The 230686-nt window shown below is 35.6% G+C and carries 192 protein-coding genes (2 of these 192 cut by a window edge); 105 read left to right on the top strand and 87 right to left on the bottom strand.

From position 1 onward, the window contains the following. The 3 genes from LPC23_RS02835 to purD form a co-directional block, all read left to right on the top strand. Window positions 1–1579 carry the 3' portion of a DUF6909 family protein gene (locus LPC23_RS02835; protein WP_229330953.1) on the top strand. 101 nt of this gene lie to the left of the window's left edge, so the window shows 1579 of its 1680 coding nt (coding positions 102–1680); its start codon lies off the left edge, out of view; the stop codon is at window positions 1577–1579. 13 nt (window positions 1580–1592) lie between these two features. Then, window positions 1593–2576: a UDP-glucuronic acid decarboxylase family protein gene (locus LPC23_RS02830; RefSeq protein WP_229330951.1), complete on the top strand. Its 984-nt coding sequence runs from the start codon at window positions 1593–1595 to the stop codon at window positions 2574–2576. A gap of 118 nt (window positions 2577–2694) precedes the next feature. Beyond that, entirely contained in the window at window positions 2695–3969 is a 1275-nt protein-coding gene (purD, locus tag LPC23_RS02825) for a phosphoribosylamine--glycine ligase (protein WP_229330949.1), read from the top strand. A gap of 17 nt (window positions 3970–3986) precedes the next feature. Here purD and LPC23_RS02820 read toward each other — a convergent pair whose 3' ends face one another. Next, window positions 3987–4217 (bottom strand): DUF6341 family protein, encoded by a 231-nt coding sequence (locus LPC23_RS02820; RefSeq protein WP_229330947.1) that lies wholly within the window; start codon window positions 4215–4217, stop codon window positions 3987–3989. Window positions 4218–4354: 137 nt separating this feature from the next. Between LPC23_RS02820 and LPC23_RS02815 the strand changes: the two genes are divergently transcribed. Further along, window positions 4355–5284 carry a DUF6427 family protein gene (locus LPC23_RS02815; protein ID WP_229330945.1) on the top strand — a complete coding sequence of 310 codons (930 nt, stop codon included), beginning with the start codon at window positions 4355–4357 and terminating at the stop codon, window positions 5282–5284. Here the strand turns inward: LPC23_RS02815 and upp are convergent. Further along, window positions 5279–5932, bottom strand: coding sequence for a uracil phosphoribosyltransferase (gene upp, locus LPC23_RS02810; protein ID WP_229330943.1), 654 nt, complete (start codon window positions 5930–5932; stop codon window positions 5279–5281). The two genes, LPC23_RS02815 and upp, sit on opposite strands and share 6 nt — an antisense overlap. Window positions 5933–6025: 93 nt before the next feature. On the opposite strand from upp, the gene LPC23_RS02805 reads away from it, so the two are divergent. Then, the gene (locus tag LPC23_RS02805; protein WP_229330940.1) at window positions 6026–6631 is read left to right on the top strand and encodes a DUF4254 domain-containing protein; all 606 of its coding nucleotides are present in this window, start codon (window positions 6026–6028) and stop codon (window positions 6629–6631) included. A 256-nt stretch (window positions 6632–6887) separates the two neighbouring features. Further along, a complete protein-coding gene (locus tag LPC23_RS02800) occupies window positions 6888–7901 on the top strand; it encodes a glycosyltransferase family 9 protein (RefSeq protein WP_229330938.1) in 1014 nt (337 codons plus the stop codon). Window positions 7902–8119: 218 nt separating this feature from the next. Here the strand turns inward: LPC23_RS02800 and LPC23_RS02795 are convergent, their stop codons facing one another. Beyond that, window positions 8120–9172, bottom strand: a complete 1053-nt coding sequence (locus LPC23_RS02795) for a ferredoxin--NADP reductase (RefSeq protein WP_229330936.1) — start codon at window positions 9170–9172, stop codon at window positions 8120–8122. 276 nt (window positions 9173–9448) lie between these two features. Between LPC23_RS02795 and LPC23_RS02790 the strand changes: the two genes are divergently transcribed. The 19 genes from LPC23_RS02790 (at window position 9449) to LPC23_RS02705 (ending at window position 28292) form a co-directional block, all read left to right on the top strand. Next, entirely contained in the window at window positions 9449–10915 is a 1467-nt protein-coding gene (locus tag LPC23_RS02790; protein WP_229330935.1) for a DUF5687 family protein, read from the top strand. Window positions 10916–10987: 72 nt separating this feature from the next. Then, on the top strand, window positions 10988–11683 hold the full coding sequence (locus LPC23_RS02785) for an ABC transporter ATP-binding protein (RefSeq protein ID WP_229326285.1): 696 nt from the start codon (window positions 10988–10990) through the stop codon (window positions 11681–11683). A gap of 87 nt (window positions 11684–11770) precedes the next feature. Next, entirely contained in the window at window positions 11771–14368 is a 2598-nt protein-coding gene (gene porW / locus LPC23_RS02780; RefSeq protein ID WP_229330933.1) for a type IX secretion system periplasmic lipoprotein PorW/SprE, read from the top strand. A 3-nt stretch (window positions 14369–14371) separates the two neighbouring features. Then, entirely contained in the window at window positions 14372–14752 is a 381-nt protein-coding gene (locus LPC23_RS02775; RefSeq protein WP_229330931.1) for a bactofilin family protein, read from the top strand. Then, the gene (locus LPC23_RS02770) at window positions 14742–14963 is read left to right on the top strand and encodes an AtpZ/AtpI family protein (protein ID WP_229330929.1); all 222 of its coding nucleotides are present in this window, start codon (window positions 14742–14744) and stop codon (window positions 14961–14963) included. The genes LPC23_RS02775 and LPC23_RS02770 overlap by 11 nt, the downstream gene beginning before the upstream one ends. 527 nt (window positions 14964–15490) lie before the next feature. Next, window positions 15491–16594: a F0F1 ATP synthase subunit A gene (atpB, locus tag LPC23_RS02765; protein ID WP_229330927.1), complete on the top strand. Its 1104-nt coding sequence runs from the start codon at window positions 15491–15493 to the stop codon at window positions 16592–16594. Window positions 16595–16689: 95 nt separating this feature from the next. Continuing rightward, entirely contained in the window at window positions 16690–16881 is a 192-nt protein-coding gene (gene atpE / locus LPC23_RS02760; protein WP_008255642.1) for an ATP synthase F0 subunit C, read from the top strand. A 117-nt stretch (window positions 16882–16998) separates the two neighbouring features. Further along, entirely contained in the window at window positions 16999–17499 is a 501-nt protein-coding gene (locus LPC23_RS02755; protein WP_229326275.1) for a F0F1 ATP synthase subunit B, read from the top strand. 2 nt (window positions 17500–17501) lie between these two features. Next, window positions 17502–18035, top strand: a complete 534-nt coding sequence (atpH, locus tag LPC23_RS02750) for an ATP synthase F1 subunit delta (RefSeq protein WP_229326273.1) — start codon at window positions 17502–17504, stop codon at window positions 18033–18035. A gap of 36 nt (window positions 18036–18071) precedes the next feature. Beyond that, on the top strand, window positions 18072–19649 hold the full coding sequence (atpA, locus tag LPC23_RS02745) for a F0F1 ATP synthase subunit alpha (protein ID WP_229330925.1): 1578 nt from the start codon (window positions 18072–18074) through the stop codon (window positions 19647–19649). Window positions 19650–19724: 75 nt separating this feature from the next. After that, window positions 19725–20585 carry an ATP synthase F1 subunit gamma gene (gene atpG, locus LPC23_RS02740; protein WP_229330923.1) on the top strand — a complete coding sequence of 287 codons (861 nt, stop codon included), beginning with the start codon at window positions 19725–19727 and terminating at the stop codon, window positions 20583–20585. 80 nt (window positions 20586–20665) lie between these two features. Beyond that, the gene (locus LPC23_RS02735) at window positions 20666–21106 is read left to right on the top strand and encodes a GNAT family N-acetyltransferase (protein WP_229326267.1); all 441 of its coding nucleotides are present in this window, start codon (window positions 20666–20668) and stop codon (window positions 21104–21106) included. 89 nt (window positions 21107–21195) lie between these two features. Then, a complete protein-coding gene (locus tag LPC23_RS02730) occupies window positions 21196–22659 on the top strand; it encodes a lipopolysaccharide biosynthesis protein (protein ID WP_229330922.1) in 1464 nt (487 codons plus the stop codon). 1 nt (window position 22660) lies between these two features. After that, entirely contained in the window at window positions 22661–23095 is a 435-nt protein-coding gene (gene dut, locus LPC23_RS02725; RefSeq protein WP_229330920.1) for a dUTP diphosphatase, read from the top strand. A 37-nt stretch (window positions 23096–23132) separates the two neighbouring features. Further along, complete coding sequence (locus tag LPC23_RS10290) at window positions 23133–23681, top strand: STM3941 family protein (RefSeq protein WP_420842314.1); 549 nt, start codon at window positions 23133–23135, stop codon at window positions 23679–23681. Between the two features lie 223 nt (window positions 23682–23904). Further along, window positions 23905–24915: a sugar phosphate nucleotidyltransferase gene (locus LPC23_RS02720; RefSeq protein WP_229330918.1), complete on the top strand. Its 1011-nt coding sequence runs from the start codon at window positions 23905–23907 to the stop codon at window positions 24913–24915. Between the two features lie 6 nt (window positions 24916–24921). Continuing rightward, complete coding sequence (locus LPC23_RS02715) at window positions 24922–26121, top strand: tetratricopeptide repeat protein (protein ID WP_229330916.1); 1200 nt, start codon at window positions 24922–24924, stop codon at window positions 26119–26121. After that, complete coding sequence (gene lolB1 / locus LPC23_RS02710) at window positions 26118–26897, top strand: lipoprotein insertase outer membrane protein LolB1 (protein WP_229330915.1); 780 nt, start codon at window positions 26118–26120, stop codon at window positions 26895–26897. The genes LPC23_RS02715 and lolB1 overlap by 4 nt, the downstream gene beginning before the upstream one ends. A 21-nt stretch (window positions 26898–26918) precedes the next feature. Further along, a complete protein-coding gene (locus LPC23_RS02705) occupies window positions 26919–28292 on the top strand; it encodes a murein hydrolase activator EnvC family protein (protein WP_229330914.1) in 1374 nt (457 codons plus the stop codon). 65 nt (window positions 28293–28357) lie between these two features. Here the strand turns inward: LPC23_RS02705 and LPC23_RS02700 are convergent, their stop codons facing one another. Next, entirely contained in the window at window positions 28358–28567 is a 210-nt protein-coding gene (locus LPC23_RS02700) for a helix-turn-helix domain-containing protein (RefSeq protein WP_229330912.1), read from the bottom strand. Between the two features lie 3 nt (window positions 28568–28570). Continuing rightward, window positions 28571–29107, bottom strand: a complete 537-nt coding sequence (locus tag LPC23_RS02695; RefSeq protein WP_229330911.1) for a DUF2975 domain-containing protein — start codon at window positions 29105–29107, stop codon at window positions 28571–28573. Window positions 29108–29307: 200 nt separating this feature from the next. Between LPC23_RS02695 and LPC23_RS02690 the strand changes: the two genes are divergently transcribed. Then, on the top strand, window positions 29308–30057 hold the full coding sequence (locus tag LPC23_RS02690; RefSeq protein WP_229331572.1) for a lysophospholipid acyltransferase family protein: 750 nt from the start codon (window positions 29308–29310) through the stop codon (window positions 30055–30057). Between the two features lie 52 nt (window positions 30058–30109). Here the strand turns inward: LPC23_RS02690 and recA are convergent, their stop codons facing one another. Continuing rightward, window positions 30110–31117, bottom strand: a complete 1008-nt coding sequence (gene recA / locus LPC23_RS02685; protein WP_229326250.1) for a recombinase RecA — start codon at window positions 31115–31117, stop codon at window positions 30110–30112. A gap of 182 nt (window positions 31118–31299) precedes the next feature. Continuing rightward, window positions 31300–32502 carry a helix-turn-helix domain-containing protein gene (locus LPC23_RS02680; protein ID WP_229330909.1) on the bottom strand — a complete coding sequence of 401 codons (1203 nt, stop codon included), beginning with the start codon at window positions 32500–32502 and terminating at the stop codon, window positions 31300–31302. A 183-nt stretch (window positions 32503–32685) separates the two neighbouring features. Here LPC23_RS02680 and LPC23_RS02675 point away from each other — a divergent pair, with 183 nt between their 5' ends. The 16 genes from LPC23_RS02675 to LPC23_RS02600 all read left to right on the top strand — a co-directional run bounded on the left by LPC23_RS02675 (window position 32686) and on the right by LPC23_RS02600 (window position 57386). Beyond that, the gene (locus tag LPC23_RS02675) at window positions 32686–33162 is read left to right on the top strand and encodes a T9SS type A sorting domain-containing protein (protein ID WP_229330907.1); all 477 of its coding nucleotides are present in this window, start codon (window positions 32686–32688) and stop codon (window positions 33160–33162) included. A gap of 84 nt (window positions 33163–33246) precedes the next feature. Further along, a complete protein-coding gene (locus LPC23_RS02670) occupies window positions 33247–33798 on the top strand; it encodes a hypothetical protein (protein ID WP_229330906.1) in 552 nt (183 codons plus the stop codon). Between the two features lie 6 nt (window positions 33799–33804). Further along, the gene (locus LPC23_RS02665) at window positions 33805–39939 is read left to right on the top strand and encodes a hypothetical protein (protein ID WP_229330904.1); all 6135 of its coding nucleotides are present in this window, start codon (window positions 33805–33807) and stop codon (window positions 39937–39939) included. Between the two features lie 11 nt (window positions 39940–39950). Continuing rightward, window positions 39951–41162 carry a hypothetical protein gene (locus LPC23_RS02660; RefSeq protein ID WP_229330902.1) on the top strand — a complete coding sequence of 404 codons (1212 nt, stop codon included), beginning with the start codon at window positions 39951–39953 and terminating at the stop codon, window positions 41160–41162. 10 nt (window positions 41163–41172) lie between these two features. Beyond that, entirely contained in the window at window positions 41173–41814 is a 642-nt protein-coding gene (locus LPC23_RS02655) for a hypothetical protein (RefSeq protein WP_229330900.1), read from the top strand. Window positions 41815–41820: 6 nt separating this feature from the next. Then, a complete protein-coding gene (locus LPC23_RS02650) occupies window positions 41821–43221 on the top strand; it encodes a PA14 domain-containing protein (protein WP_229330898.1) in 1401 nt (466 codons plus the stop codon). 1 nt (window position 43222) lies between these two features. Further along, window positions 43223–44587, top strand: coding sequence for a tail fiber domain-containing protein (locus LPC23_RS02645; RefSeq protein ID WP_229330895.1), 1365 nt, complete (start codon window positions 43223–43225; stop codon window positions 44585–44587). Next, window positions 44584–45501, top strand: coding sequence for a fibrinogen-like YCDxxxxGGGW domain-containing protein (locus LPC23_RS02640; protein WP_229330893.1), 918 nt, complete (start codon window positions 44584–44586; stop codon window positions 45499–45501). Before LPC23_RS02645 ends, LPC23_RS02640 begins: the two co-directional genes overlap by 4 nt. An 8-nt stretch (window positions 45502–45509) precedes the next feature. Next, entirely contained in the window at window positions 45510–46163 is a 654-nt protein-coding gene (locus LPC23_RS02635) for a hypothetical protein (protein ID WP_229330891.1), read from the top strand. A gap of 1 nt (window position 46164) precedes the next feature. Continuing rightward, a complete protein-coding gene (locus tag LPC23_RS02630; RefSeq protein WP_229330889.1) occupies window positions 46165–48675 on the top strand; it encodes a LamG-like jellyroll fold domain-containing protein in 2511 nt (836 codons plus the stop codon). 66 nt (window positions 48676–48741) lie between these two features. After that, entirely contained in the window at window positions 48742–49332 is a 591-nt protein-coding gene (locus LPC23_RS02625) for a hypothetical protein (RefSeq protein WP_229330887.1), read from the top strand. 8 nt (window positions 49333–49340) lie between these two features. Beyond that, complete coding sequence (locus LPC23_RS10280; protein ID WP_229330885.1) at window positions 49341–51542, top strand: fibrinogen-like YCDxxxxGGGW domain-containing protein; 2202 nt, start codon at window positions 49341–49343, stop codon at window positions 51540–51542. Window positions 51543–51568: 26 nt separating this feature from the next. Further along, window positions 51569–52468: a hypothetical protein gene (locus tag LPC23_RS02615; protein ID WP_229330883.1), complete on the top strand. Its 900-nt coding sequence runs from the start codon at window positions 51569–51571 to the stop codon at window positions 52466–52468. 10 nt (window positions 52469–52478) lie between these two features. After that, entirely contained in the window at window positions 52479–54119 is a 1641-nt protein-coding gene (locus tag LPC23_RS02610) for a tail fiber domain-containing protein (protein ID WP_229330881.1), read from the top strand. Beyond that, window positions 54116–55873: a tail fiber domain-containing protein gene (locus tag LPC23_RS02605; RefSeq protein WP_229330879.1), complete on the top strand. Its 1758-nt coding sequence runs from the start codon at window positions 54116–54118 to the stop codon at window positions 55871–55873. The genes LPC23_RS02610 and LPC23_RS02605 overlap by 4 nt, the downstream gene beginning before the upstream one ends. A gap of 1 nt (window position 55874) precedes the next feature. Continuing rightward, entirely contained in the window at window positions 55875–57386 is a 1512-nt protein-coding gene (locus LPC23_RS02600; protein ID WP_229330877.1) for an emp24/gp25L/p24 family protein, read from the top strand. A gap of 294 nt (window positions 57387–57680) precedes the next feature. Here the strand turns inward: LPC23_RS02600 and LPC23_RS02595 are convergent, their stop codons facing one another. Next, complete coding sequence (locus LPC23_RS02595) at window positions 57681–58658, bottom strand: AraC family transcriptional regulator (protein WP_229331570.1); 978 nt, start codon at window positions 58656–58658, stop codon at window positions 57681–57683. 338 nt (window positions 58659–58996) lie between these two features. Then, entirely contained in the window at window positions 58997–59995 is a 999-nt protein-coding gene (locus LPC23_RS02590; RefSeq protein ID WP_229330875.1) for a helix-turn-helix domain-containing protein, read from the bottom strand. 424 nt (window positions 59996–60419) lie between these two features. Between LPC23_RS02590 and LPC23_RS02585 the strand changes: the two genes are divergently transcribed. The 4 genes from LPC23_RS02585 to LPC23_RS02570 all read left to right on the top strand — a co-directional run bounded on the left by LPC23_RS02585 (window position 60420) and on the right by LPC23_RS02570 (window position 72343). Next, window positions 60420–66230, top strand: a complete 5811-nt coding sequence (locus LPC23_RS02585) for a T9SS type B sorting domain-containing protein (protein WP_229330873.1) — start codon at window positions 60420–60422, stop codon at window positions 66228–66230. Between the two features lie 29 nt (window positions 66231–66259). Then, a complete protein-coding gene (locus LPC23_RS02580; RefSeq protein WP_229330871.1) occupies window positions 66260–67150 on the top strand; it encodes a PorP/SprF family type IX secretion system membrane protein in 891 nt (296 codons plus the stop codon). A 357-nt stretch (window positions 67151–67507) separates the two neighbouring features. Continuing rightward, window positions 67508–71440, top strand: a complete 3933-nt coding sequence (locus LPC23_RS02575) for a T9SS type B sorting domain-containing protein (RefSeq protein ID WP_229330869.1) — start codon at window positions 67508–67510, stop codon at window positions 71438–71440. Between the two features lie 21 nt (window positions 71441–71461). Next, a complete protein-coding gene (locus tag LPC23_RS02570; RefSeq protein ID WP_229330867.1) occupies window positions 71462–72343 on the top strand; it encodes a PorP/SprF family type IX secretion system membrane protein in 882 nt (293 codons plus the stop codon). Between the two features lie 53 nt (window positions 72344–72396). Here the strand turns inward: LPC23_RS02570 and LPC23_RS02565 are convergent, their stop codons facing one another. The 3 genes from LPC23_RS02565 to LPC23_RS02555 are packed head-to-tail and all read right to left on the bottom strand — an operon-like array spanning window position 72397 to window position 74457. Then, window positions 72397–72909: an acyl-CoA thioesterase gene (locus LPC23_RS02565; RefSeq protein ID WP_229326224.1), complete on the bottom strand. Its 513-nt coding sequence runs from the start codon at window positions 72907–72909 to the stop codon at window positions 72397–72399. A 10-nt stretch (window positions 72910–72919) separates the two neighbouring features. Continuing rightward, on the bottom strand, window positions 72920–73303 hold the full coding sequence (locus tag LPC23_RS02560; RefSeq protein ID WP_229330865.1) for a DoxX family protein: 384 nt from the start codon (window positions 73301–73303) through the stop codon (window positions 72920–72922). Window positions 73304–73308: 5 nt separating this feature from the next. Continuing rightward, window positions 73309–74457, bottom strand: coding sequence for a DNA polymerase III subunit (locus LPC23_RS02555; protein ID WP_229330863.1), 1149 nt, complete (start codon window positions 74455–74457; stop codon window positions 73309–73311). 295 nt (window positions 74458–74752) lie between these two features. Between LPC23_RS02555 and LPC23_RS02550 the strand changes: the two genes are divergently transcribed. The 10 genes from LPC23_RS02550 (at window position 74753) to LPC23_RS02505 (ending at window position 95038) form a co-directional block, all read left to right on the top strand. After that, window positions 74753–75196: a hypothetical protein gene (locus tag LPC23_RS02550; RefSeq protein WP_229330861.1), complete on the top strand. Its 444-nt coding sequence runs from the start codon at window positions 74753–74755 to the stop codon at window positions 75194–75196. A gap of 71 nt (window positions 75197–75267) precedes the next feature. Next, window positions 75268–76557: a hypothetical protein gene (locus LPC23_RS02545; protein WP_229330859.1), complete on the top strand. Its 1290-nt coding sequence runs from the start codon at window positions 75268–75270 to the stop codon at window positions 76555–76557. A 91-nt stretch (window positions 76558–76648) separates the two neighbouring features. Further along, window positions 76649–78091: a T9SS type B sorting domain-containing protein gene (locus LPC23_RS02540; RefSeq protein ID WP_229330857.1), complete on the top strand. Its 1443-nt coding sequence runs from the start codon at window positions 76649–76651 to the stop codon at window positions 78089–78091. A gap of 1 nt (window position 78092) precedes the next feature. Beyond that, complete coding sequence (locus LPC23_RS02535) at window positions 78093–80159, top strand: PorP/SprF family type IX secretion system membrane protein (RefSeq protein ID WP_229330855.1); 2067 nt, start codon at window positions 78093–78095, stop codon at window positions 80157–80159. 73 nt (window positions 80160–80232) lie between these two features. Then, window positions 80233–88950 (top strand): T9SS type B sorting domain-containing protein, encoded by an 8718-nt coding sequence (locus LPC23_RS02530; RefSeq protein WP_229330853.1) that lies wholly within the window; start codon window positions 80233–80235, stop codon window positions 88948–88950. Window positions 88951–88967: 17 nt separating this feature from the next. After that, entirely contained in the window at window positions 88968–89942 is a 975-nt protein-coding gene (locus LPC23_RS02525; RefSeq protein WP_229330850.1) for a PorP/SprF family type IX secretion system membrane protein, read from the top strand. 160 nt (window positions 89943–90102) lie between these two features. After that, complete coding sequence (locus LPC23_RS02520; RefSeq protein ID WP_229330848.1) at window positions 90103–91290, top strand: phosphoglycerate kinase; 1188 nt, start codon at window positions 90103–90105, stop codon at window positions 91288–91290. Window positions 91291–91565: 275 nt separating this feature from the next. Further along, entirely contained in the window at window positions 91566–93530 is a 1965-nt protein-coding gene (locus LPC23_RS02515) for a LysM peptidoglycan-binding domain-containing protein (protein ID WP_229330846.1), read from the top strand. Between the two features lie 13 nt (window positions 93531–93543). Further along, window positions 93544–94584 (top strand): DUF4837 family protein, encoded by a 1041-nt coding sequence (locus LPC23_RS02510; protein ID WP_229330845.1) that lies wholly within the window; start codon window positions 93544–93546, stop codon window positions 94582–94584. Between the two features lie 4 nt (window positions 94585–94588). Then, window positions 94589–95038 (top strand): GNAT family N-acetyltransferase, encoded by a 450-nt coding sequence (locus LPC23_RS02505; protein WP_229326199.1) that lies wholly within the window; start codon window positions 94589–94591, stop codon window positions 95036–95038. On the opposite strand, the gene LPC23_RS02500 is transcribed toward LPC23_RS02505, so the two are convergent. The 3 genes from LPC23_RS02500 to rnpA all read right to left on the bottom strand — a co-directional run bounded on the left by LPC23_RS02500 (window position 95035) and on the right by rnpA (window position 97959). Further along, window positions 95035–95856 (bottom strand): OmpA family protein, encoded by an 822-nt coding sequence (locus tag LPC23_RS02500; RefSeq protein WP_229330843.1) that lies wholly within the window; start codon window positions 95854–95856, stop codon window positions 95035–95037. The two genes, LPC23_RS02505 and LPC23_RS02500, sit on opposite strands and share 4 nt — an antisense overlap. Beyond that, the gene (locus tag LPC23_RS02495) at window positions 95856–97493 is read right to left on the bottom strand and encodes a S41 family peptidase (protein ID WP_229330841.1); all 1638 of its coding nucleotides are present in this window, start codon (window positions 97491–97493) and stop codon (window positions 95856–95858) included. The genes LPC23_RS02500 and LPC23_RS02495 overlap by 1 nt, the downstream gene beginning before the upstream one ends. 70 nt (window positions 97494–97563) lie before the next feature. Beyond that, entirely contained in the window at window positions 97564–97959 is a 396-nt protein-coding gene (rnpA, locus tag LPC23_RS02490; RefSeq protein WP_229330840.1) for a ribonuclease P protein component, read from the bottom strand. A 125-nt stretch (window positions 97960–98084) separates the two neighbouring features. Between rnpA and LPC23_RS02485 the strand changes: the two genes are divergently transcribed. From LPC23_RS02485 to LPC23_RS02475, 3 genes are all read left to right on the top strand, one after another. Next, on the top strand, window positions 98085–98819 hold the full coding sequence (locus LPC23_RS02485; RefSeq protein WP_229330838.1) for a lysophospholipid acyltransferase family protein: 735 nt from the start codon (window positions 98085–98087) through the stop codon (window positions 98817–98819). Between the two features lie 11 nt (window positions 98820–98830). Then, a complete protein-coding gene (locus LPC23_RS02480; RefSeq protein ID WP_229330836.1) occupies window positions 98831–99817 on the top strand; it encodes an acyl-ACP desaturase in 987 nt (328 codons plus the stop codon). 75 nt (window positions 99818–99892) lie between these two features. Then, window positions 99893–100546 (top strand): HD domain-containing protein, encoded by a 654-nt coding sequence (locus LPC23_RS02475; protein ID WP_229330834.1) that lies wholly within the window; start codon window positions 99893–99895, stop codon window positions 100544–100546. Between the two features lie 3 nt (window positions 100547–100549). On the opposite strand, the gene LPC23_RS02470 is transcribed toward LPC23_RS02475, so the two are convergent. The 6 genes from LPC23_RS02470 to LPC23_RS02445 all read right to left on the bottom strand — a co-directional run bounded on the left by LPC23_RS02470 (window position 100550) and on the right by LPC23_RS02445 (window position 105820). After that, window positions 100550–100954 (bottom strand): hypothetical protein, encoded by a 405-nt coding sequence (locus LPC23_RS02470; RefSeq protein WP_229330832.1) that lies wholly within the window; start codon window positions 100952–100954, stop codon window positions 100550–100552. Between the two features lie 22 nt (window positions 100955–100976). Further along, window positions 100977–101759 (bottom strand): enoyl-CoA hydratase/isomerase family protein, encoded by a 783-nt coding sequence (locus LPC23_RS02465; protein ID WP_229330830.1) that lies wholly within the window; start codon window positions 101757–101759, stop codon window positions 100977–100979. Window positions 101760–101770: 11 nt separating this feature from the next. Beyond that, the gene (locus LPC23_RS02460; RefSeq protein WP_229330827.1) at window positions 101771–103243 is read right to left on the bottom strand and encodes an ATP-binding protein; all 1473 of its coding nucleotides are present in this window, start codon (window positions 103241–103243) and stop codon (window positions 101771–101773) included. A 62-nt stretch (window positions 103244–103305) separates the two neighbouring features. Beyond that, window positions 103306–103845 (bottom strand): CopD family protein, encoded by a 540-nt coding sequence (locus LPC23_RS02455; protein ID WP_229330826.1) that lies wholly within the window; start codon window positions 103843–103845, stop codon window positions 103306–103308. A gap of 78 nt (window positions 103846–103923) precedes the next feature. Beyond that, a complete protein-coding gene (gene hemH, locus LPC23_RS02450) occupies window positions 103924–104943 on the bottom strand; it encodes a ferrochelatase (RefSeq protein ID WP_229330824.1) in 1020 nt (339 codons plus the stop codon). A 4-nt stretch (window positions 104944–104947) separates the two neighbouring features. Further along, window positions 104948–105820, bottom strand: a complete 873-nt coding sequence (locus tag LPC23_RS02445; protein ID WP_229326174.1) for an AraC family transcriptional regulator — start codon at window positions 105818–105820, stop codon at window positions 104948–104950. Between the two features lie 230 nt (window positions 105821–106050). Here LPC23_RS02445 and hemA point away from each other — a divergent pair, with 230 nt between their 5' ends. The 10 genes from hemA to LPC23_RS02395 all read left to right on the top strand — a co-directional run bounded on the left by hemA (window position 106051) and on the right by LPC23_RS02395 (window position 117045). Beyond that, a complete protein-coding gene (hemA, locus tag LPC23_RS02440) occupies window positions 106051–107307 on the top strand; it encodes a glutamyl-tRNA reductase (RefSeq protein ID WP_229330821.1) in 1257 nt (418 codons plus the stop codon). Then, window positions 107307–108230 carry a hydroxymethylbilane synthase gene (hemC, locus tag LPC23_RS02435; protein ID WP_229330819.1) on the top strand — a complete coding sequence of 308 codons (924 nt, stop codon included), beginning with the start codon at window positions 107307–107309 and terminating at the stop codon, window positions 108228–108230. The genes hemA and hemC overlap by 1 nt, the downstream gene beginning before the upstream one ends. Next, the gene (locus tag LPC23_RS02430; RefSeq protein WP_229330817.1) at window positions 108230–108913 is read left to right on the top strand and encodes a uroporphyrinogen-III synthase; all 684 of its coding nucleotides are present in this window, start codon (window positions 108230–108232) and stop codon (window positions 108911–108913) included. The genes hemC and LPC23_RS02430 overlap by 1 nt, the downstream gene beginning before the upstream one ends. 33 nt (window positions 108914–108946) lie before the next feature. Then, entirely contained in the window at window positions 108947–109972 is a 1026-nt protein-coding gene (gene hemE / locus LPC23_RS02425) for a uroporphyrinogen decarboxylase (protein WP_229330815.1), read from the top strand. A gap of 32 nt (window positions 109973–110004) precedes the next feature. Then, the gene (gene hemF / locus LPC23_RS02420) at window positions 110005–110928 is read left to right on the top strand and encodes an oxygen-dependent coproporphyrinogen oxidase (protein WP_229330813.1); all 924 of its coding nucleotides are present in this window, start codon (window positions 110005–110007) and stop codon (window positions 110926–110928) included. Between the two features lie 33 nt (window positions 110929–110961). Then, complete coding sequence (hemB, locus tag LPC23_RS02415) at window positions 110962–111993, top strand: porphobilinogen synthase (RefSeq protein ID WP_229330811.1); 1032 nt, start codon at window positions 110962–110964, stop codon at window positions 111991–111993. A gap of 69 nt (window positions 111994–112062) precedes the next feature. Next, window positions 112063–112536: a methylated-DNA--[protein]-cysteine S-methyltransferase gene (locus LPC23_RS02410; protein WP_229330809.1), complete on the top strand. Its 474-nt coding sequence runs from the start codon at window positions 112063–112065 to the stop codon at window positions 112534–112536. Window positions 112537–112691: 155 nt separating this feature from the next. Continuing rightward, complete coding sequence (locus LPC23_RS02405; RefSeq protein WP_229326155.1) at window positions 112692–113405, top strand: 3'-5' exonuclease; 714 nt, start codon at window positions 112692–112694, stop codon at window positions 113403–113405. Window positions 113406–113521: 116 nt separating this feature from the next. Then, complete coding sequence (locus tag LPC23_RS02400) at window positions 113522–114961, top strand: nucleoside recognition domain-containing protein (protein WP_229330807.1); 1440 nt, start codon at window positions 113522–113524, stop codon at window positions 114959–114961. 482 nt (window positions 114962–115443) lie between these two features. Beyond that, a complete protein-coding gene (locus LPC23_RS02395; protein ID WP_229330805.1) occupies window positions 115444–117045 on the top strand; it encodes a fumarate hydratase in 1602 nt (533 codons plus the stop codon). Window positions 117046–117353: 308 nt separating this feature from the next. Here the strand turns inward: LPC23_RS02395 and LPC23_RS02390 are convergent, their stop codons facing one another. The 16 genes from LPC23_RS02390 to LPC23_RS02315 form a co-directional block, all read right to left on the bottom strand. After that, entirely contained in the window at window positions 117354–117692 is a 339-nt protein-coding gene (locus tag LPC23_RS02390) for a HepT-like ribonuclease domain-containing protein (RefSeq protein ID WP_229330803.1), read from the bottom strand. Beyond that, the gene (locus tag LPC23_RS02385; RefSeq protein ID WP_229330801.1) at window positions 117685–117984 is read right to left on the bottom strand and encodes a nucleotidyltransferase family protein; all 300 of its coding nucleotides are present in this window, start codon (window positions 117982–117984) and stop codon (window positions 117685–117687) included. Before LPC23_RS02385 ends, LPC23_RS02390 begins: the two co-directional genes overlap by 8 nt. 147 nt (window positions 117985–118131) lie before the next feature. Then, on the bottom strand, window positions 118132–118800 hold the full coding sequence (locus LPC23_RS02380) for a DUF4468 domain-containing protein (RefSeq protein WP_229330799.1): 669 nt from the start codon (window positions 118798–118800) through the stop codon (window positions 118132–118134). 333 nt (window positions 118801–119133) lie between these two features. Next, window positions 119134–119766 (bottom strand): hypothetical protein, encoded by a 633-nt coding sequence (locus tag LPC23_RS02375; RefSeq protein ID WP_229330797.1) that lies wholly within the window; start codon window positions 119764–119766, stop codon window positions 119134–119136. Between the two features lie 9 nt (window positions 119767–119775). Further along, window positions 119776–120321 carry a DUF4468 domain-containing protein gene (locus tag LPC23_RS02370; protein ID WP_229330795.1) on the bottom strand — a complete coding sequence of 182 codons (546 nt, stop codon included), beginning with the start codon at window positions 120319–120321 and terminating at the stop codon, window positions 119776–119778. Between the two features lie 244 nt (window positions 120322–120565). After that, window positions 120566–121246, bottom strand: coding sequence for an Abi family protein (locus LPC23_RS02365; protein WP_229330793.1), 681 nt, complete (start codon window positions 121244–121246; stop codon window positions 120566–120568). A 697-nt stretch (window positions 121247–121943) separates the two neighbouring features. Then, window positions 121944–122600, bottom strand: coding sequence for a CoA transferase subunit B (locus tag LPC23_RS02360; protein ID WP_229330791.1), 657 nt, complete (start codon window positions 122598–122600; stop codon window positions 121944–121946). 50 nt (window positions 122601–122650) lie between these two features. Then, window positions 122651–122995, bottom strand: a complete 345-nt coding sequence (locus tag LPC23_RS02355; RefSeq protein WP_229330789.1) for a four helix bundle protein — start codon at window positions 122993–122995, stop codon at window positions 122651–122653. A 29-nt stretch (window positions 122996–123024) separates the two neighbouring features. Beyond that, the gene (locus LPC23_RS02350) at window positions 123025–123726 is read right to left on the bottom strand and encodes a CoA transferase subunit A (RefSeq protein WP_229330786.1); all 702 of its coding nucleotides are present in this window, start codon (window positions 123724–123726) and stop codon (window positions 123025–123027) included. A 42-nt stretch (window positions 123727–123768) separates the two neighbouring features. Further along, the gene (locus tag LPC23_RS02345; protein WP_229331568.1) at window positions 123769–126078 is read right to left on the bottom strand and encodes a penicillin-binding protein 1A; all 2310 of its coding nucleotides are present in this window, start codon (window positions 126076–126078) and stop codon (window positions 123769–123771) included. A 20-nt stretch (window positions 126079–126098) separates the two neighbouring features. After that, window positions 126099–126578, bottom strand: coding sequence for a gliding motility lipoprotein GldH (locus LPC23_RS02340; RefSeq protein WP_229330784.1), 480 nt, complete (start codon window positions 126576–126578; stop codon window positions 126099–126101). Beyond that, the gene (locus LPC23_RS02335; protein WP_229330782.1) at window positions 126562–127854 is read right to left on the bottom strand and encodes a PSP1 domain-containing protein; all 1293 of its coding nucleotides are present in this window, start codon (window positions 127852–127854) and stop codon (window positions 126562–126564) included. The genes LPC23_RS02340 and LPC23_RS02335 overlap by 17 nt, the downstream gene beginning before the upstream one ends. Window positions 127855–128014: 160 nt before the next feature. Next, window positions 128015–129376 (bottom strand): oxygen-dependent tRNA uridine(34) hydroxylase TrhO, encoded by a 1362-nt coding sequence (gene trhO, locus LPC23_RS02330; RefSeq protein ID WP_229330780.1) that lies wholly within the window; start codon window positions 129374–129376, stop codon window positions 128015–128017. 210 nt (window positions 129377–129586) lie between these two features. Continuing rightward, window positions 129587–129997, bottom strand: coding sequence for a BrxA/BrxB family bacilliredoxin (locus LPC23_RS02325; RefSeq protein WP_229326138.1), 411 nt, complete (start codon window positions 129995–129997; stop codon window positions 129587–129589). Window positions 129998–130121: 124 nt separating this feature from the next. Beyond that, complete coding sequence (locus LPC23_RS02320; RefSeq protein ID WP_229330778.1) at window positions 130122–131267, bottom strand: lycopene cyclase family protein; 1146 nt, start codon at window positions 131265–131267, stop codon at window positions 130122–130124. 41 nt (window positions 131268–131308) lie between these two features. Next, the gene (locus tag LPC23_RS02315; RefSeq protein WP_338032155.1) at window positions 131309–133273 is read right to left on the bottom strand and encodes a TonB-dependent receptor plug domain-containing protein; all 1965 of its coding nucleotides are present in this window, start codon (window positions 133271–133273) and stop codon (window positions 131309–131311) included. A gap of 170 nt (window positions 133274–133443) precedes the next feature. On the opposite strand from LPC23_RS02315, the gene LPC23_RS02310 reads away from it, so the two are divergent. Further along, on the top strand, window positions 133444–134091 hold the full coding sequence (locus tag LPC23_RS02310) for a metal-dependent transcriptional regulator (RefSeq protein ID WP_229330776.1): 648 nt from the start codon (window positions 133444–133446) through the stop codon (window positions 134089–134091). A 2-nt stretch (window positions 134092–134093) separates the two neighbouring features. Further along, window positions 134094–134912, top strand: coding sequence for a ZIP family metal transporter (locus LPC23_RS02305; protein WP_229330774.1), 819 nt, complete (start codon window positions 134094–134096; stop codon window positions 134910–134912). Between the two features lie 160 nt (window positions 134913–135072). Here the strand turns inward: LPC23_RS02305 and LPC23_RS02295 are convergent, their stop codons facing one another. The 4 genes from LPC23_RS02295 to LPC23_RS02280 form a co-directional block, all read right to left on the bottom strand. Next, on the bottom strand, window positions 135073–137304 hold the full coding sequence (locus LPC23_RS02295; protein WP_229330770.1) for a TonB-dependent receptor family protein: 2232 nt from the start codon (window positions 137302–137304) through the stop codon (window positions 135073–135075). Window positions 137305–137377: 73 nt separating this feature from the next. Continuing rightward, complete coding sequence (gene feoB / locus LPC23_RS02290; RefSeq protein WP_229330768.1) at window positions 137378–139480, bottom strand: ferrous iron transport protein B; 2103 nt, start codon at window positions 139478–139480, stop codon at window positions 137378–137380. After that, a complete protein-coding gene (locus LPC23_RS02285) occupies window positions 139480–139716 on the bottom strand; it encodes a FeoA family protein (protein ID WP_229330766.1) in 237 nt (78 codons plus the stop codon). Before LPC23_RS02285 ends, feoB begins: the two co-directional genes overlap by 1 nt. A gap of 99 nt (window positions 139717–139815) precedes the next feature. Continuing rightward, a complete protein-coding gene (locus LPC23_RS02280; protein WP_229330764.1) occupies window positions 139816–140481 on the bottom strand; it encodes an SCO family protein in 666 nt (221 codons plus the stop codon). Window positions 140482–140612: 131 nt separating this feature from the next. Here LPC23_RS02280 and LPC23_RS02275 point away from each other — a divergent pair, with 131 nt between their 5' ends. Beyond that, window positions 140613–142676, top strand: coding sequence for a M13 family metallopeptidase (locus tag LPC23_RS02275; protein ID WP_229330762.1), 2064 nt, complete (start codon window positions 140613–140615; stop codon window positions 142674–142676). A gap of 53 nt (window positions 142677–142729) precedes the next feature. Here the strand turns inward: LPC23_RS02275 and LPC23_RS02270 are convergent, their stop codons facing one another. The 5 genes from LPC23_RS02270 to LPC23_RS02250 are packed head-to-tail and all read right to left on the bottom strand — an operon-like array spanning window position 142730 to window position 147718. After that, entirely contained in the window at window positions 142730–143191 is a 462-nt protein-coding gene (locus LPC23_RS02270; protein ID WP_229330760.1) for an AraC family transcriptional regulator, read from the bottom strand. Between the two features lie 11 nt (window positions 143192–143202). Further along, window positions 143203–144069, bottom strand: a complete 867-nt coding sequence (locus LPC23_RS02265; RefSeq protein ID WP_229331564.1) for a DMT family transporter — start codon at window positions 144067–144069, stop codon at window positions 143203–143205. A gap of 52 nt (window positions 144070–144121) precedes the next feature. Continuing rightward, on the bottom strand, window positions 144122–144925 hold the full coding sequence (locus LPC23_RS02260) for an SDR family oxidoreductase (protein WP_229330758.1): 804 nt from the start codon (window positions 144923–144925) through the stop codon (window positions 144122–144124). A 7-nt stretch (window positions 144926–144932) separates the two neighbouring features. Next, complete coding sequence (locus LPC23_RS02255) at window positions 144933–147341, bottom strand: M28 family peptidase (RefSeq protein ID WP_338032154.1); 2409 nt, start codon at window positions 147339–147341, stop codon at window positions 144933–144935. 26 nt (window positions 147342–147367) lie between these two features. Beyond that, window positions 147368–147718 carry a hypothetical protein gene (locus LPC23_RS02250; protein ID WP_229326112.1) on the bottom strand — a complete coding sequence of 117 codons (351 nt, stop codon included), beginning with the start codon at window positions 147716–147718 and terminating at the stop codon, window positions 147368–147370. 225 nt (window positions 147719–147943) lie between these two features. Here LPC23_RS02250 and LPC23_RS02245 point away from each other — a divergent pair, with 225 nt between their 5' ends. Then, entirely contained in the window at window positions 147944–148267 is a 324-nt protein-coding gene (locus LPC23_RS02245) for a single-stranded DNA-binding protein (RefSeq protein ID WP_229326110.1), read from the top strand. 52 nt (window positions 148268–148319) lie between these two features. Here LPC23_RS02245 and LPC23_RS02240 read toward each other — a convergent pair whose 3' ends face one another. The 3 genes from LPC23_RS02240 to metG form a co-directional block, all read right to left on the bottom strand. Next, window positions 148320–148943 (bottom strand): chloramphenicol acetyltransferase, encoded by a 624-nt coding sequence (locus LPC23_RS02240; protein ID WP_229330757.1) that lies wholly within the window; start codon window positions 148941–148943, stop codon window positions 148320–148322. A 47-nt stretch (window positions 148944–148990) separates the two neighbouring features. Beyond that, a complete protein-coding gene (locus LPC23_RS02235; RefSeq protein ID WP_229330755.1) occupies window positions 148991–149674 on the bottom strand; it encodes an HAD family hydrolase in 684 nt (227 codons plus the stop codon). Between the two features lie 74 nt (window positions 149675–149748). Further along, a complete protein-coding gene (metG, locus tag LPC23_RS02230) occupies window positions 149749–151821 on the bottom strand; it encodes a methionine--tRNA ligase (RefSeq protein ID WP_229330753.1) in 2073 nt (690 codons plus the stop codon). Window positions 151822–152035: 214 nt separating this feature from the next. Between metG and serS the strand changes: the two genes are divergently transcribed. From serS to proC, 6 genes are all read left to right on the top strand, one after another. Continuing rightward, a complete protein-coding gene (serS, locus tag LPC23_RS02225) occupies window positions 152036–153307 on the top strand; it encodes a serine--tRNA ligase (protein ID WP_229330751.1) in 1272 nt (423 codons plus the stop codon). 95 nt (window positions 153308–153402) lie between these two features. Beyond that, window positions 153403–155181, top strand: a complete 1779-nt coding sequence (locus tag LPC23_RS02220) for a tetratricopeptide repeat protein (protein WP_229330749.1) — start codon at window positions 153403–153405, stop codon at window positions 155179–155181. 104 nt (window positions 155182–155285) lie between these two features. Next, a complete protein-coding gene (locus LPC23_RS02215; protein ID WP_229326098.1) occupies window positions 155286–155600 on the top strand; it encodes a DUF4286 family protein in 315 nt (104 codons plus the stop codon). Window positions 155601–155639: 39 nt separating this feature from the next. Beyond that, window positions 155640–156419 (top strand): 16S rRNA (adenine(1518)-N(6)/adenine(1519)-N(6))-dimethyltransferase RsmA, encoded by a 780-nt coding sequence (gene rsmA, locus LPC23_RS02210; protein WP_229330747.1) that lies wholly within the window; start codon window positions 155640–155642, stop codon window positions 156417–156419. After that, window positions 156409–157761 carry a magnesium transporter gene (mgtE, locus tag LPC23_RS02205; RefSeq protein ID WP_229326094.1) on the top strand — a complete coding sequence of 451 codons (1353 nt, stop codon included), beginning with the start codon at window positions 156409–156411 and terminating at the stop codon, window positions 157759–157761. The genes rsmA and mgtE overlap by 11 nt, the downstream gene beginning before the upstream one ends. Window positions 157762–157811: 50 nt before the next feature. After that, on the top strand, window positions 157812–158588 hold the full coding sequence (gene proC, locus LPC23_RS02200; protein WP_229330745.1) for a pyrroline-5-carboxylate reductase: 777 nt from the start codon (window positions 157812–157814) through the stop codon (window positions 158586–158588). Between the two features lie 275 nt (window positions 158589–158863). On the opposite strand, the gene LPC23_RS02195 is transcribed toward proC, so the two are convergent. The 8 genes from LPC23_RS02195 to nhaA form a co-directional block, all read right to left on the bottom strand. Next, on the bottom strand, window positions 158864–159874 hold the full coding sequence (locus LPC23_RS02195) for a hypothetical protein (protein WP_229330744.1): 1011 nt from the start codon (window positions 159872–159874) through the stop codon (window positions 158864–158866). A 419-nt stretch (window positions 159875–160293) separates the two neighbouring features. Continuing rightward, window positions 160294–160719, bottom strand: coding sequence for a hypothetical protein (locus LPC23_RS02190; protein ID WP_229330742.1), 426 nt, complete (start codon window positions 160717–160719; stop codon window positions 160294–160296). Between the two features lie 37 nt (window positions 160720–160756). Further along, entirely contained in the window at window positions 160757–161143 is a 387-nt protein-coding gene (locus LPC23_RS02185; RefSeq protein WP_229330741.1) for a hypothetical protein, read from the bottom strand. Window positions 161144–161375: 232 nt separating this feature from the next. Further along, complete coding sequence (locus tag LPC23_RS02180) at window positions 161376–161732, bottom strand: helix-turn-helix domain-containing protein (RefSeq protein WP_229330739.1); 357 nt, start codon at window positions 161730–161732, stop codon at window positions 161376–161378. Window positions 161733–161741: 9 nt separating this feature from the next. Then, window positions 161742–162035 (bottom strand): type II toxin-antitoxin system HigB family toxin, encoded by a 294-nt coding sequence (locus LPC23_RS02175; protein WP_229330737.1) that lies wholly within the window; start codon window positions 162033–162035, stop codon window positions 161742–161744. Window positions 162036–162199: 164 nt separating this feature from the next. Next, the gene (locus LPC23_RS02170) at window positions 162200–162511 is read right to left on the bottom strand and encodes a helix-turn-helix domain-containing protein (protein ID WP_420842317.1); all 312 of its coding nucleotides are present in this window, start codon (window positions 162509–162511) and stop codon (window positions 162200–162202) included. Window positions 162512–162536: 25 nt separating this feature from the next. Next, entirely contained in the window at window positions 162537–162869 is a 333-nt protein-coding gene (locus tag LPC23_RS02165) for a type II toxin-antitoxin system RelE/ParE family toxin (protein WP_229330732.1), read from the bottom strand. A gap of 246 nt (window positions 162870–163115) precedes the next feature. Continuing rightward, on the bottom strand, window positions 163116–164255 hold the full coding sequence (nhaA, locus tag LPC23_RS02160) for a Na+/H+ antiporter NhaA (RefSeq protein ID WP_229330730.1): 1140 nt from the start codon (window positions 164253–164255) through the stop codon (window positions 163116–163118). 85 nt (window positions 164256–164340) lie between these two features. On the opposite strand from nhaA, the gene LPC23_RS02155 reads away from it, so the two are divergent. The 3 genes from LPC23_RS02155 (at window position 164341) to LPC23_RS02145 (ending at window position 165939) form a co-directional block, all read left to right on the top strand. Then, on the top strand, window positions 164341–165285 hold the full coding sequence (locus tag LPC23_RS02155) for a 2-hydroxyacid dehydrogenase (protein WP_229330728.1): 945 nt from the start codon (window positions 164341–164343) through the stop codon (window positions 165283–165285). A 14-nt stretch (window positions 165286–165299) separates the two neighbouring features. Next, on the top strand, window positions 165300–165581 hold the full coding sequence (locus LPC23_RS02150) for a TM2 domain-containing protein (protein ID WP_229330727.1): 282 nt from the start codon (window positions 165300–165302) through the stop codon (window positions 165579–165581). Between the two features lie 79 nt (window positions 165582–165660). After that, window positions 165661–165939 carry a TM2 domain-containing protein gene (locus LPC23_RS02145; RefSeq protein WP_229330725.1) on the top strand — a complete coding sequence of 93 codons (279 nt, stop codon included), beginning with the start codon at window positions 165661–165663 and terminating at the stop codon, window positions 165937–165939. Between the two features lie 42 nt (window positions 165940–165981). Here the strand turns inward: LPC23_RS02145 and LPC23_RS02140 are convergent, their stop codons facing one another. Beyond that, entirely contained in the window at window positions 165982–167787 is a 1806-nt protein-coding gene (locus LPC23_RS02140) for a GNAT family N-acyltransferase (protein WP_229330723.1), read from the bottom strand. Window positions 167788–167927: 140 nt separating this feature from the next. On the opposite strand from LPC23_RS02140, the gene LPC23_RS02135 reads away from it, so the two are divergent. Together LPC23_RS02135 and LPC23_RS02130 are read left to right on the top strand one after the other, a co-directional pair. Beyond that, window positions 167928–168692, top strand: a complete 765-nt coding sequence (locus LPC23_RS02135; protein ID WP_229330721.1) for an exodeoxyribonuclease III — start codon at window positions 167928–167930, stop codon at window positions 168690–168692. Window positions 168693–168859: 167 nt separating this feature from the next. After that, window positions 168860–169801, top strand: coding sequence for an OmpA/MotB family protein (locus tag LPC23_RS02130; RefSeq protein ID WP_229330718.1), 942 nt, complete (start codon window positions 168860–168862; stop codon window positions 169799–169801). A 129-nt stretch (window positions 169802–169930) separates the two neighbouring features. Here the strand turns inward: LPC23_RS02130 and LPC23_RS02125 are convergent, their stop codons facing one another. Next, window positions 169931–170221 (bottom strand): helix-turn-helix transcriptional regulator, encoded by a 291-nt coding sequence (locus LPC23_RS02125; protein WP_229330716.1) that lies wholly within the window; start codon window positions 170219–170221, stop codon window positions 169931–169933. Continuing rightward, window positions 170218–170565, bottom strand: coding sequence for a type II toxin-antitoxin system RelE/ParE family toxin (locus tag LPC23_RS02120; RefSeq protein ID WP_229330714.1), 348 nt, complete (start codon window positions 170563–170565; stop codon window positions 170218–170220). Before LPC23_RS02120 ends, LPC23_RS02125 begins: the two co-directional genes overlap by 4 nt. A gap of 326 nt (window positions 170566–170891) precedes the next feature. Between LPC23_RS02120 and LPC23_RS02115 the strand changes: the two genes are divergently transcribed. Further along, the gene (locus tag LPC23_RS02115; protein ID WP_229330712.1) at window positions 170892–171929 is read left to right on the top strand and encodes an aldo/keto reductase; all 1038 of its coding nucleotides are present in this window, start codon (window positions 170892–170894) and stop codon (window positions 171927–171929) included. A gap of 181 nt (window positions 171930–172110) precedes the next feature. Here LPC23_RS02115 and LPC23_RS02110 read toward each other — a convergent pair whose 3' ends face one another. Together LPC23_RS02110 and LPC23_RS02105 are read right to left on the bottom strand one after the other, a co-directional pair. Next, the gene (locus LPC23_RS02110) at window positions 172111–174102 is read right to left on the bottom strand and encodes a transglycosylase domain-containing protein (protein ID WP_229330711.1); all 1992 of its coding nucleotides are present in this window, start codon (window positions 174100–174102) and stop codon (window positions 172111–172113) included. A gap of 61 nt (window positions 174103–174163) precedes the next feature. Beyond that, entirely contained in the window at window positions 174164–174727 is a 564-nt protein-coding gene (locus LPC23_RS02105) for a 5-formyltetrahydrofolate cyclo-ligase (RefSeq protein WP_229330709.1), read from the bottom strand. Between the two features lie 262 nt (window positions 174728–174989). Here LPC23_RS02105 and uvrC point away from each other — a divergent pair, with 262 nt between their 5' ends. From uvrC to LPC23_RS02060, 9 genes are all read left to right on the top strand, one after another. Then, window positions 174990–176783, top strand: a complete 1794-nt coding sequence (gene uvrC, locus LPC23_RS02100) for an excinuclease ABC subunit UvrC (RefSeq protein ID WP_229330707.1) — start codon at window positions 174990–174992, stop codon at window positions 176781–176783. Between the two features lie 5 nt (window positions 176784–176788). Next, a complete protein-coding gene (locus tag LPC23_RS02095; RefSeq protein WP_229330705.1) occupies window positions 176789–179119 on the top strand; it encodes a patatin-like phospholipase family protein in 2331 nt (776 codons plus the stop codon). Window positions 179120–179509: 390 nt separating this feature from the next. Further along, window positions 179510–180280: a DUF3108 domain-containing protein gene (locus LPC23_RS02090; RefSeq protein WP_229330703.1), complete on the top strand. Its 771-nt coding sequence runs from the start codon at window positions 179510–179512 to the stop codon at window positions 180278–180280. After that, entirely contained in the window at window positions 180277–181221 is a 945-nt protein-coding gene (locus LPC23_RS02085) for a tryptophan 2,3-dioxygenase family protein (RefSeq protein WP_229330700.1), read from the top strand. The genes LPC23_RS02090 and LPC23_RS02085 overlap by 4 nt, the downstream gene beginning before the upstream one ends. A gap of 3 nt (window positions 181222–181224) precedes the next feature. Further along, the gene (locus LPC23_RS02080; protein ID WP_229330698.1) at window positions 181225–182454 is read left to right on the top strand and encodes a M23 family metallopeptidase; all 1230 of its coding nucleotides are present in this window, start codon (window positions 181225–181227) and stop codon (window positions 182452–182454) included. A 102-nt stretch (window positions 182455–182556) separates the two neighbouring features. Then, window positions 182557–184200, top strand: a complete 1644-nt coding sequence (gene pgi / locus LPC23_RS02075) for a glucose-6-phosphate isomerase (protein ID WP_229330696.1) — start codon at window positions 182557–182559, stop codon at window positions 184198–184200. A 239-nt stretch (window positions 184201–184439) separates the two neighbouring features. Then, window positions 184440–187745, top strand: a complete 3306-nt coding sequence (locus LPC23_RS02070; RefSeq protein WP_229330694.1) for a TonB-dependent receptor — start codon at window positions 184440–184442, stop codon at window positions 187743–187745. A gap of 99 nt (window positions 187746–187844) precedes the next feature. Further along, window positions 187845–188267, top strand: coding sequence for a hypothetical protein (locus LPC23_RS02065; protein WP_229330692.1), 423 nt, complete (start codon window positions 187845–187847; stop codon window positions 188265–188267). 58 nt (window positions 188268–188325) lie between these two features. Beyond that, window positions 188326–188805 (top strand): septal ring lytic transglycosylase RlpA family protein, encoded by a 480-nt coding sequence (locus tag LPC23_RS02060; RefSeq protein WP_229330690.1) that lies wholly within the window; start codon window positions 188326–188328, stop codon window positions 188803–188805. 1 nt (window position 188806) lies between these two features. Here the strand turns inward: LPC23_RS02060 and LPC23_RS02055 are convergent, their stop codons facing one another. Next, a complete protein-coding gene (locus LPC23_RS02055) occupies window positions 188807–189274 on the bottom strand; it encodes a CYTH domain-containing protein (RefSeq protein ID WP_229330688.1) in 468 nt (155 codons plus the stop codon). A gap of 68 nt (window positions 189275–189342) precedes the next feature. Here LPC23_RS02055 and dinB point away from each other — a divergent pair, with 68 nt between their 5' ends. Continuing rightward, window positions 189343–190425, top strand: a complete 1083-nt coding sequence (dinB, locus tag LPC23_RS02050) for a DNA polymerase IV (RefSeq protein ID WP_229330686.1) — start codon at window positions 189343–189345, stop codon at window positions 190423–190425. Between the two features lie 238 nt (window positions 190426–190663). Here dinB and LPC23_RS02045 read toward each other — a convergent pair whose 3' ends face one another. The 6 genes from LPC23_RS02045 to LPC23_RS02020 all read right to left on the bottom strand — a co-directional run bounded on the left by LPC23_RS02045 (window position 190664) and on the right by LPC23_RS02020 (window position 196003). After that, a complete protein-coding gene (locus LPC23_RS02045) occupies window positions 190664–191425 on the bottom strand; it encodes a Bax inhibitor-1/YccA family protein (protein ID WP_229330684.1) in 762 nt (253 codons plus the stop codon). A gap of 125 nt (window positions 191426–191550) precedes the next feature. Then, complete coding sequence (gene pyk, locus LPC23_RS02040; protein ID WP_229327115.1) at window positions 191551–192981, bottom strand: pyruvate kinase; 1431 nt, start codon at window positions 192979–192981, stop codon at window positions 191551–191553. 8 nt (window positions 192982–192989) lie between these two features. After that, window positions 192990–193475, bottom strand: coding sequence for an IPExxxVDY family protein (locus tag LPC23_RS02035; RefSeq protein ID WP_229330682.1), 486 nt, complete (start codon window positions 193473–193475; stop codon window positions 192990–192992). A gap of 113 nt (window positions 193476–193588) precedes the next feature. Beyond that, window positions 193589–194329: a ribonuclease III gene (rnc, locus tag LPC23_RS02030; RefSeq protein ID WP_229330680.1), complete on the bottom strand. Its 741-nt coding sequence runs from the start codon at window positions 194327–194329 to the stop codon at window positions 193589–193591. Window positions 194330–194338: 9 nt separating this feature from the next. Further along, window positions 194339–195592 carry a beta-ketoacyl-ACP synthase II gene (fabF, locus tag LPC23_RS02025; protein WP_229326036.1) on the bottom strand — a complete coding sequence of 418 codons (1254 nt, stop codon included), beginning with the start codon at window positions 195590–195592 and terminating at the stop codon, window positions 194339–194341. Between the two features lie 174 nt (window positions 195593–195766). Continuing rightward, window positions 195767–196003, bottom strand: coding sequence for an acyl carrier protein (locus LPC23_RS02020; protein WP_007137004.1), 237 nt, complete (start codon window positions 196001–196003; stop codon window positions 195767–195769). Between the two features lie 176 nt (window positions 196004–196179). Here LPC23_RS02020 and purN point away from each other — a divergent pair, with 176 nt between their 5' ends. The 4 genes from purN to LPC23_RS02000 all read left to right on the top strand — a co-directional run bounded on the left by purN (window position 196180) and on the right by LPC23_RS02000 (window position 200273). Next, window positions 196180–196746: a phosphoribosylglycinamide formyltransferase gene (purN, locus tag LPC23_RS02015; RefSeq protein ID WP_229330678.1), complete on the top strand. Its 567-nt coding sequence runs from the start codon at window positions 196180–196182 to the stop codon at window positions 196744–196746. Window positions 196747–196795: 49 nt separating this feature from the next. Then, window positions 196796–197275, top strand: coding sequence for a ribonuclease HI (rnhA, locus tag LPC23_RS02010; protein WP_229330676.1), 480 nt, complete (start codon window positions 196796–196798; stop codon window positions 197273–197275). Between the two features lie 106 nt (window positions 197276–197381). After that, on the top strand, window positions 197382–198305 hold the full coding sequence (locus LPC23_RS02005; RefSeq protein WP_229326030.1) for a PfkB family carbohydrate kinase: 924 nt from the start codon (window positions 197382–197384) through the stop codon (window positions 198303–198305). A 69-nt stretch (window positions 198306–198374) separates the two neighbouring features. Beyond that, complete coding sequence (locus tag LPC23_RS02000) at window positions 198375–200273, top strand: amidophosphoribosyltransferase (RefSeq protein ID WP_229330674.1); 1899 nt, start codon at window positions 198375–198377, stop codon at window positions 200271–200273. A gap of 232 nt (window positions 200274–200505) precedes the next feature. Here LPC23_RS02000 and LPC23_RS01995 read toward each other — a convergent pair whose 3' ends face one another. From LPC23_RS01995 to LPC23_RS01985, 3 genes are all read right to left on the bottom strand, one after another. After that, entirely contained in the window at window positions 200506–201114 is a 609-nt protein-coding gene (locus tag LPC23_RS01995; RefSeq protein ID WP_229330672.1) for a superoxide dismutase, read from the bottom strand. Between the two features lie 121 nt (window positions 201115–201235). Continuing rightward, window positions 201236–201625, bottom strand: a complete 390-nt coding sequence (locus tag LPC23_RS01990) for a hypothetical protein (RefSeq protein ID WP_229330670.1) — start codon at window positions 201623–201625, stop codon at window positions 201236–201238. A 51-nt stretch (window positions 201626–201676) separates the two neighbouring features. Continuing rightward, window positions 201677–202360, bottom strand: a complete 684-nt coding sequence (locus LPC23_RS01985) for a ComF family protein (protein ID WP_229330668.1) — start codon at window positions 202358–202360, stop codon at window positions 201677–201679. Between the two features lie 98 nt (window positions 202361–202458). On the opposite strand from LPC23_RS01985, the gene LPC23_RS01980 reads away from it, so the two are divergent. Beyond that, window positions 202459–204006, top strand: coding sequence for a glycine--tRNA ligase (locus tag LPC23_RS01980; protein ID WP_229330666.1), 1548 nt, complete (start codon window positions 202459–202461; stop codon window positions 204004–204006). 124 nt (window positions 204007–204130) lie between these two features. Here LPC23_RS01980 and thiL read toward each other — a convergent pair whose 3' ends face one another. The 11 genes from thiL to LPC23_RS01925 all read right to left on the bottom strand — a co-directional run bounded on the left by thiL (window position 204131) and on the right by LPC23_RS01925 (window position 218261). Continuing rightward, a complete protein-coding gene (gene thiL, locus LPC23_RS01975) occupies window positions 204131–205177 on the bottom strand; it encodes a thiamine-phosphate kinase (RefSeq protein ID WP_229330664.1) in 1047 nt (348 codons plus the stop codon). A gap of 199 nt (window positions 205178–205376) precedes the next feature. Further along, window positions 205377–206129: a DUF2490 domain-containing protein gene (locus LPC23_RS01970; protein WP_229330662.1), complete on the bottom strand. Its 753-nt coding sequence runs from the start codon at window positions 206127–206129 to the stop codon at window positions 205377–205379. 2 nt (window positions 206130–206131) lie between these two features. Further along, window positions 206132–207739 (bottom strand): SulP family inorganic anion transporter, encoded by a 1608-nt coding sequence (locus tag LPC23_RS01965; RefSeq protein ID WP_229330660.1) that lies wholly within the window; start codon window positions 207737–207739, stop codon window positions 206132–206134. 14 nt (window positions 207740–207753) lie between these two features. Next, entirely contained in the window at window positions 207754–209625 is a 1872-nt protein-coding gene (locus LPC23_RS01960; protein ID WP_229330659.1) for a proton-conducting transporter transmembrane domain-containing protein, read from the bottom strand. Window position 209626: 1 nt separating this feature from the next. After that, window positions 209627–212119, bottom strand: coding sequence for a YbcC family protein (locus tag LPC23_RS01955; RefSeq protein ID WP_229330657.1), 2493 nt, complete (start codon window positions 212117–212119; stop codon window positions 209627–209629). 498 nt (window positions 212120–212617) lie between these two features. After that, window positions 212618–214414, bottom strand: a complete 1797-nt coding sequence (lepA, locus tag LPC23_RS01950) for a translation elongation factor 4 (RefSeq protein ID WP_229330654.1) — start codon at window positions 214412–214414, stop codon at window positions 212618–212620. Window positions 214415–214548: 134 nt separating this feature from the next. Further along, window positions 214549–215628, bottom strand: a complete 1080-nt coding sequence (locus tag LPC23_RS01945) for a serine hydrolase domain-containing protein (protein ID WP_229330652.1) — start codon at window positions 215626–215628, stop codon at window positions 214549–214551. 37 nt (window positions 215629–215665) lie between these two features. After that, window positions 215666–216025 carry a hypothetical protein gene (locus tag LPC23_RS01940; protein WP_229330650.1) on the bottom strand — a complete coding sequence of 120 codons (360 nt, stop codon included), beginning with the start codon at window positions 216023–216025 and terminating at the stop codon, window positions 215666–215668. 1 nt (window position 216026) lies between these two features. Beyond that, entirely contained in the window at window positions 216027–216509 is a 483-nt protein-coding gene (locus LPC23_RS01935) for a DoxX family protein (protein WP_229330648.1), read from the bottom strand. 71 nt (window positions 216510–216580) lie between these two features. After that, on the bottom strand, window positions 216581–216937 hold the full coding sequence (locus LPC23_RS01930; RefSeq protein WP_229326004.1) for a hypothetical protein: 357 nt from the start codon (window positions 216935–216937) through the stop codon (window positions 216581–216583). Window positions 216938–217043: 106 nt separating this feature from the next. Beyond that, a complete protein-coding gene (locus LPC23_RS01925; RefSeq protein WP_229330646.1) occupies window positions 217044–218261 on the bottom strand; it encodes a helix-turn-helix domain-containing protein in 1218 nt (405 codons plus the stop codon). A gap of 105 nt (window positions 218262–218366) precedes the next feature. Here LPC23_RS01925 and dusB point away from each other — a divergent pair, with 105 nt between their 5' ends. Beyond that, window positions 218367–219359, top strand: coding sequence for a tRNA dihydrouridine synthase DusB (gene dusB / locus LPC23_RS01920; RefSeq protein ID WP_229331560.1), 993 nt, complete (start codon window positions 218367–218369; stop codon window positions 219357–219359). A gap of 4 nt (window positions 219360–219363) precedes the next feature. Here the strand turns inward: dusB and LPC23_RS01915 are convergent, their stop codons facing one another. Both LPC23_RS01915 and rbfA read right to left on the bottom strand, forming a co-directional pair. Continuing rightward, window positions 219364–220563, bottom strand: coding sequence for an FtsX-like permease family protein (locus LPC23_RS01915; RefSeq protein ID WP_229330644.1), 1200 nt, complete (start codon window positions 220561–220563; stop codon window positions 219364–219366). 1 nt (window position 220564) lies between these two features. Continuing rightward, window positions 220565–220957, bottom strand: a complete 393-nt coding sequence (rbfA, locus tag LPC23_RS01910) for a 30S ribosome-binding factor RbfA (RefSeq protein WP_229330642.1) — start codon at window positions 220955–220957, stop codon at window positions 220565–220567. 209 nt (window positions 220958–221166) lie between these two features. Here rbfA and LPC23_RS01905 point away from each other — a divergent pair, with 209 nt between their 5' ends. From LPC23_RS01905 to LPC23_RS01890, 4 genes are all read left to right on the top strand, one after another. Further along, entirely contained in the window at window positions 221167–224319 is a 3153-nt protein-coding gene (locus tag LPC23_RS01905) for a UvrD-helicase domain-containing protein (RefSeq protein ID WP_229331558.1), read from the top strand. A gap of 163 nt (window positions 224320–224482) precedes the next feature. Further along, the gene (locus LPC23_RS01900) at window positions 224483–225139 is read left to right on the top strand and encodes a hypothetical protein (RefSeq protein WP_229330640.1); all 657 of its coding nucleotides are present in this window, start codon (window positions 224483–224485) and stop codon (window positions 225137–225139) included. A 189-nt stretch (window positions 225140–225328) separates the two neighbouring features. After that, window positions 225329–226765, top strand: coding sequence for an OmpA family protein (locus tag LPC23_RS01895; RefSeq protein ID WP_229330638.1), 1437 nt, complete (start codon window positions 225329–225331; stop codon window positions 226763–226765). Window positions 226766–226827: 62 nt separating this feature from the next. Next, the gene (locus LPC23_RS01890) at window positions 226828–229593 is read left to right on the top strand and encodes a PD-(D/E)XK nuclease family protein (RefSeq protein ID WP_229330625.1); all 2766 of its coding nucleotides are present in this window, start codon (window positions 226828–226830) and stop codon (window positions 229591–229593) included. On the opposite strand, the gene LPC23_RS01885 is transcribed toward LPC23_RS01890, so the two are convergent. Together LPC23_RS01885 and LPC23_RS01880 are read right to left on the bottom strand one after the other, a co-directional pair. Continuing rightward, on the bottom strand, window positions 229590–230381 hold the full coding sequence (locus LPC23_RS01885; RefSeq protein WP_229330623.1) for an alpha/beta fold hydrolase: 792 nt from the start codon (window positions 230379–230381) through the stop codon (window positions 229590–229592). The two genes, LPC23_RS01890 and LPC23_RS01885, sit on opposite strands and share 4 nt — an antisense overlap. A gap of 136 nt (window positions 230382–230517) precedes the next feature. Then, window positions 230518–230686, bottom strand: partial view of an aminopeptidase P family protein gene (locus LPC23_RS01880; protein ID WP_229330621.1) — the final stretch only. Its footprint extends 1124 nt past the window's final position; the window shows 169 of its 1293 coding nt (coding positions 1125–1293); its start codon lies beyond the right edge, outside the window — the gene reads right to left on this strand; its stop codon occupies window positions 230518–230520.

Here is a 230686-nt window from a genome sequence, read left to right as displayed (position 1 = left end):
TTATAAGCCGATGGGAGTTTCGGGAGACACTTTACGCGAAGCTTTACTAGCTTTACGTCCTGAAATTTACGGAAATATTGCCGACGAAAAAGTAGAATTAAACGGACTTTTGTACGTTATTGAACGACTTCCTATTGGGATTGAAGAATGCCGATTTATCAATTTAACTTCAGAAGAAGGCTATTCAAAATCGCACTTTAAAGCGATTGTTCCTCCAAAAAGACGTCGTAATTGCTACCGTATTGATGAAGACCAAATGAACGTGGTTATTACCCGAGGGCGTTCAGACATTTACGATATTTTGACGCACTTGACCTTTATCTTCATCGAATCGCACAAAATTAAAAACAGAGTGTTGTTGGACGAAGCAGGCGAAGTGTCACACGATTGGAAAAAATTAGAAATTGCGGTTCAGCAACCCAAAAAACTAACCCAAATAGAAAAAGAGAAAGCAATTTCTCACACCGCTAATATTTTAGGCAGAACCTTCGAAGAAGTTTTAGACATTTACGATGCATTTGGTTCGGCTACCTCGCCAGATCGTTTCTTACACGTAATTTATTGGTTAGGAAAATTAGCCATTGAAGAAATTGTAGAAAACAACAAACGAACCATCACTTTCAGCCCAGTCTTGAGAGAGCGTTTGGGACACCATATTCACGGCGAAATTTGGGCAACTAATATCAAAGAAGTTTTAAAAGAAAATAATTTATTAGGCAGACCTATTCATGTCATTAGTGCTAATATGCACTCGGTAATGAATTCCATTTTTGCCGTTCCGGCTTTGAAAACGAAGTTCAAAAACCAATCGGATTTTGTTATTTATGAAGAATTGAGTAAGTCTGGAGCCAATGATGTTCGTGATTTGGTTGAAGCGGTGGCCTTGAAGCAAGGAATGATTTCGTTGCCAGACACTTCAGGAACAAACATCGATGTTCAGATTTTTGACACTGCTAAAATAGATTGGAGTAAAACCTCTTTTCCTAAAGCTAATTTAGGCGACGAAAAACCAGTGCTAATTGTAATGGATTATGCTTTTGGAGAGCAAGCCTATGAAACGATTGACGAGTTGTTTAAACCTTACAAAAAAGAAACGTTCTTAAACGCTCAGTCGATTTCCATTATGGGAAAAGCGGGAATTTTAGAAGGAGGCAAGGGCGATATTATGATTCCTAATGCGCATATCAACGAAGGAACAGCGGACAATTACTTCTTTGAAAATGAATTAACTGCGGAGATGTTTGAAGGCAACGATATTGCAGTATTTGCAGGTCCAATGGTAACTGTTTTAGGAACTTCATTGCAAAACAGGGATTTGTTAAAATTCTTTCACGAATCGACTTGGAGAGCAATCGGACTAGAAATGGAGGGCGCGTATTATCAAAAAGCCATTCAATCGGCTTCGAGAATTAGAAAAAGTGTGCCTAAAGACATCAAAGTGCGCTATGCGTATTATGCTTCTGATAACCCATTAGAAACCGGAAGTACATTGGCTTCAGGAGGTTTAGGAACTACAGGAGTAAAACCAACGTATTTGATTACGATCAAAATTTTGGAACAAATTTTTAATGTAAAATAATCAAATGCCAATTATGAAACGAATATTGATAACAGGAGCGGCGGGATTTTTAGGGTCGCATCTTTGTGACCGATTTATAAAAGAAGGCTATCTTGTTATAGGGATGGACAATTTGATTACGGGCGATTTGAAAAACATTGAGCATTTATTCAAGTTGGAAAACTTCGAATTTTACCACCATGATATCACTAAATTTGTTCACGTTCCAGGAAAGTTAGATTACATTTTACATTTTGCTTCGCCAGCAAGCCCGATAGATTATTTAAAAATTCCGATTCAAACCCTAAAAGTTGGTTCGTTAGGAACACATAATTTATTAGGATTGGCACGTGTGAAAAAAGCGCGAATTTTAATTGCTTCGACTTCAGAAGTCTATGGCGATCCTTTGGTGCATCCACAAACTGAAGAATACTATGGCAACGTAAATACAATAGGCCCAAGAGGCGTGTATGACGAAGCCAAACGTTTCCAAGAATCGATTACCATGGCGTATCACACCTTTCACGGTGTAGAGACTCGCATAGTTCGAATTTTTAATACCTACGGCCCAAGAATGCGTCTCAACGATGGAAGAGTTATTCCTGCCTTTATTGGTCAAGCCATTCGCGGAGAGGATTTAACCATTTTTGGCGACGGAATGCAAACCCGTTCTTTCTGTTATGTAGACGATCAGGTGGAAGGAATTTTTAGGTTACTCCATTCGGATTATGTGTATCCAGTGAATATTGGGAATCCAGATGAAATTACCATCAAAGATTTTGCTGAAGAAATCATCAAATTAACAGGAACGAATCAAAAAGTAGTTTATCATCCGTTGCCTATTAACGACCCTTTACAACGTCAACCCGACATTAGCAAAGCCAAAGAATTATTGGGTTGGGAGGCCAAAGTAGGGCGAGCCGAAGGAATGAAAATTACCTATGAGTATTTTAAATCCCTTTCGCCAGAAGAACTCTCAAAAGAGGAACACAAAGATTTTTCGAATTATATTAAATAACTTTTTATTGGCTTTTGAATAAAAATAATTTTTAAAAATTAATTATTATTTCCGTTCAAAAGCCATTATTTTTGCACCATCCTCCGAAAGGCGGACAAGTAACTAATACAACTACAACATGACTATTTTACTATTGGGTTCAGGCGGAAGAGAGCATGCGTTTGCATGGAAAATGATTCAGAGTCCGCTTTGCGACACCCTTTTTGTTGCACCAGGAAACGCGGGAACCGCAGCAATAGCGAACAATATCAATATCAACCCAACTGATTTTCCAGCTATTAAAGACTTTGTCTTAAAAGAAAAAGTGGAAATGGTTGTCGTTGGTCCAGAAGATCCATTGGTAAAAGGGATTTACGATTTCTTCTTAAATGATGCCGACATAAAACATATTCCTGTAATTGGTCCATCGACTGTTGGCGCGCAATTAGAAGGAAGTAAAGAATTTGCTAAAGAATTTTTATTCAGACACAACATTCCAACAGCAGCTTATGATAGTTTTACGGCAGAAACCGTAGAACAAGGATGCCAATTTTTAGAAACACTTCAACCGCCCTATGTATTGAAAGCAGACGGATTGGCGGCTGGAAAAGGCGTGTTGATTATTCAAGATTTGGCAGAAGCCAAAGAAGAATTACGCAATATGTTGGTACACCAAAAATTTGGAACTGCTAGCGCTAAAGTGGTGATCGAAGAATTTTTGGACGGAATTGAATTGAGTTGTTTCGTTTTAACTGACGGAAAGAGTTATAAAATTTTACCAACAGCCAAAGATTACAAACGCATTGGCGAAGGCGATACCGGATTGAATACAGGCGGTATGGGAGCCGTTTCTCCAGTTCCTTACGTTGACGCTGTTTTGATGGAAAAAATCGAAACACGCATCGTAAAACCAACAATTGACGGACTTCAAAAAGACGGAATTCCCTACAAAGGATTTGTTTTTATAGGTTTGATTAATGTAAAAGGCGAACCGATCGTGATTGAGTACAACGTGCGAATGGGTGATCCAGAAACGGAGGTTGTAATTCCGAGATTAAAAACCGATTTAGTGGAATTGTTTTTGGCGGTAGCCAATGAAAAACTAGACCAAATTGCGTTGGAAGTGGACGAAAGAAGTGCTACAACGATAATGGTGGTTTCGGGCGGTTATCCGGAAGAATTTGAAAAAGGAAAAGTAATTACAGGTATAGAAAACATCACAGATTCGATTGTTTTTCACGCAGGGACGAAATTAGAAAACAATCAAGTGTTATCTAACGGAGGGCGTGTGTTGACCGTTACTTCGTATGGCGATAACTTTGAAGAAGCCATAAAAAAATCTTACCAAAATATCGCTAAGCTTCAATTTGATAAGATGTATTTTAGAAAAGATATTGGAAACGACTTAAAGTAGTTTCCAATATTTCTTAATTATTTCAAGAATGAATGTGCAGTAGTATCTTGATTTTCAGTACCTGCTTCGTCAAAAATTTGTAATTGTTTGATCCAATATACGATTGCAGCAGAACAAATAATCATGAAGATCCAGTTGATTGCATTAGCAGCAGTCCATGAAGAAAGCTCTAAAGATCTTAAAAAATCAAGAGGAGCAAATAATACATCTACAAATAAGAATTGAATTCCTTCGAAAAATGATTTCATAATAATATAAAATTATAGTGTTATTTAGTGTTTGAGTAAGTACTTAAAAAAAGAAAGCTATTTATTAAAAAGAATCTTTTTTGAACTTGTTTTAAACAAGTAGTATATTTACAGACACAAAAGTATAAAATATCCTTATGATTGCAAGTGTTTTTAAAAAATCTACACCATTAAATTACGCTTTAATCGTATTTTTAGTGTTGTTTTTCTTTTTTATCTACCAAATTCAGGATACTTCTTGGATGCCTTCGGGTGTTTTACTACTAAAAAAAGGATTTACTTTTCTGTTAGTGTTGGCGTCTGTTTTCTTGACCAGCTTTATTGGAAAACGCAACGGATTGACCAAAGACAGTGGTTATACCGCTATTTTCTTTTTGTTATTTGTATTATTTTTTCCTTCCATTTTTAACAATTTGGATCTTTTATTTGCTAATTTTTTTGTTTTGTTAGCCTTGCGTCGATTGATTTCGCTGCAGTCGATGAAAGCGTCTAAAGAAAAAATATTTGACGCATCAATATGGATTATTTTGGCCTCATTATTTCATTTTTGGTCGATTTTGTTTTTGATTTTAGTCTTTATTTCAATCATTTTATTGGTTTCGAGAGATTATACCAATTGGGTTTTGCCTTTTATCGCCTTGTTGGCTGTTGGAATATTGTTTGCCTTTTTCACTTCTATTTTTGACATTAATCTACTTCAATATCTTGAAAAAGCAAGTCAAACTAATTTTGCGATTGATTATTTTACGAACACTAGCGAAAATATAGCTTTTTCTATCTACGTGTCAGTAGCTTTGTTTTTTGTTTTTTCGATGTTAATTACTTTATCAAATCGCCCCTCGATGGTACAAACTTCCTATAAAAAGGTGGTTGCCTCCTTTTTTATTGGAGCTATTGTTTTTGTTGTTTCAGCAGACAAAGCCAGTGATTTTTTAGCATTGACAATTGCGCCTTTAGCCATTTTAGCAACTGCGCATCTAGAGTATTCTCAAACGAGATTTAAGCAAGAAATAGCGTTTGGACTAGTGCTTTTGTGCAGCATGTTTTCATTTATGAGCCAATTATAATTTGGGGCCATAAGCCAAATCTCCCGCATCGCCCAATCCCGGAACAATATAACTGTGTTCGTTGAGGTGGTCGTCTGTGGCGGCTATCCAAAGATGACAGGTATCGGGTAATTCGGCTTTCAAATGTGCAATTCCTTCAGGAGCGGCAATCACCACTGCAATATGAATTTCGGCAGGAGCTCCTCTTTCTATCAATTGTTTAAAAACAGCCACAATAGATTGTCCTGTGGCCAACATAGGGTCTACAACAATAACTGTTTTGTTGTTAATATCAGCAACCGCTTGGTACTGCACTACAATTTCAAAAAAATCGTCGTTATTGGGGTGGTGGCGGTAAGCCGAAATAAATCCGTTTTCGGCAGTATCAAAATAGTTTAAAAAACCATTGTGCAATGTTAAACCTGCGCGCAGAATAGAGCAAATCACTAATGGATTTTTAATATATTGCGTCGCCTTTGTTCCCAAAGGTGTTGGAATATCCACCGCTTTATACTCTAATTTTTTACTCATTTCATATGCCATGATTTCGCCAATGCGCTCCATGTTTTTTCTAAAACGGAGGCTGTCGTTGTGAATATTCACATCGCGAATTTGACCTAAGAAATGATTCAGAACACTATTGTTTTCAGACAGATGATGAATTTGCATAAATTGAGTTTAGAATGGTTTTATAAAACTTTAATCGTTTTTTCAATCCTATAAATGTATAAAAAAGTATCTTTGTGATTCAATTTTAAAGACATGTTTTCAAAATTAGCCTATTCAGTATTTGAACAAAGTATCCAAGATTATCATCAATTTGATAATGTAGATCAACCCATTAATAATCCTTTTCCAAAGGAACAATTTGAACATTTATTGTATCTAAAAAACTGGATCGATACGGTGCAATGGCATTTTGAAGATATTATTCGTGACCCCAATATTGACCCTGTTGCGGCTTTGACTTTGAAAAGAAGAATTGATGCTTCCAATCAAGAACGTACCGATATGGTGGAATATATTGATAGTTATTTTCTTCAAAAATACAGTCATGTTAAAGTAAAAGTAGATGCAAAAATCAATTCTGAAAGTCCAGCTTGGGCATTTGATAGATTGTCTATTTTGGCTTTGAAAATTTACCATATGCAAGAGGAGGTAAGTCGTCCAGACGCTTCACAAGAACACAAAGACAAGTGTCAAGAAAAATTAAATGTTTTGTTAGAACAAAGAACGGATTTATCTACTGCTATTGACGATTTGTTGACCGACATTGAAAACGGAAACAAATTCATGAAAGTGTACAAACAAATGAAAATGTACAACGACGATGATTTGAATCCGGTGTTGTACCAAAATAAAAAGTAATACCATGTTCAAAAACACTTTTTTTACCAAAGAACCCTGGTTTTTAAAAGTAATTTATGTTCTTGCTTTTTTAGGTATTCTCTATAATATTTACTTATTGATTTTCACGAAAAATGATATTGATGCTTTAATTCAAATGCTGAGTTCGGGATCTCTTTCGATATTACTTGTTCGAAGATTTTTTAAAGATTAGAAAAAAAATTAAATCTCGTTTTTGAGTTTTAGGATGAAACAAAAAATTCAACATATAGCCGTCATGAGACTTTCCGCAATGGGAGATGTCGCTATGACGGTTCCTGTTTTACGGGCGTTGGTAAACCAATATCCAAGGTTGAAAATTACCGTAATTTCACGACCGTTTTTCCAACCGTTTTTCAAGGATATTCCGAATCTACATTTCTTTGCTTTTGACGAAAAAGAACGTCACAAAGGGATTTTGGGTTTGTGGCGCCTGTTCCAAGATTTAAAAGAATTTAAAATCGATGCTTTTGCTGATTTACACAATGTATTGCGTTCCAAAGTAGTGCGCAGTTTATTTGCTTTAAGCGGCAAAAAAATCGCTTTTGTAGACAAAGGTCGTGCTGAGAAAAAGGCTTTAACACGCGCTGAAAATAAAATTTTTCAACCTTTGACTACGATGTTTGAAAGACACCAATTGGTGTTTGAAAGCTTGGATTTTCCAATCGATTTGTCTCAGCCGAAATTTCCTCCAAAAGCCAAAATTTCCCAACCTGAAATAGCAGCAATTGTTGCCCAATCAAAAAACACAATAGGCATTGCGCCTTTTGCCCAATACGATTCTAAAGTCTATCCGCTGGATTTAATGCAGGAAGTAATAGATGCTTTGGCAGCCAATGAAAACCAAACTATTTTTCTCTTTGGTGGAGGCCAAAATGAAAAAGAACAACTTCAAAACTTAGCAGGCGATAAAAAGAATGTCATCAATATGGCAGGAAAAATTCCATTTCAAGACGAATTGAATGTAATAAGCAACTTAGACGTGATGTTGTCTATGGATTCTGGCAACGGACACATAGCAGCTATGTTAGGTGTGCCAGTAGTGACGCTTTGGGGCGCGACCCATCCGTATGCAGGATTTTTACCGTTCAATCAAACGCTAGACAACGCTTTGGTGTCCGACAGAAATCAATTTCCACAACTACCTACTTCGGTTTACGGGAATAAAAAAGTAGCGGGTTACGAAAACGCCATGCGTACGATTTTACCAGAACAGGTTGTTGCTCGAATTGAGGAAATCCTTAAGTGGTAAACACGAATTAGTCATAGCCAGAAAGCACGACGAATAATCTCACCACTGATTCGCAGATTTCTTTTCACAAAATGAATTAAGTAATTTATACAACAAGGTTTTGAAAACGTTGCAGGTGAAAAAACAAAAAATGAGAAGCAATCACTTCTCATTTTTTATATAAATCAATTATAAACCTAGCGCCTTTGTGTCTTAGCGGCAAAGGTTAGCGGCAAAAACTAAACATCATCAAAATCCACACGAATCGTAGCCGAGGTAGGATGCGCTTGACAAGTCAAGATCAATCCGTCTGCCACGTCTTTTTCGGTAAGGATAGAGTTCTTAGTCATTTCGGCCGTTCCTTCAGTAACGCGTGCCAAGCAACTACTACAAATTCCGCCTTGACAAGAATAAGGAGCATCAATACCTTGTTTTAAAGCAGCATCCAGAATGGTTTGTTTGGCTGACATTTCGAAAGTCATTTCTTCATCGTCCACCATCACCGTAATTTGCGCGTGTCCGTCTAACGATTGTTCGACAGTATGTTCTTTGGTAGAAGTTGAAAACAATTCAAATTTGATATTGGATTCTTTGACGTTTTTTTCTTTTAAAGCATCAGAAACGGCGTTTATCATTTCTTCAGGGCCACACAAATAGAATTTGTCAAAATCCAAACTGGCGTGTTTTTCTCTCAAGATATAATTCACAGTTGTTTTGTCAATTCGTCCAGACAAAGCTCCATCTGCTTTGGATTGGCTATACACATACTGAACAAATAAGCGACCTACATATTGCGATTGTAAATCGTGTAATTCTTGGTGGAAAATTGTTTCTTCTGGTGATTTGTTTCCGTATACCAATACAAAGCTGCTTTTTGGCTCGCTTTTTAAAACCGATTTCAAGATAGAAATTGCTGGTGTTATTCCGCTACCCGCCACAAAAGCGGCATAATTACGTTGGCGATCCGCTTGTGGTTCAAAGGTGAACTTTCCTTCTGGTTGTCCCACTTCGAGTACGTCACCGGCTTTGAGTTTGGTATTGGCAAACTGTGAAAAAAGTCCGTTAGAAACTGCTTTTACCGCAATGCGTAACTCCCCACTATCCGGAGCAGAACAAATCGAATAGGCGCGACGAATTTCTTGGTTATCCAAAGTCAATCGCAAATTAATGTATTGACCAGCAATGTAAGTATAGTTGGATTGTAATTCTTCAGGAACAGAAAAAAGGATGGAAACAGCGTCTTTGGTTTCGCGTTTCACTTCTTTAATAATTAATTTTAAAAAGGAAGACATAGTTGTAATTTTTGACAAATATACTAAACTGGGGAGTTTTTAGAAAATGATAAAGATCAGGTTTGTAGGATTTACCACAAACCTGCCTGCCGCAGGCCGGGGCGCAAAAGCACAAAGAATAGTTTTTTTGCTCTAGTCATTGTCTTGAAAAGTTACCCAACGAAAGTCCTCGCCACGGATTAAAGGATTTAAATGGATTAAAAAACTTCAAATATAGAAATTGGAATTGGTAACTTTTTATTATTTTTAACTACTTATTCACCAAATCTATACTTAATGAAGTTTATTCTACATTTTCTCTCGCTGGAATGGAAATCGTTTTCCCGTTCGGCTTCTTTTGGAACTAATCTCGCCATCAAAATTTTAATGGCCATTGTAGCGTTATTGTATTCTTTCGCTTTGCTTTCGATGGGTATTGGGTTGTATTATGGTCTAAAAGAAAATCATTTAGATCCTTTAGTTCAAATCAATACCTTCTTGATTTACTATTTTCTCTTCGATTTAACGCTGCGTTTTTTATGGCAAAAAATCCCCGTAATGAACATTCGCCCCATGTTAATTTTGACTATTAAAAAAAGTACGATTGTTCATTTTTCTCTTGGAAAAACGGCTTTGTCTTATTTTAATTGGATGCACGCTTTTTTCTTTCTTCCTTTCTCCGTTGTGTTGTTCATAGAAAACCATCCAATAGAGAGTGTTATTTCTTGGCATTTAGCAATGTTTTCGATAGTGTACATTAACAATTTCATCAATGTATTATTTAGCAACAAAGACAATTTGTTTGGAATTTTACTAGCAATTGTAGTTGTTTTAGGCGGATTACAACATTACGGCTATTTCAACATTACAGATTATTCGGCACCCTTTTTTGAAGGACTATTTCACAGTCCGGGATTATTTTTAGTTCCACTTTTAGTGCTTATAGGATTATATAAAATCACTTATGATTTCTTTAAAAAGCAATTGTATCTCGATGCAGGTCTAGCCACTAAATCAGCGATTGCAAAAACAGAAAATTTTACTTGGCTGAATCAGTTTGGAACCTTAGGCACATTTTTGAAAAACGACATCAAATTAATTAAAAGAAACAAGCGCTCCAAAACCACGGTAGGAATGAGCATTTTGTTTTTGTTTTACGGTTTTATTTTTTTTAATAACCCTTCTCAGCCACAATTCATGCAAATTTTTGCAGGCATTTTTGTCACAGGTGGCTTTTTGTTCACTTTTGGTCAGTTTGTGCCAAGTTGGGACAGTCAATACTACCCATTAATGATGACCCAAAACATTTCATATAAGAACTATTTGACTTCAAAATGGTGGTTAATTGTGATTGCAACAGTAATTTCTACCGTAATATCTTCCTTTTATATCTACCTCGGTTGGGAGATCTATTTGATTATTTTGGCGGGTGCTATTTATAATATTGGCATCAATTCACATTTAGTTTTGTACGCTGGCGCTTACACCAAAACCCCAATTGATCTAACTTCGAGTAAAGGGGCTTTTGGGGACAAAAAAGCGTTTAATTTACATACGACATTAATTTCTTTACCAAAGATTGTCTTACCCGTTTTACTGTATGCATTAGGTAAATACATGGAAGGACCCAATACAGGTTTAGCTCTTGTGGCAGGTGCTGGGCTAATCGGTTTTGCATTACGCGACCGGGTTTTTTCTCAAATTGAAAAAGTCTACAAAGTAGAGAAATACAAAACCATTCAAGCCTACAAACAAAACAATTAACATTCAGTTTCCGGTTAGCAGCAATAAACATTTTCTAACCCATAAACTTTAACCTCATAAACTTAATTCACTATGATCCAAGTCAATCAACTTTCAAAAAAATACAACGGGACTACCGTTTTACAAATCGATAATTTAAGCATTCCAAAAGGACAAAGTTTTGGATTAGTAGGCAATAATGGCGCCGGGAAAACTACTTTTTTTAGCTTGCTCTTGGATTTAATCCAACCTACAACTGGCGAAATCATCAATAACGAAATTCCGGTACATACTAGCGAAAATTGGAAATCCTTTACCGCCTCTTTCTTAGACGAAAGCTTCTTAATTGGCTACTTAACTCCCGAAGAATATTTCTATTTCATTGGTGATTTACGCGGTCAAAACAAAGCCGATGTAGACGCGTTATTAGCAAAACACGAAGAGTTTTTCAATGGTGAAATCTTGAACAATAAAAAGTATTTGCGCGATTTATCCAAAGGAAATCAAAAGAAAGTCGGCATTATTGCTACTCTAATTGGGAATCCGGAAGTGGTAGTTTTAGATGAGCCGTTTGCTAATTTAGATCCTACTACAGTCAATCGTTTGAAAAAAATCATCAAAGAACTAAGTGAAAATCCGCAAGTGACGATTTTGGTTTCGAGTCACGACTTGCAACATACGGTGGAGGTGTGCGATAGAATTGTGGCATTAAATAAAGGCGAAGTAGTAAAAGACATTGTAACATCAGCAGAAACGCTACAAGAGCTCGAGGCCTTTTTTGCGGTTTAAGTTTCCATATTTCAAAAAGAAACGTAATTTTACCTTTCTGTATACTAAATCAGTACTATAGAAGTTAAAGTTATAAACCGTTTCCAATTGAAAATTAATAAATCATATCCCTTTTTCATTTTTTTTACCATTCTTTTTTTAGTGGCTTGTTCTACTAAAAAAGACACCTTCATTTCCAGGAATTATCATGCATTAACGACTAAGTATAATGTATTGTATAATGGTGGAATCGGCTATGATAAAGGATTGGTTGGAATTAACGAGAAAAGCAAAAACAATTTCTGGAAACGATTACCCGTGGAAAAAATGGAGTTGTCTGACGGCTCAACTTTTGACACTACTAAGAATGCTAATTTTGATTTGGCTGAAAAAAAAGCCACAAAAGGGATTCAAAAACATTCTATGAATATTGGCGGAAAAGAAAGAAATAGCCAAACAGACGAAGCCTATCTTATGTTAGGAAAGGTGAGGTATTATGAGCAGCGCTTTATCCCCGCTTTGGACGCATTTAATTACATTCTTTATAAATATCCCGGTAGCGATAAAATTTATGAAGCTAAAATTTGGCGCGAAAAAACCAATATGCGTCTAGGAAATGACGCTTTAGTAATTAAAAATCTTTCGAAATTGTTGAAGGATTTTAAATTAAAAAATCAATATGTCGCTGATGCTAATGCCGTTTTGGCAGAAGCCTTCTTGAATTTAGAAGAAAAAGACAGTGCGGTTTCCAAATTGAAAATAGCACAAGGGCTAACTAAAATTAACACCCAAAAAGCGCGATACCGATTTATTTTAGGACAGCTGTATGAAGAGTTAGGTAAAAGAGACAGTGCACTTATTAGTTACCAATCTGTAATTGATATGCATCGAAAAGCCGATAGAGATTATGTGATTCAAGCCTACGCTAAAAAAGCGCAGCTGTTTGATTTTCAAAAGGGCAATAAAGAACAAATAGAAAAAATGTTTGCTAAACTTTTGGAAAACCGAGAAAACCGTCCTTTTCTAGACCTGATTTACCACCAAATCGGATTGTATTACGAAAAAAGTAATACTGCAGAATTGGCATTAAAAAACTACAATCTCTCTTTGAAAAAAGCAAAAGACAACAGCTATTTAGCCGCTTCTAATTATAGAAATGTAGGCAATATGTATTTCAAAAGTGCTGATTTTCTTTTGGCGGCAAAATACTATGATAGTACATTGGTGAAATTAGAAAAGAATACTAGAGAGTTTCTCCAAATTGAAAAAACCAGAAAAAATTTAGACGACGTAATTAAGTATGACGCACTTGCTCAACAAAACGATAGTATTTTAAAAGTCGTAGCTTTTTCTGATTTGGAACGCATAACGTTTTTTGGCAATCACATCGAAAAACTTAAAAAAGCGGAAGAGAAGAAACAATTAATGGCGAAGAGGCAACAAGAAGCTATGGCTAGCATAGAAAATGCAGGTTCTGCTCCAATGGGCAATCAAAAAGGGCTTTTGAAATCGCCGTCTTCGAGTCCTTTGATTACTTCAAAATCGCAAGCAACTTCAACAAACACCTTCTATTTTTACAACCCCACCACAGTTTCCTACGGTCAGTTAGAATTTAAAAAGAATTGGGGCAGCAGAAGCGCTAAAGGCTATTGGAGAATGAGTGCCAATACTAAAGAGATTTTAATTTCGCCATCCAGCGAAAGCGAATTAATTGAGGGATCTACCACAGCAAAAGCGTCTCAACCAACCGACAAATTTGAAATAAAGTATTATTTAGCTCAATTGCCTACTGAAAAAAGAGAATTGGACAGCATTAATCAAGAACGAAATTTTGCCTACTTACAGTTGGGACTTATTTATAAAGAAAAGTTCAAAGAATATGCTTTGGCCACAGCCAAACTAGAAAGCGTTTTAAAACAAAATCCGGAGGAAAAACTAGTTTTACCAACAATGTACAACCTCTATAAAATCTATCTCATTACAGACTTAGGTAAAGCATCACAGATGAAAAGTCAAATTGTTGCTCAGTTTCCTTCTTCGCGGTATGCGCAAATTATCAACAATTCTGACACGGATGGTTTAAAGTTAGACACTCCTGAAAAAACGTACAGTCAGTTGTATCAAGAATTTAAAGAAGGGCAGTTTGTGTCGGTTTTAGAAAAAATAAATACGGCAATTATTCAGTTTTCAGGAGATGAAATTGCACCTAAATTGGAATTGTTACGAGCCAATACAGAAGCTAAATTATTTGGAATTGAAGCGTATAAAAAAACACTAGAAGCAATTGCAGCTCAATATCCCAACACTGACGAAGGAAGACAAGCCAAAGAGATCGTTAACGATCAGATTCCCGTATTAGAAAAAATGGAGTTTACCACGAATGCTAAAAGTTGGAAAATACTATTTAAAGCGGGTTTAAGAACAGATCCAATTACTATTGAAATTGAAGATAAAATTAAAAAATTCATCGCCGAAGAAAAAATAGAAAAACGATCGTATTCCTATGATGTTTATACTGACAAAGAAAACTTTGTAGTAATTCACAACATAAAATCCGAGGCTTATGCTGCTGACATCATTAACTATATGAAGACGAACAAGCAGTTTACAATCCATCAAGACGCAATTATTATTTCGAGCGATAATTATAAAGTGGTTCAAATCAAGAAAAACCTAGAAAGCTATTTAGCCTCAAAAAAGCAGTAAATTATGTTTGACAAAAAAACCAAATCCTACACCGACCTTTTAGGGAAAACCAACCGAATTGTAGAAGGAACAAGAATTAAAGGCAATATTTATTCGGTTGCCGACTTTAGACTAGACGGAGAATTAACCGGAAATTTCCAAACAGAAGGTAAAATTGTTATTGGTCATGCCGGAATAGTTGTGGGAGATATTGTATGTAAAAGCGCCGATATTGAGGGTCGATTTAGCGGGAAAATCCAAGTAGAAGAACTACTCAATGTTAAAGCAACAGCGGCCATTTATGGCGAAGTTACCGTTGGTAAATTAGCGGTTGAACCTGGCGCTGATTTTTCGGCTACTTGTACCATGACAACAAAAACAACTACTCATCCAAATGGAGAATAAGTTACCGACTAAAAAAAACAAGTGGTTAGTTTTGATTACTATTCCTGCTCAAATGGGAATCACTATTTTTCTATTTTCTTTTTTAGGAGAATGGCTGGACAACAATTACCCTAATGATTGGGTATATTATCATAAAGTTCTTTTGATTATAGGCGTTTTTCTGGCCATGTACAACACCATTAGATTAGTAAATCAAGTTAACAAACAATAAGACCAGACCCTAATGAAGCTTGTAAATAAAACACTATTCTTGGTTTTAATCCCGTTAACAGTTTTGTTTTATCTTGTTCATATACAAGTACTACATTCTATAGGTGTTAAGCCTTCCACGTTCTATTACTCGCTTGAATTAGAGTATTGTTGTTTTGCTTTCGCAACCGCAGTAATTGTTTTTGTTTTACAAAAAATTAAGCAAAAAAACTTCGACACCGTTGGGCTTATTTTTCTATGGATAACTTCAATTAAAATGATTGCCTGTTTTTTTGCAGTTCGTCCAATTTTACAACTGGAAAGTCCGACCGCTTCAATAGAAAAAATTAATTTTTTTGTGATTTTTATTCTTTTTTTAGCAATAGAAACCGCAATAACTATTAATTTATTGAATGAAAAGAAGGAATTTTAAAAAACGATTTTAAATATCCCTAAAAATAAATTTTTATATTCTTTTGAATATTAATAAAAAATGTACCTTTGCACCTAAATTTTAGAAACCTAAATAAACTAAGATATTTAACTGTTATGGTGATTTCAAACAAACCACTTCAATTCCTATTTATAGCTTTAGTCGCAATGCTTCCTTTGGCAGGTTTTGCTAACTCAACTGAAGAAAAAGAGGCAACTCCAACAGCAAGCAAAGATGTTAAATCTGAAATAAAAGAGTTTATTAATCATCACTTATTAGATTCACATTCTTTTTATTTTAATGCAGATAAAGAAACAGGAGAACACAATGGTTTTTCTTTACCAATTATTCTTTGGGATAACGGTTTGCAAGTTTTTTCTTCTGGCGAATTTCATCATGGCCCAGTAGCTGATGTTGCAGAGCATAACGGGAACTTCTATAAATTACACCACGAAAAAATATACAAAACAGATGCTTCAGGAAAACTAACTGAAGAACACGGTCACCCAACGAATGTTAAACCATTGGATTTATCTATTACTAAAAGTGTAGTTGGAATTTTATTCGTGTCTATTTTAATGTTTGTATTATTTAGAGGGTTAGCAAAATCATACGCTAAAAATGGCGGAATTGCATCTGGAGCGGGTCGTTTCTTTGAGCCTTTAGTTTTATACGTAAGAGACGAAATTGCGATTCCAAACATTGGAGAAAAAGCATATAAAAAATACATGAGCTACTTGCTTACAATCTTTTTCTTTGTGTTTTTCTTGAATATTTTAGGATTAACACCACTAGGATTTAACGTAACTGGAAATATCGCAATCACTGCTTCTTTAGCATTAATGACGTATTTGATTACTACTTTTTCTGCTAACAAAAATTATTGGGGACACATTTTCTGGATGCCAGGAGTGCCTACACCAATGAAATTTATTTTGGCTCCAATTGAATTGTTGGGGACAGTTATTAAACCATTTTCATTAATGATTCGTTTGTATGCTAATATTTTGGCAGGACACGTTGTATTAATGAGTATTATTGGTTTGATGTTTATTTTTAAAAGCTGGATTGGAAGCACCTTGTCATTTGGATTGGCATTTGCACTATCTATCCTTGAAATATTAGTAGCGTTTTTACAAGCGTATATTTTCACGATGTTATCTGCTTTGTATTTTGGTGCAGGAAATGAAGAGCACCACCACGAAGAGGCGCATCACTAATAAGTTTAATTGTTGATTGTTTAATAGTTTAACCTCATAAACAATTAATATAGTTAAACCATAAATAAGAATGTTTAATTTTTAATATATATATTATGCAAATTCCAACTATTGTAGGAGCAGGATTAATTGTTATCGGAGCAGGTTTAGGTATTGGTAAAATTGGTGGTTCAGCAATGGACGCTATTGCTCGTCAACCAGAAGCTTCAGGAAAAATCCAAACAGCTATGCTTATTGCAGCTGCACTTATTGAAGGTATTGGTTTCGCTGCGTTATTCGCTGCTTAATTAAAACACAAAACAGTAGTTACAACGGTTGGTTGTAACTATTGTTTTTAAAAATTAAAACAAATTCAATTGCTACAAGCAATTTAAAAAAAGTTTACAATTTTATAATTACATATAATGGAGAAGTTAATTAATGATTTTTCGTTTGGTTTATTTATTTGGCAAGTAGTAATATTTGTTGGATTAATATTCTTATTAAAAAAATTCGCTTGGAAGCCTATTTTAGATGCGGTTAACGAAAGAGAACAAGGTATTAAAAATGCTTTGGAATCAGCTGAAAACGCACGTAACGAAATGCAAAACTTACAAGCAGACAACCAACGTATTCTTCAAGAAGCAAGAGCTGAACGCGACGCTATGTTAAAAGACGCTCGTGAAATGAAAGAGAAAATGGTAGCTGACGCTAAAAGTGAAGCACAAGAGCAAGGTCAAAAAATGATTGACCAAGCTAAAGCAGCTATCGAAAGCGAAAAGAATGCAGCTATGGCTGATTTGAAAGCACAAGTTGCTACCTTGTCATTAAGTATTGCAGAAAAAGTATTGAAAGACGAATTGTCTAACAAAGAATCTCAAACTAAATTAGTGGAGAAAATGTTAGGTGACGTAAAACTGAACTAATTATGGCAGGTACAAGAGCAGCAATTCGTTATGCAAAAGCAATCTTAGACATCTCTAATTCAAAAGGGGTGGCAGATGTTGTGAATAACGATATGAAATTGATTGCTTCTACAATCAACGCAAACGAAGAGTTAAACACTTTCATTCAAAGCCCGACTACTTCAGTTGAGGTAAAAGAAAAAGCGTTGTTGGAAGTTTTTTCAGGAGTAAATGCAGTAACACAAGGATTGTTTCATTTGTTGTTTGAAAACAAACGATTTGAAATCCTAGAAGCAATTGCTTTGGAATACAATAAATTGTCTGATGAGATGAACGGAATTGAAGTAGCCAAAGTAACTACAGCTATTGCAATGGACGCAGCTTTAGAAGCTAAAGTTTTAGCCAAAATCGCTACGCTATCAGATAAGAAAATCACAATTGAAAATACGATAGATGCTTCCATCATTGGAGGGTTTATTTTAAGAATAGGCGACAAGCAATACAATGCTTCTGTTGCTAATAGATTACAAGTATTAAAAAGAGAGTTTAGTAATTAGTTATTACACATAAAAGTGTTTAAATTATAAAGTAAGATGGCGGAAATCAAACCTGCTGAAATTTCAGCAATATTAAGAAAGCAAGTAGAAGGTTTTGAATCTGGTGCTACACTAGAAGAAGTAGGAACAGTACTTAATGTTGGAGATGGTATTGCTCGTGTGTACGGGCTATCTAATGTTCAATACGGAGAGTTAGTTGAATTCGAAAATGGTCTTGAGGCTATTGTATTGAACTTAGAAGAAGACAATGTTGGGGTTGTACTTTTGGGTGCTTCAACAGGAATCAAAGAAGGTTCAATCGTTAAAAGAACACAACGTATTGCATCTCTTAAAGTAGGAGAGCAAATGTTAGGACGTGTTGTAAACACATTAGGTCAACCAATTGATGGTAAAGGACCAATCGGTGGGGAATTATACGAAATGCCTTTGGAAAGAAAAGCGCCAGGAGTTGTATTCCGTCAACCAGTAACTGAACCATTACAAACAGGAGTAAAAGCAGTTGATGCGATGATTCCAGTTGGTCGTGGACAACGTGAGTTGGTTATTGGTGACCGTCAAACAGGAAAATCAACGGTTTGTTTGGACACTATCTTAAATCAAAAAGAATTTTACGATGCAGGAAAACCTGTATTTTGTATCTATGTTGCTATTGGACAAAAAGCTTCTACAGTTGCAGGTATTGCAAAAATGTTAGAAGAAAAAGGAGCTATGGCGTATACGATTATCGTAGCAGCTAACGCTTCTGATCCAGCTCCAATGCAAGTATATGCTCCAATGGCAGGTGCTGCAATTGGGGAGTATTTCAGAGACTCTGGACGTCCAGCTTTGATTGTTTATGATGATTTATCTAAACAAGCGGTGGCGTATCGTGAGGTGTCTCTTTTATTAAGAAGACCACCAGGACGTGAAGCATATCCTGGAGACGTTTTCTACTTACACTCTCGTTTATTAGAGCGTGCTTGTAAGGTGATTGCTGATGATGATATTGCAAAAAATATGAACGACTTACCAGATTCTTTAAAAGGAATTGTAAAAGGAGGAGGTTCATTAACTGCTTTACCAATTATCGAAACACAAGCGGGTGACGTTTCTGCCTATATCCCAACTAACGTAATTTCGATTACAGATGGTCAAATTTTCTTAGATGGAGATTTGTTTAACTCTGGGGTTCGTCCTGCAATTAACGTAGGTATCTCAGTATCTCGTGTTGGAGGTAATGCACAAATCAAATCAATGAAAAAAGTATCTGGTACTTTAAAATTAGACCAAGCGCAATTCCGTGAATTGGAAGCGTTTGCTAAATTTGGTTCTGACTTAGATGCGGTTACTTTAAACGTAATTGAAAAAGGAAAAAGAAACGTTGAAATCTTGAAACAAGGTTTGAACGAACCTTATACTGTTGAAGATCAAGTAGCTATTATCTACGCTGGTTCTAAAAACTTATTGAGAAATGTTCCTGTAAACAAAGTAAAAGAATTTGAGAAAGATTTCTTAGAATTCTTGAACAACAAACACAGAGACACTCTTGATGCTTTGAAAGCGGGTAAATTAGATGACAACATTACTGATGTTATCGAAAAAGTAGCAAAAGAAGTTTCAGCGAAGTATAATTAATCAATATAACAATATGTCAATGTGTGAATGACAGTCATTTGCACATTGATAAATTGATAAATTTTCATATTTAGAATGGCAAACTTAAAGGAAATCCGTAATAGAATTACTTCCATTTCATCTACGATGCAAATCACATCGGCAATGAAAATGGTTTCTGCTGCAAAGCTTAAGAAAGCACAAGATGCGATTACAGCGATGCGCCCTTATGCCGAAAAATTAACGGAATTATTACAAAATCTTTCTGCTACCTTAGATGGTGATGTAGGAGGTGATTTTACAGCACAACGCGAAATCAAAAAAGTATTAGTTGTAGCTATTACTTCTAATAGAGGTTTGTGTGGTGCTTTCAATACAAACGTAATTAAAGAAGTTAAAAATCGTTCTGATTATTACGCAGGAAAACAAGTAGATGTTTTTGCAATTGGTAAAAAAGGAAATGATATTTTGAGCAAAACATTAACGGTTATTGATAATCAAAGCGCCATTTTTGACGATTTGACTTTTGATAATGTAGCTCAAATTGCAGAGGTATTAACCCAAAAATTTGTGGCTGGAGAATACGACCGTATCGAATTGGTGTACAACCAATTTAAAAATGCGGCGACTCAAATTATTCAAACAGAACAGTTTTTGCCTTTGGCTCCAATTCAATCAGACCTACCTGTTTCAACAGGAGATTATATTTTTGAACCTTCTAAAGAAGAAATTGTATTGACTTTGATTCCGAAATCATTGAAAACACAATTGTACAAAGGAATTAGAGATTCGTTTGCTTCTGAACACGGAGCGCGTATGACGGCTATGCATAAAGCAACTGACAACGCAACGGAATTAAGAGATCAATTGAAATTAACCTACAACAAAGCGCGTCAAGCAGCAATTACTAACGAAATTTTAGAGATTGTAGGTGGTGCTGAAGCGTTGAACGGATAATATTAGTTTGAAATATATCATGAGAGCCTCGCATTGCGGGGCTCTTTTTTTTGAGTATTTTTATAAAAAAAATTTACAACTTGGAAATTAGAGAACTTACAACTTTAGAAGAGATGTTAGCTCAATTTGAGCTCATGAAGCATTTGTACAGCAATAACTTTACTATAGAAAAATACGAAGCCTATTTGACCGAAATGCTTCCTCATAACTATATTCAAATCGCTGTATTTGAAGGCGAAGAATGTATTGGACTTTCGGGTCTATGGTCCGGAATTAAACTGTGGTCAGGCCGCTATTTTGAGATTGATAATTTTATAGTCCATCCAGATCATCGTTCTAAAGGTGCAGGAAAATTTATGACCGATTATATCAATGCAAAAGCTGAAGAAGCCGGTTGTACCATGATTGTATTGGATGCCTTTACAGGGAATTTTACAGCACACCGTTTTTATTATAACCAAGGGTATTATCCAAGAGGATTTCACTTTATTAAGACCTTGAACGAAGCCGGATTGTCTTAAAAAAGCTGTTAACAAAACCAATTTCAAAACCCAAATTAAACCAAAGAATTCGTTATTTTTGTTTTTATCAAAACCTAAACCAGACCAACTTGGGATTATATAAAAGTCTTTTCAAACAAACCGCAATCTATGGATTAGCAACGGTTTTGCCTCGAATGCTGAGTTTTTTACTCGTGCGTTTGTACACAGGCATCTTGCCTACAGGTGAGTATGGAGAAGTTTCTATAGTGCTTTCGTGGATGGTTTTTTTCAACGTGGTATTGTCCTACGGAATGGAAACGGCTTTTTTCCGATTCTATAATTCGGAGACCGATAAAGAAAATGTGATTGCTACTTCGACCATTTCTATTTTTTGGTCCTCCATTATTTTTATTTTTGGGGCTTTAATTTTCAGAGGCACTTTAGCTTCATTGGCTAATGTTGATGTGCAGTATATTACTTATGCTATTTGGATTTTGGTGTTAGATGCCTTAGTGATTGTGCCTTTTTCGAAGTTGCGCGCCAACCAAAAACCGATGTTGTATGCGGTTATAAAAATTGGAAATGTAGCCGTTAATTTGGCATTGAACCTTTTCTTCTTATTGCTTTTACCAAAAATTGCCGCTTCAAGTCCTAATTCATTTATTGGGAATTTGTATGTTGCCAATTATGAGATAGGTTATATTTTCGTTTCTAATTTAGCAGCAAGCTTATTAACTTTAGTTGTGTTATCACCCAATTATCTTTTCTTAACGCGAAAATTTGATGTGGCACTTTGGAAAAAGATGATGCGTTACGGATTGCCTATTTTGGTTGCTGGAATTGCCTTTGCAGTCAATGAACATTTCGATAAAATTCTGTTGGGATATTGGTTGCCAGAAAGCGTTGCTAAGTCGGAAGTTGGAGCCTATTCAGCTTGTTATAAACTAGGATTGTTTATGGTGTTGTTTGCCACAGCATTCCGATTGGGAATTGAACCCTTCTTTTTCAGTCATTCTAAAAATGAAAACGCGCCACAAACCTACGCCATGATTACCAAATATTTTGTGATTTTTGGTTCTTTGATTTTGTTGGGTGTAATCGTTTTTGCCGATGTATTGAAGTTTTTGCTTTTGGATGACAAATCCTATTGGGAAGCCATGAAAGTGGTGCCGTTGATTATTTTGGCTAATTTCTTTTTAGGGATTTACAACAATCTTTCGGTTTGGTATAAACTAACTGACAGAACTAAAATGGGCGCCTATATTTCGATTGTAGGTGCTGTTTTAACCTTGGCGTTGAATTATCTTTTAATTCCAAAATTTAGCTATTACGGCTCAGCTATTGCAACCATTGTGGCTTATGGAAGCATGATGTTAATTTCTTATGTGTTAGGAAATCGGTATTATCCTATTCCGTATGATATGGAAAAGATTGGCGGCTATTTGGGCTTGTCGATTGTATTCTCTGCTATTTCTTTTTACGGATTCCGAGAAAACTATTTAGTGGGAATTCCGTTATTATTGGTATTTGTGTATTTTGTATACCACAACGAAAAAGCAATCATACTCTCTATTATTAAACGAAAAAAATAAAATGACTATAAAAATCATCAATAAGTCGCAACATCCGTTGCCTAATTACGAAACGATTGCTTCGGCTGGAATGGATTTAAGAGCCGATTTAGAAGCTCCCATCACCTTAGCTCCTTTGGGGCGAGTTATTGTAAAAACAGGCTTGTTTATTGAGTTGCCGATTGGTTACGAAGCGCAGGTTCGCCCAAGAAGCGGTTTGGCTATCAAAAAAGGAATTACCGTTTTGAATTCTCCAGGAACAGTCGATGCTGATTATAGAGGAGAAATAGGGGTGATTTTAGTCAATTTATCTAATGAAGATTTTGTAATTGAGAATGGCGAACGCATCGCTCAATTGATTATTGCCAAACACGAACGCGCCGAATGGATTGAAGTTCAGGAATTATCTGAAACATCCAGAGGAGAAGGTGGATTTGGAAGCACGGGGGTGAAATAGGATTTGATTAACAGAATATTGACAACATTTTAATAACGTGATAGAAAATAACATACCGAATTTAAAATCAACGGACTTATCCTTTTATTCAAATAAAATAAGGGCTTTTTTTCTATTGTTGATATCTTCACTTATGGTGTTTTGTGGAATTAATGAAAATCTCTTTGATTTCGAATTAAAGCCGTTTAAAAGCACAATGTTATTATTGGGGTTTGTTATATTCGTGTTTGGAATAATAATTTCAATTTTATATTTAATAAGAACAAAACCCCTTCTCACCGTTACTAAAAATGAAATTATTATTTACAATATTTTATCAACTAAAAAAACAAATGTAAATTTTGAAGAAATCAAATCATTTTTTGTAATAACTACTAGTTATAAAGGAATTACTAACAATAGACAGATTTGTATCCAAATGAAAAAACCAATAAAGGAATATAATAATTCTTTATTTTATAAATTTCTATTGAAATTTGATATTAAAATCGCGAATTCACAATATGTAATACAAACCAATTTTTTAAATATTAATCATAAAAAACTATTAGCGATTTTAAATGATCATCTAAAAAATGATAGATAGCTATTTATTTTTGATACAATTTAGGTCTATATTCAGTCGAATTCTGCAAATAATAAAACTTAAATAAACAATCAAAAATTTTCTAAAAATCAGCTTTCTTCGACTGAAATTAATTAAAAAACTTTTGTGAACTTTGCGAAAAACCTTTGCGAACTTTGTGGTTAAAAATTAAAATAAATTAACAGGAGGATGAGATTACTTCGTTCCTCGTAATGACAATAACATGAAAATAATAGTACCAATGGCAGGACGTGGTTCTCGTCTTCGCCCACACACATTGACCATTCCTAAACCGTTAATTCCTGTAGCAGGAAAACCTATCGTTCACCGTTTGGTGGAAGATATTGCGGGGGTTTTGAACCAAGAGATTGAAGAAATTGCTTTTATTATCCACGAAAGTTTTGGCAAACAAGTTGAAGCCGATTTGATTGCAATTGCTGAAAAACTGGGATCTAAAGGAACGATTTATTACCAAAATGAAGCTTTAGGAACAGGACACGCCATTATGTGTGCCAAAGATTCTTTGAGCGGCCCAGCAGTTATTGCCTATGCCGACACCTTAATTCGTGCCGACTTTGATTTGGATCAAAATGCCGATAGCGTGATTTGGGTAAAACAAGTCGACCAACCAGAAGCCTTTGGTGTAATCAACTTGAATGACGCCAATGAAATCGTCGAATTGGTTGAAAAACCAAAAGAATTTGTTTCCGATTTAGCCGTAATTGGAATTTACTATTTCAAAGATGTGGCGGTGTTGAAAAACGAATTGCAATTGGTGTTAGACAATAATATCATTCACGGAGGCGAGTACCAAATCAACGACGGAATCAAACAAATGATGGCTAAAGGCATGAAATTTGTTCCAGGAGAAGTGGCTGAGTGGATGGATTGCGGTAACAAAGATGTAACGGTAGAAACTAATTCTAGAATGCTAGGATTTTTGTACAATGACGGAGAACATTTGGTAGATTATGGAGTAAAATCGGAGAATTCTACGATTATTCCGCCTTGTTATATTGGGGAAGATGTGGTGTTGATTAACACAACTGTTGGTCCTAATGTGTCTTTAGGGAAAGGATGTCACGTTGTTAATAGCACGATTAAAAACAGTTTGGTACAAACGTATTCGCATATTAAAAATGCCAATTTAGACAATGCAATGATTGGAAATCACGCAAGTTTTGACGGGAATTTTACCAGCATCAGCATCGGAGATTATTCGGTTTTAGAATAAAATAACATGAATACAAAGACGATAGTACTTTTCTGTATCACTCTGTTTCTTCCGCTTTCAGGATTGACGCAAACAGAACCTGAAGAAATTGCTATGGTCTCGGATGAATTTCAGGATTCATTTTACGAATCCTTGTTGCAAAAAGGAATTGAGAATTACGACAAAGCGATTGCGGCTTTAGAGAAATGTTTGTTGAGCCAACCCAATAACGCAACAGTTCATTTTGAATTAGGCAAAAACTATTTGGCTTTAAAGCAATACGAAAACGCTTATCAAGCGTTTCAAAAAGCAACACAAATTGAGCCGAAAAACAAATGGTTTTGGACAGGAATCTATGACTTAAGTTTTCAAACCAAGAATTACGAACGTGCGATGACTGCGGTACAACAATTAATTTTGTTTGACGAGCGTAATAAAGACGATTTGATTCCGTTGTATATGGCAACCAATCAATCAGAAAAAGCATTGACTTTGATAGGGGAGATGAATGCTAAATACGGCAAGTCACAAGAGCGCACGCAGTTTAAAAATCAAATTCTTTTGGCTACCAAAAACCAATCTTCCGACTGGAAAGAGTTGTCTGAATTTAAGAATTATTTGGATGCCAATGACGGAAACCAAGCGGTTCAAACGATGAATAGTATTTTGGCAAACGCGCAGATTCCTAATGCGGTCAAGCACCGAGTGTTCAATGAATTCTTGATTTTTGCATACAATAATCCGCAATATGAAGGCGCTTTGGAAAATGCAATTTCGGTTTTCGATTCGGATAAAGAAGTCAATGTAGCGCAAGCTATTGGGAAGTTCTATCAGAATAAAAACAATACAGAGAAAGCGATTCGTTTTTATGAATTGGCACTTCAAAAAGAAGTTGGAATAGTGGAAACTAATTTGCTTTTGCTTCAAGCCTATACAACGGCTAAGAAGTTTCAAAAACTAGCAAAAAAAGCAGAAGAAGGAATGGAATTGTATCCTTCCCAGGCGTATTTTTATTTTTATTTTGGCTTAGCCAACAATCAAATGCGCCAATTTAATAAAGCGAAGGAAGCTTTAGAAACCGGTTTGGATTTTGTAATTGACGATTTGGATTTGGAAATCAATTTTAATTTGCAATTGGCGGAAGCCTATAATGGTTTGGGCGACTTTAAGAAAAAAGACAGCTTTTTTGCGAAAGCAAATCAATTAATACAGAAGAAAAAGAAATGAGAAAGGTCATACTATTGTTGTTTTTAACCGTGTTGGCGTCTTGTAAAACCAAACAAGCTGCGGTGACAACCGTGCCTGAAGTTACTTCAACTAAAGAAGTTTCGGCAGAGGATATTATAACCAATCATTATAACAACAAAACCAACTTTGAGACCGTTTATATCAAATCGAATGTGCGTTTTTCAGATGAAAAGCAAACACAAAACGTAACGGCAGAAATTAAAATTAAGAAAGACGAGCAAATTTTAGTTAGCGTTCGCTTTTTAGGAATCACAATGGCGAAAGCCTTAATTACTCCCTCATCTGTAAGTTATTACGAAAAAATGAACGGCACTTATTTTGAAGGTGATTTTAGCGGTCTAACACAATGGTTGGGAACGGATCTGGATTTTTCTAAAATTCAGAATATGTTGTTAGGCCAAGCATTTGATAATTTACAACAAGGAAAATACGCTTTAGCCAAAGTGGATCAAGGGTATGAATTGACTGATTTGCAATCAGGAAACACTTTGAAATCTTTCATTTTGGATCAAGAGAATTTCAGAATACAAGGACAGGCTATTGCTCAGCCAGAACAAGATCGAATGATTAATGTGAGCTATGCCAACCATACTAGTTTTAATGAAGGAACGCTTCCTTTATCCGTTTTTATTCATGCTATTCAAGCCAAAGAAAAAACAGAAATTAGTTTAAATTACACTACAGTTACTTTTAACGAAGCACTTTCTTACCCGTATAGTATTCCAAATGGCTATAAAAGAATTTTAATTAAGTAAATTTGCAAAAAACCTTCTATCATGTCAAAATTTCTCCTCAGTTTATTTTTTGTTTGCGCTACTTCATTAGTTTGGAGCCAAGACTCGCAACAAGAGAAGTTAGAACAACGAAAAGCCCAAATTCAGCAAGAAATTAAAGAGAATGAAAGACTCTTGCAATCCGTTAAGAAAAAAGAAAAATCAGCGGTGAGTGTCATGGCTATTCAAGAGAAAAAAATAGCGCTGAAAGAGAACTTGATCAAAACCACAGAAAAACAAGCGAAATTGTTGAGCAACGATATGTACATCAATCAGGTGGAAATCAACAAGCTTAAAAAAGAACTTAAAGTGCTTAAAGAAGATTATGCTAAAATGATTGTTAAGTCGTATAAAAGCCGTTCAGAAGAGAGTAGAGCGATGTTTTTATTGTCGTCTAAAAATTTTCAACAAGCTTACAAACGATTGCAATACATGAAACAATATACTAGTTTCAGAAAAATCCAGGGCGAGGAAATTAATGTGAAGTCAAAAGAACTATTGGTCTACAATAAAAAACTAGAAGTTCAGAAAACGGCTAAACAAAAATTGATTGAGGAGAAAGAAAAAGAGCGTTTGTCTTTAGAGCAAGAAAAGAAAGAACAAGAAAAAATAGTTAATTCAATTAAGAAAGACAAGAATAAGATTGCAAACGACATCAAGAAAAAACAACAAGAAGCGCGCAATATTGATAAGCAAATAGATCGTTTAATACGTCAAGCTATTGCTGAAGCTAATAGAAAGGCTGCTGCTGAGCGTGCAAAACAAAAAGCTGCCGCTACTGCTGCAGCAAAAGAAAAGAAAGCCGCTGCTGCTGCCGCTGCAAAAGAATTAGCGAAAGCTAACAAAACCGGTAAAACCATTAAAACGGTGGCTAAAGCTGTAGAGGAAGAAGAACCGGAAGAAGAAGCTAAGAAACCAATTTCGTCTACAAAAATTGACTTAACACCCGAAGCAAAAATTGTAGCTGATAACTTTAGAGCTAACAAAGGAAGATTGCCATATCCTGTAGAACGCGGCAAAATCACTTTAGGGTTTGGAAATCAAGCACATCCAGTATACAAATCGCTTATGGTACATAATAGCGGTGTGGAAATCACCACCGATGAAGGTGCTACTGCAAGAGCCGTTTTTGATGGGGTGGTGTTTAGTGTATTTAATGTGTCTCCGGTAAATAGAGCAGTAATGATTCAACACGGTGATTATTTTACAGTCTACCAAAACCTTAGTTCGGTGAGTGTTGACAAAGGCGATAAAGTAAGTCGTAAACAATCGATTGGGCGTGTTCGTTCCAATGGTGAAACTGGCAAAACAGTGATTAAATTCTTAATACTTCAAAATACGACCTACATTAATCCTTCGGGTTGGTTGTCGAATTAATAAATAAAAAAAGCACTACGAGAGTAGTGCTTTTTTGATATAAATAACCTTTATAAGGCACGTTATTACTTGTCAGCGGTATATTCCAAAATATCACCTGGTTGGCAGTCTAAAGCGTCGCAAATAGCGGATAAGGTGCTGAAGCGAATCGCTTTTGCTTTTCCAGTTTTTAAGATGGAAAGATTGGCTAAAGTCAGTTCTACTTTTTCTGATAATTCGTTTAATGACATTTTGCGTTTTGCCATCATTACATCTAAGTTTACGATAATTGCCATCCTTTAAATTGTTAGGTCGTTTTCTTGTTGTAATTCAATCCCTCTTTTGAATATTTGTGATATGACATACACAATGGCCGCCATCATTAAAAATGCCGCGGTATCGTTCCAATACGCACTTGTATCACTTAGTTCGTATCCCTTTTGAATCAGTCTTTTAGCGTATTGTTTCGTAATTATACTCAGCATTGCTATTGAAAAAGCTTCGTAACTAATTTTTTCTATGATTTTGGCAATTTCGACGCTAAATGGAGCAACGATGTTTAATTGAGTAAATAGTTTTAACACCAAATAAAACAAGTAGGATTTCATAAATGCTAAAATAACGATACAACTCATTATTCCCACAAAGTGAGGAAATTCTTTTTCATATAATACAGAAAGATCTAATCCGTTGTAAACATTTTGAGTTGCAAGAGGTTGGAATAAGGTAAAAACAAAATTAAAGAGTAGCGCACCCGCTTCAATACAAAGTCCGATAAAAATGATCCAAGAAGCAATATGTAAGCCTTTTAAAACAGTAGTATTGTTTTTTTTCATAATTAGTAAATTTTAAATTATACCAACAAAGATATAAATTTATTGATAATCAATAAATATTTATTGTAAAAATCATCATTTTAAAAAAATGTGGCTTTGGAATAAAAACAACTCTCTGTATAATGACGGAAATTAAACGGAATTACAATGAATTCAATTATATTTTCAAAATGCAGTTCCATTTCATACATTTGGCAACTATGAGAGGAGTTAAAATGCTATTTTGGTTGCTGTGGCGCATATGGTTTTACATCATGATCGCCTTGCCTATATTGGTGATGTTGCCATTATTGTTATTGTCAGTAGTATCAGAACGCGGCTATAACTATTTTTTTGCTTTAGCAAGAATTTGGGGCAAGTTCATATTGTTTAGCATGGGTTTTTATTATAAAGTGGAAACCGTTCAAAGCTTAGAACCCAACAAAAGCTATATGATTGTGGCCAATCATACTTCGATGACCGATATTATGTTGATGTTGGCCGTAGTAGATCGTCCTTTTGTTTTTGTGGGTAAGAAAGAATTGGCTTCGATTCCCTTGTTTGGATTTTTTTATAAAAGAACTTGTATTTTAGTGGATAGAAATAATGCCGAAAGCAGAAGAGCGGTATATGAAAGTGCACAAAAAAGATTGAATAGAGGATTGAGTGTTTGTATTTTTCCAGAAGGAGGAGTTCCTTATGACGAGTCGATTGTACTGGACAAATTTAAAGACGGTGCTTTTCGTTTAGCCATTGAACATCAAATTCCTATTGTACCTATTTCTTTTGGCGATAACAAAAAACGATTGTCCTATACTTTTTTTAGCGGAAGTCCCGGATTAATGAGGGTAAAAATCCACCTACACATAGAGACAAAAGGTAAATCCTTAGACGACAGAAAAGCGATTAAAGATGAAGTTTACCAAATTATTTACAACCAATTAGTAACTTTTGATAATACAACAGCATAAAAAAAACCGCAAGTAATTCAAGTACTTGCGGTTTTTTTGTGTGGAAGAAAATTTACTCAGCCGCTAATTCTTTGATTTGCGATTTGATTTTTTCTTCTAGTTCATCTGCTAATTCTGGGTTATCTTTGATTAAGGCTTTAACTGCATCACGTCCTTGACCTAATTTAGTATCACCATAACTGAACCACGAACCTGATTTTTTGATGATTTCAAATTCAACAGCCAAATCTAAGATTTCACCTGTTTTAGAAACCCCTTCGCCATACATAATGTCAAATTCAGCAGTTCTAAATGGCGGTGCCACTTTATTTTTTACCACTTTCACTTTGGTTCTATTTCCAATTACGTTTTCACCATCTTTAATTTGAGACGAACGACGAATATCCAAACGAACTGAAGCATAGAACTTTAATGCGTTTCCACCCGTTGTAGTTTCTGGATTACCAAACATTACTCCGATTTTCTCTCTCAACTGGTTGATAAAGAATACAGTACAGTGTGTTTTACTAATTGTACCAGTTAATTTACGTAGTGCTTGTGACATCAAACGCGCGTGAAGACCCATTTTAGAATCTCCCATTTCGCCTTCAATTTCGCTTTTTGGAGTCAAGGCTGCAACCGAGTCAATAACGACAATGTCAATAGCTCCAGAACGAATCAAGTTCTCCGCAATTTCTAGCGCTTGCTCACCATTATCAGGTTGTGAAATAATTAAGTTTTCAATATCAACTCCTAATTTCTCTGCATAGTTTCTATCAAATGCGTGTTCTGCATCAATAAAAGCAGCAATTCCACCAGCTTTTTGCGCTTCGGCAATAGCGTGCAATGTCAAAGTTGTTTTACCAGAGGATTCTGGTCCGTAGATTTCGATGATTCTTCCTTTTGGATAACCACCAACACCTAATGCTAAATCGACACCAAGTGATCCAGAAGAAATGACTTCTACTTCTTCAACGGCTTTATCGCCCATTTTCATTACAGTTCCTTTTCCATAGGTTTTGTCTAGCTTATCCAGCGTAAGTTGTAACGCTTTTAACTTGGCTTCTTTCTCTGAACTCATTTTTTATGTATCTATTTGGTTATCAATTAAGGGAATAGAAGGGATTGGTTTCCCTAATTTGTTTTCGTAAAAATAGTTTTTTTTTCTGAAGTTACAAGAGATGCAATTTGCATTTTTTAGTACTTCTTTAAAAATAAGTAGGCTAGAAATGTAAAAGAGGAATAGAAATGAAAAAAAGGTGGTTATTGAGCAAAATGTACTCCTTTTTTCTTTTGATTTTCTATATATTCGGAAGGAGTAACGCCAGTCAAATCTTTAAAGGTTGTATAAAAATTGGAGCGTGTTTTAAAGCCTGATTTTTCGCCAATAGCTTCTATAGTTAACACTTCTTTAGAATTACTTTCCAACAAATCAATTGCGTATTGTACGCGTAGTTCCGATTTTAACTTTGGGAATCGGGTGTTTAGTATTTCATGAATACAGTAACTCACATGGTTTTGAGGAATTTTCAAGGCAAAACTAATATCACTTATCGAGAAGCTCGGGTCTACAAATGGTTTCTCTGTTTTAATATATTCTAGAATTTGTTGCGCTATTTCTGCAAAAGGTTCGTTTGGACCGGTATCCTTTTCCCATTTGTAATTAATATGATTTTCATTGTTTTCAAACGGCTTTCTGTTTTTCAAACGTCTTGGAATTCCATATAAAATGGTAGGGAATAAGAGTAGAAAAAATGAAATTGAACAAAAAGCCAACCCCATAACAAGGTATAGAGGATAGGATTTTTCTAAACCTATGCTCGGTTTTGAACTTAAAGAGGATACAGTGATGTAAAGAAAGCCTAATGTAAGTAATATAACCGTAGTGAGTAAAATCACAATCCATCTGTAACTGAAAGCCAATTGTTTTTTTGGAATGTCTTTGTCTTCTGTTTTTACTTTGTAATTGGTCCAAACCAAATAACAACTTACTACGGCGTAAATTAATAAGTGAATCGGTCTAGTGAGAAAGCTCGTGCTTGCGCTATACCAATAGTTCACATTAATTTGAGTCAGCACGTCTATATTAAGAATAATGGAGTTCGCAATTTTAATTTTTTCTTCAAACGGTAGAATTACATATGGAATTAATCCAATGCCGTGAATAAGCGCAGGTATAAAATGAAGCAAGTCTTTTTTAGTTAATGAAGAAGTGTCTTTAATTACACCTCGTACATAAAAATACAAAAGCGGACCAAGAAGCAACATTAATGCGGTAAAGTGGTTGTAAAAAATCGCAATCCAAAATGCCGATTGACTGTAAAGAATTAAATAATGGGTAATGCCATAGATCGCTGTAATTTGTAAAAAAAAAGATAAATACACGGCAGTTTTATTTCCGCTCCAATTGTTTTTTAAAACAACGAAAGATAAAAATAGCGTAAACAACGAAACGGTTAAAAGCATGACATTGGGGAATGAAAAACAAATATAATCAAATAAAAACAAATAAACTTGTCCTGTTTTTTTGTTTTTAGGACATATTTCTGTTAAAATGAATAGATTTTGTTTGTCAAAGCCAATAAATTTGCGGGTTATTCAGCAAAAAAACCTATTTTATTGATAAAGTATTTCTAAAAAATGAGTGTCATGCGATTTTTATTTTTATTTTTTTTCACAGGAATAGCCTTTGGCCAACAGTTACATCGTCAAATGTTGTCCGCTCAAGGTAAGGTTGCCACTACATCCAAGGGTATTGTGGTGAGTCAAACATTTGCTCAACAATCCACCATTGGAACCTCGGTAAACGGAAAGATGATCGTTAGCCAAGGTTTTCAGCAGAGTAAATCCTCTTCGGCGGCTCCCATAAAGCCAATAGAAAATAAAACCACGGTTTTTCCAAATCCAATTACCGATCAAGTAAATTTTAAAATGGATCATCCCGTTCCGGGCAAAATCTCTTTTTCATTATTTGATATTCACGGACGTCTTTTGGAACACCAAGAAAAAGAAGCACCAAATCAAGTGCTTACTATCAACAACCTGATGCTTGCCGCAGGCGAATATTTTGTCAAATTAGAAGGAACCAATTATTCCTTCGGAACCGCAATTCTTAAATCTAAATAACTTAAAAAAATGAAAAAAATTGTACCCCACATCCTTTTTTTCCTCATCAGTTTTTCAATCTACTCTCAAGGCGTTTTTTTCAACATGGGAAAAAACTTTAGTACTTTCTCGTACAAAAACCGTGCTGCCTTTACAGAGAAATTGGACATTAACGGTGTAGGTGACGCCTATGAATTTGGGTATACTGACGTTTTGAAATACAAAAATTTCAAAGATTTAAAATACACCGGAAGTGTAACCATCAATGATTTCAATGCTATCGCTGAAACCCCTCTCAACAGATTAGAGTGGAAAACCACCTATTTGGGAGTTCAAAGTACGGTTGATTATCAATTTTATGATTCTTTTTTCTTTTTTCTGAGCGCTAGAGCAGGTTTAAACCTTTCTACAATCCTTAGAGGAAAACAAACGGTCAACAATGCAGGTTTTGATTTGACTCGAAACGGAGAGTTTTCGGGCTTGGTTTTACAACCTGTGATTGGAGTTTACGCCAAATATTATTTATCTAAAAACGGGTATTTGAGTGCCGGATTGAATTTGAGCAAAAGTCTCAAACTAGGCAACAATACCGATAATGTATCTATTAACAACACTCAAATTGTATTTGGGGGCTATTTTGATTTAATTAAAAGATAATACCACATGAAAAAATTAGTTTACTTCGTTTTATTATTAGTTTCTACAGTAGTCTTTTCACAAAGTAACGCCATAACGTATCAGGCGGTAATTTACATGCCTGGTGGTCAAAATGCTCCGGGTGTTAATGTGACCAATGTACCGATGTCAAATAAAAATATTTGTTTGCAATTTAGTTTTGTAGATGCTAGCAATCGTTTGGAATACCAAGAAGAGGTGAAAGTCAAAACCGACGAGTTTGGTATGGTTAACATTACAGTAGGGCAAGGCACTCAAACTGGAGGATATGCTAGTAATTTTAGTGCTATAACTTGGACAGCAACAGCTCAAAAAAACCTACAAGTTAGCTTAGACGCAACAGGTTTGTGTAGCCGCTTTGAGGAATTATCGAATGAACCAATTGCTTCTGTTCCATTTGCAAATGCTGCGATAGTGGCAGGAAATGTGACGGGAGTGGTGGCCTTAGTGAATGGAGGAACGGGAGCAACTACAGCCGCAGGTGCAAGAGTTAATCTTGGAATTGGTAATGTAGATAACACATCTGACTTGAACAAACCAATATCCACTGCTACAAAAAATTACATTGATAGTCAGTTAACATCAAGTACTATTGTAGATGCAGATGCTACCACTAAGGGGAAATTGCAATTAGCAGGTGATTTAGCTGGAACTGCTGCAGCACCTAGTGTACCTGGATTGGCTTTGAAAGAAAATATATCTAATAAAAGTACGGACATTGTTGCTGATGCAGCTTCCACCACTAAATATCCATCTGTAAAAGTGATAAAAGATTATGTGGATGCCTTAAATGCCGCTGCGGGAGTAGCTGATGGATCAATCACCTCGGCTAAAATTGCTGATGCGACTATCGTTAACGCTGACGTGGCAGCAAATGCTCAAATTGATTTTACTAAATTGAATATTCAAAAATCCAATATTTTAGGTTTAGGAATTGTTAAAGGAGATCTGGGATTAGGGAATGTTGATAACACCTCTGACGCAGCTAAACCAGTTTCAACCGCTACACAAACAGCTTTGAATTTGAAAGCAAATGCAGTTGATCTTGCTGCAGAAGTTACAAGAGCCACGGCTGCCGAAACCACATTGACAACTAACTTAGGCGCTGAAGTAACTAGAGCTACCGCAGCAGAGGCTACTTTAACGACCAATGTTACATCAAATGCCACCGCTATTGCAGCAGAAGTTACAAGAGCCACGGCCGCTGAAACTACATTGACAACTAACTTAGCAGCTGAAGTAACTAGAGCTACCGCAGCCGAGGCTACTTTAACGACTAATGTTACAGCAAACGCCACTGCTATTGCAGCAGAAACAACAAGAGCTACGGCCGCTGAAGCTACATTGACAACTAACTTAGCAGCTGAAGTAACCAGAGCTACTGCCGCCGAAGCATTGAAAGCTCCTTTAGCCTCTCCAACATTTACTGGAACGGTTTCAGGAATTACACAAACTATGGTTGGTTTATCTAATGTTGATAATACATCAGATGCTAACAAACCAGTTTCCACAGCAACACAAACGGCTTTGGACTTGAAAGAAAATTTGGCTAATAAAAGTACTGATATAACAGTTGATGCTTTATCAACTGATAAATATCCATCTGTAAAACTAATTAAAGATTACGTTGATGCAAGCGTTAGCTCTGGAGCACCAGATGCTACTACTGTTTTAAAAGGTAAAATTAAATTAGCTGGAGATTTAACAGGTACTGCGGATTTACCAACGATAGCCACAGATGCAGTAACTTCTGCTAAAATAAAAGATGGAGAAATCGCTACAGCTGATATCGCTACAGCCGCTATAACTTATGCTAAAATTCAAAATGTTGCAGCAGATAAAGTTTTAGGACGTGTTTCTGCCAACGCTGGAGTTGTTGAAGAAATTGCAACCACAGGTACAGGAGATGTAGTAAGAGCTACTTCTCCTACTTTAGTAACACCAAATTTAGGAACTCCTTCGGCTGCCGTATTAACAAGCGCTACGGGACTACCTCTAACTACGGGTGTAACAGGAATTTTACCAGGAGCTAACGGAGGAACAGGAGTAAATAATGGAACCAAAACCATTACTTTGGGAGGAAATTTCACCACCTCAGGAGCTTTTGCCACTACATTAACCGCTACCGCAGCTACTACAGTTACTTTACCAACTACAGGTACTTTAGCAACACTAGATGGAACAGAAACATTAACCAATAAGACTTTAACAAGTCCATCAATGACAGCGCCAGTATTAGGGGCTGCTTCAGCCACTTCTATAAATAAGCTAACAATTACCGAGCCTGCAAATAATGCTACTTTAACTATTGCGGACGGTAAAACCTTAACAGCTAATAATTCAATTGTATTAGCCGGTACTGATGGGAAAACGATGACCTTTCCATCGACTGATGCTACAATTGCAAGAACAGATGCCGACCAAACCTTTACGGGAACACAAACCTTTAGTTCAACTATTGCAGGTTCGATTACAGGAAACGCCGCTACAGTAACTACCAATGCTAATTTAACTGGGCCAATTACGAGTGTTGGAAATGCCACTACAATTACGGATGCCGCAGTAACCGATGCAAAATTAGATAAAGCTAATATTCCTTTAAGTGGTTTTGGAGCTGCAACCGCTGACGTTGCACTTGGGGGAAAAAAACTAACAGGAGTGGCTAATCCAACAGCGGCGCAAGATGCAGCAACCAAAAGTTATGTAGACGCTTTAAATGCTGCTGCTGGAGTGGCTGATGGTTCGATTACCTCTGCTAAAATTGCTAATGCAACAATTGTAAATGATGATGTATCTACAACTGCTGCCATTGCGTATTCCAAATTAAATTTGGCGAACTCAATTGTAGCAGCAGATATCAGTGCAAGCGCAGTAGAAACAGCCAAGATAAATAATGCTGCAGTTACCGAAGCAAAACTAGCTGCCGATGCAGTAACTTCTGCTAAAATAAAAGATGGAGAAATCGCTACAGCTGATATCGCTACAGCCGCTATAACTTATGCTAAAATTCAAAATGTTGCAGCAGATAAAGTTTTAGGACGTGTTTCTGCCAACGCTGGAGTTGTTGAAGAAATTGCAACCACAGGTACAGGAGATGTAGTAAGAGCTACTTCTCCTACTTTAGTAACACCAAATTTAGGAACTCCTTCGGCTGCCGTATTAACAAGCGCTACGGGACTACCTCTAACTACGGGTGTAACAGGAATTTTACCAGGAGCTAACGGAGGAACAGGAGTAAATAATGGAACCAAAACCATTACTTTGGGAGGGAATTTAACCACCTCAGGAGCTTTTGCCACTACATTAACCGCTACCGCAGCTACTTCAGTTACTTTACCAACTACAGGTACTTTAGCAACATTAGATGGAACAGAAACCTTGACAAACAAGACCTTAACAAGTCCAACGATGACTGCACCAACTTTAGGAGTGGCTACTGCAACAAGCATCAATGGATTGACACCTACCGCTCTAGCTACAGGATTTACTATTGCAGGGGGAACTGCCTCAAAAACATTAACCGTTAGTGGTGATGCTACGGTAAGTGGTACCACAAGCGGCACCAATACAGGCGACCAAACCATTACGTTAACAGGTGATGTAACAGGAAGCGGAACAGGAAGTTTTGCGGCAACTATTGGTACCGGAAAAGTAACCACAGCTACAATTGCTGCCGATGCAGTAACTTCAGCCAAGATTGCAGATGGAACTATTATAGTTGGTGATTTAGCTGATGATGCTATAGAAACTGCAAAGATTAAAAATGCTAATGTAACTACAACCAAACTAGCTGATGCCGCAGTAACATCTGCAAAAATTGCCGATGGAACCATTGTAGCTGCAGATTTAGCTGATTCTGCAGTAACTAATGCAAAACTAGCTACTGGAATAGACGCTACCAAGTTGGCTGATGGCTCAGTTACTAATACAGAATTACAATATATAGGTACCTTAACTTCTGATGTTCAAGCACAGATTAACGCATTAAGCACCTCAGGTTCTACAAGTACTATAGCAATTAACGCTATCAATACGTTAGCTGATGGTAAAATATATGTAGGTAATGCTTCCAATGAGGCAACCGAGGTAACCCCATCAGGAGATGTAACCATTACTAACGCAGGTGTTACAGCTATTGGAACGGGCAAAGTGTTAACTGCGATGTTAGCTACAGATGCCGTAACTACTGCAAAAATTACAAATGCTAATGTAACAGAAGCGAAATTATCCGCTGATGCAGTGACTTCAGCTAAAATAAAAGATGGCGAAATTGTAAATGCAGATGTATCTTCAACAGCGGCAATTGCATATTCAAAATTAAATTTGGCCAACTCAATAGTAGCGGCAGATATTACTGCTAACGCAGTAACCACAGCAAAAATTACAGATGCTAATGTAACAGAAGCGAAACTAGCTGCTGATGCAGTGACTTCTGCTAAAATACTAGATAGCACTATTGCTACAATTGATATCGCTGATGCGGCAATCACCTATGCTAAAATTCAAAATGTAGCGGCAGGCAAAGTTTTAGGGAATTTTACTGGAACTGCTGGAGCTGCTCAAGAAATTGCAACTATAGGAACGGGAGATGTTGTAAGAGCTACTTCGCCAACATTAGTTACACCAGTTATTGGTGCTGCCACTGGAACAAGTTTAAGTGTTTCAGGACAATTGACTTCAACAGTAGCAACAGGAACAGCACCATTAGTAGTGACTTCAACTACACCGGTAGCGAATTTGAATATTGGAGGAAATGCAGCTACAGTAACTAATGGTATTTATACAACAAGTAAAATAAGCGCTTTGGCTGAAACAACTTCAGCTGAATTAGCAGGAAAAATTTCAGATGAAACAGGCTCAGGAACTTTGGTTTTTGCTACTAGTCCAACTTTAGTTACTCCAGCTTTAGGAACTCCATCTGCTGCAGTTTTAACCAATGCAACAGGTTTACCAATTTCTTCAGGAGTAAGTGGATTGGGAACGGGAGTAGCTACTGCATTAGCAACTCCATCAAGTGCGAATTTAATTGCCGCAGTAACAGATGAAACAGGAACTGGGGCTTTAGTTTTTGCCACTAGTCCAACTTTGGTTACGCCTAATCTAGGAACTCCATCTGCTGCTGTATTAACTAGTGCAACGGGATTACCTTTAACATCAGGCGTAACAGGTATTTTACCAATTGCCAATGGTGGTACTGGATCATCTTCACAAAACTTTGTCGATTTAACAACGGCACAAACTGTTGCTGGAGCTAAGACATTTAGCGGGAATACAGCCGTAAGCGGATCTAGTACATTCACAGTAGGTACAGGAGCTACAGCCTTAGGCGGCACATTAGCTGTTACAGGAGCTACTACATTAAATGGTAATACCTCTGTAAGTGGATCGAATACTTTGACAGTAGGAACAGGAGCCACAACTCTAGGAGGTACATTAGGCGTTACCGGAGCGACTACTTTGTCAAGCACTTTAGGCGTAACAGGAAACGCCACTTTGAGTGGTACTTTAGGAGTTACTGGAGCGACTTCTTTATCAAGTACTTTAGCTGTAACAGGCAACACCACCCTTGGAGGTACTCTAGGTGTAACTGGCAATACTACTATTGGAGGAACAACTACATTAAACGGAAATACCTCTGTAAGTGGAACGAATACATTAACAGTTGGAACTGGAGCTACAGCCTTAGGTGGTGCATTAACTGTTGCTGGTGCAACAACGTTAAACGGAACTTTGACCATACCAACAGGAGCTTCTGCAGGAGAAGTCTTAATTTCAGATGCTAATGGAGTAGCAAGTTGGTCATATTCTCCTGGTGCAGTAGTTGTAAGAAATACCAATGCAGCCTATACAATTGGTTTGGGTGACTCTTATATCTTTTACACAGGAACAGGTAATGTTGCCTTTACTATACCTGCTGCTGCATCAACCAATTCAGGAAAAGAGATTACCATTAAAAATAAAACATCATCTACTATTACTGTTAATGCTGCTTCCGGGACTATGTATGTTGATAGTGCTAACACAGCAGTATCTTCTTTTTCAATTGGAATAGAAGCTTCAAATAACTGGGTGAAATTGGTTTCAGATGGATCACAGTGGAACGTGTTAAGAGCCTTATTCTAATAAAGAATAACATGAAAAGAGGGATAGTAATAATAGTGTTTAGTTTGGTATTCCTTAGTGGTAAGGCCCAAACAGGTATTGGAACCACTACTCCTGATGCCTCTGCAAAATTAGACGTGAGTGCTACTAATAAAGGTTTTCTGCCTCCGCGTGTAACATTGACAAGTAGTTCAGATGCTACTACCATTCCAACTCCAGCTACAGGGTTGTTAGTATACAATACTGGTTATAATGCAGGACTCGCTGCAGGCTATTATTATTGGAATGGGGCGGTATGGACCACTATTGCTACTGCAGGTGGAAGCGGTAGTGTTGCCGCCGAATTTGGAGCACAATTCCTAACTTCCAATGTGCTTGTAACCTCACCTACTCCAGTTGATTTAATTACTTTTACTTTACCTTCTGCGGGGACTTGGGAGGTCATAAGTTTTATGAGAGCGCAAGGAACCCCTGGATTTGCAGCTGAATTTGCTGTTTTTGACTCCTCAAATGTAGTTGTTCCAAATTCAGAAATTATTTGTGCGTTCGGCGAATCAGCCTCTACAGGTACTGGGGTAATTCGAATCACCACCACTGGAGCAGCGGTATTTAAACTAAAAGGGTTTGCTTCAACACAATCGTTCACCGCTTTTACGGATCATAATGGTAGAACAGGAGTAACTTGGAAAAAACTCAGTGGAAATAGCGCTATGACAGTTATTAATTTTGGCGATATCAAAACCGGAATACAAATTGGGGACCATAATGGCTGGGTGCTATTGAACGGCAGGGCTAAATCTAGTTTATCTATTACACAACGTGCACAAGCCGATTTGTTAGGCATTGGAACTAACCTACCCAATGCAGCCAATGCCTTTTTAGTGCAGAACGGAACCGCTTTAGGATCTGTAACGGGAAGTAATACAAAAACAATAGTACGATCAAATTTACCAGATGTCACTCTTGGAGGGACAACTTCATCTGAAGGCAATCATACCCATACAACAAGGGTAAATTCTCAAGGTACAACTACTGTATCTAGTAACACGGTAAATGCTATGGCTGAAGCACAAAATAATTGGACTGCGGGCGCTGCGGTTAGTAATGCTAATGTTTTAAATGATTCAGGGAATCACTTCCATTTAATTTATACAAACTCAATTAATGGAGGGGTAACCCAAACCGCCCTAGATATTACACCAAGAAGCTTGTCGGTCAATACCTTTATTTATTTAGGCTTTTAATATTTCAATTATGAAAACATACTTACTTCTCATTATTGGATTATATGGTTTTACAGCAAAAGGACAAACAGGTATTGGTACTACTTCACCTAGTCCATCAGCAAAGTTGGAAGTAGCCTCTACCAACCAAGGTTTTTTACCTCCGCGAATCGCTTTAACGGCTACTAATGCCACTAGTCCAGTAACTTCGCCTGCAACGGGGTTGCTTGTTTATAATACAGCTACAACAAACAATGCTTCTAATAATGTAGCTCCAGGCTATTATTTTTGGAATGGTTCGGCATGGGTAGCTATTTTAGGCAACATAACGGCCAGTAGTATTTCGGGTAATGGTACGACCACTACTTTGACCAACTTTGGCGCTGAGGTCAATACCCAATCGGGTACGACATATACCTTAACGGCATTGGATAATGGAAAAATCATCAGTTGTACAAGTAATAGTGCAGTTACAATTACAGTACCAGCATTAAGCGTAGGTTTTAACTGTTTGATCGTGCAACGGGGATCGGGTCAAGTAACCGTATCTGCTTCAGGGTCAACTATAAACAATAGATATAATTTCAACAAAACTGCGGGACAACATGCAATAATGAGTTTGGTAAGCGTGGCGTCAGGACAATTTATTTCATCGGGTGATATGTCAAATTAAGGAGGTATGAAAAAATTAATTGCTCTTATTTTTTGTATAGGATATACGGCAGGTCAAGCGCAACTGATGGCAATTTATCAGCCCGTACACAAGCAACCCAATGTACAATTTGATTATTGGGTGTATAGTACCAACGCTGGAAACGGAAATGCTTCTCAATATCCTATAGTTCCAACCAATTTGACTGAAATGAACGCCATGTTTAATACCTCCAACACCAATAGTACTTTGGTACAAACCGGAACCACCAATTCCGCCAGAATATTGGATTGGACAAGCACATCAGAATTGAGTGCTATCGGTATTAACTTACCCAACGGTGGTACCTATTTTGGTCTCAGAATTCAAGGCACATTTATTCCATTGGAATCTGGGACTTATACTTTTACTATTTCTTCAGACGACGCCAGTGATTTGTTCTTTGACGGAACCTCGGTTATCGCAACCTATTCCGGTCAGGCAGTTCAACCTTTAGGAACGCGAACAGGTTCTATAAATTTAACCGCTGGAAGAGCCTACTCTTTTATTGCTCGTATGCAGCAAGGTGGAGGTGGTTTTGGTTTTCGCATGTATTGGCGATCACCTACACAAAACGCAACTATAGCCTCAGGCTATACAACAAATTGGGCTCAAAACGTTCAGGAAATAATCACTACTCCTTATATGGATGGAAGTTCTGCTGCAAAAGCAGCGCCTAATGCAAAATACATTCAAACGGCTTTTAATAATTTTACCGACGGAACTTATTGGATTAATTTACCATTTGTAGGACCCACACAGGTATTTTGTATTTTAAACTCGGCAGTTGATGGCGGTGGCTGGATGATGGCAATGAAAGCAACTAGAGGAACCACCTTCCAGTATTCAAGTTCCCATTGGACTTCAGTAACCACTTTAAATACTGGCAACACGAATCGAAACGACGGAGATGCCAAATTTCACACCATGAATTATTTTGCCGCGAAGGATATTTTGGCCTTATGGCCTGACATTACAACAGTTGGAGGTAGTTTGTCGTTAAGCGGATACGGATGTTGGTCTTGGTTGCAAAATAATTTTAACAATGGAGTTAGAATCACACCAATCAATTTTTTTAGTTCTGTCAATAATTTATTTCTTGGCGATGCCAATAATTTTGCTGGTAAAGGAAGCGTATTTTCTTCGCAAGTAGATGTGCGATTTTATGGATTTAATTATACTGCAAATAGTACAGGAGCAAACAGATGGGGTTTTGGATGGAATGAAAACGGAGGAGGCTTATACCCCAACGGCAATCAGGCATCAAATGATGTGTATGGCGGAATAGGAATGGTTGCTGGGAGTTATTCTGCAGGAGATTTTGTAGCTTGCTGTGATAACGTTAGAGGAATAAATCGTTCAGCACGAGTAGAAATTTATATTCGATAAGATGAAAAAGAGATATTTAATACTATTTTTTTTAAGCACTTTGGTTTTTGCCCAAACGGGTATTGGTACTACTTCACCTAGTCCATCAGCAAAGTTAGAAGTAGCTTCTACTAATCAAGGTTTTTTGCCTCCGCGAATTGCCCTAACCGCTACTAATGCAGCAAGTCCAGTGACTTCACCTGCAACTGGTTTGCTTGTTTTCAATACTGAAACAGCAGGAATAGCGCCTAACAATGTGACTCCAGGTTATTATTACTGGAATGGAAGTTTGTGGGTGCGTTTAAATGGCCCATCTGATACTGCTGCCAATGTAACAGGAATTGTCCCTGTTGTTAATGGTGGTACTGGGACTACAACTTCAACTGGGAGTGGAAGTGTTGTCCTTTCTACATCACCATCAATTTCTCTTCCAACATTTACTAGTGGTAGTTTACAATTTCCCCAATCGCTACTTATCTCTCCTACTTCTCATGTAACAAGCAAAAGGGCTGCTATTTGGCTCGATGGATGGTCTATTTTACAAGACGTTGAAGGAAACGGAACAAAGAATTTTTCAATTGGCGAGACGGTTGTTGGTACACCAACACAATATCCACCTAGGCTAGTGATAGCTCAAGGTAATGGCAATATAGGTCTTGGAACAAGTAGTCCAACAGCACGACTCAATCTTGTAGGTGGAGGGATAAAAATTCATAATGGGTTTTCTCGATCTACTGCTAGACCATCGCTCACTACATTATCAATTGGCAATTATGAGATAAGAGGCGTTGGTTCTATAGGAGGGAATACACAAATTGACGGAGCAGATGATGGCTTTTTACGGTTATCAGCTGGAGGAGGCAGTAGTGTATCAGCACAATCATCTATAGACATTTCAGGAGGATCTGATAATCCAGACATGAATAATTCACTTGTTTTCCGAACTTCTGGCACAGAACGCTTTAGAGTAAATTCTTCAGGAAACATAGGTATTGGAACAACCACCCCATCGGTTAGTTTGCAAGTAGCGGGCGATATTATTGCCAATTCTATTGCGGGTTCTTCTGATGCGCGTTTCAAATCCAATATTTTACCTATTGAAAATTCTTTACAAAAAGTACAACAATTACGTGGCGTTACATTTGATTGGAAAACCAAAGAATTTCAAGAACGAGCTTTTAGCGACAATCGCGCATTGGGTTTCATTGCACAAGAAGTAGAAAAAGTACTTCCTGAAGTAGTGCAAACTGAAAAAACAGCCGAAGGCTATAAATCAGTACAATACGATAAAGTAGTGGCACTACTTGTTGAGGCGATTAAAGAACAGCAAAAACAAATACAGGTATTGCAAAAGGAAATAAAAAAAATAAAAAAGCGTAAGAAATGAAACAAATAGTCCAGTACTTAGTAGCGGTCTTTTTGATTCTTAATCCTTTTTTGCAAGCCAACTCTCAAACCACCACCGCTACTTCAGGAAATTTTAATCTAGGATCTACATGGTCTTCCCCTAACCAATTGGCTAATGGAATTACTATACAACCGGGTCATACCATTACAGTTCCAACTGGGAGTGTTTTTTATAGCGGCAAGATCAATTTTTCAGGAACAGGAAGGTTACAACTAGTCGGGACAGGGAAATGGATGCCAGGACCCGCTATAGCAAGTTTAAAAAGCTGCAAAGAGATTCTGAATTTTTATCCAATGTCTCCTTCTGGACAATATACAATTGACCCTGATGGAACAGGGACATTACCCAGTACAAATTGTTATTGCGATATGACCACTGATGGAGGAGGGTGGACATTAGTCTTGAATTATTTACATAGAGGAGGAACCGACCCGGCTTTAAAAACATTTACAACCTCATTGCCGGTTTTAGGATCTACATCATTAGGAGTAGATGAATCAGCTTCAACGACTAGCTGGGGACATACAGCGCCAAGCTATTTAAATGCCTTCATATTTTCAGAATTGCGATTTTATGGAGCGACCAATGCACATACGCGAGTGATTCATTTTAAAACTACTCATGCAAATACCATTAATTATTTCAGAACTGGATCAGGCAGTATGACAAATATCAATACTAGTTTTGCAACTTTACCATCTCATTCAGCTTTTTTGCCGAATAGTGCCGCCAATTTTTTTAGTAATGAAGGTAATTTGGCCATGACTAATTTTCCTTTTTGGCTATCGGGGACATACCATTGGGGTATTAAGGGACATAATTACCGATGGGAAGTAGATGATTTTAACAATAGTGCTTCTTGGAATACACATCATCAAATATGGATTAGATAAACACAAATATGAAAAAAATTATTGTTTTCTTACTCTTTACTCAGGCGCTGCTTGCCCAAACAGGTATTGGTACCACTTCGCCTAATGCGTCAGCACGATTAGAAGTAGCATCAACAGATAAAGGCTTTTTGTTACCTCGAATGACAGCTGCACAACGTGGATTGATTCCTTCACCGGCTAACGGTTTGATGGTGTATCAAACTGATGGTGTAGTTGGTTTCTATGTCAATACTGGAACATCTGTAACACCAGTTTGGAGCCGAGTGAATATGGATTGGACTAGAACGGGCAATGATATTAGTTATACTATAGGCAATGTTTCGACTACAGGAAATCTAATTGGGGGTAATGTCAGTACGTCTACCATATCAGGATTCGCTGCTAATGTAGCTACAATCACAGCAAATTATTCCATTACTGCAGCCGATAACGGAAAGATAATTCAGTCTACTAGTGCTACAGCAATAACAGTGACAATTCCAACTGGGTTGCCTATAGGGTTCAATTGTACTATTGTGCAAATGGGTTCGGGTCAAATCACATTTTCGGGGACATATTTGAATAGAGCCGGATTTACAAAAACAGCCAGTCAATATTCGGTGGCAAGTATAGTTCATTTGGGAAGTAATTCAATTTTAGTTTCGGGAGAAATGAGTAATTAATATGAAAAAACTGATTTATCTTATTTTATTGGTACAATTTGTAACCGTTAGTGCTCAAATAGGACTTCCGGTGCAAAATTCGCTATTACCAAAAAATAGCTTGGTAGTCGATTATGATTTTTCAAAACCTATAAGTTACACCCGAGGAAGTACATCGGTAAATAATATGATAGGAAATGGCTCAGGCGCAGCAACATTAGTTCAGAGTCCCAATTTCATGAATTCGTTGGGTTTTCTTTCATTTAATGGGACCAATCAATACCTAGTTAGCCCTAATTTTAGATCGTACTTTAAATCCCTAAATTCTTCAATTCAAAAAAGTTTTACCATGAGTTTATGGGTATACCCTACTAAATCAAATGGTATAATTGTTAGCGAATTAGATTCTCAGACACCAAGTGGGGGTTGGCATGCATCGAATATAGAAATTGTAAACAATACGATTTATTACAGGATTTGGAACGGAACCGCTATTACTTCTCTAAGCTCAGTTTCACTCAATCAATGGTATCATCTTGCTATGGTCTATGATGGTGTAAGATTGAAAGCCTATTTAAATGGGGTATTGCAAGGAACACAAACTAATGATAGAGAAATTCCTACATCCGGTCAATACTATACTTTAGCCGCTTCAGAGACTACACATATGGGATCAGGTGGAGTGAACGGAGGGTTTAACTGTGCTCAATTTAAGTTGTTTCAATTGCCATTAACAGATAGTGATATTTTACAAGAATATAATTTTAGAAAGGATGAATTCAATTATACGCTTCACAGCCCATCAACAAACACCAATCCAACTTATTGGAGTGTATCGAGCGCTTGGAATTCATCAACAGGTTCCACGGGTGCATCAGATGCATTTTCAGCAGGGCATTACACCCCATGGTTGAATTCGAGTTTAGGATGGGCAGCACAGCAAAATAACACCAGCCAATTTATTATATTAAATTATGACGAACCAGTAACAATGAATGGCATTGTAACTCAAGGGCGAGCCAGCAATGGAGGACAATGGGTAAGCTCTGCTCATATTGATGTGAGTTTGAATGGCTCCAGCTGGACAAGGGTAATGTCTAATGCAACTTTAAATACTAATTCGGTTGATGATGTGCGAGTACTTTTTCCATCTCCCGTCTTTGCTAAATACATAAGGGTAAGTCCATTGACTTGGATCAATCATATAACCATGCGTCTGGGCGTAATTGTTGAGCCTCAGCAATTGGTTACTGATGGTTTAGTAGTCCGATTGGATGCTGCGAACTCAAAATCCTATCCAGGAACAGGAACTGCCTGGAATGATGTTAATAGCAATTCTTTTCCATTTACGTTAACTAATGGACCTGTATATGATACCAATGGTTTTTTTGATTTTGATGGCGCTAATGACTATGCTGTCAGAGCACATTCGACCGCATTAAAACCCACCACCGCCATTACATTAGAACAATGGTTGAGCGCAGATGATTGGAATGCAGGAACTTCTTCCTCCAATTATAAATGTTCCCTTTCGTGTACTTCGGGAGGAGGCTATTCACATAATATTTGGTCAGGAATTTTTACCAGTTATATTTACGCTGGAGGCGGCTACCGAACTCCAACAGCCAATGTGAGTTCCTTAGTAGGCTGGCATCATTTTGTTACTACTTTTGATGGCCGCTATACGCGTTTGTATGTGGATGGTGAATTGAAAAGCACAGTAGACATAGGTACTTCAGGAAACCTAATTTCCTATGTTGCCAATTCAATTTTTGTGGGAGCAGAGGCTTCTGGGGGTACTGCACCAGAAGGATTTTATTGGGATGGAAAAATAGGGACCACCGCCATTTACAATCGGGCGCTATCAGCAACAGAGGTAACACAAAATTATACAGTTTCTAAACCTAGATATGATTTTGATCTTGTAATGGATTTAGCTATTGCCCCTAGTTCTGGCTCTACTTGGGTCGATCAGAGTGGGAATGGAAATAATGGAACTTTGGTAGGTTCACCTACCTATGTGTCTAATAATGGCGGTGGTTACAGAACTACTACAGGTCAATATATTGCCACTAATTACAATTTGCCTTCTTCGTTTACAATCTCTATAGTAGCGAGTTTGAATCCCACTAGTTTTTGGGCTACATTTTGGGGCAACGAAGTTTGGAGTTCAAATAGAGGATATTTATCCTATTTCAATTCTACAACAGGTTTGGAAGTGGGTAGTCCGCCATCACTTGCTTCTTTTGCAGTTTCAGGAATTAATACGATACATATTTGGGATTTTGTAGTTAGTGGGAATTCAGTTACTTTGTATAGGGATGGAGTTAGTTTGGGGACAAAAACATTTTCTACACCAACAGGTTTGGCTACTAATGGCTTGTATTTTGGGGCAAGACATTCCAATGCCGGGACTGGATTCACAGACATATGTCCAGGAACTTATTATAATATGAAAGTGTACAAAAAGGCATTAATTCCAGACGAAATTACCAATAAATTCAATCAAATGAGATCACTTTATGGATTATAATAGTTGATTTCAATAAATAAATTAAACACGAGTACTATGCCAAAGTGTGCACAAAATATCAAATGTATGAAATATATTTTCGCAAAATTTTTCTTACTTATTAGCCTAGGCATTACCGCCCAAACCGGTATTGGCACCACTACGCCTAATGCGTCAGCGCGTTTAGAAGTAGCTGCCAGCGATAGAGGCTTTTTGCCTCCTAGAGTAGCTTTAACCGCTACCAATGCCTTTTCGCCTATTGTTGGAACGGCTGCCAACGCAACAGGACTTTTGGTTTACAATACTGCTACAACTACTAATGCACCTAATAATGTAGCGCCAGGGTATTATTATTGGAATGGCACCGCTTGGATTCAAATTTCAGGAGGACTAGTTATCGAATCGAGATCGGCTAGTTTTAGTTTATCGGCAGCCGATAACAATAAACTGTTTTTCATCAATTCAGCATCAACAGTAACCGTAACGGTTCCTTCTTTACCCATTGGATTTAGTTGCCAATTGATACAAGTAGGTGCAGGAACTATAAGGTTTGCTCCTGAATCGGGAACTACGTTAAATTCTGCTAGTGGATTAAGTACACGCACCACTAACAGTGTAATTGGTTTGGTTATGAATAGTGCAACGGTAGGTTATGTTTTTGGAGATACTATTTTCTAATGAGAAGAATGTATTACATATTGCTACTTTTTTTGGGTGTAATGGGATTGAATGCCCAATCGGCTTTTCATAATTTGGCCGTAAAAAAACCCCAATTACCTACGACTTATTCGTTTCAATATACTGGAGCGATACAACAATTCATTGTGCCCAATCGAGTGACTTCTATTCAGGTGAACGCTATTGGAGCCAAAGGAGGAACCGGTGCCAGAGGACAAGCTGGAGGAGCTGGTGCTAATATCACCACCACATTGAATGTAACCCCTGGACAGGTTTTATATATTGTTGTAGGAGGTTTTCCAGGACAATCCACCACTTCAAAATACGGCTTTGGGGGGAATGGTGGAAGTGGTGGTAATTATGGCGGAGCTGGTGGAGGCTTATCTGGTATATTCACTTCCCCAAGCCCGGCGAACGCCAATGCATTAGTTATTGCAGGTGGCGGTGGCGGTGGCGCAGGAATTAGTACTGGAAGTGATTACACGGGCGGAAATGCGGGGAATACGATTGTAGGAACCTCAAGTAATGGAAACCAACCACCCAATCCAGCATTTATTAGAAACGGAAGATATCAACACGGTTATGCAGCCACTACTTCGGCAGAAGGTATAGCTGGAGAACCTTTTGATTCAGGCATTGGAATTCGTGGTACAAACGGGAATGATATATCCGGAGGTAATGGAGGATCTGATACTGGACTTTCAGGATGGAATGGTGCTGGTGGTGGTGGTGGTGGTTGGTTTGGCGGCGGCGGTGGCGCAGGTGGTGGCTCTGCAACAGGTGGCGGCGCAGGTGGCTCAACAAAAACAAGCTCTGGGCATCACTCTTTTGGCACTCCAAATACAACAGGAGACGGTAGTGTTATGATAACTTGTTTGTCTAATTCAGGTTTAGTCTTGCATTTGGATGCAGGCAATCCATTAAGTTATAGCGGATCTGGAACCACTTGGAATGATTTGTCTGGTAATGGATCCCATGTGACTTTGACTTCTACTAGTTTTAATTCCGCTAACGGAGGGTCGATTGTATTTAACGGCACCTCAAGTTTTGCCAATTTTAATGCGAATATTGGCAGTACTAATGCCGTGACTGTAGACATGTGGGTGAGGACAAATTCTCTTGCCAATGGGATGTATTTTGGTTTTAACTTGTATGATGCTTGGGTCTATGATGGAGCAATAGGTTACAATACATCGGCAGGAGATTTATTTGGGATAACAAGGAACAGAGTAATTGAATTAGGTGTCGAAGGAGCTTGGAAACATCTGGTTTTTGTCATGTATGCGGGTTCAAAAACCAATAATAAAATCTATGTGAATGGAATAAATGAAACTTTATCTCAAATACAAGGTACATTTAATGCTACTAATTCCAACTTTAATTCAGGTGCTGGGAGAATATCAAGTTGGCGCTTCGATTTGAATTGGTTGATGAATCTAAATGTAGCTAGTTTTAAGATTTATAATAGAGAATTATCCCAGCAAGAAATTACCAATAACTTCAATGCTTCAAGACAGCGGTTTTATCCTGAAAATTCTGGTCTAAGTCCAGAAACTGCCTCGACTAGTGCCTTTCAAATTAAACAAGATTATCCTAATTCAACTGACGGATTTTATTGGATTAAAAACCCCAATATTAATGGAGGAGTTCCCATTAAAATATATGCTGATATGACTACTGATGGTGGCGGTTGGACCTTGATTTTGAAAAATTCATCCTATGTTGGTTGGACTTATGCCAATACTATAGCCAGAAACACCACTATCCCCTTTAGTACTAATGCGGAAATAATTAGTACCTCAAGTGCAAATTATTCGATCATCGGTTGGGCCGATCACATTAAACGCAGCGCTTCAGGATTTCAATACATGATTGATGCGAATACAAGAAGCAATTTTGGAGGAATTTGGACCGCCAATGCCGCTTATAGTTTTGTAAGTAACAGTAGTTCGAATACCAATGTAACTGAGAATGTAAAGTTTGGTAATTGGACTTATGTTGGGAATAATGATGGTATGTCATTGCGAATGCCTTGGTACGGTTATGTTGGCAGTAATACAGGATTTTATACCCTTTCAAGCGGATCAGGAAATTGGTGGGGTACCTTAATTTCAAATAATGTTAATTATTCGCCAGCTCCTTGGATAGGTTCAGCTGGGGGAGGTACAGCAAGTCCTAATCCTGGCATTATCTGGTATTGGGTTCGATAAACAATAGAATTATAATAGAAAAGGATATGAAAAAGCAATTAGTATTTTTATTAGTTTGGATTGCATTGCCCATGGTGGCGCAAACCGGTATAGGTACGACTACACCACATGCCTCTGCAAAGTTAGAAGTTGCCTCTTCTACTCAAGGATTTTTACCGCCGCGTGTAGCATTGACTGCCGCTAATCAAGCTAGTCCAGTCACTTCACCAGCAATAGGCTTGCTTGTATTTAATACCCAGACAGCAGGAACAGCTCCCAACAATGTAACTCCTGGGTATTATTATTGGAATGGATCAAGTTGGTCTGCTATGCCGTCAAGTCAAACTAGTATTGGAGATGTCAAAACAGGAATGCAAGTAAATGACCACAACGGTTGGGTACGATTAGACGGCAGACTAAAATCATCATTAACCGCATCACAACAACTACAAGCCAATGTACTGGGTATTGGAGATAATCTTCCTAATGCGACTAACGCTGTTTTAATGCAATCTAGCGGTACATTAGGATCTGTAACTGGAAGTATGAGTAGGACATTAGTTCAAAATCAGTTACCAAATATCTCTCCAAATATTACAATTAATGGTACAATAGCTACTATGCAAGACGCTGGAAGCCATGAACATTCGATTCGAGTGGTTCCAAATGCTACAGGAGGTTATGCATCGTTTGGTGCTGGACCTTTTGCTTTTAAATCTGGAATGGCACCCACGACGGAGGCAGATGCAGATACTACAGATAGAACAGCAAATTCATCCTATGTTACCACTGGAATTATTGGCTCGGCTGGAACTCACAGCCATAGTATCAATACTCATACCCATACCGCTACATCATCTAGTATAAACGGAGACGTGACACAACAATCTATTGATATTACTCCAAGAAGCTTATCGGTCAATACGTTTATTTATTTAGGTTTTTAATAAAGTGATTATGAGAAAAATAGTTCTTTTTATAGTTTTCGGATTTGAGTTAGTATCTGCACAAACAGGTATTGGCACCACTATACCGGTCAATAAATTTCAGGTAGAAACTACTTTGGCAGATCCTGCCACTTCAGGGGCAACAGCCAATGGTAATTTCCGTTTGAGCGGTACTACAGGGAGTCATGTATTGGATTTTGGATTGAGTAGTGCCGCCACCTATTCTTGGCTGCAATCGCGTTCCCGTTCCAATTATGGAACAAATTTTAATTTGGTACTGAATCCCAATGGCGGACAAGTAGGAATAGGAACCTTAGCGCCATCCACTACTTTAACTGTTGGAAACCCTACTGGAACAATCCCTGGAGAGATTATGCTCAACCCAACAGCAACCACAAATGAAGGAGGCCAAATAACCTTTAAGCGCTCATTATCAGGAGGAACAGTTGACTGGACTTTAGATCATTTTGGAACTTCCAATGCCGAGGCTAGGTTTCGAATTTTTGGAGGAGGCTCAGAAACGAACGGATTAATCATAAGAGAAAATGGAAATATAGGTATAGGAACAGCTAGTCCAGTAGATCGATTGGATGTTCGTAGTGCAATAAGTGTCAATGAAATTAAATTTAGAGGGACAGACGGGGGTGATGACACTGATCCCTACCGTTTGCGAAAATTTAAAATTGGCAACTTAAATGAGTTACAACTGCATTTGAATGATGATCCCAACGAACAATTTACTATTTATGGAAACTCTTGTGCTTCACCTGCAGGTTGTGTTGAATACAGTTCGCTTATGTACCACTATTTCCGTTCTGATGGTGACGCCTATCATGCAGGAAGAGTAGGCATTGGAACCACTTCGCCCCAAGTTCCCTTACATGTGGCTACATCAGCGTTGCAATACGTTAATGTCTATGGCTATTTAAATCAAAACCAAGCCCAAGGCGCTTACACGGCAAATATGAATGTTTCTTATTCTATTCAGGCCGATCAAAGAATACGTGCACCAGAATTTAATGCAATTTCAGACACTAGAATTAAAAAAGACATTTTACCTCTTAACACCACAAAGCAATTATTAGACTTAAATAAGCTTAAGGTGGTTAATTATTCCTACATTGATCAAGTAGTGAATGGAAATAAACAGAAAACAGGTTTCATAGCTCAAGAGGTGGAGTCTGTAAATCCCCAATTTGTGAATCAAACTGCAGATTTTATCCCGTCTGTTTTTGCTTTGGTACAATCGGCTAATATAGAAAATGAAATACTAAACATTACTACTGAACAGCCTCATGGTTTTCAAAAAGGAGATGAGGTAAAGTTCTATGCCGAAGGTAAAAAAGAAATCATCAAGACAATTGAGGAGGTAAAAAGTCCAAACGAGTTTACTATTAAAGGTTGGGATGTGCCAACAGACAATTTGTTTGTTTACGGAAAAAAAGTAACTGATTTTAGAGCGATTGATTTTGATCAGATAACTGCTTTAAGTGTTGGAGCCATTCAAGAATTAAGCAAGCAAGTTGAAAAATTAACCCGTGAAAACGAGTCTTTACAGCATCGCGTCAGCAATGAAGTTCAAAAGAAACAATTGGAACTTGAACAACGGGTATTACAATTAGAAACGAAGTTTAAAAAGAAGAAAAGATGAAAAAACAGTTCGTTATTTGTATTGCCTTCATAGCATTTAGCATTAATTTGAATGCGCAAACGGGAATAGGTACAACAACACCTCATGCCTCTGCAAAGTTAGAAGTTGCATCCACTACCCAAGGATTTTTACCGCCTCGTGTGGCATTGACTGCAACTAATTCAGCAAGCCCTATTAGTAATCCAGCGAATGGATTGATGGTATTTAATACTGCATCAGCAGGAGCCAGTCCATTTAATGTAGTGCCAGGCTACTATTATTGGGATGGAACAGGACTGCAATGGGTAAGTTTGTCTACAACGGTGGGTAATGTGCAAAATCAAGCCCTATTTAGATCTTCAAGTAACACCTCAGCTGGTCAAGCAATAACTACTTGGAATTCCAGATTTAATAATATTGCCTCAGGAGATTTAACGGTAAACTCATCTACTACATTTACACTTTCTAATGGATTATATAAAATAGAATGGGCACTGCCATTCCAGTCTACAAACACTTATAATTCCATGCAATTACAAGAACTATCTTCTGGAAATTGGGGGCCGTTTAGGGGAGACAGTGGGTATGCTACTTTATCAAATGGAGGAAATACCGATTGGGGAGGAGGTACATTTGCTGCAGATATTTTGGATTGTTCTTCAGGATCCAAAACGATACGAATTATTAATAATGATGGCGCCTCAAGAACCCTTTTTTATGGTGTTAATTTAATCATCACTAAACTTAATCCTTCAATAACTACTTCAACCACTGCCGATAATTTAGGAAATCATACGGCAACGCGAAACATTTTGCTCAACGGCAATTATCTTTCCAACGATGGCGGTAATGAAGGAATACGAATTGATAATTCAGGGAATGTAGGAATTGGGACAACAACACCAACCAATTCTATACATGTTGAAAACGGGAATGTTTTTGGTCCAGATCCTGGCAATACAACAAGCCCCAGTGTGTACATTTTTAATAATAACAATACCTCTTCAACAGCACATTCATCATTAGCTATACGGACAAATGGTAACGGAGGAGGGAACCCTTATTTGTCTTTTGATATTGGAGGAGTAAGGGGTTGCTCTATGGGTATTGATAATGCAGACGGAGATAAATTTAAATTCCATACTAATTGGAATCTAAATAATTCAGCAGCTCCTGCTTTTACTGTCACAACTGACAATAGAGTAGGAATAGGTACGACTTCGCCAGCCTCAAGATTACATATTAATTCTTCTGATCCAACTACTTTGTATATTGAAAGCACTACTTCTGATAACAATGGGTTGGTTATTTTAAATGCTAATACGCCTTCAAATTGGAATGTAAACCATCATGAATTTATGATGTTTCAGAAACAAGGATCTTCAATTGGCTTCATCGGCGCAGTAGCTAATAGTAACAGTATTAATTATAGTACAACTTCTGATTACCGATTAAAAACGGATCTACATGATTATAGCGGATTAAATTTAGTGAATAAAATTAAGACCTATGATTATGCTTGGAAGTCAAATAATTATAGAATGCATGGAGTGATGGCACATGAGCTTCAAGAAGTAGTTCCTTATGCTGTTTCTGGAGAAAAAGATGCGATAGACAAAGCAGGTAAAATACTTCCACAAGCAGTTGATTATAGCAAATTAACCCCCATTTTAGTAAAAGCAATTCAAGAGCAAGACCAAAAATTAAAAGAGCAACAACTACAAATTGAGGTCTTGATGAAACGTTTAGAACAAATAGAATCTAAAATAAAATAGTATGAAAAAAATAGTTCTTTTTATAATTTTTGGATTTGAGTTAATTTACGCGCAAACAGGCATTGGCACCACTACGCCTCACGCATCAGCCAAGCTTCATGTAAGTGCTACAGACAAAGGATTTTTACCGCCACGAGTTACATTAACAAGTGTAACGGATGCTACTACCATTCCTAATCCTGCAGAAGGACTATTGGTCTACAACTTAGGTTCAATGGGACTACAAGCTGGTTATTATTATTGGAATGGAGCTAATTGGGCTACAATAGCCACAGGAACCACTGCTGGTAATGCTGTTGTTACTCGTGATTTGGTAAAATTATATCATGAAGCTTATTCAACTTCAGCTGGTAAAGCCTCAAGTACAGATGGTTTTAGCTTTACTGTTCCTGTCTCTGGAAGATATGAGTTTAATTTTAATAGTACTGCATGGAATTCAAATGGATCAAAGGTTAAATTAACATTCAATATTAGACAGGGAACTACTAATATTTTAGCATCTGATTACCATGAATCTACTAGTAGTAATGTTTGGGCAGAATATGAAGGTAGGGTTGAAGTTAACTTAAATAGTGGGATAACCTATAATGTCCAAATAGTCACAACTACAGGTCAAAGGGACAATAGAGACTTCGATAAAATATTTTACAAAATGGTAGCAGGAAACCTTCCTGTAAATCAGCATATGGCTGAACGAAATATTCAATTAAACAATAACTTTTTGTCAAACGATGGTGATAATGAAGGAATACGTATTGATAATTCAGGAAATGTTGGAATTGGTACCGCCACTCCAACTTCAAGATTAAATATTGCGGGCGGTGGGGTGAAATTAGCCACTGGTTTTGGTAATTCAACCAATAGGCCTTCTTTAAATACCAGTTCGATCGGAAATTATGAAATAAGAGGTGTAGGGTCAATTACCGGTACTGCTCAAAATGATTCAGCAGATGACGGTTTCTTAAGATTATCTGCTGGTGGAGGAACAGGTGTAAGTTCTCAATCATCAATAGATATTTCTGGATTTTCTACTGTTCCAGATATGAGTAATAACATTGTGATGCGAACGGGTGGTACTGAGCGATTAAGAATTGATCCAAGTGGTAACGTAAATATTACTGGGAGATTAAATATTGGTGATCCCACAGGGAATGTGTCCACCAAGCTAGTGGGACGCGTTACAGCAGGAACTTTTTTAACCTTCGAGAATTTGCGATTTTCTGTAACCACAACTGGACAAAGAGGCCTTTCTATAGCTACTGTATCGGGAGCCGTAAATCTTTATGTAGAAGGAAAATACAATAATGGGGCATCTTACGGAACAAGAACAGATTCCCCAATAACTTATACAACTACTCCAAGCGCTTCGCCTTTTGGTTGGGGGTTTCTTACTGCAGGAGATACAATTGTATATCACTTAACCGATGCAGACAATAGTAGAATGTACCGAGTTACTTTGATTATCATGCCCTCATACATTAATAATTTTATTGCTATTGAACGACTACTTTAAATTGATTGCAGACTTTAGAATGTTGATTAACGATTTTTGATATAGCAACGCAGATTTAAGAAATTAGAGAAATTTGGAAAATCTTTTGAACCTTAAAACCTTAAACTTTGAACAAGGAACATCGAATTTTGAACAAGGAACAAGGAATGTTGAACAAGGAACCTTAAACTTTAAACTTTGAACAAGGAACAAAGAATGATGAACAAGGAACAAGGAACAAGGAATGTTGAACAACGAACCTTAAACCTTAAACTTTGAACAAGGAACAGACAACCGATAACAGACATCCGTGAATTACTTATTTTGGATGAATTCGGTAGGAGTTAGTCCGGTGACTTCTTTAAAAGCAGCATAAAAATTAGACCGTGTTTTAAATCCCGACTGCTCTCCAATAGCTTCAATAGTGATCTTATCATTCGATTTGTTCTCCAAAAGAGATAATGCATACTTCACTCGTAATTGGGTGCGTAACTTGACGAATGAGGTTTTCATTTCATTTTTAATACAGTTGTTAATCTGGGTCTCGGCCAATCCGATGGCTACCGCTATACTAAAAACAGAAAAATCCCGACTTAAATACGGTTTTTCCACTTCTAAATACTGGTTAATGCGTTCTAGCGGTGTCCCAATGTATTTTACCTTCTTTTTGTAGGTTTTGGCAGGTTTTGTTTCAACTTCAGGGGCTGCTTCTTGATGGTCTTCTTTTACTTTTTTCGGCGACAAGCCATACAACACATTTGGGAATTGCAACAACGACAGGGTTAAAATCAGGTAAATAATTCCTGATAGCACATAAATCTCCGTTTGATTTTTAATGATGTCTTTAATTTCATAATGCGCTACTTGAAAAGCCAATGAAATGAAAATCAAGCTTATACCAAAAACACAGGAAAGCAAAACAGTTAACCAGCGAATTACTTGCAGTTCTTGTCTATTCATTTTTGGCTCCCTCTTGGAAAGCGAACGGTATTTTCGAATGACTAAAATTCCAGCACCCAAGCTATAGAACAAGCAAAGCATTGTGCGCAACATAAAACTCTCTCCCGCATCATAAAACAGATTCACATCAATAAGCCGAATATCATTTATGGATTCAATGAGCTGCTTTGCAATGGCTTCTTTCTCAGAAAAAGGCTTGACGTAATAGGGAATCGTCCCAATTAAACTCCAAATAGGAAGAATTAAATGGTGTATATGCCAAATGGTATAAGGTTGGGTAGGTTCTAAAGCGCCCCGTACATAAAAATACAATAAGGGACCGATCAAGAACATCAAGGGCACAAAATGATTAAATAGTATCGCTATCCAAAAGACATCATGGCTGTGAAATACAAAATGATGCGCTACACCAAAACATGAGGTGATGATAAAAAATCCCGACAGGAAAAGTTGGTTCGGATTTTTTTTACGATTAAAAAAAACCAACACAAAAGAAAAAAGGAGCGTAAGTATCGACAGATATAAAAGCACGGTATTCGATTAAGTTAGAAGTTGTATTTTGCAAAAATAACAATTGTATCTAACTATAACCAACACAAAAGAAAGGAAATGTGTCCTAAAAATTAAAAATAAGGACAAGTTTGTTGATTTAACAAAAGAGGGCGCTAATGTTAAATGAGCTTGTTGTTCAATGAATTAGATGTTTGGTACTCGGTAGGAGTCATTCCTATTTTTGCCTTAAAGGCATTATAAAAATTAGCGCGCGTTTTAAATCCCGAATGATGTGCAATTCCTTCAATCGTATAAGAATGTTTAATTTTACCTGACAAAAGCTCCAACGAATAAGTAACACGTAAATCCGATTTTAAGTCTGAAAATTTTATTTTCATTACGGTATTGATACAATAAGACACATGGTTTAAAGGAACCTGCATTGCACTAGCAATATCACTAATGGAAAAATCGGGGTTTAAAAACGGTTTTTCGGAGGCTAAGTACTCTTGGATGGCTAGTGTTAAATCATTAAATGGATCCTCGTTTTCACTATTTTCAGACTCACTAGCATCCGTTTTATTCTGGGTTTCTGTATTTGTTCTTTCTGAAGTTTTACGTTTGGGAAAACCATACAAAATATTTGGAAAAAGCAACAGAGAGAATGACATGACACAATAGGCCGCCCCTGATAGAATATATAATGGATAGGAGTTTACTAAACCAATGCTTGGCTTAGTATGAATGGAGTTTACAGTTAAAATTAAAAATTCAATTACAATAAAAAACAAACTACTAATTAAAATAATCAACCAGCGCAAACTAATTAAGAGTTGTTTTTTGGGAATATTACTGTCGTAATTTGGAATAGCAAACCGTTTCCAAATTAAATACATACAATAAATGATATAGGTTAAAAAGAGTATCGGTCTAATTAAAAAATTGAATGGTACACTGTAAAAATAATTACTATTAATTGTTAGAATCTGATCCACATTCTCTAGTAATGCATTGGCGATGTTTAATTTTTCAGAAAACGGCTGTAAGCTGTAAGGAATAATCCCCATTAGATGAATTAGGGCAAGAATAAAATGTATCCAATCCTTTTTGGTTAAACCATCATTATCCTCCAAGGTGCCACGAATATAAAACAGTAAAAAAGGACCAAGTAACAGCATTAATGGTGTAAAATGGTTGTAAAATACAGCTAACCAAAACGCCGATTTCCCATAAACCACAAAATAGTGTGTTATCCCATAGATGGAAGAACAGATTAATAAAAGGGCTAAAAAAACAGCATTTTTATTAATCCTCCAATTATTTAGTAGTAAAAGAAGGGATAATAGAATTGTAAATAGTGAAATGTATAGCAGCATTAATGGTGGGTCTTTTTTGCAAATTTAGGGCTTTTGCATAAAAGTTAAATTTGTCCTTAAAATTATTTTTCTTGACAAAGTTTATAAAAAAACGAAAAAAGCGGCCATTCTTATATCATATTTTTGCCCCAAAACACTTATAAAAAATGATTCACCCCACAAAGACTGTATTATTATTATGAAAAAATTACTTTTCTCAAAAGGCAAGTTTCAAAATTTATACTTATTGTTTATAATATTTGCCACAACATTTTCTCACGGACAGAACCTAAATTATTCTATGACTTGGTATAATGTTAGTGGAAGTTATGCAGGTAATAGTTTTACAAATCAACCTTTGACATTGACTTTTTTGAATGTTGCATCAAATAGAGTTACTCCATGGTCTATAAGCCCTTCAAATCTTGAGGTTGTGTTTTTTAACGGGCAAGATGTTAAAGTAACATTGGGAAATATTTTAAACAATGCATCATTAGACAATTTAGCTGGCAATTCTGTAAGCGTAATGGCTACTCCAAATGATATTTGGATTGGTGCAGTTGCTTTTTCTCGGTATAATTCTGATAGAGGAAAAATAGGTGGTTTTTCTCCTAATCCCGCTACGAATTCTAAATTAATAACCGCTTGGAGTTCTAATGCAAGTAACGCAACAATTTTTTCCGATTATTCAAATAATACTTTTCGGATTAACGGGTCTTTTCTTTTAATTAATAGCACTAGTTCTTCTACTGGTCGATGGGTTTCATTTACGGGTTCAGTTCCACAAGCACCTACCAGCTTAGTTGCAACTCCGGGTAATGGACAGCTTGAAATCGCATTCACACCAGGATCAGATGGCGGTTCGTCAATAACTAATTACGAATATACAATTAACGGAGGTTCAACATGGGTAGCTTTAAATCCAGTAGATACTACTTCTCCAGTTACTATCTCTGGATTGACCAATGGCACCTCCTATACAGTGTCACTTAGAGCACTCAATATATTGGGAGCTAGTATAGGAAGTGCTTCAGTTACTTCAACTCCTGTTACTGTTCCATCCGCTCCTACAAATCTTATAGCAACTCGTGGTAATGGTGAACTTTCAATCAGTTTTACGCCGGGAAACAATGGAGGGAGCGCAATAACTAATTACGAATATACAACAAATGGAGGTACAACTTGGATTCCACTTAATCCAGTAGACTCAGCCTCTCCTGTAACTATTCCAGGCTTGACTAACGGACTAGCTTATACGGTAGCACTTCGAGCGGTGAATGCATTAGGTTTTAGTGTTTCTAGTGCAACAGTTAACTCAACACCCCCAACAATTTCATCGTTTACACCTACATCTGGAGCAATAGGCTCTCCAGTTGTAATTACAGGAACTGATTTTACCGGTGCCACTACCGTTAGTTTTAATGGAACTAATGCGACTAGTTTCACTGTAAACTCTGCTACACAAATTACAGCAAGAATACCTGTAGGAGCTACCACAGGAGCCATTTCGGTTACTACCCCTGGCGGCACGGTAACAAGTACTACAAACATTACTATTGGTGGCGAAGTGTTACTGGAGTATCCATTCAACAACTCATTAGCACCCTCAATTGGAACGGGATCTGCAACAATTACATCTCCTGGCACCACAACTATTTTAGGGGCTAATAGCGTGTGTACAGACACTGATTGGAATAGTATTGTTAGAACGGCAGCTATTCCATTATCAAGTTTTAATGCTAATGCGTTTCAATTTGATGTAGATTTTAGTTTACCTTCCCTTCCATCAACAACCAGTTTTTTATTAAATTCTTCCAATTCAGGAAGAGATTTTGGAGTAAAAGTTTCAAATTTGGGGCGTTTAAGTGTTTTTTATCGAACTACTTTCCTTCAGGATATAGACTCTCAATTTACGAATGTTCAATTAGTACCCAATACCAATTATAATTTATCGGTACAATTCATAGCCAATACAATTCGGATGAGATTGAATGGGAATTTAGTCTTGGTGGTTGATGTGGCTGATGGGTTAGCTGTTCCTTCTAATCCTTCATTTATTTTTGGAGACGGTTTTGCTGCTAGATTACCAATGAGCGCTTGTATAGATAATTTTAGATTCATTAAAGATCCGCTACCATTTCCTTTTACTGATCAATTGGTTATTTCGCCTACTGCTTTTAGTTCTTTTGAAGCCTGTGTGAATAGACCCTCAGCGGCTCAAACTTTTAGTGTTTCAGGAACAAATCTTTCTAATAATTCGGTTGTAATTAGAGCGCCTAATAGAATATATGAAATTTCTCAAAATGGTACTAGCTTTAGTACTAATCCTATTACTTTAACTGCTAGTGCAGGCACATTGAATCCTACAACTATTCATGTACGTGTTATAAGCAATCCAACAGCAGCAGTATTGTCTCCAACCCTAGATAGAATTCTTAATATAGAAGTAGGTTCCAGTAACCCGTTATATAGAAAATCCTATATTTTACAAGGAAACATATCGGCTCAATCACCCACGATAAGCGGATCTAATTCAGTAATGGCAGGGGACAGCTCAACATTAACAGCTACCACTACTCCTGCAAATTCAAATGTATGGGTCTCATCTAATACCGCTGTAGCTTCAATATCCAATACAGGAGTAGTTACGGGAATAAGTCCAGGATCAACAACGATTACCTATACTAATGCCAGTGGTTGTACAGCTACTCAAACAATAACAGTGGTAACAGGAACCACTCAACCTCCGGTATTAAACTCTCCTGCTGCAAATACAACAGGTGCTACTACTTTAAACATAAATTATAGCTTGCCCGAAATTCCTTTAGCAGGCTCGGTAAGATTAACTTTTACACCAACTGCTGGAGGGGCTCCAATTGTCTGGACCATGACTAATACCACATCTGTAAGTTTTTCACATGTTGTTGGTACTAATCCATTAACAGTGAATCCAAACAATGTAGTTGCGGGTGGAACATTATCATTTACTACTTATAATTTAACACTAAGTTATCAGGATGCTAATGGAAATCCAGTGGCTCAAGTAACCAATGCTAATATTCAAACTTTGGCCCCACCAAGCATTAGTTTTGTCTCAACGACTCATAACGCAGTGGTGAATAGGGCGATTAGTTTAGCAACAATTAACTCGGGAGGTGCTGCTACATTTACTATTGTTCCAGCTTTACCGACGGGTGTAGTACTAAATAGTAGCACGGGTTTAATTTCAGGAACTCCAACAGCGATTATGTCAAGTCGTTTATATACAGTTACAGCAACGAATGCTGCTGGTAGCGGTTCAGCCACTTTTACTTTATTTATTGATAGTGATTTGGATAATGATGGCATTGGAGACACCACGGATCCTGATATAGATGGAGACGGAGTGCCTAATACAGTTGAAATACAGGAAGGGACAAGTCCAACCAATCCAAATGATAAGAAAGATACTGACCGCGATGGCGTTCCAGATTATGTTGAGCTTCAACAAGGCACTAACCCAACTAATCCGAATGATGCTAGGGATACTGATGGTGATGGTGTTCCAGATTATGTTGAAATCCAACAAGGAACTAATACAACCAATCCAGGAGATGTAAAAGATACTGACGGCGATGGTGTGCCGGATTATGTTGAGGTACAACAAGGAACCAATCCAACCAATCCAGGAGATGTAAAAGATACTGATGGCGATGGTATTGCAGATTATATTGAAATACAACAAGGCACTAATCCAAACACTCCAGGGGATTCTTTACTAGACACCGATGGCGACGGAGTACCAGATTATATCGAAATATTACAAGGTACCAATCCAAACGCTCCAGGGGATCAATTAATAGATACCGATGGTGATGGTGTTCCAGATTATGTTGAAGTACAACAAGGAACTAATCCAACCAATCCAGGAGATCTAAAAGATACTGACGGCGATGGTGTGCCGGATTATGTTGAGGCACAACAAGGCACTAATCCTAATTTGCCAGGAGATGTAAAAGATACTGATGGCGATGGTATTGTAGATTATATTGAAGTACAACAAGGAACCAATCCAAACGCTCCAGGAGATTCTTTACTAGATACCGATGGCGACGGAGTACCAGATTATATCGAAATATTACAAGGTACTAATCCAAACGCTCCAGGGGATCAATTAATAGATACCGATGGTGATGGTGTTCCAGATTATGTTGAAGTACAACAAGGCACCAATCCAAACAATCCAAATGATGCGAGAGACAGGGATGGTGATGGTGTTCCGGATTATGTTGAAATCCAACAAGGAACTAATCCAACCAATCCAGGAGATGTAAAAGATACTGATGGCGATGGTATTGCAGATTATATTGAAGTACAACAAGGTACCAATCCAAACGCTCCAGGGGATCAATTAATAGATACCGATGGCGATGGAGTACCAGATTATATCGAAATATTACAAGGTACCAATCCAAACGCTCCAGGGGATCAATTAATAGATACTGATGGCGATGGTGTTCCAGATTATGTTGAAGTACAACAAGGCACCAATCCAAACCATCCAAATGATGCGAGAGACAGGGATGGTGATGGTGTTCCGGATTATGTTGAAATCCAACAAGGAACTAATCCAACCAATCCAGGAGATGTAAAAGATACTGATGGCGATGGTATTGCAGATTATATTGAAGTACAACAAGGTACCAATCCAAACGCTCCAGGGGATCAATTAATAGACACCGATGGCGATGGAGTACCAGATTATATAGAAATATTACAAGGTACCAATCCAAACGCTCCAGGGGATCAATTAATAGATACCGATGGCGATGGTGTTCCAGACTTTGTAGAAGTTCAACAAGGTACCAGTCCAAATCTTCCAGGAGATACAGTTGATACTGATGGCGATGGCATTCCTAATTATGTTGAAATCCAACAAGGCACCAATCCAAATACTCCAGGAGATCAAGTAATAGATACTGACGGCGATGGTGTTCCAGATTATGTTGAGGTACAACAAGGCACTAATCCTAATTTACCAGGTGATGGTAGAGATACCGATGGCGATGGTATTCCAGATTATGTTGAGAACTTACAAGGAACAAACCCAAATACTCCAGGTGATTCATTAATTGACACTGATGGCGATGGTGTACCAGATTATGTTGAAGTACAACAAGGCTCAGATCCAAACAACCCGAATGATTCTATAGATACAGATGGTGATGGTGTTCCAGATTATGTTGAGGTACAACAAGGTACGAATCCCAACGCACCTAGTGACGCAAGAGATACTGATGGTGACGGGACTCCTGATTTTATAGAACAACAAGAAGGAACTAACCCCAATAACCCATTTGATTTTAAAGACGATGATGGCGACGGCATATCGAATTATGAAGAAGGGTATAATTTCCAAAACCCAAACCAGTCTATAGATACCGATGGCGATGGTATAGCAGATTATAGAGATTCAGATTCAGATGGCGATACTATTTTAGATGTTAATGATGCCTTCCCATTAGATAAAAATGAATGGAAAGATACCGATGGCGATGGTAGAGGAGATAATGCCGATACTGACGATGATAATGATGGTATACTAGACGTTTGCGATGTGGATGTCAATGGCGATGGTATTCCAGATAATGGAGTTGATATGGATGGTGATGGTATTATTGATAGTTGTGATCCAGACCGCGATGGCGACGGAGTGAACAACACCTCAGACAATTGTCCAGACACACCTAACAGAGATCAAGCCGACAGAGATCGCGATGGTCTTGGTAATGTTTGCGATACCATAGAACTCAACGTTATGGAAGGATTAACTCCAAACGGAGATGGTATTAATGATACTTGGGTTATCTACAATATAGAAAACCATCCAGGATCAATTGTACGTGTATATAATACGAATGGTAAACAAGTATTTTATTCAGCTAATTATAAAAATGATTGGAATGGAAACTACCAAGGTAGCAGCGAAATGCTTCCTGTTGGGTCGTATATGTTCCAAATTGATTTAGACGGTGATGGTACAATAGATTCGCAAGGGTGGATGTACATTTCAAAATAAAACCAAAGTAAAAAGAAACACACAGAATAATGAAACCATTACACAATATAGTTACAATACTAGTACTTCTAATTAGTAGTACTGTTCTGGCACAACAAGAAACTGTTTACACGTTTTACCGCCAACATATGAATTTAGTGAATCCAGCTTATGCAGGAGTGGATAGTATAACAGTAGTGTCGAGCACTTTGAGAAAGCAGTGGACGGGAATTGCCAACGCTCCTGAAACGCAAGCCATATCCTTTGGAACGAGCTTAGGAAAGAAACTAGGATTTGGTATGACTGTTATTAACGATCAAACCTTCATTGAAAAACAAACCTTTGTGAGTTTGGATTTTTCATACAAACTAAAAATGAGTGAAACCGCCGATGTCTATTTTGGAATCAAAGCAGGAGGTAGCTCGTATAATGTGAACACACTAGGTTTAGAGACCTACAATGTACAATCGGATCCAGCTCTAGCAGCGATAAGTACTTTTAATCCTAATGTGGGAGTAGGTGCTTTGTATAAAGAAGGACCGATGTATGTGTCTTTATCGATTCCAAGATTATTAAACACGAAGAAAGCTACCAACGATGCTGGCTATGCCAGCGTAGCTACTGATAGTCCGCATATTTTTTTGAGCGGAGGATATGATGTCCCACTCGATGGAGAATTATCAACCTTCATCTTAAAACCCTCTGCCATGTTGCGTTATGTAAGTGGCGCCCCATTGTCCTTGGATTTGACAGCAATGCTACAAATTGACAAAACCTTTGAATTAGGCGGGATGTATAGAACTGATAAAGCCTATGCAGCTATGGCAACAGTAGTCATTAGCAAACGACTAGTTTTTGGATTTGCTTACGAGATGAGCGCACGTCCAGAATTAGCCAGAGCGAGAAACACCAATGAGATGCTATTGCAGTTTCGATTTTAAGAAGTCAATAATTTTATATTTAAATCCCTTTTTGTTTTAAAAGGGGATTTTTTTTGGTAGTGTGTGAGCGGATTTTTTTTCTGTGTAGTAAAACTATTGCCAAACATTTTTGTTTAATAATTTTTCTAAATCAATAAACAAAAACACAAACTTTGTCCTATTTTAAGTTTGTTCGGACGTATTTGTCTTGTTTTTCTTCTGTATTTTCTTTTTCTCCTACGAATTTTGCATGTCAATTTAGAGGAACTATTTTTCTTTTGGAAAAAGCCGGAACTCTTTAATGAAGATTCCTTTTCTTACAGCTATTGCTTTTCCCCACGAGCAATGGAGTACTACTAACTTTATTTATTTTATTTTATGAAAAAGATTTTTCTACTCTTTTTGATTTCTTTTTTTGGGGTTAACAGCCAAAATCTGATTAGTGTACCTTTTACCAATGGTTTTGTTGGTGACAATGTCGCTAATAATTCCTCAGATAACGCATATTATTTAAGTGGTGTTTCTGGTTTAGGATGGTCTAATGTTCAATTTACACAGAATTCATCTTCAACTATTTTCGTAGCACAAGGGAATGACATAATAGGAACGGTATTAATTACAGATAGTAATGGTACAGAGCATTCAATTAATGGATTTATTAAATGGAGAACTCCAAGTGGGAATTCACCAACAACACCAGTTTTTCAACCTCAAACAGGAACCAATATTACGCTTTCTACCAATAGCTTTAATGGATCTTCTACCTATACCATTACAGATACTAAATATATTGGGTTAACTTTTAATGGTACATCCTTATCAATTACACCAGTACCAGGAACAGTATCAGGGAATGCTGCTACATCAGGGTTATTAGACACTTTAAATAATTATTTAGCTCTTTTTCCTAAAATTTCTATTCAAGACAAATCAGTTAATGAAAATTCTGGTAGTACTACAATTACGGTAAGTTTGTCGGTTTCCACATCAAACACAGTAACCGTAAATTATACAACAGTCAACGGAACTGCAGTTGCGGGTTCTGATTATACTTCAGCTACAGGAACAATCACCTTTGCTCCAAATGAAACGACCAAAACTATACCAATAACTATTCTAGATGATAATATTGCAGATGCATCAGAAAGTTTTAGCATTGTTTTGTCAGACGCTACAAATGCAGCTATCCTTGACGGAACATCAGTAGTCTCAATTATTGATAATGAATGTACTATTCCAAGCATTTCAGTGAATAACATATCAGTGAATGAAGGAGACGGTTTTGCAGTATTTACGGTGTTAGGACCACTCAATTCTTTTGCTTCCTTGCAATTACAAGATGTTAACGCAAGAGGTTTAGCAGTTGATTATGGTTCTACTTCTGCTTCAACAAATTTAGAATATTCTTCAGACAATGGTTCAACTTGGATAACGTATCAAGACTTTGTTCAATTCACAAGTTGTTCAGGAGTGAAAGTGAGAACACCAATTATTTTAGATAATCTAACAGAATCAAATGAAACCTTTAAACTTTTAGTTAAGCCTTTAGCAGCAAATCCTGGAACAGTTTTTAATGTAAATTATCAAACCATAGATCTAAGCGGGTTAACATTAGTATCAGGAGCAAGCGAAAGCATTAATGCCCAATACTTAAAAACCAATGCCATAACAATTAACTCTCAAGCTATAGATGCGAAAATTACAATTATAGCAAAGTCTAATGTTGGTTCTAATTCAGGAGATTATGTTTTTGATAATGATTCTCCAAACCCTGAAAGGTTTCAGTCTGAAATAAATTCCACATCATTGTCAGGAAGTTTTATAGACTATAAAATAGAGTTTTTTTTAACAGGCACTTCAACACCCGCAGCCTTAACTAATTTTTTTGTTACAGGAGTTGATATTGATGGAGATGAGTATATTGAAATAAGTAATTTTAGTAGTTATACCGTTAATAATCCTACTGGATTAACAATTGGTGTATCTCCTGCAAATTCGAGTAGTACAAGATTTACAGGTATTGGCAATAGTTTAAGTGGTATTTCTTTTGAGAACTCAGCCTCTTTTATGGCTAATTTTGAAAGTCCGTTAACTGAGTTAATTTTTAGAAAAGGGAATTCTGGTTCAACTTCAACCAGATTATTTTCAATGAATTTTGGTAATCGTATAGGTACATTTACTACTCCTAATTTTATTTCTAACAATGATGTTGTAGAAGGGGTGGCAACTATTGTAAATGTTATTGTCAATACGGTTCCTTCAGCACCAACTATTACCGCTATTAGTACGAGCAATGGTTCGGCAACAGTAACATTTACTGCACCTACTTCAAACGGAGGAACACCAATTACCAATTACGAATACACCATAGATGGGACGAACTGGATAGCATTTTCTCCAGTAGACATTAGCTCTCCAGTTACTATAACAGGATTGACTAATGGTACTACATACCCTATTCAGTTGCGAGCAGTAAACGCAATTGGATCAGGAGCACCATCCAATATTTTGTCAGCAACACTAAGTGCGGGATTGGATTCTGATGGTGACGGAGTTATCGATGCAAATGATTTGGACGATGACAACGATGGTATTTTGGACTCAGTAGAAGCAGCAGCTTGTACTCCAAGCTCGGCGACTTGCGATACGGATGGTGACGGCATTATCAACAGTTTGGATTTAGATTCAGATAACGATGGTTTAACCGATGCCAGAGAATCGAATGGCGCAGATGCTAATGGAGATGGAAGAATAGACGGATCAGTAGACGCAAACGGAGTTCCAGTAGCTGCTAATGGCGGTCTAACAGCTCCTGATACAGACAATGATGGTAGCCGAAATCCGTATGATTTAGATTCAGACAACGATAGTTTAACAGATGCTAGAGAATCGAATGGAATAGATACTAATGGAGATGGAAAAATAGATGGACCGATTGATGCGAATGGTATTCCAACAGCAGCCAATGGAGGTTTGACTCCACCAGACACTGATGGTGATGGTACACCAGATTACAGAGATTTGGATTCTGATAATGATGGCATTACAGATGCTGATGAGAAAGGACCAAGTGCTACGCCAAGAGATACTGATGGTGATGGAGTTCCAGATTATAGAGATTTGGATTCTGATAATGATGGCATTACAGATGCTGACGAAAAAGGACCAACTGCTACGCCAAGAGATACAGACGGCGATGGTACACCAGATTACAGAGATTTAGATTCTGATAATGATGCCATTACAGATGCTGACGAGAAAGGACCAACTGCTACGCCAAGAGATACTGATGGCGATGGAGTTCCAGATTATAGAGACTTAGATTCTGATAACGATGGTATTACTGATGCTGACGAGAAAGGGACAGCTTCTACACCAAGAGATACTGATGGTGATGGAGTTCCAGATTATAGAGATTTGGATTCTGATAACGACGGTATTACTGATGCAGACGAGAAAGGACCAACTGCTACGCCAAGAGACACCGACGGCGATGGAATTCCAGATTATAGAGACTTAGATTCAGATAATGATGGCATTACTGATGCCGATGAGAAAGGACCAAGTGCTACACCAAGAGACACCGACGGCGATGGAATTCCAGACTATAGAGATTTGGATTCTGATAACGATGGTATTACTGATGCTCAAGAGAAAGGCACAGGTTCCACACCAAGAGATACTGATGGTGATGGAGTTCCAGATTATAGAGATTTGGATTCTGATAATGACGGAGTTACAGATGCATCAGAAAAAGGTACCGGTTCGGCTCCAAAAGACACCGATGGCGATGGTACACCAGATTACCAAGATTTAGATGCGGATAATGATGGCATTGCAGATAGCCTTGATAATTGTCCTTTGGTTGCAAATCCAAATCAATTGGATAACGATAAAGATGGATTGGGAGATGTATGTGATTCAGATGATGATAATGACGGTGTTTTTGACTCAGTAGACAACTGTCCTTTGATTGCGAATGCAAATCAAGCCGACAGAGACAATGATGGTCAAGGAGATGTTTGTGATACCATAGAATTAAATGTATCTGAAGCGATTACACCAAATGGCGATGGAGACAATGATACTTGGGTAATTTATAACATCGAAAACCATCCAGGATCTATTGTAAGAGTATTCAATAGATGGGGTAAAGAAGTATTCTATTCTAGAGATTATAAAAACGATTGGGACGGACATTATAAAGATTTCAGTAACAATTTGCCTACTTCAGGATCGTATTATTATCAAATCGACTTGGGTGGCGACGGCACAATAGACCTTAAAGGCTGGTTATATATTACTAAATAATTCCGAAAAAGTACAATTAAGATGAAAACATTCAAACATATAATACTCCTTGTATTATTTTTTTCCACTAGCATCGTAGTGGCACAACAAGAAAGTGTATTTGCTTTTTATAAATCACATATGAATTTAGTCAACCCTGCTAATGCTGGGATGAATAATGAAACCTTTTTAACTAGTTCGCTTCGCAAACAATGGACTGGAGTAGAAGATGCTCCAGAAACACAAACTGTTTCTTATGGAACTCCAGTGGGGAAGAATATGGGAATTGGATTTACGGTAGTGAATGACAAAACCTTTATTGAGAAAGAAACCTTTGTTGGGGCTGATTTTTCATATAAAATTCAAATGGACGAAACGATGGATTTGTATTTAGGAATCAAAGCAGGAGGAAATTTTTATAACATTAACACCACAGGTTTACAAACCTACAATGTTAGAGCAGACCAAGCTTTGGGCTCAGTGAGTACATTTAATCCAAATTTTGGAGTTGGAGCCGTTTTAAGAAAAGACAAATGGTATGCTTCCTTATCTGTTCCAAGACTACTTAATACGACAAAAGCGGTTAATGAATTTGGCAATGCCATTTCAGCAACAGACAGACCTCATTTATATGCAAGTGGAGGGTATGATTTTGTATTGGATCCTACCTTTGTATTAAAACCATCTGTTATGCTACGTTATGTAAACGGCGCTCCAATTTCAGTTGATTTGACGGCGATGTTGCAAATTGAAAACAACTTTGAAATAGGGGGGATGTATAGAACAGACCAAGCTTATGCAGCCATGAGTACGATTCGATTAAGTAAGCGATTTGTTTTTGGATTTGCTTACGAAATGAGTACGAGACCAACACTAGCTGCAGCAAGAAACACCAACGAGATTTTGTTACAGTTTCAATTTTAAAAGGTATAATGCTATTTTCAAAAAATCCCCTTTTGTTTTAAAAGGGGATTTTTTTATTCGGTAAACAAGGCTTTTAGTTCGGTAGCTTCGCTGGGTTTCATTTTGCCCGCCAAGACCAAACTGAGTTGCTTGCGGCGTAAGGCGGCATCATAACGTTGTTGCTCTAATTCGGTTTCAGGGATAATGCCAGGAACCTCAACAGGTTTTCCGGTGGCATCTACTGCAACAAAGGTATAAATGGCCTCCATCGTTTTGGTTTTGTTCCCCGAAGATCGGTCTTCAATCCATACATCGATATAAATTTCCATGGAACTGTTGAACGAACGGGAAACTTTGGCTTCAATAGTTACTACACTTCCCAATGGGATTGACTTGGTAAAAGCAACATGATTCACAGATGCAGTCACACATACATTGCGAGAATGTCGTTGTGCTGCAATACTAGCGGCTCTATCCATTCGGGCGAGTAATTCTCCACCAAAAAGATTATTCAAATGATTGGTTTCACTTGGCAAAACCAAATCGGTTAAAATCGCTAAAGATTCAGAAGGCGTTTTTGGTGTCATTTGGATGTATTTAGTTGAGCCAATATACGGCCATTACGGCAGGAATAAAATAAATTACAATAGTTCGTGCTCCGTCATAATCTTTGGCTAAGCGCTGTCCTACTAAAAGCATTAATAGGGTGATACAAGAAAAAACGGCTCCGTAATAACCGAAAACTCTCCCGCTATTTAAGAGCAATTCAATCACTCCAACGCAGCATAAAATAGCCGAAATCAATTCTAAAACGAGCACATGTAAAAGTGCTAAAGGAACATGGTTTTTCAAAGGTGTTTTAGCAAAATGTCCAGATAACCAGGCGACATTGTCTTTCCAATTGAAAAGTTTGTCATAACCAGATTGCAAAAAGGTGATTGTTAAAAACACCAAAATAAGGATAGAAGCAGTATTATTCATAAGGACTATTTTTTATGTATTAATCGAGTTAATTTTATAGACAGATCAGTCAAAATAATCTTAGCATTACCGTTGCGTTCTATATGGTACATCGCATCGGACAATTCTTTGAAAATTTCCTGAATATTATTTCCATTCACAAATGGCGCAAAATTAGCCAATTGAAATTTTTCCACATTCGGTTCTAAATAAACCAAACTAGGACTTTCATAGTTAAGCAACAAAGCTTGGCGAAACATTTCGACACAAAAGGATAAAAATTTCTTTTGTGTTTCTCTTCCCAACCCAGCCACTTCATCGCTCCATTGAATTAAATCTTGAATCGCAGCAGCATTGCCTTTTGCTTTAAAAGCCGCACGAACCCAAGTAACAAACCACTCGTCAAAAGGATAACTATTGTCATCGTTTTGCAATAAATGCAAGGCTTTATTGAAATTTCCTTGCGCTTGATGCGCTATAGTAGCAGCCAATTTTGGGTCAATTTGTTTTTGGGCAACCAAAGCCTCTGCAATAGTGTTTTCCGGCAATCCGCCAAAGTGAAGCACTTGACAACGAGATCGAATCGTTTGAATAAGATCTTCTTCTTGCTCCGTTATCAGAATAAAAATGGTTTTTTCAGGCGGTTCTTCAAGAAGTTTAAGTAATTTATTGGAGGCAGGAGTATTCATTTTATCTGCCATCCAAACAATCATAATCTTATAACCCCCCTCATATGATTTTAGGGATAAGGTTTTCAGAATTTCTTGTGCGTCATCAACTCTAATTTCACCTTGTTTATTATTCACTCCCAGTACAGTATACCAATCAAATAAACTGCCGTAAGGGTTTTGAGTGACAAATGCACGCCAATCTCCAATGAAATCAATGCTTTTTGGCTTTGTTTTTACATCCTCAGTAGCTACTGTTGGATAAACAAAATGCAAATCAGGATGCGATAATTTATCAAACTTGAGGTTACAAGATTTATTTTCCCCATTATTTTCCCCGTTTGAATTGTTACATAAAATGTATTGGGCATAGGCAATAGCCATGGGCAATGTTCCGCTTCCTTCGGGACCAACAAACAATTGTGCGTGAGGAATTCGCCCCAAACTAGCGCTCTTAGTCAAGTGACTTTTAATGTATTCTTGTCCTAAAATTTCTGAAAATTGCATAAAGCAAAGATAAGAGAAAATGATGGAGGCCAAAATTTTAGGTTCTAAACTTTTACTTTCAAGCGCCTATTTTTAAGATGGAACATCTAGCTTCTATTCTAAAAAAGAACGATTTAGAATGGAATAACACTAACGGACTTTCCAATACAAACGCGTTTTTTGAAAGAGTCGCCTTTTAAAAACTCAATTATTTTTCGACTAGAACAATTGAAATTTCAAAAAAATGTATACTTTTATGTCCTTGAAGTAGTTTCCCCACCTGCTTTTAAAGATGTTATAACATAAAATAAATATAATGAAAGCAAAAGTATCCCTTATCTGTACGCTTTTTTTGTTCCTATCAGCATTTGCTTTTGGACAAAAAAAAGTAACTCCTAAAAGCATTATCCAACGTAGTGCGTTAATCAGCAAGTACCATGACAACAAAGAATTGTCGTCAATGCCCAAAAAAGAACTTCTAGAGTTGTGCATTGAAAGGGCTTCTGTAATTACCAAAACTTTACCTTATGTTGCTTTGGCAACAAAACCTGGAGTGACACTAGTCGACCTTGGCATTCCAGATGAAGCAGACTATAGAAAACTGCTCGATACACAAGAGGAAGCTACCTTTTCGTATCTAGAAACGACCACTAATTTTCAAAGAAAAATTCTCCCTTATGCAGATAAGAATAAGCTTATTTCTGCTATTTTATTCTATGAAAATTTACTCAAATCGTTACACGAATTTGAGGAACAATAGGCATTAAATTTCCTTTTGTATAAGGATGGTTTTGTAAAGAAACCAATTGTTTCATTTTATCCCAATGCACCATGAAAAATTTTGCACTAACTATAGTCGTATCACTGTTGGTTTATTCTAACGGTACCGCCCAACAAGAAAAAGGAATTATTGGATTTAATAGCTGGCTGAATAATTGGACGGAGTTCAAGCCCAATAAATCAGAATACAACGAACCCAATCAAATCATTACAGGTACAATTGCAGTTGACTCTAAATTGTATAAAAAAAATGTGTATTTGTTAATGGGTAATGTATATGTAACCAATAAAGCAAAATTGACCATTGAACCTGGAACAGTGATCATTGCTGATGCTGAATCTAAAGCATCATTGATTATAACCAAAGGCGCGAGTATTCATGCAGAAGGTACAGAAACCGACCCCATTGTTTTCACCTCCAGCAGGAGCATTAGAAAAGCTGGCGATTGGGGAGGAATTTTACTTTTAGGCGATGCTCCAATTAATAAATTTGGAAACTCTGCCTCAGCTAATTTTGATTTGGATGCTGCATTTACAACCTATGGAGGAAGTAATAGCGCAAGCAATTCAGGTATTTTACGCTATGTGAGAATAGAATTTGCTGGCGCCAAAGTGAAAGGTTTTGGTAATTTTAACGCCTTGTTTTTAGGAGGAGTGGGCAATCAAACCAGTATAGAAAATGTAATGGTAACCAGCTCAGGCGGAGATTCTTTTGAGGTTTTTGGTGGGGATGTCGTTTTGAACAAACTGATTTCGTACAAATGCAGTAGTAACGATTTCAAATTCAATTATGGCGCTCAGGTAAATATTAAAAACTCATTGGTGATTCGTGCGTCCTATTTGCAAAGTAGTTCAGGATCTCGTTGTTTCTATGCGTCTTCCTATGATAAAAAGGAAGAGGTAGATTTCAGCAAGAAATTAACTTCAATAACAGCAACAAATTTGACCTTAGTGAACAATAGTCAAAATATAAAATTAGATATGGGACAAGGCTTGGTCCGCGAAGCTATGTTCATTGCCGAAAACACGAATGTTGATTTTAAACGAACCGTAATTTCTGGATTTAATCCTGCGATAATTTTGGATGAAAAAATTACGATTAATGACGACAATCTTAAAAAATTGAAATTCCAAGAAATGTATTTCAACGCTTGTAAAGGCAATATTTTTTTAGAAAACAATTCAAATAATGAGGATTTAGAAAGTTGGTACGGCAATGCTTCTTTCTTTAATGTGTATTCACAAGGAGAAAATATAGAAACATTTATTGACCCCTTTAATGATAAACGCCCTGATTTTAGATTAAATATTGGTAAAATAACCGCTTCCAAAAATGATTAACTAGTCCCAAAATGCTAATTGAAAGTATCCTAAATACCACTTCTACTTTCAAAAAAGCTCATTTACAATAGAATTGATAAAGCCCCCTACTATGATTCTATCTTTAAATAAGTTTTTTTGTATGCTATTGTTTTTGGCTTTGCCAATAACAAGGACAATTTATGCACAAACGATCACTCCGCAAAGATTGGTCTTTTCAAGAATTTGTGCAGGTAACTTCAATGGTTTTGACGCCACCTTCAACCATTCAGGTTTTGCAGCGGGAACCGAATTTGAAGTGCAACTTTCCGACCCTAACGGTAGTTTTGATAATCCGACAGCTACCACAAAAGTTGCTACTACTACAATTTCATCTTCCCAAAAACGAATCCGATTTGCCATTCCCTCAACACTTGTTGGGTCAGAAAATTACAGACTGAGAATAAAGAGTTCTACAGGTTTTTTAAGTGCGCCTTTTCTCAATGCAGCTTCAAACAATTCGTTTCCGGTTTATTATAAATCTTTTGAAAATTCTTTTTCGATCAATAAAAAAGAGAATGCCGCTTCTTTATGTCCTGGCGGAATAATTGCTATTCCCATTGACAACACCACGCCTACTATTCCGGCTTCTTCTCCACTAAATTATTCCAATTTAAAATACAAATGGTATCAAAATAATGTAGTTTTACCAGGAGCAAGTTCGAGCACGCTTTCTGCTTCTAGTGTAGGAACGTATTATGCCGAAATTGATTATGGAAGCTGTTCTGATGCCAATTTTAGTTCGAATCGAGTGACAATCACTCCAGCGGCTATTACCATGGCGACTATAGTTTCTAGTCAAGGAAATACTTTTTGTACGGCTAATTTGACTACAGTCTTGAGCACTCAAAAAGGGAATTCCTACCAATGGTTTAAAGACAATGTAGCGCTATCTGGAGCTACCAATCCTACTTTTGAAACCAATCAAGCGGGAAATTATGCGGTGAATGTCAACTTTGGCGGCTGTGAATCCAAAGCCAGTATTGATTTAAAATCCATTTCAATTCAAGGAAGCTTAAATGAGTCGAGCCCAATTCAACTTGTTCCCAATACTACTACCACGGTTTCGGTTAGTTCGGATATTGTAGATCCAATTTATGCGTGGTTTAAAAACGACAATCCGATTACGAATGCTACTTCAAACTCTTTGGTTTTGTCTGAAGAAGGAAATTATAAAGTAAAATTGACTCATCCCACTTGCCCTGTTTCGAATGAAATTTCGTTTGAAGTTCAATTTACATTTGACCCCAACATAAAGGAAATCCCCAATTTAATTACGCCCAATAATGATGGATTTAATGATACTTGGCAGCTACCCTTGCAGTATACTGCGGGCAATAATGTAGAAGTGGTAATTGTGAGTCCAATTGGGGAAGAGGTACTGCGAACAAAGGAGTATAAGAACGATTGGCCAGAAAGCAGCTCTAGTTTAAAAACGAGCCATTCGGTATATTATTATTGGATCACATCGCCTAACGAATCAGTAAAAAAGGGGTCAATAACCCTAATTAGATAAAATGAAAAATTATCTTGCAATAGTTCTATTTTGTTGTTTTCAGCCCCTATTTGCGCAGTCGGAGGTGGTGACTTCTTTTGCAATACCCATTCGGAATTCATTAAAATTCAATCGCTTTCTACTTCATCCTGCTTTTTCATTTGTGCGAGAACAAGCGCCAGTGGTCACCTTTTATAACAAGCGCCAATGGGTGACTTTTGATAATGCACCACAAACCTATTTAGTAAGTTACTCCGGAAGATTTTTACAAAACGAAGGAATAGCAGTAGGCTTGTTTCAGCAAAACGAAGGAGTCTTAACTACTTTTGGCGCTGTAGCTAATTTTGCTCATAATATAGAATTACAACGGGATAGTAATCTAACTTTTGGATTGAATTTAGGCTTTTACAAAAGCGGCTTGAATGCCTCTAAAGTGATTACGAATTTTCCAGATCCTCTTATAGAAACCTTTCCCTCTAGCTCTTATTTTGTATTGAATCCAGGCATTAATTACGGCACTTCCTTTCTTGATTTTGGGGTGTCAGTGAATAATTTTTTGGTCTATAATTTAAGAACGTCTGAACTTGTAGTTGACGATCCTGAAAAAAGTGTTTCGGTTCATTTGATGCACACAGGCTATATAGAGGGGAATGGTTTTTTTGATAAAAGTAAATTCTCGGGATTACTACGGTCTGAATTTAGAAAAGATAAAATCGGTATTTCTGGTTTGGCAATGCTAACGATACCTAATGGGGTTTGGACACAATTAGGATACAATACCATTTTTGGAATTTCGGGTGGTTTAGGGGTTAACATTAGTCAATCGATTGCTTTGGAGTATAATTATGAAAGAGGATTAGGCAATTTTACCAATTTTGGAGCCTCGCATGAAATAGGTTTTGCTTATAAATTCTCTAACCGCAATTCGAATTATGACGAAGACGATTTGGGTTCCATTATCCCTCCGGCTTCTGAGAGAGGGATTGCCTATTCAAAACCAAAAGCAGTTCAAAAACCAAAAGAAAAGACGGCGCCAGTAGTTTTAAAAGAATCTGTTCAAGAAAAGCCAATTGCGGTTGTAACACCTACACGCGACACTGTCGCCCCACCAAAACAAGTAGTTGAATCGTTGGTTACAAAAGATACGATTGTGACTACATCTGCTTTGGCGAAAGCCCAGCCTCAAAAAGACACAACAAAGGCTAACCTGCCAAAACTAAAAGACAGAGAATTTGTTGCGATTGATAATTTAACAGCGGTATTGGCGGTGACCAAGACCAAGCAGGATAATTTATTGAATCGATTAACGGTTACTATTGCCCAAAGAGAAAACGATTTGGCACAAATGAAACAAGAAAATGATTTGAGCGAACAAGGAATTTACACAGAACCCAAACCTTTTAAAAGCAGTGCTCTAGAAAATAGCGAATTAGAATTATTACAAACTGAAATTACGGCCATAGCCAAAGAGCAAAAAGATAAAATTAGAGAATTAGAAATCGCCTATTCTGAAAAAATGAAAAAAGGCAATGAGCAAGATGAAATTTTGTTGAAAGAATATGCTGCGACTATCCAAAATTTAAAAGAAGAACACCTGGCAGCAGTGCAAGCGAATGCTGATTTGAATCATTCTTTAGAGCAGATTAAAGAAGCTACTGAAATTGAGAAAAAACGCCGCATAAAGCGCGCTTCTTTTGTGAATGTTGATGGTCGTTTGGCACAAGATATCGCTACGTTGAAACGAATTAAAGAAACTACAGTATTGAGTACAGTACCGCTGAAATCGAGTGATTTTGATTCAGGTGAAGTTCAGCCCGAAGTACAAATTATTAAAGGCAATAAAAATGTATCGCCAGGATATTATGTTGTCATTGCAGTGCATAATGAAGTGGCTAAAAGAGATGAGTTTTTAACCAAAACAGTAGCTTCAGGAGAAGCCAATGTGAACTTCTTTTACGATGCTAATTCAAGTAAATATTTTATTTACTATGAATCATTTGAGACTATAGAAGCTGCAAAACAAGCGTTAAATAAAAAAGGAAGTGCTCCATATAATGGCGCAATGACTATTGTTAAATTGGAAAAATAGAGGGAATAATTGGATTTTGTTTTTCGCGCCCTTCAGAAAAATGAAATATAAAATGTAAAAATACGATCCCAAAATGAATTGGATAAAATGGAATAGAAAAGTGCTTAAGCTTCTGCAATTTGTGTTGCTATTGCTACTTCATTTGAATACAACCAATAGTTTTTCACAAAGTTCCAATCCGGCAATATCAGTTGCCGATTTAGTTTCAGAATGTCCTGATACGGGGATCCAACTTCCTAAAATCTTTTTATGTGGTGCAAGTTCTAGTCGTCAAATTACTATTAGCTCATCCAATGTATCTAGCGTCATTTGGGAAAAATTAAACGAAAGCAATTGTCCCGCGGTATCAGAGGATTGTCCAATTACCACCGCGAGTTGTTATACCATTGTTAGTACAGCCAATAATTTTTCGGCATCCGTAGCCGGATATTATAAGGTAACAATCAATAGTTCGACAGGCAGTCCAAGCATTTTTTATTTTAATGTATACCAAAATGGATTAGACATTCCAGTTACAAAAACGGACATGTATTGTGGTCAACCAGGAGAAATCAGGGTGGCGCAATTAACGGGTTATGAATACAGCATAGATGGAACGAATTATCAAGCTTCCAATACATTTTCTGTTTCAACAGCGGGAACTTATAATGTCAAGGTAAGACGAGTGGGTGCCACACCAACAGATTGTGTTTTTGATATACCAGTTACCATAACCAATAATGATATGGTGGTTGTTGCATCAGTAATTCCATCCACAACATCAGGGCAGCAAGGCGATGTTAAATTAAGCGTTTCGGGAGTTAGAGAACAGTATTATTACAGAATTTGGCAAGGAAGCCAACTGATAAGTGAAAAGAATGCTTCTTTTGATAACGAACATCTTTTTCCCAATTTGAATGCAGGAACCTATACTTGGGGGGTAAGAACAGATGATTGCAATTTATTGAAAACAGGGGAAGTTACGATTAATTCCATAGCTTCGTTTCAAATCACACCAACCGTTCAACCGGTTACTTGCCAACCGGGAAGTATTAGATTGCAAGTTTCAGGAGGAACCGCGCCCTATCAGTATTTTTTTAACGGAAATACCACACCAACTAGCGATTTAATTCCTGTTCCTATAGCAGGAACTTACATTGTTAAAGTTTTAGACACTAATGGCTTAACAAATCAAATTAGTGTTACTGTGCCGTTACAACCCGCACCCCTTTATACCATTGAGGCAACAAACGAAAATTGTTATTTCCCTAATTCATGGCAAATTAAATTTAACGTTACCAATCCAAAAGGCAATAGTTTGCGATACAGTATTAACAATGGCACAACATTTTCTACAAACCCAATTTTTAATGGCTTATCGGCTACTCCAGCGGGTACTACTTTTAAAACCGTAATTGAGTACACTTATGGCGGAGTCAAATGCACCGAAACAAAAGAGGTTACTATAATTCAGCCTCAGTTTGGATTGTCAGCTGTTGCAGGCGTTTCAGAATTAATAGGATGTATTTCTACCGACTTAGATAAGGCGAGAATCCGAATCACCAATCCGCAAGGAGGAACTGAGCCGTATGACTACAGTTTTGATAATCGTGCCTCTTGGACTACTTCTACTACATCTTTACATTCTGCGGGGAAATATGTGTTTTATATCAAAGATAAAAACGGATGTGTTTCGGCCTTGCCAGAAGTTACAGTAGAAGATATTGGTGTTCCAAATATAACAGTAACAAATCAGTCATTCAATTGTGATGGAACAGCAAATAGTGTGATCAATGCTACCACTACAACCAATACCGTTTTCAGTTATAGGTATTCATTGGATGGAGGTGCTTTTCAAACATCTCCTAATTTTTCCAATCTACCTTCAGGACAACATACGGTTGAAGTGAAATACGAACCCTTATTGGTTCCAACTTATAGTAATTTATTGAAGGAAGACTTTGGCTATGGAGCTGATACGACTTCGCCAGGGATGAGTGCGGCCTATTGTTTTGAGAGACAGGTAGCGCCAATTACTTGTAATGCAAACAGGGGTTGGGGTCTAAATATTAACGATGGGGAATATGCGGTAACGTCTTCTATTATTTATCCATTTGGATCATGGTATGTTCCAAAAGATCACACCAACCCTTCAGCATCTAAAGGTCGCTACTTAGTAGTCAATATTAGAGGGGATAATTCACGCCCTATTATTTATGAAAAAATAATCAACGAAATTATCCCTAATCAGCTTATCAATGTGGAGTTTTATGTCACTAACCTTTTAAAAATAGGTACAACTCCAACCAATCCTAATTTGAGAGTGGCTATTGTTAATACAGCTGGGGTTGAAATTGATTTCTATCAAACTGGACCAATTCCTAAAACAGAAACATGGCGAAAATACTCAACACAACTCAATCCAGGGAGCAATACTACTTTGCGATTTCAAGTACGATCTATTGAGCAAAATCAAAATGGTAACGACGTGGCAATTGATGATATTACAGCCTACCAAATTCCTAAATTATGTGCTTCTTCCCGAAAAGTTATATTTAATGTCCCAACAGGGAAAGATTTTGCCGCTTCAATAACCAATACTAAAAATGTAACTTGTCATGGATTAAGTAATGGAGAAATAACCATTGCGGCTCAAAATTTCAACACCACTTCTGGCTATCAAGTTTCAAAGGATAATGGAGCAACTTGGCAAACAGCTATGACCTCTCCCTTTACCATTTCAGGTTTAGGAAGCGGAATTTACAATGTAAAAGTCCGTTATAATGCTACCGCAACCGGAATTTGTGTTAAATCATTTTCGCCTATAACAATTACTGTTCCATCGCCATTATTGCCTTTGGCTAGTGTAACAACTGCAGCGACTTGCAGCCGAGGCGCTACCATTACAGCTTCTTCTAGTGGAGGAACACCTTTTTATCAATATGAATTGTGGGATGAACTCAACATAAACAAAATACGCCCTGCTCAATCTGGTGTTTTTGAGAATGTGCCAGTTGGAACTTACACAGTTCGCGGACTCGACGCTAATGGTTGTGGTAATACGAGTCCGGTTCCTGTTATAGTTGTACCACCTCCAATACCTGTTCCAACTGTAGATTTTAGTTCTGATTTATGTTATGACGCTGTGAATCAATCGACTATAAAAATAAATGTCGCTTCTGGAACAGCGCCTTTTTCGTTTAGTTTAAATGGTGGCGCTTTACAAAATTCAAATACTTTTACAAATGTAGCGCCAGGTACACACAAAGTAGAAGTTACAGATGCCAATAATTGTAAAGCGACTACCCAGGATATTACAATTGGCAATGAATTAAAAGCAGCAGCTGTTTTAACCAAAGCCTTGGATTGCACCACAAGTCCAGATGCCAAGATTAAAGTAACTTTTGAAGGAGGCGTGAAGCCTTTAAAATACCTAGTAAAAAAAGGTACTGCTACAATTTCCTCCGATATAACGATACCAGTTGGTGATTCTTCGTTTGTATATACCATTTCAGAAACCGATGCAGGAGCCTATAGTTTTACTATAACTGATACCAATGGATGCTCAAAAACTACTAATGCAGTTATAGTAAATCCTAAAGTAAATCCTGAAATTTTATCTTTTACCGAAATTCAATCCATTTTATGCCACGGTGACAACACCGCCGCTATTCAGGTTAATTTGAATACAGCTAAGGGAATAGCTCCGTTTACGTATTCAGTAAAAAATACAACAACGAATACGAATTATGGCAGTCAACTTTTTAGCTTACCCGCCGGAAATTATGAGGTTACGGTTACGGATAGTAATCTTTGTACTGCTAAATTGAATACAATTATTTCTGAGCCAGCTAAAATAATTGTAACATCTCGTGCGGTTGACATTAATTGTAATAAATCTACTGGAGTTTCAAAAGGTTCTATAATAATTGATAGTGTTACTGGAGGAAAAGCGCCTTATGATTATTATGTTACAGGATTAAATAATTATGATAAAAAAGAAATTAATAATCTAGGAACTACATCATATACATTTGATGTAGTAGATTTTGGATTTTACCAAATCAATGTGGTAGATAGTAACGGTTGTTCTGTATTAAAACAAGATGTTAAAGTAGCTTCACCTCCAGAAGATTTAGACATTACAGTGGCAACCAGTACAAATTGTACTACAGGAGGCGAGGCAACTGTTTCAATTGGAAGCACTACAACAATTACCTCAACAGGGCCATTTTATTTTGCGATTTATAAACCCTTACTAACCTATACTACAGGCGATCCCAATTGGCAACCTGTTAATTCGTCTAACGAGGCAACGTTTAGGGAATTAATAACTGGTGTCAAATACACATTTGTGGTTTATGACCAAGCAACGGGCTGTTATTACTATGAAACAGCTGAAGACGCAATAAAAACTAAATCTACATTAGTTATAAGCAATCCTCAGGAAAAAAACATAACTTGTAAAGGCGAAGATGATGGTAAAGTATCGTTCACGGTAACAAACAACTATTCTGTTGATACACCAATTTCCTATCAGGTTTATAATTCGCAATCGTTAGTTCCTGTTTCAGGAGTTTCCGGAATTATAACGATTAGTCCAAATAATAGTGTTGCAATCACCGATTTAGGCGATTTGCCTTTTGGAAATTATTTTGTGTTGATAAAAGAAGAAACCGGCGCTACAAATGAAGGATGTAGTATAGCATCAAAGACATTTAATATCACAGAGTCTGCAATTGATTTGAGTATTCTTCCCAAAGTAATCAAAAACGCCAATTGTAATGAAAAAGGGATGATTAGTGTTCAAGCCAAAGACGGTACAGCACCTTATCAATATAGAGTTGAGCCAAAAAATACTTCAGGTAGTACTGGTTCAAGTTTAATTCCTGTGCCTCCGCCTCCTTCATGGTCAAATACCTCTTTATTTTCTGTTGATGCTGGTGAATATACTGTTTTTGTAAGGGATGCTTACGGTTGTGAGAAATCAATAGCAGTCGAAGTAGAAAAAGACTCTGAACCCGTCATTACTTTATCGGTTCCCAATGAATGCCTACCCGAAGGGACTTTTACAATCAATTTAACAACAACGACCGCAGGAATCGCGCCTTATTATTTGAGTGTAAATGGAAGCGTTTTTACACCCATTACATCGGCATTCCCTTATAGCTTGTTGAATCAAAATTCAGGCAACTATACCATTACTATTAAAGATGTAAATGGTTGTAACGATACTAAAAACATAACGATTTATAGCCCTTTGGGATTGTCTTCAACCGTTATCAAACAGCCCTCCTGCGGACTTAATGATGGCGAAATTCAAGCTATTCCTGTGGGTGGTTCAGGTAGTTTTGAATATAAAATCGATACAGGAATTTATGGTACTAGTCCTATTTTTTCAGGATTGAGTTCTGGACCGCATACAATTTATTTAAAAGACAATAGCACGCTTTGTGAAAAGAGTATTTTAGTAAATCTGGAAGTTCCAACGTCAGTAACAGGTTTAACTTTAACTTCAAAACCGGTTAGTTGTCATGGAGGAAGTGATGGATCCATAACAGTAACCATAGCAACGCCTGCGCCAGGAACAAATGATAATCCAGTTTATACATACAGCCTAAACGATGGAACTCCACAAGATTCCAATATTTTTACAGGTTTAGCTGCGACAAGTTATACTGTTAAAGTAATTTCAGGAAGAGGTTGTGTAGCAACAGATTCGATTTTGGTTAGCGAGCCTGCCCTCATTCTTGTTCCAGCACCAACTGTAGTCGAATTTGGCTGTAATTCGACCAATAATTTCAACAACGCATCCATTACGGTTAGTGGAGTATCAGGCGGTTCTAATACTTTCACCCAATATGAATTTATAAAAAACGGGACTCCAGTGCAGTTTGGGCCTAACCCAACCTATATCGAAACAGACCTAAATGGAGACAGTTATACTATAAATGTGTATGATGACAAAGGTTGTTCAGGAAGTACTTTAGCTCCCGTAACAATCCAACCGTTTTATATTTTAGATCAAATCATTGTGACCGCTACTAATGAAATTAGTTGCTCGTTATTAAGTGAAACTATTCAAGTTTCAGTAACACCAACAACAATTCCGTCAAGCGATTTAGAATATTCGTTAATTCCAGTTTCGGGAAGTTTGGTAGGAACCTCTTCTAATCCAACTGGAATTTTTTCAGGTTTAACCGTTGGCGAATACCTAATTACAGCTCGAAACACTGTAACAAATTGTACCATACAAGAAGTACATACCGTTAATGAACCGAATACGTTTGATATAACCATTGATTCGGTCGTAGATGTTAGTTGTTTTGGAGGGGCCAATGGAAGTGCTAACATAACTTTAATAGATAGAAACACGCCAAGTAAAGCAGGTGCTTTTGATTATACTATTAAAGATAGTTCAGGAATAACAATACAGTCTTCAACCTCTACCAACGCTGGTCCAATTCCAATTTCAAATCTTAAAGCAGATGTCTATAGCATTACAGCGAAATTGACTAACGCTCCGTTTTGTAGTGTAACTAAAAATTTCACAATAAGTCAGCCTACTGCCACTCTTAATGTAAACACAACACTTTCAGAAATCACTTGTGCAATAGGGAATACCGACGGTAGAATTACCGCTTTGCCAACGGGAGGTTGGTCAGATTTTTATGAGTTCAAATGGGAAAAAGCAGGAACGGTAATAGAAAACTGGGGCGATGTTTCTGAATTGACCAACTTAACTCAAGGAATCTTCAAACTATATACGAGAGACGCCAGAGGTTGTATGGTTGACACACAAGTAGAATTAAAAAACCCTAATCCAATTGCACTATCCGCTGCTGCTGACAAAACCCAATTACAATGTTTTGGAGATCAAAATGCTACCATTTCTGTTTCAACGGTTTCAGGAGGACAGGGTAGTAATTATTGGTACACTTTGAACAAAACAAGTCCAAATCCGCTGATTTTAGGCCCACAAACCGATACTAAATTTGAAAACTTAGGCGCAGGAATTTACACGCTAACCGTTACTGATAATTGGTCTTGTACCGCGCCACCTGCACAAATTACAATTAACGAACCCAATAATGTTGTAGCTACATTGTCTTTGTTAACTCCTCCAACATGTATGAATCCAGCACAATTGGATTTACAAATTACGGGAGGAACTCCTCCATTCAGTTTCAGTACAGACGGCAGTAGTTTTAATTTAATTTCTACAACACCTCTTCCTTTAACTGGAGCAACTGGCGTGAATCGTTATTTCATCAAAGATAATAATGGCTGCGGTTCTTATGTTTCCAATGATGTAGTGGTGGCAACCCCAGTAGGATTAACAGTAGCGGTAGATACTACTTTTGCCAAAATAAACTGTTATGGAGAAAGCACTGCGACTATTTTGGCTTCAGCCCAAGGCGGATTAGGCAATTATTTTTATACACTTTTAGATGAGGGAAATAGTATAATTAGAACAGCCCAACCCACTGGAATATTTGCAGGACTTCCTGCCGGAAAGTACAAGGTAAAAGTAACAAGCGCTGATTGTAACCCTGTGGAATCTTCTATCATCGCAATAACCGAACCGGCTGCCAAATTAAATCCTAGCTTTTCTTTAAAAAACGCATTATGTGCCGGATCCAATGACGGTTCAGTAAAAATTACTTCTTTGGGAGGAACGGTAACAATTAAACATGCGATATCTCCTAATTTAAGTCAGTTTACTGAATCGGATCTTTTTCAAAATCTAGCCCCAGGAGACTACGATTTGCTTGTACAAGACGCCCTCGGGTGTTATGAAAAAACAACTTTAAGAATCACCGAACCACCAGTTTTAAGTGCGGTGACAATTCCCTCTTCGATTGTACAAGAAATTTGTTTTGACGATAATAATGCTCAGTTTAGTATAGTTGCTTCGGGTGGGACTTTGCCATATAGTGTTTCAGTAGACAATCCATCAGGTCCATTTACAACTGGCACCGCGATTCAAACACAATTTAATTTTACTAATTTGACGGGTGGAAATCATACCGTTTATATCAAAGATGCTAACAATTGTATTTTGAATTGGACAGTAGCTCTTGACAATGCTGTAAAGTTAAACCCAACAATATCTGTCAATTATGATTGTGTTAGCAACGCACAAAACAATCTGGTAACAGTACAATTAGACTCAAGTATCTCCAATACCGCTTTGGTACAATTTGCTTTAGATGGAGGGATTTATCAAGCTTCAAATACATTTTCTAATCTTAGTCCAGGAGATCATTTTATTAGAGTAAAACACATTAATGGATGTGTTAAAGACACTCCTGTATTTACGATTTTAAAAATGGACCCTTTAATTTTGAGTTTAAAAGCGGGAGGCTTAAACGAAATTATTGCAGTTCCTAGTGGAGGCGGAGGCAATTATACTTTCACATTTGAAGGGGAATATTATGGTTCAACTCCCAATTATATTTATTATGCCACTCAAGATTATTTAGTAACTGTTAAAGACGCTAACGGATGTATAAGCTCGGCTACCCAAAAATTCAATTACATAGACATTTGCACCCCTAACTATTTTACGCCAAACGGAGATGGAATTAATGATACCTGGGCACCTGGATGTACTATTAATTACAAAAACCTGACGTATACAATATTGGATCGTTACGGACGAGAATTGGGAAGCTATCGTTTGGGTCAAACTTGGGATGGAAAATACCAAGGAGCAGAGCTTCCTTCAGGCGATTATTGGTATGTGTTAAAGCTCAATGATCCAAAAGACGACAGGGAGTTTGTAGGTCATTTTACACTTTACAGATAAAGAAATAAACAAGTTCAATGAAATTAAAATTTACATATGGCTTTCTGTTCTTATATTTTTTTGGCTTTAGCCAAGAATTACACCTGCCTGTTTTTACTCAATATTTAGCCGATAATCATTTTGTTTTGTCGCCAACATTTGCAGGAATAGGAGATAATTTACGAATACGTGCCAACGGTTTAACACAATGGGTAGGAATTAAAAACGCCCCTCAAAACCAGTCCCTCTATGCTGATTTTAGAATTAGAAATCGCTCAGGAATAGGCCTTTCGTTGTATAACGATAGCAATGGAAATACTTCTCAAACTGGCGCGAAATTTTCTTTTGCCCATCATATCATTTTAGATTATTATTCAAAACAGTATTTGTCTTTTGGATTGTCTTATAACATTAATAGTTTTAAAATTGACATTAGCAAATTCAATACCACACACGAAATCCCAATTTTAGATCCCAGTATAATTAACAACAGATCCATATCTAACAATAATTTTGATGTAGGTCTTTTGTATCGCAATAAAGGGTTTTATGCAAGTCTCAACGCGACAAATGTTTTACCAAAGAGCATCGATAGATTCACAGGAATTGAACCTAGCTTGATTTTGAATTACCAATTGTATTCGGGCTACCTAATTAAAAACAGCTATAACCGAAACATTGAAATAGAGCCCTCCATTTTTTTTCAATATTTTGCTGGAGACCAACGTTCGACAACAGACATCAATATAAAATACCGCCGTTACAATAGTTATGACGACTATTATTGGGCGGGAGTTTCGTATCGTTTTTTGAACGATCAAGCACTCAACCCATTAGCAGTAGGCCCAATGGCGGGATTTAAAAAAGCTAATTTTTATTTTGGGTATTCCTATCAAATTACATTGAGCCAAATTGCAGCCTATAATTCTGGCACACATATGATTACCCTAGGATTTGATTTCCTTCAAGGAATTAGTGATTGCCCTTGTACCCAAAGTCCGGTTCACGATTAATAGTAGTTTTTAAGAAAACAGAATAAAAAATAATTAATTACTTTAATTACAACGTTTTCGTTAAGAAAAATCTGTTTTTTATCGCTTTTCAAAATTTGTCGCTACATGAAAAGTCCTATATTTGTTCATCTACAAGCAAAAACTAAAAAAATAGAGCACAATGAAAACGGTAAACGATTTTAATTTTAAAAATAAGAAAGCAATTATCCGCGTTGATTTTAACGTCCCATTGGATGAAAATTTCAATGTAACAGATGCCACTCGTATTGAAGCTGCAAAACCAACAATTGATAAAATTTTGGCAGATGGTGGAAGTGTAATTTTAATGTCACATTTAGGACGTCCAAAAGGAGCGGAAGATAAATATTCATTGAAACATATCTTAAAAACGGCTTCAGCTATTTTAGGTGTTCCGGTTCAATTTGCTGCTAATTGTGTAGGCCCTGAAGCTAAATCAGCCTCAGATAAATTACAATCAGGCGAAGTGTTGTTATTGGAAAATTTACGTTTTCATGCTGAAGAAGAAGCTGGAGATGTGGCTTTCGCCAAAGAACTAGCATCTTTAGGAGATATTTATGTAAACGATGCTTTTGGAACAGCACACAGAGCACACGCTTCGACTACAATTATTGCACAGTTTTTTCCAAATGACAAATGTTTTGGAAGCCTACTTGCTAAAGAAATCGAAAGCTTGAATAAAGTTTTGAAAAATAGCGTAAAACCAGTAACTGCTGTTCTTGGAGGTTCTAAAGTATCTTCAAAAATTACAGTTATCGAAAATATTTTAGACAAAGTTGACCACATGATTATTGGTGGCGGAATGACATTTACTTTTGTGAAAGCCTTAGGTGGAAAAATTGGAAATTCAATTTGTGAAGATGATAAACAAGAATTGGCTTTAGAAATTTTGCGTTTAGCTAAAGAAAAAGGAGTTCAAATTCATATTCCAGTAGATGTAATTGCGGGAGATAAATTTTCAAATGATGCTAATACACAGGCGGTTGATGTAACTGCAATTCCAGACGGCTGGGAAGGTATGGATGCGGGACCAAAATCATTGGAACAATTCAAAAAAGTAATTTTAGAATCAAAAACGATTCTTTGGAATGGCCCTTTAGGCGTATTTGAAATGCCAACCTTTGCAAAAGGAACCATTGCTTTAGGAGAATTTATTGCAGAGTCAACTGCTAACGGAGCTTTCTCTCTTGTAGGTGGTGGCGATTCGGTTGCAGCTGTAAAACAATTTGGTTTTGAAGATAAAGTAAGTTATGTTTCAACTGGAGGAGGAGCCATGTTAGAAATGTTAGAAGGTAGAGTTTTACCGGGTATTGCTGCCATTTTAGAATAAACAAATTTTAAGTCTAAATCCGACTTGATTCAATACAATAGAAAACCTTAGCGAAATAATTTTAGCTAAGGTTTTTCCTTTTTCCTTATTTTAAATTTTTGATAAAAGATGTAATTTCAAGCTTTTTTTTGAAGTCAAATCGATCAAAAATGTTTAAAAATGGGCTAAAAATTGATTTTTTAACACTATTTATAGAATTTTTCAGTTAGAACCTAGTAAGTTTGTAAAAATGATTATTTAATCGTTTGAAATTAAGCCCCTTGAATGCTTCAGTTATGATTATAAAAAATTTAATATACCCCTTTGTATTACTTGTTTCATTTTCTCTTTTTTCGCAGGAAAATGCATTAAAAAAAACCAGTACTACTTCAGAGAATAAAATTACCGCTCTTGATTCTATCAAAAAAACCTTTGTTAAAGACGATTTAGCAGCTTGTGTAGACAGTTTGTGGTTAAAAGAATTAACCAATTTAGACATTTACAACAATCTTACAGAAGATATTCAAACGATCAATATTGATGAGAAAGTAGAGTATGAATTATCTACAGACTTGTTAAAAGCACGATTACAGGCAATGGACGAGAAATCGCCATTTCATATTGAATACAACCAAGGTTTAGAAAATATCATTAAGTCATTTTTGAAAAACAGAAAACGTTCTTTTGAACGTTTGATGGCAGTTTCAGAATTTTATTTTCCTCTTTTTGAAGAAGCATTTGATAAGCATAATGTTCCGCTTGAAATTAAATATTTAGCTGTAGTAGAGTCGGCATTGAATCCTAAAGCCGTTTCAAGAGTTGGTGCAACAGGTCTTTGGCAGTTCATGTACCAAACAGGAAAACAGTACGGTTTAAAAATTGATTCGTATATTGATGAACGAAGCGATCCGCTTAAGGCTAGTGAGGCTGCAGCCCAATACATGAAAAACATGTATTCTATTTTTGGCGATTGGGATTTAGTTTTGGCATCGTACAATTCAGGACCAGGAAATGTAGCTAAAGCAATTCGTCGTTCTGGCGGACAACAAAATTATTGGAACATTCGAAAAAACTTACCTAAAGAAACACAAGGATATGTTCCGGCTTTTCTAGCCACGATGTATATTTACGAATACCATAAAGAACATGGAATTGTCCCTGAAAAAGCACCAATTAAGCATTTTGCAACCGATACCGTAATGGTTAAAAGACAAATGTCTTTCAAACAAATATCCGATTTGATTGATATTCCAGTGGCACAATTGCAAATTTTAAATCCATCCTACAAATTAAATATCGTTCCTGCCTACAAAGATCAAACGCATTTTTTGAGGTTGCCGCAAGATAAAATGGCAATTTTTACTTCTAATGAATCTAAGATTTATGCTTACGTGGACAAAGAAGCCAATTTACGCGAGAAACCATTTCAAATTGTTAAACCAATTGTTGTTCAAGATTCCGTAAATACATCACAACGATTAGCACAAGCCAAAGTGCGTTATTATCGTGTAAAACGAGGAGACAATTTAATTAGCATTGCTAAGAAATACGATGTGGCTGTTGAGGATCTTAAAAAGTGGAATAACATTAATGGAAATTGGGTAGCCTATGGCAAAAATCTCAAAATTAACGCCACTGATGTAGAACAAAAAACTACGGCTGTAGCCAAAGTGAACACAATAAAAGACAGCATTAAAACTTCTATTGCATCATTCTATGTGGTTCAAAAAGGAGATAATTTAAGCGCTATTGCTAAGAAATTTAACACTACTGTTGCTGATATTCAAGAGTGGAACAAGCTTAGCAGTACAAATGTTTCTTTAGGAGCTTCGCTTCAAGTTGTGCAAAACCCAACAGAAAAAGAAGAAGTCGCCGATACCGTTGAAAGAAAAGATATTGCTTACAGTGTTCAAAAAGGAGATAATTTAGGCCTTATTGCTAAGAAATTTGGAGTAAGTGTAAAAGAATTAAAACAATGGAATAACTTAAAATCAAATGCTATTGCTGTTGGAAATAGCTTAATTGTAGCCAAGAATGAAATTGTAATAGATACTAATAAAGCTACTGTATCTAGTTTCAAAAAGAAAGATAATTTTCTGAGTTCAAACCAAAAAGAGTCGGAATATTATGTAAAAAAGGGAGATTCGTTGTACACGATTTCTAAAAAATACCCAGGTGTTACCATCTCTGATTTAAAGAAATGGAATAATATCAAAGATGACGAATTGAAACCAGGGATGAAATTAAAGATAAACGGTTAATTAAATGAATCGAATGCCAAATTCAATTGGGGCAGGATTTAATACTCTATTTAGGATGATGAAGGCGTCCTATTTTTTATACTTTTTACTTTTTATTTTAGTTGTTTCTTGTGCTAAGAAAGAGCAAGAAAACATTCGCCAAACTTCAGGTAAAATCAACACGATTTCGGTACTTATTGATGATCAATTGTGGAATGGTGAAATTGGCGATAGCATCAGAAATAAATTTGCTTCAGCTGTAATTGGACTTCCTGAGGAAGAACCATTGTTTACCATCAATCAATATCCAGTCAAATTATTAGAAGGTTATGCCACAAATAGCCGTGCCATTCTTGTAATTAAAAAAGGGGTAAAAACGCAATTTGAAATCAAGAGAAATCAATACGCTACTCCTCAAAATGTATTTCATATATCCGGGACAACTGCCGAAGAAATAGTTCTTTTACTTGAAAAACATTCGCCAGAAATAATTCAGCGTATTGAAGGTGGTGAAATAGCAGAAAGTCAAAGAATCTTTAGTAAATCAGCTAGTACGCATTCAATTATAAAGAAACTATTTCAGGTTGGTTTACAAGTCCCATCGGATTTTGAATTAGTGATGCGAAAACCCAATTTTATCTGGTTGAAGCACAACAACAATGGCGGTAGTAGTAGTTTACTAGTATACCAATTCCCATTATCAATCATTAAAGCTACCGCGATATCAAGTTCAATTCGTACCATGCGCGACTCGGTTGGAAAATATATTCAAGGTACGGAACCGAATACGCACATGATTTCTGAAACAGGATATACCCCTTATTTTTTTAAGACAAAAATAGACAATCGACTAGCTTACGAAACTAGAGGCACTTGGCAACTTCAAAACGATTATATGTCCGGTCCTTATATCAATTACACCATTATCGATTCTGTTCAAAAAAGGGTAATTGTTTTAGAAGGATTTTGTTACTCTCCCTCTAAAGAAAAGAGAGATACTATGCACGAGTTAGATGCAATTATGCAATCGGTTCAACTACTAAAAAACACTACTTTTACCCCACATAAAAAATAAATTCATGGCATTAGAATGGAAGATTAAATCATTTGAATCACTTTCTGTACACGAGTTGTACGATATTCTTCGTTTGCGAAGCGAAATTTTCGTTGTTGAACAAAATTGTGTGTATCTTGATCTAGATGGTAAAGATCAAAAAGCATTACACCTATTTGGCACTTTTGAAGGAAAAATTGTGGCTCACGCCCGACTTTTAAAACCTGGAATTTCTTTTGTTCATGCCTCAATTGGTCGTGTTACGGTCGATGCAAAATACAGAGAGCGCAAGTGGGGACATGAATTAATGCGTCAAGCCATTGAAGGAATTTTAGAACATTATGGAGCAACTCAAATTACAATTGGAGCCCAACTGTATTTGAAGAAATTTTATGAATCGCATGGATTTGTACAAACAAGTGAAATGTACTTAGAGGACGATATCCCACACATTCAAATGGATAAAAGTAATTAAGATTTTATAATTACTATTTCCACTCTTCGGTCTAATTCAACAGCTTTACCCAACGGAAATCGATTGCCATATCCTTTAAATGTCATTCGAGAAGGGTCTATTTTTCGCATTACAAGGTAACGGTAAACTGCTTTTGCTCTGTTGTATGAAAGCTTCCGGTCTCTGGTTACTTTGTCTAAAGCATCTGTATATTGAGGCGGCGTGCAACAAACATGTCCTTGAATTTCAAAAACAATAGTTGGATTGTTTTTCAAGTAAGCAATTGTTTTATCTAAAATTATTCTTGAATTCAAATCTAAATAGCTACTTCCTGTTTCGAATTTTACGTGTTCCAAATAGATACGATCCCCTTTTGTATGTGGAAATTGAAACTCAGTATAAAGCTTCGGAATTCCCATAAAATATTGAGATTGCAATGTTTTTTTTACAAAAACTACCACTCTCCTATTTTTAGATCGAGTTTCATTTAAGTCGGAAATAGTGTCTTTATTCACCATAATTCTACCTTTTCCCTCTAGGGTGATTACTTTTTTTTGAGGAATACCTAGTCGCATTAAAACCGCCTCAACCGACTGAACTCGACGGTTTGACAAATCAATGTTATATAAAGAAGATCCTCTATCATCACAGTAACCAAAAACACTAATGGATTCGATGTGACTACTGTCAATTTTTTGAAAAAAATCACAGAGTAGGTCTTTTTGAGTTTCTTTAAGATGATCTTTATCTAAATCAAAATAGACAGTATGTGAGGCTTTATCTTGTGCAAAACCACTCAAGACTAACAGTAACAATCCTATTTTGAAAAAGTTATTCATTACATTTTTAAGAGGGTATTATACTCTGAAGTGGAGTTTAACACTTGTGTGGCTCTTTTGATTTCAATATTATTTTTGAGATAAAATTGATACAAACCTTCTTGATATTGGTAGCGCTTGATTAGTTCTTCTTGTATTAAATGTTTAATTTCTCTTTGATTTTTATCCAATAACGCATTTTCGCTTTTTTGTAGCGCAATTAATAATTGTTGGTATTCTATAGCAATCGCTTCGTCGATTTGCTCTTTTTTGGCTGTAGCCAAAGTATTTTTCAATGCTAATTCAGTTTGGGTGTTAAAAGAAAATTTAGACGTTTTTAAAAACTGTTTGAAATCTTGGTAATCCGATTCTGAGATATTTGGAATCGTATTGCCTAGGTTTGGATTTTTAAAATAATATTGGGTTGCAAAATTGAAAATAGCATCATTCCTCTCTAATGCTTCTGCAATAGGACTTAATTTTGTTTCTTCGATTGCTATATCAGGCTGAATACCACCACCATCATAGACAGTTCTTCCTTTTTTAGTTTTAAAAGCAGTATAATTTTTCTCGTCACGTTTTGTGGCAATTCCGTTTTTGTCCTTGCGGGTATAATCTAAGGCTTGAATACAACGACCCGATGGTGTGTAGTAACGAGAAATGGTTACTTTTAATTGCGTCCCATAGGTCAAATCAACCGGCCTTTGAACCAAACCTTTCCCAAAACTTCGACTACCAACAATCACCGCGCGATCTAAATCCTGTAAAGCTCCCGAAACAATTTCAGAAGCCGAGGCACTTCTTCCATTAACAATAATCGCTAGCGGAATTTCAGTATCAACAGGCTCTTTTGTTGTTTTATAGACATTGTTGTGTTTGTCGATTTTCGATTTTGTGGTAACAATAATTTCGTTTTTAGGCACAAATAAATTGCAAATTGTCACAGCTTCGTTTAACAATCCACCTGGATTATCGCGTAAATCTAAAACGATACGTTCAGCGCCTTCTTTTTTGAGTTGTTCCAAAGCATTTTTAGTTTCTAATCCTGCTTTTTTGTTGAAGTGTGCCAATACAATATAACCCGTTTTCTCATCTATTTTTCCATAGAACGGCACCGATTTGATTTCGACTTCGTCCAATACAATTTGGGTAGCATTGGTTTTTCCTTGACGAATGTATTTGATGTCAATTTTAGTGTTTTTTGCCCCTTTTAATAGTTGCGATGCATCGTCTTTGAAGTCGGCTATGAGTACATCTCCAATTTGGATAATTTCATCACCCGCTTTTAGTCCGGCTTTGTCTGCAGGGAAATTTTTATAGGGTTCTTTGATGATTAATCGGTCTTCTTTACGAGTAATTAAAACCCCAATTCCAGTATATTCTCCTGTATTGTTGATTTTAAATTTTACCACATCTTGCTCGTTGAAGAAAACAGTGTAAGGATCAAGACTGGCCAACATTCCTTTAATGGCTTTATCCATTAATTCGCCGGGATTGGTCTCGTCCACATAGTTTTTATTCAATTCTTTGAATAGCGTGGTAAAGATTTCAATTTGCTTGGCTACTTCAAAAAAATCTTCCTTGAAACTAGCGCCAACATACAAAAAGCCAGACGCTATAACAGGAATAATATATTTTTTTTTGAATGCAGAAATCATAGTAACGAAAGCTTAGATTGAATGGTCTAAAATAAGAATAAATTAGAATACTCTACGTTTTGGTGGTAGTTTATTTTACTTCTTCTTGTTTTGAATCCTGAACTTGCGCTAGGAATTTTTCAAATAATTGAACTGTTTTGATGTTGATTTCTTCAAACGACAAGCGGTCTTTGCTTTGGTAAAAAAGCATTAACGCATAAGGCTGGTCGAGCTGTTGTTTTAACAAATGTTGATTCAAACGATACGACTCACGCAAAAGACGTTTAAAATAATTACGATCAACTGCTTTTTTGAAGTATTTTTTAGAAACCGAAACACCAACTTTTAATTGTTGCTCGTCTCCTAAAGCACCCGAATGATACACTAAACGCAAAGGGTATTTAGACACCGATTTTCCTTCGGAAAATAGTAATCCGATGGTGATTTTGCTTTTTAGTTTTTCGTTTTTTGGATAATTAAAATTCATTTCTGGGAAAAATACCACTTATTTTAGAGTTCAAAGGTACAATTAAACCCTAAATAGGCGTTATTATTGAGGATTTAATTAGTCCTAAAAATTTATTTTGTATTATTGTACTTCATTTACAACGCATGCAAAAATTAGTTTCATATCCCCTTTCCATAATTTACTATTTGTGTTTCGGATTTTTTTTGGTTCTTTTTCACCCAATCCAATGGTTTTGTTTCAATGTTTTTGGTTATCAGGCGCATAAGAAAAGTGTGGATTATCTCAACTTTTTTTTAGTGCGTTGCACGAATCTTTTAGGAACGACTTATCAGTTTGAAAACACCGAAAGTATTCCCAAAAATGTCCCAATTATTTTTGTGGCGAATCATCAGAGTTTGTATGATATTGTAGCTATTATTTGGTATTTAAGAGATTTTCATTGCAAGTTTGTAAGTAAGAAAGAGCTTGGTAAAGGAATTCCAAGTGTGTCCTATAATTTAAATCACGGAGGTTCTGTATTAATAGACAGGAAAGACTCAAAACAAGCCATTCCGTTAATAAAAGGATTGTCTGAATACATAGAAAAAAATACGCGATCGGCATTAATTTTTCCTGAGGGAACAAGAAGTAGAACTGGACAACCAAAGTCCTTTGCGCAAAGCGGATTGAAAATATTATGTAAGCATGCTCCATCTGCTTATGTGGTACCAATTACCATTAACAATTCATGGAAAATGGTTCGATTTGGTGCTTTTCCAATGGGATTAGGCAACCGCCTCAAATTTACAATTCACCAGCCATTAAAGGTGAGTGAGTTTTCATTTGAGGAGTTAATGGAACAAACGGAAAAGGTAGTAGTAGAAGGAATACAAATTTAACAATAGATATAATGTCAATTAAAAACATTCGTTTAGAAGTAATGCAGTTTTTGGAAAAGAACGTGGATAGCTTCGTAGAACAGTACCTAATTCCAGTAGAAAACATTTGGCAACCAACTGATTTCTTACCGGATTCACAAAGTGAAAACTTTTTTGAAGAAGTAAAAGAACTAAGAGAAATTGCTAAAGATTTACCCTATGATTTTTGGGTAGCTATGGTGGGAGATACCATTACCGAAGAGGCTTTACCAACGTATGAGTCTTGGTTAATGGAAGTAGAAGGAGTTAATAATTTAGAAAGAAACGGTTGGTCGAGTTGGATTCGTCAATGGACTGGAGAAGAAAACCGCCACGGAGACGTATTGAATAAATACTTGTATTTGTCTGGACGAATCAACATGCGTGAAGTAGAAATTACTACCCAACATTTGATTAACGACGGATTCGATATTGGAACAGGAAGAGACCCGTATAAAAACTTTGTTTACACGAGTTTCCAAGAGTTAGCGACTTACGTTTCGCACAATAGAGTATCACAAATTGCCAAAAAACACGGAGATAATAAACTGTCTAAAATGTGTAAAATGATTGCAGGAGACGAAATGCGTCACCACCATGCGTATAGCGAATTTGTGAACCGAATTTTTCAAGTAGACCCGAGCGAAATGATGTTAGCGTTTCAATACATGATGAAGCAAAAAATTGTTATGCCGGCTCATTTTTTAAGAGAGTCTGGGCAAAAAATCAGTTCGGCTTTTGAAAATTTCTCTGATTCAGCACAACGTATTGGAGTATACACTGCGAATGATTATGTAGAAATTATGCAAAAGTTAATCGACAAATGGGAAATCGATAAAATTGGTAATTTGACTGATGAAGCTGAAAAAGCGCGTGATTATTTAATGAAATTACCTGCAAGAATGGCTAAAATTTCAGAAAGAATAGTGATTCCTCAAGAGTCGTATATCTTTAAATGGGTAGAGCCTGCTACATTGTAAAAAATGAGTATTTTTAAATAAAATTTAAAAGCTGAATTATAATGATTCAGCTTTTTTTATAAAACCATTTTCAATATGAGCATTACTAATTTGATTGATCAAACGATAGAATTTGTAAAAACAGCTTTAGCTCAAGCCGAAGGCGGTCACGATTGGTTTCATATTGAGCGTGTGTATAAAAATGCCTTGTTGATTGCTGCATCTGAAAATTGTGATTTAGAGATTGTTCAATTAAGCGCTTTACTTCACGATATTGCAGATAGTAAATTCCATAACGGAAATGAAACCATAGGACCAAAAACAGCGCGCACTTTTTTAGAAGCTCAAAATGTTTCTTCCGAAACTATAGACCACGTAATTGCGATTATTGAAAACATTTCGTTCAAAGGCGGCAGAGTAGAGAGGAAATTTTCTTCTATTGAATTGGATATTGTTCAAGATGCAGATCGTTTGGATGCTATTGGCGCCATTGGGATCGCTAGAACATTCAATTATGGAGGGTTCAAAAATAGAACATTATACAATCCTGAAATAGCTCCCAATTTGTCTATGACAAAAGAAGAATACAAAAAGAATGAGGCGCCTACCATCAATCATTTTTATGAAAAACTATTGTTGTTGAAAGACAAAATGAATACTGAAACTGGAAAACAAATTGCCCAAGAACGCCACCGTTATATGGAAGGTTTTTTAGAACAATTTTATGCTGAATGGGAGGGGAGAAAATAAATATTAGTCTATTGAAAGTTGTTTCTCTTGCATTTCTAAAACCACATCTGAAGCACTTTTAAAAGTAGGCGCCTGTTCTACAATACTACCTACTCTTTTTTTGTTTAATTTGAAGGTCAAATCGTTTTCTGTTGTGAACAATAAAGCGGTCAAAAACGGATTGTTCAAGTACGAAGAAAGTACAAAAAAGGCTTCTTCTAGCGTATGAAAACTTTCTACTTCCTCCGTTTTGTATCGCGAAATAAGCGAAATACGCACTTGGTCATCCACTAGAACGGGACGCATATAAATATTTTTCAATTCGGTATCGCCAATGGTTTTTGCCAAGGTTAATTTGGCAAAAGTATACTGTGCCATACTTTCTTTTACACTTTCCCAAAAAAGGGCAAATTCAGTTTGAAAAGACATTTGTTTGATTTAGATTTTCGAATTATTTCCCGATAAAATTGGCTTTTCTTTTTTCTAAAAAGGCGGTTGTTCCTTCTTTGAAATCATCAGTACTAAATAATTTGCCAAAAGAATTTATTTCTGTTTCATACCCATTTTTAGATTTGTCAAAATTTGCATTCACAGCTTGGATGGCTTCACTAATAGCAACAGGCGCATTTTTACAAATTTTTTGAGCTAAACCTTGGCAAAATTCAATTAGTTCGGATTGAGGGACAACATGATTCACCAATCCATATTCTTTCGCTTCGGCAGCTGAAATCATAGTGGCTGTTAGAATCATTTCCATTGCACGTCCTTTTCCTACGAGTTGAGGTAAACGTTGTGTGCCACCATAACCAGGAATCAATCCTAGTGTTACTTCTGGCAATCCCATTTTGGCATTGTCTGATGCCACTCTAAAATGACAGGCCATAGCTAGTTCCAATCCGCCTCCTAAGGCAAATCCGTTAACAGCAGCAATGACAGGTTTTTTTAAATTTTCAATGTGGTCAAATACTTTTTGGTGTCCCTCAGCAGCGAGTTGTGTTCCTTCTTGAGCAGAGAAATTAGCAAATTCAGCAATATCAGCACCAGCCACAAATGCTTTTTCTCCACTTCCAGTTAAGATTATAACTTGAACAGTATCATCTTTTTCTAAATCAGAAAACGCAGCGTGTAATTCTGCAAGAGTATCTTTATTTAAAGCATTGAGTTTAGTTGGACGATTCAATGTAACCAATGCTATTTTGTTTTCTATAGCAATCAATAAATTTTCGTAGTTCATAAAAGTATATTTTAAGTATTTAAAATCGGCAAACTCACTTTAAAGATAGTCCCTTGACCGTATTGAGTTTCAAAAGTAATGTTTCCTTTGTAATTTTCTATAATATTTTTGATGATACTTAAACCTAGACCCATTCCACTATTTTTGGTAGTAAATTTGGGTTCAAATATCCTATTTAAATCTTCTTCTTTAATTCCAATTCCGTTGTCTTGTACACTTATTAAGACCTTGTTTTCCATTTTTTTGACCTGTACTACAATCGATTTGGTTTCTTGTTGGTCTGATATGGCTTGAATGGCGTTTTTGACTAAATTCGTAATGATTCGTATCAATTGTGTACGGTCAATTTCAGCAATTATTTCTTCCGTTTCTTTTTCGAATACCAAGTAGTCTTCGTTGAAAATATCCAATGCTAATTCGACTACTTCGATTACATTTAGCGTTTCGTTTTGTTGAGCAGGCATAGAAGCAAAATTAGAGAAAGCCGAAGCTACTGAACTCATTGTGTCAATTTGCTGAATTAAAGTTTCTGAGTAATCCTTCATTTTTTGTTTGATTTCCGGATCATTAGGTTCAAATTTTCGTTGAAAACTTTGCACAGTCAAACGCATTGGCGTTAGCGGATTTTTAATCTCGTGAGCGACTTGTTTTGCCATTTCGCGCCACGCTTCTTCACGTTCGCTTTGAGCTAACTTAACGGCACTGATTTCTAGTTCGTCCACCATCGCATTATAGGATTTAATCAGCAAATTGATTTCTTTACTGCTGGCTTCAACCCTAATTTTTTCGTTTTTCTGATCTAAACTGGTTTCACTTAATTTATCAGAAATCGTTTTAAGTGATTTGGTAATATAGGTCGAAAGAAAATAAGCCAACCCAAAAGCAACAATAAGCATGAACGAATATACCTGAGCCAATCGAATCAAAAAACCATTCAATTCTTTTTCGTAAAAACCATCGTCTTCTACATAGGGAAGATGCAATATTCCTAAAGGTTTGAATTTGTCGTCCTTGATTTGGCTATAGGAAGATCGGTTTTTTAAACCGTCAATGGTTTTGATATCAACGAAGCGTTTTTCGATGGAGGAACGCACTAATTTCAAAATGTACTTTGGTATAGGCAAAGCCACTTGATCCACTGAAAATGATTCTTTGGAAGATTTAAGGAGTTTTCCGTCTAGGGTATAAATATTGATTTCGATGGCGTGAATTTGCGCCAATTCGTGAATTTTATCTTTGAAAATCAAAGGTAAATTAGTTGGTGTTAAAGGATAAGTAGTAGTCGAAAGCACATAATTAATATGCTCTTTTACTTCATTTTCTTTATCTTCTAGACGCTCTTGGTGGTATACCCTTGCTTCGTTTTTAAACTGAATAATCGAGATAGATGCTAAAATGATAGAAGCCATAATAATCAATACAATCATCGATAGGAAAATCCTAGTTCGAAGAGAAAGCATTGTTATTTTGAAGTTTTTAAACATATTTTAGGCTACAGACAATGTAAAAGGCAACAGGAACTTTTGCCTTTTGGCTAATGCCTTTTTTACTTTTTCTCTCTTATTCGTTTGTAAAATTTAAATCCTAACATAATCAGAATTGAAAATAAAAAGATGCCGATTACGCCATAAATCCAGTTGACAGCATCTTTTAGAATTACTAAAAAGACGACCGCAAAAAGAATTATAGTTGCACCTTCATTCCAAATCCGCATAAAATTAGAACTATACTTCACTTTATCGTGTTGTAATTCTTTAAATATAGCATGACATTTAAAGTGGTATGCGATTAGAAAAACTACAAAACCTAACTTCACTTGCATCCAAGGCATTTCTACAAATGCAGGATTTATGTGCAACAAAGAAAGTGCAAACAGGGTTGCTAAAACCGCACTAGGCCAAGTGATGATGTACCACAAACGGTAACTCATGATTTTGAACTGCTCCTGCAAAATTTCTTTTTCTGGAGAGGGTTTTTCTGAAGCTTCAATTTGGTACACAAATAGACGCACGATATAAAATAATCCCGCAAACCAAGTGATGACAAAAATAAGATGCAACGATTTTAGGTAGTTATAGTATTCCATAATTATTAATTGTTAACCACAGATTCGCAGATTTTTTTTGAAATCTGCGAATCTGCGGTAAATAACACTAATTCATTTTTATTTTTTTGCTTCAAATTCTTTAATCCAATTCGCCACAACACCACACCATTCGTCTTCATCGTTCATACATGGAATAGCTATAAACTCTTCCCCACCGTGATGTAAAAACTCTTCGTTAGCTTCCATGGCAATTTCCTCTAAAGTTTCCAAACAATCGGCTACAAAAGCTGGAGTTACCACTGCTAATTTCTTAATTCCTTTTTCAGGCATTTTATTTACTTCAACATCGGTGTATGGCGTTAACCATTTATCACCCGCTAAACGAGATTGGAATGTTTGACTGTATTTTCCTTCTGGAATACCTAATGTTTTCACTACTTGTTTTGTCGTTTCATAACATTGGTGACGGTAACAAAATTCGTGTGCAGGCGAAGGCGTATTGCAACAAGAACCATCTATTTTACAATGCGATTTGGTAATATCAGTTTTACGAATGTGACGTTTTGGAATTCCGTGATACGAAAACAACAAATGATCGTATTCAAAACCTTCTAAATGTTTTTTGATAGAATTGGATAGCGCTTCAATGTATCCTGGTTTATTGTAGAACGCTGGAACTGTTGTGAATTTCATGTTTGGGAAATGCTTTTGACGCAATTCTTCTGCCAACACCAAAATGGTTGTGGTAGAAGCCATAGCGTGTTGCGGATACAAAGGGAAAAGCATCACTTCTGTCACGCCTTTGTCGTGCAATTCTTGCAATCCTTTTAGGATGGTCATAGTTCCATATCGCATGGATAATGCCACAGGAATGTCTACCAAAGTTTTCACTTTTTCGTGCATTTTTTTAGAAATCACAATTAATGGTGACCCTTCATCTGTCCAAATTCTGGCATAGGCTTCGGCTGATTTTTTTGGACGGGTTTGCAAAATAATTCCTCTAACTAACAAAGCACGTAATAAAAACGGAACATCAATTACGTATTTATCCATTAAAAACTCATCCAAATACGGCTTTACGTCTTTAGCTGTTGGACTTTCCGGTGAACCCAAATTGACTAATAATACTCCTTTCATTTTTTTATAAATTGGTGTTGATTGACATTAAATATTTCTTTGGTGTGGTGGCAAATTTTTTCTTAAAAGCCGCAATAAAATGACTTCCGGTACTGTAGCCAATTTTTAATCCAACTTCGTTGACATTATAGGACCCGCTATCGAGTAATTTACGCGCATAGTCCATTTTGTAATCAAAAAGGAAGCCATAAACGGTATCCCCATAAATTTGTTTGAACCCCATTTTTAATTTTTTCAAATTGAGCCCAACTTGGTCAGCTAACTCTTGCAAACCAGGCGGTTCAGCCATATTGGCAATGATAATTTCTTTGGCTTTTTTGATTTTGAATACATTGTCTTCGTCAATTAAAAACGGACATTGTTCTGCATTTGGGTCTTCGCTTTTGTTGAAATACAAACTCAACAATTCGTAACCTTTGCCTTTGTAATACAAATTTTTGATAGAAGGATGTAAACTGTAATGAAACAATTGACTTAATACAATGGCCATTGACGGACTGATATTGCCTTCGTTATAGTATTTTTTGTCTTTATTATCGGGACTTAAAAAAGTAATGTAATTGGCCTCGGTCGAAAACAACGCATGAAATTTTTTGATGGAAATAATTACCGAAATCACCCAAGAATTTGGAGCTAATTCTAAATTCAAAGGCAATTCTTTTTGAGGATTGTATAAGAGAAGCGATTTTTCTTCCTTCAATTCCAAGGCATAATTTCCTTGGTTGAAAATGAATTTAGCATTTCCTTTAATACCAAAATGAAACTGAATCAGTCCGCTACCTACTTCACGTTGTGCATGAAATGGTTCTGCGCCGTCGTTTTGAAAGCGGATGAGTGTAAAGTCTTCTTCAATTTTAATTACCTCTTGTGAACCCATAGCGATATTTTTTAAGTAACTAAACAGGATTATTATCCAAGATTTGGATTAAAAATCGTTCCAAAAACTAATTTACATGGAGATGATTTTACTACAAAAATAGATTTTTTTAATGTAAAAGTACCATTTCGTTTCAAAAAAACATTCAGCGACACAAATAGCACTTATAGCGTTACTTTTATCAAACCCTTAATGATATTTTTGTCCCACTTTTTAGAAAAGTATACTTTATGGAGAACCATCATACATCAAAACCTCATTCTTTTTATGCCGTTGGCCTAAGCTATAAAAAAGCCGATGCCGAAATAAGAGGAAATTTTAGTTTAGATGCACACGCCAAGAACCGTTTACTGGAGCAAGCAAAGCTGGAGGGTATAGAAAGTTTGATTGTAACTTCTACCTGCAATAGAACCGAAATTTATGGATTTGCTGAGCATCCTTTTCAATTGATAAAATTGATTTGTGAAAACAGTAGAGGCACTGTAGAGTCTTTTCAAAAATATGGATTTGTATACAAACATAAAGAAGCGGTCAGCCATTTATTTAGAGTTGGTACGGGTTTAGACAGTCAAATCCTGGGTGATTTTGAGATTATTTCCCAAATCAAGTCCAGTTTTTTTCATGCAAAATCGTTTGGTTTAGTGAATGCTTTTCAAGAGCGTTTAATTAATGCGGTAATTCAGGCCAGTAAAAAAATCAAAACGGATACCGAGATTTCATCGGGAGCCACTTCTGTTTCTTTTGCATCAGTTCAGTACATTCTGAACAATGTAGATGATATTAGCAATAAAAACATTTTGCTTTTTGGCACAGGAAAAATTGGAAGAAATACCTGTGAAAACTTGGTTAAACACTCCAAACACGATCAAATTACTTTAATCAACCGAACTAAAGATAAAGCGGAGAAATTGGCACAAAAATTAGACGTGGTAGTTAAGGATTATGCTGATTTGCAATTGGAAATTCAGAAAGCGGATGTTTTGGTAGTAGCTACAGGCGCTCAGAATCCAACGGTGGATAAAACGATTTTGAATTTGAAGAAACCCTTGTTGATTTTGGATTTATCCATTCCCAAAAATGTGAATGAAAACGTAGAAGATGTTAATGGGGTAAACTTAATTCACATGGATTATTTGTCTCAAATCACAGACGAGACTTTAGAAAAAAGAAAAAAACATATTCCAGCGGCTGAGGCTATTATCGAGGAAATCAAAGAGGAGTTTTTGACTTGGTCAAAAGGAAGAAAATTTGCACCAACCATTCATGCTCTCAAAGAAAAATTACATTCCATAAAAGACGGAGAGTTGCATTTTCAACGAAAAAAATTAGCTGATTTTAACGAAGAGCAAGCGGAGATTATTAGCAATAGAATCATTCAAAAAATCACCAATCATTTTGCCAATCATCTCAAAGATGAAGAAACGATGGTGGATGAAAGTATTGAGTGGATTGAGAAAGTATTTAACATTGGCGCCAACACAAAATAATGAGTAAGACAATACGCATAGGAACCCGTGATAGCGAATTGGCTCTTTGGCAGGCGCACACCGTTCAGAAAAAACTGAATGATTTAGGCTATACCACCGAAATTGTAGCTGTAAAATCGCAAGGTGATATAATTCTTGATAAACCTTTATACGAATTAGGAATTACTGGAATTTTTACCAAAACCTTAGACATTGCTATGATTAATGGTCAGGTGGATATTGCGGTCCATTCCATGAAAGATGTACCCACTGCTTTGCCACAAGGCATTGTTCAAGCGGCTGTTTTAGAACGCGCTAATACTCTTGATATTTTGGTACACAAAGGCAATTTGGACTTTCTAACTTCAGCAGGAACAATTGCCACAGGAAGTTTGCGTCGTCAAGCGCAATGGTGGCATAAATACCCCAATCACCAAGTAGTGGATTTGCGTGGGAATGTAAATACGCGCATGCAAAAATTAGCCGAAAGCGATTGGAACGGAGCTGTTTTTGCCGCAGCAGGTTTGGAACGAATCAATCTCAAACCAGAAAATTATATCAATTTAGATTGGATGACTCCTGCTCCCGCACAAGGCGCAATGTTAGTTGTGGCAATGGCTAATGACGAATTTACCAAAGACGCTGTGAGTCAGTTGAACGATATTGAAACAGAAATTTGCACCTATATTGAGCGTCAATTTTTAAAGACTTTAGAGGGTGGGTGTACCGCACCAATTGGCGCTTTGGCACAATACGACGAAGAAAAAGATACGATTGAATTCAAAGGGGTATTGTTCTCGGTTGATGGAAAACAAAAAATAGAGATCGAAAAATCAGTGGATATATCGGAGTGGAAAAAATTAGGTTTCCATTCTGCTCAAGAAATTTTGAATAACGGAGGTGCCGAATTGATGACGCAAATCAAAGCAATTTTAAAAAAATAATGGCAAATTCAACACGTGTTTTATCGACAAAAGTGCTTTTGAGTCATCAAAAACAAGTCCTGACAGACGTTGGTTTTGAAGTGTTGGAGTCCAATTTCATAGAAGTTGAAACCAAAAGTTTTGAGTTAAATGGAATTAAAGATAATTTGATTTTTACGAGTCAGAATGCCGTACGAAGTTTTTTAACTCACCCACAATTTGAGAAAAATAAATCAGGTCTTCAGCAGAAAAAAGCGTTTTGCGTAGGCGTAAAAAGTAAAACTATTTTGACCGATGCGGGTTTTGAAGTGGTAGCCTATGCTGATTATGCTTCTGATTTAGCCGAGATTATCAGTTTGATTTATGCTAATGGGAGTTATACTTTTTTTAGTGGAAATTTGAGAAAAGAAACCTTGCCGTTGGCACTAAAAAATACTGGAATTGAGTTCAACGAAATTGAAGTATACGAAACGCAGTTGAAACCTCATAAGATTAAGGAGGCTGTAGATGCGATTCTATTTTTTAGCCCGTCAGGAGTAGAAAGTTATTTGAAAAACAATACAATCAAAAAAGAATTGTGCTTTTGTATTGGCGAAACTACTGCTGAAGCCTTGGAAAACAAACACATAAAAAACATTGTAATTGCTGAATTTCCTTCGGTCGAAAATGTAATTACAGAAGTTAAAGAATATTATCATAATTAAACTTAGTGCCTTTGTGGCAAAAACAAATAAAAAATGATTAAGAACGACCTTTTTTTAAGAGCCTTAAATAACGAAAAAGTAGAACGCCCTCCAGTTTGGATGATGCGTCAAGCGGGAAGATATTTACCTGAATTCAGAGCTTTGCGTGACAAATACGATTTCTTTACGCGTTGCGAAACGCCTGAATTAGCGGCTGAAATTACCGTACAACCAATTCGTATTGTGAAACCAGATGCTGCGATTTTGTTTTCGGATATTTTGGTGGTACCAAGAGCGATGGGAATTCACGTAGAATTAAAAGACAATTTAGGTCCGATAATCCCGAATCCAATTCGTACTACACAAGATGTAAAAAAAGTATTTGTTCCAGATGTGAATGAAACCTTAGGGTATGTTTTTGATGCCATCAAATTGACCAAAGAAATGTTGAACGATGAGGTGCCATTAATTGGTTTTGCTGGTTCACCTTGGACGATTTTTTGTTATGCTGTGGAAGGGAAAGGGTCTAAAAGCTTTGATACTGCTAAAGGATTTTGTTTCTCCAATCCAGTGGCGGCACACACCTTATTGCAAAAAATTACCGATACGACGATTTTATATTTGAAAGAAAAAGTAAAAGCAGGTTGCAACGCCATTCAGATTTTTGATTCTTGGGGAGGTATGTTGTCTCCGGTAGATTATCAAGAATTTTCTTGGCAATACATCAACCAAATTGTAGAGGCACTTGCAGACGAAACAAAAGTAATTGTTTTCGGAAAAGGGTGTTGGTTTGCCTTAGGCGAAATGGCAAAATCAAAAGCTTCGGCTTTGGGAGTAGATTGGACCTGTTCGCCAAGAAATGCCCGTTATTTAACAGGAGGAAACATCACCTTGCAAGGAAATTTTGACCCAAGTCGTTTGTTATCGCCAATTCCTACCATCAAAAAAATGGTTCACGAAATGATAGATGAATTTGGTAAGGACAATTACATTGTCAACTTAGGTCACGGTATTTTACCGAACATTCCTGTGGATCATGCGAAGGCATTTGTGGAGGCGGTGAAGGAGTACGGTCAGTAATCAGTGTTAAGTTATTAGTTAGCAGAAAAAAAATGAAAGACCAATTTTACCAATACATACAAACCCTTCAAGATCAAATCTGTAAAGGATTAGAGGACATTGATGGCGTTGCCAAATTTCGTGAAGATCTTTGGGACAGACCCGAAGGCGGTGGCGGAAGAACGCGCGTAATTGAAAACGGACAAGTTTTTGAAAAAGGAGGCGTTAATATTTCAGCGGTTCACGGAAAACTGCCTGATTCGATGCAAAAATTATTCAACGTAGGCGAAGCTGATTTTTTTGCTTGCGGATTGAGTTTGGTGATTCATCCAAAAAATCCAATGGTACCAACTGTTCATGCCAATTGGCGGTATTTCGAAATGTATGATACTTCGACAGAGCTCAGTACAGGCTTGCGGAAAGTAATCAACAGTTGGTTTGGCGGAGGCCAAGATTTGACTCCGTACTATTTGTTTGAAGAAGATGCGATTCATTTTCATCAAACCTGTAAAACGGCTTGTGACCAACACAATGCAGCATTTTATCCGAAATACAAAAAACAATGCGATGCCTATTTTTGGAACGCACATCGAAATGAAGCGCGAGGAGTTGGAGGTTTATTTTTCGATTATCTAAAAGCAACCGAAGCACAATCTATGGAAGATTGGTACAACTTTGTTACCGAAGTTGGGAATTCATTTCTTGAGGCCTATTTGCCAATTGTAGCAAAAAGAAAAGATTTACCGTATTCAGCTGAGCAAAGAACTTGGCAAGAAATCCGCCGTGGACGTTATGTCGAATTTAATTTGGTGCACGATAAAGGCACCTTATTTGGTTTAAAAACTAACGGTAGAATCGAATCGATTTTGATGAGTTTACCACCACAGGTTCAATGGCATTATGATCATCATCCTGTGGCGGGAAGTGAAGAAGAAAAATTAATTCAAGTATTAGAAAAACCAGTTGATTGGATTTAATTATCCTGTGTCAATTATAAATTATAAATTACTATGTTTCCACTACAAAGAGGCAGAAGATTACGAGTAAACGAAAGCATTCGTTCATTAGTTAGAGAAACCACATTAAGTCCGGCCGATTTTATGTTTCCGATGTTTATTGCAGAAGGAGAAAATGTGCAAGTCGAAATTCCATCAATGCCAGGAATTTTTCGTCGTTCTATAGATTTAACCGTAAAAGAAGTTAAAGAATTATTCGATTTAGGGATCCGTGCCGTGAATATCTATGTAAAAGTAAGCGAAGATTTAAAGGACAATACAGGCAAAGAAGCATGGAATCCCAACGGATTGATGCAACAAGCTATTCGTGCTATTAAAGCGGCTTGCCCCGAAATGATTGTGATGCCGGATGTGGCTTTGGACCCATATTCTATTTATGGTCACGACGGAATCATTGAAAAAGGCGATGTCGATAATGATGCTACTAACGATGCTTTAGTTAAAATGGCCGTTTCTCACGCACAAGCAGGAGCTGATTTTGTTGCGCCAAGTGATATGATGGACGGACGCGTTTTACGTTTGCGCCAAGGTTTAGACGCTGCAGGATTTGAGAATGTAGGCATTATGAGTTATTCGGCTAAATATGCGTCGGCGTTTTATGGTCCGTTTCGTGATGCACTAGACAGTGCGCCAAGAGAATCGGACGTGGTAGTGCCAAAGGATAAAAAAACCTATCAAATGGATTATGCTAATCGTATAGAAGCCATTAAAGAAGCGCTTTGGGATGTGGAAGAAGGTGCCGATATGGTGATGGTTAAACCCGGAATTGCTTATTTGGATATTGTTCGCGAAGTAAAAAACGCGGTGAATGTTCCTGTGACGGTTTTTCATGTATCTGGCGAATATGCGATGATAAAAGCAGCTGCCGAAAGAGGTTGGCTAGACAATGACAAAATTATGATGGAACAATTGATGTGCATCAAACGCGCCGGAGCTAGTTTAATTTCGACGTATTTTGCGAAAGAGGCTGCTATACTTTTAAATAATAGCCAAAGCTTCTGGCCTTTAGAAGGATGGAAACTATAGAAAAGACAAAAACCATTCGACTATTCGAGTGGTTTTTTGTTTTGAACCAAAATCATTTATCTTTATACAATGGAAACAGTTGGAATAAAAACCCCTTTAGGCATAGCCACTATTAAAGGGAATGAGAATGGCATTGCAGTAATCGCTATTGCTGATGAAGGCGTTGTTTCCGAAGAAATTCCGTTGGTTTTACATGAAGCGGTAACGCAACTACAAGAATATTTTGATGGAAAACGAACCCATTTTGATTTCCAATTGAATCCTGTTGGGACCGAATTTCAGCAAAAAGTGTGGAAAGGCTTATGCGAAATCCCTTTTGGAAAAACAATAAGTTATTTAGAATTAGCCAAACAACTCGGCGATGTAAAAGCAATTCGCGCCGTTGCCTCTGCCAATGGTAAAAACCCCTTGTGGATTGTGGTGCCTTGTCATAGAGTCATTGGTGCTGACGGTTCACTAACAGGTTATGCAGGAGGTTTGTGGCGTAAAAAATGGTTGCTAGAACACGAAAATCCAAGTACACAACAAAGTCTTTTTGAATAAGACTTCTTAGATTTTTAGAAATTTAGATGTATTTCTAACGTTAAAATAATTACAGTTTATTACTTTAGATTTCTATTAATCTAGTGATCCAAAAATCTTAACCAATCTAACCATCTAAAAATCTAATTAGTCTAACTATCTAACCCATATATCCCATGATCGAAAAAATTAACCTGAATCATATTCTCTTTTTAGATATCGAAACGGTTCCAGAAGAAGAACATTTTAATTCGCTTGACGACGAAATGAAAGATCTTTGGGAACACAAAACCCAATACCAACGTAAAGAAGACTTTAGCCCTGAGGAATTTTATGACCGCGCAGGGATTTGGGCTGAGTTTGGAAAAATTGTTTGTGTATCAGTGGGGTATTTTGTGATTAAAGGAGATGTTCGTAATTTTAGAGTTACCTCTTTTTTTGGCGATGAAAAGAAAATTTTACGCGATTTTAATAATTTATTGAACAATCATTTTAATCAGGCCCAACATATTTTGTGTGGTCATAATGCTAAGGAATTCGACATTCCGTTTTTAGCGCGCCGCATGATTATCAACCAAATTCCTATTCCGAATAAACTGAATTTATTTGGTAAAAAGCCTTGGGAAATTCCGCACTTGGATACCTTGGAGTTATGGAAATTTGGCGATTACAAACATTTCACCTCCTTAAAATTGATGTGTAAAGTATTGGGAATTCCTTCCTCAAAAGGCGATATTGATGGTAGTCAGGTGGGACATGTTTTTTATGTAGAAAAAGATATCGACCGAATTGTAACCTATTGCGAAAAAGACACCATTGCTGTGGCACAAATTTTTCTTCGTTTGAGACGCGAAGATTTATTGATTGAAGACGAGATTATTCATGTTTAATTGAAACACAATTTGACAGATTGCACCAATTGAATTGGTGATAAATTCTGTAATTCGTGTTGTATTTTTTTAAATCCATTGGTTTTAAATCTATATTTTTACAAAAAATATAAATTATGGTATTAAGTAGATTTTGGTTGGCTATTTTTATTTCCTCCATTGCTTTTGTAGTTTTTAGTTTGTTTTCAGGTGGTAATTATACTATTGACCACGTGTTGAATGGGAAAAAAGACGACCCCATTTTAATTTCAGAAAAATACATTGAGCAAGTTCCAGCTTTTGTAAAAGATAGTATCAAAAATGCTCCTGAACAAACGATGGTTGTCAACCGAGATACCCTCAATGCCGACACTACTTATGTTTTCCAAAATAAAACGGTTAAAATTTATAGTGGTGTCCAAAAATCAGATGGTTTATTGCCTACTTGTAAAAATAGCCTATTGGACTTGATTATTCCATTGATTGCTTATTTGGCATTCTTTTGCGGTATCATGGAGCTGTTAATTATTTCTGGCGCAGCCGAAAAATTAGCCCGTCAACTGAGCCCGATGTTTGCTAAAGTATTCCCATCCGTTCCAAAAAACCACGAATCGATTTCATACATGACATTGAATTTTGCCGCCAACTTCCTTGGATTGGATTCGGCAGCTACTCCTTTTGGCTTAAAAGCAATGGAAAGTTTGCAAACTATAAATCCAGAAAAAGACAAAGCCAGCGATGCACAAATTATGTTTATGTGTTTACATGCCGCAGGATTGACCTTAATACCTACTTCTATTATTGGTTATCGTGCTGCTGAAAATGCCGCCAATCCAGCCGATGTCATGTTACCTTGTATTTTGACCTCTTTTATTGGAACGATTGCTGCGTTTTTGATTGTTGGCATTCGTCAAAAGGTCAATTTCAAAAGTGCTTCTTTGTTGGTAGCTTTGATGACTATTATTGCTGCTATTGTGGGACTTTTGTTTTACATCAATACTTTGGATTTAATTGGTAAAAACTTTTTTACCTCTAATCTTTCAGGTTTAATGTTGGTGGCTATTATTGGTTTTACCTTGGTTTTTTCGTTTATAAACGAGAAAAAATTCGTGGCTCATGACACTACTATTTTTGACACTTTTGTAACAGGTGCTAATAATGGTTTAAAAACAGGTGTTACTATTTTCCCATATGTAATGGGTATGTTGGTAGCGATTTCATTTTTTAGAAATAGTGGTTTATTTGAAATCATCAGTAACGGAATTTCTTTTGTGTTTTCTAATATTGGCGTTAGTAAGCAAATCACCGATTCGCTTCCTGTAGCCATGTTACGACCTTTTAGTTCCGGTGGTTCAAGAGGATTTATGATCGACGCTATGCGAACATTTGGACCAGACTCCTTTACGGGCAGATTAAGTTCTATTTTCCAATGCAGTGCCGAAACTACTTTTTATGTGATTGCGGTGTATTTTGGTTCGATTAAAGTGAAAAACACCCGTTATACATTGAGCACTATGCTTTTGGTAGATTTAATATGTGTGATCACAGCGATTTTGGTAGCAAGCTGGTTTTTTTAAAACTATAATCCTGCAAGCTTTATAAAAGTGTACGAGCGATGGCTTGTTATGATATTTTCCTTTTGGAGAACGACTGGATTGAAGTCCAGCCTTATTAAATGAGCCGAGCCTATGACTCTTATACATATTCAAGTTCCGTAGGAACGATTTATTTTGTTGCAACGGATTTCAATCTGTTGGTGTAGGATTTTTTTATAGCAACGATGGTTCTTTATTATGGATGTTCGTTTTTGTATTTCGACTGGACTGAAGTCCAGCCTTTTAAAATGATCCGAGCCGATGGCTCTTTACTTGTACAAGTTCCGTAGGGACGACCCATTATGTTGCAACGGATTTCAATCCGTTGGCATTATGACAGCAAACGATTTTCATCCAATGGTTTATGTACAAATACAACATAATTCTAAGTATAGTAATTTAGCAAATTAATAAAAGGGTAAATGTCAAACATTCCGTAACTTTACTCCTCTAAAAATTCAATAATGGACTTTATATATCAAGACCCGTATCCGATTTTGAAAGACGATACACAATACAAGAAATTAACTTCCGACTTTGTACAACTAGAACAATTAGGAAATCGAGAAATTCTAACTGTTGATCCAAAAGGATTGGAATTGCTAGCGCAAGAAGCCATGAACGACGTGTCGTTTATGTTGCGAACATCACATTTGCAAAAATTAAATAACATTTTGAACGATCCCGAAGCGACAGACAACGATCGTTTTGTGGCCTACAATTTATTGCAAAATGCAGTTGTAGCTGTAGAAGGGCAATTGCCTTCTTGTCAAGATACCGGAACAGCGATTGTTATGGCTAAAAAAGGCGAAAATGTATACACTGGAGCCGATGATGCCGAATGGTTGTCAAAAGGAATTTTCAATACTTACCAAAATAAGAATTTACGTTACTCTCAAATTGTTCCGATTTCGATGTTTGAAGAAAAAAATTCAGGATCGAATTTACCGGCTCAAATTGATATTTATGCTAAAAAAGGAGCTTCTTATGAGTTTTTGTTTTTAGCAAAAGGAGGCGGTTCGGCGAACAAAACCTTTTTGTACCAACAAACAAAATCCTTGCTAAACGACAAATCGATGGAGACGTTCATTCGTCAAAAAATCAAAGATTTGGGTACTTCGGCTTGTCCGCCGTACCATTTGGCGTTAGTAATTGGGGGAACTTCTGCCGAAGCGAATTTGGCAGCCGTGAAAAAAGCTTCAGCAGGGTATTTTGACAATTTACCTACTTCTGGAAACATGGCAGGTCAAGCCTTCCGTGATTTAGAATGGGAGAAAAAAGTACTAGAATTTTGCCAAGAAAGTTCCATTGGAGCGCAGTTTGGCGGAAAATATTTTGCCCACGATGTACGAGTGATTCGTTTGCCACGTCACGCTGCTTCTTGTCCGGTTGGCTTGGGAGTGTCTTGTTCGGCAGATAGAAACATCAAAGGAAAAATTACCAAAGACGGTATTTTTTTAGAGCAATTAGAAACCAATCCAAAACAATTTTTACCGGCTACGCCTCCGCATTTGGAAGCGCCAGTTGAGGTAGATTTGAACCGACCAATGGCGGATATTTTAAAAGAACTATCGCAATACCCAATCAAAACCCGATTGAAATTAAACGGAACCTTGATTGTAGCCCGTGATATCGCTCACGCCAAAATCAAAGAATTATTGGATGCGGGTAAACCAATGCCGGACTACTTTAAAAACCATCCAATTTATTACGCAGGGCCGGCTAAAACTCCAGACGGAATGCCATCAGGAAGTTTTGGACCTACTACGGCAGGAAGAATGGACGTGTATGTAGAAGAGTTCCAAAAAGCAGGTGGAAGCATGATTATGTTGGCCAAAGGAAACCGTACCAAACAAGTAATGGATGCTTGTAAAACCTATGGCGGATTCTATTTAGGTTCTATTGGTGGTCCAGCTGCCATTTTAGCGCAAGACAATATCTTGAAAGTAGAAGTAGTGGATTTTGAAGAATTGGGTATGGAAGCGGTACGTAAAATTACCGTGAAAGATTTTCCTGCCTTCATTATTACCGATGATAAAGGAAACGATTTCTTTGAGAATTTGTAAAATTAGAAAGGTTTCAATAACCTTTTAGGTATAAAAAACAAACCTGCAATAGCTTCAATGCCTTGCAGGTTTTCTTATGTCTGTTTTATGCCGTTCCGAAGCGTCGGGATGTTTCAGCATCTAATTCAGATTCCGAAACAAGTTCGGAATGACAAATGAAATTAATATTGTTTTTTGGGCGTTGGCCGGGCTGTACGCTGTATCTTTTTAGTTCGGGCTTCGGGAACCTCAGCCTACTCACAAAAAAGGATGCCGCTTCCATCCCTAACGCGGTCTATCTTGAAGGAGATATAAAATTTAGGAAGAACTTATTCGTTGAGTAAATGCGATACTTCAGTTTTTAATACAGGTAAATTCTTAATTACAATTCCCCATATTACATCATCAGAAACGGAGTAGTAGCCGTGAATAATTCGGTTTCTTACATCCACTATTTTTCTAGAATTTGAAATTTCAATGCTGTTATTTTCTTTGAGAATTCGAATCATAGCTTCGCCAATGATTTCAATATTTCTTTCAATGGCTCTCTTAGTTTTTAAATCGTTTTGATAAATTTCGAACATTTTAGGAGTTTCAACGAAATAACTTTCAATTTCATTGATTGAATTTAGAATATCATACAACCATGTTTTGATCGAATTATCCATAAATCAATACTTTATTTTGATTTAGTGATTGCTTGAAATACGGGTTTTTCACCGCTTTTTCTTCTATTAAATCCACCTTTCTTTTCAAAATGGTTTCAAGAGAAAATTTTAAATCATAATAATTATCTCCATATTCTAAAACGTCTATATTTTCAAAATCCACTACTAAATCCACATCGCTCTCAGCATTGAATTGATCAGTATAAACAGAACCAAAGCCATACAAAGACTTTACCTTATGCGTTTTGCATAACGTGAGAATGTCTTTAAAATGAAGGTCAATTAAGTTCATCAGCTTGAAAATTATAGTCAAAAATACAAAAAAGGAGTTATCTATTTTTTATACTCCTCTTTTTTATAATTTTTTACAGTATCAAGTTGTCCTATTTTCTTTTCTCCTTTCCAAAATTAAAATTCTGCATTTCACCGTAATCTGATTTTACCACCCATCATTTGAATTCTTATTATTAAAAGACTCTTCAATACTATTAAAAATATTTTTTACCTTTATTCTAATCGACTCTACGTATTGAGTAATAGTTTTTATATCAATATCATTAGTTGATTTTGGAATTGACGAAAGCATATCTGTTCTATTTTTATCCCATTCTTTTAAAGCTTTATTTTCACTAAAACCCATATTTTTAAATTGTTCTAAGAACGTTTTTTTTATATTTTCTTCTTGGAGGAGTGGATTTGAAATAATTCGCTCAAAAATTTCTTCACTATTTGTACTCAAAAATCCGTTTTCAACATTTATAATATCAGTTGACAAATTGCTATGCATTGAATTTAAAATTATTTCAACCTTAAATCTATTTTCTTTAAAATACATTATTAATGAGTGGTTGTAGGTATACTCATAAGTAAGATAAGGTATTTTAAAAACTCCTTTAACAATAATTTGATCTTTTGTATCAAACTGAATAACATCATTTGCCGATTTATAATTTAATGCAATCCATTCTTTTGACCTATTGTAAATTTGTGCTTTTGATAAACTGTCAACTTCAATTATTTCATAATATCCATTTTTATCATTATTTATAGTTTGACTAAAAGCAAATGTGTTAGTTAGTAAAATTGATAATATCAATAATTTTTTCATAGTTGAATTTTTAAAGTGAAATTTATAAAAATATTTTAACTCATAAAGCTATTTTTCCGATTCGGCGCTATAATCTGTTCGTTTCAATTTTCAAATTTTCTTCTTTTGGGCGATTTAAAATCTGGAATTTGCGGTTTTTTATTTTTGACTTTTTGAACATTTTTCTGTTTTTTCCCCAAATTCGGGCATTATTTACAACGTTTTGCAGCTTGCAGAAGTGGTGGACTAAGGAAGCCTAAACTTTCGGTTAAACACTGACTCTGTAAGTACAAAACCAACTTTAAATTAAGCCCAAAACCCGCCATTTTTGCAAACTGCTGTTACCTGATGTTTTTAATTACTTCTTTTTATGTTTGTTTTAGGCGTTTCTTTCGTCTGTTTACTGTTTTTTATTAAAACACTTTGTGGTTGCTGAATAGTTGTAACTGGTTTAACTATTGGTTTGGTATTTTCAGTTTTTTTTGCCATTGTAATAATTGAAATTAAAAATATTATTGAAAACAAAATTGTACTTATAAAAATTCCTTTTTTTGATTTTGCTATGTCTTCAGTTCTAGTTTTGTTAATTAAAAAATTATGACTTGCACAATCAGAAAACTGTTCGTTTAAATATTCTAAAAATAAACTTTCAGCATCTGCTGTTTTTTTTTGTTCTTTTATTAATTCCCTTTCATATTTATAAATTGAATTCATTTCATTCAATTCCTTATAACTATGATTTTTGAAAAAATTACCAAATGATTTCAAAAGATAGAATATTGAATAAAGAATACTTAACGCAGAAATTATTGATAAAACTTCCAAATATATTTTTAAAGAATTTTCAATTTGTTGGCTGTAAAAATAAAACTGAACAGAAATAATCCCTGTAATAATTATAATCGGAATATTTATAATGTTGTTTAATTCATTTTTACGGTCGATTTCTCTAAAATAAAATTCTTTATATATTTCTAAATTTTTCATTTGACTATTTTACCAATCACTTTTTTTACTAGGAATTTTATCACTTATTAAGAATTCTTTTAATTCGAAATTAAGATTATTAAAATAATCAGCAATTTCAGGGAAATATTTATAGGTGCTTCTTATTTCACCTTTTTTATTATAGTAAAGTTCCGTTTTATCTAATCTAATTTCCGCCCAACCTGCTTCATATAAATATTCAATATTATTAATAACATCAAATTTATATTTACCATCTTTAAATGATATTTCAATATTGTATTTTGCAGTATTGCAAGATTTCCCCATAGCATTAAAACAAACTAAATTTTTGCTAGAACCTTCAATTCTAATATAATCATTTTCAATTTGGGCTTTGATAACCTCTTTTGGATTTTTAAAAGTTACAGAAACCCAATCTAATGCTTTTTTATATAATTCCGATTGTGTTTTACCTTCACATTGAGTAATTACAAAATCTGTAAATCCTTCTTTTACAAATTTAAATTCTGTTTCTTGACTGTAAATAATTGTTGAAGAACTTAATAATGACAATAATAAAATAATCTTTTTCATAGTGTAATTGTTTAAACGTTATTTTTTCTATTTTCTTTTTTTAGCGAAATTTTGGTTAAAATATCAGGTAACTCTTTTATATGCGCATGTTTGCAATATACAAGCGTTTACAAACGGCTGTTTTTAATTTTCGATAAATCTGTAAAGGAAATGGACTCGGGATCTATTGCAGTTACAGGGGCATTTCAAATGTAAGAATTTTTAATGTGAAAATGAACTAATGTCAAAATATAAAAATTCTGCTTTACAAACTATCAATTTCATTGCAAACGGTATTGATGTGGTCTAAGCCATACAACAAAGCAGCTTCGTCAATTTGCATCCATTGAAATAATTCTAAAATTAAAGTATAGTGTTTTCTTGTATAAGAGGTATCTTTTATTGGTTGGCCTGGTAAAAAGCAGATGGGTTCATGGTGTGCCATTCGGTTTCTAATCTCATTGAGTTGTGCCAACTGGTTAAATATGTAAATGTTGTTGTATTGCATTGCTGGTGATGATTTTGGTTTTGATGGAAATACCCGTAACAATATTTTATTTGTGGCATTAAATTGGTTTTGAGCAAACATAAAACGCCAGAATCCAAAACCTAATTCTGCCACTAACTTATAATGACTGTAAGTATGTAGTTTATTAATAGCATCGTTAATATTATCTTTTGTTATACGACATTTTGGTGTATCAAATACGCCACTAATAGAAGCCGCATTTTTCATCCAATCATTTCCTAATGATGAAGTAATAGTAGTGTCTATAGCATTTCTTAGGGCAACTTCAAAGCAACTAATCACCGTAAATAGTTCTTGAGTAAGTTGTAAATTTTTTCTATAAAGCGTCATTGCCTTTCGAGTATTACCATTACAAGCTATTAAATAGCGGTTCATTCGGGGATGGGTCATTACACCTACAAAATCAGTATATTTCATTAATTATTTTGTTTTTCAAAATTTTACTATATCTTTGTCAAATCTTATTCCCATTAGTCCCTGAAGCAATTCAAACTATTGGGTTTCGTTTTTTATAGAAAGCCCATTTTTAATCTTCCACCTTATTTGTCTTTGTTTTCTAATTGATTTTTAGATTAATTATCTAAATTATACTGCTTTTCTAAGAAAAGCAACTCGCTATCAAATAGCATTTAGTTGTTCTTCAAGTTGAAAAAATAGGATTTGATATCTATACTGTTTTTTAATTCAAGAAATCCATTTACATTTGCATTGTGATGCTTGGAAAAGCCTCTTATCTGTAAGATAACGTAACCAAGTTTAAGATCTTAACCTGTTAGTAATGGCAGGTTTTTTTGTTTACTGTGTAAATGGAAAAGACAAATCAGATTTTTAAAGTCAAGGGGCTAGAAGTTGTTTTCATTTGGGATAGTTTGGGTTTATTAGAACAAATATAATAAATTATTTAGAGAATATTTTTCATAAAAAACCTACAAGATTCTGATTCCGAAACTTCGGGTCTTGCAGTTTGGCTTTATTATTGGTTTTTGAATTGTAGGCTGTCTAGAAGTTTACGGTACTCGTTAGATCTTTCAAAAAGGAAGTCGCAGTTACCAATATCTAGGAAATTAATTAAATTTTGACATTGAAATTGATTGTTGCAATTGCAGCAAGTACATTAGTCAATTTTCATTTCAGGAATGTCCCCTTCAATAATTAAGTCCGCTTCTGTTGCAGCAATGATATGTTCTACGCTTACACCTGGTGCGCGTTCGATTAGTTTAAACCCTTTTGGTGTGATTTCCATAACCGCCAATTCAGTTACGACTTTTTTAACGCAACCTACGCCCGTAAGTGGAAGCGAACATTTCTTTAGAATCTTGCTTTCGCCTGCCTTGTTAACGTGCATCATGGCTACAATTATATTGTCGGCAGAAGCTACTAAATCCATCGCTCCACCCATTCCTTTGACCATTTTTCCTGGAATTTTCCAGTTAGCAATATCCCCATTTTCAGCTACTTCCATAGCGCCAAGGATAGTTAAATCAACATGCTGTCCACGAATCATTCCAAAACTCAATGCCGAGTCAAAAAAACTGGCTCCGGGAAGTGTGGTGATGGTTTGCTTTCCGGCGTTGATTAAATCGGCATCTTCTTCACCTTCAAAAGGGAAAGGCCCCATGCCTAAAACACCATTCTCCGATTGAAATTCAACCGAAATATCGTTTCGAACATAATTTGCCACCAAAGTTGGAATTCCAATTCCTAAGTTAACATAATAGCCGTCTTTGACTTCTTGTGCGATTCTTTTTGCGATTTCTTCTTTCGTTAACATAGCATTAATGTATCAATTTATCAATTAATTAATGTAGCAATGGGTTTAAGTTATTTCGTTTTACTAGACGTAATTATTTTGTATGTGATTAATGAAATTTCTTTAATTTTTTGTTTTAAGTTTTCATTAAATGGGTATGATTTTGCTTTTTCGCAAAGGATCAACCAATATTTTGTTTCTTCAATTTCTTTAGCTGCGATTTTCATCTTGTGAATGAAGTCAGCTTTACTTTCTGCATTTTGAGCTTCATGAATATTAGCACCAATACTTGTTCCAGACTTTAATAATTGGTTTGCAATTACATATTTTCTTTTCTCTTCTAGGATTTCGCAATAGCTAATAATGTCTAAAGAGAAATCAATTGATTTATTTAAAATTATATTTTCAGGGGGCATAATTGGTATATTTTTAAATTAATTCATTGCTACATTTTTTTTCTTACCGTTCGTTGTTCAATTCTTTTCTCAAACAATTCCCCTTGAAAAATACGTTGTATGAATATACCCGGAATATGAATTTGGTTGGGATCTAAGGTTCCAGCTTCAACTAATTCTTCGACTTCGGCGATGGTAATTTTTGCGGCACCTGCCATACACGGATTAAAGTTGCGCGCCGTTCCTTTAAAAATAAGATTGCCGGCGGTGTCTCCTTTCCATGCTTTTATAATAGAAAAATCAGCTTGAAAAGCGTGTTCTAAAACATGCATTTTTCCGTTGAATTCGCGCGCTTCTTTTCCTTCTCCAACTTCGGTTCCATATCCAGCTGGAGTAAAAAATGCCGGAATTCCGGTTTGTGCTGCCCGACATCTTTCTGCCAATGTCCCTTGTGGAATGAGTTCTACTTCGAGTTCGCCCGAAAGCATTTGGCGTTCAAATTCGGCGTTTTCTCCCACATAGGAAGAAATCATTTTCTTGATTTGTTTGTTTTGTAATAAAAGACCTAAACCAAAATTATCTACTCCAGCATTATTGGAAATACAGGTGAGATTTTTAGTTTGTTTTTTTACTAGCTCGGCAATTGCATTTTCTGGAATACCACACAATCCAAAGCCACCTAGCATAAGTGTCATGTTGTCTTGAATACCTTCAAGAGCTTGATTTACGTTAGCTACTTTTTTGTTAATCATATTTTATGATATTACTTTTTGTAATGTATAACCTTATAAATTCTATAATTCGAATTCTTCAGTATCTTGTTCCACATCAGTACTGTCTTTTACGACGGCACTAGGTTTAGAATAACAATCTACTTTTATAGATAGATTAGCGGGTCTGTCAAAATTTTCTTTTGACACGTTGAGCGTTTCGTCTTCGTAGCATTTTTTCATAAAATAGCCCCAAACCGGTAAGGCAGAAGTAGCTCCTTGACCATAGGTTAGACTTTTAAAACGTGCCGAACGATCTTCACAACCTACCCAAACTCCGGTCACTAAATTAGGAACCATTCCCATAAACCATCCATCGGATTGGTTTTGTGTAGTTCCTGTTTTACCAGCAATTGGGTTTTTAAACATATACGGATAACCCGTCCAACGGTTGTCACCGTTTCCACCACTTTCGGTACGCAAACGTTCTCCCGATCCACCTTCGGTTACGCCTTCTAATAATTTAATAACTGCAAATGCAATGTCTTTATTCAACACATCATGCGACTCTGGAACAGGTTCGTAAAGAACTACACCGCTTTTGTCTTCAATTTTTCTTAAAAATTGCGGTTTTACATACACTCCTTGATTGGCAAAGGTGCTGTAAGCAGCCACCATATCTTGAACGGTAATTTCGACTGCGCCAAGAGCAATTGAAGGTTGTGCAGGAATTTCAGAAGTTACTCCTAACTTATGCGTTAATTCTACTACGGCTTCAGGTCCAGTTTTGTCAATTAATTTCGCTGAAACTGTATTAATCGAGTTAGCCAAAGCCCTCTTTAAAGTAACCATTCCGCGGTATTTTTGATCGGAGTTTCTAGGTTCCCAATCAGCAGTTACATTGTGTTCTCCTTTGCGAATCATAAAAGGGCCGTCCAAAATAGAATCACAAGGCGACATATTCAATTGTTCAATTGCTGTTGCATAAACAAACGGTTTGAATGTAGACCCCACTTGTCTTGCTCCTTGTCCTACGTGGTCGTACTGGAAGTATTTGTAATTAATACCACCTACCCAAGCTTTAATGTTACCCGTTTGAGGTTCCATTGCCATTAAACCGGATTGTAGAAAGTGTTTGTAATAACGAATGGAATCCAAAGGCGTCATAACCGTATCTCTTTCTCCTTTCCAAGTGAAGACTTTCATCTTGGTTTTTTGTTTGAACGAAGCAATGATTTCTTCTTCACTTTTATCGTTGGATTCCATAATATTCCATCGTGCGGATGCCTTCATAGCTTTCTTCAAAATACGATCCGTTTCGGCTTGAGAAATGTTGACAAAAGGAGCGTTTTTATTGTCTTTTGCTTGTTCGAAGAATTCTTCTTGCATGTTTGCCATGTGAGCTTCAACGGCTTCTTCAGCATACAATTGCATGCGAGAATCAATAGTAGTGTAAATACGCAATCCGTCTCTGTAAATATTATAATCTGAGCCGTCTGGTTTTTTATTTTCTTCTACCCATTTTTTCATGTATTCTCTCAAATACTCTCGGAAATAAGTAGCTGTTCCATCTTTATGACTTTCTAATTTGAAGTTCAATTTGATAGGCAAACTTTGTAATTTTAGTTTTTCGGCTTCGGTAATAATCTCTGCTTTTTCCATTTGCTTCAATACCACATTGCGACGATTAAATACGCCTTCTGGGTTTTTAACTGGATTATAAAGCCCTGAATTTTTAAACATTCCAACTAAAATTGCCGACTCGGAAATAGTTAATTCTTTAGGTTCTTTTGAGAAATAGGTTTTAGCAGCCGAGTTGACCCCTACAGAGTTGTTACCAAAATCATACACATTGCAATACATGGCAATGATCTCGTTCTTGGTGTATTGTCTTTCCAAACGAATGGCAATAATCCATTCTTTAGCTTTTTGAATGATTCGGAACGGTAAGAATTTAGACCCTTCACCATGGAATAATTGTTTAGCCAATTGTTGGGTTAGTGTACTGGCACCACCAGATGTACCAAAGCTCAAAATAGCTCGTAATGTTCCTCTACCGTCAATTCCTGAGTGATCGTAAAAACGAGCATCTTCTGTTGCCACAAGCGCCTGCACTAAATTTTTAGGTAAGTCGGAATACTTTAATTGGGAACGGTTTTTTTCAAAATATTTTCCAATGACGACCCCGTCAGCAGAGATAATTTCGGTTGCTAAATTAGAGTCTGGATTTTCTAAGTCTTCAAATGAAGGCATAGAACCAAAAAGCCCCCAAGAAGCAAATAGGAAAAATAAGGCAATGCCTCCCAAACCATAAAAGAAATACTTCCAAAATAGTTTGGAATAATATTGAATGTCTTTTTCAGAATCAGGAACCTGATTTTTTTTACGATTAATAATAGCCATAATTTAATTTTCTATTCTTTATTTTCTATTCTAAACCCTACGTCTGTAATTCCCTCAAGCTCTTCTACTCCAGGAACTTTGCCTGTTTCACGAACCGCTTGTTTGATGTATACTTTGTATTTTCCTCTAAATTTTACATTCTCTTTGTAGAATAATTTACTCTCTTTGATGTCAGTAAATCCTTCGCCCAGAAGGGTCCCATCAGGATTAGCCATTTGGTATTCTAAAGTGTCTACTTTGGTAAATCCATTGGGTAATTCTAACGCCACAATCAAAAATAAATTGTTAAACGGATAATTGTCATTGCTTCTCAAATTGACAAACAAATCATATCGTTTAGTCGAATCTAATTCGGGCAATTGAAAAGTAACCGTGCTGTCTTTGTGCCAGGCACTACCAACCGAATGGTATTCGTCAAAAACTCTTTTTTTATCACAGGAAAAAAAGAGAATTCCAATTAAAAGAAAAACAAGACTATTTTTTATCCTCATTTTTAGTAATAATTATCGGTTTTCTCGGCTCTCCACTTTTTTGGTTTGGATTCGGACGCTTGTTGTTATTTGGTCGGTTATTATTTCCCGAAGGCTTACTGTTGTTAGGATTAGCAGGTCTATTATTTCCTACATTTCCTTCAACAGCTTGTCTCGGTTTTTTGTTTGGTCTTTTCTTTTTCTTTGGTTGGTCAAAACGAGTTAAACTTTCTTGCCCCATTGCATTGTTGAAGTTCTTTTCTTGTTCGTCAACCGTTTCAATGGCAAAATCTTCTAATGAAGACACCTTGTTTTTCAATTTATTTTCGGCAACAATTTCCTTAACCTGTTCTATGTTTAATACATGCCAGTTGGCAAAATTATTAGTATAAGCAAACCACATTAAACCTTTGAAAATATCTTGTTTTTGGCAAATAGCGTCCCCTTTTTCAGTCACTAATTTAGTGTCAAAATCAGGAAAATCTTTCAAGGCATCCATGTAAGTGTCTAACTCATAGTTCAAACAACATTTCAATTTACCACATTGACCGGCTAATTTTTGTGGATTCAATGACAACTGTTGGTAACGAGCTGCTGAAGTATTGACACTTCTAAAATCAGTCAACCAAGTAGAACAACACAACTCTCTTCCGCAAGAACCAATGCCTCCTAAACGAGATGCTTCTTGGCGGAAACCAACTTGTTTCATCTCAATTCTCGTGTTGAATTCTTTAGCAAAATCTTTGATTAATAGACGAAAATCGACTCTGTCATTTGCGGTATAATAAAAAGTAGCTTTTGAGCCGTCTCCTTGAAATTCAATATCCGAAATTTTCATTTCTAATTTTTGTTGAATAGCCAATTCACGTGCACGCACTTTCATCGGTTCTTCACGGTCCCTTGCTGCTGACCAAATGTCGATGTCTTTTTGAGAGGCTTTACGGTATACTTTTGGAATTTCAGCACTTTCATGATTGACTCCTTTTTTCTTCATTTGTACTTTAACCAATTCGCCAGTTAAAGTAACAATTCCGATATCATGTCCTGGTGAGGCTACAGTTGCAACAATATCACCAATGCTTAAAGTCAATTTTTCTGTATTGCGATAAAATTCTTTTCTTCCATTTTTAAAACGGACTTCCACACAATCAAATGGAGCTTCGCCGTTAGGGGCGCTCATATTAGAAAGCCAGTCAAAAACGGTTAATTTGTTGCAGCTATCGGTGCCGCAAGTCCCATTATTTTTACAACCCTTTGGTGCACCACCATCAGAAGTTGAACAACTTGTACATGCCATAATTTATATGTAGTGTTGCAATGAATGCAACTTAAGTTCATAAAACGAATAAGGTGTAAAGATAGTATTTTTTAGTTTTAAGTTTTATAGGGTTTTTGTTAAAGTAAAAATCCCATTTCAGTTACGAAATGGGATAGATTATATTGAAAAATAAATAGCTTTAATTTTGTAACTTAAGGTACAATTTATCCGATAATCGCACTCTAAATGGGACTTCAAAAGTTACTTTATCACCTATTTTAGCTACAGTGCTTTCACTTCCGTTGACCAACATTTTATCTAAAACTAATTCTTGATTTCCCGTGGTTGGACCTGAAATAAATAGGGTGTTTCCAACGTTTAATTCGTTGTTTTCGATTACAAAAAGACCTACTTGTGCCTTCACATAATAGTGTTCTACTTTGCCTAAAAGTATTTTTTTTATCTTAATCTTTTGACGAATATCTTTTGATTTTGAGGCTGTAGCCAATGCCGTATCCGAAAGTTCGCCCGAATGTTTGAACTTTAAATTTTCTGATTTTCCTTTTCGGAATACTTTATTTCCAACTTGTTTTCCGCGACGCAATTTTATTTGTTCGGCTAAAGGCAAATGGGTAATTTCTTGACATTCAGATGAGCAACAATTTTCCATAGCGGCTTTACAGTCATCGCATTGAATGAATAATAAATGACAGCCGTCATTGGAACAATTAGTATGATTATCACAAGGTTTACCACATTGATGGCATTGCGAAACGATATCATCAGTAATTCTTTCGCCTAAGCGATGATCAAAAACAAAATTCTTCCCAATGAATTTACTTTCTAGATTTTCTTCTTGGATTTGCTTAGCATAGTTGATGATTCCGCCTTCCAATTGGAATACCTTTTTAAAACCTTGGTGCTTGAAGTATGCCGATGCTTTTTCGCAACGAATTCCGCCCGTGCAATACATCACCAAGTTTTTATCTTCTTTATGGTCTTGCAATTGCTCGTTAATGATAGGCAAACTTTCTCTAAAAGTCTCAACATCGGGAGTGATGGCGCCTTTAAAATGACCAATTTCACTTTCGTAATGATTTCTAAAATCGACCACAATGGTGTTGGGATCGTCTAAAATTTGGTTGAATTCTTTGGCTTTTAAATGTACACCAATATTGGTTACGTCAAAAGTTTCGTCGTTCAAACCGTCGGCTACAATTTTGTCGCGAACTTTCACCGTCAATTTTAAAAAGGAGTGATCGTCGTGTTCTACGGCTACATTCAAACGAATGCCGCGCATAAAGGGATAGACTTCTAAAGTTTCGCGAAAGGCTTCAAAATTCTCAGCAGGAACTGACATTTGAGCATTGATACCTTCTTTGGCAACATAAGTTCGGCCAAGGGCGTCAAGGGCATTCCAAGCAACGAATAAATCGTCTCTAAATTTTTTAGGGTCTTCAATTTTGGCATACGCATAGAAAGACAAAGTAAGTCTTTGTTTGCCGGCTTGATCAATCAGCTCGGCTCTTTCTTCTGCGCTTAAGGTGTTGTACAGTTGCATGCTATAAACGGTTAAGTGAGAAATTATGTAGGAGTTCTAAATGGAAGAACTCGGTTGCAAAGGTAGTATTTAACCACAAAAGCTACAAAGATTTTTCTCAAAGGACCATAAAAAAACCGCAAATTCGCAAATTTTCTTCTTTTATGAAGATTGTAATTTGCGAATCTGCGGTAATAATTTTCTTTGTGACTTAGCGCCTTAGCGGCAAGTCTAACAAAACTCTGCGTAGGCGTCTTGTAAGTTTTCTGCGATTAATTCGGCTGGGCGACCTTCAATATGGTGACGCTCTAACATATGAACTAATTCACCGTCTTTAAACAAAGCCATACTTGGTGAAGATGGAGGAAAAGGGAACATGTGTTGACGCGCTGCATCAACTGCTTCTTTATCAACTCCTGCAAAAACCGTAATCAAATGATCTGGTTTTTTAGCACCTTCTAAACTCATTTTTGCTCCCGGACGTGCGTTTCTTGCAGCACAACCACAAACAGAATTCACTACTACTAATGTAGTCCCTGCTCCTTTGATAGCGTTTTCAACAGCCTCAGCAGTATGTAAATCTTGAAAACCAGCGTCAACTAATTCCGCTTTCATTGGTCTTACCATTTCTTCTGGATACATAATTATTTATATTAAATTAATGATATACGATATTTGATTCAAAAAATCTTAGGCAAAGATAAATAGAAATCTGGTCTAAAGAAGTAATCAAATCATAAAGATTTGTTATCGTTGAATAGCTAAATTAAAATCGGAATAGTCGTCTTAATAAAGCATTGATAAAAAGTCCTTTTGGGCATTTCCAAATGACTTGCAAATCTTCCCAAAATGAAGTTTTTTCATCCAAAAATTTAAGAATAAGTGGTGAATTTCCATTGTGGAAAAGGGCAGAAAAAATGGCAGCTCCTGTTTCATTTTTTTGGTCTAAAATGTCTAACAAAAGCAAATCGTACCACCAGAATTTAGTCTTTTTATGGAACTTTCTAAAATCGGTTTGAGTTTCTAAAAACGAAACTAATTCAGTTGATTTTTGGTCGGAATTTTTGAAGGTAAAACCTGTACTGGCTTTGGTCCAACCTCCTGCGGTGCCAATATTAATTACATTTTGGGTATTGTGTTTCCAAAAAGGGTAACAAGTCATGGGGATATTTCCAAACTCTTTTTCGACAATTTTATAGTTTTGAATACCTAATTTTTGAATGTAATTTTCGATTTCGGTTTCATATTCTTCTTTTGAAAGCAAGTCTTTTGAAAACAAAGTGTATTCCAACAAGGCTTCGGTTTCTGAAGTAGGCAAAACATACATAAAACGGGTGTTTCCTTTTTGCGCCACCGAAAAATCCATAAATGTAGCTTGCTCGGGATTGAATATTGGCTTTTCGGTTTTAATAAACCAACCCGCAAAATGCTGCTGCAACAAAGGATATTTCGACTGATTGGTGACTAATGAAGGATTATAAATCGAATTGAAAACTTGGCTACAAGAATAACTTTGACTTTCGGTTTTTACCAAAACAATACTTTCTGATTCTTCTATTGCAAGGACTTTTTCTTGGACAAAATCAATATTTTTTTGATTTGCAATCAATTCCAATAACTGATTGTAAAAATCCAATCCCTGAATTTTGTTGTATTGGTAGGGGTGTAATTCTAAGTTTCGTTTAAAATCAGCATTAGCAAACAACACCGAATCCCATTTTTTTGAAATAGAAGGTTCCCAAAGAGTTTCTTTTTGATCCCAAAAACACCAAGTTCGATCGTTAGTTTCTTTTGCGTTTTCGTCCAAAAGCAAAATACTTTTGGTTTGAAATTTTTGAGACAGAATCATTTTGGATACCGTCATTAAAGCGGATAAGCCTGAGCCGGTAAAAATGTAGTCGTATTGCTTCATGTTTCAAAAATAAGTAATAAAAACAAGATAAGATTAAAATGTTAGTCAATATGAAATCGTAGTCCAGCAAAAAAGCGAATCCCTTGGTTAGGGCCATAAGCATAAGTTGGATCGAATGTCAAACCATAAGGATTGTCAACAGTTGGTACCACATTGCCATTAGGATCAAATTGCACATTTTTGTCAAAAGGATCGTTAGCACGAGCAATTAAAAACGGATTGTTGCGATTAGGCGTCCAGTTTAGTAAATTTTTTATTCCCGTGTAGATTTCTAAATTATGAATTTTTTTAAATGTAAATTGGATGTTTTGGATACTAAATGGAAGAGAAGTTTCTCGACGAGGATCAAGTGGGCCAAGTAGAGGCAAACGCATTGGCCCAGTGAGATTTCCAGTGTAATCAATGGCTAAATACCAAGACGGAATTTCATAACTAACAGCCCAGTTAAGCGAAAATTTTTCTGTAAAAAGGGGCACAAATTTTTGGTTGTCTTGCATTGTTAAAGGATCAAAATAGCTGGCGCCAAGACTGGCTTTTAGACCAAATGGTGTGATCCAATCTACATTTGAGCTAAGCCCAAAAATTTTAGAATAGCCGTTCAAATTATCGTATACAATTTGATCGGGGTTCAAATCATAATTGGCAAAAATCCGATTCGTAAAATAGGTGTACCAAGAAGAAAATTCTAAATTAATGACTCCAGCATTTGTTAAGCTGTATTTTTTCAGGTAGTTAAAATTTACGTTATACGATGTTTCTGGCTCAAGATTAGAGGTCAATATGACATCTCTCGCTCCAGATAATGCTTGATGATCTTCGGTAAAAAGGTTAACTACTCTAAAACCGGTTCCAAAATTGAATCGTAAAATATCATTGGGAGTGGGCTTGTATTTAAAAGCAAAACGAGGGGTTACTATAGAGCCATGTGCTGAATTGTAATCATAACGCAGTCCAAGGAGAGTACTTGTTTTGTCTGAAAAAGTAATTTCATCTTGTGCAAATAGGCTGTAAATTTTAGAATGATTTGCGTTGTTAGTAGCAGGCGTATTGTCATTATAGTATTGGTATCTGAAAGCGCTTCCAAAAAGAAATGAATTGTTCTTCCAATTCTTATCCCAAAGGAATTGTCCAAAAGCAATTTTTTGATTGGCAAGAAATGTAGAATTACCATATACAGAATTTTGATCATGACCAATAATTGAGAATTGGAAATACAATTTTTCTTGAACAGGGAGTTCATATTTTCCAAGAAATTCGTATCGAGAAGTATAAATGCTTTCTCCATATACTTGGTTTCCTCCTCTAAAACCTTTATTCCATTGTATTTCACCGCCCCATCGGTCCTCATATAAATAACGAGAAACCAAGCTGAGCTCTTTTTGAGATTTTCTGCTAAAATTTAATTTTGAAAATATTGAAACTCGATCCTGCAAGGAGAGGTCGGTGAAATTGTCATTATTGTTGTCTAACGGATTGTTGTATTTAAAATAGTTTACTCCAATTAGCGCATCTACTTTTTTGCCAAAATTGGCTCTATACCCTAAATCGATATTGGTTTCTAACCAGGATGTAGAGAAAATATCGGCTGTAATAGTTGGAACCGTTTTTGGCCTTTTGGTAATTATGTTAATCAATCCGCCGACTGCTTCACTTCCATATAAAGTTGAGGCGGCACCTTTAACCACTTCTATTCTATCAATCATGGAGTTGGGTATTCCGGATAAGCCGTAAACTGTTCCTAAGGCACTCACTATGGGCATACCATCAATAGTTACCATCGTGTAGGGACCGTCTAAACCATTGATGCGAATGTCGCCAGTATTACAAACATTACAATTGTTTTGAGGACGTAAGCCATTTACATTTTGTAATGCATCAAAGATATTTGCGGTAGGATTTTGTTTTAAAAATGTAGCTGTTATTATTTCTACTGGGACAGGAGTTTGTAATCTCCGCATTGGTTTAAGCGTACCAGAAACAACCACTTCGTCGAGCTCTAGTTTCACTTTTTCTTTTTTTGCAACGGTGTCAGTTGTTTGACTATGTAGTTGAATAGAAAAGGCAACAATAAAAAACAATAGTTTTTTCATCAAATTGAAATCAAATTTTTAGGTAAATCTAAAAATAATTTTAATTAATCTAAAATAATTTTTTAAATTTGATAAAAATTTGTTCAATGACTAGCTCTGAAGAAAACTACATTAAGGTGATTTACCATTTATCATCTAGTACACCAAAAGGGGTAAATACAAATGCGATTGCAATTGTACTCAACACCAAAGCCTCTTCGGTGACGGATATGGTAAAAAAATTATCTGAAAAGAATTTGGTTTCTCACCAAAAATATTATGGAGTAACGTTAACTGAAACGGGGCTTAGAGAAGCCAAAATGATTGTTAGAAAACACCGATTATGGGAGGTTTTTTTAGTAGAAAAACTAGGTTTTTCTTGGGATGAAGTTCATGATATTGCGGAAGAATTAGAACATATAAAATCAGAAAAGCTAACCAACAGGCTCGATGCGTTTTTAGGATTTCCAAATACAGATCCTCACGGAGATCCTATTCCGGATCAAAAAGGCGAGATTCGAAAAATTAATAAATCATTATTGTCAGAAGTAGCACATCAAAAACTTTTTCTGTGCGTTGGCGTAAAAGATTCTTCGGTAGAATTTTTACAATATTTGAATAAACAAAAAATTACTTTAGGTTCTCATATCAAGGTTTTGGAAAAAGAATCTTTTGACAACTCAATTGTTATCGAATTGGATGGCAAAGAGTTAACTATATCGAATAAAATAGCAACTAATCTTTATGTTCAATAAGTATGTTTGAAGATATAATTCATTTTTTTGAAAGTATTGATCCGGTTTTAGCGGCTTTATATGCTACGCTATTTACATGGTTTTTAACTGCTTTAGGCGCTTCATTTGTTCTTTTTTTTAAAACAATGAATAGAGTAGTTTTAGATGGAATGCTTGGTTTTACAGGCGGCGTGATGGTAGCTGCCAGTTTTTGGAGTTTATTAGCGCCTGCTATCGAAATGAGTGGAGGAGAAGGATTTGCTAAAGTAATCCCTGCTTCGATAGGTTTTTTTCTAGGCGCCCTATTTATTTTTGGGTTGGATAAAGTCTTGCCTCATTTACACATTAATTTTCAGGAAACCGAAGGGGTGAAATCACCTTGGCAACGCACCACTTTACTTGTTTTGGCAATTACCTTACACAATATTCCTGAAGGATTAGCAGTTGGCGTTTTATTTGGAGGTGTGGCAGCTGGAATTCCGGAAGCTTCTATTGCTGGCGCTTTGACTTTGGCTATTGGTATTGGAATTCAAAATTTCCCAGAAGGAGTTGCCGTTTCTATGCCTTTACGCCGAATGGGAATGAGCCGATGGAAGAGTTTTATGTATGGACAATCTTCTGCTATTGTTGAACCTATTGCAGCAGTTATGGGAGCCGTAGCGGTTACCTTTTTCACACCCTTGTTGCCGTATGCTTTAGCATTTGCAGCTGGCGCTATGATTTTTGTAGTAGTTGAAGAAGTGATTCCTGAAACCCAACAGGATCAAAATACAGATATTGCAACGCTAGGTTTTATAGGTGGATTTATTGTGATGATGATGCTAGATGTGGCATTGGGTTAATGACAGCCACAATCGTCCTTGCCACAATATTTATCTGATTTTTTTTTCTTCCAAAAGTATTTTTTAATCAAAAATCCAATTGATAGAGCCAAGAAAGTGAAAGCAATTATTTCTTGTATGCTATTGTTTTCCATTTTCTTGGCTATTTCTTAGTTAAAGATTAGAGTTTTATTCCTAAAGAGATGTAAAAAGTTCGTCCTTCTCCCGGAAGAATACCAGGTCCTGGATATCCTCCTGCTCTTCTTGTAGCGTAGTTTTTATCCAAAAGATTGTTTACTCCTGCTCTAATATTGTAATGTTTCAAGAACTTATATTCAGAAGAGAAATCCATTACTTGATATTGCTCTAAAATACCTGTTACCCCGTTTGATGAAGGCGCCACTGTATTGTTAGCATCTGTAAAAATTTTACCAGACATTCTGTATTGTAATGTGGTAGAAAAGTTGTTATTTCCCCAAGAAAGTCCAAAGTTATGAATGTATCTCGGCGCATTTTCCACTCTATTTCCTGAAAGGTTGGTCTCTTTAATTGTTACATTTGGAGCCGAGCCAGTAGTACTGAAAATACTAAAATCAGTGTAACGGCTATCAATAAAACTAATGGAAGCAAAAAGATCCAAGTTACCGTATGGTTTTTCTATTTGGAAGAAGCGCGTCACATTCAAATTAAAGAACCCTTCAATTCCTTTATTAATGGTTTCTCCTAAATTGGTTCTGAATAAGAAGGTTCCTTTAGTAGGATCATCATTAATAAATTGTCTTATTCCACCAATTCTATTATTGTAGCTTAAGTAAAATAAACTAAAATCAAAATTCAAATAGTTTTTATGAGTTCCTCTAAATCCTAAATCAGCATTAAATCCACTCGCATCTTTTAAATTAGGGTCTATGACATCTGTCACTGCCGGCGGTGTAAAATCCGAAAACAATACAGGTCTAAAAGCTTGGGTAATATTGGCGTAAATATTGGTAGTTCTAAATTTATATTCCATTCCGAGCCCAAACAAAGGTTGGTTTCTTGCTATCGATTTAACAGGCATAGCTACATCATTTCCATTACTAATGCCAAATCTTCCTTCTCCTGTATTTCTAATATATTCATAACGAATACCTGGAGTAACACTGAATTTTTCAGAAACCTTGAACTGATTTTCTGCAAAAACAGCCACATTTTCTGTAGTAAAATCTAAATCTCTACCGTACCTTCCGTCAATTGACAAATCAAAATCAGCTCCAGTTGTTCCTTTGCCATCTTGAACACGACGTGTATTGGCTTTGTAAAGACGCGCCCCAAAAGCAAGATTATTATCTGTATTACCTAGTTTGTATTTTAAGATATTACGATTTTCAATTCCAAAATTTTTGTAATAGTCACGGTCAACACGTCTATTTGCAAAATCATTTGTAGCAGGGTTAATTACATCTTCAACATTGGGAGTTGCAGTAAACCCAACACTATTACGTTCTCCTACAAGCCCAAACAATTTAGTATTGGATGAAAAACGATCGTTTAGTTTAGTATCAAAATTAATGGCAAGTACATTCCAAGGCGTACCGAACCAGTTTCTTTCTCTTAAAGATTTTTGAGCATTGGTGTTGAATTGACTATCAGTCAAACCTCCAGCTTGTTGCATTTTGTAATCCATATTAGTGTATTCAGCAGACAACTTCGTTTTTTCAGAAAAATCATAAGCTACGAATGCATGGGTATTTCTAACAGTGTACTCGCTGTTTTCTCTCCATCCATCGCCACTACGGGAATGATTATAGATATAATAAGAGAATTTATTGTGTTTTCCGCCAATGGCATTGTAGCTACTCATTAAGCCGTAACTTCCAACTGTATTTTGTGTTTCAAAAGAAAATGGTTTTTTAGTCTCTCTTTTTAAAACATAGTTTAACATCCCTCCAAATTGAGGTCCAAATTGCAATGCAGACCCACCACGAACTAATTCTACCGTTTCCACAGCCTCTAATGGCGGATTATAATATGCCTCAGGATATCCAAATACATCAGATGAAATGTCGTATCCGTTTTGACGGGTATTTAACTCCCAACTTCTGTTTGGACTTAGTCCGCGAACCCCAACATTAATTTGGATTCCAGATCCCTCATTTTCCCAAATGGTAACTCCAGGGATTCTTGAAAAAATTTCTCTAGCATTATTCGTTGTGAAGTTTCCATTGATGTTAGAAAGTTTCAAAACTTCATTTTTTTTACCTGAGAATAAAACATTTTCTTTTATCTCTGGCATTCTTTCTGGGCTTTGTTGTTTGGATTTAATTATGACAGCTTCAAGTTTATTCACAGTATCAGTGCTAAAAAGCGGATAATTTTGGGCAATAGTAGCTGTGCTAGTTAAGAAAGCTAAGGCGATAATTATATTCTTCATTTTTATTTAGATTAATTCTACATTGCAAATGTAAAAATTAATTTTATTTAGACAAAATATAAATAAAGAAATTTTAATTTAAAATTTGATAGGCAATTAAGGCAACGAGATAGGCCAAACCGCTCATGAAAATTAATTGTCCCAAAGGCCATTTCCAAGAGTTGGTTTCTTTTTTAGTAATGGCAATGGTGCTGGCGCATTGCATAGCAAAAGCATAAAACAATAATAAGGATATACCCGAGGCAAAATTGAATATTTTTTGGCCTGTTTCTGGGTGAATTTCAGCTTGCATTTTGTTTTTAATGGTAGTGTCATTATCGCTATCTCCTACACTATATATTGTAGCCAATGTTCCAACAAACACTTCTCTAGCAGCAAATGAACTAATAATCGCTACGCCAATTTTCCAATCGTAACCCAAAGGAGAAATTACAGGCTCGATAGTTTTTCCCATAATTCCGATATAGGAGTTTTCTAATTTTTGCGAAGCAATAGCATTTTGTAGTTCGGTTTCTTCTAAAGGTTTAGCGCTGTTTTTTTCAATTACAATTTTTTCAGCATTATTGAATTTTTCACCAGGACCATAAGAGGCTAAAAACCATAAAACAATAGAAATGGCTAAAATGATTTTACCTGCACCAAAAATAAACGCTTTGGTTTTTTCGATTACATTAATAGCTACATTCTTGAATAACGGCAATTTATAATTTGGCATTTCGATTACAAAGTAGGTTTTGCCTTTTATTTTTAAAATCGAATTTAAAATATAAGCTGAGAATATTGCCATTCCAAAACCAAGTAAGTACAACAACATTAGTGTCAATCCTTGCATATTGATGATTCCAAATACACGAGTATCAGGAATTACCAAAGCAATAATAATAGCATAAACAGGAAGTCTTGCAGAACAAGTTGTAAATGGCGTTACTAAAATTGTAATCAATCGTTCTTTCCAATTTTCGATATTTCGTGTAGCCATTATCGCTGGAATTGCACAGGCAGTTCCTGAAATCAAAGGCACAATACTTTTTCCAGATAAGCCAAACTTACGCATGATTTTGTCCATTAAAAAAACTACTCGGCTCATGTAGCCGCTCTCTTCCAAAATGGAAATGAACATAAAAAGAAAAGCAATTTGTGGAATAAAAATTAGGATGCCTCCAATACCCGGAATAATTCCTTGGGCAATTAAATTAGTCAAAACACCAGCAGGTAATTGGTCGCTTGCCAAAGCACTCAATGAAGCAAATGTACTGTCAATAAAATCCATCGGAATTTTAGACCATTCAAAAATGGATTGAAAAATTCCAAAAAGAATGAAAAAGAAAATCGCATAACCCCATACTTTGTGAGTAAGGACTCGATCTAAAACAGAACGAAAATCTTTGGCAACAGTGGTATCAATTTTAAGTCCCTCTTTCAATACATCATTGATGAATTGATAGCGCTTAATGGTTTCTTTTTGTTGTAATCGTTTTAAATCCGAATGGGATTTAGTAAATGAATTTCGGATTTCATTTCGATCTAAGTTCAAGAAATTAACATCTTGAGTAATTACTAACCATAATTTGTATAACAATTGGTTAGGAAATGTTTTGCGTAAGTTTTCAAAATAGACAGGATCAATAGAAGAAGCATTTAAACAAGGCTCTTTTGGGAGCGATTTGTAATTGACAATTAATTGTTTTAGTTCTTCAATGCCAGTTCCTTTTCTCGAACTCACTAAGGCAATTTTGGTTTGTAGCTTTTCTTCTAAATAAGGAATGTCTAATGAAATACCATTGTGCTTCATTCTGTCAGCCATATTAATGACTAGAATGGTGGGGATTTCCAAGTCTTTTATTTGAGTAAAAAGAAGTAAGTTTCGTTTTAAATTCTCAACATCAGTTACTACTAAGGCTACGTCAGGATATAATTTGTCGTTTTTGTTCAACAATAACTCAATCACCACATTCTCATCAATGGAACTGGCATTCAAGCTGTAGGTTCCAGGCAAGTCAAGAATATTGGCTTTGTAATTATTGGGTAATTTGCAAAACCCAATCTTTTTCTCCACCGTAATTCCGGGATAATTTCCCACTTGTTGATTCAAACCTGTTAGTTGGTTAAAAACCGAAGTTTTCCCTACATTAGGATTTCCAATTAACGCGACATTGATGTTGTGACTACTTAACATTAGTGGTTTTCAATTAAATCAACTTCGATTTCTTTGGCAGTTTCTACTCGAATAGCTACATGCGAGCCATTAATGTTTAAATACAGTGGATCGCCAAAAGGAGCAATTTGAAGTAATTCAACCACATTACCCGGCAAACAACCCATCTCCAATAATTTCAAGGGAACAGCATCAATATCAAATTCTTTGATAATTGCTTTATCGCCTTTTTTGAGTAGGTTTAATGTGGTTTGCAAGTCTTATTTAGATTGAATTAAGATTGCAAAAGTACAGATTTTAATACTAAACCAAATGATAAATATCATTTTTATACTAAAATTAAGAGAAAATGCGATTTATTGTTCCGACAAAAATGCAATGTCATCAATTAGGCGTTGAACGTCTTCTTTATTCGTTCCGTCATAGAAACCACGCACACGTCTTTTTTGGTCCACTAATACAAAGTTTTCGGTATGTACCATATCATACAGTTCTTCCGGTTTTCCTAATTTCACTGCTAAATAGGATTTTCGTGCCATAGTATAAATGGCTTTTTTATCTCCAGTCACTAGATTCCATTTGCTATCGTTGACATGGTGTTTAATAGCGTATTGTTTTAAAACAGGTACACTATCCGTTTCAGGAAAAACGGTGTGCGAAAGTAACATGACTTTAGGATTGTTGCTAATTGCTTTTTGAACTTCTTCTAAATTAGCGGTCATTTTTGGACAAATAGAACCACAAGTCGTGAAAAAGAAATCGGCAACATAAATTTTACCCTCATACTCTTTTTGAGTTATGGTTTTTCCGTTTTGGTTGACAAAAGAAAAGTCAGCAATGGTATGGTATTTACTAATGTATTGTACCGTGCTGTCTACTAATTCTGGATTAACATCTGAAGGATTATATATAGGTAAGGTTTTGGCAGGTTTTAATGCCGAGTAAAACAAGGAAATCGTAATTATCGAAAAAACGATTAACCCAATAAAAAAGAAACGATAATGGTGTAAAAAAGCTTTCATTTTTAAAATTTGGAACAAAAATACGAAAATCATAAAGGCATTTACCATATCGATAGCATTAAAAAAAAGCGTGTAATTCAAATCTTTAAAAATTATTCAATAGATTTGTTTATCACTAAAAATTAAAAACAATGAAAAAATTATTTTCGAATGCTGTTCTTTTCGTGATCCCAGCTTTAATTGTTACATCGAGTGTTCAAGCCCAAGACAACACTGCGAAAAAAGAGCCAGGAATCAATGTAAACTTTATGGATACAAAGGTAAAACCAACAGACGATTTCTTTAGATACGTTAATGGAACCTGGTTAGACAATACTCAAATTCCAAACGATAAAACACGTTGGGGAAGTTTTGATGAATTGCGTCAAAAAACAGATACAGATGCCTTAATCATATTAAATGAGGCGACAAAAAACCCTATTTATAAGTCGAATACAGATCAAGGTAAAGCAATTAACTTGTACAAATCTATATTGGATACGGTTACTAGAAACAAGCAAGGAATTTCTCCGCTTAAACCGTATTTAGCTAAAATCAATGCAGTAAAAAACACGGCCGATTTACAGGCATTGTTAATTCAAATGGCGCCTCAAGGCGGAATAGGTTTTTTTGGAGTAGGTGTTGGAGTTGATGCTAAAAACAGTAATAGAAATGTGATTAATGTAGGTCCTGGAAGTGTTGGTTTGCCTGACAGAGATTATTATGTTTCTGAAGATGCTGATTCTAAAGAGAAACGTGCCAAATACCTACTTCATCTAACTAAAATGCTACAATTGCTTGGAGAAAAACCAGCCGAGGCACAAGCAAATGCAGATAGAATTCTAGCTCTAGAAACAGCGATGTCTAAACCTCGCTTCGATAGAGTGGAACGCAGAGACAGAAGAAAATCGTACAATCCAATGACGGTAAGTGATTTGCAAAAATTGACGCCATCAATTAACTGGGATGTTTATTTAACTCAAATTGGTTTACCAAAAACAGATTCATTAATTGTTGCGCAACCAAAATACTTAGTGGCTTTAGAAACTATTTTGAAAGAAAATAAAGTAGCCGATTGGAAAGCCTATATGCGTTGGACACTTTTAAACAAATCAGCCAGTTTGTTGTCTACACAATTGGAAACTGCGAATTGGGAGTTTTATGGAAAAACCTTAACGGGAGCTGTTAAACAAAGACCACTTCAAGAACGCGCACTTCAAGTTATTAACGGGGCTACGGGAGAAGCTTTAGGAAAATTATATGTTGAGAAAAAATTCCCTGCTGAAGCCAAAGCTAAAGCAGAGAAAATGATCAAAAATGTATTCTTAGCTTTTGAAAACAGAATCAATAATTTGGCTTGGATGTCGCAAGAGACAAAGAAAAGTGCGATAGCTAAATTGAACAAATCAAGAGTTAAAATTGGATACCCTGATAAATGGAAAGATTATTCGGCATTAACGATTAAGTCTCCTGAAGAAGAGGGAAGCTATTTTGAGAACGTAAAAAATATTTCGAAATGGTCTTACAACGAGAATATTGCAGAACTTAAAAAACCTGTTAATAAAGAAAAATGGGGGATGTCTCCACAAACGGTAAATGCGTATTACAACCCTTCGTACAACGAGATTGTATTCCCAGCAGCAATCTTACAACCGCCATTTTATAATTATCAAGCGGATGAAGCTGTAAATTATGGTGGAATTGGAGCAGTAATTGGTCATGAAATTTCCCATGGATTTGACGATTCAGGTTCAAGATACAATGCTGATGGTAATTTAGTTGATTGGTGGACAGCAGACGATTTAAAACAATTTACAGCATTAACAGGAGCTTTGGCAGCACAATACAGTCAGTTACAGCCACTGCCAGGGACTTTTGTAGATGGTAAATTTACTTTAGGAGAAAACATTGGAGATTTAGGCGGTGTGAATGCGGCGTATGATGGATTGCAATTGTATTTGAAAGAAAACGGAAATCCAGGTTTAATTGATGGATATACTCCAGAACAACGTTTCTTTATTTCTTGGTCAACTATTTGGCGTTCAAAAATGAGAGACGAGGCTTTGAAAAGTCAAGTAAAAACCGACCCCCATTCACCAGGAATGTATCGTGCTTATGTACCATTACAAAATGTAGATACCTTTTATGAAGCGTTCAACATCAAGCCTACTGACGGAATGTATATTGCTCCTGAAAAGCGAGTTAAAATTTGGTAATCAGAATTATTGAATACAAAAAAACCGATTAGCAATAATCGGTTTTTTTGTTTTTATTCGATAGGAATACATAAGTCCACAATACATTTTTTCTCTGGATGTTCATTGAAATCATTATGCATAATTTCATAAGGATTTTGGTCTGCTTTTGCATATCCATTTTCTTTCATCCAAATAAAAAGGGATTGCCAAGACTTACCAAACTCATGAGGTGGTATTTCAAAATGACCAACGATACATTTACCTTTTGGGATAGATACCAAACCTATTTCCCCATTAGTTTGAATAGGTTCTTGCAGTAAAACACAAGCACTCATTCTTACTTTAGCCGGATCAGTTATTTTAAAGCTGTCATGATAAATCCGACCCATTTTTAAATCATTACCTACAAGACCTTTAGGAATTGCCCATTGGAGTAATTTTCCATAAGCTGCATCCAATCCTTCCACTCCAATATGAGTGACAAATGCCCAATCTGTTTTTGGCATTTCTTTAATTTCAATATTGGTAATCATATTTTTTAAATTTAACTTTTTCTCATGGATTTATTAACCAAATACAATCCAATTAATGTGATGCTGCCGCCAATTATTATTGGAATAGTGAGCGGTTCGTTAAAAATAACTGTTCCTAACAATACCGCAACGATTGGATTTACATAAGCATAAATACTGCTAATTTCTGATGGTAAACGCTGCAAGGCATAAATGAAGGCAATAAAAGTAAATACGGAGCCAAACAAAACCAAATAAGCAATAGACCACCACGATATAGCTGGAATTTCAGACAAACTTACAGAGGTTCCTGTTGCGCCTGTAAAGGCAAAAAGTAAAATACTCGAAATAAACATTTGCAATCCCAATCCAAAATACGGATTAAAACTAGCCGCTTTTTTCTTAGTGTATAAAGTTCCAAAAGCCCAAGTCAGCGTAGCGACAATAGAGAGGAATATTCCAAAACGAAAATCAGCAATGAAGAAATCATTCAAATGATCGTAAAAGACCACACAAATCCCTGAAAAACCTACAATTAATCCTACAATGGCTAATCGAGCTAATCGTTCGCCTCTGAAAAAACTAATTATGACCACCCATAATGGTACCAAGGCACCAATAATTGCGCCTAAACCACTACTTATGTATTTCACACCCCAAGTGCTGAGCCCGTTACTTAATACAAAATTAAGCACACTCAAAATCAGAATGAATTTCCATTGTTTGCCTTCCGGCCAAGGGGTTTTTTTCAATAAGAAATAGCCAATATAAATAACGCCTCCAATAAATTGGCGAATAGCTACCAACTGTAAAGCAGGCATGTGTTTTACGCCTTCTTTGGAAGCAATCCAAGTGGTACCCCAAATGATGCTGACCCAGAAAAGTGCCAAAAACGGCAACCCAATTGTTTTGATCTGGTTTGAAAAAGCGTTTTTTATTCGGGTTCTCACTTTATAATGTTGGTTTAATAAAGGAATACTGCAAAGAGTTTATCAATGTATCACTCAATATAGTTTTTCCTGCCATTGTGTTTGAAGGTACAAATTTAGGCAAAGCCAAATTCAAATCGATTGCTTTTTGAGTATAATATTCTTTTCTAGTCGGATGGAATGGCGCGACTGCATTGTAGGTTTTGTTCCAAGAATCCAATTCGATTATTTTTTCAATAATGCCAATACAATCTTCTTGATGGATTAAGTTAATCGGCGCATTGGGGTTTTCAATATTTTCTCGCCCGGATAAAAACCGAACTGGATTTCGATCTTCACCAATTAATCCTCCAAAACGTAAAATGGTCGTTTCAAAACAACTGTTTTTTTGCAATAGACTTTCTACAATTGCTAATTGACGTCCGCCTTCTGAATCAGGATTCAAAGGAGTTGCTTCTGTAACCAATTCATTGTCCTCACCATAAACCGAAGTCGAACTCACAAAAAGCACTTTTTCAATGGTTGAGTTTTCAACAAAAGGAATTAAAGTCGCTATTTTGGCAACAAAATTCTCGCTAGAATTGCCTCTTAATTTTGGTGGGATGTCTATAATTAAGATTTGGCTATCAGCCAAAAAATCAGTTATGGAGTCACTGATTTTTTCTTCCTCTAACCGAATTATAAATGGCGCAATTCCTGCTGATTCTAAAACGGATATTTTCTCTATTGAAGTAGTAGAGCCCTTTGCCAAAAATCCTTTTTTTAATAAGGCTTTCGCCAAAGGAAGTCCCAGCCAGCCACAACCTAAAATGCTGATTTGTGTCATAGTTAGCTTAGAGAATTGGAGTAGTTTCAGGTTCAATTTCAGGTTTTGGTTCCGATATACTATCTTGAACTGGAGTGCTTTCAATAACTTTTTTTACTACAGTTTTCACCACTGGAGTTGGAACAATTTTTTTCTGAATTACAACGGCATCATTCAAAACAAATGGCGTTGGCATCATCCAGTTTTGTCGTTTAATCATTCGAAACAATTGGTTTCGCATTAGGTCGAAGGAACTTTCTAATAATTCCATATCAAATGGAGCAGTAGCGTCAATACTAAATTCTATTTCTAAAGCTTCGTTCGCTACTACATAATAGCTCAATATTTTCTTCCCTCTTTTACGTTCGTATTTGATGCCTTTTTGTCCAATAGCTTGAGCTCCGTTAGCTTTGAAATTATTCAAAATCATTTCTTCTGAAGCAAAAATATCGTAGCGGTTTACATTTCGATTCGGTGTAATTTTAATTTTTAATTCTCGTTGATTGCCAACAATTTCATCTTTTAAAAATTCAATCGTTGGCGTAGCTAAGTCTTTTACAGGCGCTTCGGCAGCATAGGTAAATCCTGAATTGTATTTGCTAAACAAAGGTACTGCTTGCATAAAATCGGCCGATTTAGGTTGGTTGCCCAAATAACTTTTCGTCCAATCATCTAAATTGGTGTCATAAGTAACCCAATTGGCCTTTTTGGTTTCAGCATTATAAATGTAGAGCAAGCTGTTGGATTTGGCTTTGCCTAATTCATATCCAGATGTTACATGTGCTTTCGCAAAAAAGATACCCGCAATCGCCAAAAATAAGAATGACCATCTTCCTTTTTTGGTATAATTTCCAAAAACCGGAACTAGTAATCCAAAAGTCAAAGCAGTCAAAATAGCGCTTCCAAAAAGTACTTTAAGTCCTAAGCCGATAGGAAACATTTGAATGAATGGCGCAATAATCAATAGTGCCGGAATACTGCAAATTATATTCAAAAGTGCATTTGATTTTTGAGTCAAAATAAAAAATCCAAAAGCAATCAAACCAAAACCAACAGGAATGATTAAAAATCCAGCGCCTTTTAATCCAATGGCTAATCCACAATTAAGCAATAGCCAAATGAAAAGCGGCGCTACATAATGATTCATCGTTTTCTTTACATCTGAAAAAAGTTGATAAAAAATGAAGCAAATCGCAATGGTTAAAGAGACAAATCCTGCAATATACGAATGGCCGTTGTAGGTAAATCCATTGAGTAAATCGTTGTATTGGGGATAGAAATGAAGTAAAAATTTCCACCCGTAAAAGCCCAATAATCCGCTAGTGATTGTCGCACCTAAAAATGGAATAAATCCTTTTCCGATTTCCTTGAATGACAAAATACGCTTTCCGACGCCTATAAATACTAAAAGTACAAATAGCACTAAAGCGATTAATACCATTGGTAGTATCCAACTAAACGGATAACTGATGAAAGTAAACGGGAGGGTGAAATAAGCATAATCTTCTTTGGAAACGGTAGCGTCAAAGTTGGCATTTGCAAAATACTGCAATAACGGCATTAAATAAGTTCCTTGATGTTCTAGTGTTTTTTTGTTGAGGTGCTTGCTATCGTCTTGTGCCGTGTGGTAATTGAAATGATCATCAATAAAAGCAAAATTATATCCTTGGATATTGCCTTGTTCTCTAAAAACAGTTAAATCGGTGTCATTAGGCAACATTTTATAGATGCTATACATTAAGGAGTTAGAAGCAGGAAGTGGCACTTTTGCGGCAGCAAATTCATTAACTAATCCTGCGTTTCCACCATTGGTTTCCATTAACATATAACTTGGACCTGACGAACCTCGTGCTTCGAAGTTTAAAACGACTCCCACTTCTTTTGCCCATTGGTGCTGGGTAACAAAGAGCGCTGCGCCATTCAAACCCAATTCTTCAGCATCTGTAAAGAGAATGATGATGTCGTTTTTGTGTGGAGTTTTGTTGTATAAAAATGTTCGGACACTTTCTAAAATGGTAGCTACTCCCGAACCCGCATCGCTGGCGCCTAAGGAATACGAATGTGGCGCACTATCGTAATGTGATAAAAGTAATAAGGCTTTAGAGCTATCGGTTCCTTTTATTCTTGCCAAAAGATTTTTGGACTTCACCAAATTTCCCCAATCACTCAAAGTATAGCCCTCTTGAATGGAAGTTTCTAATCCTAATTTTTCTAATTCTTTTAGTAAATACTGCGCGACCTCTTCGTGATTTTTAGAACCAACATAGTGCGGTTGACGCGAGATGGCTCTTACTTGTTTGAATGCTCTTTGTGTAGAAAATTCGGTTAGCGGACCTTCTTCTTCCGATGTCCATTGGGGCATCATAGTAAAAAAGGCTAACGCAAGAATAACTAAAATGAAAAGCGTACTGTAAAGAGAGGCGTAATTTTTTTTCATAGAATAGGGCAGATTTGGGTTTTGGATTATATATCTTTTTTGACAAGCATGTAATATTCATTTTCAAGAATCATATACCCTTGATCGTATAAAAAATAATAGGTATTTCCGGTTTTAGTTTGCAATATATTGGTAAAATACTCAAAGTCAAAACCTTTACTTAGTAATTTAGTTCGGGTAGTTTTGGATTTTCCTTCCGTATTTAATTCACACAAAATGCGGTAATTCTTGCGCAATTTGTTATTGATATTGCGCATAAAATTGTTGCTGTCTTTATTGATTTTGTTATTATATGCATTGCGACAGCCATCGCTGCAAAATTTTTTGTCTTCACGGCCAATAATTTTATCTCCGCATTCTAAACAGCTTTTATTCATAAGATTGGGATTTTTTGACTTAAAATAGTATATAATGCGCAATAAATATATTTAAAATCAATCAAATATATAAATTATTTTCCATTTACAAATGCTTACAAATAGTTACAACCGAAAGTAAATAGTTAGTTACCGAATAATTTTTGGAACCCACCCCATCTTTGCACTGTTGATTGAAACGAATCAGTTAACTCATTTTATTTTAACTATTTAAATTTATACGCCATGAAAAACAGAGTACAATTAATCGGAAGAGTAGGACAAGATCCTGAAGTAAAAAACTTAGAAGGTGGAAAAAAAGTAGCCACTATCACTATCGCAACAAATGATGTTTATTACAAAGACAACGGGGATAAGGTGGAGCAAACAGAATGGCATCGTGTAACTGCTTGGGGTAAGACAGCTGAAATTATAGAAAAATACGTAACCAAAGGAAAAGAAATAGGCATTGAAGGCAAATTAACACACCGCACTTATGAGGATAAAAATGGAGAAAAACGTTATGTAACGGATATAGTGGTTAACGAAGTGCTGTTGTTGGGTAAATAAATTTTCCCCACAAACTAAAAAAGCACAAAGTTCAAAAGACTTTGTGCTTTTTTTATTCGTTCATAAATTGCTGCAATTGCTCAATAAACAACCCTACATGATACCCATCGACTAAACCATGATGCACATGAACGGATATTGGCATTGATTTTTTACCATTTTCATCCGTTAATTTTCCAATAGAAATTTTAGGACAACTGTCTGGCCAAGTAAAACTTCTGGCATGAGACAATGAAGTAAAATTAATCCACGGCAAAGCCGAAAAATGAATTAAATTTTCAGGATATTCTCTAGTAAAAACCCCCGTTGTAGTTTGCATGCGTTCGATTTCAGTCTGTACTATTTGAGTAAATTCATTGATATCCTCAGTAAAAGGCATGTATGAAAATCCAAATGTGGTGTCTTCTCGCATAACGGTTGCCGAGGCATCAATCACATCAAAAATATAAACCTCATCTTCGATAATGCGGTAACGGAAATTCTCCACCGCATTTACTGCGCTTAAGGTTTTATGAAGGTAATAGCTGAAAAATGAAACACCAAGCGCTTTTGCTTTGACATACGCTTGAGTACAATCTATTATAGTAGTAATGCCATAAAAAGGCTCCTCCATTTGTTTGAAAAACAAAAAATGTTCTTTTCGGTTCCAAGAATTGAGGTCGAGTTTTTGTTTCATTATTTCTATAGATTTTCCCGTTTGTGAAATTCGTGAAATTCGTTTTGTTATAGCAATTGCAATACTTCCGTTATTTTTTCAAAAGCACGGAAATTCTCGTGTTCAATCTCAAAATCGATTTGTTCGTATTCCCAAGTGGTATGGTACGGAATATGGATGGCGTGTCCGCCAATATTCAAAACCGGTAACACATCTGATTTTAGTGAATTTCCAATCATTAAAAAATCGGCTGCTTGGCAATCCAAACGACCTAACATTTTTTCGTAATCCAATTCAGTTTTATCGCTCATCACTTCAATATGATGAAAGTAAGCACCAATTCCAGATTCGTGTAATTTTCGATGTTGGTCTTTCAAGTCGCCTTTGGTGGCAACGATTAACTTGTAAGTTCCTTTTAATTCCTCCAAAACCGAAATTACATCAGGCAATAATTCCACAGGTTTTTGTAATAGCTCTTTTCCAATTTGAAGGACTTTTTCAATGTTTTGTCCTGATATACTATGATTCGTCAATTCTAAAGCCGATTCAATCATAGACAATGTAAATGCCTTAATCCCGAAACCGTACAAAGGTAAATTGGTTATTTGATGATTTAAAATAAGTCTTAATAACTCTTGTTTTGAAGCATAACCACCGAATAATTCACAAAATTTATCTTGCGCCTCATCAAAGTAGGGTTCGTTGTGCCAAAGCGTGTCGTCGGCGTCAAAAGCTATTATCTTCGGTTGCATAATTTTATTTTAAAGACAGACTTCACTAATTTTTACAAAACTAATTTGTGGAAATTCGTGAAATTCGTGTTGTACTAATTAATCGTCTCACCATTCCCAACACCTTCAGCATCTGGGTTTACAAAAACTAATTTTCCTTCTGCATTGTTGGTCATCAAAATCATTCCTTGACTTTCTACTCCACGAAGATTTCTTGGAGCCAAATTCACTAAAACAGTGACTTTTTTACCAATAATATCTTGCGGCGCAAAACTCTCGGCAATTCCCGAAACAATGGTGCGAACGTCAATTCCAGTATCTACTTTTAAGATTAAAAGTTTGTTGGCTTTTGGCATTTTCTCGGCTTCCAAAATCGTTCCCACGCGCAAATCCATTTTGGCAAAATCCTCAAATTGAATCGCTTCTTTTTGTGGTTCGGTAATTGCGAGGGACGAAGCAATCTCGGCCTTATTCGCTGTTTTTGTTGCTTCCAATTTATTGATTTGTTTTTGGATTTCTTCGTCTTCTATTTTGGCAAAAAGCAATTCCGCTTCGCCAATTTGGTGCCCTGAAGGAAGTAAGTCGCTGTTTTCTGTAATTGAATTCCAGTTCAACGGCTCCTCTATTTTCAAAATGCGGCTTAATTTTTTAGCTGTAAAAGGCAAAAATGGTTCGCAAAGCGCACTCAAAGCAGCCGCAATTTGCAAGGCCACATACATCTGAGTTTGTACTCGCTCTGGATTGTCTTTGATGACTTTCCAAGGCTCTTCGTCGGCCAAATATTTATTTCCTAAACGAGCGGCATTCATCATTTCGCCCAAAGCTTCTCTAAAACGGTATCTTTCAATTGAACTTGAAATCACCGCTGGATACGCTTTTAGCTCGACTAAAGTTTGTTCGTCCACTTCCGAAAATTCATTCGGAGCAGGAACAATTCCGTTGTAGTATTTGTTAGTTAGAACTACCACACGATTGATAAAGTTACCAAAAATCGCTACGAGTTCGTTGTTATTTCTCGCTTGGAAATCTTTCCAAGTAAAGTCATTGTCTTTAGTTTCTGGTGCATTCGAAGTCAAAGCATAACGCAATACGTCTTGCTGATTTGGAAATTCTTCCAAATATTCGTGCAACCAAACCGCCCAGTTTTTAGAAGTCGATAATTTATTACCTTCCAAGTTCAAGAACTCATTTGCAGGCACATTATCAGGTAAAATATAACTTCCTTCGGCCTTCAACATCGCAGGGAAAATGATACAGTGAAACACAATATTATCTTTCCCAATAAAGTGAACTAATTTAGTTCCTTGGTCTTTCCAATAGGGTTCCCAATTTTTTCCTTCGCGTGCTGCCCATTCTTTTGTAGCAGAGATGTAGCCAATAGGCGCATCAAACCAAACGTATAATTTTTTTCCTTCGGCACCTGCAACCGGTACGTCAATTCCCCAATCCAAATCACGAGTTACCGCACGAGGCTCTAATCCCCCATCGATCCAGGATTTTACTTGACCGTACACGTTGGGTTTCCAATCGTTTTTATGTCCAACGAGAATCCATTCTTTCAAAAATTCTTCGTAACGATCCAAAGGTAAAAACCAGTGTTTAGTCGATTTCAAAACCGGCGTTTCTCCTGTAATAGTTGATTTCGGATTGATTAAATCCGTAGCGTTTAAAGTAGAACCACATTTTTCGCATTGGTCGCCATAAGCTTCTTCATTACTGCATTTTGGACAAGTTCCGGTTACAAATCGGTCTGCCAAGAATTGATCCGCTTTAGCATCATACAACTGCTCAGTTACTTCTTCAATAAAATCGCCTTTGTCATACAACGTTATAAAGAATTCCGAAGCCGTTTCGTGATGAATTTTAGCCGAAGTTCTAGAATAATTATCAAACGAAATCCCAAAATCAACAAACGATTTACGGATGATGCCATCGTATTTATCGATTACTTCCTGAGGCGTAATTCCTTCTTTTTTGGCTTTCATCGAAATGGCTACGCCGTGTTCGTCGCTACCGCAAACAAACAACACGTCTCTTCCTTGCAATCGTAGATAGCGAGAATAAATGTCCGAAGGCACGTAAACCCCCGCTAAATGGCCAATGTGAATTGGTCCGTTAGTGTAAGGCAAGGCTGCCGTAATGGTATATCTTGTTGGATTTTCTAACATAATAACAGTTTAATAATGCTGAAATGAATTCAGAATGAGTGCAAAAATAACTTTTTTTATCATAGGTACAACCAAGGCTTCCAGCCTTCAAAAGGCTGGAAGCCTTAAACCAACCTTCGGAAAACTCTAAACTTTGTCTCGTTCTTAGCAAACATTTCCTTAAATTTGCGTGCGCAACGCGCAAAAAATTACAGAGAGTTATAAAAATCAAGCTATGTTACAAATTGCATTTATTAGAGAGAATCAGGAAAAAGTAATCAAAGCTTTGGCAAAAAGAAACATGGATGCCAAAGAAATTGTGAACGAAGTAGTTCAATTAGACGAGCAACGTCGTGCTACCCAAGTGGAATTAGACAACACTTTATCCGAATCTAATAAATTGTCCAAAGACATTGGCGAATTGATGAAAGGTGGCGAAAAAGCAAAAGCTGCTATTTTAAAAGAAAAGACCGTTGCTTTAAAAGAGAAAAGTAAAGATTTGGGGGAGAAAGCAGAAGCTTTAGCCGAAGAATTAACGCAAAAATTATACACCTTACCTAATTTACCAGCTGACATTGTTCCGGAAGGAAAAACCCCAGAAGAAAACTTAAACGTTTTTGAAGAAGGGACTATTCCTGTTTTGCACGAAGGAGCGCAACCGCATTGGGAATTGGTAAAAAAATACGACATCATCGACTTTGAGTTGGGGGTGAAAATTACAGGAGCTGGTTTCCCAGTGTACAAAGGAAAAGGAGCGCGTTTGCAACGTGCTTTAATCAACTATTTCTTAGATAAAAATACCGCAGCAGGTTACAAAGAAATGCAAGTGCCGCATTTGGTAAATGAAGCATCAGGCTACGGAACAGGACAATTACCCGATAAAGAAGGGCAAATGTACCATTCGACTATCGACGATTTGTATTTGATTCCAACGGCAGAAGTTCCGGTGACCAATTTGTTTCGTGATGTGATTTTGAACGAAAGCGAATTGCCAATTTTGTGTACGGCATACACGCCTTGTTTCCGTCGTGAGGCGGGTTCTTATGGGGCGCATGTACGTGGATTGAACCGTTTGCACCAATTTGACAAAGTAGAAATTGTTCGCGTAGAGCATCCAGACAAATCCTACGAAGCGTTAGACGGGATGGTAGAACATGTGAAAAATATTTTGCAAGAACTAAAATTACCCTACAGAATTTTACGTTTGTGTGGTGGTGATATGGGATTCACTTCGGCATTGACTTATGACTTTGAAGTATTTTCTACGGCACAAGATCGTTGGTTGGAAATTTCTTCTGTGTCTAATTTTGAGACTTTCCAAGCGAACCGTTTGAAATTGCGTTTTAAAGACAAAGACGGAAAAAACCAATTGGCACACACCTTAAACGGAAGTTCATTGGCCTTGCCAAGAGTTTTGGCAGGCATTATAGAAAACTACCAAACACCAGAAGGGATTGTAATTCCAGAAGTATTGCGTCCGTATTGTGGGTTTGATATTATAAACTAACTATTTTTTGAGCATTAAGGGATTCAAATGAATCTCTTAATGGATCAATATTAAAGGGAATTTGCGAAATCTCTAGACCAATTTAGAATTATTAAATGAAAAAACTACTACTACATATCAGCTTGTTTTTTTCATTAATTGGTTTCTCCCAAAATGAGCAATTAGCTCAATACTATTACGACAAAGGCGATTTTGAAAAAGCCAAAATCAGTTACGAAGAACTTTTACAATCTGTCCCTCAAAATTACCAATACTTCATTAGAACCATTGATTGTTACCAACAACTAAAACAATTTGAGGTTGCCGAAAAAGCCATTCAAACCCGATTGAACAAGTACAAACAAAGTTCGCTTTTGGTAGAACTGGGTTATAATTTCAAAATCCAACAACAGGACGAGAAAGCCCAAAAGTATTTTGAACAAGCCTTGGCTAAAATCAAATCCAACCCAAACGAAGTGTATGGAATTGCCAATTCTTTTGAGAAAAAAGTCTTGTTGGACTATGCGTTACAAGCCTATAAAACGGCAGTGCAACTGCAACCTAATTTCAATTTCAACTACCAAATGGGCTTGTTGTATGGTCAATTAGGCAATACCGATATGATGATTAGTACTTTCTTAGACGAGGCTTTTGTCCATCAAGAAAGTACAATTTTGATTCAAAATCAATTTTCGCGTTTTATGACTGATGAAGGCGATGCAGGATTTTCGGCCAATTTGCGTAAAGCATTAATTACTCGAACCCAAAAAAATCAAGATGTGTATTGGAACCAATTTTTGAGTTGGTTTTACACCCAGCAAAAAGAATTTGGAAAAGCCTTTATTCAAGAAAAAGCCATTTACAAACGCAATCCTGAATCGCTAAATGCCATTATTAATTTGGCACAATTGGCGATTGATGAGAAAGACGATACCACTGCCACAACCATTTTGGAATTTGTTTTAGAAAACACCTCTGAAATTGAATTGTTGGTACAAGCTAATACGTATTTGATGCAAGTCAAAATCGACACGACTTCCGAAAAAGACTGGCCCAATCTTGAAACAGAATTATCAGCTCTGATTTCGAAATACGGAATCAGTCCTTTTACCTTATCTTTGCAGCTGATGCAGGCGCATTTTTTGACATTCAATTTAAAAAAGCCCGAAGCAGGCAAGACAATTGTTCGTGCCGCATTGGAATTGCAGTTGGATGAATACGAAATGGCGAAAGCTAAAATGGAATTGGCTGATATTTTGTTGTACGAAGCCAAATTCAATCAGGCGTTGTTGTATTATTCGCAAATTGAAAACGATTTGAAGAACGATGCCGTGGCACACGAAGCGAGTTTGAAAGCGGCCAAAACGAGTTATTTCAAAACCGATTTAGAATGGGCGTTGAAACAATTCAAAGAGTTGAAATCGGCGAGTACACAACTGATTGCCAATGACGCTTTGGAGTATTTTTTGCTCATCAATGACAATACCGTAGCCGATTCGACACAAGTGGCATTGAAATCTTTCGCCAAAGCGGATTATTTGGAATACCAAAATCGAAATCAGGAAGCCATTCAAGCTTTTCAGGCCATTTTGAAACAATACAAAGGACAAGAAATAGAGGCAGTTACTCTGTTGCGATTGGGTAAATTATACGAGAAAATAGGTGAATTTTCTTTGGCTTTGCCCCAATATCAAAATATAATAGAGCAGCATTCAGACGGAATTTATGTAGATGAAGCACTTTATTTTTCGGCAGAATTGTATAAAAATCAATTGCAATTGCCCGACAAAGCGAAGCCATTGTATGAAAAAATAATTTTCAACCACCAAGACAGTATTTATTTTGTGGAGGCAAGGCGAAAATTTAGAGAATTAAGAGGAGATAGTAATTTGTAAAAAAGGTTATGTGTTTAATGGGTTATATGTTTATTAGTTTATTTGGTTAAGAATAACCCATAAACTATTAACCCCATAAACTATAAACTTATAAACTGAAAAAAATGATACTTTACAACGTAACAGTTAACATACACGAAAGCGTTCAAGACCAATGGTTACAATGGATGCAGCAGACACGAATTCCGGCGATTTTGGCGACAGGGAAATTTTCTTCGGCTAAGATTGTGAAAGTTTTGATTGAAGAAGAAATGGGTGGAACTACCTATTCTATCCAATTTACGACGGATAGTAAAGCGACTTTAGAAAAATATTATACAGAAGATGCACCCCGATTTCGTCAAGAAAGTTACCAGTTATTTGGCGAAAAAATGCTGGCTTTTAGAACGGAACTAGAGCTAATTTCTGAACACAATTAAAATAAACAGCGAGATGGCGTAGTGCCTCGCAATGACTCAATGGAAAAAGTAAAAGCTAAAAAACATCTCGGACAACATTTCTTAAAAGACGAAAGCATTGCTAAGGCGATTGCCGATACGTTGAGTTTGGAAGGGTACAATGATGTGTTAGAAATAGGACCTGGAATGGGTGTTTTGACCAAATATTTATTGGACAAACCCACCACTACTTACGTAATTGAAATCGATACGGAATCGGTGGCGTATTTGGACTCGAATTATCCGAAATTGAAAGATAAAATCATTTCAAAAGACTTTCTTCGATACGATTGTAACGAGGTTTTTGAAGGAAAACAATACGCTATTATCGGGAATTTTCCATACAATATTTCGACGCAAATTGTGTTTAGAACTTTGGAATTTCGTCACCAAATCCCAGAGTTTTCAGGCATGTTTCAAAAGGAAGTAGCACAGCGTATTTGCGAGAAAAAAGGAAGTAAAGCTTACGGTATTTTATCGGTTTTGGCACAAGCGTTTTATCATGCCGAATACTTGTTTACGGTAGATGAACATGTTTTTGATCCGCCACCAAAAGTAAAATCAGGGGTTATGCGTTTGCGACGTAAAGAAGACTTTAGTTTGCCTTGTGGCGAAAAATTATTCTTCACGGTGGTAAAAACTGCCTTTCAGCAACGTAGAAAAACCTTGCGTAACAGTTTAAAAATCTTAAATTTGTCAGATAATTTAAGAGAAGACACAATTTTAGATCTTCGCCCAGAACAACTTAGTGTTGAAGACTTTATAGCACTCACTCAAAAAATCGAAGCCGATGGAATTTAAAATCAGCAAAGAACTAATCCAAGAATTAGAGCAACTCATTCAATCAAAAAACGACCAACAGCTGGAAGTTTTGTTGAATGATATGCACCATGCTGATATTGCCGAAGTTTTAGATGAGCTTGATTTTGAACAGGCTACCTATATTTTTAAAGTTTTAGATAGTGATAAAACGGCCGAAATTCTTTTGGAATTAGAGGACGATTTACGTGAAAATATCCTAAAACGACTTTCTCCAAAAGAAATTGCTGAGGAGCTTGACGAGTTAGAAACGAACGATGCTGCGGACATTATTGCCGAGTTATCCCAAGATATTAAAGCCGAAGTAATTTCGGAATTGCAAGACGTTGAACACGCCAAAGATATTGTGGATTTGCTTCGTTATGACGAAGACACTGCCGGCGGAATCATGCACAAGGAGTTGGTTAAGGTCAACGAAAACTGGAATGTATTGACTTGTGTCAAAGAAATGCGCATTCAGGCTGAAAATATTTCAAGAGTGCATTCTATTTATGTGGTGGACGACGAAGACCGTTTGAAAGGACGTTTGTCACTTAAAGATTTATTGACTACTTCTTCCAGAACACCAATTAACGATGTGTACATCCGAAAATTGAATTATGTAAATGTGGATACCGAAGATGTTGAGGTGGCGCGTATCATGCAAAAATACGATTTAGAAGCTATTCCGGTAGTGGACGAATTGGGGCGTTTGGTAGGCCGAATTACCATTGACGATATCGTCGATGTAATCAAGGACGAAGCCGATGAAGATTACCAGTTAGCTGCGGGTATCTCCCAAGACGTAGAAGCCGATGATAGTATTTTTGATCATACTAAAGCCCGTTTGCCTTGGTTGGTTTTAGCACTTTTAGGAGGTTTTATTTCAGTTAGAGTATTGGGTTTATTTGAAGGAGCGATGTTGAACCATGGCAATTTATTCTTCTTTACGCCATTGATTGCCGCGATGGCTGGAAATGTTGGCGTACAATCTTCGGCTATCATTGTGCAAGGTTTGGCTAACAACACTTTGAGCGGTTCTTTGTTCAATCGTTTAATTAAAGAAGTAGCTTTGAGTTTACTTAACGGAGTAATCTTGGCTACAATTTTATTTATAGGCAGTCATTATCTATTAAATGTTGAAATTATTATTGGTGTTATTGTAACCGTAGCATTGATTTCGGTTATTATTATTGCTTCGTTAATAGGTACATTTATACCCTTATTATTGGATAAATTTGGAATAGATCCCGCCTTGGCTACAGGCCCATTCATCACAACAAGCAATGACATTTGCGGAATTCTAATTTATTTTTCTATTGCCAAAATGATTTTAGGATTTTAAATTAAAAATCCAAACACAACAACACAACACAACTACTATAACTACACAACATGAACGTACACATTATTGGCGGAGGTAACTTAGGAGCCTCTATCGCTATTGGGATTGCTAAATTTACTACTGGCAATCAAGTTACTGTAACCCGAAGAAACACGACTAATATTCTACATCTAGAGCAATTAGGCGTTACGGTTTCAAAAGACAACAAACACAATATCCCAAACGCAGATATTATTATTTTGACCATCAAACCGTACCAAGTCGATACGGTATTGGAAGAAATTTTGCCTGTAATTGCCAATAAAACCATTGCTTCGGCAGTGAGTGGATTGTCTATAGAAAACCTGCAAAATAAAATTGGCGAAACCCACCAAGCCGTGCGCATCATGCCGAATATTGCATCGCAATTTGGTGCTTCAGCAACTTGTATTGCGTTTCAAGAAACTAATAAAGAAGCGGCTCAACAAGTTGTAGCTCTTTTTGAAGGTCTAGGAACAGCACCTATCATTGACGAAAAATTAATGGATGCTGCAACTGTCTTAGCAGCCAGTGGAACCGCATTTGCTTTGCGTTACATTCGTGCGTCGATGCAGGCCGGAATCGAAATTGGATTTGACTGGCAAACGGCTTTGGCGATTTCAGCCCAAACGGTTAAAGGCGCTGCCGAAATGCTATTAGAAGAAAAAACCCATCCTGAACAATTAATTGACCGAGTAACCACACCTCAAGGCTGTACCATTGCTGGTTTGAACGAAATGGAAATGCACGGATTTAGTTCGTCTTTGATCAGAGGAATTAAAACGTCTTTGCAACAGATTAAGGGGTAAAGGTAGTTTTTAATAGCGACCTTTATTGTTTTTAATAATTTAAATAGGTTAGTTCTATTATTATAATCTACAAAGTCAGGTGACTTTGCATAGCTGGGGGTTACTTTTTTCATATGTTTTGAAAACTATTAAAGTAAAATGCCATTCTAATTTAGAATGGCATTTTTTTATTATTGATAATTAATCTAAACTCCTGTTTTGCCTAGTGCAAGTGATTTAGTTGTTTTCATAATTTTTTATTTAAATTGTTATTTGACAAATATATATATAATTAATTAAATACGCTCATCTTTTTTGAATATAAATATATTATAAATATCTCCTGGCAAAGATGGACTATCTTTAATATAATGATTTTTATTATTTTGAAAATTATCTTTTTTAAATTGATTTTTTTCAGCACCACTGAAAAAAATATCTGTTTTTTTACAAGTTTTTATTTCAATATTCAAATGGTCAATTATTTTACTACTTGAAAATGAAGATAGACGGTCTATACTTAAATCTTGCCTCATTTCAATTACTCTTTCAATATAATAAGTGTCTTTTCCTTCCAAATTAAGTGTATAATTTTGATTGTTATTATCTGCCGTATTACAAATAATTTCTTTTAAAAAGTCATTATCATTAGCTTTTAACTCTTTTAAACTTACGTTATCAATTTTAGTATTATCTTCATCTAATTTTGTATATGTTTTTTCGTTTAAATCATCTGGTATTGAGCTTATTGAAAATGTTAGAGGTACTTTTTCGTTTGAAGTTGGCTTAACATAAAAAAAGTTTTTTTCGATAACTTTTACAATATTGTTTTCTAATAATTCAATTTCGATTAATATTCTAAAGTTGTTATAATAGCAAACAAGATTATTATCTTTAAATAATTCGTTTTCTAAAAGCGGTTCAATTTTAGGCATTAATTCAGGAAATTTTTTCTGATACTTACATAAGGTTAATGCCTTCCATTTTTTATCAATATTACTTAAATTTGAAAGATATTCGGGAGAAAAATTTGCTTCAGATATTTTTTCAAACAGGATATTTTGAAATTTATCAGAACTTAACACACTATCAATTTGATTTTTGAAATAATGTAAATTCCCAAGATATTTAGCAGCTCCAATACCACTACCAGTTATAACAAAAGCATATGATAAATTTTTAAGAAATTCGTCATTAAGTATAAACTTTACAAATTCATTATTTTTATATTCACTAGGTGAAATAAAACTTTTGTTAAGAATAATAATTAATGGAAAAAACAATAATAAAATATATGTGTGATTCATAAAGACCCTTTTTATGACACTTAAAATTGATATATAAGGTTTTAATTTATATTTTAAAAGTAAAATCATAAAGACTACTATAAAAATTATGAGTAAACAATATTTAGGGATATACATATTTAAGAGTTTTATACTAACTTAATTATTTTTTATTTGTATAATTTTAAGAATTGTAATTATTTTTAACCTACGGTATTCTTCTATTATGCGCTAAACTGATTGCCAAGGTTACTTCGCTTGGCGATGTTGCGAAGTTTATAACCGTTTATTTTCCAAAAGATATTAATGTTTGCGAAATGCAAACGTGAACTTACAATAAAATACGCAATATTGCCAAATTCCTATTATGCCTTCGGCTTTTTATTATTCGATTTCGTGTTTCCACTGTAATTAAGTGAAACACAAGTTTAAATTAATTATTATGGCAACTTTTTTTCTTTTTCGGTAGTATTTTCGGTTTTCAGTATTTTGTTTTCCAACTTTAAAATTTTCGCTTGATTCAGAAAGTTGTCTTTGGATATTTTTAATACTTTTTTGGATAAGGTTAACTCTTCCTCATTTGGCGAAAACATTGAGACAAATTGGATTAATAAACTAATAATAGCTATAAATATGGTTAATTTAGTTAAAAATTTATTGTTTTTTTCTTGCTTTTCAGCATTAACAATTTGTTGTTCAACTATTTCTTTTAGTTCTTCAATAGTTTTATTAGTTTTATGTACAGGATTTTCTAAAGTGATTATTGGATATACTTCTTTTTGTTTTGGTAAGTTTTTGAAAAAAGGTTTTTCCATAAAATCTAAAACATTATTTATTTTGTTTTTTCCAACATTATTTTGTTTCATCCTTAATTGATTTTTGATTTAAATTAATAATAATTTATTATTCAAGTAATTCAACACTATTACAAGTATATGTATCATTATCATTTAAAGTTATTTGACAAGTAAAATTGGTTCTTAACATTGCTCCAAAGCTATTTTGAGAATCCACATAACTATTAATTACATAAGTATTGTCACTAATTTTAGTAACACAATCTATTCCCCAAGGGAAATTAGCGCTAGATGGAGATTTTAATCTTGATTTAACTTCTTCTTGTGCTGCTGTCAAAGCTGTTATCTTTGAATTTTGTTCTTTGTTCTTTGAAACTTGCTCCTCTGTTTGGGAACAAGAACACTTAAACACTAAAAAAATGATAAAGAAAAATGCAATAGTAAAAATTACTGCACCTGAAGTAACTGGTTGTTTTGGTTTTGAATTATTCATATTTTTATATTGAAATTAAATCGCCTCGATTTTCGTTCTCCAAGCTGAGGCATAACTCGTTTATAAGCGCAATTAGCCCATAAAAGTGTCAACAAACGATTTCAGCTGTTTGCAATTAATAAAATCTGTAAAGGAAATTGATTTGGAATCCAATGCAGTTTTTAGGGCTTTTCAAATGTAGCAATTTTTTTAATGTGAAAATGTACTAATTTGAAAATTTGTAAATGGGGGGTTAGTAGTTTTGAATCAGCACATCAGTGGGAATGTGCAAGCTGGTGTGTAATTGTCGAATCATTTCCAAAGACAACTTTCTTTTTTTACTTAAAATTTCACTAGCGCGGCTTTTAAGACCAATGATTTTAGCTAGATCATTTTGATTGTAGCCCATTTGTTCCATTCTGAATTTTATAGCCTCAATAGGGTCAGGCATATCAATTGGAAAATGAGTGTTTTCATATTGTTCAATTAGAATGCTTAAAAGCTCCAATTCGTCGCCTTCAGGAGTTCCTTTTTTGGCGTCAAATACTACTTCCAATCGCTCTAAAGCTTGGTTGTAATCGTTTTCTGTTTTAATAAGTTTGATTTCCATACTTCTTATTTAAATCGTAGTAGCATTAATTGCATCGTATTCTTTGTGTGTTCCAATAAATCGAATCCAAACCATTTCGTATTCAAAGTTGATTTTAACGATTAGTCGGTATTTATTTCCTTTGATATTGAAGACTACACGATTGTCGTTTAAAATACTGGCACTGGGATATTCGCTTTTTATCTGGCTTGGATTTGTCCATTCTGCTTTGCTAGTTTCCCTAAACCAAGATTTTAGTTGTTGTTCGCAATCTGCATGGACTTCCCAAAAGTCTCTCAATATTTTTTTGGCTATTACTCTCACTATTTTTACAAAGGTATTAATAATTTCCCAATTTGGGAACTTTTTTAAAACAAATAGCTGTAAAGGAAATGACTTGGGGTCTATTGCGGTTACAGGGGCTTTTCAAATGTAGCAATTTTTTTAATGTGAAAATGTGCTAATTTGAAAATTTGAAAATGAGGGTTTTATTCAATTATCAAATGTTCATTCAATAACTCGACATTAAAACTCACTTTAGCGTTTAATGCTTTGAAAACTTTAAGGATGGTTTCAAATCGTGCATCGGTAGTGCTGTTCTCAATTTTTGAAATTTGTGCTTTTTTTACACCAACTAATTCACCCAGTTGTTCTTGAGTTAAGTTGCGTTCTTGTCTGGCTTGTTTAATGGCTTGGCCCACTAAGTCAAGGCGCAATTCATTTTCAAATTCGTCTCGCTTTTTTGTGCCTTTTTTTCCAATATGTTTATCAATTAAAACTTCTAAACTTGTTGTTTTCAATTTTCTATTTTCCATTTTTTTGCTTTTATAATTCAAAATAAATAGTTCTTAAATTTTCGGCTTTCAAAATTTCGTTTTTAGGAGTTTTTCCAGTTTTTTTTTCAATTCCATGAGTGGCAATAACCAAGGTTTCGTGTTTATTGGTTTTATCCCAAAAAGCAAAAAATCTATAATATGTTTTATTATATAAAGTTCTGAATTCCCAAATGGTATCGTTTAATTTTTTAAGTAATTCAGTGTCATTTTTATATTGTGACAATTTTATGTTGTAATAAATTTTTGCTCTTGTTTTTTCATCAAGACTTTCCATGAATTCGACAGCTTCGTCTAAAAATTCAACTTTAAATTTGGGTTCCATACTATTCTTGTCAAAGGTAAAAGTTTCCTAAATAAGAAACAAATTTTACTTCTTCATTTTAAAATACAAAAACGACTCCTACAAAACAGAGACCTACCAGCTCAGTTGTGTAAGGGGGTTAATTCGTTATAAAAATCTGTAAAAGGAATGCGACTTTGGGTCTATTGCAGTTACAGGGGCTTTTTCAAATGTAGCAATTTTTTTAATGTGAAAATGTGCTAATTCAAAAATTAGTGTGCCAAAAGTCTATTTCTTCAAACTCATTTTCAACCATAAGAAACCTAAAGTTCCTGAGACAAACGATGCCACCAAGATGGCTATTTTAGAATAGGTAATTACTTCTACGCCATCGTTTTTGAAGGCCAAAAGCGTAATGAAAATCGACATCGTAAAACCAATCCCGCCTAGCATTCCGGCTCCGAGAATGTGTTTCCATTTTAAATCTTTAGGAAGTGATCCAATACCTAATTTCACGCAGAGTAAAGCAAAAAGAGTGATACCGATGGGTTTTCCAACAATCAAACCTACCATGATTCCGATAGAATTGGCGTGGGTTAAACCTTCGTGCCAATTACTATCAATAGCAATTCCTGTATTGGCGATAGCAAACAAAGGCAGAATAACAAAGGCTACTGGGCGGTGCAAAAAGTGTTGCAATCGGTAAGAAGAGGTTTTTTTGCCGCCATTTCCATACGGAATAACAAAGGCTAAAAGCACACCCGTTATCGTAGCATGAACGCCTGAATTCAGCATGCAATACCACATTATAGCGCCACCAATAAGATACGGAAACAGGCTGTGTACATTTTTTCTATTAAGGATAAATAGTATTCCCATGACACCAAACGCCATACCTAAATACAGAAAAGAGATTGTTTCTGTATAAAAAAGGGCAATCACAAGAATAGCGCCTAAGTCGTCAATGACTGCCAAAGCGGTTAAGAATATTTTTAAGGAAGTTGGCACTCGATTGCCCAAAAGAGATAAGATCCCAATGGCAAAAGCGATGTCGGTAGCCATTGGAATTCCGGCACCGTTTTGTGTTATCGTACCCCAATTGAATGCTAAAAATAGTCCTGCAGGGACAATCATTCCGCCAAGTGCTCCAAAAATAGGTAAAGTTGCATTTCTTATATCAGACAATTCACCACCATACATTTCGCGTTCCAATTCCAATCCGATGAGTAAGAAGAAAATCGTCATCAATCCATCATTAATCCAATGCGTGATGGAATGATGTCCTATTTGTGTTTCCCAAAAATTGATATAGCTGGATTGTATTGGAGAATTTGCTAATGCTAAGGAAACCAAAGTAACCAATAGTAATAGAAGTCCTCCAGCTTTTTCACTTTCGAAAAAATCTTTAAATAGGCGGGTAGTTTTCATGTACATGGATTGGAATTAAGATTGCAATTTACGCATTTTACACTAATTTTTTTGTTAATTTGTTACTAGTAAACAGAAATTAGTAATGGCAGTACACATTCTTCATATCGACAGTAATCATCCTTTGCTTTGGGACCAATTGGAACAAGCGGGTTTCGTGAATCATGAAGATTTTACGTCATCTAAAGCGGATATTGAAGCTAAAATACACCATTACCAAGGGATTGTTATTCGTAGCCGATTTAAAATTGACCAAACGTTTTTAGATAAAGCTACTAATTTGCAATTCATAGCTCGAGTGGGTGCAGGATTGGAAAGTATTGATTGTGAGTACGCCCAATCCAAAAACATTGCCCTGATTGCTGCTCCCGAAGGAAATCGTAATGCAGTTGCTGAACACAGTTTGGGTATGATTTTGTCATTATTTAATAATCTCAATCAAGCTGATGCTGAGATTCGCGCGGGACACTGGAACCGAGAAAGCAATCGCGGACACGAATTAGACGGTAAAACGGTTGGAATTATTGGTTACGGAAATATGGGCAAGGCTTTCGCCAAAAAACTTCGTGGGTTTGATGTGGACGTTTTGTGTTATGATATTCAAGAAAATGTTGGTGATGCCAATGCCCGACAAGTCCATTTTACTGAATTTCAAGAGAAAGTAGATGTCTTAAGTTTGCACCTTCCTTGGACTCCCGAAACGGATAAAATGGTGAGCGCAGATTTCATAAATGGATTCGCGAAGCCAATTTGGATCATTAATACTTCGCGTGGGAAAAATATTATCACAGCTGATTTAGTTGCTGCTTTACAATCAGGAAAAGTACTAGGTGCTGGACTAGATGTGTTGGAATATGAAAAACTATCATTTGAAACCTTGTTCCAAGACGCAACGACACCCGAAGCTTTTCAGTATTTGCTTAACGCCAAAAATGTTATTTTGACTCCTCACATCGCAGGTTGGACCTTTGAAAGTCATGAACGATTGGCGCAAGTGATTGTCGATAAAATAAAAGCCCTTTATTCATAATTAAACACTAGTGTATGGAAACTGTAAAACACGAAGCTTGGAATACTCCAACACCCCAATTTCAAAACAATAAAAAAGTAGCTTGTGGTATTTTTGCCATTTTATTAGGTCCTCTAGGAGTGCACAAATTCTACTTAGGATATACAGGAACAGGAATACTTTGGCTAATTTTAAGTATTTGTAGTTGTTGCGTGCTTACTTCTATATTTGGTTTGATAGAAGGAATTATCTATTTAACAAAATCAGACGAGGAGTTTTATCAAACCTATCAAGTTGGGCAAAAACACTGGTTTTAGATTTTTATATTTGGTTTTGTTTTTTGATTGTAATTTTTAATTATTTTTATAATTATTAATCATTAACCAAATCTTAATTATGGAAAACAATTCAAACGGAGATTTTACTACCCAAGTAAATCCGAAACCCGAAAACAAAAAAGTAGTGTCGGGAATTTTAGCAATTTTATTAGGCTCCCTGGGGATTCACAAATTTATTTTAGGCTATACACAAGCTGGAATAATTCAAATAATCCTTACTATTGTGACTTGCGGATTTGCAGGTATAGTAGGACTAATTGAGGGAATTATTTATTTGACTAAATCAGATGAAGACTTTTATCAAACGTATCAAGTAGGTAAAAAAACTTGGTTTTAATAAAAAAACAAAATCCCGAATTCTGAATTCGGGATTTTTTATTTACTCTTCTTTCTCGTTGGATTTTCGTTCTAATTCGGCTTGGTATTCTTCCATGACAGGTTTCATAGTGCTTTCAGGAATATCCGAGATTCTTAGGTAAATCAATCCGTCAATAGCATCATTAAACAATGGATCTACATTAAAGGCTACCAAACGCGCATTTTGTTTGATGTATTTTTTAATTAAAACAGGCAAACGTAAACTTCCAGGTTCTAACTCGTCAATTACTTTGTCGAATTTATTCAAATCGGCTTCTGTTTCATTGAAAACAAAATCTTTGTCGGCGTCTTTTAATTTTACCTTGTACTCTTTTTTAGGGTGAATGTACTGCGCAATATATGGGTCGTAATAATGCGATTTCATGAATTCAATCATCAATGATTTGGAAAAATCAGAGAATTGGTTACTGATACTCACTCCACCCAATAAGAATTTATGTTCTGGATAATGTAAAGTAGTATGAATGATTCCGCGCCACAACAAGAACAACGGCATTGGTCTTTGTTGGTATTCTTTAATTATGAAAGCCCTTCCCATTTCGATGGATTTGCTCATCATATCGTGTAATTCAGGTTCAAAACGGAACAGACTATTGAGGTAAAAACCATTCATTCCGTATTTCGGATAAATTTCCCTACCTAGTCCCATTCGGTAAGCACCGGCTAATTTTTTGGCGTCGTCATCCCATAAAAAAAGATGGTGGTAGTATTGATCGTATTGGTCTAAATCGATGGATTCATTGGTCCCTTCGCCTACTTCTCTAAAAGTTATTTCTCTCAAACGACCTAATTCATGTAACACATTTGGAATTTTATCGGCCTTTGTAAAAAACACTTCGTAGTTTTTACTTTGTAACAACCGAGCGTCAGAAGCTCTTAAAGCATCCACTTCGGCAATCATTTTTTCTGTACTGGCAGGGGTTACAATTTCTTTTTGATTTTTCTTTGTAGGGTTAAGACTAACCGTTTTTAAGAATTTATTTTTTTTCTCGAATGGATTAGCCAACATATAAGTTTTCTTTCTCAAAAATTCAGAGAAATCTTCCAATGTTTCATATTCGTTTTGTTCAGCAACCGAAATAGGTTTACCAATACGCACTTTAATAATACGACGCTTTTGACTGAATACTTCCGAAGGTAATTTAGCAGTTCGCAAAGTGCCACTGATTTTTGAAAGGATGTAAAATAAGCCGCTATTTTTGGCGTGAAAGTAAATGGGAACGACAGGGACTTGACCTTTACGAATGACTTTAATAGCGCCTTCTTCCCAAGGTTTGTCTACCATTAATTTTCCATCTTTATAGCTCGAAACTTCTCCCGCAGGGAAAATCCCTAAAGGTTTTCCATCACTTAAATGGCGTAATGTTTCTTTAATTCCCACCACGCTTGATTTAGCATCCTTATGATTTTCAAAAGGATTCACAGGCATGATGTATTTTTTTAAGGGCTCGATTCGGTGCAACAAGAAGTTAGCTATAATCTTAAAATTAGGTTCTCTTTCAAGCATTAATTTCAACAATAAAACGCCGTCAATACCCCCTAGAGGATGATTAGAAATAGTAATATAAGGTCCTTCTTTTGGGATACGTTTTAAATCCTCTTCAGGTATTTCAAATTTGATTTGCAAGTCGTCCAATACACCATTCAAAAAAGCGACTTCGCTTAGGTGTTTGTTTCTGTCATAAACGTTATTTAACTCAGATATCTTTAGCACTTTCATCAGCAACCAGCCTGAAAAAGTCCCCAAGAATCCGTATTTATCGGCGTTGATTGCTTTCGCAACTTCTTTAGCAGTTACTAAACCCATAGTTTTTTTGTATTTGAGGCAAGTGACAAAGATAACAAAAAAGTCCATTTTCTGAATTTTACAAGGCAAACTTCTACTTTTTTATTACATTTGGGAACCCATTTATGCTTCTTTAAACAATAAAAAAACGTACTATTTCTATGAAAATCATCTCCTATAATGTCAACGGAATTCGCGCAGCAATTTCTAAAGGACTACTCGAATGGTTGCAACAAGCCAATCCAGACGTCATTTGTTTCCAAGAAATTAAAGCACAAGCCGATCAAGTGCCAACTTTAGACATTGAATTAGCAGGTTACCCTTATCATTATTGGTTTCCAGCTACCAAAAAAGGGTACAGTGGAGTGGCCATTTTATCTAAAATAAAACCCAATAACATTGTTTTCGGCACCGGAATCGAGCATATGGATTTTGAAGGACGTAACATCCGTGTGGACTTTGATGATGTCTCGGTGATGAGTTTGTACCTTCCGTCTGGAACTAATGCAGAGCGATTGGATCACAAGTTCATGTACATGGATGATTTTCAAAACTACATTAATGAAATAAAGAAGGATGTTCCTAATTTAGTGATTTGTGGCGATTATAATATTTGCCATGAAGCCATTGATATTCACGACCCTATTCGCAATAAAAATGTATCTGGATTTTTGCCTGCTGAACGAATGTGGTTGGATAATTTTTTGAAAAGTGGCTTCATTGATAGTTTTCGTTTTTTAAATAAAGAACCGGATAATTATACTTGGTGGACCATGCGTTTTCCAACAGCGAGATTGAATAATAAAGGATGGCGTATTGATTATTGTTTGGTTAGCGAACCATTAAAAAATAGAATCAAACGCGCTTTAATTTTGCCCGAAGCCAAACATTCGGATCATTGTCCGATTTTGGTAGAAATTGAGTAGCTTTGTTGGGAGCTATTTCCTGCTATACGCTTTATCTTTTTATAAATTTCGGCTTCGAGTGCCTCAGCCTCCATTATAAAAAGGATATCGCTTCTATCAGGGCTATGGCTTTGCAATAAAAAAAAAATATAGTTTAAGTTATAAATACAATATAAACCCCATTTATTATGATCAAAAAAATTTCCATCGGATTGTTAGTATTGGCGCTAAGCACGTCTTGTGTGTCTAAAAAAATCTATACCGATTTAGAAAGTAAATACACTGATTTAAAAAAAGAAAATAGAACGCTTGCTGACGAAAATGCCGCTTTAGCGAAAGCTAAAAATCAATTGGAATTAGATGGCGCAGCTCTAAAAACAGATTTAGACAAATTGAAATCGGATTACACTAAACTGAAAGCAGAACACGAAGCAAATCTTGATAAGTACAAGGCGTTAGAAGAGTCTTACGCGGCACTCGAAAAAAATAGCAACGAATCCTTAGAAAGCAACATGAAGAAAAATCGTGAATTGCTGGATGAGTTGGATGAAAAAGCAAAAGCTTTAGCTTTAGAACAAGAGAAATTAAGCAAAAATGCCCAACGTTTGCAAGAACTAGAAGATATGATTGCAGCTAAAGAAGCGAGCATGAAAAAACTAAAAGAAACCTTGTCTAAAGCACTAAATAGTTTTGAAGGCAAAGGATTGACTGTAGAACAAAAAAACGGAAAAGTATACGTTTCTATGGAAAATAAATTGTTGTTTAGTTCTGGAAGTTGGGCGGTAAGTTCAGAAGGAAAAAAAGCAGTAGTTGAATTAGGGAAAGTGTTAGGGGATAATCCTGATATTGCTGTCTTAATTGAAGGACATACAGATGATGATGCATTTACAGCATCAGGACCTATAGGTGATAATTGGGATTTATCAACTAAAAGAGCTACTTCAATTGTAGGGATTTTGAGCGAAAACAAAAAAATCAACAAACAAAACTTAACTGCTGCAGGTAGAGGAGAATTCTCCCCATTAGCAAGTAATGAAACAGCGGAAGGGAAGGCTAAAAATCGTCGTATCGAAATTATCTTAACGCCAAGATTAGATGCTATTGCAGAAATGTTGAATGAGATAAATTAAGTATTTACCGCAGATTCGAAAATTTATTTAACAAAAAAGCCCAGCATTATGTTGGGCTTTTTTGTTTTTATGAAATCCGAATTAGTCTGTGTTGCAAAGTATCAGTATAATTCGTGTTCTAAAACAGTATTATATTTCAATTTGAATCGTTACTTTACCTCCAAGACCTTTTTCAACAATATCATACAACGTTTTTAGGGTTAGATTACTTCCGTTGTTTTCAATTCTTGAAATGTATTCTCTTTTTTTGGAAACTAAATCGCCCAATTCGGTTTGAGTGAGTTGTTTTTCTTCTCGGGCTTTTTTCAATAACAAGCCAATTTTAAAGCCTTGAAACTCTCTTTCTAATTCATCGCGTCTTTCGGTTCCTTTTGAACCATAAACGTCATCTTTTAGTGTTGTCCAACTTTTCGTCTTCATATTGAGTTTGTTTTTTCTGAATAATATTTAGTCATTAAATGTAAAGCTTTGGCTATTTCAGCTTTAGATGTTTTTTGTGTTTTCTTTTGAAAGCCGTTTAAAAGGATAACCAATTTTCCCTCATCAAAAAAACAAAATACTCTCCAGATATTTGTCCCCAATTGAATCCGAGCTTCATAAAGTCCATTGGTGCCTTCCATCAATTTTAAATAATTTATGGGAACTCTCTCCAAAGTTTCAATGGCTTCAATTATTTTGAATATTTTGTCTTGAACTTTTTTGTTTTGCACAAGAAGAAATTCTTCAAAATGATTTTCGTATGCTATAACTTGACGTACTTTCATGGCAAAGGTAACTTAAAAGTTACTATTTTTTAATTATTATTTTATTTTTGACAAATGGATTCCTAATATTTAAAATACAAAACAGGAGTTGGTAGCAATGTTCGGAATAAAACATACCTTGAAATGGATGCTGAATAAACGAGCTAATTGAGAGAAGTTGGTTTTCATTTTTAATTTGGGATTAAAGTTTAGGTAATAACAAATATAATTTTTTTACTAAAGATAAAGACATTAAATTCGATTGAATTTTGAAATTGAACCTGACTTTTGCCATTGCAATTGCCATTCCTTTGTATATTTGTTTTTCAAAAAAAGCAACGTAAATAATGAAATATACCACCATACTCAATACCGATATCAAAGTCAGTAAAATTTGTTTAGGCACCATGACTTTTGGCGAACAAAATTCAGAAGCAGAAGGTCACGCCCAAATGGATTATGCTTTAGACAATGGGGTCAATTTTTTTGATACTGCCGAGATGTATTCGGTGCCAGGACGCCAAGAAACGTATGGTAGCACAGAACGCATTATTGGGACTTGGTTCAAGAAAACAGGAAAACGTGATCAAGTCGTTTTGGCTACAAAAATTGCGGGACCGAATCCTGCCTTTACCTATATGCGTGAAAAAGTTGATTTTTCGCCAGCGAGTATTCAGTATGCGTTGGATCAAAGTTTGCAACGCTTACAAACAGATTATGTCGATATTTATCAATTGCATTGGCCAGAACGCAAAGCGAACTTCTTTGGACAACGCGGATTTAAAGCGCAAGACGACGCTTGGGAAGACAATATTCACGAGGTATTGACAAGTTTGGAAGGTTTCGTAAAACAGGGAAAAATCAAACATATTGGATTGTCTAATGAGACGCCATGGGGTTTAATGCGCTTCTTGGAAGAGCATAAGTACCATAATTTACCTAAAATCAAAACAGTTCAAAATCCGTATTCTTTATTGAATCGTTCTTTTGAAGTAGGAAATGCTGAGGTTTGCTTACGCGAAAAGGTAGGCTTGTTAGCCTATTCTCCTATGGCTTTCGGACTTTTGTCAGGTAAATTTTTAAACGGGCAACAACATCCAACGTCTCGATTGGCCTTATTTCCTCAAATGGCACGTTACAGTAGTCCGCAATCAGCAGAAGCCACTCGCTTGTACAACGAAATTGCCCAACAAAACGGATTGACTTTAACACAATTGGCTTTGGCATTTATTGAACAACAGCCTTTTGTAACGAGTACTATTATTGGCGCCACCACGATTGAACAATTAAAAGAAAATATCGACACGATTCAAGTAACACTTTCGGCTGAGGTAATGAAAGCCATTGATGGAGTTCAAGCTATTATTCCTGATCCAGCACCATAATAAAAAATAAAGTTTCTAGCCTTGCAAAGGCTGGAAGCTTTATTAAATTTACACCGCAAATTCACAGATTTTTTTAATACAATCTGCGAATCTGCGGCTTAATTTTTTCAAATAATTTAAAATTGTTACATTTTAAAATCAATCAATTGTTACATTGAAAATTCGTAAATCGTATATTTACTTATTCCTCATCCGTTTTCAAAAACTCAAAATCAAAGTCTTCTTTTGGAGGAATAGAATCGATAGCGATACCAGTGGTATCTTGCGCTTTGCGAATCGTTAAAAACGAACGCGCATTTCCGGAAAGCGAAACGCTATAAGGGTTGATACTATCACTACTAGTTAAAATACCGCGGCGCAACATCAAATTACTCAAATACCGTTGGTTTTTCAAAGCAAACCCTTTCAGATTTCCTTGATCGTCAAACTGATACATGAATTTCTTTGGACTAGGAATAATAGTAGCCAAGTACAAACATTCGTTAAAGGTTAAATCAGCAGGATTTTTTTGGAAATAAAAGCGACTCGCCTCGCCAATTCCGTATACGTCTGGACCCCATTCAATAATATTGAAATAGACTTCAAGCATTCGCTCTTTGCTTACAATTCGGTTATTTTCCAAAATGTAAACCAACAGGATTTCCTCCAATTTTCGAGATAATGTTTTCTCACGAGTCAAGAACACATTTTTGATCAACTGCATACTAATCGTACTGCCTCCTCGAGAGAATTTCCGCGTCTTAATATTTTTGATAATCGATTGTTTGAATGCCTCCGTTATAAATCCGCGGTGTCTAAAGAAAGAAGGGTCTTCGGTGGTTAAAACGCATTTTTTTAAGTACGGAGAAATTTGATTCAGAGGTGTGTAATCAGGATTTGAAGTCCCGACAAAAACAGGTCGCTGACGTACATTTTTAATAATGGCACGGTACTCAAATTCGCCATTCATTTTACTTAAATTGGCTTGACCAAAACGGTAAATACGTAAATTTTCTTTATTCAATTTACTATCAAAAACAATAGTTTCAGGTTTGTTTTTATTGAACATAAAGTCCAGTTTATAATCAAAATTTCCACTGGCCAGCATGCCTTGTACATTAGTAAATAAACCATCAGGAAGTGAACTAATAAAATCTTGTGCAGGCATTTTCGCGATGCGAATGTTCATTTTATAAATAGTATCTTCTTCTGTTTCGTAGGCCAAATAAGGTTGAATTTTTATTTTGTTCAATTGAACAGATGAACTACTATCCACCGAAATAAAATCTTCGCCAAGCAGCAAACGATAATCAAATCGGGCATTGCGAATAATTACATCTTTGCTTGCAATTTTAGGATGATTGACTTTTAAATTGGCAATCGAAGAGTATCCATCAATATGGAATTCATCCCCATCACTTTCTATATTTTCAACGTTTAAACGAATAGAATCAAAACTAGAAATTAGATTAAAACGCTCATCAAAATAAGGCGCTTTTATTGGTCCGCCATCCATATTGAAAAATTGAATATCGGCTGTGCGGTCTCTTGGATCAGCTTCTCCGGCAATGCGCCAACGTTGTGCAAAAGTGTTGGTCTTTACATAAATGACACTTTCCAAATCGCCACCATCCAAAACTAATTTCTTGATGTCAATAGTGGCTTTTTTCCCGTTGTCGTCTAATTTGAAAACCAGATTTTTGATATCCATATCCGAAGGAACCAAATTCAACAAGCGAAAAATGATTCGTTTAGCTAAAGCGGCATAATCTCTTTTTTCAGTGCTAACTTCTTGAGTTTTGTTCTTTTTCAAAAAAGCATCAAAGTTGCGAACATTGCCTTTTTTTATTAATTGAACCAAACCATTTTGGATTTCCAAAGTACCTAATTGCACATCGCCAATAAGCAAATGCCAAAAACTTATGCTAGTTTTCATTTTTTGGATTCGGAATAAAGTGTCGGCATTTTTGGGAGCTAAAACCACATCGGTTAGATTCACAGCTGAAATTCCGTCAAAAGTGGCTGTTTTTATAGTAAACTTACTATCGAAATCTCGTTCCATTTTCACGGCAACTTTTTCTAAAGTAATTTTTAAAATTTCGTCTCTGAAATAATAAAATGTAGCTAAACTGGAAGCGAATAAAACTAAAAGAACTCCTAGAGTAATTGCTATTTTCTTCTTGTTGAATCTCATATAAATGTCAAATAATTGAAGTGGTAAAGAAAGTAAAAAAAAGCGAATTTTTCGGGTGAAATTAAAAGCGGTAGCAATTCTTTGGAGTGATACAAAAATCCAAACGAATGTCTTTTTCAAAAACGTCAGTTATGGCGTTCTCGGCTTCAAAAAAGGAAAGTCCAATTTTGATAGTTTCGGGTAGGCATTCTGCTAAAAATTGATCGTAAAAACCTTTTCCGTAGCCCACCCGATTTCCTTTAGTGTCGAAAGCTAACAGTGGCAAAAAAACGACTTGAATTTTAGATGATGGTACTTCAATTCCGTCTACAGGTTCTGGGATATTATATTCGTTTTTCTTTATTTTGGTATTGTCCGTTAATAGAAAATGGGTCATTTTTCGAGTTGTAAAATCGGATTTTGAAATCACAATTTCTTTGTCTTTTCCAGAAAGCAAGTGGAGTAAGAATTCGGTGTTGACTTCTTTTTGTTCTTCAATGGGTAAAAAAACATGGAAATAGGTTGTATCCCAAATGTCAAGTGCCAATACGCCATTGGCAATAGCCAAACTCATTTCTTCGATTTCTACTTCTGAAAGATTTTTGCGAAGCGCTTTGTATTGGGTGCGTAATTTGGTTTTATTCATTATCTATTTTTTCACCACATAGAGACATAGAATTAATTGTTTTTAAAGAACAAGATAGACGTTTCACTTTTCACAAAGTAACTATGAGGAAAATAAAATTATTTCTATCATTTTCTTTTCTTACAAAAACGGGCTATGCTTCTATGTGGTTTATTTTAAAGATTAAAAGTACTATTAATTATTACGCTGCAAAAGAAAACAACTGATTTTGATTTGCAAAGATGTTATTTGTAAATTTGAAAACAATTCGAGCCAATACAAAATGACGCCACCAAGCATTGCTTTACAAATACAAACCCTACCGGACAATCCGGGTGTCTACCAATACTACGATAAGGACGGAAAAATTTTGTATGTGGGCAAAGCCAAAAATCTAAAAAAAAGGGTTTCGTCTTATTTTAATAAAATTCACGACACGGCAAAAACCAACGTTTTAGTCAAGAAAATTGTAACCATAAAACACATCGTTGTTCCTACCGAAACCGATGCACTTTTGCTGGAAAATAATTTAATTAAAACCTTGCAACCGCGATACAATGTCTTGTTGCGAGATGACAAAAGTTACCCTTGGTTGTGCATTAAAAAAGAACCTTTTTCTCGTATTTTTTCCACTCGGCGAATGGTCAAAGACGGTTCGGAATATTTTGGACCTTATACTAGTTTCAAGACCGTACATACCATTTTGGATTTGATTAAAGAATTGTATCCGTTGCGCACTTGTAATTACGATTTGAGTGCCAATAATATTGAAAGCGGCAAGTTCAAAGTCTGTTTGGAATACCATATTGGTAATTGTAAAGGACCTTGTGAAGGCTACGAAACGATTGCCGAATACCAGAAACAAGTCGATGCGATTCGCGAAATTCTCAAAGGTAATTTCAAAGAAAGCATGAAAGACTTCAAACGCTTGATGGTTGAACTAGCTCAAGAAATGCGTTTTGAAGAAGCCCAAAAAATTAAAGAAAAAATAGAAATTCTCGAAAATTACCAATCGCGTTCTACGATTATCAATCCGAAAATTACCAATATTGATGTGTTTTCGATTGTTTCTGACGAAAGTGCTGCCTATGTCAACTTTTTGCAAATTTCTCACGGTTCAATAATTCGTTCCCACACGATGGAAATCAAAAAGAAATTGGAAGAAACCGACGAAGAATTGTTGGAATTAGCCATTGTCGAATTGCGAGAGCGTTTCCAGTTGTTGTCCAAAGAAGTCATTGTTCCTTTTGAAGTTGATTTGGGAGAAAATATTAAAATTACCGTTCCTCAATTGGGCGACAAAAAACAAATATTAGATTTATCTATTCGTAACGCCAAGTTCTACCGAATTGAGCAGTTGAAACAATTGCAAATTGTTGATCCCGACCGCCACGTGAACCGAATTATGGCACAGATGCAAAAAGATTTGCGTCTGCCTGTAGAGCCACGCCACATTGAATGTTTTGATAACTCCAATATTCAGGGAACGAATCCTGTTTCGGCTTGTGTGGTTTTCAAAGACGGCAAACCAAGCAAGAAAGACTACCGCCATTTCAACATTAAAACAGTCGAAGGACCGAATGACTTTGCTTCTATGGAAGAGGTGGTCTACAGAAGGTATAAGCGCCTTTTGGACGAAAACCAACCTTTGCCACAGCTAATTATTATTGATGGTGGAAAAGGGCAATTGTCTTCGGCTTTGAAAAGTATTGACGACTTAGGTTTGCGAGGAAAAATAACTATTATTGGAATTGCAAAACGCTTGGAAGAGTTGTTTTATCCCGGCGATTCTATTCCGCTTTACCTCGATAAAAAGTCAGAAACGCTCAAAGTCATTCAGCAATTGCGCAACGAAGCGCACCGTTTTGGGATAACCCATCACCGTGACAAACGTAGCAAAGCAGCCCTCAATTCGTCTATGGAATCCATTCCGGGTATTGGCGAAAAGACCATGACGACACTAATTCAGCACTTTAAAAGTGTTAAAAGACTGAAATTAGCCACCGAAAAAGAAATTTCTGAGGTGGTTGGATTATCAAAAGCCAAAAAAATTACCGACTTTTACACTACCAAATAATTTTTATGAGCCTATCCCAGCTGTCCGTTCCAAGTCCTCTTTCAAAACCCTTTTTTTCTAAGGAAAAAAAAGGAGCTTCTTTTGTCGCTCTTTTTTTTCAAGAAAAAATAGGCTTTGTTCATTCGGGGCTTTCCTCTTCCATCTGGGGCTTAGTAGTTGCGGTAGTATTCGTCTGTAGTTTTCAAAACAGCTTTGCACAAGAGCAAAAACGACCAAAAATAGGATTAGTACTGAGCGGGGGTGGTGCCAAAGGATTTGCTCATATTGGCGTTCTAAAAGTAATTGAGGAGGCGGGAGTCAAAATTGATTATATTGGCGGAACCAGTATGGGTGCCGTAATTGGGGGCTTGTATGCTTCTGGTTACAATGCTACCCAAATCGACTCTATTTTTCAATCCACTAATTTCGATGAGTTATTAAACGATTACATACCCAGATCATCCAAGAGTTTTTACGAAAAAAGAAACGACGATTTATATGCAATAGTGTTGCCGTTTAATCAATTTAAAGTTGGAATTCCTACAGCCTTGTCCAAGGGATTATACAACTATAATTTATTGAGCAGGATTACTCGTAACGTAAGACATATTAAAGATTTTAATAATTTACCCACGCCCTTTATATGTATCGCTACTAATATTGAAACAGGTAAGCAAGTGCTGCTTAACAAAGGAAATCTCCCTCACGCTATGTTGGCAAGTGCCGCATTTCCTTCCCTTTTCTCGCCGGTAGAAATTAATGGAGAGTTATTGGTTGATGGCGGTGTCGTAAATAATTATCCTATTGAAGAAGTAAGAAATCTTGGAGCAGATATTGTTATTGGAGTCGATGTCCAAGATGATTTATGGGACAAATCGCAGTTAAAAAACGCTACAAAAATTTTAGTTCAAATTACTAATTTGCATTCGATAGAGAAAATGAAAAGCAAAATTCTAGATACGGATGTATATGTAAATCCTGACATTAAGAATTTTGGAGTCATTTCATTTGATAAGGGGAAAGAAATTATTAGAAGAGGAGAAGAGGCCGCTTTTTCTGTTTATGAAAAAATAAAGGCTTTGGCAGACCCAAATTCAACGTATAAAAAGCCCAAATTAAAAATTGAGCAAGAGCGATTGGATCTTATTCATGTAAAGAGTAATCCTTTGAGTCGTTTTACAGATGATTACATATTAGGTAAATTAAAATTTAAACCAGGTCAGCGGTTTGATTATTCAGTTTTGCAATCAGGAATCAACACGATACATGCGTCGGAGAATTTCAATGCAATCAGTTACTCTTTTGAAAAAGATGACAAAGGAGAAAGTCTTCACTTGAATTTAATTGAAAACCCTACGAAAACCTATTTGAAATTAGGATTGCATTATGACGACTTGTTTAAAAGTGGGGTTTTACTAAATATTACCAATAAAAACACTTTTTTTAAGAATGATTTGGCCTCCATTGACCTAGTTTTAGGAGATAATTTTAGGTACAATTTGGATTACTATATTGACAATGGATTCAATTTTAGCTTTGGCTTTAATTCGCAATTGAACCAATTCAACAAAAATATTTCACCAAATATCACAGAACGCTTGTTGAATCCTAATGGTTATAATACAATAAATGTTGATTTTTTAGATTTAACTACGCAGGCGTATTTACAAAAAGGATTAGCGCAAAGTTTTTTGGTTGGAGCAGGTGTTGAGTTAAAGTATTTACACATTAATTCTCCAACCTTATCCAATATTTATATAGATAAAAGTAGTTATTGGAGTGCTTTTGGGCATTTGAAATTCGACTCTTTTGACAAGAAAATTTTCCCAACCAGAGGTTGGTATTTAACAGCCGATTTTCAATCTTACCTATTTTCATCCGACTACAATAATAATTTTAAACCTTTTTCTATTGTAAAAGCCAATTTTGAAAGAGCCGTTAAATTGAGCAATAAAGTAGCTGTAAAATTTCAAGGGGACGCAGGTTTGCCAATAGGAAATGAAGGAATTTCATTCTTTAATTTTGTTTTAGGAGGTTATGGATTTAATAACATCAATAATTTTAAACCTTTTTATGGGTATGATTTTTTAAGCATTGCTGCTAATAGCTATATTAAGTTAGCTAGTACAATTGATGTTGAATTTTACAGAAAAAACCACTTTAATTTTTCTGCCAATTATGCCAATCTAGGAAAGAATTTATTTCAATCAACAGATTGGATTTCGCTACCTAAATATTCAGGCTATGCAGTAGGTTATGGATTAGAAACCATAATTGGTCCAATCGAAGTAAAATATTCATGGTCTCCTGAAAATTCGAGAGGATTTACATGGTTTAGTGTCGGTTTTTGGTTTTAAATGATGTTTTTTCGCAAAAAAAGCCTCTTTTTCATGTTAATTTTTGAATAATTTTCATCGAAACAGCAGATTATAATTATTATATTCATTAAAAAAGGCAATTATTTTTTCACAAAATAAAAAAATAAGTGTTTTCAAACTTTAAATTGATAAAACTTCTGTTAAAATAAAATTTAACCAAAATAATATAGTAGACATAATTTAAATTTGTATCAGAAAAAACCGAAGGGGTGGTTTCCTTTGCGTTTTTTATATAAATTTCATAATTTATAGTTTTTTGGTTAGTTAATAGCACAAAAACTCAGTCAATATTTGACTGGGTTTTTTTGTTTTGATACATTTGATATTTATAATCATTTTTTAGGCTAATTATTAACCTGTAACTTCACTATGAGAAAAGCAATTCTTTGCTTACTACTATTGACCACATTTGGTTTTGACAATCCAAAAGAAAGTGCCTTTGGTGTTGGTGAATGGTTTAAATTCCGAATTCATTATGGTTTTGTAAATGCAGGTTATGCAACATTAGAAGTTAAAGAAGCCGTGCTTCATAACGAAAAAGTGTTTCATCTTATTGGCAAAGGACAAACTACTGGAATTTCTCGTTTTTTTTTCAAAGTAGACGATTTGTATGAAAGTTATATTGATGAAAAGACCTATGTTCCCTATCAATTTTTAAGAAAAATTAATGAAGGCGGCTACACTAAAAATCAAGAAGGTTTTTTTACGCCTCAGCAAAATAAGATTATTGTAAAAGACTACAAACACAAAACAGAGAAAACTTTTGCGATACCAAAAAACACTCAAGATATTTTATCAGCGTTTTATTATTTGCGAAATTTTGCTACCATAGATGACATAAAGCCAGGAGAATACATTGCAATTGATATGTTTTTTGATGAAGAAACTACAAAGTTTAAGTTAAAATTTATTGGTCGAGAAAATATTAAAACTAAATTTGGCACCGTTGCTTCCATGATTTTTAAACCCTATGTTTTTTCAGGTAGAGTTTTCAAAGAACAGGAAAGCGTTACAGTTTGGATTTCAGATGACGATAATAAAATTCCTTTGCGAATTCAAGCTAATTTAGTTGTAGGTTCAATAAAAGCAGATTTAGAATCCTACAAAGGCTTACGATTCCCATTAAAAAAACGAACATGACATTAGATAAAAATAAATCGGAAACAGTATTAGATGCTATTGATTCAAAGTACCAAGCACTACATCAAAAAACCGAAACGCATCTTGAAGGATTACTTTGGTCAAAGCCAATGACCTATTGGGATTATATCCAAACAGATGCATTGTTGAGTTTACAAACGCAACGCACCACACTCCCTGACGAAATGGTTTTTATCATGTATCATCAGGTGAATGAATTGATTTTTAAGATGATTTTGTGGGAGATGCGCCAAATTTCCTATTCAGAAAATATAACCACCGCTTTTTTTACAGAACGGTTACAGCGCATTAGTCGTTATTTTGAAATGTTAACTACTTCCTTTCAAATTATGGAAAACGGAATGGAAGTGGAACAATATATGAAGTTTAGGAATACACTAACTCCAGCAAGTGGTTTTCAAAGTGCGCAATACCGACTCATTGAGTTTTGCTCAACGGATTTAATCAACTTAATTGATTATCGATTTAGAGCTTCAATTGACAGATCGACTTCGTATGAATATGCATTTGAGCATTTGTATTGGCAAGCAGCTGGAAAAGATTATACTACCGGGAAAAAGTCATTCCTTTTAGAAGAATTTGAACGAAAATACAAGCCCGTATTTTTGAGTCATATGCAAGAATACAACACTATTAATATTTGGCAAAAATTCCAACAACTTCCTTTAGAAGATCAAAAAAATAAAGCTTTGATTGATGCTATGCGCCATCTAGACCATACTGTTAACATCACTTGGGTAATGCAACATTTAAATGTAGCTATTAAATACATTGACAATAGCGGCATAGGCGATGGAGCGGCAACGGGTGGAAGCGATTGGAAAAAATACATGCATCCAAAATACCAACGAAGAATCTTTTTTCCTGAATTATGGTCGGCTGAGGAATTGTCTAATTGGGGTGAATCTGAAAAAATGTAGTGTATGACAATCAAAAAAACCACATTTTTTCTTTCTTTTTTCCTACTTGTACTAGTGTTTTCTTGTGATAAAAAACAAGAGAGTACTGAGGATGTGCAGGAACAAAAGAAAATTAAAAAAAGTGAGTTTGGTTTTGTGTATTCCGAATTCAATGTGGTTCATGATACGATTAAAAACGGAGATACATTTGGGAGCATCATTGAAAAGCAAAATATTGGCAATAAAAAAGTGTACGATATTATTGCAAAAGTTAAAGACACCTTTGATGTCCGAATTATGCGCTACAATAAGCCGTATGTGCTACTTCGATCTAAACACAAAAAAAATAAATTACAAGTTTTTATTTACCAACCTGACGCAGTAAATTACTACGTGGTAGACCTGCGTGACTCATCAGTTGTGGCGTATAAAAAAACGAAACCAATTACAATTAAAAGGAGAACCATTGGAGGGGTGTTAAAAAGTTCGCTGTCTGAAACTCTTCAAAGTGCCAAAGTAGAAGGGTCTTTAGCCAGTAAAATAACAAAAATATACGCCTGGTCTATTGATTTTTTCAAATTAAAAAAAGGCGACCGTTTTGCGCTCACTTTTACCGAAAGGTATATTAACGATTCCATTTATGATGGAGTAGATAGTTTGCAAGCCGCTTTTTTTGAATACAAAGGCAAGATTGTGTATGCTTTTCCTTTTGCAACTTCTTCATCAGGGAAAATAGAATATTATGATGATGAAGGTAAAACACTGAAAAATTTCTTTCTGAAAACTCCAATCAAGTTTAGCCGAATTACCTCACGATACAGTTCCAATCGATTGCATCCTGTTCAAGGAATTTGGAAAGCTCATAAAGGAACGGATTATGCAGCACCACACGGAACACCAATAACGACAACCGCCGCAGGAATTGTCGAGCAAACTGGATATACCACAGGAAACGGAAATTTTGTAAAAGTGAAACACAACGGCACTTTCTCTACACAATACTTACATATGTCTAAAATTTTAGTTCGTAGGGGTCAATATGTAACTCAAGGGCAAATTATAGGCAAAGTGGGAAGTACGGGACTAGCTACTGGTCCTCATGTTTGTTATCGATTCTGGAAAAATGGCGTTCAAGTAGATGCACTGCGATTAAAATTACCTACAGGTGAGTCTATGGTAGGCGCTTCTAAAACACGCTTCCTGAAACAAATCGAACCGCTCAAAAGAGAATTGGATAGCGTGGCCAATTTATAAATCACACTTTTGAACTGAAAAATGTGATAGGATTTGAGTACAAGTTGTATTCAAACTAATTTCAGTATTTTTGCTCCGAAAATAAAAACAATTACCTAAACAATGGCTTTACAAACAATCAACCCAACTCAAACTGCTGCTTGGGCAAAATTGCAACAACATTATAATGCAATCGCATCGACTACAATGCAAGAATTATTCCAATTAGATGATTCACGTGTAGCTAAATTCAACTTGAAGTGGAATGATTTTCTTTTGGATTATTCCAAAAATAGAATTAATGAAGAAACAATGTCTTTGTTATTGGAATTAGCCAATCAAGTTGGTCTTAAAGAAGCGATAACTGCTTATTTTGGAGGAGAGTTGATCAATCAAACAGAGAATAGAGCGGTACTTCATACGGCTTTGCGCGCCAAAGAATCGGCAGTAATTAAGGTTGATGGTCAAAACGTAATGCCTGAGGTCTATGCGGTTAAGAATAAAATCAAAACCTTTACCAATGAGGTTGTTTCAGGTCAGCGAAAAGGATTTACAGGCAAAGCGTTTACAGATATTGTTAATATTGGTATTGGGGGTTCTGATTTAGGCCCTGCAATGGCAGTAGAGGCCTTACAGTTTTATAAAAATCATTTGAATGTTCATTTTGTTTCCAACGTGGATGGAGATCATGTAAATGAAATCATCAAAAAAATAAATCCAGAAACCACTTTATTTGTCATAGTTTCTAAAACGTTTACGACTCAAGAAACCTTAACTAATTCAGAAACCATTAAAGAATGGTTTTTGAAATCAGCCAAACAAGAAGATGTAGCCAAACATTTCGTAGCGGTTTCTACTAATTTAGATAAAGTAACAGGATTCGGAATTAATCCAGACAATGTTTTTCCAATGTGGGAGTGGGTTGGTGGTCGTTTTTCATTGTGGAGTGCGGTAGGCCTTTCTATTAGTTTAGCTATCGGATTTGAAAACTACAATGCCTTATTAAGTGGTGCTAATGAAATGGATGAACATTTCAAGACAACTGATTTTGATCAAAATATTCCTGTAACCCTAGCTTTATTGAGCGTTTGGTACAATAATTTCTTTGGCGCTGAAAGCGAAGCATTGATTCCGTACACGCAGTATTTACAAAAATTAGCGCCTTATTTACAACAAGGAACAATGGAAAGTAATGGTAAAAGTGTGGGTCGCGATGGTGAACCGGTTAATTATCAAACTGGAACTATTATTTGGGGAGAGCCCGGAACCAACTCGCAACACGCCTTTTTTCAATTGATTCACCAAGGTACAAAAGTAATCCCGGCTGATTTTATTGGATTTGTGAAACCATTATATGGAGACGATAATCACCATGATAAATTGATGTCGAACTTTTTTGCACAGACAGAAGCCTTGTTGCATGGCAAAACCGAAGCTCAAGTGCAAGCTGAATTTGACAAACAAGGTTTGTCTCCTGAAAAAGCATCGACATTGTTACCTTTCAAAGTATTTGAAGGAAATAAACCAACGAATACTTTATTAATTCAAAAATTAACGCCGCAGTCGTTAGGTTCTCTAATTGCGATGTACGAACATAAAATATTTGTACAAGGAATCATTTGGAATATCTTTAGTTTTGACCAATGGGGAGTAGAGTTAGGAAAACAATTAGCGAATTCTATTCTGGATGAAATCAATAGTAAAACAATAAATAACCACGATAGTTCTACATCATTTCTTTTGAATCATTTTTTGAAAAACAAGTAAACTATATTTTTTAGATTATAAAAGCGATTGGAATCTTCCGATCGCTTTTTTGTTATAGAGCAGATTTCTATCTTCTTGTTTTTGCTTAAGTTATATAAAACTGAAAAATTTGCACTCATCAATCGCACTAAAATCAATAATTGTTCAAAAAAACTCGAAATTGTTTATTTTTTTTAACGTTGTCTTAACGTATAAAGCTAAAAATGTCATAATTTTGCCAAAAATTAAATAAACAAAAAATGAAAAAAATTACATTATTTATTGTTTTTTTCCTGTCCCTTGTTGGGTATGCTCAGGTTACTAGTTCGTCAATAACTGGTACGGTTAAGAGTAATTCGGGAGAAAAGTTGCCAGGTGTAACTGTTCAAGCGGTTCACACGCCAACTGGGACGAAGTATTATGGTGAAACTAATGCTAATGGAGGGTACAGTATACCTTCGGTTAGACCAGGTGGACCATACACAGTTAGGGTTTCTTACCCAAGTTACAAGACTTCAGAAATTACTGAAGTTAATGCTACGCTGGGAAATTCAGCTAACGTTAATTTTGTATTAGTTGAAGAAGTAAATGCTTTGAAAGAAGTAGTTGTAACTAAGACAAATGCTAGCGGATTGTTTTCTAAAGGAAAAACAGGTGCTTCTCAAACGTTTAATAATCGTCAGTTGAATGCTGTACCAGTTATTGGATCACGTTCAATTAACTCGATTACTAAGTACAACGCAAACGCGGGAAGCAATGGTTCTTTTGGAGGTCAAGATTCTCGTTTTAACAACTTTACAATTGACGGATCTGTCTTCAATAATGGATTTGGATTAGGAAGTGATGCTCAAGCTGGAGGAAGAACAGGTTCTACTGCAATTTCTTTGGATGCAATTGATCAATTACAGGTTAATATAGCACCTTTTGACGTTCGTCAATCTGGATTTACAGGATCAGGAATTAACGCAGTTACACGTAGTGGAACAAACGAAATTGAAGGATCTGTATACAATTCATTTAGAAATGATAATAAAACTTTCTTAGGGCGTGATGCTGGACCAGTAACTATTGTTCCTGGAAAGTTTGAAGAAAATATAATTGGTGCAAGAATAGGTGCTCCGATAATCAAAGACAAATTATTTATATTTGCTAACTTTGAAACAATCGAGAGAACTCAACCAGCTACTACTTGGACATCTACTGGGTCTCCAAATGGAGGCGCACAAGTTTCTTTGCCTACTTATGCTCAAATGAAAGATTTGTCTGATTTCATGAAAAATACATTTGATTATGAAACTGGGCCATGGGAAAATTTTGATGCTGTAAGTAAATCAACTAAGTTTTTAACTAGATTGGATTGGAATATTAATGACAATCATAAAATGTCTTTGCGTTATGTACAACATGATTCATTCTCTGATATTTTAATGTCAAACTCTGCTTCTCTAGGTTTAGGCAACAGAACAGCACGTGCAGAGGCAATGGCTTTCCAAAATAGTGGTTATTTACAAAATGACAATACTCAATCTGTAGTATTAGAATTTAATAGTAAGCTATCTAAAAAATGGAGCAATAGTTTCATTGGAGGATATGATTACCAAAATGAAGATAGAGGTTTAATTGGCGGAGGCCTTTTCCCAACTATTGATATTAGAAACGGATCTTCTTCGGCTCCTACATTGGTTTCTTTAGGTTTAGATCCATTTACAAATGCAAATAGATTGGATTATTCTACTTTGCACTTCACTAATAACGTAACAGGAAACTTGGGAAAACACACTGTTGTTCTTGGAGGTAATTTTGAGCGTTTTATTTCTAATAACATGTTCTTTCCAGGTTCAAATGGAGTTTATGTTTTTAATTCTATAGATGATTTTAAAGCTGCGGCATCTCAATCTGCTGCTAATGGAGATGCTCCTTCAACACTTTTGCCAGGTCGTTTCCAATTTAGATATTCTGCATTACCAGGTAATGCTGAGCCTTTGCAAGTATTGAAGTACAATAAATTCGATTTATATGCGCAAGATGAGTACAAACCATACGATAATTTAAGATTAACATTTGGTATTAGAGCAACTGCTGTTTCTTTTGCAGATACAGCATTAGAAAACCCATTAGTTAACACTTTAACATTCGCTAACGGTCAAAAATTCAACACTGGTAATATGCCAGATACTCAAATTTTATTTGAGCCAAGATTTGGATTTAATTACGATCTTTATGATGATGCTACCACTCAATTCCGTGGAGGAACAGGTATTTTCACAGGCCGTCCACCTGCAGTATTTTTATCAAATGCTGTTGGGAACAATGGAGTTTTAACTGGCTTTATTGATGCTAGTGGATCTGCATTAACTGCTGGAAGATATGGTTTTACACCAAATCCACAACAGTACTTTACACCTGCTGTTGCTACTTTGCCAACTCAAATTGAGTTAGCTTTGACAGAAAGAAATTTCAAATTCCCTCAAACATGGAAAACCAATTTTGCAATTGATAAGAAATTGCCATTTGGTTTAGTTGCAACCGTTGAAGGTATTTTTAGTAAAAATATCAATGCTATTAATTATTACAATGCTAACTTAGACAAACCTGTTGGAACTTTCTCAGGACCAGATAACAGACCAAGATATGCTGGTAATGACAATGGAGTAAGAATTAATGATAATGTATCTAGTGCAGTAGTTTTAGAAAACACTAATGAAGGGTATTTTTATTCTACTACATTTAAGTTAGAGTACCCATATTCTAACGGATTCTGGGGATCTGTTGCCTATACAAGATCTAGAGCTACTGATTTGATGTCAGCTGGTTCAATTGCAGCCGGATCATGGACTGGAGCTAGATCAGTGAATGGTAACAATGATTTAATGTTATCAAATTCAAATAACAATACGCCTAATAGATTAGTTGGTATTTTAGGTTATAAAATCAACTATGGTGATAAATATGGTGGGTCTACTTCTTTTAACTTAGGTTATATTGGAGAACAAACAGGAGCTTTTACGTATTCTTACGGAGGTGATATGAATGGAGATAGAGTTAGTTTTAACGACTTAATGTATGTTCCTTTGAATGCTAATCAAATTCGTTTTGAACCTTTGAGAGTAGTTAGTAATGGTGTAACTACAACTTATACTGAAGCACAACAGCAAGCTGCATTTGATGCATTCATTAATCAAGATTCTTATTTAAGAACTAAAAGAGGACAGTATGTAGATCGTAATGCAAGAGTATTGCCTATGTTGCATAGAGTTGATTTCTCTGTTACTCAAGATTTTTATATGAAAATAGCTGGAAAACAAAATAACTTTCAGTTCAGAGTTGATATCTTGAATTTTGGAAACTTATTGAATAAAGATTGGGGAGTAACACAAAGAGTTACTACTACAAATCCTTTGGCTTATAGATCTAATACTACAGGAAACGAACCTATTTTTCAATTGGCAACTCAAACAGAGGCTAATGGAACTAGAACTTTAATTAGAGATACTTTCCAAAGAAACGCAAGTGCATTTGATGTATGGACTGCACAGTTCACATTAAGATATATTTTCGGTAAATAATTTCTAATGTATTTTAAAAGCGGCATTCTCATTAATTGGGGATGCCGTTTTTTTTGTATCATTTTTTTACTATATTTGAAATTCAATAAAACAATAAACATGTACAATTTCATTCAAAAATTTCATTCCGGTTGGGCCTATTTAGCCATTCTACATTTAGTGATAGCTGTAGTAAATTCTTTTATTGGTAAATCCTCTCAAAAAGAGTTTACCGCCAAAGACCGTAAAATTGCCTTGTTTGCTTTAATAGGAACTCATATTCAATTACTAGTTGGTTTAGTGTTGTATTTTCTATCTCCATTAGGATCAGCTGTTTTTGGACAAATGAAAAACGAAGCGTATCGATTGACTTCTTTAGAACATCCTTTGATTAATATCATTGCTATTGTATTGATTACCATTGGGTGGTCTAAACATAAAAAAGCGGCTACTAATGAAGCTAAGTTCAAGTCTATTGGTATTTTTTACGGTATAGGTTTGGTTTTAATTCTGAGTAGAATTCCTTGGAGTCTATGGTTCTAAAATACAAAGTCCTGAAAAGGACTTTTTTTATCCCAATTTTTAATTAAAAAAAGCAAACATGAAAAAAGGTTTGATAGTATTGTGTTTAGTTCTTGCGGTTGCTTTGGCTTGGAGCCAATCCAATACATTGAACAAACATAAAACTACAATTGCAAAAGATACCCTTAAAAAAACGAAACCTGCTGCAACAGACGTAATTGTTGAAGATAGTATTCCAGTAAAACCACTTCAGTTGAAGGCGTTTAAAAAGTCGGTTATTGCTTCTTATTACGCAGACAAGTTTAATGGAAGACGAACAACTAGCGGTAAAAAATTCAGCAATAGTGGCTATACTGCAGCGCATAAAAAATTGCCTTTTGGCACTAAAGTAAAGGTGACCAACGAAGCTAATGGTAGATTTGTAATTGTTGAAATTACTGATAGAGGGCCTTTTGTCCGTTCGAAGGAAATTGATTTAACCAAGCGTGCATTTATGGATCTTGCAGACAATAAAAGAAGCGGAATGTTGCGTGTTAAAATTGAAATTATAGAAAACTAAATTACCAACTGGTAAAAGGGTTTTGGCTTAAATACGAATTGTAATAGCGATGATCTTGTGTTACTTCAATGCCTAACCAACTTGGTTTTTCAAATATTTCGCTTTCTGATTGTAATTCTACTTCAGCGATAACCAATCCTTCGTTTTCTCCTAAAAATTCATCTACTTCAAAGAGGTGCTCGCCAACTTGTATTTCGTACCTGATTTTTTCAATCACTCCTTTTTCGCATAGTAGCAAAAGTTGTTTGGCTTCCTCAACTGAAATATCTTTTTCCCATTCAAAACGAGATAATCCAGTTTCATTTGACTTCCCTTTAATAGTTAGGTATCCTTTTTCGCCTTTTATACGCACTCGTACGGTACGTTCTGTATGCGCACTCAAATAGCCTTGAGCAATGTTGTTTTTGCGCAAAGCATCGCTTTTAAATGCGTTTGAAGCTACTAAAAACTTTCGTTCTATTTCAATCATAATCCAATTCTATTTCTTGCTTCAAAGTTAGTTGATTTTGACTAAACCTTTTTGTATAAATTTGTGTCATGTCTGAAACTCCACAACATAGAAAAATCATTCACATCGATATGGATGCCTTTTATGCTTCGGTAGAACAAATGGATTTTCCAGAACTTCGAGGCAAACCTATTGCTGTTGGAGGTTCTGAAAACAGAGGGGTAGTAGCGGCAGCAAGTTATGAAGCGAGAAAATTCGGGGTGAGGAGTGCCATCAGTGGTGTTTTAGCCAAAAAAAATTGCCCCGAACTTATTTTTGTAAAACCACGTTTTGACCGGTACAAAGAAATTTCCAAAAAAATCCACGCCATATTTTTTGATTACACAGATTTGGTAGAACCTCTTTCGCTTGACGAAGCCTATCTTGATGTGACTCAAAATAAAAAAGGAAATCCCAGCGCTACTTTAATAGCACAAGAAATCCGAATGCGAATTTTGAACGAAGTAGGTTTGACTGCATCGGCAGGAATTTCAGTCAATAAGTTTATTGCTAAAATTGCGAGTGATTACAACAAACCTAATGGACAAAAAACAGTCAATCCAGACGAAGTTATTCCTTTTTTGGAGGAATTACCAATCAGGAAGTTCTATGGTGTAGGGAAAGTGACCACTGAAAAAATGTACCAATTAGGCATTTTTACCGGATTGGAATTAAAGAGCAAATCGGTGGAGTTTTTATCAACCCATTTTGGTAAATCAGGAGCGTTATATTATCAAGTTGTTCGCGGAATTCACACTAGCGAAGTAAAACCAGATCGTATTACTAAATCTGTTGCGGCAGAACATACTTTTGATGCTAATTTATCATCTGAAATATTCATGTTAGAACAACTTGAAACCATAGCGGCGAATTTAGAACGACGTCTAAAAAAACAATCAATCGCAGGTAAAACGGTTACTTTAAAAATAAAATATAGTGATTTTACGCAACAAACACGTAGCAAAACGGTTCCGTATTTTATTTCTGATAAAGCCCTGATTCTTGAAAATGTAAAAGAGTTATTGTATCAAGAACGAATGAAGGATTCGGTTCGGTTACTCGGAATTTCATTAAGTAATTTGAATACAGAACAAAAGAAAACGGTGGTAGTGCAATTACAGTTTGCATTTTAATTGGTATAAAAATTTCACCACATAGAAACATAGAATAAAGGGAATAATTAAAGAGAGTATAGACGCTTCGCTTTTCACTTAAGCAACTATGTGAAAAGTAATTTGTTATTTCTAACCTTTCTTTTTAAGGTTAAAATGTGCTATGTTTCTATGTGGTAGAAGAAAAATCCAGAAACATTTAAATAAAAAAAGCTCCATTATGAATTCACAATGGAGCTTTAAAATGAGGTGGACAAAATTAGTCTCTACTATTTAACTTAGAAAGTAATCGTAGGAATTCGATGTACAACCAAACTAAAGTAATAATCAAACCCATGGCGCTATACCATTCCATGTATTTAGGCATTCTTCTCTTGGTTCCTTCTTCAATTTGATCAAAGTCTAAAAATAAATTCATTGCGGCAATTACTATCACAAAAACACTAATTCCGATACTCCACATGGAATTCCCATGATGAACAGGCGTAAAGCTAGTGAATAAAGAAATTAGCCAAGAAATAATGTAATAGGTTCCAATGGCTAAAGTCGAAGCGATTATAATAGATTTAAATCGTTCAGTAACTTGTACAATTTTAAAACGATATAGACCTAAGCACACTGCAAAAGTAACTAAAGTAGCACCTACAGCTTGTGTTACAATACCAGGATATTTGATTTCAAAAATTGCAGAAATCCCTCCAATGAATAAACCTTCAAAAACCGCATATCCAGGAGCTAAATAGCCTGAAAGTTGTGGTTTGAAAGCGGCAATTATTACTAAAATAAGTCCCATTACAGCACCACCTATCATAGGAACCATAGGACTTTGTCCGTTGTTTGCCATCCACCAGGTAATCATAGCAGCAGCGGTAAGCAGTAAAAACAAAATTAAACTTTTGTTCATAGTTCCCGCTATGGTCATAGTTTGTTCATGGCCAATGATTGTTGCTTCGTGAACTTCTGTTTTACTTGACGTAAACGCTTTATTGTTTAAAAACGGATTGTTAGAATTTGAACTCATAATAATTTAGATTTAGTACTTCAAAAGTAAAATTTATTTTGATATGAAAATGTTTAAATATTCATAAAATTTTTACAATAAAAAAGCCCTCTTGTAGAGGGCTTTTTTTAAATATAATAGACTTGTTATTCTATTTCAGAAACTCTTAAGGTGTTTACCATTCCTTTATCTGTTACAGGCATTGCTGCTAGGTTGATTAAGAAATCTCCTTTCTCTACAAATCCTTTTTGTCTTGCAATTTCATTTACATCCGTTACAGTATCATCTGTACTCACTGATTTAGCATAGTAGAAAGATTTAACTCCCCACAATAAGTTCAATTGAGTTAAGATTCTTTTGTTAGATGTAAAAACTAAAATATGAGCTGAAGGTCTCCAAGATGAAATTTGGAAAGCAGTATACCCACTATTAGTTAAAGTACAAATTGCTTTTGCTTTGATTACGTTAGCCATTTGAGCGGCATGTTGACAAATGGTTTTAGTAATAAAACGATTCGTTCTAACTTGCGGTGTGTTTTGTGGCACTTTAATTAGCGGAGAATCTTCTACCGCTTCTATAATTTGTGTCATTTTTTGGATTACTTGAACAGGATAATTCCCTGCTGCAGTTTCTCCAGAAAGCATTACTGCATCAGCACCGTCCATAACCGAGTTAGCCACATCATTTACTTCGGCACGAGTAGGAGTTAAACTAGTAATCATTGTTTCCATCATTTGTGTTGCCACAATAACTGGGATACGCGCGGTTTTAGCTCTTACAATTAATTCTTTTTGTACCAATGGCACTTCGTGAGCAGGAAGTTCAACCCCTAAATCTCCACGAGCCACCATTAAAGCGTCGCAATAAGCCACAATTTTGTCCATGTTTTCTAATGCTTCTGGCATTTCGATTTTGGCAATAATTGGAATTTTAAATTCTGAATGCTCCGCAATTAATTCTTGAAGGTCTTGCAAGTCTCTAGGTGTTTTCACGAATGAAAGCGCAATCCAGTCTACTTGTTGTCCAATTGCAAAAATAGCGTCAGCAATATCTTTTTCAGTCATTGCTGGAAGTGAAATTTTAGTATTTGGAAGGTTAACCCCTTTTTTAGACTTTAATTCACCACCTTGGATCACTTTCGCAACTACCTCTGTTTTTTTATCCGTAGACACAATTTCAAAAAGTAATTTTCCATCATCTAACAAAATTCTTTCTCCTGGATTTACATCGTTTGGAAAGTTTTGGTATTTCATGAAAACACGTTCTTTGGTCCCAATGATATCTTCAGCAGTTGTGAAAGTAATTAAGTCACCATCGTTAACAACAACTCCTTCTTCCATTACACCAACACGAAGTTTAGGTCCTTGTAAATCAGCAAGAATTCCAGTTGTATAACCGCACTCTTCATTAATGCTGCGAATAATACTAATTCGTTCTTTTACATCTTCATAATCAGCATGCGAAAAATTTATTCTAAATACATTAACTCCAGCCTCAATCATATCTTTGATGATTTCTCTTGTATTACACGCAGGTCCGAGTGTGGCTACAATTTTTGTTTTTTTGTTTGTTTTAATCATTTTTATTAAAAAATTAAATTGTTTTTAGATTTTATAGTTTCAGTATCAACCACATAAACAGTTGACAAACTTTTAATTGATTTCAGGTTTTTTACAATCTCATTTATTTGAAGATCGTCGTCACTTTCTATTTTTAAAAAATAGTCCACTTTTTTCAATTCGGGAAGTAAGAACACTTTTGTGGCTACTTCTTGAATACTATTTGAAAATAAATCTTGGTTTGTTATTTCTTTTTTCCCAACAACCTCATTCTTGTTCTGAATCAGATTCCAAGAGATAAAATTATCTTCATCATCAAAGTAAAATCTCGAAAATTGAGTATCACCTTGTTTAATACTGATAAGAATTTCTTCTTTGCTTTTACTTAAATTTACTGGAAGATGTTGATTAATGAAATAGGCTAATCGATAGTCTTCCAATGTTGTGTGGATAGCAATTAGATGGTAATCTATTTCATCAAATTCGTCAAGATCTAATTTATGTATTGCCATTACTTCACAAAATGAGGTGTAAATATACTATTTCTAATGTAGCTTGGCGCTTGTAAACCTTGATGTTTTTGTTAAATTATCAACGAAAACGTTATAGATTGAAGGAAATTGTATTATTTTTTGTCTATTTTTTCTTGAAATGCAAAATAAGCTCTTTGGGATGCTTTTTCTTCTGCTTTCTTTTTGGAAGTTGCTCGGGCTTTGGCAACCACTTTTTCATCAATACTCAATTTAACCCCAAAAAGGCGTTCTCCATCAATACCATTGTCTTCAAAAATATCAAAATGGAATTGCTTCTTTTCTTTTTGGCACCATTCAATTACTAAACTTTTGTAACTAATGACTTTGCCTTCTAATCGGGTTATATCGACATAAGGAACTACGACTCTTTTTTGAATGAACTTTTCGCAGTATTCATAACCACGGTCTAAATATATGGCGCCTACTAAAGATTCGAAAATATTACCATGAATGTTGTCACCAAAATGTTGAACAGGGACTTTGCTTTCTACAAATTGAACTAGATTTAGGTCCTTGCCCAATTCATTGAGATGGTCTCTACTTACAATTTTAGAACGCATTTTAGTTAAATAGCCTTCGTCGCCAGTAGGAGCTTTGTCGAAAAGGTAAGCGGCTATAACGGCACTTAACATGGCGTCTCCTAAGAATTCTAACCGTTCGTAGTTGCTTGGATTTCCAGTAGTGTCAATAATGTTAGAGGAGCGATGGGTAAATGCTTTTTTATAAAACTCGAGATTTATGGGAGGGAAACCTAAAATTTGTTCAATAGCACCAAAAAAAATCCCGTCTTCAAGAGAACGGGATTTTCTAAATATTTTTTTAATAATACGCATAGTACTATTTTAGATGTCTAATTTTTTAACCAATACACAAGCATTGTGTCCACCAAAACCAAAAGTATTACTCATCAATACTTTTACGTCTCTTTTTTGAGCTGTGTTAAAAGTAAAGTTAAGTTTTGGATCGATATTCTCATCGTCTGTGAAATGGTTAATTGTTGGAGGAATTATTCCGTATTTCAAAGATAAAATAGACGAAATAGTTTCAACAGCCCCAGCTGCACCAAGTAAGTGACCTGTCATTGACTTAGTGGAATTAAGATTCATAGTGTAAGCGTGATCTCCAAACACTTGTTCGATTGCTTTAGATTCTGCTAAATCTCCTAATGGTGTAGAAGTTCCATGCATGTTAACTCCGTCAACATCTGTTGGTTGTAAACCAGCATCTCTTAAACAATTCAACATCACATTTCTGGCTCCTAATCCTTCTGGATGCGGCGCTGTAATATGATACGCATCAGCTGACATTCCGCCTCCGCCAATTTCACAATAAATTTTGGCACCACGTGCTTTTGCATGTTCGTATTCTTCTAAAATTAGAGCTCCGGCTCCTTCACCAAGTACAAATCCATCACGGTCTTTATCCATTGGTCTTGAAGCGGTTTTCGGATCATCATTTCTTGTAGAAAGTGCATGCATGGCGTTAAAACCACCCATTCCAGCAATAGTGACTGCGGCTTCAGAACCACCAGTTACCATTACATCAGCATGACCAAGACGAATATAATTGAAAGCGTCAATAATTGCATTAGTTGAAGATGCACAAGCAGAAACTGTTCCAAAGTTAGGTCCTCTAAATCCGTACTTGATTGAAATATGTCCACAGGCAATATCACCAATCATTTTTGGGATAAAAAAAGGATTGAATTTTGGCGTTCCGTCACCTGCAGCAAAATTTAAAACTTCAATCTGAAAGGTTTCTAAACCGCCAATTCCTGAACCCCAAATTACTCCAGCTCTGTCTTTGTCTAACTTTTCTAAATCAAAATTAGCATCCTCCATAGCTTCTGTAGAAGAGACCATAGCATATTGTGCATATCGGTCCATTTTCCTGGCTTCTTTCCTTTCGATAAAATCTTCAACATTGAAGTTTTTTAATTCACAAGCAAATTGTGTTTTGAATTTTGAAGCGTCAAAATAAGTGATAGGTGCTGCACCACTAACGCCGTTGATCAGTCCGTTCCAATATTCTTGTACGGTATTCCCAATAGGAGTTAGTGCTCCTAAACCAGTAACCACAACGCGACGTAATTCCATAGTCTATGTATTTAATGCTTTAAACAAACAAAACCCACGCTTTAATCTTTAAGTTGCTTGTACATAAAGAGCTGTGGGTGTTGATTTTATATGGTTTTGATTGAATTTCAATCACAAATTTAAATGTAATAAAAATAATAACACCCGAGACAAAATGAAACGGGTGTCTTAGTATTATTTTTTAGCTTCCTCAATGTAAGAGATTGCTTGACCTACAGTAGCGATATTTTCTGCTTGATCGTCTGGAATTTGAATATCAAATTCTTTTTCGAATTCCATAATAAGCTCTACAGTATCTAAGGAGTCAGCTCCTAAATCGTTAGTGAAGCTTGCTTCTGTTACAACTTCGTTTTCGTCAACACCTAATTTGTCTACGATAATCGCTTTTACTCTTGATGCAATGTCTGACATAATATTTTAATTTTAAAATTTAATTTGTTGGCAAAAATAAAAAACTTTATTTTAAAACAACTATTTAGTTAATAAATGTGCAAACGAAAATATAAAATTTATTGTAACAAAGGTTTGACATTGCTATTTTTTTCCATTTATTATCCCTTTTTTTGCATAACAAATAGCTTGAAGACATGAAAAAAATTGTAATTTTTGCCTCGGGATCAGGCACTAATGCCGAAAATATTATTCGGTATTTTGATAGTTCTAAATTGGCAAAAGTGGTAAAAGTATTCACAAACAAAGCCGATGCTCAGGTAATTCAAAGAGCAAAAAACTTTAACATTGGTACTGAAATTTTTTCCAAAAACGATTTAGAAACAGGAAAAGTACTACAAGAAATTAATACAATTCAACCTGATTTAATTGTACTTGCAGGATTTTTATTAAAATTCCCAGAAACAATAGTAGCAGCTTATCCTGATAAAATAATTAATATTCATCCTGCTTTGTTGCCAAAATACGGTGGGAAAGGAATGTACGGAATGCATGTTCATAAAGCTGTTGTTCAAAACAAAGAAAAAGAAACCGGAATTACCATTCATTTTGTCAATGAAAATTATGACGAAGGAAATAGTATTTTTCAAAAAGAAGTAGCGGTTTTAATTGGCGATACTCCTGAACAAGTTGCTGCTAAAATTCACGAACTGGAGCAAGAACATTTTCCAGTAGTGATAGAAAAATTGTTGAACAATCAATAGTCAGGAACAATCATAACAACTAATAACCTCATAAACACATAACCTACTAATGTCACATCAAGTACATATTTATACCGATGGTGCAGCCAAGGGCAATCCAGGTCCTGGAGGCTATGGTGTGGTTATGGAATGGGTGGGCAAACCGTATAAAAAAGAATTTTACGAAGGATTTAGGCATACTACTAACAACAGAATGGAATTGTTAGCAGTTATAGTGGGTCTCGAAAAATTAAAAAATCCCAATACTAAAGTTCTCGTAGTTTCTGATTCGAAATATGTGGTCGATTCCGTAGAAAAAAAATGGGTTTTTGGCTGGGAGAAAAAAGGTTTTGTAGGCAAAAAAAATCCTGATTTGTGGAAACGGTTTTTAGTTATTTACAAAAAACATCAAGTCGATTTTAAATGGATTAAAGGCCACAATAACCACCCTCAAAATGAGCGATGTGATGAATTAGCTGTAATGGCATCAGCACAAAAGCAACTTTCGGTAGATGAATATTACGAAAAAGAAGACGAGAAGTTGTTGTAATACTCCATTTTGAAGAATGTAAAATTCTCTTCACTTTGCCTCTTTGAACCTTTGCAACTCTAAAACTTATAAACTATCTTTGCCTCTTAATTTCGAAACTAAAATAATGAACAAATTATTGATTGTTGGAACAGTTGCTTTCGACGCTATTGAAACTCCTTTTGGGAAAACAGATAAAATTTTAGGTGGTGCTGGAACCTATATTGGTCTTTCAGCTTCTTTTTTCAATTTGCAATCAGCTATTGTTTCCGTAGTTGGAGACGATTTTCCACAAGAATATTTGGATTTATTGACGGCTAGAAATATAGACATTTCAGGTCTTGAAATTGTTAAGGGAGGTAAAACGTTCTTTTGGAGTGGTTTGTACCACAACGATTTGAATTCTAGAGATACCTTGGCAACCGAATTGAATGTTTTGGCTGATTTCCAACCAAAAGTACCTCAAAATTTTAAAGATGCTGATGTAGTGATGTTGGGGAACTTGCATCCATTAGTTCAAAGCAGCGTTTTGGACCAAATGGAAGTAAAACCTAAATTGGTCGTTTTAGACACGATGAACTTTTGGATGGATTGTGCCTTACCAGAATTATTGGACGTGATGAAACGTATCGACGTTATTACGATCAATGATGAAGAAGCGAGACAATTGTCAGGAGAATATTCATTGGTGAAAGCAGCAGCTAAAATCCATACAATGGGTCCTAAATATGTGGTTATCAAAAAAGGAGAACACGGCGCACTTTTATTTCATAACGGTGAAGTGTTTTTTGCACCAGCATTGCCTTTAGAAGAAGTTTTTGATCCAACGGGAGCTGGAGATACTTTCGCGGGTGGATTTACAGGATTTATTACACAAAGCGAAAATGTGTCTTTTGAAAATATGAAAAACGCAGTAATTTATGGTTCCAACTTGGCTTCGTTCTGCGTAGAGAAATTTGGAACAGAAAGAATGCTAGCTTTAGATAAAAAAGAAGTAGTGTCTAGATTGCAACAATTCAAATCATTGACACAATTTGATATCCAATTATAATTACTCATGCCTCGAAATTTTCGGGGCTTTTTTTATACATAACACAACACAACCAATTACAATACAACAATGAGCGACGCTTTACAACACGAATGTGGAATTGCCTTAGTGAGGCTTTTAAAACCGCTTGAATTTTATAAAGAAAAATACGGAACTGCTTTTTACGGGATACAAAAAATGTATCTGTTGATGGAGAAGCAGCACAATCGTGGTCAAGATGGAGCGGGGTTTGCGAGTATCAAATTAGACGTAGAGCCAGGAGAAAGATACATCAGCCGTGTGCGTTCTAATGCAGCACAACCAATACAAGATGTTTTTGCTCAAATTAATGAAAGAATTAACTCAGAAATGAGTTCACATCCCGAGTATGCGAATGATGTAGCGCTTCAAAAAGCGAATATTCCTTATTTAGGGGAAGTGTTTTTAGGACATGTGCGCTATGGTACTTTTGGTAAAAATAGTATTGAAAGTGTCCATCCTTTTTTGCGTCAGAATAACTGGATGCATAGAAACTTAATTTTGGCAGGAAACTTTAATATGACAAATGTTAAGGAATTGTTCCAAAGTTTGGTTGAATTGGGTCAGCACCCAAAAGAAATGGCGGATACGGTAACCGTAATGGAAAAAATTGGACATTTCTTAGATGATGCTGTAACCGATTTGTATCAAGAATGTAAAAATGCCGGCTTAAATAAAAGAGAGGCGTCACCGGTTATTGCTGAGAAATTAGATGTTGCCCGAATTTTAACTCGTGCTTCTAAAAATTTAGATGGGGGTTATGCGATGGCAGGACTTTTGGGACACGGAGATGCTTTTGTGTTTAGAGATCCAGCTGGAATTCGCCCAGCGTATTATTACCAAGATGATGAAGTAGTAGTAGTAGCTTCAGAACGACCAGTTATCCAAACAGTATTTAACGTTCCTTTTGAAAGCGTTCAAGAAATTGAACCAGGAAATGCGTTGATTATTAAGAAAAACGGAAACATTTCCTTAAATCAAATTTTAGCACCTACCGTTAAGAAAGCGTGTTCGTTTGAACGAATTTATTTCTCTAGAGGAAGTGATGCTGAAATTTATCAAGAACGCAAAACACTTGGTAAATTAATCTTGCCTTCAGTATTAAATGCGATAGATCAAGATACTGATAATACGGTATTTTCGTATATTCCAAATACTGCTGAAACGTCTTTCTACGGATTAGTGGAAGCGGCTCAAGATTTCTTGAACCAAAGAAAAAATGATTACATTTTAAAAAACAGAAATACGTTAACAGCGCAAACTTTACAAGAGCTTTTAAAAGTTAAAATTCGTACTGAGAAAGTAGCGATTAAAGATGCTAAGTTAAGAACGTTTATTACAGAAGATAGTAGTCGTGACGATTTAGTTGCTCACGTTTATGATGTAACTTATGGGGTGATAAAACCAACGGATAATTTGGTCATTATTGACGATAGTATTGTTAGAGGGACTACTCTGAAAATGAGTATCATTAAAATGATGGATCGTTTGAAACCAAAACGTATTGTGATTGTGTCATCGGCACCACAAATTCGTTATCCAGACTGTTACGGAATTGATATGGCAAAACTAGAAGGCCTAGTGGCTTTTAGAGCAGCTTTAGAATTATTAAAAGAGCGTAATTTATACTCTATTGTTGATGAAGTTTATACTAAGTGTAAAGCGCAAGAAAACTTTATAGATGCGGAAGTGGTGAATTATGTTACTGCAATTTATGAGCCATTTACACCTCAGGAAATCTCAGATAAAATTGCAGAGATGTTGAGCTCTCCAGAAATAAATGCCGAGGTAAAAATTATTTTCCAAACGGTAGAAGATTTACATATTGCTTGCCCGAAAAATCTAGGGGACTGGTATTTCACTGGAGACTATCCAACACCAGGTGGGAACCGAGTAGTCAATCGTGCTTTTATGAATTTCTACGAAGGAAAAGATGCGCGCGCGTATTAAGCTAAAAAATACCGTTTGTCGATTTTTTTAGGATTTCGTCTAAATAAAATTAAAGACAACAAATCTAAAGTTATATTTATACTACCATTAACAATGGAAGGTTAAGTTTGTGGTAGATTTGGGGCAAAAGAGGAGGAAGTAATTCCTCCTCTTTTATTTTACTTAAATTAGGAAATTAAGACAAAAAAATCCGCTGAGGTCATCAGCGGATTTTTTATGTATTAAACAAAGACTATTTCTCTAAAGCAAAACGTCTTGTAACTTCTGTCCAGTTAATTACATTGAAGAACGCTTCGATATAATCAGGTCTTCTGTTTTGGTAGTGCAAGTAATACGCGTGTTCCCAAACATCCATCCCAAGGATTGGAGTTCCTCCACAACCAACCTCTGGCATTAAAGGATTGTCTTGGTTTGGTGTTCCGCAAACGTCTAATTTTCCACCTTTATGAACACACAACCATGCCCATCCTGAACCAAATTGAGTTGCTCCCGCTTTAGCAAATTTTGCTTTGAATTCTTCAAAGGTTCCAAAAGAAGCTTCGATAGCTTCTAATAATTCACCTGTTGGTAAACCACCACCGTTTGGAGTCATTACAGACCAAAATAAATTGTGATTGTAAAAACCACCACCATTGTTTCGAACAGCAGCATTAGTTTTGTCTAAATTAATTAAAATATTTTCGATTGTTTTTCCTTCTAAATCGGTGCCTGCAATTGCAGCATTCAAGTTAGTTGTATACGCATTGTGGTGTTTTGTATGGTGAATTTCCATAGTGCGCGCATCAATGTGCGGTTCTAACGCATCGTAAGCATAAGGTAATGGTGCTAATTCAAAAGCCATAATATAATTATTTTAAGTGAAAATTAATAAGTGAAATCAAAATTAGGCATTTAACTTCAAATAGAAAACATCATTGTGTGATAATTTTGTTAAAAGAAGTTTAATCAAATGAATTTGAAAATTACAACCTATAAACTGCCTTCTTATTTTTACTCAACACAAATCCTTTGTCTTGTATTAAAGAGTAGGCAGTATTTTTCCAAATTCTTTTAGCGGTACGGTTAAGAATCACGCTCGTTTTCCCTTCTTTCAAGAAAATTTCAGCCTTGGATTGGTTTTTGTTAAAAAGGACTGCGGCAGTGTAATTGCCTTTGGTGGCAATTTCTTTCAATTGTATTTTTTGTTCAAACGTGCGAATGCATTCTTTTTTTAGTTGCGAGTAAGTGTAACCTGCTGAGGCAATACAGCCGTGGGTGTCTTTGTCGGCACCTGCTTTTGGTTGAGTTTGTTGGGCAAAAAGCGCTGAGGTTCCAGCGAATAATAGGGCGAAAAAGAAAGTTTTAGTTTTCATTGGGATTGGGTATCAAATAGGGATTAATTGAAACAAATATAAATTTATTATTTAAGAATCGGCCATTGCCATACAAACAATACTAATTTTCGCTCCGGGAATTTTCAACAACGCTTTGGCACAAACTTCTAGTGTAGCACCCGTAGTAATGACATCATCAATCAAAAGAAAATGTTGGTTATGATCACTTTCAGAGAACGAAACATCAAAAACGGAATCAATTCCTTCGGTTCTGCCTAAACGATTTTTTTGGGATTGGGTTTTGGAATATACTTGCCGAAATAAAATTGTATTGTTTACTGGAATATGTAGTGATTTCGCTAATGCATTTCCAAATTCAGTTACTTGATTGTAACCTCTTTCTCGTAACTTTTTTGGATGTAAAGGCACGGGAATAATGAAGTCAACGGTTTGGAGCAATTGGTGATTTTTTAATTCTTCGGCATACCATTCGCCTAAAACGGTGCCGATTTCCTCTTGGCCTCGGTATTTCAGACTATGAATTAATTCTTGTACAATGCCTTTTTTATGAAAATACAATAAAGCCGAAACCTGTTCGACAGGAATACGCCCGTAAAATTTCTTGAATGCTTCATTTTCAGGGTTCAAATGGTGTTGAGTGAGCGGCATTTCATGTCGGCAATTGGTACAAATTACATTTTCATTGGTAATCAAAACGGTTTTGCAACCTGCGCAGCTAGGTGGGAAAAATAGATGAATGAGGCTTTGAAACATAAGATTTGGGTTAGGAAACATAAAAATAAGAAAATCAGCGATTCAAACTTGAACTATTTCCTTTTTTTTAAGGACACTTTTTATATTTTTGCAGTACTATGGCAAAACAAGAAGATTTATTTAAGAATGTAGTTTCGCACGCAAAAGAGTACGGATTTATTTTTCCGTCAAGCGAAATATACGATGGATTGAGTGCAGTATATGATTATGCACAAAACGGAGTAGAATTAAAGAAAAATATTCGCGAATATTGGTGGAAATCAATGGTGCAAATGAACGAGAATATCGTTGGTTTGGACGCGGCCATTTTGATGCACCCAACCACTTGGAAAGCATCAGGTCACGTTGACGCTTTTAACGATCCATTGATTGACAACAAAGATTCGAAAAGAAGATATAGAGCTGATGTCTTGATTGAAGATTATGCTGAAAAGCTCAAGCAAAAAGCCATCAAAGAAATCGAAAAAGCACGGGTGCGTTTTGGCGATGCGTTTAACGAACAAGAGTTTGTGACTACCAATGCTCGTGTAATGGAATACAAAGCCAAGGAAAGAGAAATTCTAGAAAGAATGGCTCGTTCTTTGGGCAATGAAGATTTAGAAGACGTAAAAGCTTTAATCGAAGAATTAGAAATTGCTTGTCCAGAATCAGGATCAAGAAATTGGACTGAAGTACGTCAATTCAATTTGATGTTTGGAACTAAATTAGGTGCTTCAGCTGATTCGGCTATGGATTTGTATTTACGCCCAGAAACGGCGCAAGGAATTTTTGTTAACTTCTTGAACGTTCAAAAATCAGGTAGAATGAAGGTTCCTTTTGGAATTGCTCAAACAGGAAAAGCGTTTAGAAACGAAATTGTAGCGAGACAATTTATCTTTCGTATGCGTGAATTCGAACAAATGGAAATGCAATTTTTTGTACGTCCAGGCGAAGAAATGCAATGGTACGATCATTGGAAAGCGACCCGTTTGAAATGGCATTTGTCTTTGGGTTTAGGAAAAGAAAGATACCGTTTTCACGATCACGAAAAATTAGCACACTACGCTAATGCAGCTGCTGATATTGAATTTGATTTCCCTTTTGGATTCAAAGAATTAGAAGGAATTCACTCGCGTACTGATTTTGATTTGAAAGCACACGAACAATATTCAGGTAGAAAATTACAATATTTTGATGCTGAGTTGAACCAAAATTATGTGCCGTATGTAGTTGAAACTTCAGTAGGATTGGACAGAATGTTCTTGGCTGTTTTTGCTACTTCATTAAAAGAGGAAACTTTAGAAGATGGTTCTACACGAACTGTATTGAGCTTGCCAGCAGTATTGGCGCCAACTAAAGCCGCTATTTTACCATTGGTTAAAAAAGATGGATTGCCAGAAATTGCACATCAAATTATTGCCGATTTGAAATGGGATTTCAATGTGACTTATGACGAAAAAGATGCAGTAGGAAGACGTTATAGAAGACAAGATGCGTTGGGAACTCCTTTCTGTATTACGGTGGATCATCAAACTATCGAAGACCAAACGGTTACCATTCGTCATAGAGATAGTATGAAACAAGATCGCGTTAACATTGCCGACTTGAAAAACATTATCGAGAACGAAGTGTCAATGAAAAATTGGTTGATGAAAATGAACGACTAAACTACGATTTCGGATATTCGAAGTACGATATAAAAAAAGTCCCAAATTCAATTGAGTTTGGGACTTTTTGATTTATCGAATAATGTATAAATCCTATATCAAAAATCGTATATCGTAAATTTGATTATTCTGCAATAGGATTCCAGCCTCTAGCTTTCAATGCAATTTTAGTGTTGGCGCGGGTAACCAAATGTATGCCTTCGCTTTCTTGAGTCATGTGGCCAATAATAGAGAAGTTCGGATTGCCTTTTATTTTATCAAAATCTTCCATTTTAATGGTAAACAATAATTCGTAATCTTCGCCACCATTAATTGCAACTGTTGTGCTGTCGATATCAAATTCCTCACACACATTAATGAATTGAGGATCTAAAGGCAATTTGTCTTCGTATAAATTACATCCAACCTTAGATTGCTTACATAAATGGATAATTTCCGAAGATAATCCGTCAGAAATATCAATCATGGAGGTAGGTTTGATTTCCAAAGCGTGCAATAAAGTACGCACGTCTTTTCGGGCTTCGGGTTTTAATTGGCGTTCGATTAAATAGGTATACGCATCTAAATCAGGTTGCGAATTAGGGTTCACCAAAAACACTTGTTTCTCTCTTTCCAATACTTGCAATCCCATATAAGCTGCACCAATATCGCCTGTTACTACTAATAAATCATTAGATTTAGCGCCATTTCTATAAGTTAATTCGGCTTCATCGGCTTCGCCAATTGCTGTAATTGAAATGATCAATCCTTTTTGTGAAGAAGTCGTGTCTCCACCAACAACATCCACTTTGTATTCATTAGCAGCCAAGGTAATTCCTTCAAACAGCTCTTCTAAGGCTTCCAAAGGGAAACGATTAGAAACAGCAATCGAAACAGTTATTTGTGTTGCTTTGGCATTCATCGCACAGATGTCCGATACATTCGAAACCACTGCTTTGTAGCCTAAATGTTTCAAAGGCATATACGCCAAATCAAAATGGACCCCTTCTACTAACATATCTGTTGAAACGACTACTTTCTTGTCTTTAAAATCCAAAACTGCGGCATCATCTCCAATTCCTTTTAAAGTAGAAGCTTGTGTGATAGCAAAGTTTTTGGTCAAATGGTCAATCAATCCGAATTCGCCTAATTGCGAAATACTAGTGCGTTGTGGGTTTTTATCTTCAATCATAATGGAGTAGCAAAGTTTAAAGGTGCTAAGGTACAAAGTTTTTTAGGCTTTGATGGGTTGAATTGAAAAACAAAACCCAACAACTTTCGTTATTGGGTTTTATTGTTAAATCATCAAATAGAGTTCACCTAGTAAAACAGTTAAATTATATGAATTGTACTCTAATTATTTGATATATTTCATATTTGTGGTATGATTTTTATAGATTAAAATTTGTAATGTAAGAAACTCTTAAAGTAGGATTACTCTCTTGAAAAGTGTTTGAATAATTCCAAATGTTTTGATGAATATAATTTAATTGTATTTGTTGATTTTTATCAATATTATATCCTAAGCCACCAATAATTCTATTCTGATTAAAAAAGGTTTTTCCAGCATTGGAACCAATATTAAAAAAGGCTTCATTACCAACTATCCCAAATAATTTTACTTTATCTTCTTTTTTTGTCAACGTATAATTCATTAAAAACATATATCGCAGTCTGTTTCTGTATTCATAATGGTTAATTGAATATTCTGTGTCATTTTTTACTGCAATTCCAACAAATCTATTTTCGTCTCTTACACGATGTGAGAATTTATATTTTCCTTTTGTGTGTACAAAAGTTCCTTGAATCCAGATGTGATCTTCCGGAATATCTGTTTTGTTCAAAGCCGGACTCCCATAAACATAAGTGTTATAATGCGAATAACCCATACTACCATTGAATTTTTTAGTAAACTGATAATCAATTGAGGGTCTAATAAAATATTGTTGTTTTTCAGATAAACCATTTGCATATCGCATAGTAGCTTCTAATGTGAATGATAATTTTTTAGTTAGCATATTTTTTCCAACATAATGAAACCAAACATCGTTATTACTTGTTTTTGTTTGTGCGACTGAAACATTTGGCAACAAAAATCCTAGTAGCCCAATCAGAGCTACTAAGAAATTACTGTATTTTGTCATTTTTAAGAGTTGAAATTTAAATTCTTTCTTGAAGATTTTGGGTGTGATGAAAATGCTTTGTGATTGTCAAGTCCTTTGACAATTACTTTCCCTCCATTAGATTCATAATCGTGAATAAAATGATCTAAATTTTCCATAACAGAATTGTCTACAATTTTTGTTTTTTCAAGATTAATTGTAACGTTAAATCCATATGGAATTTCTTCTAATTTTCTTTTAATCCCTAAGAAATTAGTAAAAATAGCAGCTTTGCTAATTTTTACGTAATAGTCATTTCCTTCGAAAGAAACTTCTGTTGGCGCTTTAAAGAAAGAAGAAATTGGCGTACCGTGAAATAAGTGAATAATCATATTTAAAATCATACCAGCAGCAATTCCTACTAATAAATCTTCAAAAAGTGTAAAGAAAATAGTAACTAAAAAAATAGCTAATTGTTCTTTGCCAATTTCAAAAGTGTGAATAAATTCTTTAGGGTGTGCCAATTTTATTCCAACTGTAACTAACATAGCTGCTAAAGCGGCATTCGGAATCATTTGTAATAGTGGAGAAGCAACAAGTAAAAAAGCTAAAATGAAAAATCCGTGAAAAAAGTTTGCCCAACGTGTTTTCCCACCATTATTTACATTTGAAGAACTTCTTGCAACTTCTGCAATCATTGGTAAGCCGCCTAAAAAAGCTGCAAAAACATTTCCAATTCCAACCGCAATTAAATCTTTATTTGTGTTCGATTTTCTTTTGAAGGGATCAATTAAATCAATGGCTTTTACCGTTAATAAACTTTCTAAGGTTCCCACTAAAGCAAACATAATTACAAATTTGATAAATAGTCCTATTTCTGAAATACCTGCAAAACTAGCATTAATGTTAATGTTATCTACTAAATTTCCAATTTTAACTAAAGAATAGGCAGGTTCTGTATGCGCAAAATCCATATACAATTCAGCAGGAATAGCAAAAAGTAATACTACAAGCGGTGCAGGAAACATTTTGATGTATTTGTTTTTAATATAAGGCCAACCTAACATAATACTTAAACTAACGACACCAATAATCGTAGCTTTATAGTCTAAATTCATAATAAAATTCGGAATATTGGCTAATAATTCTAATGGACCTTTTCCTTTTGCAAGTGATGGATTATCATTTAATAAAACAGGAATTTGCTTGGCAATAATAATAATTCCAATGGCTGCTAACATTCCGTGGATAGCGGAAAGTGGAAAAAAATCGGCTAATTTACCTAGTTTTAATACACCAAATAAAATTTGAACAAAACCTGCAATTACCATTGCTCCTAATGCTAATTTCCAGCCTAAAATAGGATCTCCTTTTCCAAATTCAGCCACTGCACTTGCTACAATTACAATTAATCCAGCTGCTGGGCCTTTTATCGTTAATCGTGAGCCTGAAATGAAGCTAACTAATAGCCCGCCAATAATTGCTGTAATTAATCCCATAATTGGTGGAAATTCCGATGCTTTAGCAATCCCTAAACTTAAAGGAAGCGCTAATAAGAATACAATAAAACCAGATATAGCATCTGATGAAAAATTTTCTTTTAATCCCGCAAGTCCGTCTGCTGGGATGAATTTTTTTATTTTTGAGTTCATATAAATGAATGTATTTAAGATGATTTATAAGGTAATTCGTGGTATGTTTTTATGTGAGTTCCTAAAAATAATCGGGTGTATATTCTTACTCCCGCAATTCCTGAAACCACAAAGCTACTTGCCACTAAAAAAGCTAATATTATTTGATGACTTTCAATATGACTAAACAATAAATCTTCACCAATAAAAGTAGAAGTAATTGGAAATCCCGTTACGCCAAGTGCTGCCAATAAGAAAAAGAAAGCAAATTTTGGATGTTCAAATACGTGTCCAGAATGTTGATTTAATAAAATTCTTTTTTCCATTGATTTTAGTTTTAATAATGCTAAATATCCAATGATTCCAGCTATTACAATTCCAACGATATATAAAGAAATTTCGTAGTAACTTACTTTTTCGTTAAATAAAATGGCTAAAACAATCCAAAAATGATTGAAAACAATTAATAACCAAGCTACAAAAGGACTTTTTCTTTCTGTAAATGCTTTGAATACAAATACTAATCCAATAGTTGCAAATAGTTCGGGTAAATAATTAATTATGATAGTTGGTATCTCATTTTTGAAATATAAAGTGATTATTCCTATAATATATGTGCTTAAGAATAATAGAAACAGCTTCTTTAAATTTAAAAAATTAAGTTTATTTCCAATAGTATGTAAGGGATTCCATAGGAAAATTTTAATTATTTTTTCAAGATAAAATTCATTTAAACTTAAAAGATATAAAGCATTTTCAAGTTTTTTAGAAAATATACTTTTTTGTGTTTCTTTTGGTATAAAATTGTAAAACTGTTCTCTTATTAAATAACTTACCACTGATGGAGATACTAATAATTGATATGTTCTTAAAAAGGCATTACCTGCAATATGAATTAATGCTAAAGTTTCAAAACCTAACGCAATCTCAATAAAGATTAGTCCAATTTGTGAGATGGAGCTATACGCAATTTGGCTTTTAACCGAAGATTGCACCCTTGCAATTAATGTAGTTATGATGCTTGTGGTAAATCCCATCACTCCAATAGCAATTCGCATAGAAGTTTGATGTTCCCAAAAAGGCATTGTTCGTAACATTAGAAAGGCACCTAAATGTACAGAAAGTGAACCGTAAAAAATAGCACTTGATGGGGTAGGGCCTTCCATAGCTCTTGGCAACCAAGAAGAAAACGGAACTTGTGCAGATTTTACTGCTGCCGCACAAGCTAAACATAGCGCAATGAAAGAACCAATTAAGGTGTGGTTTTGCAAATGTTCGTTCACTAATTCGTAATTGTGAAGTCTTATAAATGTAATGTTTTCATGAAATAAATGATGACTTGCCCACATAGCCAGAATAATTCCAACATCTCCAATTCTGTAAATTGAAAACACTTTAAAAGCATTTTTAACAGGTAAATAACGCTCTCTATAAAATCCAATCAAAAGAAAAGATGAAATTCCTATTATTTCCCATCCAATGAATAACGTTTCAAAATTCCCTGCTAATATGGCTAAATTATATCCTAAAAAGAAAAATAATACCGTCATAAAAAACCGTTTGTATCCTTTTTCTCTATGCAAATAATAACGGCTATAGGTTGTAATCATTGAAGTTAGTAATGCACCAATAAATAAATACACTGCAGTAACTTTATCAAAATAAAAATCTATAAAAAAGTCGAAATCATTTGTTTTAACAAGTGATAATTCAAACAAATTCATGTCTTTTGAACCATTAATTATCCAATAGAAGATGAAAACACATAAAACTATGAGTTGAAGAAATACGGTTGTAAAAGCAGTCCATGACAACCAAGATTCTTTCTTTTCTGGAATAAAAAAACTAATCAGAAATCCGAAAATAGGAATTATGATAAATACTAATAAAAATTCATTCGTCATCATCTTATTTTATTAGAGTTATATTTAAATTTTCTGAACTTGTCATGGCGTATCCCAATGAATTATTTATTGTTTTTATATCAAATGGAATTGGTTTATAAAGTACAAATTCACCATCTACAAAACGAAAAAGTTCTTTAGTTTCAGGATGAATTGCTACTAAATTTATCCAGTTATTTATAAACCATTCATACGTTGCAGGAACTTTAGTAATTGCATATTTTACTATTTCAGGAAAATGTTCTACTACAATTAATAAGCGTAATGGATCATGAACTTCAATCATTTGACTTGGCAAACCAGGTCTTAAATCTCCGTCAATTCCATTAGCAACCCCAATTAATCCCATTACATTATGTGGTAATTTGGATCCTGCACCGAGTTTTTGATTGTCAACTCTAGAGAAGTAATATTCTAAATTAATTCCGCCTCCTACTGGCGCTACTGCATTCAATATTCCAGCTAAATAATCACCTTTTGGATCTACTTCATAATCAAATGAATTCATAAACGAGCGACGGTCTAAAAACACATGGTCTGAAACACTTCTTCTTCCCACAATACACATGGCATTTGTCGCATGATTCAATTCAGGTCGAGGTTCAAATAATGAAACCGAACGATTTTTTATTTTTTTATGAACTTTTGAAATACTTTCGTCAGAATTAATGGTGTCAAATCTTCTAGAGCGTTCTTTGGCGTTATTTGCAAGTGCATTGGTAAATATTTTACTGTTTTTTACATGAAATATTTTATTTTTTTCAGATAAATAAGTCTCATCGTAAAAAACAATTTCATCTCTAGTAGTATCATGTAAAGCTGGTAGAAACTGCGTGTCTTTTGAAATAATAATTCCTCTTTCGGCTAGAATGTCACGTACTTTCAAATGATTGGCAGCGAAACTTAATACTTTTGCATTTACGCTACTTGGTCTTCCGCTGCATGCGCCACAATCGTAACCTGCAAAGTGAGTATTGTTTACACTAGTCGCTCCATGTCCTACTAAATAAACTATTGGAGCAAAATTCTTAACCAAACCAATAGTTTTCAATATGCCTTCTACACGATTTGCCATTTCTTCAATAGAAAATCCTACTTGTAAACCGTCTATTTTATCTTCTGGATTGGTGTTTTCAATTACTAGTTGCGACTTTTTATTCAAATGTTTGAAGGAAGCTGAAGTAGCAGGAGACATACTTGGTTTAAAAATATTTAAAAATAATTTAAACGCTGAGGTATACCCTAAAGATTGAGAAATAAGCCAACCAAATATTAAAGAATGAGATTTTTTATGGTAATGATAATCTTTTGCACTTTTCTTTTTTCTCGGTAATTCTTTAATTAAAAATTTAGGCGTAATCGGTGCTGGACATAATTTGGTAAAGAATTTTCCATTTATGGGTTGATAGAAAAATTCGAAGTTAAAAAATGCTGCTACTCCAAAGGTTTTTACACTAGGTTCTAAAGCTTCTATATGTCTTCTGAATGAGCATTCTCTGTCGTCCATACAAAATAAAGCTTGAAATTTTGTGGTTTCTTCTGAGATTTTTACATCCGTTTTATCTTTTAAGCCAGTTAAAGCTTGATTGTAAAATGTCCATTCAAAAGCTTCTTGCCAAATAGAAAGTACTTCAAAGTATTCTGAATAAGGTGATTGTGAAAATAAATTTTCAGCATCAAAATTAATTTTAGTGATTAAAGGTTCCCAGTTTTCTCCAAACTTTTGATCCAAAGTATCAATCTCTAAAAGCAATTCAAAAGTGATCATTTCTTTTAAAGTTATTTTTCTTTCGTCTAATAATGAAGTTGGATTGTTTTCTAAAGTTGCAATCATGCCGCTCCATCCAGGATGAGAAAATTGTTGATCAAAAAGATAATTTTCAAAATACAAACCCTCTCCAACTATAATTTGAAGTAATTTATAAATGGAAGTATTTTCATTAAGTAATTTCTTAGCTCTTGCCGTTGAAAAAATACTAAAAACACCATTACTTTCTAATTCTTTTATTGAAGCTAAAAATCCGTCTTTATGAACAGGAAATGTCCAAACCGAAATACCTTGATCTAAATAACTACACAAAATTCTGAAAAGAATACCATGAGAAGATTTATCTAAGTTTATGGCGTATTTCTCTTTCCAAAGACTTCTTAGTTTTCCAATTTTTGGATAAACAGCTTCGTCGTAATTTTTATGTAGAACATTTTCTTTCCAAGTAAAAAAGTTGTCTTCTCCTTTTTTCTCAAAGATGATTTTATCTAAAATGGCAGCATTTATTTTATTGCTTTTTAACTTCTTTCTAAAATCCGAAAGAGGTAAAAATGTTTTGTAACCAAATATTTCAGATGATTCTTGTAATGCAGTAAAAAAGTCTTTATCCTGAAAAGCATGTAATGTGTTATGATGCACAAAGTCTTTCAACGGATTTTGTGCAGGCAAAAAATGCGAAAGTTTGTGAAGAGTTACTTCTTCTACAAATCGCAATGAAGTTAAATTCATTATGAGCTAATATTAAGTTAATAACAATATTGGTTTGCTAGTTAGCAAACAGTTTAGGAATATCGTATTAGCTTATATGTAGCTTCCAGATACAAAAAAGATCGTAAAGAGGGATTTTTTTATGAAGAATACAAAAAAGTGAAGTATTGTAACTTTTTTGTTTTTTGAAATAAGAACCTGAATTAGAGTCTGAATAAATAGGAGCAAACTGTTTTTCTAGATCATCATCAAATCCGTTGTCCTCTTCAATATCAAAATTGATAAATTGAAAATCATTTTCGATTTCATTTATAGCAGAAAATCTATGATTTTTTTTAATCTCAAATTTGTAATTTTTATAATTACTATAGTTAAGCAAATTATTACTATACAATAAATTACCACATACAGAGTAGGTGAGAATTGTTAGTATAAATAATATTTTTTTAGTCATTATAATTGAAAGGGGTTGTCGTACAAAACTATTAAAAAAATATCAAAATAGGAATGAATAAATAATTAATCGTTCAATTTCAATACCGCCATAAACGCTTCTTGTGGAATTTCAACATTTCCTACTTGACGCATACGTTTCTTTCCTTTTTTCTGTTTTTCCAATAATTTACGTTTACGTGAAATATCTCCTCCATAACATTTAGCCGTAACGTCTTTACGTAAGGCTTTGATGGTTTCACGCGCAATGATTTTAGCTCCAATGGCCGCTTGAATTGGAATATCAAACTGCTGTCTTGGTATTAATTCACGTAATTTTTCGGTCATTTTTTTACCAATATTGTAAGCATTATCTTCGTGGATCAAAGCAGAAAGTGCATCTACCGTTTGCCCATTTAACAATACATCTAGTTTTACTAATTTAGAAGTTCGCATACCAATTGGTGAATAATCGAAAGACGCATATCCTTTAGATACCGTTTTTAAACGGTCGTAAAAATCAAATACGATTTCTGCCAATGGCATGTCAAAATTCAACTCCACACGTTCAGTAGTCAAATACGTTTGATTAGTAATCAGTCCGCGTTTTTCAATACACAAACTCATTACGTTTCCAACGAAATCGGCTTTAGTGATAATAGTTGCTTTGATATACGGTTCTTCTACTCGGTCTAATTTAGAAGGCTCAGGCAAGTCAGAAGGGTTGTTCACAATAAGTGGCGTTTCAGGATCTTTTTTGGTGTAAGCCAAATACGAAACGTTAGGCACTGTTGTAATTACCGTCATGTCAAACTCACGTTCCAAACGTTCTTGGATAATTTCCATGTGCAACATTCCTAAGAATCCGCAACGGAAACCAAATCCTAAAGCGGCCGAACTTTCTGCTACAAAAACCAACGATGCATCGTTCAATTGGAGTTTTTCCATAGACGAACGTAAGTCTTCGTAATCTTCAGTGTCAACAGGATAAATTCCGGCGAAAACCATTGGTTTTACATCCTCAAATCCCGTAATCATATTTTTGGTTGGGTCTTTGGCATCGGTCAAAGTGTCCCCTACTTTTACTTCTTTTGCTTCTTTAATTCCTGAAATTAAGTAGCCAACATCTCCAGCTGAAATGATTTGTTTCGGAACCTGATTTAATTTTAGTGTACCAATTTCATCAGCAAAATATTCATTGCCAGTAGCCATGAATTTAATTTTTTGCCCTTTCTTGATTTCCCCATTAATCACACGGAAAATTACTTCAATTCCGCGGAAAGGATTGTAAACAGAGTCAAAGATTAATGCCTGTAAAGGTTCGTCTTTGTTTCCTTTTGGCGCCGGAATTTTTTCTATAATGGCAGCTAAAATGTTTTCAACACCAAAACCTGTTTTTCCCGAAGCATGAATAATATCTTCTAGTTTGCAACCTAATAAATCAATAATATCGTCGCTTACCTCTTCTGGGTTAGCACTTGGTAAATCTACTTTGTTCAAAACCGGAATAATTTCCAAGTCGTTTTCCAAAGCCAAATATAAATTAGAAATTGTTTGTGCCTGAATACTTTGCGCTGCGTCTACAATCAATAAAGCGCCTTCACAAGCTGCAATCGAACGAGAAACTTCATATGAAAAATCCACGTGGCCAGGAGTATCAATCAAGTTCAAGATATACTCTTGACCTTGGTAGGTGTATTCCATCTGGATGGCGTGACTTTTAATGGTAATTCCACGTTCGCGTTCCAAGTCCATATTGTCTAGCAACTGCGCTTTTTCTTCACGAGCTGTTACGGTTTGGGTTGCCCCAAGCAATCGGTCAGCAAGCGTACTTTTTCCGTGGTCAATGTGGGCAATTATGCAAAAATTTCTAATGTGTTTCATTATTCAATTTCAAGATCAAGTTCAAAATTTCAATAGCAATTCTACTGCAATTAATCTGCAAATATAAGCTAAAGTTTAGATTATAATGATATGTTTTTGAATGATAATATGCATTAAAGTTCAAACAAACTTGTTTATTTTTTCAAATCGGTAATTGTACTTTTTTTGCCTTTACTTATTAGATACAATTGTTCAGACATTTCGTAAAGATTTGTCGCACTGGTATTACTAAAAACGATGATGCTCTTCTTGTCATCAAGCGTATGAATCCAGTTGGTATTAGAACCAAGAATTCCGCCAGGGCGATACACAAATTTAGTATTGAAAATACCATAACCATCGGCAAACCAAAATCCAAAGGCAACATTTTCAAGAGCTCTGTTTGGCGCAATCATCAGTTCGGTAGTTTTTTTTGATAGTAATTTATAGTTGAAAATTCCGGTATCAAATTTTAATAAATCTTCCACAATCGAATACATAGAACCTGAGCCAAAAAAGTTTTCTATATAATAAGGTTCGTCATTTTTAAATTCATTTGTTTTTTCATCCATAGTGTAAGAATCCACTAAACCCGGTATAATATCTGTTGATTTTAACATATTGGTATTTTGCATTTGAAGCGGTTTTAGGATTTTTTCTTCCAGATTTTTTTCAAATGATTTCCCAGTAATATTTTCTATAATTTTGTGCAAAATCATATAGTCGCCATTATTATACGCGCTCTTTTTTCCTGGAATTGTATCCAATTTATTACTACAATAAGTATCAATATAATCATCAATAGACAATGGCAATTGGTAAGTTTTTAATTCAAGTTTTTCGGCAAGATTCGGAATTGCAGAACTGTAAGTAAGTAAATTTTCAATTGTAACTTTGTCTTTTGCTTCGCCTTTATACTTTGGAAAATACGTTCCAAAAGTTGCTTTTAAATCAAGTTTTCCTTCTTGATAAAGTTGCAAAATTAAAACGGCAGTAAACGTTTTTGTTATCGATAAAATTTTGAATTTAGAATCTGCTTTAATTGTATTATTATGTTGTCTATTAGCAATTCCTGTTCCAGTTAAGAAGTCGATTTTGCCATTTGTAGCTACTAAAACGGTACCGTTAAAGTTTTTTTGTGAATGATAATAATTTACGACTTCTGCATATTTTTCTGTTTGAGCAAATCCGATTTGACAAATTATAACCAGAATTATTGTTATAATTTTTTTCATAATTTAGTTTTAAATAGTTCTCTAATGTATTGATTTTTTATCTTTTATTGAATTTTGCTTTAAAAAAAGTAGTGTCTTTTTCAGAAAAAAGCACTCTACGATTGTCTTCATTTTGCAATTCGAAAGTATCGTTTACTACAAATTTTACTTCAGTAAATTTATAACCAGTTTCACTAGTTATTGTTATTTGATATAAACTATCTTTTTTAATTTCTTTCATTTCGGTATCATAATCCCAAGACAGAGGTTTCTCGTTTCCCCGAATTCCGACTTTTTTTACGTTTTTAATTTCAGATACATCTAATGTGAAAACGACAGTTTTTTTATAGGTTTTCTGAACACAACTTGTCACCAATAATGAAAATACTATTGCAATTATTACTAATATCTTTTTCATCTTATTTTTTATTTTTAGTTAGTAAATAGTCCATTCCAAATCGTCCTGAACCTATGATTAAATAAAACATAGCAACCCAAAGAAATCCCATGGCAGCGAGACAATTCCATAAACCATTTTGAATTTGTTGCATAAAAATGGCGACTAACATGGTGCAAATAATTAGAAATGATGTTATTCTTGTTTGAAGTCCAAACAGTAAAAATAGTCCGCCAACAGCTTCTGCAAAAGCGCCCATCCAAGCAAAAAATGCAGGAGCGACGGCAAAAATTCCGCCATAACTAGCCACATCATTTGGAAACCAAAAAGCGACTTCAAATAATCCTAGATTATTATCTACAGGCGACCAAGGCATCCCAAATTTAGATGCGCCAAAATCAAAAGCTAGTAAATAGCCACAAACGATTCGTGGAATAGTTAGAAATAAATCTTGTGACCAATGCGGTAACAAAATGGGTTTGGTGATTTTAGTTAGTAGTTTCATATTTTTATTTTTGAAATTGATTTTTGAAGTTGATTTTTGATTTTTGATTTTGATTGATGATTGAAACTTGTTTAATTTTTATAACCCATAGATAACCCAATATCGCCAGTTACTTTTAGCATAACATTAGCTTGCTCAGAGGATTTGTTTTCAATAACTAAAGCTGTATTTTTATCTGCTTTTACTTTTACAGTCTCATTTGGCACAACAACAATAGGAGAGTGAGTGCCTCCTGAAATGGGCGCCATAAAAATTCTTAATTCATGATTTGAAATATTCTTCAATGTAACTTTAAATGCCCCGTGTTCATTATTCCCTAGAACAAAACTATCGTTAGGTTTAATAGTTGTGTTGGAATTTAGAGAATTAAAAATACCGCAAGAAGAAGTGAGTAATAGAATAACAAATAATGTAATAACTGTTTTCATGATTTAAATTTTAATGATTAATAATAGGGCAAAGTTGCACCATTAGTCATCATCAATCGCTTCAAATTATGATTTGAGACTAATTAAATAAATTTGCAAAGCATTGTTAATGTATAGGATACAACATTTCTATAAATTCTTTTGGAGTTGTTCCAGTATTTTTTTTGAAAGCACGGTTGAAAGTTGCTTTAGAGTTAAATCCGCAATCGTATGCTATTCCTAATAAGGTAGATTTTTTGTGTTTGCCTTCAGCAAAACTATTTTTCACAGCTTCAATTCTATAATTATTGATACAGTCGTTAAAATTCATTTGAAAACCTTGATTGATGGTTTTGGAAATTACAGAAGCATTTGTTTCTAGTTTTTTTGCCAAATCGTTAAGCGTTAATTCAGGGTTTTGATATAATTTTTCTTCTTGAATTAAGGTTTCAATTTTAGATTTCCAAATAGAAATTTCGGGCGAATTTGATTCTTCAAATATTTCGTGTTCAATATCAATTACTGTTTCTGTTTCATTCTCATCGTTTGAATCCAATAACAGAATCGGATTTTTATCAAAAAAAGACATTTTAAACGGAATTGTTGAATTTACTGGATTGGAATATCCAGTAACAGCAATGTAATACATTACAATTGAAAAGAATAGAAAAAACCACCAACTTCCTTGATATGATTTCATTTCAGGAAATAAAAACCCCATAATATCAAAAGTAATTGGTAAAAGCAACATTATTAAAAAAGCAATTAAATAGGTTTTTACCCATTTGAATAAAATAGAATCTGCATAACTTACAACCTGAAACATCAGTTTTTTGTATACATTATAGTATCGAATACTCAAAATAAAATAGGTAACCATAGAAATCAAGCCGAGCTTTTGATACCAGTATTCAAAATCTTTGTCTATTCCATCTTCATAGAAAAAATAACCCTCAAAAATATATTTATCATAAACCCAGATGGCAAATGTGTATATTAGGTAAAGAGTACCAGGAAATAAATGAGCCGTTTCTTTTTTAGAAAACCTAAAATAAGGATTTAATAAACTTTGTGTATAAAAAAAGATAATCGGACCAATAAAAAATAAATGTTGAAATGGTATATAAAATAACAAATCTCTATATGGTTGATTATCATACCACCCAGCAAAACCAAGCATCCAAGGTGCAATGTATAGGCTGCATAGAAAAATAAATAAACTTAGCCAATAATCAGATTTATTTTCGTTTTTAATTGCCTTAGAAAGTAATAAAGCACTATAAATTATTCCATGTGTGAATGAAATAAGTAAAACCGAACTGTAAAACCCAAATTGGAAGAGCATATAGATTTTTTCGTAAAATTAATTATTAATCTCAAATGAAGGTTAGGCTAGGGTTTAAATTTCATAACTAAATTATCTTAACTATCTTTGCCAAAAAATAGCACCTTGATCAAGATTGGCAACATAGAATTACCTGATTTTCCTTTACTACTTGCTCCTATGGAAGACGTGAGCGATCCGCCGTTTCGCAGACTCTCTAAATCACACGGAGCCGATATGATGTATTCGGAATTTATTTCTTCAGAAGGGTTAATTCGCGATGCGATCAAGAGCCGTCAAAAACTCGATATTTTTGATTACGAGCGTCCAGTTGGGATCCAAATTTTTGGTGGCGATGAAGAAGCGATGGCAATGTCGTCTAAGATTGTTTCGACTGTTCACCCCGATTTGATTGATATTAATTTTGGTTGCCCTGTAAAAAAAGTGGTCTGCAAAGGCGCTGGAGCAGGCGTCTTGAAAGATGTCGATTTAATGATTCGGTTAACCAAAGCCGTAATTGATAGTACCAATTTACCAGTAACGGTAAAAACCCGTTTGGGTTGGGACGAAAGTTCAATCAATATTGATGAGGTGGCAGAGCGTTTGCAAGATATTGGCGTACAAGCCTTATCGATTCATGCGCGAACAAGAGCTCAAATGTATAAAGGACATTCCGATTGGTCGCACATAGCACGCGTGAAAAACAATCCTAGAATCACGATGCCCATTTTTGGAAACGGAGATATTGATTCGCCAGAAAAAGCTTTACAATATAAAAACGAATACGGTATTGACGGCATTATGATTGGTCGTGCTGCGATTGGTTATCCTTGGATTTTTAACGAAATCAAACATTACTTTAAGACGGGCGAACACTTACCAGCACCTACTGTTATTGACCGAGTAGAAGCGGCTCGAAACCATTTAATTTGGTCGATGGAATGGAAAGGTGAACGATTGGGAATTGTAGAAATGCGCCGCCATTATACGAATTATTTCAAAGGCATTCATTCATTCAAAGACTACAAACAAAAATTAGTTACCACTGATGAGGCTGACGATTTGTTTAGCGTGATGAAAGAAATTGAGGAGGTGTATGCGGGGTATGAGTTTGTGTAAAGATTTATTCCAACAACTTCCTACTTACACGGCTACTCGCAATTAAAGAGGCGATAAATCCAAGTGAAATAATAGTTCCTAATACAATCAAAACATTTTCTACAGTAAACACTACTGGATAGGCTAAAGTAGGCGTAATCATAATCAACTGAAATTGTTGTTGCAATACCACAATTCCAATTCCTAAAATTAATCCTATTCCTCCGCCAAAAACACTCAATAAAGTACCTTGCAGCAAGAATATTTTGCGTAAATCTTTGATTTCGACACCTAAGTTGAATAAGGTTTTCAAGTTTCCTTTTTTGTCCAAAATCATCATAATGAGCGCGCCAATTAAGTTGAAAAGAGCCACTACAATCACCAAAGTAAAAATTGAGTAGACGGCAATATTTTCGGTATTCAGCATTTTATAAAGCGATTCGTTCAGTTGCGCTCTGTTTTTTACCGTGATCGTATTTTTGAAAATAGATTGTAATTGCTCGATAATTACTTTTTCGTTGGCACCTTTCTGAATTTTGATTTCCAATCCCGACACTTGATTGGACTGGTATTCCAACAATTCTTGGGCAAGACCCAAATCAGCAAAAACATATTTGGAATCCAAATCTTCGTTGATGGTATAAATCCCAATCGGTAATAAATCCGATTGATTAAAAGCTTGTTCCGGATTTTCGATAGCACCTTTCCCGGGTTTGGGCACAAAAACTTGTAATGGTCTGTTGAAGTCCAATAATCCCATAGAGAATTTCTGGGCAATACCGTAACCCACCACTACTTGATTCGTGTTTTGAGCGAGCCATTGTCCGTTAAAAAGATTTTTTTCAATGGGGTTAACTTTGGTAAACAAACTGTCAATTCCTTTTAAGTAGGTCACTTCTTGTTTGCCGTCAAAGGTGAAAAGCACCCGTTCTTCAATAATTTTGGAATAGGAAACAAGTCCGTCAATTTGTTTGATTTGACGCTCTTGTTCGGGTGTAATCAAAATGGATTTCCCTAAAGTCGAATTGAGTTTTAAATCGGGGTCCATCGCATTGGTAAACGAAAGACTAAATTCTTTTAGTCCGCTAAATACGGATAGCACCACAAAAAGAGCCATTGCGCCAATGATAATTCCCATACTAGCAATACGATTAATGATGTTAATAGCATTGTTTTTGCTAGTACTGATGCTGTATCGTTTGGCTATATAAAGAGGGAAGTTCAATTTAAGATTGTCTGCGTTTTTCTAAAAGATCTCTATTTTCAATTGGGTTATCTCGGTTGGCTAAAGCCTTGTCAATTTTTTCGATATAATCCAAAGAATCGTCAATAAAGAAAACTAAGTTGGGCACTTTACGCAATTGCAAACGCACGCGTTGCGACAAATCGTGCTTAATTAATGTAGAATTGGATTTGATTGCCACTAAAGTTTCTTTGGCTTTTTCCTGCGGGAAAATACTTAAATATACTGTGGCAACAGACAAATCTGAAGTCACTGCGACTTTGGATACGGAAATAATCAAATTGGTTATTCCATTTTTTCTCACTTCACCTTGCAGGATATCCACCAAATCTTTTTGGATAACGCCACCTATTTTTTTCTGTCTATTTGTTTCCATGATGCAAAAATACTACTTTTAAACTTTATTCGAGCAAATTTTAAATCGAACCAAAATTCCGAGAAGCTATTCCTGCTTTACGCTATATCTTTTTATTGGGGACTTCGGGTGCCTCAGTCTTCAATAAAAAGGATGCCGCTTCTCCCGAAACTTCGGGAAGGGCTAGGAGTTTCGTTTTCAGTACCCGAATACAATTATAAACCCAAATGATGCAAAGACACTCCTTTTCGATTTACGACGCCTCAGCAGGTTCTGGAAAAACCTACGCCTTGGTCAAAGAATATTTAAAAATTATCTTGACTTCGCCCAAAAATGATGCATATCGAAACATTTTAGCCATTACGTTTACCAACAAAGCGGTACACGAAATGAAAAGCCGTATTGTGGGAAGTTTGTCCGAATTTGCTAAAGAAAATCCATCTTCAAAGGCGCAAGATTTAATGCGAGATTTGTCAGCGGACACAGGACTTTCCATTGTCCAAATTAAAACCAAGTCACAACAAATCATCAAGCACATCATTCATAATTATGCTGCTTTTGACATTTCAACGATCGATAAATTTACACATAAAGTGATTCGTGCCTTTGCACATGATTTGAATTTACCCATGACGTTTGAAGTGTCATTGGATACCGAAAATTTATTGATTGAAGCCGTAGATGCTATTATTGCACAAGCGGGCGAAGACGAAGTATTGACTAATTTATTAGTCGATTTCACTATGGAAAAAACCGACGATGATAAATCTTGGGACATTTCCCGTGAAATTTTAGAAACCGGAAAATTAGTTCTGAATGAAAACAATCGAAATGAAATCAACCATTTTCAAGATAAATCCATCACCGAATTTCTCGAAATCAAGAAAAAACTCGCTGCCGTTTGTGAGGATTTAGAAAAAGAAACCATTGTTTTAGGAAATGAAGCAGCGGCTCTTATTGAACAAAAAGGGATTGACGCAAAATCGTTTTCAAGAGGCACTTTTCCAAATCACATTGCAAGCATTCAAGCTGGGAAATTCAATCCTAAAAATAAAATGTTCAAGGAAGTGGACGATATTGCTATCAATAAAACCGCAACTGATCGCGCAATTATTGAAGCCATTATTCCTGATTTGTTAGCTATTTTGGCTCAGGTCTATGCCTTATTTGAAAAGATTTATTTTTATAAAGCGTTCTTAAAAAACATTACGCCTTTGTCCTTGTTGAATACGGTAAGTAATGAATTGGCTAAAATCCAACAAGAACAAAATATTCTTTCCATAACTGAGTTCAATGCGTTAATTCATAGAGAAATTCAAAACCAACCGGCTCCTTTTATATATGAACGTTTGGGCGAACGCTACCGTCATTTTTTTATTGACGAGTTTCAGGACACTTCCGAGATGCAATGGCAAAATTTGATTCCGCTTATTGATAATGCGCTTTCCGGTCAAGACGAATATGGAGTAAAAGGGACTTTGATGATTGTGGGCGACCCGAAGCAATCCATTTACCGCTGGCGTGGTGGAAAAGCCGAACAATTTATTGAATTGAGTAAAGACGAAAATCCATTCAACAATCCCGATAAAAAACTAACGCAATTAGAATACAATTACCGTTCGTATTCCCAAATTATTGAATTCAACAACAGCTTTTTTAAATTAATGGCTAATGAATTTCAGCATCCTGATTACAAAGATTTGTATGAAAATCACAGCCACCAAAAAGTAAATTCCAAAACAGGCGGCTATGTCAATATTTCGTTTCTTCCTGATACAGCAGAAACTGAAGAAGAAGCATTAGACAAAACCGAAATGTATGTGCAAGCTACTTTGGAGACCATAAATAAGGTAGTTGAAAAAGGTTTTGAATATAAAGATATTGTCATCATGACCCGCAAACGCGGACAAGGAATCGCGGTGGCTAATTATTTGACCGAACAAGGCGTTCCTCTATTGTCGTCTGAAACTTTGATGATTCAAAATGCGACCGAAGTTCGCTTTATTATTCATTTGTTGAAGTACCTAAAAAACAGTTCTGATATTGAAGCTAAAGCACATTTTTTACACTATTTGGCTTTGCATGCTCAAGAACAACTACCAGTACATGATTTTATTACCAAAGGCAAAGAATTGGCACAAGAAACCGAATTTGAAAATTGGTTGTTGCAATTTAATTTGGCTTTATCTTTTCAAAATCTCCGAAAAAAATCCTTGTATGAAGCAGTAGAAATTATGGTGAGTAAGTTTCTCGCTCCAGCATTACGCGCCTCTAGTTATGTGCAATATTTCCTAGACATTGTATTGGAAAGGGATATTCGTAATCAGGCTGGAGTTGCTGATTTTCTAGATTTTTGGGATAAATGTGCTGAGAAATTCAGCATTCCTTCTCCAGAAGGCACTAATGCTGTCCGAATTATGACCATTCACAAATCCAAAGGATTGGAATTTCCAGTGGTAATTATGCCTTTTGCTGAGGAAGATTACAGTCGAAAACCTAAAGATAAACTCTGGTTGAATGCAGAAGAAGAAACAGTCGGCTTGCCCAAGGTGTTGATTGACAATAGCATTGCAGTAGAAGGGTTTGGAGAGGATGCTTTGGAATTATACACAATAAAAAAGCAAGAAGAATTACTGGACAATATTAATGTGTTGTATGTTGCTTTGACCCGAGCTGAAGAGCAACTTTATATCATTTCGAGTAAAAATTTATCGAGCAAAGGCGAAGTTCCGAAGAATAATATGTGTGGTTTTTTTATCAATTATTTAATAGCACAAGGATTATATAAAGATGACGGATTAGTATATGAGTTAGGCAGCTCAGCGAAATTATCTTTGGAAGAAAAACACGAAGATAGCACTAAAACTATTCCTTTTGTAGCAGAAGTTTTAAAGCCTAAAAACATCAAAATAGCTAAACGAGAATCTTTAATGTGGGGCACCCATCAACAAGAAGCTATAGAATATGGGAATGTGATTCACGAAATTTTATCTTTTGTTAAAACTAAAAATGATGTGGAATTAGCCATTACTAAAGCACTTGAAAATGGATTGATACAATTTAGCCAAAGAGATATTGTTCTAAAAACAATCTTAAGTATTGTTGAACACAAGTCGTTATTAAATCATTTTGCTGAAGGAAATCAAGTATTGAATGAGCAAACCATTATTCAAAAGGAAGGACAATCCATCAAACCCGATCGAATGGTGATTGATTCTAACAATAAAGTTTTTCTTTTGGATTATAAAACAGGCGCTTCCAATCCGAAATATAAAATGCAATTGGAAAATTACCAAAAAGCGATTGAAGATATGGGCTATAAAGTAATTCAGAAAGCATTAGTGTATATTGCAAAAGATATAACAGTTGAATTTGAGAATTAATTTATTATCAAGGAATCCATTTTTTTACCGAATTACTTTTAAAGAATAGCTTATTGTATAGAAGAATTATTGTCAATTGTTTTGATATTCTAAAATTTGATTCTACTTTTGTTAAAAATTTTAAAATAAAGCACAAATTATTATTAATTAATTTAAAATAACTATGAAACATTTAAACAAAATTGTAACGGCTGTAATGCTTGTAATTGGATTAAATTCGTTTGCACAAGACAGCAAAAATCCATGGACTGTATCTTTTGGGGTAAATGCTATTGACACAAGAACAAGTGCAACTGGAGGAAACAATTGGTTGGATTACCACGTGTCACATCCATTTCAAGTGAAGCAAAATTGGAACACGTTACCAACAGTTTCTTATATTGGAGTTTCGAAGTATATTGGAGATAACTTCAGTTTTGGAGTTACTGGATCTGCAAATAGAATAAGTAAATTCGTTACTTTTAACCCAACATCACCAGATAGAGATGCTAGAAATTATGTAGTTACTAATCCTGGAGATCTTTCTTATTATGGACTGGATACTTTCTTGAGATATAGTTTTCAAAGTTTGATTAAATCAAAATCATTTGAGCCTACTGCTTCATTTGGAGCAGGATATTCATTCTTGGGAGATTCTAGTTATGGAACTCTTAATACAGGTATTGGTGTAACTTATTGGATGACCGAGAATTTAGGTTTTGAATTAGCTTCAACTTACAAAAAATCTTTTGGAGAAAGAGCAATTGCTGACATGCCTGATGCACCATCATTTTTACAACATTCATTTGGTTTAGTATTTAAGTTTGGAGAAACTAAATAATTGAACTAATATAATTTTACAAAAAACTCTAGTCGAAAGGCTAGAGTTTTTTTATGTAGAAAAATTGCTACTTTTCCCAACGTATTTAATTTCAATGATTTAGTACTACATTATGGACTGAAATTTTGTAGTTAAATAATTTTATAGTACTTTTGATACAAATAACTAAAGTAATTTAAAAAATCAAGTATGAAACATTTCAACAAAATTGTAATTGCTATTTGTATGATTTTGGGTTTAAACTCAAATGCGCAAGACAGTAATAATCCATGGGCTATCTCTTTTGGGGTGAATGCCATTGACACAAAAACAGGAGCTGATGGAGGCCACGAGTGGTTAAATCGTCATTTTTCACAACCTTTTGCAGTTAAAGACAACTGGAATATTTTACCTACAGTATCTTATATTGGGGTTTCAAAGTATATTGGTGACAACTTTACTTTTGGAGTTTCTGGAACAGTAAACAAGATTACTAAATTCGTAAACTATAATCCAACAGCTGTTGGTGCAGATTCACGTGGTTATTTAGTAACTAATCCAGGGGATTTAGCGTATTATGGACTTGATGCTACTGTTAGATATTCATTCCAGTCACTAATCAAATCTAAAGTAATTGATCCGTCTCTTTCAGTAGGTGGAGGATATTCATTTTTTGGAGATGCTAGTTTTGGAACAGTGAATACAGGTGCTGGTGTTACATTTTGGTTATCTGAAAATATTGGGTTTGAATTAACTACAAAATACAGAAAATCTTTTGGAGAAAGAGTTGTTCCTGGAACTGCTACTCCTGATGCTCCGTCATTCTCTCAACATACTGCTGGTTTGATTTTCAAATTTGGAGGAACTGACACTGATAAAGATGGTGTTTATGATAAAGATGACGCTTGTCCAGATGTACCTGGTTTGAAACAATTCAACGGTTGTCCTGATACTGACGGTGACGGAATTGTTGATGGAAGTGATGCTTGTCCTGAAGTTGCTGGTTTAGCTGCTTTGAACGGATGTCCAGATGCTGACGGAGATGGAGTTACTGATGCAAATGACGCTTGTCCACAAGTTGCTGGTTTGGCTTCTTTAAAAGGATGTCCAGATGCTGATAAAGATGGAGTTGCTGATAAAGATGACAAATGTCCATCTGTTGCTGGTCCTAAAGAAAATGCAGGATGTCCATGGCCGGATACTGATAATGATGGTGTAGCTGATAAAGATGATGCATGTCCAGAAGTTGCAGGTCCTGCTAGTAATAAAGGATGTCCAGAAGTAACCGCAGCTGACTTAGATAAAGTTAGTGCAGAAGCTAAAATGATTTATTTCCATAGTGGAAAATCTACTTTCAGATCAGAAGATGTTCCAGTAAAAATTGAATCAATTTCTACTTTATTGAAACAATATCCTACGGCTAAATTTAGTATTGAGGGACATACTGATAGTGATGGCTCTGATGCATTCAACCAAAAATTATCTCAAGAGAGAGCAGACGTAGTTAGAAATGCTTTAATCGAAAGAGGTATGAAAGCTGAAAATTTATCTGCTGTTGGTTATGGAGAAAGCAAACCGGTTGCTACAAACAAAACAGCTGCTGGAAAAGCTAAAAACAGAAGAACTGAAGTAGTATTGCAAAAATAATATACTTTAAATATTTTTAGAAAACGTCCTGATTTATCAGGGCGTTTTTTTATTTTTATAAAATGACAAATACTTCTTTTTTAGATAAAATTGCAGCAGTGTTAATTGACAATTATTCGGATAAATTATCCAATACAGTTGTTATTTTGCCTAATAAGCGAGCTAAGGTTTTTTTAATTGAGGCTATAAAGAATCAGCTAAGTCAAACAGTGCTTTCGCCTGAAATAATTAGCATTGAAGATTTTATTCAAAATATTGCCGGAATTCGTTCCGTGGATACTATCGAACAGTTATTTGAGTTTTACGAAGTGTATTTGTCAATTACACCTACTGCTCAGCAACAGTCTTTTGAATTGTTTGCCAATTGGGCCAAAACACTTTTACAGGATTTTAATGAAATTGATCGTTATTTATTAGATCCATCTCATGTTTTGTCCTACTTAAAGGATATTGAAGATATTAAAAAATGGGGAATTGAGGTTGAAGACAAAACACAGTTACTCGAAAACTATATTGATTTTTGGAAGTTATTACCCAACTATTACCAATCTTTATACGATCATTTACTTTCAAAAGGGATTGGTTACCAAGGATTGATTTACAGAGAGGCGGTTAAGAATTTAATTCATTTTTTAAATACCGTTCAAAATAAACAATTCATTTTTGCGGGATTTAATGCTTTAAATGCTGCCGAAGAAAAAATTGTTCAAGAACTCTTAGCCGTAGGTCAAGCCAAAATTTATTGGGATGCTGATCAAACTTTTCTGAACGACCCGTATCACGATGCAGGGCTGTTTTTACGCCGATTCAAAGAAAACTGGAAGCATTATAAATCACATCCATTTGAATGGATTGTAAACGATTTTTCTGGAACTAAAAATATTCAGGTAATCGGAACTCCAAAGTCAGTAGGACAAGCCAAAATTGCAGGAAGTATTTTGGAACAAACTATTTTGGAACATCCTGAAAAATCATTAGATAAAGTTGCGGTAGTTTTAGGTGAAGAAAGTTTGCTGGTTCCGTTGTTGTATTCGTTACCGGCCTCGGTTGGCGCTTTAAATATTACGATGGGGTATTCGGCAAAGAATAATCCCGCACAGATTTTGGTAGCCAAATTATTTAAAATGCACACCAATTCGTTGTCGAGAAACAACAAGGGATATGTGTTGTATTACAAAGAGGTTTTGGATGTTTTGACGCATCCTTTGGTAGAGCCCTATGCACAAACGCGTGAATTAGTGCAACTCATTAATGAGTACAATTATACCTTTATTACGCACCAAAAATTATTGGATTTGAATCCAAATCCTAGTGAATTATTTTTACTGTTATTCAAAAAATGGGAGACGGGTGCTATTCCTGTTCTGGAAACCATTATTAGTTTGTTACAGACTTTGAAAAACAATTTAAGCAACGATAATGAAGAGGAAAAGATAACAAAAGCATTTGTTTTTGCTATTTTCAAAGTGATTAATAAATTGATTACGTACTATTCAAAACACCAACATATTGATAAGATTGAAACGCTATACGCCATTTATAAACAAGTGATAGATGTTGCTGAGGTTTCGTTTGAAGGAGAACCTCTAAACGGCTTACAAATTATGGGGGTTTTAGAGAGTAGGGTTTTGGATTTTGATACGGTTATTGTCACGTCTATGAATGAAGGTAAATTTCCTGCGGGGAAATCGTCCAATTCCTTTATTCCGTATGATGTGAAACACGAATTAGGTTTGCCAACATTCAAAGAAAAAGATGCTATTTATACCTATCATTTCTACCATTTGCTGCAACGAGCGACCAATATTTATTTGTTATACAATACTGAAAGTGAAGGCTTGGATGCTGGCGAAAGAAGTCGATTTATTACCCAATTAGAGGTAGAAAGACAAGTCAATCATAATTTAACGCAAGAAATATACAATGCGGTTTTGCCTGAGACAGCATATCTTCCTATGGAAGTCCCAAAGTCGGAATCTGTGATGTTGCGATTAAAAGAAATTGCACAAGCAGGTTTTTCTCCTTCAGCATTGACGAGTTATATCAGGAACCCGATAGATTTTTATTTTCAAAAAATTCTTCGCATTCGAGAAGTGGAAGAAGTAGAAGAAAGTATTGCTTTGAATACCTTAGGAACTATTATTCACGAAACTTTAAAAACGCTTTATGAACCTTTCATTGGAAGGTTGATTTCTGAATTTGACATACAAAATTGTTTTAAGCAGGTTGATGCCGAAGTATTGAAACAATTCAAATTGGTATATAAAGAGGGCGAAATTAAGAAAGGACGCAATTTGTTAGCTTTTGAAGTTGCAAAACGCAATGTGTCTAACTTCTTGAAAGTCGAGTTGGAAACCATTAAATCGGGTGACCAAATCCAAATTATTGCTTTGGAGCAAACCTATGAACGACTTTTAAAACATCCTAAATTACCTTTTCCGGTTTTGATTAAAGGGAATGTAGACCGAATCGAAAATCGTAACGGAACCATCCGAATTATCGATTATAAAACAGGAAAAGTAGAAAAGGGAAGTGTTGCTTTGTCCAGTTGGGATGGTCTGACTGAGGAGATTAAAAACGATAAAATTATTCAGGTTTTAGCCTATGCTTTTATGTTTCAAAATGAAGAGAAAGGTTTGCCAATAGAAGCTGGAATTATATCGTTTAAAAACTTAAAAGCAGGTTTTCTGCCCTTCAATTTTAAAACAGGAAAAGAAGCTGCCTCCATCATCACCCAAGAAATTCTAGACGATTATTTGGAACAAATTGTTTTGTTGCTCACCGAAATTTTAGATGAAACGATTCCGTTTGTAGAGAAAATCAATTAGGATTTCACCGATTTAAAAAACTGCAATAATTTTTCCTGTAAAGCTTCTTGATTTTCAATGTGCGACATATGTCCGTCTGGGAAACTCAACAATTGAACTTGCGTCTCCTCAATTTGTTCTTTCGTTTCCTCGTAATGTAAAACAGGATCTTTTTTGCCCAACACCAATAATTTCGGATAAGGAGTTAAATGCAATAAAACTTCTCGGTCAATACGGATTTTCATCCCTTCTAATGAAGCAACAATACCTTGAAGCGGAGTTTTTAAAGCTTCTTGTTTGACGTTGTTAATTGCCTCCGAAAGACGTTCTCGATTGTCTTCGCTAAATAAATTAGAGATGGATAACGAAATGAAATTCTGAAACGATTGTTTTACGGCTTTAATGGCGCGATCCCGATTGGTTTTGCGTTCGGCACTATCGGCTCTGGAAGTCGAATTTAATAACACTAGACCTTTTACCAAATCTGGATACAATTCGGCGAAAGCCAAAGCGACATAACCTCCCATAGAATGCCCTACGAGGATCATTTTTCTGAGACGTAATTCAGAAAGAACTTCATGAACTACATCGGCGTTGTTTTCCATAGAATGAACGTAGCCCATGCATTCTGTTTCGCCATGACCCAATAAATCAATCGTGATTACACGAAATTTTTTGCTCCATTCAGGAATAAAAGCATCCCACATTTTTTTGTTTTCCAAAAAGCCATGCAATAAAACTACAGCCGTTCCTTTGCCCTGGTCGGTGTAGCTGATGGTAGTGTTTTTGAAATGAAGCGTTTTAGTCATACTTTTTAAAGAAGCACAAAATTGAGTTCTGAAATTTGATTTGGAACACAGATTGGAGAAATTTTAAAGATTAGTATAAGTTCTCCAATCTGTGTTTAAATATAGTTGGGTGATTCTTGATTAAGAAAATTGCTAGTTAAGCGTTCATCAAACTTTCAATTTCCTCTACTTCAATTGGAATGTTGCGCATCAAGTTGAACGGTGAACCCTTCTCTTGTATTACTACATCATCCTCTAAACGAACACCAAAACCCTCTGCTGGAATGTATATCCCTGGCTCTACAGTAAAAACCATATTAGCCTGC

The sequence above is a fragment of the Flavobacterium ammonificans genome, assembly GCF_020885975.1.
Lineage (GTDB): Bacteria > Bacteroidota > Bacteroidia > Flavobacteriales > Flavobacteriaceae > Flavobacterium > Flavobacterium ammonificans.
The sequence above is the reverse complement of the archived record's forward strand: the minus strand, read 5'-3'. Positions and strand labels throughout refer to the sequence as shown.

Coding starts and splice junctions, on each gene's coding strand:
- LPC23_RS02190 (WP_229330742.1), bottom strand. CDS start 160,719: ATGAAACAAAATAATGTTGGAAAAAACAAAATAAATAATGTTTTAGAT.
- LPC23_RS02235 (WP_229330755.1), bottom strand. CDS start 149,674: ATGCAACCGAAGATAATAGCTTTTGACGCCGACGACACGCTTTGGCAC.
- LPC23_RS02065 (WP_229330692.1), top strand. CDS start 187,845: ATGTACAATTTCATTCAAAAATTTCATTCCGGTTGGGCCTATTTAGCC.
- LPC23_RS02400 (WP_229330807.1), top strand. CDS start 113,522: ATGGTATTAAGTAGATTTTGGTTGGCTATTTTTATTTCCTCCATTGCT.
- rnhA (WP_229330676.1), top strand. CDS start 196,796: ATGTCACATCAAGTACATATTTATACCGATGGTGCAGCCAAGGGCAAT.
- fabF (WP_229326036.1), bottom strand. CDS start 195,592: ATGGAATTACGTCGCGTTGTGGTTACTGGTTTAGGAGCACTAACTCCT.
- LPC23_RS02395 (WP_229330805.1), top strand. CDS start 115,444: ATGGACTTTATATATCAAGACCCGTATCCGATTTTGAAAGACGATACA.
- lepA (WP_229330654.1), bottom strand. CDS start 214,414: ATGAAACACATTAGAAATTTTTGCATAATTGCCCACATTGACCACGGA.
- LPC23_RS02480 (WP_229330836.1), top strand. CDS start 98,831: ATGTCAATTAAAAACATTCGTTTAGAAGTAATGCAGTTTTTGGAAAAG.
- LPC23_RS02000 (WP_229330674.1), top strand. CDS start 198,375: ATGAGCGACGCTTTACAACACGAATGTGGAATTGCCTTAGTGAGGCTT.
- LPC23_RS01940 (WP_229330650.1), bottom strand. CDS start 216,025: ATGAAAAAGATATTAGTAATAATTGCAATAGTATTTTCATTATTGGTG.
- LPC23_RS02360 (WP_229330791.1), bottom strand. CDS start 122,600: ATGTTAACGAAAGAAGAAATCGCAAAAAGAATCGCACAAGAAGTCAAA.
- LPC23_RS02610 (WP_229330881.1), top strand. CDS start 52,479: ATGAGAAAAATAGTTCTTTTTATAGTTTTCGGATTTGAGTTAGTATCT.
- LPC23_RS02670 (WP_229330906.1), top strand. CDS start 33,247: ATGGGAAAAAACTTTAGTACTTTCTCGTACAAAAACCGTGCTGCCTTT.
- LPC23_RS02525 (WP_229330850.1), top strand. CDS start 88,968: ATGAAATTAAAATTTACATATGGCTTTCTGTTCTTATATTTTTTTGGC.
- LPC23_RS02720 (WP_229330918.1), top strand. CDS start 23,905: ATGAAAATAATAGTACCAATGGCAGGACGTGGTTCTCGTCTTCGCCCA.
- LPC23_RS02615 (WP_229330883.1), top strand. CDS start 51,569: ATGAAAAAGCAATTAGTATTTTTATTAGTTTGGATTGCATTGCCCATG.
- LPC23_RS02650 (WP_229330898.1), top strand. CDS start 41,821: ATGAAAAAATTAATTGCTCTTATTTTTTGTATAGGATATACGGCAGGT.
- LPC23_RS02625 (WP_229330887.1), top strand. CDS start 48,742: ATGAAATATATTTTCGCAAAATTTTTCTTACTTATTAGCCTAGGCATT.
- LPC23_RS02355 (WP_229330789.1), bottom strand. CDS start 122,995: ATGCCCCCTGAAAATATAATTTTAAATAAATCAATTGATTTCTCTTTA.
- LPC23_RS02820 (WP_229330947.1), bottom strand. CDS start 4,217: ATGAAATCATTTTTCGAAGGAATTCAATTCTTATTTGTAGATGTATTA.
- LPC23_RS02140 (WP_229330723.1), bottom strand. CDS start 167,787: ATGGGTTTAGTAACTGCTAAAGAAGTTGCGAAAGCAATCAACGCCGAT.
- LPC23_RS02715 (WP_229330916.1), top strand. CDS start 24,922: ATGAATACAAAGACGATAGTACTTTTCTGTATCACTCTGTTTCTTCCG.
- LPC23_RS02540 (WP_229330857.1), top strand. CDS start 76,649: ATGATTCTATCTTTAAATAAGTTTTTTTGTATGCTATTGTTTTTGGCT.
- LPC23_RS02520 (WP_229330848.1), top strand. CDS start 90,103: ATGAAAACGGTAAACGATTTTAATTTTAAAAATAAGAAAGCAATTATC.
- LPC23_RS02390 (WP_229330803.1), bottom strand. CDS start 117,692: ATGGATAATTCGATCAAAACATGGTTGTATGATATTCTAAATTCAATC.
- LPC23_RS02325 (WP_229326138.1), bottom strand. CDS start 129,997: ATGTATCCAGAAGAAATGGTAAGACCAATGAAAGCGGAATTAGTTGAC.
- LPC23_RS02790 (WP_229330935.1), top strand. CDS start 9,449: ATGAAGTTTATTCTACATTTTCTCTCGCTGGAATGGAAATCGTTTTCC.
- LPC23_RS02495 (WP_229330841.1), bottom strand. CDS start 97,493: ATGATTTCTGCATTCAAAAAAAAATATATTATTCCTGTTATAGCGTCT.
- LPC23_RS02135 (WP_229330721.1), top strand. CDS start 167,928: ATGAAAATCATCTCCTATAATGTCAACGGAATTCGCGCAGCAATTTCT.
- LPC23_RS02470 (WP_229330832.1), bottom strand. CDS start 100,954: ATGTCTTTTCAAACTGAATTTGCCCTTTTTTGGGAAAGTGTAAAAGAA.
- LPC23_RS02365 (WP_229330793.1), bottom strand. CDS start 121,246: ATGAAATATACTGATTTTGTAGGTGTAATGACCCATCCCCGAATGAAC.
- LPC23_RS02105 (WP_229330709.1), bottom strand. CDS start 174,727: ATGAATAAAACCAAATTACGCACCCAATACAAAGCGCTTCGCAAAAAT.
- LPC23_RS02045 (WP_229330684.1), bottom strand. CDS start 191,425: ATGAGTTCAAATTCTAACAATCCGTTTTTAAACAATAAAGCGTTTACG.
- LPC23_RS02555 (WP_229330863.1), bottom strand. CDS start 74,457: ATGCAATTTTCAGAAATTTTAGGACAAGAATACATTAAAAGTCACTTG.
- hemC (WP_229330819.1), top strand. CDS start 107,307: ATGAGTAAGACAATACGCATAGGAACCCGTGATAGCGAATTGGCTCTT.
- LPC23_RS02475 (WP_229330834.1), top strand. CDS start 99,893: ATGAGCATTACTAATTTGATTGATCAAACGATAGAATTTGTAAAAACA.
- LPC23_RS01905 (WP_229331558.1), top strand. CDS start 221,167: ATGCAAAGACACTCCTTTTCGATTTACGACGCCTCAGCAGGTTCTGGA.
- LPC23_RS02155 (WP_229330728.1), top strand. CDS start 164,341: ATGGCAGTACACATTCTTCATATCGACAGTAATCATCCTTTGCTTTGG.
- dinB (WP_229330686.1), top strand. CDS start 189,343: ATGTCTGAAACTCCACAACATAGAAAAATCATTCACATCGATATGGAT.
- LPC23_RS02665 (WP_229330904.1), top strand. CDS start 33,805: ATGAAAAAATTAGTTTACTTCGTTTTATTATTAGTTTCTACAGTAGTC.
- LPC23_RS01990 (WP_229330670.1), bottom strand. CDS start 201,625: ATGAAAACTAAAACTTTCTTTTTCGCCCTATTATTCGCTGGAACCTCA.
- LPC23_RS02380 (WP_229330799.1), bottom strand. CDS start 118,800: ATGAAAAAATTATTGATATTATCAATTTTACTAACTAACACATTTGCT.
- hemB (WP_229330811.1), top strand. CDS start 110,962: ATGTTTCCACTACAAAGAGGCAGAAGATTACGAGTAAACGAAAGCATT.
- LPC23_RS02180 (WP_229330739.1), bottom strand. CDS start 161,732: ATGGAAATCAAACTTATTAAAACAGAAAACGATTACAACCAAGCTTTA.
- LPC23_RS01935 (WP_229330648.1), bottom strand. CDS start 216,509: ATGAAACTACTAACTAAAATCACCAAACCCATTTTGTTACCGCATTGG.
- LPC23_RS02770 (WP_229330929.1), top strand. CDS start 14,742: ATGGAGAATAAGTTACCGACTAAAAAAAACAAGTGGTTAGTTTTGATT.
- LPC23_RS02655 (WP_229330900.1), top strand. CDS start 41,173: ATGAAAACATACTTACTTCTCATTATTGGATTATATGGTTTTACAGCA.
- upp (WP_229330943.1), bottom strand. CDS start 5,932: ATGCAAATTCATCATCTGTCTGAAAACAATAGTGTTCTGAATCATTTC.
- metG (WP_229330753.1), bottom strand. CDS start 151,821: ATGTTAGAAAATCCAACAAGATATACCATTACGGCAGCCTTGCCTTAC.
- LPC23_RS02110 (WP_229330711.1), bottom strand. CDS start 174,102: ATGAGATTCAACAAGAAGAAAATAGCAATTACTCTAGGAGTTCTTTTA.
- rnpA (WP_229330840.1), bottom strand. CDS start 97,959: ATGAATTTTAATTATCCAAAAAACGAAAAACTAAAAAGCAAAATCACC.
- LPC23_RS02310 (WP_229330776.1), top strand. CDS start 133,444: ATGACTAGCTCTGAAGAAAACTACATTAAGGTGATTTACCATTTATCA.
- LPC23_RS02800 (WP_229330938.1), top strand. CDS start 6,888: ATGAGACTTTCCGCAATGGGAGATGTCGCTATGACGGTTCCTGTTTTA.
- LPC23_RS02545 (WP_229330859.1), top strand. CDS start 75,268: ATGAAAAATTTTGCACTAACTATAGTCGTATCACTGTTGGTTTATTCT.
- LPC23_RS02445 (WP_229326174.1), bottom strand. CDS start 105,820: ATGGGTTCACAAGAGGTAATTAAAATTGAAGAAGACTTTACACTCATC.
- LPC23_RS02635 (WP_229330891.1), top strand. CDS start 45,510: ATGAAAAAAATTATTGTTTTCTTACTCTTTACTCAGGCGCTGCTTGCC.
- LPC23_RS02500 (WP_229330843.1), bottom strand. CDS start 95,856: ATGAATAACTTTTTCAAAATAGGATTGTTACTGTTAGTCTTGAGTGGT.
- proC (WP_229330745.1), top strand. CDS start 157,812: ATGAACGTACACATTATTGGCGGAGGTAACTTAGGAGCCTCTATCGCT.
- LPC23_RS02755 (WP_229326275.1), top strand. CDS start 16,999: ATGGAGAAGTTAATTAATGATTTTTCGTTTGGTTTATTTATTTGGCAA.
- LPC23_RS02095 (WP_229330705.1), top strand. CDS start 176,789: ATGAGCCTATCCCAGCTGTCCGTTCCAAGTCCTCTTTCAAAACCCTTT.
- purD (WP_229330949.1), top strand. CDS start 2,695: ATGACTATTTTACTATTGGGTTCAGGCGGAAGAGAGCATGCGTTTGCA.
- serS (WP_229330751.1), top strand. CDS start 152,036: ATGTTACAAATTGCATTTATTAGAGAGAATCAGGAAAAAGTAATCAAA.
- trhO (WP_229330780.1), bottom strand. CDS start 129,376: ATGCAACTGTACAACACCTTAAGCGCAGAAGAAAGAGCCGAGCTGATT.
- LPC23_RS02640 (WP_229330893.1), top strand. CDS start 44,584: ATGAAACAAATAGTCCAGTACTTAGTAGCGGTCTTTTTGATTCTTAAT.
- LPC23_RS02460 (WP_229330827.1), bottom strand. CDS start 103,243: ATGTTTAAAAACTTCAAAATAACAATGCTTTCTCTTCGAACTAGGATT.
- LPC23_RS02085 (WP_229330700.1), top strand. CDS start 180,277: ATGACATTAGATAAAAATAAATCGGAAACAGTATTAGATGCTATTGAT.
- LPC23_RS02630 (WP_229330889.1), top strand. CDS start 46,165: ATGAAAAAACTGATTTATCTTATTTTATTGGTACAATTTGTAACCGTT.
- LPC23_RS02350 (WP_229330786.1), bottom strand. CDS start 123,726: ATGATTAACAAAAAAGTAGCTAACGTAAATCAAGCTCTTGAAGGTATT.
- LPC23_RS02700 (WP_229330912.1), bottom strand. CDS start 28,567: ATGGCAATTATCGTAAACTTAGATGTAATGATGGCAAAACGCAAAATG.
- atpA (WP_229330925.1), top strand. CDS start 18,072: ATGGCGGAAATCAAACCTGCTGAAATTTCAGCAATATTAAGAAAGCAA.
- pgi (WP_229330696.1), top strand. CDS start 182,557: ATGGCTTTACAAACAATCAACCCAACTCAAACTGCTGCTTGGGCAAAA.
- LPC23_RS02785 (WP_229326285.1), top strand. CDS start 10,988: ATGATCCAAGTCAATCAACTTTCAAAAAAATACAACGGGACTACCGTT.
- LPC23_RS02385 (WP_229330801.1), bottom strand. CDS start 117,984: ATGAACTTAATTGACCTTCATTTTAAAGACATTCTCACGTTATGCAAA.
- LPC23_RS02795 (WP_229330936.1), bottom strand. CDS start 9,172: ATGTCTTCCTTTTTAAAATTAATTATTAAAGAAGTGAAACGCGAAACC.
- LPC23_RS02055 (WP_229330688.1), bottom strand. CDS start 189,274: ATGATTGAAATAGAACGAAAGTTTTTAGTAGCTTCAAACGCATTTAAA.
- LPC23_RS02575 (WP_229330869.1), top strand. CDS start 67,508: ATGAAAAAGATTTTTCTACTCTTTTTGATTTCTTTTTTTGGGGTTAAC.
- LPC23_RS02240 (WP_229330757.1), bottom strand. CDS start 148,943: ATGAAACAAAAACTCGACCTCAATTCTTGGAACCGAAAAGAACATTTT.
- LPC23_RS02060 (WP_229330690.1), top strand. CDS start 188,326: ATGAAAAAAGGTTTGATAGTATTGTGTTTAGTTCTTGCGGTTGCTTTG.
- LPC23_RS02515 (WP_229330846.1), top strand. CDS start 91,566: ATGATTATAAAAAATTTAATATACCCCTTTGTATTACTTGTTTCATTT.
- LPC23_RS02675 (WP_229330907.1), top strand. CDS start 32,686: ATGCGATTTTTATTTTTATTTTTTTTCACAGGAATAGCCTTTGGCCAA.
- hemA (WP_229330821.1), top strand. CDS start 106,051: ATGGAGAACCATCATACATCAAAACCTCATTCTTTTTATGCCGTTGGC.
- LPC23_RS01955 (WP_229330657.1), bottom strand. CDS start 212,119: ATGAATTTAACTTCATTGCGATTTGTAGAAGAAGTAACTCTTCACAAA.
- LPC23_RS02005 (WP_229326030.1), top strand. CDS start 197,382: ATGAACAAATTATTGATTGTTGGAACAGTTGCTTTCGACGCTATTGAA.
- LPC23_RS02280 (WP_229330764.1), bottom strand. CDS start 140,481: ATGAAAGCTTTTTTACACCATTATCGTTTCTTTTTTATTGGGTTAATC.
- atpG (WP_229330923.1), top strand. CDS start 19,725: ATGGCAAACTTAAAGGAAATCCGTAATAGAATTACTTCCATTTCATCT.
- dut (WP_229330920.1), top strand. CDS start 22,661: ATGACTATAAAAATCATCAATAAGTCGCAACATCCGTTGCCTAATTAC.
- LPC23_RS02250 (WP_229326112.1), bottom strand. CDS start 147,718: ATGAATAAAAGCTGTTTAGAATGCGGAGATAAAATTATTGGCCGTGAA.
- LPC23_RS02165 (WP_229330732.1), bottom strand. CDS start 162,869: ATGGAACCCAAATTTAAAGTTGAATTTTTAGACGAAGCTGTCGAATTC.
- LPC23_RS02660 (WP_229330902.1), top strand. CDS start 39,951: ATGAAAAGAGGGATAGTAATAATAGTGTTTAGTTTGGTATTCCTTAGT.
- LPC23_RS02805 (WP_229330940.1), top strand. CDS start 6,026: ATGTTTTCAAAATTAGCCTATTCAGTATTTGAACAAAGTATCCAAGAT.
- hemH (WP_229330824.1), bottom strand. CDS start 104,943: ATGAAAGGAGTATTATTAGTCAATTTGGGTTCACCGGAAAGTCCAACA.
- LPC23_RS01900 (WP_229330640.1), top strand. CDS start 224,483: ATGAAACATTTAAACAAAATTGTAACGGCTGTAATGCTTGTAATTGGA.
- mgtE (WP_229326094.1), top strand. CDS start 156,409: ATGGAATTTAAAATCAGCAAAGAACTAATCCAAGAATTAGAGCAACTC.
- nhaA (WP_229330730.1), bottom strand. CDS start 164,255: ATGAAAACTACCCGCCTATTTAAAGATTTTTTCGAAAGTGAAAAAGCT.
- LPC23_RS01970 (WP_229330662.1), bottom strand. CDS start 206,129: ATGACAAAATACAGTAATTTCTTAGTAGCTCTGATTGGGCTACTAGGA.
- LPC23_RS02405 (WP_229326155.1), top strand. CDS start 112,692: ATGATCGAAAAAATTAACCTGAATCATATTCTCTTTTTAGATATCGAA.
- LPC23_RS02580 (WP_229330871.1), top strand. CDS start 66,260: ATGAAACCATTACACAATATAGTTACAATACTAGTACTTCTAATTAGT.
- LPC23_RS02535 (WP_229330855.1), top strand. CDS start 78,093: ATGAAAAATTATCTTGCAATAGTTCTATTTTGTTGTTTTCAGCCCCTA.
- LPC23_RS02335 (WP_229330782.1), bottom strand. CDS start 127,854: ATGGCATGTACAAGTTGTTCAACTTCTGATGGTGGTGCACCAAAGGGT.
- atpE (WP_008255642.1), top strand. CDS start 16,690: ATGCAAATTCCAACTATTGTAGGAGCAGGATTAATTGTTATCGGAGCA.
- LPC23_RS02090 (WP_229330703.1), top strand. CDS start 179,510: ATGAGAAAAGCAATTCTTTGCTTACTACTATTGACCACATTTGGTTTT.
- LPC23_RS02560 (WP_229330865.1), bottom strand. CDS start 73,303: ATGAATAATACTGCTTCTATCCTTATTTTGGTGTTTTTAACAATCACC.
- LPC23_RS02295 (WP_229330770.1), bottom strand. CDS start 137,304: ATGAAGAATATAATTATCGCCTTAGCTTTCTTAACTAGCACAGCTACT.
- LPC23_RS02680 (WP_229330909.1), bottom strand. CDS start 32,502: ATGCTTTTAACCGTTTCGTTGTTTACGCTATTTTTATCTTTCGTTGTT.
- rbfA (WP_229330642.1), bottom strand. CDS start 220,957: ATGGAAACAAATAGACAGAAAAAAATAGGTGGCGTTATCCAAAAAGAT.
- purN (WP_229330678.1), top strand. CDS start 196,180: ATGAAAAAAATTGTAATTTTTGCCTCGGGATCAGGCACTAATGCCGAA.
- LPC23_RS02375 (WP_229330797.1), bottom strand. CDS start 119,766: ATGAAAAATTTAGAAATATATAAAGAATTTTATTTTAGAGAAATCGAC.
- LPC23_RS02115 (WP_229330712.1), top strand. CDS start 170,892: ATGAAATATACCACCATACTCAATACCGATATCAAAGTCAGTAAAATT.
- LPC23_RS01980 (WP_229330666.1), top strand. CDS start 202,459: ATGGCAAAACAAGAAGATTTATTTAAGAATGTAGTTTCGCACGCAAAA.
- LPC23_RS02270 (WP_229330760.1), bottom strand. CDS start 143,191: ATGATTACCAATATTGAAATTAAAGAAATGCCAAAAACAGATTGGGCA.
- LPC23_RS02120 (WP_229330714.1), bottom strand. CDS start 170,565: ATGAAAGTACGTCAAGTTATAGCATACGAAAATCATTTTGAAGAATTT.
- LPC23_RS02510 (WP_229330845.1), top strand. CDS start 93,544: ATGCCAAATTCAATTGGGGCAGGATTTAATACTCTATTTAGGATGATG.
- LPC23_RS02605 (WP_229330879.1), top strand. CDS start 54,116: ATGAAAAAACAGTTCGTTATTTGTATTGCCTTCATAGCATTTAGCATT.
- LPC23_RS01985 (WP_229330668.1), bottom strand. CDS start 202,360: ATGTTTCAAAGCCTCATTCATCTATTTTTCCCACCTAGCTGCGCAGGT.
- LPC23_RS02775 (WP_229330931.1), top strand. CDS start 14,372: ATGTTTGACAAAAAAACCAAATCCTACACCGACCTTTTAGGGAAAACC.
- LPC23_RS02485 (WP_229330838.1), top strand. CDS start 98,085: ATGCAAAAATTAGTTTCATATCCCCTTTCCATAATTTACTATTTGTGT.
- LPC23_RS02465 (WP_229330830.1), bottom strand. CDS start 101,759: ATGAACTACGAAAATTTATTGATTGCTATAGAAAACAAAATAGCATTG.
- atpH (WP_229326273.1), top strand. CDS start 17,502: ATGGCAGGTACAAGAGCAGCAATTCGTTATGCAAAAGCAATCTTAGAC.
- LPC23_RS01930 (WP_229326004.1), bottom strand. CDS start 216,937: ATGAAAACAGTTATTACATTATTTGTTATTCTATTACTCACTTCTTCT.
- LPC23_RS01885 (WP_229330623.1), bottom strand. CDS start 230,381: ATGACTAAAACGCTTCATTTCAAAAACACTACCATCAGCTACACCGAC.
- LPC23_RS02830 (WP_229330951.1), top strand. CDS start 1,593: ATGAAACGAATATTGATAACAGGAGCGGCGGGATTTTTAGGGTCGCAT.
- LPC23_RS02695 (WP_229330911.1), bottom strand. CDS start 29,107: ATGAAAAAAAACAATACTACTGTTTTAAAAGGCTTACATATTGCTTCT.
- atpB (WP_229330927.1), top strand. CDS start 15,491: ATGGTGATTTCAAACAAACCACTTCAATTCCTATTTATAGCTTTAGTC.
- LPC23_RS02370 (WP_229330795.1), bottom strand. CDS start 120,321: ATGAAAAAGATTATTTTATTATTGTCATTATTAAGTTCTTCAACAATT.
- LPC23_RS02275 (WP_229330762.1), top strand. CDS start 140,613: ATGAAAAAATTATTTTCGAATGCTGTTCTTTTCGTGATCCCAGCTTTA.
- LPC23_RS02645 (WP_229330895.1), top strand. CDS start 43,223: ATGAAAAAGAGATATTTAATACTATTTTTTTTAAGCACTTTGGTTTTT.
- LPC23_RS02020 (WP_007137004.1), bottom strand. CDS start 196,003: ATGTCAGACATTGCATCAAGAGTAAAAGCGATTATCGTAGACAAATTA.
- LPC23_RS02320 (WP_229330778.1), bottom strand. CDS start 131,267: ATGAAGCAATACGACTACATTTTTACCGGCTCAGGCTTATCCGCTTTA.
- LPC23_RS01995 (WP_229330672.1), bottom strand. CDS start 201,114: ATGGCTTTTGAATTAGCACCATTACCTTATGCTTACGATGCGTTAGAA.
- LPC23_RS02600 (WP_229330877.1), top strand. CDS start 55,875: ATGAAAAAAATAGTTCTTTTTATAATTTTTGGATTTGAGTTAATTTAC.
- LPC23_RS02195 (WP_229330744.1), bottom strand. CDS start 159,874: ATGAATCACACATATATTTTATTATTGTTTTTTCCATTAATTATTATT.
- LPC23_RS02340 (WP_229330784.1), bottom strand. CDS start 126,578: ATGAGGATAAAAAATAGTCTTGTTTTTCTTTTAATTGGAATTCTCTTT.
- LPC23_RS02245 (WP_229326110.1), top strand. CDS start 147,944: ATGAAAAACAGAGTACAATTAATCGGAAGAGTAGGACAAGATCCTGAA.
- LPC23_RS02260 (WP_229330758.1), bottom strand. CDS start 144,925: ATGACACAAATCAGCATTTTAGGTTGTGGCTGGCTGGGACTTCCTTTG.
- LPC23_RS02070 (WP_229330694.1), top strand. CDS start 184,440: ATGAAAAAAATTACATTATTTATTGTTTTTTTCCTGTCCCTTGTTGGG.
- LPC23_RS02185 (WP_229330741.1), bottom strand. CDS start 161,143: ATGAATAATTCAAAACCAAAACAACCAGTTACTTCAGGTGCAGTAATT.
- LPC23_RS02150 (WP_229330727.1), top strand. CDS start 165,300: ATGGAAACTGTAAAACACGAAGCTTGGAATACTCCAACACCCCAATTT.
- feoB (WP_229330768.1), bottom strand. CDS start 139,480: ATGTTAAGTAGTCACAACATCAATGTCGCGTTAATTGGAAATCCTAAT.
- LPC23_RS02455 (WP_229330826.1), bottom strand. CDS start 103,845: ATGGAATACTATAACTACCTAAAATCGTTGCATCTTATTTTTGTCATC.
- LPC23_RS02550 (WP_229330861.1), top strand. CDS start 74,753: ATGAAAGCAAAAGTATCCCTTATCTGTACGCTTTTTTTGTTCCTATCA.
- LPC23_RS02565 (WP_229326224.1), bottom strand. CDS start 72,909: ATGACACCAAAAACGCCTTCTGAATCTTTAGCGATTTTAACCGATTTG.
- LPC23_RS02220 (WP_229330749.1), top strand. CDS start 153,403: ATGAAAAAACTACTACTACATATCAGCTTGTTTTTTTCATTAATTGGT.
- hemF (WP_229330813.1), top strand. CDS start 110,005: ATGAAAGACCAATTTTACCAATACATACAAACCCTTCAAGATCAAATC.
- LPC23_RS02125 (WP_229330716.1), bottom strand. CDS start 170,221: ATGAAGACGAAAAGTTGGACAACACTAAAAGATGACGTTTATGGTTCA.
- LPC23_RS02595 (WP_229331570.1), bottom strand. CDS start 58,658: ATGTTCTTGATCGGTCCCTTATTGTATTTTTATGTACGGGGCGCTTTA.
- LPC23_RS02815 (WP_229330945.1), top strand. CDS start 4,355: ATGATTGCAAGTGTTTTTAAAAAATCTACACCATTAAATTACGCTTTA.
- LPC23_RS01925 (WP_229330646.1), bottom strand. CDS start 218,261: ATGCTCTTCCAATTTGGGTTTTACAGTTCGGTTTTACTTATTTCATTC.
- LPC23_RS02255 (WP_338032154.1), bottom strand. CDS start 147,341: ATGAAAAAAAATTACGCCTCTCTTTACAGTACGCTTTTCATTTTAGTT.
- recA (WP_229326250.1), bottom strand. CDS start 31,117: ATGAGTTCAGAGAAAGAAGCCAAGTTAAAAGCGTTACAACTTACGCTG.
- LPC23_RS02570 (WP_229330867.1), top strand. CDS start 71,462: ATGAAAACATTCAAACATATAATACTCCTTGTATTATTTTTTTCCACT.
- LPC23_RS02705 (WP_229330914.1), top strand. CDS start 26,919: ATGTCAAAATTTCTCCTCAGTTTATTTTTTGTTTGCGCTACTTCATTA.
- LPC23_RS02590 (WP_229330875.1), bottom strand. CDS start 59,995: ATGCTGTTACTTGGTCCTTTTTTACTGTTTTATATTCGTGGCACCTTG.
- LPC23_RS02305 (WP_229330774.1), top strand. CDS start 134,094: ATGTTTGAAGATATAATTCATTTTTTTGAAAGTATTGATCCGGTTTTA.
- LPC23_RS02505 (WP_229326199.1), top strand. CDS start 94,589: ATGGCATTAGAATGGAAGATTAAATCATTTGAATCACTTTCTGTACAC.
- LPC23_RS02080 (WP_229330698.1), top strand. CDS start 181,225: ATGACAATCAAAAAAACCACATTTTTTCTTTCTTTTTTCCTACTTGTA.
- thiL (WP_229330664.1), bottom strand. CDS start 205,177: ATGATTGAAGATAAAAACCCACAACGCACTAGTATTTCGCAATTAGGC.
- LPC23_RS01965 (WP_229330660.1), bottom strand. CDS start 207,739: ATGAACTCAAAAATAAAAAAATTCATCCCAGCAGACGGACTTGCGGGA.
- rnc (WP_229330680.1), bottom strand. CDS start 194,329: ATGCGTATTATTAAAAAAATATTTAGAAAATCCCGTTCTCTTGAAGAC.
- LPC23_RS10280 (WP_229330885.1), top strand. CDS start 49,341: ATGTATTACATATTGCTACTTTTTTTGGGTGTAATGGGATTGAATGCC.
- LPC23_RS02130 (WP_229330718.1), top strand. CDS start 168,860: ATGATCAAAAAAATTTCCATCGGATTGTTAGTATTGGCGCTAAGCACG.
- LPC23_RS01890 (WP_229330625.1), top strand. CDS start 226,828: ATGACAAATACTTCTTTTTTAGATAAAATTGCAGCAGTGTTAATTGAC.
- lolB1 (WP_229330915.1), top strand. CDS start 26,118: ATGAGAAAGGTCATACTATTGTTGTTTTTAACCGTGTTGGCGTCTTGT.
- LPC23_RS01960 (WP_229330659.1), bottom strand. CDS start 209,625: ATGATGACGAATGAATTTTTATTAGTATTTATCATAATTCCTATTTTC.
- uvrC (WP_229330707.1), top strand. CDS start 174,990: ATGACGCCACCAAGCATTGCTTTACAAATACAAACCCTACCGGACAAT.
- LPC23_RS02215 (WP_229326098.1), top strand. CDS start 155,286: ATGATACTTTACAACGTAACAGTTAACATACACGAAAGCGTTCAAGAC.
- LPC23_RS02410 (WP_229330809.1), top strand. CDS start 112,063: ATGGAAACAGTTGGAATAAAAACCCCTTTAGGCATAGCCACTATTAAA.
- rsmA (WP_229330747.1), top strand. CDS start 155,640: ATGGAAAAAGTAAAAGCTAAAAAACATCTCGGACAACATTTCTTAAAA.
- LPC23_RS02690 (WP_229331572.1), top strand. CDS start 29,308: ATGAGAGGAGTTAAAATGCTATTTTGGTTGCTGTGGCGCATATGGTTT.
- hemE (WP_229330815.1), top strand. CDS start 108,947: ATGATTAAGAACGACCTTTTTTTAAGAGCCTTAAATAACGAAAAAGTA.
- LPC23_RS02145 (WP_229330725.1), top strand. CDS start 165,661: ATGGAAAACAATTCAAACGGAGATTTTACTACCCAAGTAAATCCGAAA.
- LPC23_RS02530 (WP_229330853.1), top strand. CDS start 80,233: ATGAATTGGATAAAATGGAATAGAAAAGTGCTTAAGCTTCTGCAATTT.
- LPC23_RS02430 (WP_229330817.1), top strand. CDS start 108,230: ATGGCAAATTCAACACGTGTTTTATCGACAAAAGTGCTTTTGAGTCAT.
- LPC23_RS02035 (WP_229330682.1), bottom strand. CDS start 193,475: ATGGCAATACATAAATTAGATCTTGACGAATTTGATGAAATAGATTAC.
- LPC23_RS01945 (WP_229330652.1), bottom strand. CDS start 215,628: ATGAAAAAAATTATAACAATAATTCTGGTTATAATTTGTCAAATCGGA.
- LPC23_RS01895 (WP_229330638.1), top strand. CDS start 225,329: ATGAAACATTTCAACAAAATTGTAATTGCTATTTGTATGATTTTGGGT.